The 229732-nt window shown below is 64.1% G+C and carries 196 protein-coding genes and 15 pseudogenes (1 of these 211 only partly in view); 97 read left to right on the top strand and 114 right to left on the bottom strand.

Annotation, left to right across the window (positions count from 1 at the left end; translation table 11 throughout):
* Positions 1-122 carry the end of an MFS transporter gene (gene tcuC, locus J4G43_RS47930; protein ID WP_063980833.1) on the top strand. It extends 1210 nt beyond the left edge of the window, so only the last 122 of its 1332 coding nucleotides appear in the window; its start codon lies beyond the left edge, outside the window; it ends in the stop codon at positions 120-122.
* A gap of 114 nt (positions 123-236) precedes the next feature.
* On the opposite strand, the gene J4G43_RS47935 is transcribed toward tcuC, so the two are convergent.
* From J4G43_RS47935 to J4G43_RS47945, 3 genes are read right to left on the bottom strand one after another with little or no spacing between them, the layout of a single operon-like run.
* The gene (locus J4G43_RS47935; RefSeq protein WP_028149261.1) at positions 237-650 is read right to left on the bottom strand and encodes a Rieske (2Fe-2S) protein; all 414 of its coding nucleotides are present in this window, start codon (positions 648-650) and stop codon (positions 237-239) included.
* A 52-nt stretch (positions 651-702) separates the two neighbouring features.
* Positions 703-1815, bottom strand: a complete 1113-nt coding sequence (locus J4G43_RS47940; RefSeq protein ID WP_208089037.1) for an amidohydrolase family protein — start codon at positions 1813-1815, stop codon at positions 703-705.
* A gap of 24 nt (positions 1816-1839) precedes the next feature.
* Positions 1840-2898, bottom strand: a complete 1059-nt coding sequence (locus tag J4G43_RS47945) for an amidohydrolase family protein (protein ID WP_208089038.1) — start codon at positions 2896-2898, stop codon at positions 1840-1842.
* Positions 2899-3039: 141 nt separating this feature from the next.
* Between J4G43_RS47945 and J4G43_RS47950 the strand changes: the two genes are divergently transcribed.
* Positions 3040-3522: a CinA family protein gene (locus J4G43_RS47950; RefSeq protein ID WP_063980829.1), complete on the top strand. Its 483-nt coding sequence runs from the start codon at positions 3040-3042 to the stop codon at positions 3520-3522.
* 6 nt (positions 3523-3528) lie between these two features.
* Here the strand turns inward: J4G43_RS47950 and J4G43_RS47955 are convergent, their stop codons facing one another.
* The 15 genes from J4G43_RS47955 to J4G43_RS48025 form a co-directional block, all read right to left on the bottom strand.
* Entirely contained in the window at positions 3529-4245 is a 717-nt protein-coding gene (locus J4G43_RS47955) for a hypothetical protein (RefSeq protein ID WP_208089039.1), read from the bottom strand.
* Positions 4246-4642: 397 nt separating this feature from the next.
* A complete protein-coding gene (locus J4G43_RS47960) occupies positions 4643-5410 on the bottom strand; it encodes a hypothetical protein (protein WP_208089040.1) in 768 nt (255 codons plus the stop codon).
* A gap of 124 nt (positions 5411-5534) precedes the next feature.
* Positions 5535-5810 carry a DUF1488 family protein gene (locus J4G43_RS47965; protein ID WP_063980827.1) on the bottom strand — a complete coding sequence of 92 codons (276 nt, stop codon included), beginning with the start codon at positions 5808-5810 and terminating at the stop codon, positions 5535-5537.
* 135 nt (positions 5811-5945) lie between these two features.
* Entirely contained in the window at positions 5946-6563 is a 618-nt protein-coding gene (locus J4G43_RS47970; RefSeq protein ID WP_208089041.1) for a tetratricopeptide repeat protein, read from the bottom strand.
* A gap of 120 nt (positions 6564-6683) precedes the next feature.
* Positions 6684-8153 (bottom strand): AMP nucleosidase, encoded by a 1470-nt coding sequence (locus J4G43_RS47975; RefSeq protein WP_208089042.1) that lies wholly within the window; start codon positions 8151-8153, stop codon positions 6684-6686.
* A gap of 215 nt (positions 8154-8368) precedes the next feature.
* Positions 8369-9703, bottom strand: coding sequence for an HlyD family type I secretion periplasmic adaptor subunit (locus J4G43_RS47980; RefSeq protein WP_063980824.1), 1335 nt, complete (start codon positions 9701-9703; stop codon positions 8369-8371).
* Positions 9700-11445, bottom strand: coding sequence for a type I secretion system permease/ATPase (locus tag J4G43_RS47985; RefSeq protein WP_208089043.1), 1746 nt, complete (start codon positions 11443-11445; stop codon positions 9700-9702). Before J4G43_RS47985 ends, J4G43_RS47980 begins: the two co-directional genes overlap by 4 nt.
* A gap of 260 nt (positions 11446-11705) precedes the next feature.
* Positions 11706-11975: a GlsB/YeaQ/YmgE family stress response membrane protein gene (locus J4G43_RS47990; RefSeq protein WP_063980822.1), complete on the bottom strand. Its 270-nt coding sequence runs from the start codon at positions 11973-11975 to the stop codon at positions 11706-11708.
* 282 nt (positions 11976-12257) lie between these two features.
* Positions 12258-13232 carry an ABC transporter ATP-binding protein gene (locus J4G43_RS47995; protein WP_208089044.1) on the bottom strand — a complete coding sequence of 325 codons (975 nt, stop codon included), beginning with the start codon at positions 13230-13232 and terminating at the stop codon, positions 12258-12260.
* Positions 13229-14644, bottom strand: a complete 1416-nt coding sequence (locus tag J4G43_RS48000; RefSeq protein WP_208089045.1) for an amidase — start codon at positions 14642-14644, stop codon at positions 13229-13231. Before J4G43_RS48000 ends, J4G43_RS47995 begins: the two co-directional genes overlap by 4 nt.
* On the bottom strand, positions 14641-14838 hold the full coding sequence (locus J4G43_RS48005) for a hypothetical protein (protein ID WP_208089046.1): 198 nt from the start codon (positions 14836-14838) through the stop codon (positions 14641-14643). The genes J4G43_RS48000 and J4G43_RS48005 overlap by 4 nt, the downstream gene beginning before the upstream one ends.
* A complete protein-coding gene (locus J4G43_RS48010; protein WP_208089047.1) occupies positions 14835-15896 on the bottom strand; it encodes an ABC transporter ATP-binding protein in 1062 nt (353 codons plus the stop codon). Before J4G43_RS48010 ends, J4G43_RS48005 begins: the two co-directional genes overlap by 4 nt.
* 3 nt (positions 15897-15899) lie before the next feature.
* The gene (locus tag J4G43_RS48015; RefSeq protein WP_208089048.1) at positions 15900-16802 is read right to left on the bottom strand and encodes an ABC transporter permease; all 903 of its coding nucleotides are present in this window, start codon (positions 16800-16802) and stop codon (positions 15900-15902) included.
* A 3-nt stretch (positions 16803-16805) separates the two neighbouring features.
* Positions 16806-17759, bottom strand: coding sequence for an ABC transporter permease (locus J4G43_RS48020; protein WP_014498430.1), 954 nt, complete (start codon positions 17757-17759; stop codon positions 16806-16808).
* A 201-nt stretch (positions 17760-17960) separates the two neighbouring features.
* Positions 17961-19616: an ABC transporter substrate-binding protein gene (locus J4G43_RS48025; protein ID WP_208089049.1), complete on the bottom strand. Its 1656-nt coding sequence runs from the start codon at positions 19614-19616 to the stop codon at positions 17961-17963.
* 200 nt (positions 19617-19816) lie between these two features.
* On the opposite strand from J4G43_RS48025, the pseudogene J4G43_RS48030 reads away from it, so the two are divergent.
* Positions 19817-21413: pseudogene (locus J4G43_RS48030) on the top strand (ABC transporter substrate-binding protein).
* Between the two features lie 341 nt (positions 21414-21754).
* Here the strand turns inward: J4G43_RS48030 and J4G43_RS48035 are convergent.
* Complete coding sequence (locus J4G43_RS48035; RefSeq protein ID WP_208089050.1) at positions 21755-23986, bottom strand: CHASE2 domain-containing protein; 2232 nt, start codon at positions 23984-23986, stop codon at positions 21755-21757.
* A gap of 147 nt (positions 23987-24133) precedes the next feature.
* On the bottom strand, positions 24134-30943 hold the full coding sequence (locus tag J4G43_RS48040) for a FecR domain-containing protein (RefSeq protein ID WP_208089051.1): 6810 nt from the start codon (positions 30941-30943) through the stop codon (positions 24134-24136).
* Positions 30944-31421: 478 nt separating this feature from the next.
* On the opposite strand from J4G43_RS48040, the gene J4G43_RS48045 reads away from it, so the two are divergent.
* The gene (locus J4G43_RS48045) at positions 31422-32486 is read left to right on the top strand and encodes an IS630-like element ISRj1 family transposase (RefSeq protein ID WP_039156390.1); all 1065 of its coding nucleotides are present in this window, start codon (positions 31422-31424) and stop codon (positions 32484-32486) included.
* Positions 32487-32684: 198 nt separating this feature from the next.
* Positions 32685-33416 (top strand): transglutaminase-like cysteine peptidase, encoded by a 732-nt coding sequence (locus J4G43_RS48050; protein ID WP_208089052.1) that lies wholly within the window; start codon positions 32685-32687, stop codon positions 33414-33416.
* 12 nt (positions 33417-33428) lie between these two features.
* Here J4G43_RS48050 and J4G43_RS48055 read toward each other — a convergent pair whose 3' ends face one another.
* Positions 33429-34352 (bottom strand): helix-turn-helix domain-containing protein, encoded by a 924-nt coding sequence (locus J4G43_RS48055; protein ID WP_208089053.1) that lies wholly within the window; start codon positions 34350-34352, stop codon positions 33429-33431.
* Positions 34353-34860: 508 nt separating this feature from the next.
* Between J4G43_RS48055 and J4G43_RS48060 the strand changes: the two genes are divergently transcribed.
* On the top strand, positions 34861-35985 hold the full coding sequence (locus J4G43_RS48060; protein WP_208089054.1) for a lysozyme inhibitor LprI family protein: 1125 nt from the start codon (positions 34861-34863) through the stop codon (positions 35983-35985).
* Between the two features lie 163 nt (positions 35986-36148).
* Here J4G43_RS48060 and J4G43_RS48065 read toward each other — a convergent pair whose 3' ends face one another.
* The 6 genes from J4G43_RS48065 to J4G43_RS48090 form a co-directional block, all read right to left on the bottom strand.
* Positions 36149-37348, bottom strand: a complete 1200-nt coding sequence (locus J4G43_RS48065; protein ID WP_208089055.1) for an ABC transporter substrate-binding protein — start codon at positions 37346-37348, stop codon at positions 36149-36151.
* An 81-nt stretch (positions 37349-37429) separates the two neighbouring features.
* The gene (locus J4G43_RS48070) at positions 37430-39268 is read right to left on the bottom strand and encodes an AMP-dependent synthetase/ligase (protein WP_208089056.1); all 1839 of its coding nucleotides are present in this window, start codon (positions 39266-39268) and stop codon (positions 37430-37432) included.
* Positions 39269-39386: 118 nt separating this feature from the next.
* A complete protein-coding gene (locus tag J4G43_RS48075; protein ID WP_208089057.1) occupies positions 39387-40175 on the bottom strand; it encodes an ABC transporter ATP-binding protein in 789 nt (262 codons plus the stop codon).
* A gap of 3 nt (positions 40176-40178) precedes the next feature.
* The gene (locus J4G43_RS48080) at positions 40179-40937 is read right to left on the bottom strand and encodes an ABC transporter ATP-binding protein (protein WP_063980810.1); all 759 of its coding nucleotides are present in this window, start codon (positions 40935-40937) and stop codon (positions 40179-40181) included.
* Entirely contained in the window at positions 40934-42085 is a 1152-nt protein-coding gene (locus tag J4G43_RS48085; RefSeq protein ID WP_208089058.1) for a branched-chain amino acid ABC transporter permease, read from the bottom strand. Before J4G43_RS48085 ends, J4G43_RS48080 begins: the two co-directional genes overlap by 4 nt.
* A gap of 5 nt (positions 42086-42090) precedes the next feature.
* The gene (locus tag J4G43_RS48090; protein WP_014498442.1) at positions 42091-42966 is read right to left on the bottom strand and encodes a branched-chain amino acid ABC transporter permease; all 876 of its coding nucleotides are present in this window, start codon (positions 42964-42966) and stop codon (positions 42091-42093) included.
* Positions 42967-43228: 262 nt separating this feature from the next.
* Here J4G43_RS48090 and J4G43_RS48095 point away from each other — a divergent pair, with 262 nt between their 5' ends.
* The 4 genes and pseudogenes from J4G43_RS48095 to J4G43_RS48110 form a co-directional block, all read left to right on the top strand.
* Positions 43229-43978 carry an ABC transporter ATP-binding protein gene (locus tag J4G43_RS48095; RefSeq protein WP_208089590.1) on the top strand — a complete coding sequence of 250 codons (750 nt, stop codon included), beginning with the start codon at positions 43229-43231 and terminating at the stop codon, positions 43976-43978.
* On the top strand, positions 43975-45507 hold the full coding sequence (locus J4G43_RS48100; protein WP_208089059.1) for a permease: 1533 nt from the start codon (positions 43975-43977) through the stop codon (positions 45505-45507). The genes J4G43_RS48095 and J4G43_RS48100 overlap by 4 nt, the downstream gene beginning before the upstream one ends.
* A 92-nt stretch (positions 45508-45599) precedes the next feature.
* A complete protein-coding gene (locus tag J4G43_RS48105; protein WP_208089060.1) occupies positions 45600-46415 on the top strand; it encodes an MBL fold metallo-hydrolase in 816 nt (271 codons plus the stop codon).
* 65 nt (positions 46416-46480) lie between these two features.
* Positions 46481-46717: pseudogene (locus J4G43_RS48110) on the top strand (hypothetical protein); the annotation flags it as partial.
* A gap of 74 nt (positions 46718-46791) precedes the next feature.
* On the opposite strand, the gene istB reads toward J4G43_RS48110, so the two are convergent.
* Positions 46792-47559: an IS21-like element IS1631 family helper ATPase IstB gene (gene istB / locus J4G43_RS48115; protein ID WP_038952109.1), complete on the bottom strand. Its 768-nt coding sequence runs from the start codon at positions 47557-47559 to the stop codon at positions 46792-46794.
* A 4-nt stretch (positions 47560-47563) separates the two neighbouring features.
* Positions 47564-49321 carry an IS21-like element IS1631 family transposase gene (gene istA, locus J4G43_RS48120; RefSeq protein WP_100214066.1) on the bottom strand — a complete coding sequence of 586 codons (1758 nt, stop codon included), beginning with the start codon at positions 49319-49321 and terminating at the stop codon, positions 47564-47566.
* 203 nt (positions 49322-49524) lie between these two features.
* On the opposite strand from istA, the gene J4G43_RS48125 reads away from it, so the two are divergent.
* The gene (locus tag J4G43_RS48125) at positions 49525-49722 is read left to right on the top strand and encodes a hypothetical protein (protein WP_225005569.1); all 198 of its coding nucleotides are present in this window, start codon (positions 49525-49527) and stop codon (positions 49720-49722) included.
* Positions 49723-49833: 111 nt separating this feature from the next.
* Entirely contained in the window at positions 49834-50886 is a 1053-nt protein-coding gene (locus tag J4G43_RS48130) for an amidohydrolase family protein (protein ID WP_208089061.1), read from the top strand.
* An 80-nt stretch (positions 50887-50966) separates the two neighbouring features.
* On the opposite strand, the gene J4G43_RS48135 is transcribed toward J4G43_RS48130, so the two are convergent.
* The gene (locus J4G43_RS48135) at positions 50967-51422 is read right to left on the bottom strand and encodes a cupin domain-containing protein (RefSeq protein WP_028157215.1); all 456 of its coding nucleotides are present in this window, start codon (positions 51420-51422) and stop codon (positions 50967-50969) included.
* A 239-nt stretch (positions 51423-51661) separates the two neighbouring features.
* Here J4G43_RS48135 and J4G43_RS48140 point away from each other — a divergent pair, with 239 nt between their 5' ends.
* A complete protein-coding gene (locus J4G43_RS48140) occupies positions 51662-52216 on the top strand; it encodes a hypothetical protein (RefSeq protein ID WP_208089062.1) in 555 nt (184 codons plus the stop codon).
* A gap of 137 nt (positions 52217-52353) precedes the next feature.
* Here J4G43_RS48140 and J4G43_RS48145 read toward each other — a convergent pair whose 3' ends face one another.
* Complete coding sequence (locus tag J4G43_RS48145) at positions 52354-53610, bottom strand: aminopeptidase (RefSeq protein ID WP_208089063.1); 1257 nt, start codon at positions 53608-53610, stop codon at positions 52354-52356.
* A gap of 112 nt (positions 53611-53722) precedes the next feature.
* Positions 53723-55084, bottom strand: a complete 1362-nt coding sequence (gene pcaB, locus J4G43_RS48150; protein WP_208089064.1) for a 3-carboxy-cis,cis-muconate cycloisomerase — start codon at positions 55082-55084, stop codon at positions 53723-53725.
* Between the two features lie 491 nt (positions 55085-55575).
* Here pcaB and J4G43_RS48155 point away from each other — a divergent pair.
* Positions 55576-57121 (top strand): annotated as a pseudogene (locus J4G43_RS48155) (winged helix-turn-helix domain-containing protein).
* Between the two features lie 209 nt (positions 57122-57330).
* Here J4G43_RS48155 and J4G43_RS48160 read toward each other — a convergent pair.
* Positions 57331-57753, bottom strand: a complete 423-nt coding sequence (locus J4G43_RS48160) for a GFA family protein (protein ID WP_028148676.1) — start codon at positions 57751-57753, stop codon at positions 57331-57333.
* A 207-nt stretch (positions 57754-57960) separates the two neighbouring features.
* The gene (gene mddA, locus J4G43_RS48165) at positions 57961-58749 is read right to left on the bottom strand and encodes a methanethiol S-methyltransferase (RefSeq protein ID WP_063980801.1); all 789 of its coding nucleotides are present in this window, start codon (positions 58747-58749) and stop codon (positions 57961-57963) included.
* Between the two features lie 133 nt (positions 58750-58882).
* Here mddA and J4G43_RS48170 point away from each other — a divergent pair, with 133 nt between their 5' ends.
* Positions 58883-60433: a winged helix-turn-helix domain-containing tetratricopeptide repeat protein gene (locus tag J4G43_RS48170; protein ID WP_208089065.1), complete on the top strand. Its 1551-nt coding sequence runs from the start codon at positions 58883-58885 to the stop codon at positions 60431-60433.
* Between the two features lie 56 nt (positions 60434-60489).
* On the opposite strand, the gene J4G43_RS48175 is transcribed toward J4G43_RS48170, so the two are convergent.
* Positions 60490-60855 (bottom strand): acyl-CoA dehydrogenase family protein, encoded by a 366-nt coding sequence (locus J4G43_RS48175; RefSeq protein ID WP_208089066.1) that lies wholly within the window; start codon positions 60853-60855, stop codon positions 60490-60492.
* A gap of 47 nt (positions 60856-60902) precedes the next feature.
* Between J4G43_RS48175 and J4G43_RS48180 the strand changes: the two genes are divergently transcribed.
* A complete protein-coding gene (locus J4G43_RS48180) occupies positions 60903-61931 on the top strand; it encodes an IS110 family RNA-guided transposase (protein WP_208088552.1) in 1029 nt (342 codons plus the stop codon).
* Positions 61932-62020: 89 nt separating this feature from the next.
* On the opposite strand, the gene J4G43_RS48185 is transcribed toward J4G43_RS48180, so the two are convergent.
* The 5 genes from J4G43_RS48185 to J4G43_RS48205 form a co-directional block, all read right to left on the bottom strand.
* Positions 62021-63103: an acyl-CoA dehydrogenase family protein gene (locus tag J4G43_RS48185; RefSeq protein ID WP_208089067.1), complete on the bottom strand. Its 1083-nt coding sequence runs from the start codon at positions 63101-63103 to the stop codon at positions 62021-62023.
* Between the two features lie 95 nt (positions 63104-63198).
* Positions 63199-64131 carry a helix-turn-helix domain-containing protein gene (locus tag J4G43_RS48190; RefSeq protein WP_208089068.1) on the bottom strand — a complete coding sequence of 311 codons (933 nt, stop codon included), beginning with the start codon at positions 64129-64131 and terminating at the stop codon, positions 63199-63201.
* Between the two features lie 193 nt (positions 64132-64324).
* Complete coding sequence (locus tag J4G43_RS48195) at positions 64325-64894, bottom strand: DUF2147 domain-containing protein (protein ID WP_208089069.1); 570 nt, start codon at positions 64892-64894, stop codon at positions 64325-64327.
* A 32-nt stretch (positions 64895-64926) separates the two neighbouring features.
* On the bottom strand, positions 64927-65589 hold the full coding sequence (locus J4G43_RS48200) for a DUF3313 domain-containing protein (protein WP_208089070.1): 663 nt from the start codon (positions 65587-65589) through the stop codon (positions 64927-64929).
* Between the two features lie 253 nt (positions 65590-65842).
* Complete coding sequence (locus tag J4G43_RS48205) at positions 65843-66481, bottom strand: TetR/AcrR family transcriptional regulator (protein ID WP_208089071.1); 639 nt, start codon at positions 66479-66481, stop codon at positions 65843-65845.
* Positions 66482-66696: 215 nt separating this feature from the next.
* Between J4G43_RS48205 and J4G43_RS48210 the strand changes: the two are divergent.
* The 4 genes and pseudogenes from J4G43_RS48210 (at position 66697) to J4G43_RS48225 (ending at position 71913) form a co-directional block, all read left to right on the top strand.
* Positions 66697-68246: pseudogene (locus tag J4G43_RS48210) on the top strand (ABC transporter substrate-binding protein).
* Between the two features lie 237 nt (positions 68247-68483).
* On the top strand, positions 68484-69455 hold the full coding sequence (locus tag J4G43_RS48215; RefSeq protein ID WP_208089072.1) for an ABC transporter permease: 972 nt from the start codon (positions 68484-68486) through the stop codon (positions 69453-69455).
* Complete coding sequence (locus tag J4G43_RS48220; RefSeq protein ID WP_208089073.1) at positions 69452-70291, top strand: ABC transporter permease; 840 nt, start codon at positions 69452-69454, stop codon at positions 70289-70291. Before J4G43_RS48215 ends, J4G43_RS48220 begins: the two co-directional genes overlap by 4 nt.
* A 2-nt stretch (positions 70292-70293) precedes the next feature.
* Positions 70294-71913, top strand: a complete 1620-nt coding sequence (locus J4G43_RS48225) for an ABC transporter ATP-binding protein (protein ID WP_208089591.1) — start codon at positions 70294-70296, stop codon at positions 71911-71913.
* Between the two features lie 18 nt (positions 71914-71931).
* Here J4G43_RS48225 and J4G43_RS48230 read toward each other — a convergent pair whose 3' ends face one another.
* The gene (locus tag J4G43_RS48230) at positions 71932-72204 is read right to left on the bottom strand and encodes a hypothetical protein (RefSeq protein WP_225005571.1); all 273 of its coding nucleotides are present in this window, start codon (positions 72202-72204) and stop codon (positions 71932-71934) included.
* A gap of 375 nt (positions 72205-72579) precedes the next feature.
* Between J4G43_RS48230 and J4G43_RS48235 the strand changes: the two genes are divergently transcribed.
* The 4 genes from J4G43_RS48235 (at position 72580) to J4G43_RS48250 (ending at position 73998) form a co-directional block, all read left to right on the top strand.
* Positions 72580-72753: a hypothetical protein gene (locus tag J4G43_RS48235; RefSeq protein ID WP_167768152.1), complete on the top strand. Its 174-nt coding sequence runs from the start codon at positions 72580-72582 to the stop codon at positions 72751-72753.
* A complete protein-coding gene (locus tag J4G43_RS48240) occupies positions 72750-72959 on the top strand; it encodes a hypothetical protein (RefSeq protein WP_028148688.1) in 210 nt (69 codons plus the stop codon). Before J4G43_RS48235 ends, J4G43_RS48240 begins: the two co-directional genes overlap by 4 nt.
* A gap of 104 nt (positions 72960-73063) precedes the next feature.
* Positions 73064-73639: an AEC family transporter gene (locus tag J4G43_RS48245; RefSeq protein ID WP_225005572.1), complete on the top strand. Its 576-nt coding sequence runs from the start codon at positions 73064-73066 to the stop codon at positions 73637-73639.
* A gap of 41 nt (positions 73640-73680) precedes the next feature.
* Positions 73681-73998, top strand: coding sequence for an AEC family transporter (locus tag J4G43_RS48250; RefSeq protein WP_249814904.1), 318 nt, complete (start codon positions 73681-73683; stop codon positions 73996-73998).
* Between the two features lie 30 nt (positions 73999-74028).
* On the opposite strand, the gene J4G43_RS48255 is transcribed toward J4G43_RS48250, so the two are convergent.
* Together J4G43_RS48255 and J4G43_RS48260 are read right to left on the bottom strand one after the other, a co-directional pair.
* Entirely contained in the window at positions 74029-74316 is a 288-nt protein-coding gene (locus J4G43_RS48255; RefSeq protein WP_063986056.1) for a hypothetical protein, read from the bottom strand.
* Positions 74317-74442: 126 nt separating this feature from the next.
* Entirely contained in the window at positions 74443-74784 is a 342-nt protein-coding gene (locus tag J4G43_RS48260) for a hypothetical protein (protein WP_208089074.1), read from the bottom strand.
* Between the two features lie 120 nt (positions 74785-74904).
* Here J4G43_RS48260 and J4G43_RS48265 point away from each other — a divergent pair, with 120 nt between their 5' ends.
* From J4G43_RS48265 to J4G43_RS48280, 4 genes are all read left to right on the top strand, one after another.
* A complete protein-coding gene (locus J4G43_RS48265; RefSeq protein WP_208089075.1) occupies positions 74905-75225 on the top strand; it encodes a hypothetical protein in 321 nt (106 codons plus the stop codon).
* Positions 75226-75449: 224 nt separating this feature from the next.
* Entirely contained in the window at positions 75450-76175 is a 726-nt protein-coding gene (locus J4G43_RS48270) for an outer membrane protein (protein ID WP_063986055.1), read from the top strand.
* Positions 76176-76342: 167 nt separating this feature from the next.
* Complete coding sequence (locus J4G43_RS48275; RefSeq protein WP_208089076.1) at positions 76343-78499, top strand: methyl-accepting chemotaxis protein; 2157 nt, start codon at positions 76343-76345, stop codon at positions 78497-78499.
* Positions 78500-78634: 135 nt separating this feature from the next.
* Positions 78635-79696: an MBL fold metallo-hydrolase gene (locus tag J4G43_RS48280; protein WP_085402602.1), complete on the top strand. Its 1062-nt coding sequence runs from the start codon at positions 78635-78637 to the stop codon at positions 79694-79696.
* Between the two features lie 59 nt (positions 79697-79755).
* Here J4G43_RS48280 and aroQ read toward each other — a convergent pair whose 3' ends face one another.
* From aroQ to J4G43_RS48300, 4 genes are read right to left on the bottom strand one after another with little or no spacing between them, the layout of a single operon-like run.
* Positions 79756-80187 carry a type II 3-dehydroquinate dehydratase gene (gene aroQ, locus J4G43_RS48285; RefSeq protein ID WP_208089077.1) on the bottom strand — a complete coding sequence of 144 codons (432 nt, stop codon included), beginning with the start codon at positions 80185-80187 and terminating at the stop codon, positions 79756-79758.
* Positions 80188-80206: 19 nt separating this feature from the next.
* Positions 80207-81487 (bottom strand): TRAP transporter large permease, encoded by a 1281-nt coding sequence (locus tag J4G43_RS48290; protein ID WP_085402604.1) that lies wholly within the window; start codon positions 81485-81487, stop codon positions 80207-80209.
* Positions 81484-82032, bottom strand: a complete 549-nt coding sequence (locus J4G43_RS48295) for a TRAP transporter small permease (RefSeq protein ID WP_208089592.1) — start codon at positions 82030-82032, stop codon at positions 81484-81486. The genes J4G43_RS48290 and J4G43_RS48295 overlap by 4 nt, the downstream gene beginning before the upstream one ends.
* Before the next feature lie 25 nt (positions 82033-82057).
* Positions 82058-83086, bottom strand: coding sequence for a TRAP transporter substrate-binding protein (locus J4G43_RS48300; RefSeq protein WP_208089078.1), 1029 nt, complete (start codon positions 83084-83086; stop codon positions 82058-82060).
* A gap of 270 nt (positions 83087-83356) precedes the next feature.
* Here J4G43_RS48300 and J4G43_RS48305 point away from each other — a divergent pair, with 270 nt between their 5' ends.
* The 4 genes from J4G43_RS48305 (at position 83357) to J4G43_RS48320 (ending at position 90837) form a co-directional block, all read left to right on the top strand.
* Positions 83357-84700, top strand: coding sequence for an IS1380-like element ISBdi2 family transposase (locus tag J4G43_RS48305; RefSeq protein ID WP_208084232.1), 1344 nt, complete (start codon positions 83357-83359; stop codon positions 84698-84700).
* A 178-nt stretch (positions 84701-84878) separates the two neighbouring features.
* Complete coding sequence (locus J4G43_RS48310; protein WP_208089079.1) at positions 84879-85613, top strand: GntR family transcriptional regulator; 735 nt, start codon at positions 84879-84881, stop codon at positions 85611-85613.
* A 198-nt stretch (positions 85614-85811) separates the two neighbouring features.
* A complete protein-coding gene (gene hemA / locus J4G43_RS48315; RefSeq protein ID WP_071916882.1) occupies positions 85812-87041 on the top strand; it encodes a 5-aminolevulinate synthase in 1230 nt (409 codons plus the stop codon).
* A gap of 286 nt (positions 87042-87327) precedes the next feature.
* Positions 87328-90837 carry a PAS domain-containing hybrid sensor histidine kinase/response regulator gene (locus J4G43_RS48320; protein WP_208089080.1) on the top strand — a complete coding sequence of 1170 codons (3510 nt, stop codon included), beginning with the start codon at positions 87328-87330 and terminating at the stop codon, positions 90835-90837.
* A gap of 7 nt (positions 90838-90844) precedes the next feature.
* Here the strand turns inward: J4G43_RS48320 and J4G43_RS48325 are convergent, their stop codons facing one another.
* From J4G43_RS48325 to J4G43_RS48340, 4 genes are all read right to left on the bottom strand, one after another.
* Positions 90845-91669 (bottom strand): SDR family NAD(P)-dependent oxidoreductase, encoded by an 825-nt coding sequence (locus tag J4G43_RS48325; protein WP_208089081.1) that lies wholly within the window; start codon positions 91667-91669, stop codon positions 90845-90847.
* Positions 91670-91686: 17 nt separating this feature from the next.
* Positions 91687-92250 (bottom strand): cytochrome P460 family protein, encoded by a 564-nt coding sequence (locus J4G43_RS48330; RefSeq protein WP_208089082.1) that lies wholly within the window; start codon positions 92248-92250, stop codon positions 91687-91689.
* 72 nt (positions 92251-92322) lie between these two features.
* Positions 92323-93351 carry an alpha/beta fold hydrolase gene (locus tag J4G43_RS48335; RefSeq protein ID WP_208089083.1) on the bottom strand — a complete coding sequence of 343 codons (1029 nt, stop codon included), beginning with the start codon at positions 93349-93351 and terminating at the stop codon, positions 92323-92325.
* Positions 93352-93387: 36 nt separating this feature from the next.
* Positions 93388-93807 carry an organic hydroperoxide resistance protein gene (locus J4G43_RS48340; RefSeq protein ID WP_166076811.1) on the bottom strand — a complete coding sequence of 140 codons (420 nt, stop codon included), beginning with the start codon at positions 93805-93807 and terminating at the stop codon, positions 93388-93390.
* A 200-nt stretch (positions 93808-94007) separates the two neighbouring features.
* On the opposite strand from J4G43_RS48340, the gene J4G43_RS48345 reads away from it, so the two are divergent.
* Entirely contained in the window at positions 94008-96842 is a 2835-nt protein-coding gene (locus J4G43_RS48345) for an ATP-binding protein (RefSeq protein WP_208089084.1), read from the top strand.
* Between the two features lie 33 nt (positions 96843-96875).
* On the opposite strand, the gene J4G43_RS48350 is transcribed toward J4G43_RS48345, so the two are convergent.
* The gene (locus J4G43_RS48350; protein ID WP_208089085.1) at positions 96876-97547 is read right to left on the bottom strand and encodes a response regulator transcription factor; all 672 of its coding nucleotides are present in this window, start codon (positions 97545-97547) and stop codon (positions 96876-96878) included.
* A gap of 343 nt (positions 97548-97890) precedes the next feature.
* Here J4G43_RS48350 and J4G43_RS48355 point away from each other — a divergent pair, with 343 nt between their 5' ends.
* A complete protein-coding gene (locus J4G43_RS48355) occupies positions 97891-99516 on the top strand; it encodes an MFS transporter (protein WP_175627402.1) in 1626 nt (541 codons plus the stop codon).
* Positions 99517-99577: 61 nt separating this feature from the next.
* Here the strand turns inward: J4G43_RS48355 and J4G43_RS48360 are convergent, their stop codons facing one another.
* The 3 genes from J4G43_RS48360 to J4G43_RS48370 all read right to left on the bottom strand — a co-directional run bounded on the left by J4G43_RS48360 (position 99578) and on the right by J4G43_RS48370 (position 101014).
* Positions 99578-100051, bottom strand: a complete 474-nt coding sequence (locus J4G43_RS48360; protein ID WP_208089086.1) for a secondary thiamine-phosphate synthase enzyme YjbQ — start codon at positions 100049-100051, stop codon at positions 99578-99580.
* A 160-nt stretch (positions 100052-100211) separates the two neighbouring features.
* A complete protein-coding gene (locus tag J4G43_RS48365; RefSeq protein WP_208089087.1) occupies positions 100212-100730 on the bottom strand; it encodes a hypothetical protein in 519 nt (172 codons plus the stop codon).
* Positions 100731-100771: 41 nt separating this feature from the next.
* Positions 100772-101014: a hypothetical protein gene (locus J4G43_RS48370; RefSeq protein ID WP_208089088.1), complete on the bottom strand. Its 243-nt coding sequence runs from the start codon at positions 101012-101014 to the stop codon at positions 100772-100774.
* Between the two features lie 75 nt (positions 101015-101089).
* Here J4G43_RS48370 and J4G43_RS48375 point away from each other — a divergent pair, with 75 nt between their 5' ends.
* The 5 genes from J4G43_RS48375 (at position 101090) to J4G43_RS48395 (ending at position 103725) form a co-directional block, all read left to right on the top strand.
* Complete coding sequence (locus tag J4G43_RS48375) at positions 101090-101464, top strand: AtpZ/AtpI family protein (protein ID WP_063980777.1); 375 nt, start codon at positions 101090-101092, stop codon at positions 101462-101464.
* A gap of 112 nt (positions 101465-101576) precedes the next feature.
* A complete protein-coding gene (locus J4G43_RS48380) occupies positions 101577-102326 on the top strand; it encodes a F0F1 ATP synthase subunit A (protein ID WP_071916889.1) in 750 nt (249 codons plus the stop codon).
* Positions 102327-102379: 53 nt separating this feature from the next.
* Positions 102380-102610 (top strand): F0F1 ATP synthase subunit C, encoded by a 231-nt coding sequence (locus J4G43_RS48385; protein ID WP_007599451.1) that lies wholly within the window; start codon positions 102380-102382, stop codon positions 102608-102610.
* Between the two features lie 60 nt (positions 102611-102670).
* A complete protein-coding gene (locus tag J4G43_RS48390; protein WP_085402616.1) occupies positions 102671-103234 on the top strand; it encodes a F0F1 ATP synthase subunit B family protein in 564 nt (187 codons plus the stop codon).
* Between the two features lie 5 nt (positions 103235-103239).
* Positions 103240-103725: a F0F1 ATP synthase subunit B family protein gene (locus J4G43_RS48395; protein ID WP_208089089.1), complete on the top strand. Its 486-nt coding sequence runs from the start codon at positions 103240-103242 to the stop codon at positions 103723-103725.
* A gap of 200 nt (positions 103726-103925) precedes the next feature.
* Here the strand turns inward: J4G43_RS48395 and J4G43_RS48400 are convergent, their stop codons facing one another.
* The 5 genes from J4G43_RS48400 to J4G43_RS48420 all read right to left on the bottom strand — a co-directional run bounded on the left by J4G43_RS48400 (position 103926) and on the right by J4G43_RS48420 (position 109250).
* Positions 103926-104582 (bottom strand): hypothetical protein, encoded by a 657-nt coding sequence (locus J4G43_RS48400; protein ID WP_063980773.1) that lies wholly within the window; start codon positions 104580-104582, stop codon positions 103926-103928.
* 119 nt (positions 104583-104701) lie between these two features.
* Entirely contained in the window at positions 104702-105289 is a 588-nt protein-coding gene (locus J4G43_RS48405; protein ID WP_208089090.1) for a GNAT family N-acetyltransferase, read from the bottom strand.
* A gap of 39 nt (positions 105290-105328) precedes the next feature.
* Positions 105329-106618 (bottom strand): M16 family metallopeptidase, encoded by a 1290-nt coding sequence (locus J4G43_RS48410; RefSeq protein ID WP_208089091.1) that lies wholly within the window; start codon positions 106616-106618, stop codon positions 105329-105331.
* Positions 106615-108033 carry a threonine synthase gene (gene thrC / locus J4G43_RS48415; protein ID WP_208089092.1) on the bottom strand — a complete coding sequence of 473 codons (1419 nt, stop codon included), beginning with the start codon at positions 108031-108033 and terminating at the stop codon, positions 106615-106617. The genes J4G43_RS48410 and thrC overlap by 4 nt, the downstream gene beginning before the upstream one ends.
* A gap of 572 nt (positions 108034-108605) precedes the next feature.
* Entirely contained in the window at positions 108606-109250 is a 645-nt protein-coding gene (locus J4G43_RS48420; RefSeq protein WP_014498503.1) for a response regulator transcription factor, read from the bottom strand.
* A gap of 86 nt (positions 109251-109336) precedes the next feature.
* Here J4G43_RS48420 and J4G43_RS48425 point away from each other — a divergent pair, with 86 nt between their 5' ends.
* Positions 109337-110674 carry a histidine kinase gene (locus tag J4G43_RS48425; RefSeq protein WP_208089093.1) on the top strand — a complete coding sequence of 446 codons (1338 nt, stop codon included), beginning with the start codon at positions 109337-109339 and terminating at the stop codon, positions 110672-110674.
* Here J4G43_RS48425 and J4G43_RS48430 read toward each other — a convergent pair whose 3' ends face one another.
* The 3 genes from J4G43_RS48430 to J4G43_RS48440 all read right to left on the bottom strand — a co-directional run bounded on the left by J4G43_RS48430 (position 110675) and on the right by J4G43_RS48440 (position 112312).
* Positions 110675-111040, bottom strand: a complete 366-nt coding sequence (locus J4G43_RS48430; RefSeq protein WP_085402620.1) for a nuclear transport factor 2 family protein — start codon at positions 111038-111040, stop codon at positions 110675-110677.
* A gap of 118 nt (positions 111041-111158) precedes the next feature.
* Positions 111159-111914 carry an SURF1 family protein gene (locus tag J4G43_RS48435; RefSeq protein ID WP_166345710.1) on the bottom strand — a complete coding sequence of 252 codons (756 nt, stop codon included), beginning with the start codon at positions 111912-111914 and terminating at the stop codon, positions 111159-111161.
* Positions 111911-112312 carry a DUF983 domain-containing protein gene (locus tag J4G43_RS48440; RefSeq protein WP_208089094.1) on the bottom strand — a complete coding sequence of 134 codons (402 nt, stop codon included), beginning with the start codon at positions 112310-112312 and terminating at the stop codon, positions 111911-111913. Before J4G43_RS48440 ends, J4G43_RS48435 begins: the two co-directional genes overlap by 4 nt.
* Before the next feature lie 155 nt (positions 112313-112467).
* Between J4G43_RS48440 and J4G43_RS48445 the strand changes: the two genes are divergently transcribed.
* Complete coding sequence (locus J4G43_RS48445; protein WP_038381005.1) at positions 112468-113505, top strand: IS110 family RNA-guided transposase; 1038 nt, start codon at positions 112468-112470, stop codon at positions 113503-113505.
* A 421-nt stretch (positions 113506-113926) separates the two neighbouring features.
* On the opposite strand, the gene J4G43_RS48450 is transcribed toward J4G43_RS48445, so the two are convergent.
* The 6 genes from J4G43_RS48450 to coxB form a co-directional block, all read right to left on the bottom strand.
* Positions 113927-114823 (bottom strand): cytochrome c oxidase subunit 3, encoded by an 897-nt coding sequence (locus tag J4G43_RS48450; RefSeq protein WP_208067435.1) that lies wholly within the window; start codon positions 114821-114823, stop codon positions 113927-113929.
* A 79-nt stretch (positions 114824-114902) separates the two neighbouring features.
* Positions 114903-115553 (bottom strand): cytochrome c oxidase assembly protein, encoded by a 651-nt coding sequence (locus J4G43_RS48455; protein ID WP_208089095.1) that lies wholly within the window; start codon positions 115551-115553, stop codon positions 114903-114905.
* 5 nt (positions 115554-115558) lie between these two features.
* Positions 115559-115735 carry a cytochrome c oxidase system small membrane protein gene (locus J4G43_RS48460; RefSeq protein WP_014498510.1) on the bottom strand — a complete coding sequence of 59 codons (177 nt, stop codon included), beginning with the start codon at positions 115733-115735 and terminating at the stop codon, positions 115559-115561.
* The gene (locus tag J4G43_RS48465; RefSeq protein ID WP_166076593.1) at positions 115732-116676 is read right to left on the bottom strand and encodes a heme o synthase; all 945 of its coding nucleotides are present in this window, start codon (positions 116674-116676) and stop codon (positions 115732-115734) included. The genes J4G43_RS48460 and J4G43_RS48465 overlap by 4 nt, the downstream gene beginning before the upstream one ends.
* A 61-nt stretch (positions 116677-116737) precedes the next feature.
* Entirely contained in the window at positions 116738-118363 is a 1626-nt protein-coding gene (gene ctaD / locus J4G43_RS48470) for a cytochrome c oxidase subunit I (RefSeq protein WP_063980765.1), read from the bottom strand.
* 87 nt (positions 118364-118450) lie between these two features.
* Complete coding sequence (gene coxB, locus J4G43_RS48475; protein WP_208089096.1) at positions 118451-119290, bottom strand: cytochrome c oxidase subunit II; 840 nt, start codon at positions 119288-119290, stop codon at positions 118451-118453.
* A 447-nt stretch (positions 119291-119737) separates the two neighbouring features.
* Here coxB and J4G43_RS48480 point away from each other — a divergent pair, with 447 nt between their 5' ends.
* The 5 genes from J4G43_RS48480 to J4G43_RS48500 all read left to right on the top strand — a co-directional run bounded on the left by J4G43_RS48480 (position 119738) and on the right by J4G43_RS48500 (position 123535).
* Positions 119738-120271, top strand: coding sequence for an invasion associated locus B family protein (locus J4G43_RS48480; RefSeq protein ID WP_071916898.1), 534 nt, complete (start codon positions 119738-119740; stop codon positions 120269-120271).
* A 119-nt stretch (positions 120272-120390) separates the two neighbouring features.
* The gene (gene tldD / locus J4G43_RS48485; RefSeq protein ID WP_208089097.1) at positions 120391-121818 is read left to right on the top strand and encodes a metalloprotease TldD; all 1428 of its coding nucleotides are present in this window, start codon (positions 120391-120393) and stop codon (positions 121816-121818) included.
* Positions 121815-122591 carry a signal peptidase I gene (lepB, locus tag J4G43_RS48490; protein WP_085402626.1) on the top strand — a complete coding sequence of 259 codons (777 nt, stop codon included), beginning with the start codon at positions 121815-121817 and terminating at the stop codon, positions 122589-122591. Before tldD ends, lepB begins: the two co-directional genes overlap by 4 nt.
* A 23-nt stretch (positions 122592-122614) precedes the next feature.
* The gene (locus J4G43_RS48495; RefSeq protein ID WP_208089098.1) at positions 122615-122956 is read left to right on the top strand and encodes an MmcQ/YjbR family DNA-binding protein; all 342 of its coding nucleotides are present in this window, start codon (positions 122615-122617) and stop codon (positions 122954-122956) included.
* Positions 122957-122968: 12 nt separating this feature from the next.
* Positions 122969-123535, top strand: a complete 567-nt coding sequence (locus J4G43_RS48500) for a nucleotidyltransferase family protein (protein ID WP_208089593.1) — start codon at positions 122969-122971, stop codon at positions 123533-123535.
* Here the strand turns inward: J4G43_RS48500 and J4G43_RS48505 are convergent, their stop codons facing one another.
* Positions 123536-124399 (bottom strand): LysR family transcriptional regulator, encoded by an 864-nt coding sequence (locus tag J4G43_RS48505; RefSeq protein ID WP_208089594.1) that lies wholly within the window; start codon positions 124397-124399, stop codon positions 123536-123538.
* Between the two features lie 97 nt (positions 124400-124496).
* On the opposite strand from J4G43_RS48505, the gene J4G43_RS48510 reads away from it, so the two are divergent.
* Together J4G43_RS48510 and J4G43_RS48515 are read left to right on the top strand one after the other, a co-directional pair.
* Positions 124497-125408, top strand: coding sequence for a DMT family transporter (locus J4G43_RS48510; RefSeq protein WP_208089099.1), 912 nt, complete (start codon positions 124497-124499; stop codon positions 125406-125408).
* A 13-nt stretch (positions 125409-125421) separates the two neighbouring features.
* On the top strand, positions 125422-126195 hold the full coding sequence (locus tag J4G43_RS48515; RefSeq protein WP_208089100.1) for an MBL fold metallo-hydrolase: 774 nt from the start codon (positions 125422-125424) through the stop codon (positions 126193-126195).
* A 159-nt stretch (positions 126196-126354) separates the two neighbouring features.
* Here J4G43_RS48515 and J4G43_RS48520 read toward each other — a convergent pair whose 3' ends face one another.
* The 3 genes from J4G43_RS48520 to J4G43_RS48530 all read right to left on the bottom strand — a co-directional run bounded on the left by J4G43_RS48520 (position 126355) and on the right by J4G43_RS48530 (position 131823).
* Positions 126355-127125 (bottom strand): TIGR02186 family protein, encoded by a 771-nt coding sequence (locus J4G43_RS48520; RefSeq protein ID WP_208089101.1) that lies wholly within the window; start codon positions 127123-127125, stop codon positions 126355-126357.
* Positions 127122-128039: a sulfite exporter TauE/SafE family protein gene (locus J4G43_RS48525; RefSeq protein ID WP_071916904.1), complete on the bottom strand. Its 918-nt coding sequence runs from the start codon at positions 128037-128039 to the stop codon at positions 127122-127124. Before J4G43_RS48525 ends, J4G43_RS48520 begins: the two co-directional genes overlap by 4 nt.
* A 298-nt stretch (positions 128040-128337) precedes the next feature.
* On the bottom strand, positions 128338-131823 hold the full coding sequence (locus J4G43_RS48530; protein WP_208089102.1) for a tetratricopeptide repeat protein: 3486 nt from the start codon (positions 131821-131823) through the stop codon (positions 128338-128340).
* A gap of 319 nt (positions 131824-132142) precedes the next feature.
* Between J4G43_RS48530 and J4G43_RS48535 the strand changes: the two genes are divergently transcribed.
* The gene (locus J4G43_RS48535) at positions 132143-132892 is read left to right on the top strand and encodes an outer membrane protein (protein ID WP_208089103.1); all 750 of its coding nucleotides are present in this window, start codon (positions 132143-132145) and stop codon (positions 132890-132892) included.
* A gap of 12 nt (positions 132893-132904) precedes the next feature.
* Here J4G43_RS48535 and J4G43_RS48540 read toward each other — a convergent pair whose 3' ends face one another.
* Positions 132905-133495, bottom strand: a complete 591-nt coding sequence (locus J4G43_RS48540) for a PadR family transcriptional regulator (protein WP_028159994.1) — start codon at positions 133493-133495, stop codon at positions 132905-132907.
* A 195-nt stretch (positions 133496-133690) separates the two neighbouring features.
* On the opposite strand from J4G43_RS48540, the gene J4G43_RS48545 reads away from it, so the two are divergent.
* From J4G43_RS48545 to J4G43_RS48560, 4 genes are all read left to right on the top strand, one after another.
* Positions 133691-134077 (top strand): nuclear transport factor 2 family protein, encoded by a 387-nt coding sequence (locus J4G43_RS48545; RefSeq protein ID WP_063980754.1) that lies wholly within the window; start codon positions 133691-133693, stop codon positions 134075-134077.
* A gap of 40 nt (positions 134078-134117) precedes the next feature.
* Positions 134118-135908 carry an acyl-CoA dehydrogenase C-terminal domain-containing protein gene (locus J4G43_RS48550; RefSeq protein WP_208089104.1) on the top strand — a complete coding sequence of 597 codons (1791 nt, stop codon included), beginning with the start codon at positions 134118-134120 and terminating at the stop codon, positions 135906-135908.
* A gap of 69 nt (positions 135909-135977) precedes the next feature.
* The gene (locus tag J4G43_RS48555) at positions 135978-137186 is read left to right on the top strand and encodes an acetyl-CoA C-acetyltransferase (protein ID WP_208089105.1); all 1209 of its coding nucleotides are present in this window, start codon (positions 135978-135980) and stop codon (positions 137184-137186) included.
* A 145-nt stretch (positions 137187-137331) separates the two neighbouring features.
* Entirely contained in the window at positions 137332-139545 is a 2214-nt protein-coding gene (locus J4G43_RS48560; RefSeq protein WP_208089106.1) for an FAD-dependent oxidoreductase, read from the top strand.
* 450 nt (positions 139546-139995) lie between these two features.
* Here J4G43_RS48560 and J4G43_RS48565 read toward each other — a convergent pair whose 3' ends face one another.
* The 3 genes from J4G43_RS48565 to gstA all read right to left on the bottom strand — a co-directional run bounded on the left by J4G43_RS48565 (position 139996) and on the right by gstA (position 141583).
* Entirely contained in the window at positions 139996-140304 is a 309-nt protein-coding gene (locus J4G43_RS48565) for a hypothetical protein (protein ID WP_208089107.1), read from the bottom strand.
* A 199-nt stretch (positions 140305-140503) separates the two neighbouring features.
* Complete coding sequence (locus tag J4G43_RS48570; protein WP_208089108.1) at positions 140504-140956, bottom strand: hypothetical protein; 453 nt, start codon at positions 140954-140956, stop codon at positions 140504-140506.
* Between the two features lie 12 nt (positions 140957-140968).
* Positions 140969-141583 carry a glutathione transferase GstA gene (gene gstA / locus J4G43_RS48575; RefSeq protein WP_208089109.1) on the bottom strand — a complete coding sequence of 205 codons (615 nt, stop codon included), beginning with the start codon at positions 141581-141583 and terminating at the stop codon, positions 140969-140971.
* Between the two features lie 127 nt (positions 141584-141710).
* Here gstA and J4G43_RS48580 point away from each other — a divergent pair, with 127 nt between their 5' ends.
* The 3 genes from J4G43_RS48580 (at position 141711) to J4G43_RS48590 (ending at position 144356) form a co-directional block, all read left to right on the top strand.
* Positions 141711-142205, top strand: coding sequence for a MarR family winged helix-turn-helix transcriptional regulator (locus J4G43_RS48580; protein ID WP_014498535.1), 495 nt, complete (start codon positions 141711-141713; stop codon positions 142203-142205).
* A 101-nt stretch (positions 142206-142306) separates the two neighbouring features.
* Positions 142307-143677 (top strand): glutamate--cysteine ligase, encoded by a 1371-nt coding sequence (locus J4G43_RS48585; protein WP_038933719.1) that lies wholly within the window; start codon positions 142307-142309, stop codon positions 143675-143677.
* Positions 143678-143789: 112 nt separating this feature from the next.
* Positions 143790-144356 (top strand): PAN domain-containing protein, encoded by a 567-nt coding sequence (locus J4G43_RS48590; protein WP_208089110.1) that lies wholly within the window; start codon positions 143790-143792, stop codon positions 144354-144356.
* Between the two features lie 27 nt (positions 144357-144383).
* Here J4G43_RS48590 and J4G43_RS48595 read toward each other — a convergent pair whose 3' ends face one another.
* Positions 144384-144617, bottom strand: a complete 234-nt coding sequence (locus tag J4G43_RS48595) for a hypothetical protein (RefSeq protein ID WP_208089111.1) — start codon at positions 144615-144617, stop codon at positions 144384-144386.
* A 203-nt stretch (positions 144618-144820) separates the two neighbouring features.
* Here J4G43_RS48595 and J4G43_RS48600 point away from each other — a divergent pair, with 203 nt between their 5' ends.
* Positions 144821-147337, top strand: coding sequence for a glycogen/starch/alpha-glucan phosphorylase (locus tag J4G43_RS48600; RefSeq protein ID WP_071917779.1), 2517 nt, complete (start codon positions 144821-144823; stop codon positions 147335-147337).
* A 94-nt stretch (positions 147338-147431) separates the two neighbouring features.
* Entirely contained in the window at positions 147432-148247 is an 816-nt protein-coding gene (locus J4G43_RS48605; RefSeq protein WP_208089112.1) for an acyl-CoA thioesterase, read from the top strand.
* Between the two features lie 173 nt (positions 148248-148420).
* Here J4G43_RS48605 and J4G43_RS48610 read toward each other — a convergent pair whose 3' ends face one another.
* The 3 genes and pseudogenes from J4G43_RS48610 to J4G43_RS48620 form a co-directional block, all read right to left on the bottom strand.
* Positions 148421-150037: a phosphoenolpyruvate carboxykinase gene (locus J4G43_RS48610; RefSeq protein ID WP_166345764.1), complete on the bottom strand. Its 1617-nt coding sequence runs from the start codon at positions 150035-150037 to the stop codon at positions 148421-148423.
* Positions 150038-150318: 281 nt separating this feature from the next.
* Positions 150319-150823 (bottom strand): annotated as a pseudogene (locus J4G43_RS48615) (CHAT domain-containing protein); the annotation flags it as partial.
* 277 nt (positions 150824-151100) lie between these two features.
* Entirely contained in the window at positions 151101-151835 is a 735-nt protein-coding gene (locus J4G43_RS48620; protein ID WP_028151656.1) for a HugZ family pyridoxamine 5'-phosphate oxidase, read from the bottom strand.
* A 241-nt stretch (positions 151836-152076) separates the two neighbouring features.
* Here J4G43_RS48620 and J4G43_RS48625 point away from each other — a divergent pair, with 241 nt between their 5' ends.
* From J4G43_RS48625 to J4G43_RS48645, 5 genes are all read left to right on the top strand, one after another.
* Positions 152077-152778 carry a response regulator transcription factor gene (locus J4G43_RS48625; protein WP_038952081.1) on the top strand — a complete coding sequence of 234 codons (702 nt, stop codon included), beginning with the start codon at positions 152077-152079 and terminating at the stop codon, positions 152776-152778.
* Positions 152779-152895: 117 nt separating this feature from the next.
* Complete coding sequence (locus J4G43_RS48630; RefSeq protein WP_208089113.1) at positions 152896-154698, top strand: stimulus-sensing domain-containing protein; 1803 nt, start codon at positions 152896-152898, stop codon at positions 154696-154698.
* The gene (locus J4G43_RS48635; RefSeq protein ID WP_063980740.1) at positions 154695-155219 is read left to right on the top strand and encodes an HPr kinase/phosphorylase; all 525 of its coding nucleotides are present in this window, start codon (positions 154695-154697) and stop codon (positions 155217-155219) included. Before J4G43_RS48630 ends, J4G43_RS48635 begins: the two co-directional genes overlap by 4 nt.
* A 133-nt stretch (positions 155220-155352) precedes the next feature.
* Positions 155353-155754 carry a PTS sugar transporter subunit IIA gene (locus J4G43_RS48640; RefSeq protein WP_007597752.1) on the top strand — a complete coding sequence of 134 codons (402 nt, stop codon included), beginning with the start codon at positions 155353-155355 and terminating at the stop codon, positions 155752-155754.
* Positions 155751-156077: an HPr family phosphocarrier protein gene (locus tag J4G43_RS48645; protein WP_063980739.1), complete on the top strand. Its 327-nt coding sequence runs from the start codon at positions 155751-155753 to the stop codon at positions 156075-156077. The genes J4G43_RS48640 and J4G43_RS48645 overlap by 4 nt, the downstream gene beginning before the upstream one ends.
* A 160-nt stretch (positions 156078-156237) precedes the next feature.
* Here J4G43_RS48645 and J4G43_RS48650 read toward each other — a convergent pair whose 3' ends face one another.
* Positions 156238-157863, bottom strand: a complete 1626-nt coding sequence (locus J4G43_RS48650) for a glycosyltransferase family 39 protein (protein ID WP_208089595.1) — start codon at positions 157861-157863, stop codon at positions 156238-156240.
* Positions 157864-157989: 126 nt separating this feature from the next.
* Between J4G43_RS48650 and lepA the strand changes: the two genes are divergently transcribed.
* The 3 genes and pseudogenes from lepA to J4G43_RS48665 all read left to right on the top strand — a co-directional run.
* On the top strand, positions 157990-159801 hold the full coding sequence (lepA, locus tag J4G43_RS48655) for a translation elongation factor 4 (RefSeq protein ID WP_071916919.1): 1812 nt from the start codon (positions 157990-157992) through the stop codon (positions 159799-159801).
* Positions 159802-160473: 672 nt separating this feature from the next.
* The gene (locus J4G43_RS48660) at positions 160474-161661 is read left to right on the top strand and encodes an efflux RND transporter periplasmic adaptor subunit (protein ID WP_225005575.1); all 1188 of its coding nucleotides are present in this window, start codon (positions 160474-160476) and stop codon (positions 161659-161661) included.
* Between the two features lie 26 nt (positions 161662-161687).
* Positions 161688-162305 (top strand): annotated as a pseudogene (locus J4G43_RS48665) (efflux RND transporter permease subunit); the annotation flags it as partial.
* Between the two features lie 354 nt (positions 162306-162659).
* On the opposite strand, the pseudogene J4G43_RS56285 reads toward J4G43_RS48665, so the two are convergent.
* Positions 162660-163248: pseudogene (locus J4G43_RS56285) on the bottom strand (efflux RND transporter permease subunit); the annotation flags it as partial.
* On the opposite strand from J4G43_RS56285, the pseudogene J4G43_RS48675 reads away from it, so the two are divergent.
* Positions 163245-164855: pseudogene (locus tag J4G43_RS48675) on the top strand (efflux RND transporter permease subunit); the annotation flags it as partial. The pseudogenes J4G43_RS56285 and J4G43_RS48675 overlap by 4 nt on opposite strands.
* Before the next feature lie 682 nt (positions 164856-165537).
* Here the strand turns inward: J4G43_RS48675 and J4G43_RS48680 are convergent.
* Entirely contained in the window at positions 165538-167313 is a 1776-nt protein-coding gene (locus tag J4G43_RS48680) for an adenylate/guanylate cyclase domain-containing protein (protein WP_208089116.1), read from the bottom strand.
* A gap of 374 nt (positions 167314-167687) precedes the next feature.
* Here J4G43_RS48680 and J4G43_RS48685 point away from each other — a divergent pair, with 374 nt between their 5' ends.
* Positions 167688-168692 carry an ABC transporter substrate-binding protein gene (locus tag J4G43_RS48685; RefSeq protein WP_208089117.1) on the top strand — a complete coding sequence of 335 codons (1005 nt, stop codon included), beginning with the start codon at positions 167688-167690 and terminating at the stop codon, positions 168690-168692.
* Positions 168693-168865: 173 nt separating this feature from the next.
* Here the strand turns inward: J4G43_RS48685 and J4G43_RS48690 are convergent, their stop codons facing one another.
* From J4G43_RS48690 to J4G43_RS48700, 3 genes are all read right to left on the bottom strand, one after another.
* On the bottom strand, positions 168866-169402 hold the full coding sequence (locus tag J4G43_RS48690) for a hypothetical protein (RefSeq protein ID WP_208089118.1): 537 nt from the start codon (positions 169400-169402) through the stop codon (positions 168866-168868).
* 576 nt (positions 169403-169978) lie between these two features.
* Positions 169979-170824: a hypothetical protein gene (locus J4G43_RS48695; protein ID WP_166345788.1), complete on the bottom strand. Its 846-nt coding sequence runs from the start codon at positions 170822-170824 to the stop codon at positions 169979-169981.
* A 291-nt stretch (positions 170825-171115) separates the two neighbouring features.
* The gene (locus tag J4G43_RS48700) at positions 171116-172006 is read right to left on the bottom strand and encodes a hypothetical protein (protein ID WP_208089119.1); all 891 of its coding nucleotides are present in this window, start codon (positions 172004-172006) and stop codon (positions 171116-171118) included.
* Between the two features lie 360 nt (positions 172007-172366).
* Between J4G43_RS48700 and J4G43_RS48705 the strand changes: the two genes are divergently transcribed.
* On the top strand, positions 172367-172696 hold the full coding sequence (locus J4G43_RS48705; protein ID WP_208089120.1) for a hypothetical protein: 330 nt from the start codon (positions 172367-172369) through the stop codon (positions 172694-172696).
* Positions 172697-173043: 347 nt separating this feature from the next.
* Here the strand turns inward: J4G43_RS48705 and J4G43_RS48710 are convergent, their stop codons facing one another.
* The gene (locus J4G43_RS48710; protein ID WP_408581398.1) at positions 173044-174675 is read right to left on the bottom strand and encodes a glycoside hydrolase family 17 protein; all 1632 of its coding nucleotides are present in this window, start codon (positions 174673-174675) and stop codon (positions 173044-173046) included.
* A 458-nt stretch (positions 174676-175133) separates the two neighbouring features.
* Here J4G43_RS48710 and J4G43_RS48715 point away from each other — a divergent pair, with 458 nt between their 5' ends.
* Positions 175134-175454, top strand: a complete 321-nt coding sequence (locus tag J4G43_RS48715; RefSeq protein ID WP_225005577.1) for a 4Fe-4S dicluster domain-containing protein — start codon at positions 175134-175136, stop codon at positions 175452-175454.
* Positions 175420-176505, top strand: coding sequence for a heterodisulfide reductase-related iron-sulfur binding cluster (locus tag J4G43_RS48720; RefSeq protein WP_225005578.1), 1086 nt, complete (start codon positions 175420-175422; stop codon positions 176503-176505). Before J4G43_RS48715 ends, J4G43_RS48720 begins: the two co-directional genes overlap by 35 nt.
* A 192-nt stretch (positions 176506-176697) precedes the next feature.
* Here J4G43_RS48720 and J4G43_RS48725 read toward each other — a convergent pair.
* The 4 genes and pseudogenes from J4G43_RS48725 to J4G43_RS48740 form a co-directional block, all read right to left on the bottom strand.
* Positions 176698-176826, bottom strand: a pseudogene (locus tag J4G43_RS48725) (polyketide cyclase); the annotation flags it as partial.
* Positions 176827-176885: 59 nt separating this feature from the next.
* Positions 176886-177572: pseudogene (locus J4G43_RS55800) on the bottom strand (methyltransferase); the annotation flags it as partial.
* Positions 177573-177596: 24 nt separating this feature from the next.
* Positions 177597-178571 carry a Bug family tripartite tricarboxylate transporter substrate binding protein gene (locus J4G43_RS48735; RefSeq protein ID WP_208089121.1) on the bottom strand — a complete coding sequence of 325 codons (975 nt, stop codon included), beginning with the start codon at positions 178569-178571 and terminating at the stop codon, positions 177597-177599.
* Between the two features lie 46 nt (positions 178572-178617).
* Positions 178618-179535 carry a DUF1127 domain-containing protein gene (locus J4G43_RS48740; RefSeq protein WP_208089122.1) on the bottom strand — a complete coding sequence of 306 codons (918 nt, stop codon included), beginning with the start codon at positions 179533-179535 and terminating at the stop codon, positions 178618-178620.
* 153 nt (positions 179536-179688) lie between these two features.
* Here J4G43_RS48740 and J4G43_RS48745 point away from each other — a divergent pair, with 153 nt between their 5' ends.
* The 5 genes and pseudogenes from J4G43_RS48745 (at position 179689) to J4G43_RS48765 (ending at position 185042) form a co-directional block, all read left to right on the top strand.
* Positions 179689-181275: a winged helix-turn-helix domain-containing tetratricopeptide repeat protein gene (locus tag J4G43_RS48745; RefSeq protein ID WP_208089123.1), complete on the top strand. Its 1587-nt coding sequence runs from the start codon at positions 179689-179691 to the stop codon at positions 181273-181275.
* A 111-nt stretch (positions 181276-181386) separates the two neighbouring features.
* Positions 181387-181701: pseudogene (locus J4G43_RS48750) on the top strand (winged helix-turn-helix domain-containing protein); the annotation flags it as partial.
* A gap of 343 nt (positions 181702-182044) precedes the next feature.
* Positions 182045-182500 (top strand): hypothetical protein, encoded by a 456-nt coding sequence (locus J4G43_RS48755; RefSeq protein ID WP_225005897.1) that lies wholly within the window; start codon positions 182045-182047, stop codon positions 182498-182500.
* A 160-nt stretch (positions 182501-182660) separates the two neighbouring features.
* Positions 182661-183881, top strand: coding sequence for an MFS transporter (locus J4G43_RS48760; protein WP_208089124.1), 1221 nt, complete (start codon positions 182661-182663; stop codon positions 183879-183881).
* 11 nt (positions 183882-183892) lie between these two features.
* Positions 183893-185042: pseudogene (locus J4G43_RS48765) on the top strand (acyl-CoA dehydrogenase family protein).
* 207 nt (positions 185043-185249) lie between these two features.
* Here the strand turns inward: J4G43_RS48765 and J4G43_RS48770 are convergent.
* Entirely contained in the window at positions 185250-187415 is a 2166-nt protein-coding gene (locus J4G43_RS48770) for a putative bifunctional diguanylate cyclase/phosphodiesterase (RefSeq protein ID WP_208089125.1), read from the bottom strand.
* A gap of 162 nt (positions 187416-187577) precedes the next feature.
* Positions 187578-187709 (bottom strand): hypothetical protein, encoded by a 132-nt coding sequence (locus J4G43_RS55540; RefSeq protein WP_256461398.1) that lies wholly within the window; start codon positions 187707-187709, stop codon positions 187578-187580.
* A gap of 174 nt (positions 187710-187883) precedes the next feature.
* On the opposite strand from J4G43_RS55540, the gene mepA reads away from it, so the two are divergent.
* The 5 genes and pseudogenes from mepA (at position 187884) to modC (ending at position 192018) form a co-directional block, all read left to right on the top strand.
* Complete coding sequence (gene mepA, locus J4G43_RS48775; RefSeq protein ID WP_208089126.1) at positions 187884-188828, top strand: penicillin-insensitive murein endopeptidase; 945 nt, start codon at positions 187884-187886, stop codon at positions 188826-188828.
* 328 nt (positions 188829-189156) lie between these two features.
* Positions 189157-189659: pseudogene (locus J4G43_RS48780) on the top strand (hypothetical protein).
* Between the two features lie 193 nt (positions 189660-189852).
* Positions 189853-190638 carry a molybdate ABC transporter substrate-binding protein gene (gene modA, locus J4G43_RS48785; protein ID WP_208089127.1) on the top strand — a complete coding sequence of 262 codons (786 nt, stop codon included), beginning with the start codon at positions 189853-189855 and terminating at the stop codon, positions 190636-190638.
* Between the two features lie 19 nt (positions 190639-190657).
* Positions 190658-191353: a molybdate ABC transporter permease subunit gene (gene modB, locus J4G43_RS48790; protein ID WP_028148288.1), complete on the top strand. Its 696-nt coding sequence runs from the start codon at positions 190658-190660 to the stop codon at positions 191351-191353.
* Positions 191354-191355: 2 nt separating this feature from the next.
* Positions 191356-192018: a molybdenum ABC transporter ATP-binding protein gene (modC, locus tag J4G43_RS48795; RefSeq protein ID WP_208089128.1), complete on the top strand. Its 663-nt coding sequence runs from the start codon at positions 191356-191358 to the stop codon at positions 192016-192018.
* 146 nt (positions 192019-192164) lie between these two features.
* Here the strand turns inward: modC and J4G43_RS48800 are convergent, their stop codons facing one another.
* Positions 192165-193958 carry a potassium/proton antiporter gene (locus J4G43_RS48800; protein ID WP_208089129.1) on the bottom strand — a complete coding sequence of 598 codons (1794 nt, stop codon included), beginning with the start codon at positions 193956-193958 and terminating at the stop codon, positions 192165-192167.
* 210 nt (positions 193959-194168) lie between these two features.
* Between J4G43_RS48800 and J4G43_RS48805 the strand changes: the two genes are divergently transcribed.
* A complete protein-coding gene (locus J4G43_RS48805; protein WP_208089130.1) occupies positions 194169-195485 on the top strand; it encodes a mechanosensitive ion channel family protein in 1317 nt (438 codons plus the stop codon).
* A 107-nt stretch (positions 195486-195592) separates the two neighbouring features.
* Positions 195593-196411 carry a type I methionyl aminopeptidase gene (gene map, locus J4G43_RS48810; protein WP_063980716.1) on the top strand — a complete coding sequence of 273 codons (819 nt, stop codon included), beginning with the start codon at positions 195593-195595 and terminating at the stop codon, positions 196409-196411.
* Between the two features lie 73 nt (positions 196412-196484).
* Here the strand turns inward: map and J4G43_RS48815 are convergent, their stop codons facing one another.
* The 3 genes from J4G43_RS48815 to J4G43_RS48825 all read right to left on the bottom strand — a co-directional run bounded on the left by J4G43_RS48815 (position 196485) and on the right by J4G43_RS48825 (position 198518).
* Positions 196485-197207 (bottom strand): 3-oxoacyl-ACP reductase family protein, encoded by a 723-nt coding sequence (locus J4G43_RS48815; protein WP_155795506.1) that lies wholly within the window; start codon positions 197205-197207, stop codon positions 196485-196487.
* Positions 197208-197256: 49 nt separating this feature from the next.
* A complete protein-coding gene (locus J4G43_RS48820) occupies positions 197257-197823 on the bottom strand; it encodes a TetR/AcrR family transcriptional regulator (protein ID WP_208089131.1) in 567 nt (188 codons plus the stop codon).
* A 98-nt stretch (positions 197824-197921) separates the two neighbouring features.
* Entirely contained in the window at positions 197922-198518 is a 597-nt protein-coding gene (locus J4G43_RS48825; protein ID WP_208089132.1) for a bifunctional transcriptional activator/DNA repair enzyme AdaA, read from the bottom strand.
* Between the two features lie 133 nt (positions 198519-198651).
* Between J4G43_RS48825 and J4G43_RS48830 the strand changes: the two genes are divergently transcribed.
* Complete coding sequence (locus J4G43_RS48830) at positions 198652-199590, top strand: DMT family transporter (RefSeq protein ID WP_208089133.1); 939 nt, start codon at positions 198652-198654, stop codon at positions 199588-199590.
* 50 nt (positions 199591-199640) lie between these two features.
* Here J4G43_RS48830 and J4G43_RS48835 read toward each other — a convergent pair whose 3' ends face one another.
* Positions 199641-200081, bottom strand: coding sequence for an antibiotic biosynthesis monooxygenase family protein (locus J4G43_RS48835; protein WP_225005580.1), 441 nt, complete (start codon positions 200079-200081; stop codon positions 199641-199643).
* A gap of 417 nt (positions 200082-200498) precedes the next feature.
* Between J4G43_RS48835 and J4G43_RS48840 the strand changes: the two genes are divergently transcribed.
* The 6 genes and pseudogenes from J4G43_RS48840 to J4G43_RS48865 all read left to right on the top strand — a co-directional run bounded on the left by J4G43_RS48840 (position 200499) and on the right by J4G43_RS48865 (position 207325).
* Positions 200499-200885: a VOC family protein gene (locus tag J4G43_RS48840; protein ID WP_208089134.1), complete on the top strand. Its 387-nt coding sequence runs from the start codon at positions 200499-200501 to the stop codon at positions 200883-200885.
* 99 nt (positions 200886-200984) lie between these two features.
* Positions 200985-201698: a RadC family protein gene (gene radC / locus J4G43_RS48845; RefSeq protein WP_208089135.1), complete on the top strand. Its 714-nt coding sequence runs from the start codon at positions 200985-200987 to the stop codon at positions 201696-201698.
* 278 nt (positions 201699-201976) lie between these two features.
* On the top strand, positions 201977-203803 hold the full coding sequence (locus J4G43_RS48850; protein ID WP_208089136.1) for a hypothetical protein: 1827 nt from the start codon (positions 201977-201979) through the stop codon (positions 203801-203803).
* Positions 203804-203947: 144 nt separating this feature from the next.
* Positions 203948-204901: an autotransporter outer membrane beta-barrel domain-containing protein gene (locus J4G43_RS48855; RefSeq protein WP_208089137.1), complete on the top strand. Its 954-nt coding sequence runs from the start codon at positions 203948-203950 to the stop codon at positions 204899-204901.
* A 1446-nt stretch (positions 204902-206347) separates the two neighbouring features.
* Positions 206348-206509: pseudogene (locus J4G43_RS48860) on the top strand (JAB domain-containing protein); the annotation flags it as partial.
* Positions 206510-206536: 27 nt separating this feature from the next.
* The gene (locus tag J4G43_RS48865; RefSeq protein WP_063980707.1) at positions 206537-207325 is read left to right on the top strand and encodes a bestrophin-like domain; all 789 of its coding nucleotides are present in this window, start codon (positions 206537-206539) and stop codon (positions 207323-207325) included.
* Between the two features lie 30 nt (positions 207326-207355).
* On the opposite strand, the gene J4G43_RS48870 is transcribed toward J4G43_RS48865, so the two are convergent.
* The 4 genes from J4G43_RS48870 to J4G43_RS48885 form a co-directional block, all read right to left on the bottom strand.
* Positions 207356-207496, bottom strand: a complete 141-nt coding sequence (locus tag J4G43_RS48870) for a hypothetical protein (protein WP_225005582.1) — start codon at positions 207494-207496, stop codon at positions 207356-207358.
* Between the two features lie 96 nt (positions 207497-207592).
* The gene (locus J4G43_RS48875) at positions 207593-208219 is read right to left on the bottom strand and encodes a DUF1444 domain-containing protein (protein ID WP_225005584.1); all 627 of its coding nucleotides are present in this window, start codon (positions 208217-208219) and stop codon (positions 207593-207595) included.
* Between the two features lie 105 nt (positions 208220-208324).
* A complete protein-coding gene (locus tag J4G43_RS48880; RefSeq protein WP_063980706.1) occupies positions 208325-208645 on the bottom strand; it encodes a YMGG-like glycine zipper-containing protein in 321 nt (106 codons plus the stop codon).
* A 164-nt stretch (positions 208646-208809) separates the two neighbouring features.
* The gene (locus J4G43_RS48885) at positions 208810-209184 is read right to left on the bottom strand and encodes a hypothetical protein (RefSeq protein ID WP_071908405.1); all 375 of its coding nucleotides are present in this window, start codon (positions 209182-209184) and stop codon (positions 208810-208812) included.
* A gap of 267 nt (positions 209185-209451) precedes the next feature.
* Between J4G43_RS48885 and J4G43_RS48890 the strand changes: the two are divergent.
* Positions 209452-210839 (top strand): annotated as a pseudogene (locus J4G43_RS48890) (peptidoglycan-binding protein).
* A gap of 14 nt (positions 210840-210853) precedes the next feature.
* Here J4G43_RS48890 and J4G43_RS48895 read toward each other — a convergent pair.
* The 7 genes from J4G43_RS48895 to J4G43_RS48925 all read right to left on the bottom strand — a co-directional run bounded on the left by J4G43_RS48895 (position 210854) and on the right by J4G43_RS48925 (position 217119).
* Positions 210854-212134 (bottom strand): RNA polymerase sigma factor, encoded by a 1281-nt coding sequence (locus tag J4G43_RS48895; protein WP_208089138.1) that lies wholly within the window; start codon positions 212132-212134, stop codon positions 210854-210856.
* Between the two features lie 133 nt (positions 212135-212267).
* On the bottom strand, positions 212268-212675 hold the full coding sequence (locus J4G43_RS48900; RefSeq protein WP_085402674.1) for a YciI family protein: 408 nt from the start codon (positions 212673-212675) through the stop codon (positions 212268-212270).
* A gap of 99 nt (positions 212676-212774) precedes the next feature.
* On the bottom strand, positions 212775-213467 hold the full coding sequence (locus tag J4G43_RS48905; RefSeq protein ID WP_085402675.1) for an AprI/Inh family metalloprotease inhibitor: 693 nt from the start codon (positions 213465-213467) through the stop codon (positions 212775-212777).
* Positions 213467-214456, bottom strand: coding sequence for a 2-hydroxyacid dehydrogenase (locus tag J4G43_RS48910; RefSeq protein ID WP_063980700.1), 990 nt, complete (start codon positions 214454-214456; stop codon positions 213467-213469). Before J4G43_RS48910 ends, J4G43_RS48905 begins: the two co-directional genes overlap by 1 nt.
* Positions 214456-215274, bottom strand: coding sequence for an ABC transporter permease (locus tag J4G43_RS48915; RefSeq protein WP_038942786.1), 819 nt, complete (start codon positions 215272-215274; stop codon positions 214456-214458). The genes J4G43_RS48910 and J4G43_RS48915 overlap by 1 nt, the downstream gene beginning before the upstream one ends.
* Complete coding sequence (locus J4G43_RS48920) at positions 215271-216086, bottom strand: ABC transporter ATP-binding protein (protein WP_208089139.1); 816 nt, start codon at positions 216084-216086, stop codon at positions 215271-215273. The genes J4G43_RS48915 and J4G43_RS48920 overlap by 4 nt, the downstream gene beginning before the upstream one ends.
* Positions 216087-216096: 10 nt before the next feature.
* Positions 216097-217119, bottom strand: a complete 1023-nt coding sequence (locus J4G43_RS48925; protein ID WP_208089140.1) for an ABC transporter substrate-binding protein — start codon at positions 217117-217119, stop codon at positions 216097-216099.
* A gap of 139 nt (positions 217120-217258) precedes the next feature.
* Between J4G43_RS48925 and J4G43_RS48930 the strand changes: the two genes are divergently transcribed.
* The 6 genes from J4G43_RS48930 (at position 217259) to J4G43_RS48955 (ending at position 225327) form a co-directional block, all read left to right on the top strand.
* Complete coding sequence (locus J4G43_RS48930) at positions 217259-218065, top strand: creatininase family protein (RefSeq protein WP_208089141.1); 807 nt, start codon at positions 217259-217261, stop codon at positions 218063-218065.
* A gap of 139 nt (positions 218066-218204) precedes the next feature.
* Positions 218205-218468 (top strand): hypothetical protein, encoded by a 264-nt coding sequence (locus tag J4G43_RS48935; RefSeq protein WP_208089142.1) that lies wholly within the window; start codon positions 218205-218207, stop codon positions 218466-218468.
* Between the two features lie 396 nt (positions 218469-218864).
* Complete coding sequence (locus J4G43_RS48940) at positions 218865-220832, top strand: carbohydrate porin (protein WP_135215891.1); 1968 nt, start codon at positions 218865-218867, stop codon at positions 220830-220832.
* 28 nt (positions 220833-220860) lie between these two features.
* Positions 220861-222594, top strand: a complete 1734-nt coding sequence (locus J4G43_RS48945; RefSeq protein WP_208089143.1) for an ABC transporter permease — start codon at positions 220861-220863, stop codon at positions 222592-222594.
* 13 nt (positions 222595-222607) lie between these two features.
* Positions 222608-223921: an ABC transporter ATP-binding protein gene (locus tag J4G43_RS48950; RefSeq protein WP_071916961.1), complete on the top strand. Its 1314-nt coding sequence runs from the start codon at positions 222608-222610 to the stop codon at positions 223919-223921.
* Positions 223922-224031: 110 nt separating this feature from the next.
* Positions 224032-225327 carry a hemolysin family protein gene (locus tag J4G43_RS48955; RefSeq protein WP_208089144.1) on the top strand — a complete coding sequence of 432 codons (1296 nt, stop codon included), beginning with the start codon at positions 224032-224034 and terminating at the stop codon, positions 225325-225327.
* 73 nt (positions 225328-225400) lie between these two features.
* Here J4G43_RS48955 and J4G43_RS48960 read toward each other — a convergent pair whose 3' ends face one another.
* The 4 genes from J4G43_RS48960 to J4G43_RS48975 form a co-directional block, all read right to left on the bottom strand.
* On the bottom strand, positions 225401-225640 hold the full coding sequence (locus J4G43_RS48960; protein ID WP_028159962.1) for a PilZ domain-containing protein: 240 nt from the start codon (positions 225638-225640) through the stop codon (positions 225401-225403).
* Positions 225641-225741: 101 nt separating this feature from the next.
* Positions 225742-227367: an FMN-binding glutamate synthase family protein gene (locus tag J4G43_RS48965; RefSeq protein WP_208089600.1), complete on the bottom strand. Its 1626-nt coding sequence runs from the start codon at positions 227365-227367 to the stop codon at positions 225742-225744.
* A gap of 202 nt (positions 227368-227569) precedes the next feature.
* A complete protein-coding gene (locus tag J4G43_RS48970) occupies positions 227570-228481 on the bottom strand; it encodes a patatin-like phospholipase family protein (RefSeq protein WP_408581399.1) in 912 nt (303 codons plus the stop codon).
* A gap of 347 nt (positions 228482-228828) precedes the next feature.
* Positions 228829-229602, bottom strand: a complete 774-nt coding sequence (locus J4G43_RS48975) for a ferredoxin--NADP reductase (RefSeq protein ID WP_014490313.1) — start codon at positions 229600-229602, stop codon at positions 228829-228831.
* Between the last annotated feature and the right edge of the window lie 130 nt (positions 229603-229732).

Here is a 229732-nt window from a genome sequence, read left to right on the forward strand (position 1 = left end):
TCTGGCTGATGTTCGCCGCTGCGCTTGGCATCATTGCCGCATCGATCGTCTATCGCGGTGGCCGCCAAGCGGTGACGACGTACGATGCGACCGGTGAAGCGGCGCCGGCGGTGAGCCACTGATGGTCATTCCGGGGCGCCTCGAAGAGGCGAACCCGGAATCCATTTCTCCCAACATTCTTGCGGCACGATGGATTCCGGGCTCGATGCTTCGCATCGCCCCGGAATGACAGTAACCTAAAGCTCCACCACCACGTAATCGCTCTCGACCTTCACCGGGATGGTCTCGGCGACATACGGGCCCTTCACCACGCTCGCACCCGGCTCGACATGCGCCGGATAGGCCTTCACGCGGAAGCGACGGGGGTCGCAATAGGACTGGCCGGTGCGGATGTCGAACTCCCAACCGTGCCAGGGGCAGCGGATGATCTCGCCGAGCTTGGTGTATTCGATCTCGCCGGGATCCTTTGATTGCGCGAGCCCAATCAGCGGGCCCTCGCACAGCGCCGCGCCCTGATGCGGGCAGCGGTTCATCAGGCCGAAATACTCGCCCTTGATGTTGAAGACCGCAATCGGCCGTCCGTCGATCTCCAGAAATTTTCGCGTGCCCGGCGGAAGCTCATCCACCGCCGCAATCACGTGCCGCGCCATGCTTATGTCTTCCGCACGATCTGATCGTAAAACCGCTTCACACTTTTCCGGATCATGCGGCAATCCCATAGAGCTTGCGCGCATTGCCGAGATAGAACGCTTCGCGGTTGGCGTCGCTGACGCCCGCCGGCAGCACGCGCGACGGCTCGTCATAGTCCCAATGCGGATAGTCGGTCGCGAACAGCAGTCGGTCCCAGCCGATCCATTTGATGACGTCGAACAGGTCCTCGCGCCGCTCCGGGTCCTCCATCGGCTGCGTGGTCCACCACACCTGCTCGCGGATATATTCCGACGGCGGCCGCTTCACATGCGGCACTTCGCTGCGCAGCCGGTGCCAGACCTTGTCGAGCCGCCAGGCGAGCGACGGGGCCCAGCCGAAGCCGGCCTCGATCATCACCATCTTCAGCTTCGGAAAGCGCTCGAACACACCTTCCAAGACAAGGCTCGCCAGCGCCGATTGCTGGCACTGCGAGTGGCCCACCATCTCCTCGATGTAATAGGAAGGCCAGCCGGACGGCGTGATCGGATTGCCGCCGAAGCCGAAAGCGTGCACGCCGACGGGAAGCCCCGCCTCTTCCGCGGCCTGATAGATCGGCCAGTAACGGCGTTGACCGAGCGGCTCGACATTGCGGCTGAGCAGCAGCACCTGCACGAAATTCTTGTCGCCGGCGCGCTCGCGGATTTCGGCGGCGGCCGACAGGCCGTCCTCATTGCCGACGACAATGGACGCCTTCAGACGCTTGTCCTTGCTGGTCCATTTGTCGATCTGCCAGTCGTTGATCGCCGAGCACAGCGCCGCCGAGAGCTCGTGATTGCGGATGCCCTGCCCGGTGTTGAGCGGATTGAGCACCCCGAGTTCCACGTTGTTGGGATCGAGCAGCTGCTTCTGCATGAAGGGCAACGAAGAGCCCTGCGGTCCGCCTTCCGGCGGATAGGCATCGCGGCGCGATGCGTTGGGCTGGGCCTTCGGATAGGGCGGGCCTTCCATCATGCCCTGATAGGCATGGACGCCGTAGACTTCGAGATGATGCTGCCAGCGTTTCGCCAGATAAGGATAGAGCTCGGTGCGGGTGGCGCGTGCCGGATGGATGTCGCAGTCCGCGATTGCGGTTTTGACAGTCAGTGGGGAAGCGGATTCGGTGCTCTCGCGGAATTGGACATTCATCGCCTTGCCTCCTTTGGCAGCGGGCTAAGTCAGGCGGGGATAGGTCGCATGCGGATTTTCGATCATGATTTTGCGCACGAGATCGGGGGTGAGGCCCTCGGGCAGCGCGTCCTGGCCGTCGAATTGCCAGTGCGGATAGTCCGTCGAGAATAGAACCAATTCGTCGGACTGCATATGATCAAACAGGCGAATTAATGTCTCAGGTTCCGGCGGCGCATCAAATGGCTGTAAAGAGAACCGGATGTTGCTGCGCACAATGTCGAGCGGCGCGCGATCGACCCATGGCGTCTCCATTCGCCCCCCGCGCCAGAACTTGTGCAGGCGCCAGAGAAAAGGGGAGATCCAGGAGACGCCGGATTCGAGCATCACCATTTTCAGCCGCGGATATTTGGCGAACACGCCCTCGACGATCAGACTGGTGAGCTGAGTCTGGAACGCTTGGGCCTGACCGACATAATCCTCGATGTGATAGGAACCCCAGCCCACGGCAGTCGGCGGATTGTGATAGGCGGAACCGGCGTGAATCCCGACGGGCAGCTGGAGCCGTTCCGCCGCCTCGTAGATCGGCCACAGCGCGCGCTTGCCGAGCGGCGTGTCGCCCATGACCAGCATCAGCACCTGCACGAAGCGGCGGTCCTGTGCGCAGCGCTCGATCTCGGCGACGGCTTTCTCGACATTTTGCGTGGGGATCACGATCGAACCACGCAGCCGTGAATCGCGATCGAGCCATTCCTTCACCAGCCACTCGTTCAACGCGCGGCAGAAGGCGGCCTGCAAATCTTCCGAAAACACCATCTGCACGCCGTAGAGTGGATTGCAGATGGCGTGCTTAAGCTGGAAGGGGTCGAGCAGATGGCGCTGCATGTCCTCCAGGCTTGCGCCGGGCTTGCCGGTTTCCGGCCGCCAATCGGGACGCGCAACGATCGGCGAGTTCTGCGGATAGGATTGCGAGACAAGGTCGACCATGCCGCGCGTCGTCACCTGATCGCGCCAATAGTCATTCAGGTACGGCAGCAGGCTGGTCAGATGCGGCACGGCCGGATGCACGTCGCAATCCACCCCGCCGGCAATCAGGGACGCCATCACGTCTCCTTCACGTTTCCTCGTCACGTTTTGTCTTGCCCACCATTCAAGCAGGCCTGCCCGTCGCCCGCAACTCGGCCAAGGCCGCTGTCATATGCTAGGAAGGCACAGCTCCGTTGCGAGGACTGAGAGGTTAAAGGAATGAAAGAGCTCGTCGGCATTGCGGAACAGGTTGCGGCCCGACTAATCGCGCGCAAACAGACCATTGCAGTGGCTGAATCCTCGACCGGCGGCCTGATCTCGGCCAGCCTGCTCGCGGTGCCCGGCGCCTCCGCCTATTTCCTCGGCGGCGCCGTGGTCTACACCCGCGATGCCAGGCGTGTGCTGATGGATATTTCGGACGAAGGAATGAAGGGCTTTCGCTCCTCGTCGGAGCCTTATGCAAAGCTGCTGGCCGAACAGATGCGCAGCCGTTTCGGCTGCGACTGGGGCCTGTCCGAAACCGGCGCCGCCGGCCCCACCGGCAACCGCTACGGCGATGCCGCCGGCCACAGCTGCATGGCGGTTTCGGGACCCGCGGCGGAGGTGATCACGCTGGAGACGGGCAACAACGACCGGTTTGCGAACATGCAGATGTTTGCTGCCACGGCGCTGAAGTTGTTGCTGAGGAAGCTGGAGGGGTGAACGCCCTCACATGGGAACCGCACGCGCTCCCGATCTCCAGCCGGACCGACCGTCGTGCCGGCGCATGAGCAAGCGCGTCACCGCCCAGGCGCGATAGGAGCAATGATGCAACTTCCTGCGTTCGTCTTCGCTGCCCTGCTCGTCCTTGGGATAACAACGGCTCAAGCCGCCGGGGTCAGAAACTTCGACATTCCTGCCGGTCCGGCGGGACCGGCAATCCGATTGCTGGTCTGGACTCCGTGTGCAGAGCCACCTCGCGAGATGGATGCGCGTGGCGCCACCTTCTTCGCCGTGCCCGCATGTCCGGTCACCGGAGAAAAGCTTCCACTCATCGTGATGTCGCACGGCCGCCGAGGATGGTTCGGCGGTCACCATGACACGGCCGCGGCTTTGGCCGATGCCGGGTTCGTCGTTGCGGCGCTCAATCATCCCGGCGACACCATGCGTGACACCAGCCGCACCGACAGTCTTTCGGTTCTCGTCGAGCGCCCCACGGATATGAGCCGGCTGATCGACTATATGCTGGACGGGTGGCCGGACGCATCCCGCATCGATCCTCAGCGCATCGGGTTCTACGGGTTTTCGTTTGGCGGCTACACCGGCCTCGTCGTCATCGGCGGCAATCCCGATCTGCGCAAGGGATTGCCGAATTGCGAGACGTCCAGCCTGAAGGCGTGCAAACAACTCGAAAGCGGCGAGCTTCCTGATCAGCCGACGACCCATGACAAGCGCGTCAAGGCCGCGGTCATCATCGATCCCTATCCGGTGTTCGTCTTCCCGGAGGAGAATCTGAAAGCAATAACAGTGCCGGTTCAATTGTGGAGTTCTGACCCCGCGCAGAATGCCGATGGTCTATCCGGATGCTGTGCGGCAGCGATCAATCAAAGGCTTCCGATCAAGCCGGACTACCATTTCGTGGACAATGCCCGGCATTTCTCCTTCCTCGCGACCTGCACCCCAAAGGACGCCCGGGAGGCGCCCGCCGTCTGCACCGATGCGCCGGATTTCGATCGCGTCGATTTCCACCGACGCCTTACGCAGATGTCGTCGCGTTCTTTCGCAAGCATTTCGCCGAAAGCGCCAAGCCGTGACGCGGCCCTCGGCCCGGCGCCGCGCCGGCCTAAGAGCAGGACAAGCCGTTGCCGGGCTCGCGGCAGAGCTTCGCGCGAACCTCGGCGACATCGATGTTGTAATTCCTGGCTCTCCGCATGCGCGAGGCGGAGGCCGAGTCGGCACTGTCCATTGAAAGCAGATTGAGCTGCTTCTTGGTCGCCGCGCTGCACATCAGAGCAGCGTTGCCGCCGAGGTATCTCGACTGGGCGCCAAGCTCCTGCCGGGTGAGCTCCGCGAATGGCCCCAGACGCAATTGCGTTTCGATCGCCGCGAGCTCCGCATCGCTCGGTTCTGCCCGGGCTACACCCTTCATCTTGCGTTCGAAGCCGTTTTCGATCGCCGCCCGATGTGCCGACCCAAGATCCGCAAACTCTTGCGCTGCGTCCGCAAACTCACCGGGCTGGGAACCAGCCAAAAGGTAGGATTTGCATGCCAATGGGTCGCTCGCGAGCTTCAGAAGCGCCGCCAGTTTCGCCCGGTCCACGGCATTGATGTGCTCGTCGTCGGCATAGGCTTCCATCTCGGTGGCCAGGATCAAGTTGAGCACACCACTGGCGGCGGGCCATCCGCCTTCATTGAACGCCGCCTCAGTCTCTCGAAGGAATATCTGCCTGAGACTCGGATCGCTGTGGGCGATCGATGCGGCCAGCGGATAACGCGCGATGTTCTGATCGAAATCGCGCGCAAACGCGCTCGGCCCGGAGAGGCTCGCATATGCCAGGTTTCCGGCCAGCAGGGCGACGACGAGGAGCAGCAGGATTGATCTTCTGGTCATGTGAGAGTTTTGGTGTGGGTTACCGCGAGAGATCATCTCACGCCGGGTCACCGCCATCCATTGCAACTACAGGCTGCCCTTAATGAATCCTTTCGCGGCCATGACGAGTTGCAGGCATGCCCTGCTATCTTGCCAGATGCCGCATGAAGATCCGCACCACATATCCCTGGACCCGCGGCGCCTCGTCATAGATATCCGACGCGAGCCGCTCGATGGTCTCACGCAGGGATAGGAACTGCGCCTGGCGCGCGCTGCTCTCGGTACCCTGCATGCCCGCGAGCTCGTCCATCGCGGCATCGCTGATCTGGCAATGCACGACCTCATCCTCACGCATCATCGTGAAGCGAAAGGCCAACCGTTCGAGGTCGTGGCCGATGATCCTGTCGCGCGACAGCGGCATTCAATTGTCCCGTTCGCGCCCCCGAACGGGACAATGCTGAAAATCTGACGCTTTGTCACCACCCGCGCCAGGAGGCATCGCTGTCATGCGATGTTCATCAACAGTGAGCTTCCGTCGGTCGGCCCGGCTCCAACGTCAGTAGGCGAGCGCCGTGCCGGTCGGCTTGTCGAGTGCCGCGGCCAGCGATCGATACTCCTCACAATCCGTCCCGCAGATGGCAGCGATCCGGCTGAGATGATAGAGCGCCTGCTCGCGGTTACCCCGCTCGAGCTGCCACAATCCGTAATACTGCCACGTCAATACGTGGTTCGGATCTGCCTTCAACGCGCGCTCGTACCAGACCTGCGACTGCTCGTAGTCGCCGAGCTTGCGGTAGGAATAGCCGATGAGGTTGGCGACGTTCGGATGGTCGTCATGGCCGAGCGATTTTAGTTGCTCGATCGCGGTCGCATAGTCGTTTCGCTCGTAGATGGTGTCATAAGCCACGCGGTAGCCGGCCGCGAAGGCGGGATCGCCGATACTGGACTGGTTGTTCGGCTTCCTGCCTTTGTGTGTTGCCTTGGTGCCCCAGCGCTTCGGGTAGACTGGCTGCGGCTGCAGCCTCTGATCCGCATAGGCTCCGGCATAGGGATCAGTGGAGCTGATGCCGCCCCCGCCACCACCACCGCCGCCGCCGGCGGCAAAGGCCGGCGAGCTCAACAGTACTGCCGCAAATGTACCGAGCGTGACGAGCCTGATCATCGCTGTGATCATGTCTGCCTCCTGTCCTGTTCAAGCGGCCCCGGACGACGTGATAACACTGCGTCGGCCGCGATATTCCGGGACACTGTGCTCACAGAGACGTCAGCGTTCGTACGACAGTCACGTTGTCCTTTACTGGAACGCGACCTCGGCGAAGCTTCGCAGCTTTCGCGAATGCAGCCGTTCCGATTCCTGCTGCTTGAGCCGCTCCAGCGCCTTCAGGCCGATCTCGAGATGCTGGCCGACGCGGCGGCGGTAGAATTCGCTGGCCATGCCCGCGAGCTTGATCTCGCCATGCAGCGGCTTGTCGGAGACGCACAGTAGCGTGCCGTAGGGAACGCGGAAGCGGTAGCCGTTGGCGGCGATCGCGGCCGATTCCATGTCGAGCGCGACCGCCCGCGACTGCGACATACGGCGGATCACCTCGGGCCCCGAGATCTCCCAGTTGCGGTTGTCGACGCTCGCGACGGTGCCCGTGCGCATCAGGCGCTTCAGCTCGAAACCTTCGAGGCCGGTGACGTCCTCGACCGCCTGTTCGAGCGCGACTTGCATCTCGGCCAGTGCCGGGATCGGCACCCAGAGCGGCAGCTCGCGGTCGAGCACGTGGTCCTCACGTACATAGCCGTGGGCGAGCACGTAGTCGCCGAGCCGCTGCGTGTTGCGCAGGCCTGCGCAATGGCCGAGCATCAGCCAGGCATGCGGGCGCAGCACAGCAACGTGGTCGGTGACGTTGCGCGCGTTCGACGGGCCGGTGCCGATGTTGATCAGGGTGATGCCGCGATAGCCAGGCGCGACCAGATGGAAAGCCGGCATCTGCGGCGCGCGGGCAGGCGCCACCCCGCTGGTTGCGCCGCCGCTGCCCGTGATCACATTGCCCGGCGCGACGAAGGCTTCGAGGCCGGCTTCGCCGGACTGCAGCCGCTGCTGGCAGAGCTGCGCGAAGGCATCGACATAGAACTGGTAGTTGGTGAAGATCACGAAATTCTGGAAATGCTCGGGATCGGTGCCGGTGTAGTGATAGAGCCGCCGCAGCGAATAATCGACACGGGCGGCGCGGAACAGAGACAACGGCTCGGGCGCGCCGGGCTGGAGCTCGAAGGTGCCGTCGGCGATCGAATCGTCCATGGTGGCGAGATCAGGCACGTCGAACGCGTCGCGCAGCGATCGCGTCACAAGAGAATTCTCGCTGGTGGTGATTGCGGCTTCGATATTGATGTCGCGGCGATAGGCGAAGTGGATCGGGATCGGCTCGGCGGATTCGCCGATCTCGACGGGAACGCCGTGGTTCTGGATCAACAGCCCGATCTGCTCGGTGAGATAGGCGCGGAACAGATCCGGCCGCGTAACGCTGGTCTCGTGCACGCCGGGGCCGGCGACGAAGCCGTAGGCGAGACGCGAGTCCAGCCGCGCATACGTCGCGGTGGTGACGCGGACGAAGGGATAGTAGGCCCGCACCCGCGTCGTGATCGCCTCGCCGTTGACATAGGCCTCGAACCGGTCGCGCAGGAATTTCGTGTTGCGCTCGTAGATTTCCTCGAGGCGGGCGACGGCGAGGGCGGCGTCGGTGAAGGATTTGGTGGCGATGGAGGGTGGGGATTGCATTGTTCGACCGCCGGGTTGCTGGGCTTGAGTCGAACTATAGCAAAGAAGGCGGTCCTGTAGGGTGGGCAAAGCGAAGCGTGCCCACCATCTTGACCATCGCACGAAGAGCGGTGGGCACGGCGCGTTGCGCCTTTGCCCACCCTACGAGATCGCGTATGTCGCCCGAGATCCCGGATGCGCGCTAAGCGCGCTCCGGGATGACGCGCTTTCGCGCGTCACTTCTCGCGGAATGCCCGCATCAGCTGGTCGTGCAGCGGCTTCATCAGATAGGACAACATGGTGCGGTCGCCGGTCTGGACGAAGGCTTCCGCCGGCATGCCGGGGATCAGCTTGGAGTCGCCGAGCTTGGCGACCTCTTCCGCGGGCATCGATACGCGGATGGTGTAGTAGCTCTGCCCGGTGCGCTGGTCGGTGGTGACGTCGGGCGACACGCGGCTGACGACCCCGTTGAGCTCCGGCGTGGTGCGCTGGTTGAACGCAGACAGGCGCAGCAGCGTCTTCTGACCGATCTGGAGTTTGTCGATATCGACAGGATTGACCTTGGCCTCGACCTGGAGATCGTCGGCCTGCGGCACAATCAGCATCAGCGCGTCGCCGGCGGTGACGACGCCACCGACGGTATGCACGGTCGATTGCAGCACCATGCCGTCCTGCGGCGCGCGGATGTCGACACGGCGGAGCTGGTCTTCGGCGGCGACCTTGCGCTCGATCATTTCACCTATCTTGTCGTTGGTCTCGCGCAGATCCTTGGAGACCTCGCTCACCATGTCCTTGTCGACCTGGATGATCTGGAGCTCGGTCTCGGTGATCTTGCCCTTGGCCTGCGCGCGCGAGGCGATGTATTGCGCGCGCTCGCCGTTGAGGCGGGCGCTGTCGCGTTCCAGCGTGGTGAGGCGGGAGATCTGCACCAGGTGTTTCTCATAGAGATCGCGGACACCGACCAGCTCCTGCTGCACCAGGACGATCTCCCTGTCCTTGGCCTTTTCCTGCGCGGAGAGTCCTTCGATCTCCTCGTTGAGCTGCTGGACACGCTCGCGGAGCTGCGCCTTCTGCCCGGCGCGGCCATTGACGCGGACGTCGAACAACTTGGTTTCGGCGGAGAGCAGGTTCTTGACGTCGGGATCGTTGCCGCGATCGAGGAGCGATTGCGGAAACTCGATCTTGTCGACACCGCGCTGCTCGGCCTGGAGCCGCGCCGTGCGCGCCAGCGCGGCGTCGAGATTCTTGGTGACGATGGCGAGGTTCGCCTTGGTGACCGTGTCGTCGAGCCGCACCACGATATCGCCGGCCTTGACCACGTCGCCGTCGCGGGCACGCAGCTCGCCGACCACGCCGCCGGTCGGATGCTGCACCTTCTTGACGTTGGATTCGACCACGACCTGGCCCGGCGCGATCAGGGCCCCCGAGATCTGCACCGTCGACGCCCAGCCGCCGAGACCGATGACGAGGGCCAGCACGATGGCCAGCCCGAGCATCAGATGAAACCTGATGGAATCCCGCACGGTCCTCTTCGCGGCGGGCTTTCCGCCGCCGATAGCCATCGTGCTCATGACTTGGGCACTCCGCCTTCGCTGACGATCTTGATCGGTGCCGGCGGCGTCACGCGCGGCTGGAGCACCTGGGCAAGCACCTGCTCCTTCGGTCCGAACGCCTGCATACGGCCGTCGCGCAGCACCAGGATCTGATCGACCGCCTCGACGCCGATCGGGCGGTGCGCCACCACGATGACGATGGCGCCGCGCTCGCGCGCGCTGCGGATCGCGCGGGTCAGCGCCTCGTCGCCTTCGGTGTCGAGATTGGAATTTGGCTCGTCGAGCACGATCAGGAACGGGCTGCCGTAGAGCGCGCGCGCCAGCGCCACGCGCTGCGCCTGGCCCGCGGAGAGCGCGGTGCCCTGCTCGCCGACCTGTGTGTTGTAGCCCTCGCGCATCTTGATGATCATCTCGTGCACGCCGGCTTCCTTCGCCGCGGAAATGATGCCGTCAGAGGTGGCCTCGGGATCGAAACGGCTGATGTTCTGCGCGATGGTGCCGCCGAACAATTCGACGTCCTGCGGCAGATAGCCGATGTGGCGGCCGAGCATGTCGGAGGCCCACTGGTCGAGCGCCGCGCCGTCGAGCCGCACCTTGCCACGGACCGGATGCCAGACGCCGACCAGCGCGCGGATCAGCGACGATTTGCCGGAGCCGCTCGGCCCGATCACGCCGAGGCCATTGCCGGCGGTGAGCGCGAAGCTGACGTCCTGCACGATGAGGCGCTGATCGCCCGGCGGCACCATGGCGATGCCCTCGACCGACAGACGACTGGTGGGCGCCTGCAACTGGGTCGGCATCGTCTGCGGCGGCATCTGCTCCAGCAGGCGCGTGAGGCGCTGCCAGCTCTGACGTGCCGCGACAAAGGATTTCCAGTGCGCGATGGCGAGATCGACCGGCGCGAGCGCGCGGGCGGAAAGGATCGAGCCGGCGATGATGATGCCGGCGGTCGCTTCCTGGTGGATGACGAGATAGGCGCCGACCGCGAGCACGGCCGATTGCAGCATCATGCGCAGTACTTTTGCGACCGCGCCGAGACCGCCGGCGACGTCGCTCGCACGCTGGTTGCCGTCGAGGTATTTTTCGTTGGCTTCGCTCCAGCGCTGGTTCATCCGGCCGGTCATGCCCATCGAGACCATGACTTCGGCGTTGCGCCGGCTCGAGGCGGCGAGATCGTTGCGCTGGGCGGCGAGGCCCATCGCGTCCTTCGCCGGCTGGCGGGACATGAATTCGGTGACCAGCGTCAGCCCGACCAGGATGATGGCGCCGACCAGAGCGGTGAGGCCGATCATGACGTGGAAGGCGAAGCAGATGGCCAGGTACAGCGGCAGCCAGGGCAGGTCGAAGAACGCGCTCGGGCCCATGCCGCCGAGGAACGAGCGGACATTGTCGAGGTCGCGCAGCGGCTGCAGGCCCTCGTTGCGGCTGCCGACCAAGAGCGGCAGGCGCACGACGGTGTCGAACACGCGCTTGTTGAGGGCTTCATCAAGCGCCGTGCCGATCCGCCCCAGGATCCGGTTTCGGATCATGTCGAGCATGCCCTGCGCCATATAGAGGAAGCTGGCGATGATGATCAGGCCGACGAGAGTCGGAACGCTGCGGCTCGGCAGAACCCGGTCGTAGACCTCCAGCATGAAGATCGACCCGGTCAGATAGAGCAGGTTGATCATGCAGCTCATCAAGCCGACGCCGACGAACGCCGTGCGACAAGCACGCAAGGCGTCACCGAGCTCTGAACGGCGGACGGGTACGGCTGCCATCAGTCTGATCTCTTTCGGGTAAGGGGCAACGCCCCTGATTTCCTAGGTCGTTCAGGGGTACGCGACCCGGATTAACATCGTATTCCCCCGCGACGAACGCGGTCGAATTAATCCAGGTCCCTGATAGGCCACCTCTACCCCTGACGGCCTCGCACGCAAGTCCGGTATTTCACAGTCTTTGCGGCTTTTTATAGCAGACATCGCGGCCTCTCCCCAGCGGGGGAGAGGCGAAAGTTCTGGCTCACTGAGCCAATGTGACGCTAGAGCCGGCCGCCGCCGCGCACCAGCCGCACCACCAGGAGCAGGATGATGGCGCCGATGGCGGAATAGATGATCTCGGACACGAGCCCGGTGCCGAGATGGATGCCGAGCTTCGGGAACAGGAAGCTTGCGACAAACGCGCCGGCGATGCCGATCACGATGTCGCCAATGATGCCGAACCCGCTGCCGCGCACCACCTTGCCGGCGAGCCAGCCGGCGACGAGGCCGACGAACAGGATGACGATGAGGCCTTGGCCAGAAATGTACATAAGTTGAAGTCCCTCTCCATGAACGGGGGCATGGAACCGGAACCGGGATGAATGGGGTCTGAATGGTCGGCTCGGATAAAATGTCGAAAACAACCCCATGCACAGTAGGAGTGCAGTTGGCCGGTGGTGCGAGGTGAACTGTGACAAGTCGGTGTTGTCGTAGAGGGATTCTGAAGAAGTGCGCGATTTGAAGTGAGGGACGCGCCAATCTCTCATTCCCTCCCCCCTTGCGGGGGAGGGAGCGCAGTGTCGCGCGGGGATGTAGTACGGCTGGAGAACGAGCTACGTCGCTCCGACCGGCTCGGCCAGCACGCATCTCGCCGCCCGGCCCGGTCCGACCTCCACATTCGCAGGCAATTGCTGCAGACACCGCGGCTGGGCGACCGCACAACGGGGGGCGAAGGAGCAGTTGTTCGGCTTTTCGGCCAGCGAGGGCGGGGTGCCGGGGATCGTCTCCAGCCGGGCGCCGCGCTTGGCGCCGTGGATGGTGGAGGCGAGCAGGCCCTTGGCGTAGGGGTGCACCGGCGTGCGGACGATGTCGCGGAGCGTCCCCTGCTCCACGATCTGGCCGGCATACATCACCGCGACCCGGTCGCAGATCTCGATCGCAACACCAATGTCGTGGGTGACGAAGATGACGGACATGCCGAACTCGCGCTGAAGCTCGCGCAGCAACAGCAGGATCTGGATCTGCACGGTGGCATCGAGCGCGGTGGTCGGCTCGTCCGCCAGCAAAATCTTGGGACGGCAGGCGAGCGCAAGGGCAATCATCGCGCGCTGGCGCATGCCGCCGGACATCTCGTGCGGATAGGCATCGAGTCTGCGCTTTGCGGAGGGAATGCGCACGACCTCGAGCATTTCGAGCGCCCTCGCCCGCCCTTCCGCAAAACTCTTGCCTTCGTGACGCACGACGCTTTCGGCGATCTGCGCGCCGATGGTGTAGACCGGATCGAGCGCGAGCGCGGGCTCCTGAAAGATCATCGACACGGTCTGGCCGCGGAACGACGACAGCTCCTCGTCGTTCATGGCGAGCACGTCGCGGCCCATGACGTTGACCTTGCCCGTGATCTGCGTGCGCTTCTTCGGCAGCAGCCGCATCAGCGCACGCAGGGTCACGCTCTTGCCGGAACCGGACTCGCCGAGCAGGCCCAGCACCTCGCCGTCACCGAGCGAGAGACTGAGATCGTTCACGGCATAGACCGTGCGCTCCCCGGTGAAGCGGATGTTGAGGCCTGAGATCTCGACGAGCTTTGTCATGACGGCAGTTTCGGCAACCTATCGTGATAGTCGGTGACGCGCTGGAAGGCGGCGCCGATGGTGAGCAGGGTCGCTTCATCGAAGGAGCGGCCGATCAGCTGCATGCCGACCGGCAGGCCGCTTTTGGTGAAGCCGGAGGGAACGGTGAGCGACGGCAGGCCGAGAAAATTCACCGGGCGGGTGAACAGCGTCAGCCGCTGCACCATGGCCGGCGCGTTCGGGCCCCCGCCGACATCGCTCTCCTCGATCGTCGGCGCGGGCACGGGCGATGCCGGCGCGATGATCGCATCCACGCCAGCGGTGGCCGCATTGTGCGCAGCGAGCGCCGGACCACGCCAGCGCATGGCTTCGAGATAAGTGATGGCGGGAACGGCGAGACCGTTCTGAAGCCGCATCAGGACCTGCGGGCCATAGTCCTGCGGACGCTCGATCATCCAGCGCTTGTGGAAGGCGGCCGCTTCGGCCGCGAGCACGAGCTGGCTTGCCGCAGACAATTGCCGCTGGTCCGGCAGCTCGACCGTGACGACGTCGGCGCCCTCCCGCTTGAGCACCGCGATGGTCTCGTCCAGCACGCGCGCGACCTCGCCGTCGAGATCGTCGACATAGAAGGACGCGGGCACGCCGATTTTCAGGCCCTTGAGCGAACCCTTGGTGGCGCCGACATAGTCGGACAGCGGCTCGTGGCTACAGGTCGAATCCGCTGGATCGGGACCGGCCATCAGCGCCAGCAGCAGCGCGCAATCTTCCGCGGTGCGGGCGAGCGGTCCGACGGTATCGAGCGATTGCGACAGCGGCATCGCACCGGCCCGGCTGACGCGGCCGACGGTGGTCTTCAGACCGGTGACGCCGCAGAAATGCGCGGGCATGCGGATCGAACCGCCGGTGTCCGAGCCGAGCGCCGCAAAAGTCAGGCGCGCCGCGACCGACGAGCCGGAGCCGGAGGACGAGCCACCGGTGATGTGCGCGACGTTCCAGGGATTGCGGACCGGGCCATAATGGGCGTTGTGGCCGGTCGGTCCATAGGCGAATTCGGCCAGATGCAGTGTGCCGAGGCGGACCTGGCCGGCATCCTTCAACCGCTGCAAGGCAGTCGACGTGACGGTCGGTACGAAATCACGGCGGATCAGCGAGCCGCACGTCGAGACGTGGCCTGCGTCGTAATACATGTCCTTGTGCGCGAGCGGTACGCCGTGCAGCGGACCGCGGACACTGCCCTTGGCGAGCTCGGCATCGGCGGCATCGGCAGCCTTCAACGCGGACTCGGCTTCAACCGACATGAAGGCGTTGAGATGCGGCTGCCACTGTGCGATGCGGTGCAGCAGCGCGCGCGTCACCTCATGCGAGGACACCTGCTTCATCGCGATCGCGCGCGCGACCTCGGTGAGCGTCATCAATGCAGGCTCACGGCTCATTTCGACACCTTCTGCGTCTGCGCGATCGGATAGAGCGCGGGCTCGAGATCGAACGGCAGCGTGCCGGCGATGACCGCAAAGCCTTCGAAGGCCGGTCCGATGGAATTGGAGATACGCGTCGCGATCTCGTCATCGACAGGAACGCCCGCGACTTGCGCGATCGGCTTGATCTCTTTGGGTGTCGGTCTTGTCATGCTGTTTCCTCTGCGGGCGCGCGGCTATGGCCTGAACCCGGAATCGCCATGTAGCACGCGGCCTCGTGGCCCATTCTATCGAGCGCGGTGAGCTTTGGTGCTGCATTTGCGCAGAGCGGCTCCGCAAACGCGCAGCGGGTGTGGAAGCGGCAACCCGGCGGCGGGTCGATCGGATTGGGCGGATCGCCGGTGATCGGCGGTTTTTCGGTGCGACGATCCGGGTCCGAGGACGGCATCGCGGCAAGCAGTGCGCGCGTATAGGGATGCGCAGGGTTATCCCAGACCTGGTCGACCGGACCGAGTTCGACGACCTCGCCGAGATACATCACCAGCACGCGATCGCTGATGTAGCGGACCACGTTGAGGTCGTGGCTGATGAAGAGATAGGTCAGGCCGAACTCGCGCTTGAGATCGGCGAGCAAATTGAGCACCTGCGCCTCGACGGACTTGTCGAGCGCCGAAACGGCTTCGTCCAAAATCACCAGTCGCGGCGACAGCGCCAGCGCACGCGCGATGTTGACGCGCTGGCGCTGGCCGCCGGAGATCTCGTGCGGATAGCGGTTGGCGAAGTTTTCCGGCCGCAAGCCGACCTTGCCGAGCAGCTCGCGCGCGAGCGCACGGGCCGTGCCATCGGCCATGCCGTGCACTTTCGGGCCGAACGCGATCGATTCCTCGATCGTTAGGCGCGGATTGAGCGAGGCATAGGAATCCTGGAACACCATCTGCATGCCGCGGCGCAGCTCGCGCAACGACAGCGCCTGGCCGACGGTCATGCCGTCATAGATGATGTCCCCGGTATCGCGCGGCATCAGATGCATCAGCAGCCGCGCGGTGGTCGACTTGCCGCAGCCGGACTCGCCGACGATGCCGACCGTCTCCCCCTTCGCGACCGAGAAGGAGACATTGTCCACCGCGCGCACGGTGCGTTTGGCGGCGAACAATCCGCCGCGCACCGGGAAATGCTTGGTCAGGCCGTTGACCTGGAGCAGCGGTTGCGCGACGCCGCCAACGTCCTCGACCGGCTCCAGCATTTCGACGGATGTGTTGATCTCGCTCATGGCCTAGTTCCTGATGTCCATGGCGCTGCGCAGACCGTCCGAGAGCAGGTTGAAGCAGATCGAGACCGCGAAGATCATCGCGCCCGGCAATGCCGCGACCCAGGGATTGACGTAGATCGCGGTGCGGAGCGTGTTCAGCATCAGTCCCCATTCCGGCTCCGGCGGTTTAGTGCCGAGGCCAAGGAAGGAGAGACCTGCGGCCAAAATCATCGAGACCGAAATGAGACTGGTCGCATAGACGAAGATCGCACCCAAGACGTTGCCGAGGATGTGCACCCGCATGATGGTGAAGGGCCCCGCGCCGGAGGCGCGCGCGGCTTCGACGAAATCCATGTTGCGCACGCCGGTGGTGACGCTTTCGGCGACGCGGGTGATCTGCGGCACGAACACGACCGTCAGCGACACGATCGAATTGAGAATGCCGGCGCCGAGCGCGCCGGAGATCGCGATGGCGAGCAGCACGGACGGAAAGGCGTAGAACACGTCGATCGTGCGCATGATCGCGGTGTTGAGCTTGCCGCCGACATAGCCAGCGACGAGGCCGAGCGAGGTGCCTATGCAGAAGGCGAGGATCACGGGCAGGATGCCGATGACCAGCGACAATCGCCCGCCATAGATCAGCCGCGCCAGCATGTCGCGGCCGAGTTCGTCGGTGCCGAGCGGGTAGCCGACCGTGCCGATGTGGCGCAGGCGGCGGATCATCGAGCCCTTGTAGGGATCTTCAAGTCCGAGCCACGGCGCGAGCACCGCGGACAGGAAGATCAGCAACAGCACCAGCGCGCAGGCCATGCTGACCTTGTCGCGGGCGATGCGGCGGCCGACGGTCGCCCAATAGCCGCGCGCCTTGGTGGCGGGTGCGGCCCGGAGCGCGGCATCGGCGGTGGCAGACAACGGAAGCTCGCTCATCGCCTAGCCCCGCTTGATGCGCGGGTCGATCGCGGCTTGCGCGATATCGACCAGCAGATTGAGGAAGACGAAGAACAACGCCAGGATCAGGATCGTGCCCTGCAGCAGCGGCAGGTCGCGCTGGAAGATCGCCGAGTTGAGCAGGAAGCCCGAGCCCGGCCAGGAGAACACGGTCTCGATCAGGATCGAGCCGCCGAGCATGTAACCCAGCTGAAGCCCCATCACCGCGAGCGCGGTGGGCGCGGCATTCTTGATGACGTGGCGAAACACGCCGGTTTCGTGCAGGCCTTTTGCACGCAGCGCCTCGACGAAATCCTGAGAGAGGATGTCGCCGGTGAGCGCGCGCACGGTGCGGGTGACGATGCCCATCGGGATCACCGACGTCGTGATCGCCGGCAGCACGAGATATTTCAGGTGCGCCCAGTCCCAGGCCCAGGAGTTGGAGCCGTTCGGCCCGGCGCCGACCGCGGGCAACCAGTTCAGCTGCACCGAGAAGATGATGACGAGCACCATGCCGAGCCAGTAATGCGGCACCGAGACGCCGGCGATGGCGAATGAGGTCGCGACCTTGTCGATCCAGGTCTCGCGGAAATAGCCGGCGATCAGGCCGAGCAGGATGCCCATCGTGAAGCCGATGATGGCGGCCGCAATCGCGAGCGTGACGGTGTTGCTGACCGCGCGCATGACCTCGGCGAGCACCGGGCGCCCCGTGGCGATGGAATTGCCGAGATCGCCATGAAGGGCACGAAGCAGCCAAAGCCCGAACTGCACCGGCAGCGGACGGTCGAAACCGTAGGCGGCGCGCAGCTGCGCCGCGAGCTCCTGCGAGGCGTCGGCCGGCAACACGGCAACCAGCGGATCGCCCGGCGTGATGTGCACGAGCAGAAAGCACACCAGCGCCACGCTGATGACGATCGGAATGACATAGACGATGCGGCGAGCGATATAGGCGAGCACTGGTCTTCTTTCTTCCTTCTCCCCTTGTGGGAGAAGGTGGCGCGCGATCAGCGCGCCGGATGAGGGGTATCTATCCGCAGATACAGCGTTATCGAATGAGAGAGAGGGTCGCTCGCGGAGAGAGACCCCTCACCCGGCTTCGCTGCCGCGAAGCCACCCTCTCCCACAAGGGGAGAGGGTGCACTGAGCGTGTGGCGCGAACTACTGCATCGACACCAGCGAGAAGTCGATGAACCAGCTCTTCGGCTGCACGACGCCCGTCACCTTCGGGCTGATGGCGCGGGGGCCGACGTCGTGGGCGACGTAGAGGAAAGCGGCATCGTCGACGGAGGCTGCGTGCAGCTCGGCGAGCGCCGCGTCGCGCGCGGCGGGGTCGAAGGTCTGGCGCGCCTTCTTCACCAGCTCGTCGAACTTGGGCTCGTGGATGAAGCCCCAATTGTTCGAGACCGGCGGCGCCATGCCCGATTGAAGGAAGCGCACCAGCGCGAAGAAGGGGTCCATCGCCGCATAGGTGACGTTGGTCGCGTTCGAGCCGTTGGCGCTGGGATCCTTGGCGCCGCGGCGCCAGTTGGTGAACAGCGTGTTCCACTCGATGACGTCGAGCTTCACGTCGAAATAGCATTCGGCGAGTGCCTGCTGGAGATATTCGTTCATCGGCAGCGTTTGCATCTGGCCCGAGCCCGACGCAGACGTCTGGATCTTCACCGTCAGCTTCTTTGACGGACCGAAGCCGGCCTCCTGCATCAGCTTTTGCGCAGCCGCCTTGTCATACTTGATCTCGAAGGTCGGCTTGCCGCGCCAGGGATGGCCGGGCTCGAAGGTGCCGGTCGCCGGCACCATCAGGCCCGCGAGCAGGCCGTCCTTGAGACCCTCGCGATCGACGCAGAGGTTGGCGGCCTTGCGGACGCGGATGTCATTCCAGGGCGAGCCTTCGACGCGCGAGAACTGCCACGGCCAGACATGCGGCTGCTCGTTGGCGTAGAGCTTGAAGCCGCGCTGCTTGAGCTCGGGCAGCGCATCCGGCGCCGGCGCCTCGACCCAATCGACCTGCCCGGAGAGCAGTGCCGCGGTGCGCGCGTTCGCCTCCGGCATCGGCAAGAGCACCATCTTGTCGACCTTGGGCACGCGCGCCTTGTCCCAATAGGCCGCGTTCTTCACCAGCTCGAGCCGCTCGCGCGGCGTGAAGCTCGCCATCTTCCACGGGCCGGTACCCGCGGCGTCCTTGGCGAACGCGGTCCACGCAGCCTGCGACTTCGCCTTGGCGTCGGCGCCTTCCGCCTTGTCGTAGAAATGCTGCCATTTCGCCGGGCTCGCCATGAACAGGTTGGTCAGGTTGATCGGCAGGAAGCTGTCGGGCTCCTTGGTGGTGAGCTCGACCGTCATGTCGTCGATCTTCTTCGCGGAGGCCAGCGTCGGCATGCGCGACGCGGTGACGCCGACCTGGCTGGCGTCGAACTGCGGCGCATCCTGCTTCAGCACCTTCTCGACGTTCCACACCACGGCATCGGCATTGAACGGCGAGCCGTCATGGAAGGTGACGCCGGAGCGCAGCTTGAAGATCCACTTGGTCTTGTCGGCATCGTCGACCTTCCACTCGGTCGCAAGGCCCGGGATTACCACGCTCGCCTTGTCGGCCGAGGACAGGTCCCAGCCCGTGAGCGCGTCATACATGGTGAGGCCGGTGAAGCGGTTGCCTTCAAAACCCTGATCGGGCTGGCCCAATGTGCGCGGAATATCGGCAGCGGTCATGCCGATGCGCAGCACGGTCTCGGCGCTCGCCACGCGCGGCCACGCGGCCGCAGTCGTCAGAGCCAGCGCAGCAATCAGCGCCGCGCGGGTGGTTGTCTTCATAAGCATCGTCTCAGTCCTCTTCCGGCTTTCAATGACTAATTTTGATGCAAACGTAGGCAATGGCTATGCCAATGGGGAAACTTTTTCTGCAAATTGCCCCTGCGACGACAAGTCTGTGTGATCACGTGTCGGCAAAGGCACCGTCCTGCCTATTCTGGCATCAAGATTGCAGGTTTGGCCCTGAAATCTCATGGGAGCCTTGGGCCATGCGTATCCGACTATCGACCTGCCTCGCCGTGCTTGCGCTGGCGTTATCCGCGATCACGGCGCGCGCCGAAACGGTGGTGCGCTACGGCATCTCGATGGCGGACATCCCGCTGACGACGGGCCAGCCCGATCGGGGCGCCGGCGCCTATCAGTTCACGGCGTACACCATCTACGATCCGCTGGTCGCCTGGGAGATGGACGTCGCCGACCCGCCCCGGCAAGCTGGTGCCCGGGCTCGCCACCGAATGGAAGGTGGATGACACCGACAAGACCAAATGGCGGTTTGCTTTGCGCAAGGGCGTGAAGTTTCACGACGGCAGCGAGTTCAACGCCGATGCGGTGATCTGGAATCTGGACAAGGTGCTCAACGACAAGGCGCCGCAATTCGACAAGCGGCAGAGCGCGCAGGTGAAGACCCGCCTGCCTTCGGTCGCGAGCTACGCCAAGATCGACGATTTCACGGTGGAGATCACGACCAAGACGGTCGATTCCTTCTTTCCGTATCAGATGCTGTGGTTCCTGGTCTCGAGCCCGGCGCAATACGAGAAGCTCGGCAAGGATTGGGACAAGTTCGCGAGCCAGCCCTCCGGCACCGGTCCGTTCAAATTGACCAAGCTCGTGCCGCGCGAGCTCGCGGAGCTTACGAAGAATCCGGACTACTGGAACAAGAAGCGCATTCCGAAGGCCGACAAGATCGTGCTGGTGCCGATGCCGGAAGCGCTGACGCGCACCAATGCGCTGCTCGCAGGGCAAGTGGACCTGATCGAGACGCCGGCGCCGGATGCCGTGCCGCAGCTGAAAGCCGCCGGCATGAAGATCGTCGACAATGTCACGCCGCATGTCTGGAATTATCACCTCAGCGTGCTGCCGGGTTCGCCCTGGACCGACATCCGCCTGCGCAAGGCACTGAACCTCGCGATCAATCGTGACGAAGTCGTCGGCCTGATGAATGGCCTCGCAAAACCGGCCAAGGGCCAGGTCGACCCGTCGAGCCCGTGGTTCGGCAAACCGAGCTTTGAGCTGAAATATGATCTGGCCGCGGCCAAGAAACTGGTCGAAGAGGCAGGCTACTCCAAGGCAAAGCCGCTGAAGGCCACCTTCATCATCGCCCAGGGCGGCACCGGCCAGATGCTGTCGCTGCCGATGAACGAATTCCTGCAGCAGAGCTTCAAGGAGATCGGCATCGACATCGACTTCAAGGTGGTCGAGCTCGAGACATTATATACGCATTGGCGCAAGGGCGCGGCCGACGAGATGAACGCCGGCATCACCGCCAACAATATCGCCTATGTCACCTCGGACCCGCTCTACGCCATCGTCCGCTTCTTTGCCTCCGACCAGATCGCGCCGGTCGGCGTGAACTGGGGCGGCTACAAGAACCCTGAGGTCGATGCTCTGATCAACAAGGCCAAGCAGACGTTCGACACCGCCAAGCAGGACGATCTGATCGCGCAGGCGCACGCGCTGATCGTCGACGATGCCGTGCTGGTCTGGGTCGTCCACGACACCAACCCGCATGCGCTGTCGCCGAAGATCAAGCAATTCGTGCAAGCGCAGCACTGGTTCCAGGATCTGACGACGATCGGGACGGAGTGAAGGCGGCAAACGCCGGTGTTGTAGGGTGGGCAAAGCGGAAGCGTACCCACCACTTCGAGCGACGCGACGAGAGATGGTGGGCACGGCGCTTGCGCGCCTTTGCCCACCCTACGGGAGTTGATGTTGGGCGCAGGTAGCGTAGCGCCAGCTACCGCGCCAAACACCGCTGTCGTCCCGGGGCGCGACGTAGTCGCGAGCCCGGGACCCATAACCACAGGGAGTGGTTTGGTGAAGACTCGGAGTTGCCGAGTCACGCGAAACCGCTCCCTGTGGTTATGGGTCCCTGCGTGCGCAGGGACGACAGCGAGTGTGAGGCCCCGAGCGGGGGCCTCAAGCACCCCCTACTTCGTCAGCAGCGCATACGCCCCGGTCCATCCTTCCGCCGGCGGATTGATCTGGAATTCCTTGATCCGCGCCTCGTACAGCTTGAACAGCTTTTCCAGCGTGTCGGCATCCTCGCTGTGGCGGCCGCGCTCGATCGCATCCAGCGCGCCCTGCCAGTCGCGGCCGCGGTAGCAGCCGAGCATCTCGATGGTGACGTTGCGCAGACGCTGGAAGGCGCCCGAATGCATCACGTCCTCGCGGCCGGCGATGGCGTAGATCACCTCGGGCTCGGTCTTGCCCTTGACCATGATGAAGTCGAGCTCGAGGATCGCGAACTTGTCCTTGGCGGCGAGCGCGGTCCTGGAGCCGACGATGATGGGAAAGCCGTATTCCTTCGACTGGCCTTCCAGGCGCGAGGCGAGGTTCACGCTGTCGCCGAGCACCGAATAGTTCTTCTTCAGGTCGGAGCCCATGTTGCCGACGACGCCGATGCCGGTGTTGAGGCCGATGCCGACATTGAGCGGGATGTAGACGTGACCGCCGTCGGCGGCCTCCTGCTCGCGCTCCTTGTTGACGGCGTCGATCTGCTCCAGCATCTGGATCGCGGCCTCGCAGGCGTTGACCTCGTGCTCGGCATCGTCGAGCGGCGCGTTCCAGAACGCCATGATGGCGTCGCCCATGTACTTGTCGATGTAGCCCTTCTGATCGATGATGACGTCGGTCAGCGGCGTCAGGAAGCGGTTCATCAGCGCGATCAGGCCTTGCGGATCCTGCTTGTAGCTCTCCGAGATCGTGGTGAAGCCGCGCACGTCGGAGAACATGATCGTCATCTCGCGCTCCTCGCCGCCGAGCACGAGCTTTTCAGGCGACTGCGCGAGCTGTTCGACCAGGACGGGCGACATGTATTGCGCGAACATGCCGCGGATCTGCACGCGCTGACGCTGCTCGCGCACGAAGCTGGCGAAGATCAGTGTCAGATAGATCGCGGTGGTCGAGAGCAGCGGATAGGTGAAGTCGATGAGATAGCGGTACTGTGCATAGAAGAACCAGGATACGCCGACCAGGATGGCGGCGAACATGGCACCCGCGAGCCCGAGGCGCACCGGTCCGAGATTCGGCGTGAAGATGATGACGAGCAGGCCGATCACGAGCGCGGCGATCAGCTCGACGCCGAGCGCATAGTTCGGCTGGGAGATCACCGCGCCGCTCAGCACGCTCTCCAGCACCTGGGCATGGATCTCGACGCCCGGCATGGTCGATGACACCGGCGTGGTCTTGATGTCGTTCAGCCCGACCGCCGAGGTGCCGACCAGCACCAGCTTGCCGGCAATCTTATTCGGCGGCGCGGTGTTGTCGAGCACGTCGGCTGCGGAGATGTAGATCGAGGGATCCTGGCGGGCGTAGTGCACCCAGAGCTGGCCGTTCTTGTCGGTCGGAATCTCCACGCCCTTGAGGCGCACGGCCCTGATGCCGGTCTTGTCGGTCCGGACCAACAGCGTCGGCGTTGCCGTGACGACGCGCAAAATCTCGAGGCTGAGCGAGGGCATGATCTTGCCCTGGGCGCGCATGATCAACGGCACGCGGCGGATCAGGCCGTCGCGCTCGGTCTTGATCGAGAACAGGCCGCGGCCGGCCGCGACCTTCTCGATGACAGGCACGTTGCGCAAGAGGCCGGGGAATTCGAACAGGAAACGTTCGGCATCCGCTTCGCCGACCGTCGCGACGCCGGTGAAGGGCAGCGACTTGTCGATCTCGGACGAGATCGCCGGCTGCCCGGTTTCGCCCAGCACCACGTGCGAGCGCTTGATCGCGTCGGCGAGGATCTGGTCATTGGTCGGCAGTTCGCGCAGCCTGGCGCGGGTGGCGTCGTCGAGATCGCGCATCTGGCTCGCGACCAGATCCGGGTTGAGCCGGTCGGCTTCGGAGAACACCATATCAAAGCCGATCGTCACCGCGCCGTTACCGGTGAGGTTCTGGATCAAGTCCGCGATCCGCGTGCGCGGCCACGGCCACTGGCCGAGCTTGGCGAGGCTCTTGTCGTCGATGTCGACGATGGTGACCGGCCGCGCCGCCTTGTGGCGGGGATCGATCAGCTGGAACATGTCGAAGGTGCGCAGCCGCAATTCCTGGATCGGCGGCGGATCCCAGACACGAGCGCCGGCAAAGACGACCAGCAGCGCAAGGCACATCAGCCGCGCGAAGCCGAGCTTCCGCGCAAACCACCGCCGCAGGATCTTGAGACGTTTCATTTTAGTCGGGCTTCCTGACCTGCATCGCGCCGGGCACACCGATCATGGAGCGTCCGCGGGCGATTGGCTATTCCCCGGCGGTCGAGGATTAAGGATTTTTTGCCGCGGTCAAGCTGCGAGCCGGCCGCCAGGAGGCCCGGGCGGCGATCAGGTGATGTGGAAGATGAAATCGCTGGCCTTCAGATTTGCCGCGATCACGTTCTTCAGCAGGATCGTCTCGTGGTTGTCCAGCGTGATCTGGGCGCCGCCCGATTGCGGAGCGATATTGACATCGTCCAGCGAGCTGATGCTGCCGAACTGCCGCAGGTCGATCTTGTCGAGGCCAATCTCGAAATCGTCGACGCTGTGCTGGACCGTGGACTGCGACGACGTCGGCGCGAACACGAACTGGTCCTTGGCGCCGCCGCCGATAAGCGTGTCGCTCGACTCGGTGGCGAAGATCACGTCCTTGCCGTCGGTGCCCTCCAGACGGATGCCCTGGCTGTTGGCGCCCTCGACGAAGATGAAGTTCACGATGTCGGAATGGCCGGTCGAGTCGGCAACGGTCACCGTGATCTTGTCCGTCGCGGGCGGCTGCGGATACTGCTCGGTGCTGGCGCCTGTCGGGTCGTAGGTGATGCCGGCACCTTCTGCGAGGCCGGTGTTGATCTGCTCGAGCGAGCCCGTCGTCGGATATGCACTGACGCTGCTGGTATCCGGATGCGAGGTCGACACCGTGACGGTGAAAATGTCCGTCGCCGCGCCAGAATCGGTATCGGTGACCACCAGATCGGTGATGATATCGTTGCTGTTCTCGCGGATGTGCTCGACGTGGAAGCTCTCGGTATTGATGACTGGGCCGATGGCAGGCGTCACGCTCGTGCCGATGGTGGTGATGTCGTGCGAGATCGACGCGGTGCCGCCGGTGCCCGTCGCCGTGAGATCGATCGTCGCCGTCGAGCCAGCGGTGGTGATGGCGCCTGTATAGGTGTCGTCGAGAGCGTGGACGCCCAGCGCGCCAGGCTCGCCGCTGAATCCGTCGGCAGGCACGAACCGGATCAGCGTAGCGGAGCTCAGCACGAGCGCATTCGCATCACCGACCGAGTCGACATCGACCCAGCAGCCGCCAACCTTGTACTGCCAGACGCCCTGGTCGGCGGTCGCGGCGTCCGACGTCACCGCGATGGCCTTGAAGGTCGCGCCAGTGTCGGCGTCATGGAACTTGTTCGTGAAGAGATCGCGGATCTTGCTGCCAGCCGGATCGCTGTCGTTGCCGGCGACGGCGGCCAGCGTCGCGCTGTCGAGCGTCGGCGCGTCGTTCTTGCCGGTGATCGTGATGGTGACGTCGGTCGTCGTGGTCTCGCCCCGGCCATCATCGAGCGTGATGGTAGACACGACCTTCGCCGTCTGGTCCTGGCCGAGGAAATCGAGCGCGTTGTCGGCGATCGAATAGTGCCAGGTGACGGTACCGTTGTTCTTGCCGGTCAGCTGATACGTCAGCGCGTTCTTCAACGCGGCGGTCTCGTCGGGCGTGAGCGACGCAGTAAGGTCGGTGGCGCCGTCGAGCCAGGTTACGTCCTGGTCGACCTTCGTCACCGTCGGCCGGTCGGTCAGGTCGATGTCCTTGAAGTCGATCGAGCCGGTCGCGGCCGGCGACGGGTCGATCGTCGAGGACGCGGTGGTATCGGGCTGCTCGGAGAAGCTTGCGGTCAGCTGCGCCACATCCGTGGTGGTGAATGTCGGCGCATCGTCGTCCGCATGGATCGTGATCAGCGTGTGGCCACCCTCATCACTGCCCGCGAAGTGCGCGTCGCGATAGTCTCCGACCAGGGTCAGGCTGATGCTCTTGCCATCGTCGCCGGTGACCGTCAGCACGCCGCCGCTCGCGGGGTGGTCGGCATCCGGGACATAAACCGCGCTGGTGTCAGGCCCCCACTTGATCATCGTCAGGTCGATCTTGTCGTTCGCGGACAGCTCCGCGATCGAGCCGCCGAAATCCTTCGTATCGATCTCCAGCTCGGCGCCGTCACCGGCAAGCGTGATCGTTTGCGATACCGCACCCTTGACCTCGAGCGTCGCCCCGGCATCGACGACGACCGCGCCCGTGGCCGAGCCCGACAGCGAGCCAAACAGCGTCAGCGTCCCGGTGTGAACCTCGATCGAGCCGGTGCTGGTGTTGGCGATGTCGCCCGTGATCGACGCAGTGCCCCAGCTGTCGATGTCGCCATAATTTTCGATGGTCAGATCTGCCCCGGAAATCGAGGCCCCGTGCAGATCGATGTCGCCGTGGTTGACGATCGACGACGCATCGCCGAACACGCCGCTGCCGGCGACCGTCCAGGTGCCGCCTGCGTTGTTATTGAACGTGGCGGTGGCGACCGAGATGTTGCCGTTGATGTGGCCGGTGTTATTAATCGTGATCTCGCCGTCAGTCTCGACGATCGCATAGGTCGATGAGGTCACGCTGCCGGCATCGGCTGGCCCGATGGTGCCCGAATTGTCGATTGTCGCCGTGCCGGTGGCATTCTCCTGGATCGAGATCGCAGCAAAACCATCGGCGCCGACCACGGAGCCGGTATTGGTGATGTGCGTCGAGCCGGCCGCGCCCGCATCGTCCTGGTCTACATTGATGCCGAACGAGGTCTTGCCGGTGATGTGCCCGTTGTTGGTGACGGTGACTGCGCCGTTGCCATGGGAGACGATGTCGAGACCGACCGCGCCGGAAACGCCGCCGCCGATGGTCGCCGTGATATCGCCCGCACCGCTCGCACCGTCGTGCAGCACGATGCCGTTGCCGTTCTGGCCAGTGACGCCGCCTGATGTCGTCAGCGAGATGTCGCCGATGCCGTTCTGGGTGACGACAATGCCGTTGGTCGCGCCGGTCAGCGCACCGCTCGGGGTCAGCACGATGTTGCCGCGATTATCGATCGTCCCGCCCGAAGCGGTGAAGTCGAGCGCGTCGCCCTTGCCCGACTTGATGTCGGCACCGCCGGTGACCGTGAAGGTGCCGCCGGTCGTCGCCTGACCGGCGATAGTGCCGGTAAAGGCATGGCTCGTCTTGTCGATCTCGAGCGTATTGGTGCCGCCGGCGAAGGTGACGGTCTGCGCGTCCGCACCACCGAGCTCCAGCGTCGTGTCATCGTCGATGATCAGCGTGCCGGCGCCGGTGATGCCGCCGGACAGGTTGAGCGTGCCGCTCTGGACTTCGATGGTGCCGGTGTTGGTGACGCCGCCCGTGATCGTGTTGAGGCCGGCGACGCTGTAGAGATTGCCGGCATTGCTCAGGTTGCCGCCGTTGATCGAGACGTCGGTCAGATAGAGCTTTGACGCGGCGTCGACCGAGATCATGCCGCCGGCGTTGGCGATCGTGGCGGTCGTGAGCTTCAGCGTGCCGCCGGTCACTGCCTCGATCAGACCGTGATTGGTGATGGCGTGAAGGATGCCGGGATCGATCGTCAGCGCGCCGCTGGTGACCGAGATCGTGCCGGTGTTGCCGACGTCGGCGTTGTCGATGGCGCTCGCGCCGGTCGATTCCAGCGTGCCGGCGATGGTGAGCGTGCCACCGGCCAGGCTCGCACCGTTCAACGTCAGCGTCTTGCTCGCATCGACATTGACAGTGCCGTGATTGACGATCGCGGTGCCCAAAACGGTCGCGTTGTCCAGCGTCAGCGTGACGCCGCTCTCGACCGTCACCGCACTGACGCTGAGCGTGGCGGCGCTGTCGATCTTGCTGGCACCGGTGACGTCGATCGTGCCGGCGCCCTTGATGGCGCCGCCGCTGATCGTGGCATCGTCCAGCGTCAGGACCGCATTGCTGTCGACGATGACATTGCCGGCTGAATTGTCGACGGTCGAGCCCTGCTCGATCGCGAGCGCGCCGTTGGCGAGCACTTCGATGATACCGGCATTGGTGACGGTCTCATCGCTGAGCGCATTGCGCGCACCGCTCACCTTGAGGACGGTATTGTTTTTCACAATGCCGCCGCTCAGGACGGCATCGCCGGTCAGATCAATCTCACCGTTGTTGGTAATCGTGCCGGCGCCGCGAATGCCGGCGTTGAGGACGGGGCCCCCCTCGTCATCACCGCCACCAGTGTCGATCACCGCACCAGCTCCGCCGATGGTCGCATTGCTGACGATCAGCTTGCCGCTGGCGTCGACCGTGATCTGGCCGGCATTGGTAACGCTGGAGCCCTGATGGATCGTCAGCCAGCCGTTGGCCAGCACCTCGATCACACCGGTCGCGGTGTTGGACACGGTCTCGTGGGCGAACTCGACCGTGCCCTTGACGTTGACTGTGCCGGAATTGTTCAGCGTGCCGCTCTCGATCAGGCTGGTGCCGTCGAGCTCCAGCGTGCCCAAAATGCTGACGGTGCCGCCATCGACCGTCGCGGTGTCGACGATCAGCGTCGAGCCGGCATCGGCCCTCAGCAAGCCGCCGGCATTGTGGATCGTGGCGAGCGTCTTCAGCGTGCCGCCGGACAGCTCGATCGTGCCGGAATTGGTGATCTTGGTGCCGCTGGCGAAATCGCCGCCGCCCGCGAGCGTCAGATAGCCGGCGTTGGTGAGCACGCTCGTGCCCAGAATCTCGGCCTTGCCGCCGACCGACATCGTTCCGGTCGCGGCGGTCGTGAGGATCGAATCGGCGCCCATGTTGAGCGCGCCTGATATCGTCAGCGAGCTCTGGACGATCACCTTCGGCGGCGGGCCACCGAAATCGTTCATCGTCAGCGACTTGGCGTAGGCCGCGGTGTCGATCGTCACCGGATAGGACGGCGTCAGGCCGTGCAGCTGATCGGTGATGACGATGACGTCGTCATTGATGGTCGGGACCGTGCCGGTTGCCCAGTTCGCCGCGTCCTTCCAGAAGCCGCCGGGGGGAGCGCCGGCCTTGTCGGTCGCGATCCACACCACCGCGGGCGCGTCGGTGCCGGTGATGGTGACGGTGATGGTCTGCTGCGAGGTGGCGCCGTGCGAATCCGTCAGCGTCACGGTGTAGACCAGCGTCAGCACCTCACCCTTCGGTATGAAGTCGGCGAGATAGACCGGCAGATCGGCCAGCGACCAGTTGATGGTGCCGGTGCCGTCCCCGGTGCTGTCGGCGCCCGCCGCGATCGCGACCGACATCGCGCTCTGGAACGCCGCGAGCGGGCCCGGCGGAACGGTGCCGTCAGGCAGGGTCGCGCTGGTCAGCGCCACCGACACCGTATGCTTATCGGTGAGATCGACGTGGTCGAAGTTCAGCGTGCCCGTCGTCGGCACATCGCTGGTGAGCGGGCCACCCGGCACGCTGGTGCCGCCTTCGAAGGTGATGACCGGAACGCTGGTGGTGATCACCGGCTTGTCGTTGGTGCCGGTGATCGTGATCGTGATCGGGATGACGGTGGTCTCGGGGCTGACCGAGAAATTGTTGTCGACGCGGACCATATAGGTCAGCGTCAGCGTTTCGCCGGCCGCGAGGAAGTCGAAGACGTGGTCGGGGATCGTGTAGGTCCAGACCGCCGAGCCGTTGTTGTTGTTGGCGCCGTCGGCGACGACGCTGATCTGGATCTGCGTCGCCGCGATGTCCTGCTTCTGAAGTGCAGAGAGCGTGCCGGTGACGTCCTGGCCGGCGCTCTTGTAGACGTAGTTCGGCGCATCGGCGAGACTCACGCTCACCGTCGGCCTGTCGCCCAGGTTCTGGTCGACGAAGGTGATGCGGCCGGAGATCGTGTCGGAATGCGTGGTGTCGCCGGTCGTGCCCGCGCGCTCGGTCAGCGCGAACGCCGTCTTCACATTGCCGTTGAGATCAAGGCTTTGAGACAGAGGCTTGCCGGGGTAACGGTTGAAAGGCGTCGTGTGATCGCTGGGCCCCTGCGGTCCCTGCTGACCGAGGTTGGTGAAGAGCGCGGTCGCGATGTAGCCGGCCGGCGTCTTGATCACCAGGCCGTCGCTGGTCTGCGTGATCGTGTCGGTGAAGTTCGTGGTCAGCTTGGTGTTGGTGTTGTTGTCGGTGAACTTCAGCGTGAACACGTCCGTGATCAGCTTCTGCACGTCCGGCGACAGCAGCCCGTTGGTGATCGAGACATTGCCGCCGCTGATCTGGATCATCTGGCCGGCCTGGTTGACCGTCGCGATCGGCAGCAGCGTGACCTTGTCGAACAGGATGTAGGAGCCCGTCGTGCCGTTCGGCTCGACCAGCACCTGGAAGCTCGCCTGCGGCTGCGGATCGCCGCCGCCGGCAGGAACGACGAAGTTGATCTGGGTCAGAACCGCCGTACCGCGGATGCCCATGGTGGCGACCGGCGTGTCGATCTTCATGTCGCCGTGCTTGGCGGTCTCGCCCGCGACGAAGGTGATGGTGCCCGCAACCAGGCTCAGCAGCGAGGAATTGCTCGACCCGTTGGGGTCGTAGACCATCTCGTTCAGCACCATCCGCGCATTGGAGGACAGGCCGAACACGGTGCCGTCGATGAAGGTGATGCCGAGCGTCGAATCCGCGCCGGTCGAGACCACATCGCCCTTCTCGACATTGTCGCCGTTGTTCAGCGTGACCGAGACGCCGTTGCGAACCGCGGTCGCGCTGCCAGAGAGTTTTGTGACGTGGCCGATGACCTGCGCGGCGGCGATGCCGGGCGCGGCCTGCGCAACCTGCACATGGCCCGTGAGCGCGTTGACGACGTCGCCGGTGAGATGGGCGCCATCGGGCGAGGCGATCGCTGCGCGCTTGTCGCCCTTGAAATAATCGTGAACGACGAACTCATGCCCCTCGTGGGACAGCACGAGGTCGAGACCTGCGCGCTTGAACTCGCCATTGAAGATCAGGTTAGCATCGGGAACAACGAACGTGCCGTCGGGCACGTGACCGTGCGCCTTCGCGACAAAAGGCTTGGCGATAAAAGTCTTGGCCGCAAAGGAATCGACATGAACGTCCGCGGCCGAGCGGGAACCCTCGCCATCAAGGGGAATCGTGGCGTCAAATTTGCCAGCGTAATTCAACCGGGGGGGCACCGCAAAAAGAGTTAAAATCTAAGTAAGTAACGACCGCCTAAGCTTGAATAGCATTACCAAGTCCTTAGCGAAACCATCTATTGCTTGTGTGATTCCCATCACTTGGCTGGAGGAGTCTCCAATAGCGGCGCCTTCACAGAGAAGTCGAAGTAATTCTTTAAATATTCCGAGGTCGGTTTTCGGCTTATTTTCACGCATTCCCAGTCATCCAAAGTAATCAGTCGCCCCTATCGAACGACGGATACTTGTGTCATCTTTTGTTCGTAGTTCCCCGCAGCATCCTGCGGCAAATACGGGGCAGAATCTGTGACCCAACTAACAGAACCCGTGAAATAGCGGGCTGTTAGCCATAAGCGGTAGAATCAGCCCTCCCGCAGCTTCAGCCCGCAATTGGTTCCATTTCGCGGCGACGGAGCCCTCCTAGTACCCACTTTTCTTGGAACGTGAGTCGTGATTCAAGGTCGGGATGATACCCGAAGCAAGAGAAGTCCACCTTTCGAGGAAAGATCGCAAGGTGCTTGAGGCGTGCTGTCGCTCACCGGTGACGTTGCAGCGCGATTTGAAGCGGGCGCGGATAGTTCTGTTGGCGGCGGATGGGCGCAGCACCCGGTCGATCGCCAAGGAAGTTGGGGTCCAGCCGCGGATTGTCAGCCTTTGGCGGCATCGCTATGCCGACCATGGCCTTGAAGGGCTGCAAGACAAGCCGCGGCCTGGCAAGCAGCCGATCTATACGAAGACGACCGACAAGCGGATTCTGAAGCTGCTGGATAAGCCGCCACCGCAAGGGTTTGCGCGCTGGACCGGCCCCCTGCTGGCCGAGGCGCTGGGCGATGTCGATGTCCAATATGTCTGGCGGTTCCTGCGCAGCCACAAGATTGACCTGGTGGCTCGCAAGTCCTGGTGCGAGAGCAACGACCCGAACTTTACGGCCAAAGCCGCCGATGTTGTCGGCCTCTATGTCGCGCCGCCGGCGAAGGCCATTGTGCTGTGCGTGGACGAGAAGCCCTCGATCCAGGCTTTGGAGCGAGCGCAGGGTTATCTGAAGTTGCCCAATGGCCGCGCCTTGACCGGCCAAAGCCACGATTACAAGCGGCATGGCACCACAACATTGTTTGCGGCGCTCGAAGTCGCCACCGGAAAGATCATCGCGACCCATTCAAAACGCCGGCGCCGCGTCGAGTTTCTCGATTTCATGAACAGCGTCACCGCGACTTTTCCGAACCGCAAGCTTCACGTCATCCTCGACAACCTCAACACCCATAAAAAGAACGAGGACTGGCTCAAGGCCCACCCCAACGTGCAATTTCATTTCACGCCGACAAGTGCGCCATGGCTCAATCAGGTCGAAGTATGGTTTTCCATCTTGCAGGGGCAGTCGCTCAGCGGCACCTCCTTCACGAGCCTCAAGCAGCTTCAGGAACACATCGATGCCTACGTCAACGCATACAACGACAGAGCCGAGCCCTTCGTCTGGACCAAGAAAAAGGTCCGTCAACGCCGTTTCAAAGGCCGCCGTATCACTCAGCTCTGATTCCGGGTACTAGCCGGCGAATCGTAAAATTTTACGCAATTTGCACAGGCCCGTTTCAGCCTGTCCCACGGTTTTGGGAGCCCTGCCGGGCGCATTAAGCAGAACAAAACGGCCCGTCTCGCACTATCTCCGCGAAAGCAACAAAGCCCGGCACGACCAGGTCGAGGGGGACCTGGCGAAGCTGGAAGGGGATGTCAGATGGAGACCGCTGCTCGCTCGCGCGCTTGGCGCGCTGTCATTGTGCTGTGCGGATTGATCCTGCTTGGATCGGCCGCCGAGCTCCGCGCCGGCACGCTGCTGTCGCCTGGAGCCGGCGTCCTCGTGCGCAAATCCGCCGAGCCGTTCGGCGTGTTCGCCTTCGCCATCTCGTCCGGCAGCCTCCAGCAGAAATGGTTCGCGCTGAAGCAGAAGCTCGACGACGACATGGTGCAGCTCGCGCTGTGCGACGGCGACCGGGACAATTGCGCATCGCCGGCGGCGCTCAAACTGATCACCATCGTCGACCAGGCCCGCAGCCGTGACGGCCGCGCGAAGCTGGGCGAGACCAATCGCGCCATCAATCTTGCCATCCGGGCCGCCAATGACGGCGCCGACGACGTCTGGAGCTCGCCGCTCGCGACCTTCGCGCGGGGCGCTGGCGATTGCGAAGACTATGCCATCGCCAAGCTAGCCGCGCTGCGGCTCGCCGGCGTTGCCAATGAGGACCTCCGCATCGTCGTGGTGCGCGACGTCAGGGCCGGCGAGGAGCATGCGGTTGCCGCCGCAAAGCTCGACGGCCACTGGCTGATGCTCGACAACCGCCGCATGGCGATGGTCGAGGACGACGCGGCCCAGACCTACCAGCCGCTGTTCGTGCTCTACCAGTCCGCCGTGATGAAATATGTCGACGAACCCGTGCGGTTGTCGATGGCCGCGCCCGAGGCGCACTGACGAAGAAGATGTTCACCGCGTGCGTCGCCGCCAACCGCTCGGGGTCTCGCCGGTCAGCTTCCTGAATGCCGCAGCGAAGGCGGTCTGCGAGGAATAACCAAGCGCGGCTGCGATCGACACGATCGAGTCGTCGGTGTCGCGCAGCATGTTCATGGCCTGCTCGAGCTGGTGCTGGCGTAGCCAGGCATACGGCGACAGCCCGGTGCTTCCCTTGAAGGCGCGGCAGAAATGGAAGCGCGAAAGGCCGGCATCGGATGCCAGCGCCGCGAGCGAGACGTCCGCATTGCTGTCCGAACGCAAGCGTTCGATGGCGCGACACAGCACCTTGGGCGACAACCCGCCGGTGACCGGCTGGACCGTTACAGGCGAACCTGCGTGGGCAACCAGCAGGCGCGTCGCCAGAAGATCAGTCATCTGATGCCTGAACAGGGCATCCAAGGCCGCGCTGCCTTCCAGCACATCCGCAGCACTCAGGAGCAATCGGGATGTAACGGGGTCGGGATGGACCGTTCGCTCCACGAGATCACCAGGAGCGGCCACGTCGGCTTCGTGGGCAACGCGCTGGAGCGTTGCGTGCGGCAGGTAGAGCTGAACGACATTCAGAGGTTGGTAAATGTCCCATCGCGAGCTCGAACCGGCCGGAATGACTGTCACGGTCCCGGGACGCGTCATTCCATTCACAAATGCTTTCCCGTTACGGCGCTCGAACCGCACCGACCCGGCGGGGAACGTCATGATGACGTGATCGTCCATGGGCTTGACGACGTCGTGCAGCGGATCATGCTTCCAAAATGTGATCGCGCCGCAGGACGATGATGCCATTTGAACGGGCTTCGTCTTGAGTACGCGCGTCATTTCCGCATCGGGACACTCGCCGATCGGCAACTGGGAAGTGTCGGATTTCTGCGAAATATCTCGCAAGCGAGGTTTGCTCATGGACCTGTTCTCGCCGTTGAGAGGGTCTGGTTTGAGCGTTCGAGACGTTCTCAGGAGACGTACGGATCTGGGGTCTCTTCCCAAAGTGACCCTGCTGCAAGTTTAGACGAAACGCGCGTTCAGATCGACCTGCATTCTCGGATAGTGCGGGACCATGGTGCCGCAGGGCAAGGTTTCGCAGGTTCCGCGGCAGCTCGGCCAATGACCAGCTGGTTTATGTTCTTCCGCTTTTGGCCCGAAGGCGAAGTGCCGTGATGTCCGCTCCCGCGCCGCCGTTTGGGGGAGAAGCAGACATCAGGTGGCCGACTCGCAGCAACCGACTTTATGAGTACGCACCCTAACCACTAGCACCCGCCCCGGATTACGCGGAGCCTGTCATCGGGCGGCGCTTTGCGCCGACCCGTTGGCTCCATCCGGGCTACGGGTCTCGCGTAAACCGTCACGCCACAAAGCCGTTTCGCCGCGCGATCCGGGGCGCTAGCATGGCGCCTTTGCGGGGGCGACTGGAATGCGGTTCATCGTGCTGTCTGTGCTTGCGCTGCTGGTATTGCCGGCGGCACCAGGCTCCGCGCAATCGGACCCGTCCGACCGCTCCATCGCCGACAGGCTGCCGCTGTTTGCCCGAAACAACTGCCAGCAGATCCGCGATCCCGGCAATCAATTGATCTGCGGTGACGCAGAGCTGGCCGCCGCCGCCGAGAAGCTCGGCACGGCGATCGAGGCGCGGCTCGCCCGCCTGCCCGATCGCCTGCCCGCGATCGAGGAAAATGCGATCTGGATCCGACAGCGCAACCTCGGCTGCGGCATCGTTGGCCAGACCGCGATCCGCGCCGACGATTTCGACCGCGTGAAGGCGTGCCTTCTCAAGGTCACCGAAGAGCGCGCCGCAATCGTGCGTGATCCCGATTTCGACTGTCTCGCGGCCAACACGGCCGCGGGCGCGCTGATCTGCGCGGACCCGTCGCTGGCGCTCACCGAAACCGAGCTCAACAGCCAGATGCTGGGCCTGATCGGCAGGCTGGACCCGACCGCGGCCCGCTTTGCCTTCGCCGAATACGGCCGATGGACGAGAGAGCGCGATCGCAAGTGCAATCTCGTCGGCAAGGAGAACGTGCCGCTTGCCGAGCTTTCGTCCGCGGAAGATTGTCTCGCCGAGCATCTGAAGCGCAAGACCGAGGAGATCGCCGCCGCCAAGGGCGATCCGAAGAAAGTGTTCGGCCGGCAGGTCGCGGCCCGCTCGCCCGACACCGATGCCGTCGATTTCTGCGCCGCGCGGATTCACGCCGCCAATTCGTGCGGCAATTTCCTCCGCATCAACCGCGTCTACGCGCTCGACAGCCAGGTGACCGACCAGGAGGCGCAGGTCACGGGCGAAATCGAGATGGTCGTGCTGGCGCCCTTCACCATGTGCAGCAAGGTCGCTTCCACCTGCACCGGCACCTGCTGGGACCCCAGGACGGGCCGTCCGCAGCCCGGCCTCGGCAGCAAGGAGCGATCCGGCGAAGCCTTCAACGTCACGCGCCGCCTGAGAATCCAGCGGACGTTTGCTTTCGTGAAAGCCGCCGACGGCTGGCGCTGCCGCGAGGACGAACTGGCGCCGGTGAATTCGGGGACGGCGGGCGGGGGATCGTAGCTGTGTCCCCTCCCTCTCCCCGTTCTTACGGGGAGAGGGTTGGGGTGAGGGGCTGCCTCGGCAATCACGGTGAGAGCTGGACTCGCGGAGACTCCCCCTCACCCGCATCGCATCTTCGATGCGCTGCGGCCTCTCCCCGCACGCCGGGAGAGGCGAAGAAGCATCAAAACATCAGATTGTCCTTCACCAGCACCCAGCGGCCGTTCTTCACCTGCTGCACCTGGGTGACGGTGGTGGCGAGATGGTTGGTCTTCGAGAACACCGTCGGCGGCGAATTAAAGATATCCTGGAACTTGTCGCCGGACTCCAGCGCGTCGAGCATCTTCTGGCCAGTGAGATCCTTGCCAACCTTGTTGGCATAATGCGCGAACGTCATCACCGCATTGTAGCCGATGATCGCCTGGGTGTTGGCGTCGGCGTTGAACATCTTCTTGTAATTGACGAGCCAGTCCTTCACCTTTCCCTTCGCGGTGTCTTCGTAGGGAATTTCGAAGTTCGAGGCGGAGTACAAGCCTTCCACCACTTCCTTGCCGAGCGCCGGCACTTCGAGCACGTTAACGGGCGTGGCACCGAGGAAGGTGACGTCCCATCCGAGCTTCTTCGCTTCACCCATCGTGCCGATCGGCTCACGGAGGACCGCGCCGAGCACGACGAGGTCGCAGCCGTCAGACTTCATCTTGGCGACCTGCGCGCTGAAATCGGAGGCGCCGCGCTTGTAGCTCGTGATCGAGGCCGGCTGCAGCTTCATGGCGGTGAGCTGCTGGTTGAAGCCGTCGAGCACGTTTTTGCCGTACTCGTCGTCCTGATGCAGGATGCACGGCTTCTTGAAATTCTTTGCCTCTATCATGTATTTGAGCGCTGCGCGCGTGCTCTCGACATAGGGCAGGAGGTTGTTGAACTTCAGCCGCTCCTGCGGCTTGGCCGGATCGAACTTGAAGGTGAACTCGGCCGCCGTCAGCGGGAAGAGCTGAAGCACGCCGGCGTCGAGCAAGATATCCTGCGCAGCGAGCACGGTCGGCGATCCCATTGGTCCCACCATCGCGAAAATCTTGTCGCGCTCGATCAGCTTTTGCGAAGCCAGCACCGCTTTCTTCGGATCGTAGCCCGAGTCCTCGACGACCAGCTTGATCTTGCGGCCCTGGACACCGCCCGCCGCGTTGATCTCCTCGACCGCCATCTTCATGCCGTTGGAGACCGGGACGCCCCAGCCCTTGATCGGCCCCGACAGGTCCTGATGGGTGCCGACGACGATCTCGGATGCCGAGATGCCCTCGTTGGTGACCTTGGTTTGCGCCGCGGCCGGCAGACAGGTGAGCACCACGGCGCTCACAGCAAGGCCGAGCGTGCTGAACGATTTCGACATTGACGTCTCCTCTCCTTTGGGCCCGTATGGTGCGAAGGGCGGGGGCCACAGCTCCTTCGCTTTCTCGAACTGGCAGGCTCGTCACGCCACCGCGCGCTGGCGATACATCGCCTCGATCTCGGCAGCGTAGCGCTTGTTCACGAAGCCGCGCTTCAGCTTCATGGTCGGCGTCAGCTCCTCGTCCTCCGGGGTCAACTGGCGCTCGATCAGGTAAAATCTCTTGATGGTCTCGACGCGGGCGAAATTTCCGTTGACGCCTTCGATCTCGCGCCAGATCAGGTCCTGGATCTCCGCCGCGCGGCACAGGCTCGCATAATTGGTAAAGGGGATGTCGTGGTCCTGGGCGAACTTCTCGACATTCTCCTGGTCGATCATCACGAGGCAGGTGAGATAAGGCCGCTTGTCGCCGATCACCACGGCATCCGAGATGTAGGGCGAGAATTTGAGCTGGTTCTCGATCTCGGACGGCGTGACGTTCTTTCCGCCGGAGGTGATGATGATGTCCTTCATCCGGTCGGTGATGCGGACAAAGCCTTCGTTGTCGATGGTGCCGACGTCGCCGGTGTGCAGCCAGCCGCGATGGTCGATGGTCTCGGCAGTCTTCTCGGGCTGATTCAGATAGCCCATGAACAGGAAGTCGCCCTTGATCAGAATCTCGCCATCGGGCGACAGCGCGACCTCGCCCCAGGACACGGCGGTGCCGACCGAGCCGAACTTGATGCGTTCCGCCGGCATCATGGTCGCGACGCCGCAATTCTCGGTCTGGCCATAGACCTCGTGCATGTCGATGCCGAGCGCGAGATACCAGCGGATCAACTCCGGTGCGATCGGCGCAGCGCCGGTGAACGCGATGCGGCAGCGGTCGAGCCCGATCATGCGGCGGATGTTGCGGAACGCGAGCCGGTAGGCGATGCCGTTGGCGATGCGCAGCGAGAGCGGCGGCGCCCTGCCCTCGATCCGGCAATCGACCATGCGATAGCCGATCTTGATGGCGCGGCGATAGACCCATTGCTGCAGCGGCGTCGCGTCCTTCAGCGCGATGGTGATCGCGGAATAGAACTTCTCCCAGATGCGAGGCACCGCAAAGAAGACGGTCGGCTGCACCTCGCGCAGATTGTCCGGCACCGTCTCCGGGCTCTCGGCGAAATTCATCACCGAGCCGAGTGCGACCGAGATGTAGTAGCCAGCGACCCGCTCGGCGACGTGGCAGAGCGGAAGGAAGATCAGCCGGTCTTCGTCCTCCCGCGCCGAGATGAAATCGTTGGCGTGCCGCATCTGGTGCGTGACGCTGCGGTTGGCATGCATCACGCCCTTGGGCGGACCGGTGGTGCCCGAGGTGTAGACGAGGATGACAAGGTCGTCCGCGCTGCGGCTGTCGATCATGTCCCGCCACAACGCCTCACGGCCGACCATGTGGTTGCGGCCGAGCGCACGGAACTCGTCGAGCGACATCACCATGTCGTCGAAGAAGCCGCTGAGGCCCTCCATGTCGAACACGATGATCTTTTGCAGGGACGGACAGCGCGCGCGGCAGGCGAGCACCTTGTCGAGCTGCTCCTCGTCCTCGGCGAAGATCACCTTGGTCCGGGAATCGTTGACCAGATATTCGACCTGGGACGATGCATCGGTCGGATAGATTCCAGAGGAAACACCGCCGGCGCACAAAATCCCCATGTCGGCATGAACCCATTCCGGCACGGCATTGGCGATGACGGAGGCGACGTCGCCGGGCAGAAAGCCGGAGGCGCGAAGCGCGTAGGCGATCTCCTTCGAGATCTCCAGCCACTCGCGCCAGCTGGTCGGCTGCCAGATGCCGAATTTCTTCTCGCGGATAGCCGGCCTGTCGCCCCGCGTCTCGGCGGCGCGCAAGAAGCTCTTCGCGATCGTATCAGCGACCGTCAGCACCGCCGGTCGGGCCATGCGCGTCTCCTCCTTGTCGCTTTCCCCTCCGCTGCCTGCCTTGCCGGCGGTCTGTCGTTGCGGATGGGCCAATCCATTTAACGCCTTCCCCTAGCGCCAAGTCTTCGGCGCCAAATCTTCAGCGCCAGGTCTTCTTCTTTTTCCAGCGCCGCTCGCCTCGCGCGCCCGCCTCCTTGGCGCCAAGGTAGAATTCCTGGATGTCCTGGGAATGCATCAAGCGGTCGCAGGTGTCGTTCATCACGACGCGGCCGATCTCCAGCACGTAGCCGTAATGCGCCGTCTCCAGCGCCACCTTGGCGTTCTGCTCGACCAGCAGGATCGACATGCCCTGCTCCTCGTTGACGCGGCGGATGATGGTGAAAATCTCCTTCACCAGCAGCGGCGACAGGCCGAGCGAGGGCTCGTCGAGCAACAGCAAGGTCGGCCGGTTCATCAGCGCGCGCCCGATCGCGAGCATCTGCTGCTCACCGCCGGAAAGCTGGCCGGCCGGCTGGTTGATGCGCTCCTTCAGACGCGGGAAATAGCCGTAGACGCGCTCCAGATCCTCCGCGACGCCATCACGATCCCGGCGCGGATACGCCCCCATCATCAGGTTCTCGCGCACCGAGAGGAACGGGAACACCTCGCGCCCCTCCGGCACATGACTGAGGCCGAGCCGCACGATCCGGTCCGCCTCCATGCGCTGGATCGACCTGCCCATGAATTCGATCGTGCCCTTCTGCGGATCCAGAATGCCCGAGATCGTCTTCAGCACCGTGCTCTTGCCGGCGCCGTTGGCGCCGAGCAGGGTGACGATGCGGCCGCGCGGCACCTCCAGCGAGATGCCGCGGATCGCCATGATCGGCCCGTAATAGCTCTCGATGTTGGAGAGTTTCAGGATAATGTCGGGCGTGACGGCGGCGTCCATGCGTCAGGCTCCCAGATACGCGGCGACGACATCGGGATGCTGCTGCACCTCGGCGGGCGAGCCCATCGCCAGCACCCGGCCGTAGTTCAGCGCGATGACGCGATCGGAGACGCGGTTGACCAGCGACATGTCGTGTTCGACCATCAGCACGGTGACGCCGAGCTCGTTCTTCATGTCGCGGATCCAGAAAGACATGTCGCCGGTCTCCTCAACATTCAGGCCGGAGGACGGCTCGTCGAGCAGGATCAGTTTCGGCTCCGAGCACAGCGCGCGTGCCAGCTCGATCACCTTGCGCACGCCGTAGGGCAGGCCGGAGATCAGCTTGTCGCGATAGGGCTCAAGATCGAGGAACTCGATCACCTGCTCGACCCTGCGGCGATGCACCTTCTCGTTCGCCCGCACGCTGGGCAGGAACAGCAGTTCCTGCCAGAGCCGGGTGGTCGAGTGACGGTGGCGGCCGACCAGGAGGTTGGAGAGCACGGTCGCGTTCTCGAACAACTCGATGTTCTGGAAGGTGCGCGCGATGCCGAGCCTGGCGATGTCGTAGGGCGGCTGCTCCGTGATGTCCTGGTCTTCGAAGAAGATACGGCCCGTGGTCGGCCGGTAGATCCGCGAGATCAGGTTGAAGATCGAGCTCTTGCCGGCACCGTTCGGCCCGATGATCGAGAGGATCTCGCCCTTCTCGACCGCGAAGGATACCGCATCGACCGCCTTCAGCCCTCCGAAATGCAGCGACAGGTTCTCCGCGCGAAAATAGCTCATCGGTTGCGCTCCGACTTCACGTAGATCTTCTGCCGCTTGAAGGTGGCGCGCTTGTAGAGCGGAAACAGCTGAAAGAAGAGCTTGATCTTGAGCCAGCGGCCGTAGAGCCCGAGCGGCTCGAACAGCACGAACAGCACGATGATGATGCCGTAGATCGCGCCCTTCAGCCCGTTGAGCGAGGCGAACGCCGCGACTTTCGACTGGATATTGCCCGCAGTCGCCGAGCCTGCCCCGAACGTCGCGGCAATGCCGGCGATGATGCCGGGCAAATCGTCCTTCAGATAGGTCAGGAACGGGTCGATCATCACGATGAAGATCGCGCCCAGCACTGCGCCGTGCAGGCTGAAGGTGCCGCCGATCAGGATCACGATGATGAACTCGATCGAGAGCTGGAGCGTGAACATCTCCGGCGAGATGAAGGAGAGCTTGTGCGCGAACAGCACGCCGGCAAAGCCGGTGATCGCCGCCGAGATCGCAAAGGACTTCACCTTGTACAGCGCGACGTTGACGCCCATGCTGCGCGCCGCGGTCTCGCTGTCGCGGATCGCGACGAACGCGCGCCCCGTGGGCGAGCGCAAGAGATTGAGCGTGCCGACGATGGTCAAGACCAGCACGGCCAGACAGAGGAAATAGAAGGTCGGGCTGTCGCGCGGGACGGTGACGCCGAGCAGCGACAATGTCTTGACCCGCATGCCCTCGTTGCCGTTGGTGACGCTCTCCCAGCGCGCCAGGATCTCCTCGACGATCAGGGCAAAGGAGATGGTGGCGATGACGAGGTAGATGCCGGTCAGGCGCAGGGCGGGAAAGCCGACCATCGCACCGATCAACCCGGTCAGGACACCGGCAGCGAGGAAATAGACCGGAAACGGCACGTTATATTTCTGCAAGTATGCCGCCGTGTAAGCGCCGATCGCGAGGAACGCCGCGTGGCCGAGCGAGGCTTGCCCGGTAAAGCCGGTCAGGATCAGAAGGCCGACGCCGACCGTCGCGTAGATGCAGACGAAGACGAGCTGGCTCATCAGATAGCTGGAGAGCACATAGGGCGCGATCAGCAGCAGCGCGAGCAGGATGCCGTAGGAGACGACGTAGCCCGAATGCGGGAACAGCTTGATGTCGTCCTCATAGTCGGTCTTGAACAGGAAGCGCATGGTGTTCAGACCTTCTTGCGGACGTGGAGGCCGAACAGGCCTTCAGGCTTCAAGAGTAGTACGGCGAGCAGCACGAGGTAGGGCGCGACGTCCTTCCAGCCCTCCGCCAGATAGAAGCCGGCCATGCTCTCGATCACGCCGATCAGCACGCCGCCGACGACCGCGCCCGGGATCGAGCCGAAGCCGCCGAGGACTGCGGCGGGAAACGCCTTGAGGCCGAGCACGAGGCCGACATTGGAGTGGATGAACGTGATCGGCGCGAGCAGCACGCCGGCGCAGGTCGCGACCGCCGCGCTGATCGCCCAGACGACCGACACCACGCGCTTGACCGGGATGCCCATGTAATAGGCCGCCAGCATATTCTCGGAACTGGCGCGCATCGCGGTGCCGAGCGTGGTCTTGTTGAAGAACAGCCAGAGCAGCGCGCACAGGATCATCGTCGCGGCGATCACCGAGAGCTTGTCATAGGCCAGCACCAGCGAGCCGACGCGCAGCACGCCGTGGCTGAACGGCGTCTCGATCTTCAGATCGTCGGTGCCCCAGATCATCCCGGCGACCGAGCGCAGGAAATAGCCGAGGCCGATGGTGGCCATGATGATGGAGAATTGCGGATAGCCAAGGATCGGCCGCACCACCACGCGCTCGGCCAGCATGCCGAACAACGCCATGGCAGCCACCGCACCGGCAAAGCCGATCCAGTAGTTCAGTCCCATCATGCCGATGAAGGTGAAGGCGAAGAAGCCGCCCAGCATCATCAAATCGCCCTGGGCGAAATTGACGACCTCGGTGGCCTTGTAGACGAGCACGAAGCCGAGCGCGATCAGGCCGTAGACGCAGCCGAGCGCAACACCGCTGACCAGCTGCTGAACGAAATCCAGCATCGTCGCGCAACCTCCCGATACAACAGCGGTTCTTCGCGACCGCCTTGCTGCATCTTGTGTCCAGTCGCTACGCGGTCGTTTCGCCGCGTTAGCGCCATTTGTCCCGACGCCAATTCAGCCTGAACCGTCCAGCGCTGTCAACAAACGGTGACTTGCCATTAGTAGCAACCGGATGGCGGAATTTGTGGGCCGTAGATTCACGGTGCCGAAACATCTTGGGATCATGGTCGCGAGCGATGCAAAACCGGATGGTATGGCCGTCATGAAGCCGGACAGATCGGCGCTGGAAGTCCTGGGGTTAACGAAGCGTTTTGACCGTCTGGCGGCCGACAGCCTCGATCTCACCATTCACGCCGGCGAATTCTATGCGCTGGTCGGTCCCAACGGCGCCGGCAAGACCACCACTTTGCGCATGGTCGCGGGCCTGTTGCGGCCCGATGCCGGCGCGGTCTCGATCTTCGGCATCGATGCGCTCGCAAATCCCGTCGCCGCCAAGCAGGTGATGGCGTGGGTCTCCGACGAGCCCATGATCTACGACAAGCTGACGCCGCTTGAGTACCTCGAATTCGTCGCCGGGCTCTGGGGCATCGCGCCGTCGGTCTCGGAACCGGTCGCGCAGGACCTACTGACCTCGCTCGGGCTCGAGCCGCACCGGCACGAACGCTGCGAAGGCTTTTCCAAGGGCATGCGCCAGAAGGTCGCTCTCGCCGGCGCCCTGGTGCACGATCCCCGCCTCATCATCCTCGACGAACCGCTGACCGGCCTCGATGCCGTTTCCGCCCGCCACGTGAAGGGGCTGCTGAGCGAGCGCGTCCGCGCCGGCTGCACGGTCATCATGACCACGCATATTCTCGAGGTGGCCGAACGCATGGCCGACCGCATCGGCGTGATCGCCTCGGGCCGTCTGGTCGCCGAGGGCACGCTGACCGAGCTGCGCCAGCAGAACGGCCATGCCGACACCAGCCTGGAAGATCTCTTCATCGCGCTGGTGACGCTTCCGGAAGCCGCATGAGCTCGGCAACCGCACTGTCCTGGTTTGCCCGCCACGAGCTCCGGCTCGCCTGGCGCGAATGGTTCGCCATGATGACCGGCGGCCGGCGCAAGCGGGCCCGCGCCGCAATGATCGGCCTGCTGTTCTTCGCGGCACTGCTGCACGTGCCGGCCTGGGCGGTGATCGGCCGCTTCGCCGACCTGCAGCTGCCGCTCGACAAATCCTCCCTGATCGTGATCTCGGCGACGATCTTTCTCACCTGGACGCTGATGCTGTCGCAGGCGATCGAATCGGTGACGCGGGTGTTTTATGCCCGCGCCGATCTCGACCTGATCATGTCCTCGCCCGCGATGCTGGCCAATCTGTTCTCGGTGCGCATCGCCGCGATCGCACTGGCCGTCACCGTGATGGCGCTGCTGTTCTCGACGCCGTTCATCGACGTGCTGGTGATCGGCGGCGGCGCGCGCTGGCTTGCGGCATTCGGCGTCGTCATCGCCATGGGCCTCTCGGCCGCGGCGATCGCGATCGCCATCACCATCACCATCCTGCTGTTCCGCCTGATCGGCCCGGCGCGCACGCGCTTCGTCGCCCAGGTCCTCGCCGCGATGATCGGCGCCGGCTTCGTGATCGCGCTCCAGGTCGCCGCGATCATGTCCTATGGCACGCTGTCGCGCTTCACCATCCTGACCTCGGGCAGCTTCGCCGCCTACGCGCCCGACGTCGACAGCATCTGGTGGTGGCCGGCGCGGGCGGCCATGGGCGACAGCGAGGCGCTGCTGCTGCTCCTCGCGCTCGGGCTCGTGCTGCTCGGCAGCGTGATGGCGGTCTTCTCGCACCGCTTTGCCGATACCGCAATCGATGCCGCCGCTTACGGCGCCTCCGGCAGCAAGGCCGCGAAGCAGCGCCCGTTCCGCGGCGGATCGCGGCAACAAGCGCTGCGGCGCAAGGAATTTTCGCTGCTCTGGCGCGATCCCTGGCTGATCTCGCAGACGCTGATGCAGCTGCTCTATTTGGTGCCGCCGGCGCTGCTGCTTTGGCGCAACTTTGCCGACAGCTCCGCAGCGCTGACGCTGATCACACCCGTCATCGTGATGGCGGCGGGACAGCTCGCGGGCGGGCTCGCATGGCTGACGATCTCGGGCGAGGACGCGCCCGATCTGGTCGCGACCGCGCCGCTGACGCCGTCCAGCGTCATCCGCGCCAAGATCGAGGTGGTGCTGATCGCCATCGCCGCCATCTTCTGCCCGCTGGTCGCAGCACTCGCTTTTGCCTCGCCGTTCCAGGCCGCGGTCAGTGCCGGTGCTGTCATCATCAGCGCGGCGTCCGCGACTGCGATCCAGCTCTGGTTCCGGGTGCAGGCCCGGCGCAGCCAATTCCGCCGCCGCCAGACCTCGTCGCGGCTCGCGACCTTCGCCGAAGCCTTCTCCTCGATCGGCTGGGCCGCCAGCGCAGCGCTGCTGCTCGCCCTTCCCATTGCCGGCCTCATCAGCGGCCTGATCACCGCGGGCCTCATCGCCATCACCTGGAAATTCAGCCCGCGGCGAGAGTGAGGCTGCGACACTGACGCGCTGTTGATCGCGGCCTATTGGCCACGCGCTGCATTGCACGCTAGACTTCTTCCGAAGTCATCGGGGACGGATTCATGCGGCGACTGGTTTCAGCGGCTCTGGCGCTGTTCGGCGCATTCCTCTCTCCTGCTCTCGCTCAGCAGCCACCTCAGCGGAGCGAATGCCTGGCGATGGCAAACGCCATGCCCCGCGCGATGCCGGCCGCCTTCCGGCAGGCCGCAGGCTCGGCTGAAGTCCAGATCACCTATGCCGGCCATTCCACCTATTTCATCGACACGCCCGGCGGCCTGCGCATCGCGACCGACTACAGCGGCGCCTACCAGGTCGGACGTCTGCCCGATGTCGTCACCATGAACCGGGCGCACAGCACCCACTACTCTTTATTTCCCGACAAGCGCATTCCCCATGTGCTGCATGGCTGGGGTGAGGACGGCAAGCCGGCCATCGTATCGGAGCGCATCGGCGACACCTTCGTCCGCAACGTCACGACCGACATCCGCCGCTATTTTGGTGACGATTCCGGCACCGACATGATCCGCGACGGCAATTCGATCTTCATCTTCGAGGTCGCCGGCCTCTGCATCGGCCATCTCGGCCATCTCCACCACAAGCTCGACGAAACCCATTTCGCCCAGATCGGGCGGCTCGACATCGTGATGGTGCCGATCGACGGCACCTACACCATGTCGCTCGACGGCGTCTCCGAGATCACCAAGCGGCTGCGCGCCTCTGTGGTGCTGCCGATGCATCGCTTCGCCACCCCGCTCGACGAGTTCATGCACCTCATCGGCCGGCAGTTCGAGATCGACCGGCGCAGCGAGCGCTCCTTCCGGATGTCGCGGGACGCGCTGCCGACGACGCCGACGGTGATCATCCTCGACGGCGTGTGACGCGCAATTTTCTCCAAGTCGATTGCCGTTCGGTCGTGCTGATCTCCTCGCGACGGGAGATCGACATGACAGACTTTGCCAGACTTTTGTACGCGGACGGACCGAACCCCGAGCACGCGGCGGCGCTCCAGCTCTACGGCCGCTTCGTCGGCGACTGGGATGCCGGGATCACCGCTCATGGCCCCGATGGAACCACGCACACCGCGCCCGGCGAAATCCATTTCGGCTGGGTGCTGGAAGGCCGCGCCGTTCAGGATGTCTGGATCATCCCTCGCCCAGCGGCTGCGCCGGCGTTTCCGATCCCCGCGGGTCACTTCAAATTCCTCCGGGTGTGGTCAGTCAAATTCCTCCACCCGCGAGGCAGGACAAGGGACTGTTAGTTTGAGTTTGTTTCCCGGGCAAGAGCTTCAGCGGCTTCTTTGAGCCGATAGCTGCGTCCGTCGAACTCAAGCAGATGGCAATGATGCATAAGGCGATCGAGGATCGTCGTGCTCATAGTGTTGTCCCCAAGGTATGCCCCCCAATCCTGCACGACGCGATTGGAGGTGACGATGACGCTGCGGCGCAGTTTGTAACGCTGATGGATCAGGGTCTGCAGCAAAGTGCCGGCGTCGTCGGGGATGGCGCGTGCGAGGAATAGATCGTCCAGCACGAGGAGATCGCAGTCGATGATGGTTCGCAGCCGGACCTCGCGTTGTGCCGGAGAGTTCAGGGCGTAGCGGTGGAAGAAGTCGTCGGTCTCAAGATACTGGACCTTGTGGCTTTGCAGGATCGCCTGATAGGCAATCGCCTTGGCGATGTGCGACTTCCCGGTGCCAGGTTTGCCAACAAGCAGAGCGTTCTCGCCAGCGGCAATGAACGCCAGGGTGTGGAGCTGGAAGCAGGTCTGACGTGGCAGTTTGGGATTGAAGGACCAGTCGAACTCGGCGAGCGTCAGCTTTTCGTCGAGCCCGGATTGCTGGTATCGCCGCTCGATAAGACGGGACTGACGACGGTCCAGTTCATCCTGCAGGATAAGGGAGAAGGTCTCGAGGAAGGGCTGGTTGGCGCCCTGCGCCTGGAGCACGCGCGTCTGCAGCGTGTCGCGGACACCCGACAGGCGCAGCTGTCGTAGGCAACGCTCAATTTCCGGCATGGTCATCATGTGGCTAGGTCTCCAGTTTAAGGTGAGAAGGTGCAGCGGGAGCGCTCGTGGCGCCGGAGTTGGCCGGGGTTGCGCAGGCGACACGAGCGCGGATTGCCGTGGCGTGATCGTCGTGAGCCTCGGCCTGCCGACCATTGTCGTCGGCGTCGCGCCGCACAGCGCGGCTGAAGAGGTCGCCGTATTCCGCGGGGGTACGGATCAGCGGATGATCCTGGGTGAGCGGCGATGCCGGCTGTGGCGTCACTCCAACCTGCTCGATCGCCTGTTCGAACAACCGCTCGACGGTCGCACGCACGTGCTTGTAGCGGTAGATGCGGTTGTCGATGGCGTGCGCGCAGGCCTGCTCGACCAGCCGCGCCGGATACTTCCGGCCCAGCCCGACAATGCCCCACATCGCGCGCTGTCCGGGGCGCCCTTCGGTGTCGAACACCTGCTGGCACAAGGCCCTGGTCTGCGGTCCGATGCGCTCGGCGCTCGCCAGCAGCACGGCGGTTTGCCGCGACGGGTTGAACGGCCGTTCGCTGGTCGGCAGGACGACAGAACCGGGGTGCGCCATCCGGGAATGAACACGCAGCAGCGCACGGGTGTGGCGATCACGGATCTCGATCGTGGTGGTGTAGATGCGCACGACGACCTGGCTGCCGATCGGCGCGGGCCGCGCGGCGTAATAGCTGTTGTCGACGCGTACGGTGGTGTCGTCGCAGACAGTCCGGACGACTTCGGTGAAGATGCGGAAGGGAGCGACAGGCAGCGGCCGCAGGTGCGGCTTCTCTTCCTGGAACATCGCCTCGACCTGACGGCGCGTGCTGCCGTGGATGCGTTTGGAAGCCCAGTTCTCCTCCCAGTGCCTCAAGAACTCGTTTTGCGCCTCCAGCGTCTCGAAGCGCCGTCCGGCCAGCGCAGTGCCCTGGGTATGTTGAATCGCATTCTCGACGCATCCTTTCCGATTTGGATCGGCCACGCGCGCGGGATCGGCGACCACGGCGTAATGAGCCAGCATCGCGCTGTAAATCGGGTTGAGCTGGGGCTCGTACAAATCCGGCTTGAGGACGCCTTCCTTCAGGTTGTCGAGCACGACATAGCTGGGGACCCCGCCAAAATACCGGAACGCCTCTTCGTGGAGCTGCGCCCAGACTTGTTGGCTGGACTTCCAGACTACCCGCCGGAAGCTGCGCCGCGAGTAGCGTAGCGTCATCACGAACAGGCGGGGACGACGGTACCGCCCGCTCTTCGGATCAACCGTCGGCGCGCCCTCGCCATAGTCGACCTGAGCTTCCTCGCCGGGGAGGAACTCAAGACGATCAAACTGCTCAGGATCAGCGTGCCGCAACCGGCGCACAAACCGCTTGACACTCTGGTAGCTGGACGGAAAGCCAAATTGATCAACCAGGTCCTGGTAAATCGCCTGCGCGTTCCGCTTCAGCCGGACCTGTTCTTCGATCCACGTCCGATGCGCTTCGCAAGCCGAACGGGCCAGGCTGCTGGTGACCGTCGCTTCCGATGTCCCAAAAGCCGGTGGTCGGGGTGGAGGAATTTGGCCGTCCGCGCTCACCGAGCCGGTGGTCACTTCCCCGGGGGAATTTGCCTCCGCACCGGCCCGCAGCGCCTGATAACGCCGGATCGTCTTGCGATCGACACCCGTCAGCCGGTGAATCTCGCGCTGGCTGGTGTTGCGATCAAGTAATGTAAGTACGGTGCTTTGCAGATGTCGCTTCAAGACGTTCAACTCCCCGGCCCCTTGCTGGCTAAAGGGGTCGAACATAAACGTCCTGCCTGACCGGCTACTGCTGTTCAGCGGCGCTGACGGCGATCATCAGGTGGGGGAGTTTCAAGTGACCATACCCGGGGGATTTTGACCGACCCACGGGGTTTCCGATCGCCGGCAATTGGTACGGCACGACGCTACGGGTCTACGACCCCTCCATTTCCGCATGGCGGATTTCCTGGTTCGATCCCGGTCGTAGCGTGTTCCGCCAGCAGATCGGCCGCCCGCGCGGCGCGGACATCGTGCAGGAAGGTACGACCGATGCGGGCGACCTGACACGCTGGAGTTTCACAGAGATTACCGATGATTCCTTCCATTGGCTCGGCGAAGTGAAGCCGGCAGCCGCCGCCGATTGGCGGCTTGTGGTCGATGTGAGGGCGAAGCGGCGCAAGGGCTAACGACGGCGCCGCTGTGCTCGCGATGACGGGTGCGGTTGCGCAGCACGCGCAGCTGGATGCGAAGACGAGGTGCTAGGCTCCCCCCACAAAAAACAAAGGGAGCGAATGCCGATGGCTGCAAGCGGTGTGCCCGCCAACACGAGCGGGCTATTCGTCGAGCCGCGCGAGGACTGGCTCGCGCAATATCAGGAGGAGATCATCGATCCCTTGCGGCTGATCGTCGATCCTCATCACCATCTCTGGAATCGCGGGCAGCGCTATCTGATCGAGGAGATGGCGGCCGATATCGCCTCCGGGCACAACATCATCGCCACCGTCTATGTCGACTGCCGTTCGATGTATCGCGCGCACGGGCCCGAGGCATTCCGGCCGGTCGGCGAAGTCGAGTTCGCCAACGGCGTCGCCGCCATGAGCGCAAGCGGCGGCTACGGCACGGCCGCGATCTGCGCCGGCATCGTCAGCCACGTGAACCTGCTGCTGGGCGATGCCGCCAAGCCGGTGCTGGAAGCCGAGATCGCGGCGGGCAACGGTCGATTCCGCGGCATCAGGCATTCCTCGGCCTGGGACGAAGACCCTGTCGTCGCCGGCATGTATGCCAACCGGCCGAAGGGGTTGTTGCGGGATCCGACTTTCCGCAAAGGCTTTGCCTGCCTCGCACCGCTGAACCTGAGCTTCGATGCCTGGCTGTTTCACCCGCAGATCGGCGAGCTGACCGAGCTCGCGCGCGCCTTTCCCGACACCAGGATCGTGCTCGACCATTGCGGCGGCCCGGCCGGCGTCGGTCGCTTTGCCGGGCGGCGCGAAGAGGTGTTTCCGCAATGGCGCGCCTCGATCCAGGAGATCGCGAAGTGCGAGAATGTCTCGGTGAAACTCGGTGGGCTCGCGATGTGCCTGCTCGGCTATGACTTCCATCTGCGCGCGAAGCCGCCGTCATCCGAGGAGCTTGCCGCGGCCTGGCGGCCCTATGTCGAGACCTGCATCGAGGCGTTCGGCCCCAGGCGCGCGATGTTCGAGAGCAATTTCCCGCCGGACAAGGGCCAGTGCAGCTACCAGGTGATCTTCAACGCGTTCAAGCGTATCGCGGCGCCCTTGAGCGAGGCCGAGAAGACGGCGCTGTTCTCGCAGACGGCGAGCGATGTCTACCGGCTCGAACTGCCGTCATGACGAGAAGAGGGGCCGGGATGTTGGTCCCGGCCCCTCTTCCGTCGTGGCCGCTGGGAAGCGTCCTTGGATATGTTTGAACTCTAGCCAGCCCCCAACAGCGAGGCGGGGCGGCGCTCGCCGGCGGAGACGAACATCCGCTTGAGCTTGTTGACGACGCGGATCAGGAATCCGATCATCACGGGATTGGTCTTGCGGCAGAAGGCGATCTTCTTGACGTGGCCTTCGACATGCCATTTGGCATGCGCGCCGTCGCGGAAGAAAATGACGTCGCCGGGGCCATAGCGCTTCGGCGGCATGCCGTCGCTTTCGAGCACGATCGATCCTTCCATGATCATGATCGTCTCGTCGATGTCGTAGTACCAGTTGAAGCGGCCTTCGGTACACTGCCAGATGATGGTCGAGGCGGTGCCGTCGGCGCTGGTGGACAGGATGTGCGAGCGCGACACCGGATTGCCTTCGATAATCCAGGACGGCTCGATCGGCCGCAGCTCGAGATCCACGTTGCAACTACTGATTTCAATCAATGACGGCGACATCTGCTTCCCCAGGGAATAAAATATGTATGGCCGGGTCTGGGCCCGGATTGTTTCCAAAGATGTTGGAACGCTAGTAGCCGGTTTTTAATTCTTTCTTACGCAGGCGCCGACAATCAGCCGCAAGTTGCAGGCGCGACGAGGTTAACGTCGGGATTTGCCTGCAAATTCGCGCACATGAACCCATCTTTTCCGGGGTGCGACAAAGTGCGCGAAAGTGACCAGCGAAGGAGTCCGCACCGATGCCCCTCACCCCGGAGGTTCTGACAGCCCAAGGCGAGGTCGTCGCTTGGCTTGGCAGCCTCGATGTTTCCTTCGCAGCCGAAGAGGAGCCCTGGTTCACCATCGATGGCGTCGAAAACCCCCGGCAGATCGGCAGCGACGGCTGCGGCGGCACCTTCGTGCTGCTGCCATCGCGGAATGTGCTCTACGTCTCATCGGAGGGCCGCGCTGGAATTATCGCCGGCACGTTCGAGGCCTTCATCCAGCTCGTTGTCGCCCGCCCCTACTGGCTGGACATCCTCAAATTCTCCGCCGGCGGCGATCTCACGGAGATGCGGCGCGCGGCGGATGCGCTGGAGGCGACACTCGACCAGGAGGATGACGTCAACGCGGCCCGCGAGGAAATTCGCGGCAGCCTCGACCTGCCCGATGCGGACGATCCCATCGAAGCGCTTTACGAGGCGGTCGCCACGCCCGACGCCATCGTGCGGGCCACCGACGGCAGCCCGTTCACGACGCTGTTCAACCGCTTCAGCATCGACAACAACCGGATGCTGCGTAACGCGGCGGCGTGAGAGCACGTGACGCCAGCGCTGGGGCTTGAACCTTCCACCATCATCGTCATGGCCGGGCTTGTCCCGGCCATCCACGCCTAGCGGCACAAAGAACGTGGATGCCCGGGACAAGCCCGGGTATGACGAGCAACAGCGGACTACTTCGCCCACTCGCCCTTGCGGAACACCGGCACCTTGCTGCCGTCGGCGAGAATGCCGTCGATGTCGGTCTCGGCAGAACCGATCATCCAGTCGATATGGATCAGGCTCTGGTTGCCGCCTTGCGCGGCGATCTGCTGCGGCGTCAGCTGCGCGCCGTTGACGAAGCATTTCGAATAGCACTGGCCGAGCGCGATGTGCGAGGCCGCGTTCTCGTCGAACAGCGTGTTGTAGAACAACAGCCCGCTCTGCGAGATCGGCGAGGAATGCGGCACCAGTGCCACCTCGCCGAGACGCCGCGCGCCTTCGTCGGTGTCGAGCACCTTGTTCAGCACCTCCGCGCCGCGCGAGGCCTTGGCATCGACGATCCTGCCGTCCTCGAAGCGCACCGCGATGTTATCGATCAGCGTGCCCTGGTAGGACAGCGGCTTCGAGCTCACGACATGACCAAAGACGCGCCGGCAATGCGGCGTGGTGAAAACCTCTTCGGTCGGGATATTGGCGTTGCAACTGATGCCGTTCTTGGACAGCGAGGCGCCGCCCTCCCACTCGTGTCCGTCGGCAAGCCCGATGGAGAGGTCGATGCCGGGACCTGAATATTGCAGCGCACGAAAGCGCTGGCCGTTGAGCCAGTTGGTGCGCTCGCGCAGCACCGCGTTGTGGCTCGCCCAATTGCCTATCGCATCCTCGCGGTCGACGCGGGAGGCCGCGAAGATCGCGTCTGCCAGCTTGCCGATCGCAACGTCCTCGGGATCATCAGGGAAGACCTGCTTGGCCCATGACGGGCTCGGATAGGCGATGATGTTCCAGTTGGTGTCGAAATTGACGATTTTTTCCAGCGCCGGCTGATAGGCTATCGAATTGGCCTTGCTGGCGCGCGCCACCTTGGAAGGATCTTCGCCGGACAGCAGCATCGGATTGTCGCCGACGATGGCGAGCCGCGCGGTGTTGTCGGAGAACGCCTTGGCCATGCCCTCATAGAGCCAGTTGGCGGCACGATCGAAGCTGTTGTCCTGGCCGTGGCGGTAGCGCGCCAGCGTCATCTCCTCATCCGACAGGATCGGCGTCACGATACCGGCGCCGGCCTTGTAGGCGTGCACGGCGATCCGCCGCACCAGCGGCAGCGCGATCGCGGGCGCCGTCAAGAGCAGATCCTGTCCCGGCCGCAAGCCCAGGCCCACCTTCACCGCCACCTCGGCCAGCCGGTCGAGTTTCACGGGATCGATGGGAACGGCGGAATTGCGGTGATCAATCATGCGGGGTCCTCTGCCGAAGCTCTCTCGTTCAATCTAAGTCTAGCATCGCAAGGCGCAAGTGCGCGAGCGCCTTGCGACACGGAGAGATACGGAGTTTCGCGCATTTTGGTTTTCAACGCGTTGCCGATTTCAGCACCCGGTCGACCATGGCAGGCGCAAGGCCGAGGTAATTTTTCGGTGAAGTCAGCGCTTCGATCGTGGCACGGTCGATCCTGACGGAGACGCGGGCGTCGGACGAGAGCGCGTCCGCCAATGTCAGACCCTTCTCATTGGCGAGCCGGCAGGCATCATAGACCACGTCATGCGCCTCCTGCCGCCCGATCTGCGGCGCCAGCCCCATCATGACCGCTTCGGCCACGATCAGGCCGCGGCTGATGGCGAGATTGTCGTTCATCTTCCTTTCATCGACGATGAGGCCTGCTAGCGCAAACTTCGCCTGGTGCAGCGCGCCGGCGGTCAGCACGAAGCTTTCCGGGATCGCCATCCATTCGGCATGCCAGGGCCCGGTGGCGCGCTCGAAATCCTGCACCATCGCATCCAGCATCAGACCGGCATGCTGGCGCACCGCCTTGGACGCCGCGAGCATCAGCTCCGAGGAGATCGGGTTGCGCTTCTGCGGCATGGTCGAGGAGGCGCCGCGGCCCTTGACGAAGGGCTCGTAGACCTCGGCGAACTCGGTCGAGGCCATGATCATGATGTCGAGTGCGATCTTGCCGAGCGAGCCTGTGACCAGCGCGAGGAAATTCACGGCCTCGGCAAAGCCGTCGCGCGCGACGTGCCAGGTCGAGGCGGGAACGCCGAGCTCGAGCTCGGCGCAGAGCGCCTCCTGCACCTCGAACCCCTTGCCGCCGAGCGAGGCCAGCGTTCCGGCGGCGCCGGCGAACTGTCCGACCAGCACGCGCGGCTTCAATTGCACGAGCCGCTCGGCGTGGCGGTCGAACATCGCGAGCCAGATCGCGGTCTTGTAGCCGAACGTTACCGGCAGCGCCTGCTGGAGATGGGTGCGCCCGGCCATCGGCGTGTCGCGGTAGCGCTTCGAGAGGTCCGCGAGGATGTTTCGCAGCTCGGCGATGTCGCGCTCGACGATCCCGAGCGCGGAGCGCAATTGCAGCACCACCGCGGTATCCATGATGTCCTGCGTGGTCGCACCCCAATGCACGTAGCGGCCGGCCTCGCCGCACTGCTTCACCATCTGATGCACCAGCGGCAGGATCGGATAGCCGACGATGTCGGTCTCCTGCCGCAGCAGATCGAAATCGAATGCGGCGACGTCGGTCCGCGCCGCGATCTGGTCGGCGGCTTCCTGCGGGATCACGCCGCACTTCGCCTCCGCCTTCGCCAGCGCCACCTCGACCTCGGCATAGCGCGCCACCAGCGCGACATCGGAGAACACCTCGCGCATCTCGGGCGTGCCGAAGGCGTCGCGGAACAGCATGGAATCGAGCACGGTCGTCGAGGCGGGAAAAGCGGGCATGGGCGTTTCTTTATGGTTTGCGTTTGTGTGAGAGCAACTTACGCGGACCGCGCTGTTCGGCAATGGACATTCATGGCTCGCCACACATTCGATGCCGTACGACGACATTACGACGGCGCATCGCTCCATCACCCCGTCATCCTGAGATGCGAAGCGTGCGATGCGTAGCGGCGCACGAAGGGCCTCGAAGTGATGAACGGCCGCGATGTAGCCGGGCCGTCGCCCTTCGAGGGCCGTGACAAGGCGGCCACTTCAGGGTGACGGGGATAGATTGTGCGCGCGGCAAGATCGGGCTATGTGCGCAGCCCGCGACAGTCCACCAGACCCGCCACATTCTCATTCAAGTTGCATTCCTATCCGAAAACGGCATAGCAGCCATCACGCGATCGTGGTGAACCCGGCAGGCCGCTCAGCGGACTCACAGTCTTAGAGTCGAAATCCATTCTGATTTCATCATTGCCTGATGTCATTGCGAGGGTTGAGTTTTGGACGTGCAGTTTATGTTCCGGGACCACCTTCTCGACACCGACCGGCGCGAGCTGAGCTGCGAGCAGGTTCCCGTGGCCGTGGAGCCGCAGGTCTTCGACCTCGTCGTCCACCTCATGGAGAACCGCGACCGGGTGGTCAGCAAGGATGAGCTGATCGACAAGATCTGGCACGGGCGCAGCGTCTCCGAATCCACCCTGACCAGCCGGATCAACGCGGCGCGCAAGGCGATCGGCGACAGCGGCGCGAACCAGCATCGCGCGCAAGGGCTTTCGTTTCGTCGGCGCTGTCCAGACGCAGCGCGGCGCGGCCTTGCCGGAGCCGGGCCGTGTCGCCCAGGCGCCGCAGGCGGCGCTCGCGCTGCCCGACCGTCCCGCGATCGCCGTGCTGCCCTTCACCAATATGAGCGGCGACCGCGAGCAGGACTATTTCTCCGACGGCATCAGCGAGGACATCATCACGGCGCTGTCGAAGCTGCGCTGGTTCTTCGTCGTCGCCCGCAACTCTTCCTTCGTCTACAAGGGCCGCGCCGTTCACATGCACGAAGTCGCGCGCGAGCTCGGCGTACGCTATGTGCTCGAAGGCAGCGTGCGGCGCAGCGGCGATCGCCTGCGCATCTCGGCGCAGCTCAACGACGTCTCGACCGGCAGCCATCTCTGGGCCGAGCGTTACGACCGCGAGCTTGCCGACATCTTCGCCGTGCAGGACGAGATCACCGAGGCGATCGTCGCCGCGATCGAGCCGCAGCTCTATACCGCCGAAAGCTTTCGCGCCCAGCAGAAGCCGCCGGGCAGCCTCGACGCCTGGGACCTCGTGATGCGTGCGCTGCCGCATTACTGGCGCATCACGCGCGAGGACAACGCCGCCGCGCAAGGACTGCTGGAACAGGCGACCGCGATCGATCCCGCCTATGGCAAGGCGCTGGGCCTGCTCGCGACCAGCCATATCTTCGGCGCGCATATGGGCTGGGCCGACATGGCCGTGACCGTGCCGGTCGCCGAACGCGCGGCGCTCGCGGCGGTGGAAGCCGATCGCGAGGACGCCTGGGCCCATCACGGTCTGGCTTACACTTATTTGTTCCGCCGCCGCTTCGACGACGCGCTGGCTGAGTTCGAGCTGACGCTGCAACTCAATCCGAATTTTGCGATGGCGCACGCTTTCTACGGCGTGACGCTGTGCTACGCCGGGAGATGGCGAGACGGCGATGCCGCCGCACGCCGCGCGCTGCGGCTGAGCCCGCGCGATCCGCTCGCGGCGATCTATTGCGGCGTAGCCGCCTATGCCCAGTTCATCGGCCGCAACTATGAGGGCGCCGTGCAGATGGCGCGGGAATCGATGCGGCAGCGCGCCGATTTCGTCGGCGCCCATCGCGTGCTGACGGCCGCCGCCGGCATGTTGGGCGATCCTCAACTCGCGGCGTACGCGCTGCGGGGCCTGCAACGCACCCAGCCCGGCATCTCGCTGGCCTGGCTCACGCGCGAGCTGCCGATGCGGCGGGCAGAGGATCGCGAGCACTATCTGCAGGGGTTTCGGCGCGCGGGGATGAGGTAGGCCCTGCTCACCCTCCCCTGGAGGGTCCGGGACGAGCGTAGCTCGCCCGTGGGTCGGCTCGTATCTGAGCGCAGCGAAGATGGAAGATGAGAGACGGGGTGGGGTGACGGTCTCTCCACAACGAAGACTGCCTGCGTGGAGAGATCACCCCACCCCGCTCGCGCTTCGCGCGATCGACCCTCCCCCTCCAGGGGAGGGTAAGAGCACCTCTACTCCTGCATCATCTCGCCGCTGCCGCCGAACTCGGCCGGAAAGTCCTTCAGCTTCGGCAGGCCGTCGCGCATCGGCAGCACCGTCTCGGCGTAGTTGACGTGGACGCCGGGCGTGAAGGCGAGCGTGGGGATGGTGGCGGTGAAGACGTCGATCAGGTCGAGCGGCGGGTGGTTGGTCATGAGATGACCGCCGCACTTCTTGCAATATTTGCGCTGGCTGAGCGGCGTCTTGGCGAAAGTCTCGACGTTCTGGGCGCCTTCGGTGATGCGCACGGCTTCCGGCTTCCACAGGCTGAAGGCATTCACCGGCCCGCCCGACCACGAGCGGCAGGAGCGGCAATGGCAATAGCCCATCGCAGCCGGCTCGCCTGTGACCTCGATCGTGACCGCGCCACAGAAGCAGTTTCCGACATGTTTCATTGGGTCGTCTCCGTTGGATGAAGGTTGAAATTCCTCTTCCCGCTCCGGCTCGCCGATAAACCGGCAAAGGCGGATGCGGGGAGAGGCGTCGGAGCGGAGGGAATCACCCCGAGGGACGTTGAAGGCTGGAGGCCGGCAACGTCCGTTACGCGCTTCGGTTCCGCCGCGCGTCCTCCTTTCGGTGGACGCGGCGGAAAGATGCTACGGCTATACCGATCTGCGCCAGGGAATAAGCATCGACACCCGTTGTTTGTACTGCCGGTATTCGTCGCCGAAGAGATCGACGAGGTCGTGCTCCTCCAGCGCGATGCCGACGAAGATGTAGAGCGTGGTCACGGCCGCGAACAGCAGATGGCCCGCCGTCATGACCGGCGCCGCCCAGAACGCGATGATGAAGCCGAGATAGATCGGATGACGAACGAACTTGTAGAACAACGGCGTCTTGAAGCGCGGCGGCGCCGCCTCATTGCCCACGAGATGGTTGGTCACCTGGTGCAATCCGAACAATTCGAAGTGATTGATGATGAAGGTCGAGGCGAACACCAGCACCCAGCCCGCGAGGGACAGCGTGACCAGCGTCACGGCGAGATCGGGGTTTCCGACATCCCATACGACCGCAGGCATTGGACGCCACTGCCAGAACAGGAGCAGCAATGACAGGCTCGCGAACAGCACGTAGGTCGAACGCTCGACCGGCTTGGGGACGAACTGCGTCCACCACGCCTTGAACTGCTTGCGCGCCATCACGCTGTGCTGAACGGCGAACAGCGTCATCAGCAGTAGATTGATGATGACGGCTTCGGCCGTCGGCGTGTCGGTTCCGGTGTCGATGGTCTTCGGCACCACCAGCCCCATGACGAAGCCGATGGCGTAGAGAATGGTAACGAAAAACACGAGATATGCCGCAATTCCGTACAGAAAGCCGATGAATTTGAAAATGCGTGAGCCCGCAACCTCCGGGCCGATGGAATGAAGCTGGTGATCAAGTTGGGTCATAGAACGCTCCGTTGTGCCGAGGCATCGGCACTGTTTAGTGTTCGCACCATGCCGGATCGGACACCCCCTGACTTTCACGGACGGTTGATTTTCGCCTGAGACCACTTTGATTTTTGCTTGAGACGACAGAAACGTGCGATTTCTCTTTGAAAACAACGTGCTCGACGGCGACCTGCGGGAACTGACCTGCAGCGGCGCAGCCGTGCCGCTGCAGCCGCAGGTGTTCGATCTGCTGCTCTATCTGGTCGCGCAACGCGCCCGTGTGGTCAGCAAGGATGACCTGATCAGCCAGATCTGGAGCGACCGCATCGTCTCGGATTCCGCCCTGAACAGCCGAATCAATGCCGCGCGCAAGGCGCTTGGCGACGACGGCGCGACGCAGCGGCTGATCAAGACGATCCCGCGCAAGGGCTTTCGCTTCGTCGGCGAAGTCCGGGAAGATGTGGCAGCGACGCTTGCGCCGGTGGAACCCGGCCCTGCCCCGGTGCGCGCCGTGACGGACCGCCCTGCGATCGCGGTGCTCGCCTTCGAGAACATGAGCGGCGATCCCGCGCAGGAATATTTCGGCGACGGGATCAGCGAGGACATTCTCACCGCGCTGTCGAAGCAGCGCTGGTTCATGGTGATCGCCCGCAATTCGTCCTTCACCTACAAGGGGCGCTCGGTTCATATCAGGCAGATCGCCGAGGAGCTCGGCGTCCGCTACATCGTCGAAGGCAGCGTGCGCAAGGTCGACAACCGTGTGCGCATCACCGCGCAGCTCAACGACGCCACCACCGGCAGCCATCTCTGGGCCGAGCGCTACGACCGCGAGCTTGTCGACGTCTTCGCCGTGCAGGACGACATCACCAACGCGATCGTCGCGGCGATCGAGCCGCAGATCCATGCGGCCGAGAATTTTCGCGCCGACCGCAAGCCGCCCGCGAGCCTTGATGCCTGGGACCTGCTGATGCGCGCGCTGTCGCATTACTGGCGGGTGACGCAGCAGGACCACAAGGCTGCGCAGGCATTGCTCGAACGCGCCATTTCCATCGACTCGAACTACGGTCAGGCGCTGTCGGTGCTGGCGGCAAGCCACATGTTCGGCGTCCATCTCGGCTGGGCGGAGCTTGCCACGACGGTGCCGATCGCGGAGGCCGCCGCGCTCGCCGCGGTGCGCCATGACCACGAGGATGCCTGGGCGCATGCCGCGCTCGGCAGCGTCTTCTTCTCGACGCGCAGGCTTTCCGACGCGCTGTCCGAGTTCGAGCAGGCGCTCGCGCTCAACCCGAACTTCTCGCTGGCGCAGGGCTATTACGCCCTGGCGCTGTCCTACGCCGGTCGTTCCGGGGAATCGTTCGATGCGGCGCAGAGGGCGATCCGGCTCTCGCCGCGCGATCCGTCGCTGGCGATCTATTACGGCATTGCCGGCTATGCGCGCTTCACCGAACGGCATTACGACGAGGCGATCGCGCTGGCGCGCGAGGCGATCCGCCATCGCGGCGACCTCACCGGCGCCTACCGCGTGCTCGCGGTGTCCGCCGGCATGACCGGCGACGGCGCGCTGGCCGAGATGGCGCTGGGCGAACTCCGCCGTACCCAGCCCAACATCTCGCTGCACTGGATCGCGACGCAGCTGCCCTGGGCCAGTGACGCCGATCGCGAGCACTATCTGGAAGGGTTCCGGCGCGCGGGGTTGGGGTAGAGAACTCCCTCTCCCCGCAAATGCGCAAAGGGCGGATGCAGATACGACGCGTCGTCTCAGGCTCCTCCGCACGCGGTCAGTGGATCGTAATCGGGCCGCATCAGCATCGCGTGGAGCTGGCGCCGCCGAATGCCCATGTTGCCACCGTCGAAGATCGGCAGCGCCAACGCGTCCTGCAACAAGCGGCCGAACGGCGCCGCGTGATCATAGCTGTCGATGCCGACCACGCGCATCAGGTCGGTGATGACCCGCACCGCGGCTTCGGAGCCGAAGATCTTGGCCTGGACCGCGAGCTCGTCGGCGCCCGGTGATTGCGTATCGAGCGCATGGCAGGCCCGCCAGCTCAGGTAGCGCGCGGCTTCGATAGTGGTCTTGGCATCGGCGAGTGCATAGCCGATGGAGTGGACGCCCCCCGACGGCATCGATTGTGCCAAAGTGCGGGTGTTGAAACCCGGTAAGGAGGACGTCCATGGACGACGAGGTTAGCATCATCGGTTTAGATTTGGCCAAGAACGTGTTTCAGGTCCACGGCGCGGGGCAGGACGGAAGGATGATCCTGCGTAAAAAGCTCAACCGCAGCAGATTGCTCGAGTTTTTCGCCAAGTTGCCAAGGTGTGTGGTCGCAATGGAGGCCTGCGCCAGCGCCCACTATTGGGGACGGGAGATTGGTAAATTTGGGCACGAGGTCCGGCTGATCCATCCCTCCTACGTGAAGCCCTTCGTTAAGCGTCAGAAGAACGATGCCGCGGATGCGGAAGCGATCGCCGAAGCCGCGTCTCGACCAACGATGCGCTTTGTCGGCGTCAAGAGCGCCGAGAAGCAAGCCTCTTCCATGGCATTCAAGGTTCGTGATCTCTTGGTTCGACAGCGTACACAGGCGATCAACGCTTTGCGCGGACATCTTGCGGAATACGGCTTGATCGTGGCTCAGGGCGTCAGACATATCCCCCGATTGCATGAGCTCCTGACAATATATCCGGACCTGCCCGATCTCGCTCGTGGCCTTTGCCAGACTCTCTTGAAGCACGTGGAATCCCTGTCGGAGCAGATTGCAGAGCTTGAGAAGGGACTGCGAGTGCGCGCGAGACAGGACGAGGTGGCCTCTCGCTTAATGACCATTCCGGGGATCGGGGCAATCTGCGCCACAGCGATAGAGGCCTTGGCGCCCTCGGCGGAGACCTTTTCCAAGGGGCGTGATTTTGCGGCCTGGATTGGTCTCACGCCCAAACAGAATTCTTCCGGAGGCAAGGACAGGCTTGGCAAAATCTCCAGGATGGGCCGGCGAGATCTCCGACGGCTCCTCGTGCTTGGTGCCACCGCCGTGGTGCGATGGGCAAGACGATATGGACCGCCAGCAGGATCCTGGCTCGCGAGAATGCTCTTGAAGAAGCCACCAAAGCTGATCGCGGTCGCTCTAGCGAACAAATTGGCGCGTATCGCTTGGGCCTTGATGGTCCGCGGTGGCGCTTATCAAGCTCCAGCGTCTGGCGCTGCGTAACGCAGGGCCAGAAGCCGAGAGACGTCGGGAATGTGGTAAGGTCTAACGGAGGATTATGGGCAATCGGTCAGGGACTGGGATTGGAAGAATCAACAGGTGGATGAGTGCCAGAGAGCACGCATAGCCGAATTGGATCCAATCCACGCATTCCATAAGGGCCCGCGACGTGTCGAGGTCGCATCACGAGGCCGGACACACGTCAGCACCCGACCACATGCCTGTTCCGAAGTTAAATTTTGCTTGCATTTAGTGGGGCGTCCACACACGACCGCCTGATGCTCGATGATCGCCTGTGCCCCGCCGCGTTTCTCGGTGCGGGCAAAATGCAGTGCGAAGTCGAAGGCGGCCCGCATCAGGGCGACGCCGAAGATGCCGACCAGCGCCGCCGTGCCGGTGAAGGCCGCGGACGCCAGCATCAAGCCGCCCCCCTCCTGCCCGAGCAGATTGCCGTGCGGCGCGGTGACGGCACGCAGGCTGAATTCCGGCACGAGGTGAGCGCGGTGGCCGATCGAATCAATGGCGCGTTCGAACACGATGCCATGCACCGGGCCTTCGACCGCAATGATGGAGACACCCTGCTCCGGTGGCGCGGCGGGATTGGTCCGGCACACCACGCACAGCACGTCGGCGCCATTGCGATCCCACCCGGTGGCGGACGACACCCATTTCTTGCGGCCGTTGATGATCCAATTGCCGAGCTCGCGTTTTGCGGTGGTGCGCACGCCCTCGCCCGGCGGCGGTGCGGCAGCATTGGCGCTGCCGCCGGGTTCCGAGGAGCAGAAGCCCGCAAGCGGAGCGCCGCTCGTCTTCAAGAACGGTGCAAGCAGGCGGGCGCATTGCTCCGCGGTACCACCCAGCAGAATTGGCAGCAGACCGAGCACCGTGCCGAGCATGGTCAGCGTCACGCTCGGATTCACGGCGTAGAATTCTTCCGCCAGGATCGCCATGTCGATGAGTCCGGCATTGTCGCCGCCCGCCGGCGCCGGAATGCATTTGCGCAGATAACCGGCAGCGACCATCGCCTCATAGGTCGGCTTCGTCGCGAGGAATCGCTCTTCCGGCGTCGCCAGCAACTCGGCCTTGCCGGCGCCGGCCAAGACCTCCGCCGCGAATTTTCGCGATTGAAGCTGCAACGCGCGCTGCGCAGGTGAAAGCGTGAAATCAATCGCCATCGAACATCTCCCTCCCTCCGGCAGGTCACCAGGGTGAGCCGAGCGAAGGCGGAAAATCTTGGTCGGCAGCGACCTAATTCTTGGCTGGAGGTGAACTACTCGCCCTTCCCCTTCGTCCTGCGAAATTCGCGCGGGGCGAGGCCGTGGCTGCGCTTGAAGAGGCGGTTGAAGTGCGAGATGTCGGAAAAGCCGGCCCCATACGCGATCGTGGAGATGGTCTTGTGACGATGCTGCGCGTCGAGCAGGTCGCGGGCGCAGATCAGGACCCGCCGATCGCTGACGTGCTCGCCAACGGAGCGGCCGGTCGCGACGAACAACCGGTGCACATAGCGCTCCGAGCAGCGGAACTTCCGGGCAAGCAATTCGGCATCGAGACCGGGATCGTCGCTGTGGCGGTCGATATGGTCGAGCATCATCGACAGCAGCACGGGCGCATTCACGCGCGCAACCGGCATTTCACCCAGCATCTCCGGTGCATGCGCGATCAGCTCGACCACGTGCGTGCCGCTGCTTGCCGCAACGGCGGGTGCTGCCAGGCAAAGCTCGGCATAGCCCGCGAGCGTGCGCGACAACGCGCGGCCATTTTCCGTCCTCGACAACGCAAGCCGCGGAGAATCCGTAAAGCTCTTTGGCAGGTGCCGCCGCGGCACGGCAAAGCAAAAGAGGCGGAAGTCGCGGCCGTTGGCAATCTCGAACGGCTCGGTCGTATCGGCGACCGCGAGGTCGCCGGGCGCACAGACCTGCTCGTGTCCCCGCTGCGTCGTGCGGCCCAGACCCTCGAGCTGGAGATTGACGAAGCAGAGATCGTCCGTGCTTCGTGCAATATGGGGCCGCAGCCGGAGAACGCAGTGCCCCGTGGCTTTCACCAGCGAAATCTGGACCGACGCAGCGTCGGTACGCGCGATCGAACCTTCGAAGGGACGGTCGGCGATTTTACGCGGCTCGAGCCGGACAAAGGCCGCAGCGAGATCGTCGGCCCAACTGCCGAAGGGCTGATCGGCACGAGAGGGCTTGGCTGACCATTCCATAGGTGCGCCCCCGGAACGAGGAATTCGCGCGTGCAAATTCAGATTGGACGACCCAGCGGGACGGAAGGATAGCTTTTGGCGAACAACCGGTCAAATCTCGAAGGCGCGCAATATGCGACCGCCATCACGTCGTCATTGCGAGTGCAGCCGCCGGCATACCGGAGACCAAGTGAGTGGTTAGAGGAGCAATCCGCTACTTGGCTTTCGCCTGTATCGGCTTCGGTGCCGGCACGGCGGCCCATTCCTTGTCGGCGCGGGGGCCGTTGAGATCGCCGGTGAGGCCGACGAGCTGGCCGGGCAGCACGTCGAGGGTCTGTTGCCAGGTCTGGGTCTGGCACAGGAACTTGATCAGGCACCCCCTGAGCTTGAGGCGATCGGCGGAGTCGCGCCACAGCGAGACCGAATAGGATTTGCCGTCCTCGGCATTGTAGATCTCGCCGGCAAACTGTCCCTCCGGCGTCGCCTGCAAACCCATGATCAGCTGATGGCCGAGCAGCGCGCGGGCGCGCTTGTCGGGATCGGGATTCTCCTTGTCGCGATAGGGCTGGCCGCGCTTGTCGGCCGGCTCCTTCATCCAGATGATGAAGCCGCAGATGCGGTCGCGCGACGGCCCGCAACGCTCGAGCCTGATGCGCGCGCGGCCGTCCTGGACGAGCCAGGTGCCGCTGGGATCGGGCGGCGCCGCGGCGCCGGCGCGGCCGCCAAACACCATCATCAGGATCGTGATCGCAACGCGCAGCACGAAGCGAAGGACAATGTTCATCAGCGGCACCTTTCGTTGGATGGGTCGCGGCGTCAGTTCAGTTGCGCCATCAGCGCGTCGGCGCCCTTGTCGAGGCCGGCGGTGGCGGCGGCGAGCGCGCCGGCGGTGGCCTTGATGTCGTAGGCAGCCGGGTATTGCTTGGTGACGTAGGCGGAGAGCAGGCGCGCGGTTGCGGCGTCGAAGATCTCGACGCCGTAGATCACCGAGCCGGTCATGGTGCCCTCGCCGTCGCGCGCGGCCTGCACGCCGTTGTAGACGGCGCCGGCGACGTCGAAACGGGAGAGCGTGCCGAGCACCGGCGTGTTGGCGACGGCGCCGGTGAGTGTCAGCCTGATCCGCAGAGTCTCCGGCCCACGCTCGCGTACCAGCGCGAAGCGGCCGCGCAGACCCTCGGCGAAACGGTTCTGCATGTAGGCGGCAAGTGTCGCCTTGTCCTTGTCGGACATGTCGCCGAACTGGTGATCCCTGCCGCGATAGACCACGACCGGTTCGAGGATGACTTTGTTATAAGCGCGCCAGTCGACCGGCGTGGAATAGCGGTAGGGCACGCGGCCGGAGGCGTCCGACTTGTCCGGCGCCATATAGGCCGAGGACGCCATCTCCGAATAGGGTACGGGCGCAACCGAGGCGCAGCCGGCCACGGCTGCGCCAAGCAGCAGCGTTCCCAGACCGCGCAAGGCGATCGAGCTATTCATTCTAGACTCCTCTCGCGGCTTGCTACCAAGCCAGTGGCGACCGCAGCCGCGTACGGGACCAGACGCGGCTGCGGCGCTCACCAGTGCCAACCCGAGGCTTCGTCCGGGGCCATCTCGGAAGCCTTGGGCCGTCTCAGTGTGTCCACTTATAAAACCGCCTAGACGGTTTGTAAAGTTCAAAAACACAGGCCTGGCACATTTGGCCGCAGGCGCGGCTTTGGGCAGTGATCGGCGGGAAATCGTTAACGATGAATCAGGCGCGCTTGCGCGGCGTTGCGGCCTTCGCAGCCGATGGCGCGCGGGATTTGGCGGTGCCTTTGGCGGCCGGCCGTTCGAGGCCGGTCCACTGCGCGTCGTCGAGCAGGCGCGCGAACAGCCGCTGATGCTCCTCCTTGCTGAGCGGCGACATGCCGAACAACGAGCTCAACAACAGTCCCATCGCGCCGGCCCAGCGCAGCATCGCGAGATCGGGATCAGTGGCCTCTTCCCTGATCGCCGCCATCCTCTCCATCTCGCGCTCGCGCGGCAGCGCCATCAGGCTGGGATTCTCGACCATGGCCGCAACCAGCGCCAGCGCGGCAGAATTCGGCGAGGTGGCCGCTTCGCGCACGGTCGCGAGCTGGGTCGCCAAATTGGGATTCGCGGAGGTCGCGCTCACCTTTGCCATGGTGCTGGTGGCGAACTCCTCGAAATGCGCCATCTGCCGGTCGAGCAACGCCTTCAGCACCGCTTCTTTGGTGCGGAACTGATGCATCACGCCGCCCTTGCTGAGTCCGCTCTCGCGCGCGATCGCATCCAGCGTCAGCCGGCCCGGCCCGTCGCGCGCGATGATCGCGATGGCCGCTTCGAGTGCGGCGTTACGGGATCGTTCGGAGCGGCTGGCATTGTCCATGGCCGACTTGTCTCCGTGACAAGACAATGAATCAAGTGAAAACAGGACGCGCTGTACATTTTTTGTGCGAACACTGTCGAGACTTTCATCTTGCGGCCCCGAATGAGACTGTGTGAGCCTCGATACCGGATGGGGACTGGGATGGGCCGGCCGGAGCTTTGCGCGCCATGACGTGCGAAGCGTTCTCGGCCGGTCTCGCTTGAGAAAGATACGACATGCCAAAACGAGTGTTGCTTGGTGCCCTCCTGGCTTGCGGCCTCACGGCCTCGGCGCTGGCGCAAGAGCCGAGGACGGGGGGCGTGATCAACGCCGTGATCCAGCCCGAGCCGCCCGGCCTGATGCTTGCGCAGGTCCAGAACGGCCCGACTCAAATGGTCTCGGGCAACATCTTCGAGGGCCTGCTGCGCTACAGCCCCAAGCTCGAGCCGCTGCCGGAGCTTGCCGAAAGCTGGAGCGTCAGCGAGGACGCCAAGACCTACACCTTCAAGCTCAAGAAGGGCGTGACCTGGCATGACGGCAAGCCCTTCACCGCCGCCGACGTCCTGTTCTCGATGGAGATGCTGAAGCAGACGCATGCGCGTGCCCGCACCAATCTGGCGCAGGTCGACAAGATCGAGACGCCGGACGACTATACGGTGGTGTTCACGCTGAAGCAGCCGTTCGGACCGTTCCTCGGCATCTTCGAGGTCGGCTCGATGCCGATGGTGCCGAAGCATCTCTATGAAGGCACCGACTGGAAGACCAACCCCTACAACAACGCGCCGGTCGGCACCGGCCCCTTCATGTTCAAGGAGTGGCAGAAGGGCTCGTACATCCACCTGGTCAAGAACCCGAACTACCACGAAAAGGGCAAGCCCTATCTCGACGAGATCTACTGGCAGATCATTCCCGACGCCGCCGCGCGCTCGGTGGCGTACGAGACCGGCAAGGTCGACGTGCTGCCCGGCGGCTCGGTCGAGAATTTCGACGTGCCGCGGCTGTCCAAGCTGAAGGACACCTGCGTCACCGGCGCCGGCTGGGAGTTCTTCTCGCCGCTGGCCTGGCTGTGGCTCAACAACCGCCAGGGTCCGCTCGCCGACAAGCGGGTGCGGCAGGCGATCATGTTCGCGATCGACCGCGACTTCGCCAAGGACGTGATCTGGAACGGGCTCGGCAAGGTCGCGACCGGCCCGTCCGCCTCGACCATCAAGTACTACACCGACGACGTGCCGAAATACCCTTACGATCCTGCCAAGGCCAAGGCGCTGCTGAAGGAAGCTGGCTACAAGGGCGAGAAGATCCGCCTGCTGCCGCTCGCCTATGGCGAGACCTGGCAGCGCTGGGGTGAAGCCGTGAAGCAGAACCTCCAGGACGTCGGCATGAACATCGAGACGATCGCCACCGACGTTGCCGGCGGCAACCAGAAGATCGGCGACTGGGACTACGACATCGCCTTCACCTATCTCTACCAGTAGGCGATCCCGCGCTCGGCGTCGGCCGCAATTATATCTCCAGCAACATCGCCAAGGGGCAGGTCTTCAACAACGTCGAGGGCTACTCCAACCCGGAGATCGACAAGCTCTTCGCCGACGGCGCGACCGCGACGCCGGACTCGAAGCGCAAGGAGATCTACGAGAAGGCGCAAAAAATCCTGGTCGAGGACGTGCCGGTGGCCTGGATGCTGGAATTGCAATTCCCGACCATCACCCGCTGCAAGGTCAAGAACCTGATCACCACGGGCATCGGGGTCAATGACGGCTTCAAGGACGCATGGCTGGACAAGTGATGGCTGCCCTCTTCACCTCTCCCCGCTCGCGGGGAGAGGTCGAATGTGCGCATAGCGCACATTCGGGTGAGGGGGAGTCTCCGCGAGCCCAACTATCACCGTCCCCGCGGAGAGTCCCCCTCACCCCAACCCTCTCCCCGCATCCGCCTTCGCCGAGGCTTCGGCGGACAAGAGCGGGGCGAGGGAGCCCACTGTCTCCGTGGCTCCAGGTCACGCTACAAGAGATGACTCTCTAATATGCTCTCCTTCGTCGCTCAGCGTGTCCTGAAGGGCGTGATCGTCCTGCTCGCGATCGTCGTCCTCAATTTCTTCCTGATCCGGCTTGCGCCCGGCGACCCCGCGGTCGTGATGGCGGGCGAGGCCGGCGCCAGTGACCAGGTCTTCGTCAAGCAGCTCCGGGAAAAGTTCGGCCTCGACAAGCCGCTGCCCGAGCAGCTCTTCATCTACGTCAAGGGCGTCGTCACGCTCGACCTCGGCTTCTCCTTCCGCCAGCAGGCGCCGGTCGTGAAGCTGATCGGCGAGCGGCTGCCGGCGACGCTGCTGCTGACACTGACCGCATTCGCGATCTCGCTCATGCTCGGGGTTCTCTTCGGCACCTTCGCCGCACGCTTTGCCGGAACCTTCCTCGACACGGCCATCACCGTGTTCGCGCTGATCTTCTACGCCATGCCGATCTTCTGGGTGGCGCTGATGGGAATCCTCCTGTTCTCGGTCACCATGGATTGGCTGCCGAGCTTCGGTTACGAGACGGTCGGCGCCAACCTCACCGGCGTTGCCCACGCAGTCGACGTCGCAAAGCACCTGATCATGCCGGCGATGACGCTCGGCCTGTTCTTCATGGCGACCTACACCCGCATGACGCGCGCTTCGATGCTGGAAGTGAAACGCCTCGACTTCGTCAAGACCGCGCGCGCAAAGGGCCTCTCCGACGCCGTGATCCAGCGCCGCCACGTGCTGCGCAACGCGCTGCTGCCGGTCGTGACGCTGGCCGGTGTGCATTCCGGCACGCTGATCGGCGGCGCCGTCATCACCGAGACCGTGTTCGCCTGGCCCGGCATCGGGCGTCTGATGTACGACGCGCTGCTCCAGCGCGACTACAACCTCCTGCTCGGCGTCTTCGTGATCTGCTCCGCCATGGTGCTGATCTTCAACCTCATCACCGACCTCGTCTACCGACTGGTCGACCCGCGCATCGAATTCGCCTCATGAAACAGTTCTGGAAATCGATGCTGAAGAGCCCGAGCGGCGTCGTCGGGCTCGTCATCCTTGTCCTTGCGATCTCGATCGCGGTGTTCGGGCCGATGCTGTTCCCGAATTCACCCTGGCGCATGGTGCAGCGGCCGTTCCTGCCGCCCTTCACGCTCTCGACCGTGCCGCTCGGCACCGACGCGCTCGGCCGCGACGTGTTCGCCGGCATGATCTTTGGCGCGCGCGTCTCGCTGCTGGTGGGTCTCGTCTCCACGCTGGTCGCGCTGGTCGTCGGCGTTCCCATCGGCGCCATGGCCGGCTATTTCGGCGGCAAGGTCGACGACGCCCTGATGCGCTTCACCGAGTTCTTCCAGACCATTCCGAGCTTCGCGCTCGCGATCGTGCTGGTCGCGATCCTCCAGCCCTCGATCTACTCGATCGTGACCTCGATCGCGGTGGTGAGCTGGCCGCCGGTCGCCCGCCTCGTGCGCGGCGAGGTGCTGTCGCTGCGCACGCGCGAATATGTCCAGGCCGCCGTCGTGACCGGCCAGAGCAACACCTGGATCATCCTGCGCGAGATCCTGCCCAACGCGCTGTCGCCGGTGATCGTGCTGGCCTCGCTGATGGTGGCGACTGCGATCCTGCTGGAATCCTCGCTGGCGTTCCTCGGACTCGGCGATCCCAATCTGATCTCCTGGGGCTACATGGTCGGCGCCGGCCGCACCGTGATCCGCCAGGCCTGGTGGATCACCGTGTTTCCCGGCGTCGCCATCCTGATCTCGGTGCTGGGCCTCAATTTGATCGGCGAAGGCCTCAACGACGCGCTCAATCCGCGCCTGTCGCGGGAGGGCCGCTGATGATGACCGCCCCGCCCGCCGTTTCGATCAAGAATCTGCGGATCGCGCTGCCCAAGGGCGCCGAGCGTCCGTTCGCCGTCGACGGCGTCTCGCTGGATTTGCGGCCCGGCAAGATCGTCTGCGTCGTCGGCGAATCCGGTTCCGGCAAGTCGATGTGCGCGCATGCGCTGATGGGGCTTCTGCCTGATACGGTCACCGTCACCTCCGGCGAGATCCAGTTCGAAGGCCGCGACCTGCTCGAGCTCGATGACGACGGCTGGCGCGATTTGCGCGGCCGCCGGCTCGCGATGATTTTTCAGGAGCCGATGACCGCGCTCAATCCGTTGATGCGGATCGGCGACCAGATGGCGGAGATGTTCGAGGCCCACGGTCTGCTGACGCCGAAGGAGCGGCGCGCCAAGGCCCTGTCGCTGGCGCGCGAGGTCGGCCTGCCCGACCCCGAGCGCATTGTCCGCGCCTATCCGCACCAGCTCTCCGGCGGCCAGCGCCAGCGCGCCATGATCGCGATGGCGCTCGCGCTCGAGCCAGCAGTGCTGGTCGCGGACGAACCGACCACCGCGCTCGACGTCACCACGCAGGCGCAGATCCTGAAGCTGATCCGCAACCTCCAGCGCAACCGCAACATGGCGGTGATGTTCATCACCCATGATTTCGGCGTGGTCGCCGACATCGCCGACCAGGTCGTGGTGCTCAGGCATGGCAAGGTCGTCGAGGAAGGCCCCGCTAGCTCCGTTTTCAACAATCCGCAGCATGACTACACCAAGGCGCTGCTCGCCGCCGTGCCGTCGATGGACCCGCCGGCGCGTGAGCCGCTCGACGACCAGGCCAGGGCCGTCGAGGTGATCGGGCTGGACAAGACCTATGTCACCTCAGGCGGCTGGTTTCGCGAGGACCGCCGCGTCGATGCTGCGCGCGAAGTCAACTTCAACATCCTCAAGGGCGAGACGCTCGGCCTCGTTGGCGAATCCGGCTCCGGCAAATCGTCGGTGGCGCGGCTGGTGATGCGACTGATCGAAGCCGACCGTGGCACGGTGCGGATCGGCGAGACCGATCTCACGCAGCTCTCGGGCAAGGCGCTCCGCGCCGAGCGCCATCGCATCCAGATGATCTTTCAAGATCCGTTCGCCTCGCTCAATCCGCGCCGCAAGGTCGGGCACATCATCGCCGACGGTCCGATCGCAGCCGGCATCGATCCGAAGGTGGCGTTCGGCCGCGCCCGCGATCTCCTCAAGATGGTCGGGCTGGACGCCGGCGCGCTCGACCGCTACCCGCATGAATTCTCCGGCGGCCAGCGTCAGCGCATCGGCATCGCGCGCGCGCTCGCGCTCGAACCCGAGATCATCGTCGCCGACGAAGCCGTTTCCGCGCTCGACGTCTCCGTGCAGGCGCAGGTGCTGCGACTGCTCGAAGACCTCAAGGCGCGCCTTGGCCTCTCGATGCTGTTCATCACCCACGATCTGCGCGTCGCAGCGCAAATCTGCGACCGCATCGCGGTGATGCAGCGCGGCGCCATCGTCGAGTTGAAGCCGACCGCGCAACTGTTCGCCGCGCCGGAGCACGCCTATACGCGCGAACTGCTGGCGGCGGTGCCCGGGCGGAAAGAGCGCGCGCCGGCGGCGTGAGGCGGCCGATCGCGGTTGCTACCTGGCCGGAGGATTAGTGTTTTTCCAGGTGGGGACTGAGTTGGTCACGCCGACCGATGGTTGATTAGACGTTCCGACCGACGGCGCCGTGACGGTCCCGACGGTCTGTCCGGAGCTTCCATAGGTCGTGCCCTGCGTTGCCGGTGCTCCGGAGTTTCCGCCCGTGTTGTTTTGGGTGCCCGCCGCGGACGTCTGCGCGCTTGCAGCGAAGGGCGATGCGGCAAATCCGACAACGATCAGTACCGCAATCGAGCGTCTCGTTCTTGTCATGGCTAATCCTTTCGGGCGCGGTCTCTCAGTTGCGTCGGCCGTTCGCTCGTCGAACCACTCGTGCACTGAGCAATCTTACAACTCCACGCGCGCGGAAATGTGCCGCAACACGATCCCACTGCGGGGCCTGACGCTCCATCACGATGGCGCGACGAGAATTGCTTGCGGCGGTTCCGGGACGCAAGGAGCGCGCGCCAGCAACGTCAGACCGACGCATCGCTGAGGTATTCCGCTCCTCTTCGGGCAACGGAACACTCACGGGCTTTTTATCCCTCGTGACCGCCCGCACAGCTGCGAAACAGGGGCCGGCACCCCACATTCGCATGGAATGATTTCCATCATCTGATGATGGATTTCCGATCCATTGGAGCCGACATGGGCCAGGTTATTCAGTTTGTCTCGAAATCCGAACGCGAGCGCGTTCGCCTCATTCAGGAGGCACGCGCGATCTACGACAGCATTTTTCCGCCGGCTGATCCGAGCGGCGAGCCGCAGGGCAAGGCGACGATCGGCCGCGCGGCCAACGGCGACGCAGGAAATCTGGCGTGATCAAGATCATCGCGGTGCTGTGCAGCCTCTCCTCTCCGGCAAATTGTCACGAGCAGATCGTCACCACCTCGGACTTCGCCAACGTCTCGATGCAGTCCTGCCTGATGGGCGCGCCGCAGCTCGCCGAATGGATGAACCAGCATCCGGCCGAACGCCTGGCTGGATGGCGCTGCGTGTTCGGTCAACAGACCGGCAGGGGCGCCTGAGGCCACCGGCCGTCTGGTCGAGGGCGGCGCCATCCAGTTGAACCGTGACGAGCATGCATCGCCAGGCTAGAATGGCGGCGCTGCTTGGCAGAGGGGGACGCCGGATGGAGGTCGCCAGCCTCGTTCTTCCCGTGTTCGCAATCATCGTCACCGGCTGGTTTGCCGGTGTATCAGGTTATCTCTCCCGCTCGCTTGCGGACGCGCTGGTGCATTTTGCCTACAACGTGGCAATGCCGGCGCTGCTGATCGTCACGATCGCCCAGGAGCCGGCGCGCAACCTGCTGGAATGGCGCTTCCTGCTCGCGTTCGGCGGCGGCTCCCTCCTCTGCTTCGCGCTGGTCTTCCTGGCGGTCCGTGCGGGCGGCAAGCACGACCTCGCCAGCAGCACGATCCATGGCATGGCGGCGGCGATGACCAATACCGGCTTCGTGGCGCTCCCGATCCTGCACGCGATCTACGGCCAGCCAGCCGTCTTGCCCGCCGCGGTGGCGACGGTGTTCGTCGCCGGCGTGATGTTTCCGCTCACGGTCATCCTGCTGGAAAGGGATGTGCGCGGCCCTTCGCATTCCAGCGGACTGGTGAAGCAGATCCTGCTCAATCCGATGGTGCTGTCGACGCTGATCGGTCTCGTCTGGGCGATCACGGGCTTGCCGATCCGGCGCCCGTCGCGGCCTATCTGAACATCATTGCCGCCGCGCTCACGCCCTGCGCACTGTTTGCCATCGGGCTTGGCCTGTCGGTCGGCGGCCTGCGATCCAACCTGAAAGCATCGTTCGCGCTCGCGACCGTGAAGCTGGTGGTGATGCCGCTGATCGTCTACGGACTTTGCGTGGTCACTGGCCTCAACCCGCTCTACACGGTCGCCGCCGTCATATGCGCGGCCGTGCCGACGGCGAAGACCGTCTATGTGCTGGCGCACGAGCACAAGGTCGAGGAGAAGCTGGTCGCGGCCACCGTCTCGGTCACGACGATGCTGTCGGTCGCGACATTGCTGGTCGCGCTCTACCTGCTCTCAGGCCTCGCGCCGGGTGTGCGGTGACAGTCGCCGGCGCGCCTGGCGGCGTGTGCTCTATCTCGTGGTGTTGCTCCAGGTCGGCACCGAATTGGTCACGCCGACCGACGGCCAATTGTACGAGCCGATCGAGGGCGCAGTGACCGTCCCGACCGTCTGCCCGGACGACCCGTAGGAGGTCCTGGGCTGCGCGACCGGCAATGCGGCGGCGCCATAGGTCGGGGCCACCACGCTCGTGCTGTAGTGATGCCGGCTCGGCCGGGCCTTCTTCGCTTCGGCCGCGAAGGGCGCGGCAAGCAGTCCGACGGTGATGAGTGCGGCAATGGCGGGTTTGATGCTTGTCATGGCGGTTCCCTTCATTGGCTGCGAGCCCATTGTGCCATGTGTTCATTCAACGCGGAATTTCCATGGGTACCCGTTCATAACTTCGTGCACGCCCGAATTTGCCTGACCCAGGCACCGCTGCCGTGGTCATCGTCGCTTCGGACGACATGCCTTGCGGCCATGTCGCTCCTTGACTGTCGCGACAGAGTGCATCAGCGCCTTGAAGGCGACGATCGCCGGATCGCCAGCGTGCGCGTGGTCGGGCCGCGACTCCAGATGCTCGACCACGGCCAGCAGCGCGTCCGCGATCTGTCCGATCTGCTTGCCGTAACCAGCGACATCCGACAGCACGTCCTTCTCGACATCTGGCGCCGAGGATTGCCCCACCGTGATGTTGACGAGACCGAACTGGCCGCCGGTGGGACTGAAGAACGACGGATAAATGGACTGGACGACATCCCCCGACAGGGGCAGCTTGAACACAGGCATGCGATTTCGCCTCGCTGATGCTCGACCGGCACGGACACACTATCACGACCACCCGCCTTCGGATGGACCCGAATCAGCGCTAGTGCATCGCCTTCAGTGACTTCCCTGGACGCAAGCAACATGACCGGCCCCGAACTGAAGCAGCTCCGCAACGACCTTTCCGATGCCCTCGAGCGCAAGCTCACCGCGGCCGACATGGCCAGGCTTTGCGGACTGCCGGAGAAGGGCGGCGCCGATACCATCCGGCGCTGGGAGGTCCGTGGCCCGACGCCGTCCGCGACCAAGGTGCTGCGCGTGCTCGCGATGGCGAGCGAGCGCTATCCGATCATGGAGAAGTTCGACGTCTTCGATCGCCACGACGTACGCGAGGAAGACCGGCCCGCAAGGCGCGCGGCCTTCCGCGAGCAGATGCGCGATGAGGTGCGGCGGCGGCTTGGTTAACGAGAGACGCGCGCAAGTTACCCGAGACTTGCGACGTTAAGCCTTCCTTCACCACTTCTTAAGCCGCCATTAAGCACGAAAATCATTTACAGCCCAATAAGTTAGGTTGGCTGTCGCTGTGCCACGGATGTGACAGCATTTTCGTCAAAAGCGAGCTATCTGCAAAACCAACGACGGCGCGGACAGCGCGCCTGCCGGGGACCAAAGTGCTGGAGTTCAAGACGATGAAGAAGATTTTGTTTGCGACCGTTGGGCTGCTCGTGGTGGGCGCTGCCGCGCCGGCCGTCGGCGCCGATCTCGGCAACCGCAACTATTACAAGGCGCCTGCGCCGGCCTATGCCGCGCCGATCTACAACTGGACGGGCTTCTATGTCGGCGGCCATGTCGGCGGCGCGTTCTCCAGCGACAACAATTTCAACGGCCTCTCCACCGGCAACAACGGCAACGGCCGTTTCCTCGGCGGCGTGCAGGTCGGTGCTGACTGGCAGTTCAACCCGAACTTCTTGGTCGGCGTCGAAGGCCAGTATTCCTGGCTCTCCGGCAGCGTCGGCGCGGCGTTCCCGGGCGGCGTCGCCTACAGCAACGACCAGCGTGGCCTCGGCTCGATCACCGGCCGCGTCGGCTACACCTGGGGTCCGGGCCTGCTCTACGTGAAGGGCGGCTACGCCTATTCGGACAACAACGAGAAGGTGACGATTGGCGGCGTGCCGACGGGCTTCATCATCGATGGCGATCACCGCAACGGCTACACCGTCGGCGCCGGCCTCGAATACATGTTCGCCCCGAACTGGTCGGCCAAGGCCGAGTACCAGTACTACAATTTCGGCGACGCCCACTTCACCGCGGGCCCGCTGGTGGGCACCGGCAACTTCACGACCGACGACCACACCTTCAAGGCGGGCGTCAACTACCGCTTCAACTGGGCCAATTCGGCGGTCGCGCGCTACTGATCGCGCCTCAAAAATCTCCTCGCCAACAGGGGCCGGCAAATTTGCCGGCCCCTTCTTTTTTCGCTGTGCGGAACGAACGCAACCGATTGTGCAACTTGCGATTTTTTAACCCGACCCAGGGATACTCCGCGGCGAAAACATAAAAGATCACGCGTGGGGGAATTTCGATGGCGATCCGTCTGGGTGCTGGCCGTGTCCTTGGCCGTCTCAAGCCTTGTTTCAAGATGCCAAGGTGGGGCGTGCGCGGCAGCCTGTTCGCCGCCTTCGCATTGATCGCGGGCATGGGCCTCGTGATCGCAGCCGGCGCCGGCTTCGTGTTCAATCACCTCGGCGCGACCATGATGGATCTGAGCGGCCGCGACATCCCGCGCCTCTCCGCCAGCCTGCAGCTCGCCTCGCAAAGCGCGACGCTCGCGGCACAAGGCCCGGGCCTGCTGGCATCGCCCTCCGACGAAGCGCTGAAGGAACGCACCAAGAGCGTGAAGGACATCCAGCAGCTCGCCATGGCCAAGCTCGGCGAGATCATCGAGCTCGGCGCCGACAAGCAGATCGCGACGGCGCTGCGCGACACCGCCAAGAGCATCGACGAGGCGACCCAGAGCCTGGTGTCGGCGGCGCGTGAGCGGCTCGAGACCGGCGCACTGCATGACAAGCAGTATGAGGCGTTGCGCAAGGCGCAGCTCACCTTCGTCGGCGCGGCCGGTCCTGCGATGCTGGACGCACAGACACGCCTGAACGCGATCCTCGGCGCGGCGGAAGTTTCCGCCGATGATGCAACTGAGGCTGCCCGCACCGTCTCCCAGGTCGCGACAATCTCCGCCAACGGCAATCTGATGGCCGCCGACATGATGGCGGCGCTGTCGGCCAACAACAGCGACACGCTGGAGGCGATCGAGAAGGAGTTCAAGGCGACGCGCGACCGCGTCAAGTCGAACCTCGAGGATCTCCCGAACATGCCCTCGATGCAGACGGTGCGCGACGCCGTGCAGAAGCTGTTCGCCTTCGGCGAGGGCAAGACCGGCGTGTTCAAGATCCGCCAGAAGGAGCTCGACGCCATCGACTACGGCCAGACCATTCTGGACGAGACCCGCAAGCTCAATGTCGGTCTCGGCATCAGCGTGCAGCAGCTCGTCGACGGCGTGCAGAAGGAGACCAACGCGTCGACGTTCCAGGCGCGCCAGGAGATCTCGCTCGCCACCACCGCCATGCTGGCGCTGGGCGCGCTGATGCTGGTCGGCTCGGCGCTGTTCGTCTGGCTCTATGTCGGCCGCAACATCCTGCGGCGGATCGGCGCGCTGCATCAGTCGATGCAGCTGCTCGCGAACGGCGACCTCGAGACCGAGATCTATCGCTCGAAGCACCACAATGACGAAATCTCGGTGATGGCGAACACGCTGCAGGTGTTTCGCGAAAGCATGATCGAGGCCCGCGCGATGTCGAGCGAGCAGGACAAGGACCGTGCCGCCAAGGCCGAGCGTGCCGCGCGCATGGAAGCGAAGATCGCCGAGTTCGAGGGCGCGGTACGCAACGCGCTCGACAATCTCGCGCAATCGGCCAATTCGATGCAGTCCACCGCGCAGAGCATGTCGAACACCGCCGACCAGTCCAACGCGCTGGTGAACGCGGTTGCCTCCGCCGCGGAGGAAACCTCGGTCAACGTGCAGACCGTGTCATCAGGCACCGAGCAGCTGTCGTCCTCGATCGAGGAGATCAGCAAGCAGGTCGTCACCTCGGCCGCGATCGCCAGGAAGGCGGTCGACGAGGCCGGCGCCACCGACACCACGGTGCAGAGCCTTGCCGACAGTGCGAGCCGCATCAGCGTCGTGGTCGATCTGATCCAGACGATTGCGTCTCAGACCAACCTGCTCGCGCTCAACGCCACCATCGAGGCGGCGCGCGCGGGCGAAGCCGGCCGCGGCTTCGCAGTGGTCGCCTCCGAGGTGAAGAGCCTCGCGAGCCAGACCGCCAAAGCGACGGAAGAGATCCGCACCCAGATCGCCAGCATGCAGTCGGTCACGACCTCCGCGGTCGGCGCCATCCAGGGCATCGGCCGGATCATCGGCGAGATCAACGACGTGACGACGACGATCGCCGCCGCGGTCGAGGAACAGGGCGCAGCCACCCGCGAAATCGCCCGCAACATCCAGCATGCCGCCGGCGGCACCAGCGAGGTCTCCAGCAACATCATCGGCGTCTCCACGGCGTCCGCGGAAGCCGGCGCGGCGGCGAGCGAAGTGCTGGGCGCCTCCGACGCGCTCCGCCGCGAAGCCGACATGCTGCGCGGAGAGATCGACGCATTCCTCAACAACATGCGGGCGGCGTAAGCCGCCGGCCCGTAGCCCGGATGGAGCGCCGCGTAATCCGGGCTACGGAAAACTGCAGGTATGACCGCCATGCGGAGACCACGGCCCGGCCTTTTTCGGCTGGCGCCCCGCGCCCGGCGGGTTTAAGCCGGTAGCATGAACCCGAAAACCGACACCGTGCAGTCCTCGGCCGAGGCCCTGCGCTATCCCTGGGAACAGCATCCCGGCCCCGAAGAGATCGTCGAGGTGCGTCCCGGCGTGTTGTGGGCGCGGCTGAAACTGCCGTTCCGCCTCAACCACGTGAACATCTACCTGCTCGCCGACGGCGACGGCTATGCCATGATCGATGCCGGCTTCGGCAACGAGGAAACGATCGAGGCCTGGACCAGACTGTTCGAGGGGCCGCTGAAGGGCGTCAACATCACGCGCCTGATCGTCACGCATTCGCACCCCGATCACGTCGGCCTCGCGGGCTGGATCGTCGAGCGGTTCAACTGCCCGCTGGTGATGACGCAGGTCGAATATCTGCAATCTGTCTACCACCAGAACCGCGGCACCGAGGAGCGGCGCGAAGCCCAGCGGCTGTTCTTCCGCCGCCACGGCATGGACGAGTCGCTCACCGAAAAGCTGCTCGGCCGCGGCCAGGATTATCTCAAGCGCGTCTCGGTGCTGCCGCCGTCCTACCGCCGCATCTCGCATGGCGACGAGGTCGTGATCGGCACGCGCCGCTTCAAGGTGATCACCGGCGGCGGGCACGCGCTCGACCAGGTGATGCTGTATTGCGCCGACGACAAGCTGTTCCTCTCCGCCGACCAGGTGCTGAGCAAGATCTCGCCCAATGTCAGCGTGTGGGCGGTCGAACCCGACCAGAACTCGCTCGGCGAATATCTGGCCTCGCTCGCGAGCCTGACCACCACCCTGCCCTACGATCTGCTGGTGCTGCCCGGCCACGGCGTGCCGTTCTATGGTCTGAAGACCCGCATCAAGCAGCTCGCCGATCACCACGAGGAGCGCTGCCGCCTGATCGCGGAAGCCTGCAGCGAGGTGCCGCAGACCTCGCGCGCCCTGGTGCCTGTCGTGTTCAACAAGCACGTGCTTGACGAGCACCAGATGGGCTTTGCCGCCGGCGAACTCGTTGCCCACGTCAATTACATGATCGTCGAGGGCCGGCTGACGGCGGAGACGAAAGACGGCGTGCTCCAGTTCAGGACAACGTGAGCTTTTCGCCTCTCCCCGCCTGCGGGGAGAGGGAGCAGACCTCCGCCGCGGCTACCAGCTCACTTCATATTCGCGATCGCGTGCAGCGCCGCGACGTAGCCGAACGGGCCCAGCCCGCAGATCACACCGGTGGCCACGAACGAGATCTTGGAGTGGCGGTGATATTCGTCGCGGGCGTGGATGTTGGAGATGTGGACCTCCAGCACCGGGCCTTCGAAGGTCTTGATCGCGTCCATGATCGAGACCGAGGTGAAGGAGAGGCCGGCCGGATTGATGATGATGGCATCGGCGTCCTGCCGCGCCGACTGGATCAGATCGACCAGCACGCCTTCATGGTTGGACTGGTGGAAGGCCAACTTGAGCCCGAGCTTGCCGGCCGCTTCCTCGCAGCTTGCATTGACCTCCGCGAGCGTGGTCGTGCCGTAGATGTGCGGCTCGCGGATACCGAGCATGTTGAGGTTGGGACCGTTGAGGATCATCACGCGTTTCATGGACAGGTCCTTCTGGAAGTTAGCCACCGAACCACTTGGCCGGACCGGTGACGAGAACGGGAAACAGCGTCAGCAAGGCTAGCACGACGAGCTGCGCGATCAGGAAGGGCCAGACGCCGCGGATCAGATCATCCATCGAGACGCGGGCAACGCCACAGACGACGTTGAGCACGACGCCGACCGGCGGCGTGATCAGCCCGATCGCATTGTTGATGATGAAGAGCACGCCGAAATAGACGGGGTCGATGCCGGCCTGCTTGACGATCGGCATCAGGATCGGCGTCAGGATCAGGATCGTCGGCGTCATGTCCAGCGCGGTGCCGACGATGACGACGATGATCATCAGAACGAAGGTGAGGAGGGTCTTGTTGCCCGCGAACGGTTGCACGAGCGCCACGATCTGGTCGGAGATCTCGGCAACCGTGATCAGCCAGGACGATACCAGCGCCGCGGCGACGAGGAACATCACGACAGCCGTGGTCTGCGCGGTCGAGACCAGCAGCGCCGGCAATTGTGCCGGCCTGAGCTCGCGATAGACGCCCATCGCCACCACCAGCGAGTAGACGGCGACGACGACGGCCGCTTCCGTCGGCGTGAAGATGCCGAAGCGCAGGCCGAAAATGATGATCATCGGCAGCATCAGGGCCCAGAAGCCGTCGATCAGCGCGCACCAGATCTCGGCGATGCTCTTGCGCGGCAGGCGCGCCGGGTTCTCCTTGCGCACCACCCACCACCAGGCAAAGCACAGGCCGACGCCGAGCAGCAGGCCCGGCACGATGCCGGCCAGAAACAGCTTCGAGATCGAGACATTGGCGGCGACGCCGAAAATGACGAAACCGATCGACGGAGGAATGACGGGCGCGATGATCCCGCCGGCAGCGACGAGGCCAGCCGCGCTGGCGCGATTGTGGCCAGCGGCGGCCATCATCGGCACCAGGAGCGCACCGAGCGCCGCGGCGTCCGCGACCGCCGAGCCCGACAGCGAGGCCAGGATGCATGACGTCAGGATCGCGACATAGCCGAGCCCGCCGCGGAAATGGCCGACCAGCGCGATCGCGAAGTTGAGGATGCGACGCGCCAGGCCGCCGGTGTTCATGACCTCGCCGGCGAGGATGAAGAACGGCACTGCCATCAACGGAAAGGAATCGACGCCGTTGATGACGTTCTGCGCGATGATCTGGGAATCGAACATCGCGAGATAGGTCATCAACGCGATGCCGCAGATGATCAGCGCAAACGCGATCGGCATGCCGATCGCCATGGCGCCGAGCAGCGAGAAGGTGAAGACGGCGACAGTCATGCCTGCTGCTTTCCGCTCGCGGCGCCAGGAGAATGCGGGAGCTCCTCGGACTCGCTGATGGCGATCAGATCGGCATCGGCGACCTGCCCGGTCACGAGCCGATAGAGCTCGTGCACGATGATCACGCAGGAGGAGGCGCCGAACACGATCCCGGCGGCGTAGAACAGGCCGACCGAGAGCCCCGAGGCGGGCGCCACCGTGTCCCAGTTCAGCACCGTCTGCTTCCAGGAGCCTTCCGTCAGCAGCACGGAGGCATAGAGCATCAGCGCGTGGCTGAGGCCGTAGCAGACCTTGCGGCCGAACGGCGACAGCACCTTGAGGAGGCTGTCGACGCCGAGATGGGCATGCTCCTTCAGGCCGATGATCGCGCCCAGAAACACCATCCACACGAACAGCCAGCGCGACAGCTCCTCCGAGATCGCAATCCCGGAATTGAAGCCGTAGCGCAGCACGACGTTGCCGAACACCAGCACCACCATGGCGGCGAGCAGCACCGCGATCACCGCGCGGAGCAGCCAGAAATAGGCGTCGACCATCGTTTTCATCATGTCCGTCCTGCTGCGCTTCGGCTTACGGCTTCAAAGCGTGCACGCGGTCGAGCTCACTGTTGAACAGCTTGACGATGGCGGGGTCGTAGTCGGCCGAGAATTTTTCCGCGATCGGCTTGGTCTTCTCGCGCATGCGATCGAGCTCGGCGGGCGCGATCTCGTTGACGGCCATGCCCTTGGCCTTGAGCTCGTCGATCGCGGCCTTGGCCTGCTCGCGGCTGACCTTGCGCTGGTAGTCGCGCGCCTCGATGGCCGCGTCCTGCAAGATCTTCTGCTCGTCAGGCGAGAGCCCGTCCCAGAACTTCTTGCTGATCAGGATGATGTTGGTCGAGTAGGTATGGTTGGTGACGCTGAGATATTTCTGCACCTCGAAGAACTTGTTCGACAAGATCACGGAGAACGGGTTCTCCTGGCCGTCGACGGTGCCCGTCTCCAGCGCGCTATAGAGCTCCGAGAAACTCATCGGCACCGGGTTGGCGTTGAAGGCCTTGAAGGTCTCCAGATAGACCGGGTTCGGGATCACGCGGATCTTGATGCCGCCGAGGTCCTCGCCCTTGGTGATGGCACGCTTGCTGTTGGTGACGTTGCGGAAGCCGAGATCCCAATAAGCGAGACCAACCAGCCCCTTCTCGGGCAGCTTTGCCAGCAGCGCTGCGCCGAGCGGACCATCGAGCAGGGCGTCGGCCTGCTGCGGCGTCGAGACGATGAAGGGGAAATCGATCAGGCCGTAATCCTTGACGATGCCGACCAGCGACGTCGTCGCCGGCGACTGCATCTCCTGGGTGCCGGCGCGCAGCGCCGATTGCTGCTGCATCTCGCTGCCCAGCTGGTTGGCCGGATATTCGCGCACCCTAAGCTTGCCGCCGCTCTTCGCCGCGACGATCTCGGCGAATTTCTGCACGCCTTTGCTGACGGGATGGTCGGTGTTGTTGAGGTGCCCCCAGCGGATGGTGCGCTCCTGAATGGCCTGCGCCGAGGCCGGCCCCATCGCGCCCAAAGCGACCGCGCCGATCGCCGCCACCAAAGCCAGACCTTTGAACCGAACGGGCATCGCCCCCTCCCCTGTTGATCTCGTTCTTAGGGGCGGGAACGTCTTATATGACGAATTATAAATCAACCTATATTTTTAATTTTGTATGACATTATATGAAACACTTGATAAAGTTACGAAATTTGGCAAAACGCACGTCCAAAGCGCTAGCCCGTCTTATTCGTAAGAGTGCGCCTGAGGGCTGGCGAGCGTGGTGTAAAGCGCTGATGCGGCGTAGGATTCGGTTGCGAAGCCACCCCATCACCTTCAACCGCGAACGCCACGCCCGCCATGACCGACGATACGATTCCGCCCTTCTCGTTTCCAGCCGTTCACGCCAAGAAAGTCACAGCTGCCTTCGATGGTGGGCGCCTAACCTCGAACGGGGGCGTGATGCTTCTGGCGATGGCCGAGCGGCGTCTCGGTTTGGCCAACAATCTGGCCCGGGTGTTCCCGGATCGGCGCGATCCGACGCGGGTCGTGCACAGCCTGGTCGATATGCTCCGCGCTCGCATGTTCGCGATCTGCTGCGGCTACGAGGACGCCGACGACCTCGATCATCTGAGGTCCGATCCGGCATTCAAACTGGCCTGCGGACGGCTGCCGGACACGGGCCGGGATTTGTGTTCCCAGCCGACGCTGTCGCGGCTGGAGAATGCTCCGCGCCTGCGCGACGTGATCCGGCTGACCTACATTTTGGTCGACGCATGGATGGATAGCTACCCGCGCGAGCCGGCATCCGTCACGCTCGACATCGATGATACCTGCGACGTCGTCCACGGCCATCAGCAGCTCTCGCTGTTCAACGCTCATTATGACGAACGCTGCTTCCTGCCGATCCACGTCTACGACACGGAGAAGAGCCGGCCCGTGGCCGTCGTGCTGCGGCCCGGCAAGACGCCGGGCGGCGTCGAGGTGCGTGCCCATCTGCGCCGCCTGGTACGGCATATCCGGACGCGATGGCACAACACGCAAATTACGTTCCGTGGCGACGGGCACTATGCCCGGCCGGAGGCCATGGCGTGGTGCGAGACCAACGGCATCGACTACATCTTCGGTCTGTCCGGCACCAAGCCTCTCGCCAGAAAAGTCGACGAGGTCGCCGACGACATCCGCACGCGACGCGCCATCGAGAACCTGCCGGTTCTGCGTGGCTATACCGAGACGCGCCACAAGGCAAAGTCCTGGGATCGCGAACGGCGCACTGTCGCCCGTATTGAGGCGACGATGCTCGGCCTCGACATCCGCTTCGTCGTCACCAGCCTCGATGTCGGCTCGGCCGAGTGGATCTACGACAGCCTGTATTGCGCGCGCGGCCAAGCAGAGAATCTGATCAAGCTGCATAAGACACAGCTCGCCTCCGACCGCACCAGCTGCCGTTCGGCGCTCGCCAACCAGGTCCGTCTCGTGCTCCATACGGCCGCTTATTGGCTGATGCTGACCGTGCGCGACGCCATTCCCAAAGCCCGGGAATTGGCCGCTGCCGAGTTCGCGACGCTGCGTCTTCGGCTCTTGAAAATCGCCGCCCGTGTCGTCGAGACCACGAGCCGCATTCGCCTTGCGTTTGCCGCGGCATGTCCCGAAGCCGACCTGATCTGCGGCTTGCCCGGCGCGCTGCTGCCGCTCGGTCCTTGACCGGCGGGGCGTCCGCCCCCGTTCGCCCAACCCATCCCTCAAGCGCGTTGCAAAGTACCGGTCGTCAGGCGGCGAAAAGCCGAAGGCAATCCTGTGCGCCTCGTCAGACAAGATGTGCGGCCGCATCAATCGGGCCCAAATGCCGCACTCTCACGAATAGGACGGGCTAGGATGAGGCATGGACACCCTTCCCGACACGACCGCCGAGACGGTGGGCGACAGCGCCTATCGCCGCATCCGCACCGACCTGATCTTCGGCAAGCTGACGCCGGGGCAGAAGCTGAAGCTCGAGCGGATGAGCGGCGCCTACGGCACCAGCATCTCGACGCTGCGCGAGACGCTGAACCGGCTGTGCTCGGAAGGTTTTGTCGTCGCCGAAGGCCAGCGCGGCTTCGAGGTCGCGCCGATCTCGGCGACCGAATTCCAGGAGATCGCTGAGCTGCGCGAGCTGCTCGAGAGCCACATGATCGAGAAGTCGTTCGCGGCCGGCGATCTCGACTGGGAAGCGCACATCGTCTCGGCGCATCACAAGCTCGCGGCGATGGAGCGGATGCTACTGTCAGGCGAGCGATCCGATGCGGAGAGCTGGAAACAGTGCGATTTCCAGTTTCATCGCGCGATCGTCGCGGCCTGCGGCTCGAAGGTGCTGCTCGATGCGCATGCCGCGGTCTATGACCGCTATCTGCGCTACCAGATGATCGCCGTGGTGTTCCGCGGCGAGATGGCGGCGGCCGAGCATCGCGAGCTGAAAGAGCTGGCGCTGAAGCGCGACGCCAAGGGCGCGAACAAGGTGCTGCACACCCACATCCATGATTGCGTGGCGCATGCCTTGCGCAATTCGGATTGGTTAAAGCCGGCGGCCGCCGTCAAGGACGCGCGGAGCGAGCCGCGCAAGAAGGCCAAGGCCGGGTAGACCCGCACCGCCGCCGATGGTGCAAAGCAACATTGCCTCTCGCGCGAACTTGATCGGGATCAAGTTTCAAATCGCACGATAGGGCATTTTGCCCAAATGCTCCCCATGCCCAAATGTGGGATAGCGCATAGACTCTAGAGCTGGAAAAGCTCTAAGAAGATGCGCCCTTTTTGGTCAGTTCCGTCTTAGGTTTTGCCGATGGATTACGCCCAGTTCTTCAATACCGCCCTCGATCGTCTCCACACCGAGCGGCGCTACCGCGTGTTCGCCGATCTCGAACGCATCGCCGGTCGGTTCCCGCATGCGCTCTGGCACTCGCCGAAGGGCAAACGCGACGTCGTGATCTGGTGCTCCAACGATTATCTCGGCATGGGCCAGCACCCGAAGGTGGTCGGCGCCATGGTCGAAACCGCGACCCGCGTCGGCACCGGCGCAGGCGGCACCCGCAACATCGCCGGCACGCATCATCCGCTGGTGCAGCTCGAGGCCGAGCTCGCCGATCTCCACGGCAAGGAAGCGTCGCTGCTGTTCACCTCGGGCTATGTCTCGAACCAGACCGGCATCGCGACCATCGCGAAGCTCATTCCGAACTGCCTGATCCTGTCGGACGAGCTCAACCACAATTCGATGATCGAGGGCATCCGCCAGTCCGCCTGCGAGCGCGTCGTGTTCCGCCACAACGACCTCGCCGACCTCGAAGAGAAGTTGAAGGCCGCAGGTCCGAACCGGCCGAAGCTGATCGCCTGCGAAAGCCTCTATTCGATGGACGGCGACGTCGCCCCGCTCGCCAAGATCTGCGATCTCGCCGAGAAATATGGCGCGATGACCTATGTCGACGAGGTCCATGCCGTCGGCATGTACGGCCCGCGCGGCGGCGGCATCGCCGAGCGTGACGGCGTCATGCATCGCATCGACATTCTCGAAGGTACGCTGGCCAAGGCGTTCGGCTGCCTCGGCGGCTACATCGCCGCCAACGGCCAGATCATCGACGCCGTGCGCTCCTACGCGCCGGGCTTCATCTTCACCACCGCGCTGCCGCCGGCGATCTGCTCGGCCGCGACCGCCGCGATCAAGCATCTGAAGACCTCGAACTGGGAGCGCGAGCGCCACCAGGACCGCGCCGCCCGCGTCAAGGCGATACTCAATGCTGCCGGCCTGCCTGTGATGTCGAGCGACACCCATATTGTGCCGCTGTTCATCGGCGATGCCGAGAAGTGCAAGCAGGCGTCCGACCTGCTGCTGGAACAGCACGGCATCTACATTCAGCCGATCAACTATCCGACGGTGGCCAAGGGCACCGAACGCCTGCGCATTACGCCCTCGCCCTATCACGACGACGGCTTGATCGATCAGCTCGCCGAAGCGCTCCTGCAGGTGTGGGACCGCCTCGGTCTGCCGCTCAAGCAAAAGTCGCTGGCGGCGGAGTAGGCCTGCTTCCACCCTCCCTTGGAGGGAGACGGGGTGGGGTGACAGTCTCTCCACCTCTGACGCTGCTCGTGTGGAAACATCCCCCCCCCCCCGCTCGCGCTTCGCGCGATCGACCCTCCCCCTCCAGGGGAGGGTAAGCGGGATCCGCGTCCGGTCGCACCTTAACGACAACCCCAATTCCCGCCCCGGTAGGGCATTTCGCTGTCGCTTGCGCCCGCCCAACGCGCTAGATTTGCAGGGAAAATGAGTTCGGGCGCCCTCGCGCCCAGGGAGAAGCGCGCTCGCCATGCTGCACGACTGGGGCGTGATCGCTGCCGCCTTCGGCTATATCGGCTTCCTGTTCCTGGTGGCGAGCCATGGCGACCGCCGCTCGCCGGCCGGGCGCGGCCGCGCGTCCGGGCTGATCTATCCGCTGTCGCTCGCGATCTATTGCACCTCCTGGACCTTCTTCGGCTCGGTCGGCTTCGCCACCCGCGCCTCGACCGACTTCCTCGCCATCTATGTCGGCCCGATCCTGATGATCGGGCTCGGCGCCGGCGTCCTGCGCCGCGTGATCCAGCTCGCGAAAGCGCACAACATCACCTCGATCGCCGACTTCATCGGCGCGCGCTACGGCAAGAGCCAGGCGGTGGCGGCAACGGTGGCGCTGATCGCGATCATCGGCTCGGTGCCCTACATCGCGCTCCAGCTCAAGGCGGTCGCCTCCTCGCTCGAAACGATCCTGAGCGAGGACCAGGCGTTCTCCCACATCCCGATCCTCGGCGACATGGCGCTGATGGTGACGCTGGCGATGGCCGCCTTCGCCGTGCTGTTCGGCACGCGGCAGACCGACGCCACCGAGCACCAGCACGGACTGATGCTGGCGGTCGCAACCGAATCCATCATCAAGCTGATCGCCTTCCTCGCCGCCGGCATCTTCGTCACCTTCTGGATGTTCTCGCCACACGAATTGATCGAGCGCGCGATGAGGACGCCGGAGGCGGTGCGCGCCATCAACTATTCGCCCTCGATCGGCAACTTCCTCACCATGACGCTGCTGTCGCTCTGCGCGATCATGCTGCTGCCCCGCCAGTTCCACGTCAGCGTGGTCGAAAACTCCTCGGATGCCGAGGTCAGCCGCGCGCGCTGGCTGTTCCCGTTCTATCTCGTCGCCATCAATTTGTTCGTGATCCCGATCGCGCTCGCCGGCCTCGTCACCTTTCCGTTCGGCGCGGTCGAACCGGACATGTATGTGCTGGCGCTGCCGATGGAGGGCGGCGCGGGACTTCTCAGCGTCGCCGTCTTCGTCGGGGGGCTGTCGGCGGCGACCGCGATGGTGATCGTCGAATGCGTCGCGCTCTCCATCATGGTCTCGAACGACCTCGTGGTGCCATTGGTGCTGCAGCGGCGGCCGGAGGGGCGCACCGGCGGCGCCGATTTCAGCGACTTCCTGCTGCGCTCGCGGCGGCTTGCGATCTTCGCCATCATGGTGATGGCCTATTTCTACTACCGCGCACTCGGCAACACCCAGCTTGCGGCGATCGGCCTGCTCTCCTTTGCCGCCATCGCCCAGCTCGCGCCCAGCTTCTTCGGCGGGCTGTTGTGGCGGCGCGCCACCGCGCGCGGCGCCATCGGCGGCATGCTGGTCGGCTTCGCGGTGTGGCTCTACACGCTGTTCATCCCGAGCTTCATGGATTCCTCGACGGCGGGCGTCCTGCTGCTCCAGCACGGCCCGTTCGGCATCGAGGCGCTACGCCCGCAGGCGCTGTTCGGCGCCGACCTGCCGCCGCTGATGCACGGCGTGATCTGGTCGCTGTCGCTCAACATCCTGACCTATGTGCTGCTGTCGCTGGCGCGGCGGCCGTCCTCGATCGAGCTGGTGCAAGCCGATCTGTTCGTACCCAACACGCTCGCGCCGATCTCCCCGAACTTCCGCCGCTGGCGCACCACCGTCACGGTGCAGGACATCCAGACCACGGTCGCGCAATATCTCGGACCCGACCGCGCCCGGCATTCGTTCGAGGCATTTTCGGTACGGCGCAATGTTCGCCTGGAATCCGGGGCGCCCGCCGATTTCGAGCTGCTGCAGCACGCCGAGCACCTGATCGCCTCTTCGATCGGCGCGGCCTCCTCGCGGCTCGTGATGTCGCTGTTGCTGCGCAAGCGGACGGTCTCGGCGAAAGCGGCGCTGAAGCTGCTCGACGATTCCCACGCGGCGCTGCATTTCAATCGCGAGATCCTCCAGACCGCGCTCAACCATGTCCGCCAGGGCATCGCCGTGTTCGACGCCGATCTGCAGCTGATCTGCTCCAACCGGCAGTTCGGCGATCTCCTGAACGTGCCGCCGCATTTCATCCAGTTCGGCACGCCATTGCGTGAAATCCTGGAATTCATGGGTGTGAGCGAGCCGGACAATCCGGTCGAGCGCGAAGCCATGCTGGAGCGGCGGCTCGCGGCTTACACCACCGACGGCGAGCCTTATCTCGAGCGCCTGCCCGACCGCCACATGGTGATCGAGATTTTGACCAACCGCATGCCCGGCGGTGGCTTCGTCATCACCTTCACCGATGTCACCCCCACGTTCGAGGCCGCCGAAGCACTTGAGCGCGCCAACGCGACGCTCGAAAAGCGGGTGCGCGACCGCACCGAGGAGCTGACCCGGCTGAATTCCGAGCTGGCGCTGGCCAAGAGCGCGGCCGAGGACGCCAGCATCTCCAAGACGCGATTCCTGGCGGCAGCCAGCCACGACATCCTCCAGCCCCTGAACGCGGCGCGGCTGTATGTCACCAGCCTGGTCGAACGCCAGCACAGCGGCGAGGAGACGCGGCTGGTCGAGAACATCGACGAATCGCTCCAGGCGATCGAGGAGATCCTCGGTGCACTGCTCGACATATCGCGGCTGGATGCCGGCGCGATGACGACCTCGATCTCGAGCTTCAAGATGGCCGATTTGATGCGCTCGCTGGAGATCGAGTTTGCACCGATCGCACGTGCCAAGAACCTCGAGCTCGCCTTCGTGCCCTGCTCGCTGCCGGTCGAGTCCGACCGGCTGTTGCTGCGGCGCCTGCTCCAGAACCTGATCTCCAACGCGATCAAATACACCCCGCGCGGACGCGTGCTGGTCGGCTGCCGCCGCCAGGGCCCTTCGCTGAAAATCTGCGTCTACGACACCGGCGTCGGCATCCCGCCGGTCAAGCGCGGCGAGATCTTCAAGGAATTCCACCGCCTCGAACAGGGCGCGCGGATCGCCCGCGGCCTTGGACTCGGCCTCTCGATCGTCGAGCGTCTTGCACGCGTGCTCAAGCACGGCATCGCCATCGACGGCAACAAGAGCGGCGGCTCGGTCTTCTCCGTGACTGTGCCGACAGCCAAGGCGATCACCCACACCGCTGCCGTCACCAGCGCGACGCCGCTGGCGCGTAGGCCGATCTCGGGCGCCCTCATCGTCTGCATCGAGAACGATGCGGCGATCCTCGACGGCATGCGCACGCTGCTGAAGGCCTGGGACGCCGAGGTGATCGCGGTCGCCGACCCCGAGGGCGCGATCGCCGCGATCGAAGGCGCGGGCCGCCGCGTCACCGGCCTGCTGGTCGATTATCACCTCGACCGCGGCAACGGCATTGCCGCCATCCGCGACATCCGCCGCCGCTTCGGCGACGGCATCCCCGCGATCCTGATCACCGCCGACCGCAGCCCCGCGGTGCAGGTCGCCGCGCGCGAGGAAAATGTCGCGGTGCTCAACAAGCCGGTGAAGCCGGCCTCGCTCCGCGCCCTGCTGGGACAGTGGCGCACGCAGCAGATGGTGGCGGCGGAGTAAAACGCCGTCAGTAGTCGGTCGATATGCTAAGTGCGCGCCACTTCTCCAGCTCGTCGAGGCGTTGCCGGTCCGTCGCCGCGATGGCGTTTACGGCGTCGCTGCCGAGCGCGATCCGCAGCGGCGGGCTATCCATGTCAACGAGCTTCAGCACGACGGCGGCGGCCTTCGCCGGATCGCCCGGCTGGCGGCCATCATAATCGCGCTGCATCCTGACGGCCGCGCCAACGACGGCATCGTACTCCGCCCGCCCTTCGCCGGTCGCATGCGCTGACTGCGCAAAGCCCGTGCGGAAGCCGCCGGGTTCGACGATCGTCACGTGCACGCCGATCAACGCCATCTCGCGTGCCAGCGATTCCGAAAAGCCCTCGATGCCCCATTTCGCGGCCGAGTAGGCCGCGCGTGCGGGAGCTCCGATCCGTCCGCCGACGGATGAGAATTGCACGATATGCCCGCGGCGCTGCCGGCGCAGCACGGGGATCGCCGCCTTGGTGACGATGATGGTGCCGAGCAGATTGACCTCGATCTGCTGACGGAACGAGGCCAGGCTCGTGTCCTCGACCGATCCGAGATCGCCATAGCCGGCATTGTTCACGACCACATCGACGCCGCCGAATGCCTCCACGGCGAGGCCGATGGCCGCTTGCGCGGCCGCCTCGTCAGTCACGTCGAGCGTTGCGAGCCGCAGTCTTTCCTCAAAGCGTTCCCGCAGCGGTTCGAGCGGACCGAGATTCCTGGCAGTGGCAACCACCCGGTCACCCGCCGCAAGCGCGGCTTCCGTGATGGCGCGTCCGAGCCCGCGCGAGCTGCCGCTGATGAACCAGATCTTTGACACGGTGGGCTCCTGACCGCTCAAGGCGCAAGCCGGGTGAAGACGTAGTCGTGGCTCTTGGCGCGGGCGTCGTGGCAGGTGAAGCAGGTGCGGTGCTGTGCCTCGTCGACCGGCTTGCCATTGATGAAGCGGCCGAACCCCCAGCCGCCGGTGGACGCATATTTCCTGGAATCCTTGACCATCACCTGCACCGTGGTGGCCGCGCCGGGAATCGTCGCGGATGCGAATTCCGGCGACTGTTTCCGTTTCCAGGCGCGCTTGACCAGAATGGTGCCATCGGGGAACGGAAGCTTGCCGGCCTGATAAGCGTCGATTGCCGTCTGGTTGCCGACAACGGCGCGAAGCTCGTCGAGTGGCGCCGCCTCCTCGGCGGGCGCGATCAGCTCCCACTGCTTGTAACCCGCAGGAATCGTGACGCCGAAGATCGGCGAGGCGTCCGCCGCATTGCCTTGCACCGGCCCCTCCGCAAGAGCGATCGAGACCAGATAGGGCACGCAAGTCAGGAGAACGACGAGAAGGAGCGCGGCAAGCGTGATAGCCGTCGCATACGAGCGCGTCTTCTTTTCAGGTTCGATGGACGTCATGACGTTCCTTCATGCTGGGATCGCGGCATAGCCTCGGTCCAGCCGCGCTGGACCGAGGCATCGAATGAACGCTCAGGCGCCGTCGGCGTCGATGACGGCCTTGGCGAAGGCTTGCGGCGCTTCCTGCGGCAGATTGTGGCCGATGCCGCCGGTGATCAGGCGAAAGTCGTACCGGCCTGAGAACTTCTTGGCGTAGGCGCTGGGGTCGGGGTGCGGCGCACCGTTGGCGTCGCCCTCCATCGTGATCGTCGGGACGCTGATCACCGGAGCTGCAGCGAGCTTCTTTTCGAGCTCCTCGTATTTGGCTTCGCCCTGGGCGAGCCCGAGCCGCCAGCGGTAATTGTGGATCGTGATGGCGACATGATCCTTGTTGTCCAGCGCCGCCGCGCTCCGGTTAAAGGTCGCGTCGTCGAACTTCCATTGCGGCGAGGCGAGCTTCCAGATCAGTTTTGCGAAATCATGCGTGTACTTCTCGTATCCGGCGCGGCCGCGCTCGGTCGCGAAATAGAACTGGTACCACCATTGCAGCTCGGCCGACGGCGGCAGCGGCGCGTTGCCCGCGGCCTGGCTGGAGATCAGATAGCCGCTGACCGACACCAGCGCACGGCAGCGATCCGGCCATAACGCAGCGATGATATCGGCGGTGCGCGCGCCCCAGTCGAAGCCGGCGATAACAGCCTTCTTGATGTCGAGCTTGTCCATCAGCGCGATGACGTCGACGGCCATGGCCGCCGGCTCGCCGTTGCGCGGCGTCTCGCTGGAAAGGAAGTGCGTGGAGCCGTAGCCGCGCAGGTACGGGATGATCACGCGATAGCCGGCCTTTGCCAGGATCGGCGCGACATCGACGAAGGCGTGAATGTCGTAAGGCCAGCCGTGCAGCAGGATTGCGACAGGACCGTTCGACGGGCCGGCCTCGGCATAGCCGACATTGAGAACGCCGGCGTCGACCTGCTTGATCGGACCGAACGACGCATTCGATGCGGACGACTTCGGCGCGTCCGTTTCGGCCCGGGCGAGGTCGATCACGCCGAGACCGACGGCGACGGTTCCCGCGGCGACGCCGAAAAATTTTCGGCGGTGCTGGTCGATGATCTGTTTCATGGTGGTGCTACCTTGTTGATGGTTGATGATGGTGCGTCAGATCAGCGCGACCGTGACGTCGATATTGCCGCGGACGGCCTTGGAATAGGGGCAGGTCTGGTGCGCCTCATCGACGATGCCGCGCGCGATCTCGCGATCGAGTCCCGGCAGGCTGACGTTGAGGCGTGCGCTAAGCGAATAGGCGCCCTCGTCGAGCACGAGATCGATCTCCGCATCGATCGCGCATTTCCGGGGAAGCTCGATCTTGCGCTTGCGGGCCGCGATCTCCATCGCGCCTTCGAAGCAGGCCGACCAGCCGGCCGCGAACAATTGCTCGGGATTGGTGCCGATGCCGGTGCCGCCCGGCGGCGACAGCTTGACATCGAGGCGGCCGTCGGAGCTGCGCGATATGCCGTCGTGCCGTCCGCCGCCGGTATGGGTCCTGGCCGTGTAGAGCAGTTTTGCCGCTTGCGTCATGAAGGTCTCCTTGCCGTCGCGCAACTGACTAGCAGCGGCCGCGGCAGGACACCCGTTTGGACTTGTGAGAAGTTGTGAGGCCCCGGCGCGCAGCCCCGCCACGAGGCCTGCATCAGCGGTCTGATGCCGATGCAGGTGCGGCCTTGCCGGATTGCGATCATCTGGCTATCCGGTCCGTTAGAAAGGACCAAGATTTCGCCATGACCGAGCCGGCCGGCACCGCAACGGGAACCCTATCGTTCGGGCCATTCACCGTGACATCGCATGAAAGGCTCGTGATGCGCGACGGCGTCGCGCTGCCGCTCGGCGCGAAGGCCTTCGACACGCTGATTGCACTGATGTCGCGGCCGAACGAGGTCGTCAGCAAATGGGATCTGATGGCACTGGTGTGGCCCGGCATGGCCGTCGAGGAAGCCAATCTGCGCTTTCACGTCGCAGCCTTGCGCAAGGCGCTCGGCGACGGCAAGGACGGCGCCCGCTACATCACCACGCTCTCCGGCCGCGGCTATTGCTTCGTTGCGCCGATCTCGAAGGCGGAAATCGCGGCAGAGCGGCGTCCCGCGCAGCGGACGGAATTACCACCCGTCAAGCTGCCGAACCGGCTGCAACGGATGGTCGGGCGCGACGATGCGGTCGCCGCCGTCTCCAACAAGCTCATCGGCTCGCGCTTCGTCACGATCGTCGGTCCGGGCGGCGTCGGCAAGACCGCCGTTGCGGTGGCGATCGCGCACGACCTGCTCGAGACTTTCTCCGACGCCGCGCATTTCGTCGACCTCGCCGCGCTCAGCGATCCCGATCTCGTGATCACCTCGATCCTGCTGATGCTGGGCTTGGCGGCGCAGACCGACGATCCCCTGCCGGCACTGCTCGCGCATCTCGGGGACAAGCGGATGCTGCTGATCCTCGACAATTGCGAGCACGTCATCGCCGCCGCAGCGCCGCTGGCAGCCGAAATCTTTCACGCCGCGCCTCATGTCCATATCCTCGCCACGAGCCGCGAAGCCCTGCGCGTCGAGGGCGAGCAGGTTTATCGATTGGCGCCGCTCGCCGTTCCGCCTGACAATCCCGGGCTGACCGCGGCTGCCGCACAGACCTATCCTGCCCTTCAGCTCTTCCTCGAACGTGCCATGGCCGGCGGCGCGCAGATCGCGCTCGACGATGCCAATGCCGCGATCGTCGCCGGGATCTGCCGCAAGCTCGACGGCATGGCGCTGGCGATCGAGCTCGCCGCCGGCCGGGTCGAAGCCTACGGCCTGGAGCAGACGGCCGCATTGCTCGACGAACGCCTCAATCTGCTCTGGCAGGGCCAGCGCACCGCGCCGCCGCGACAGAAGACGTTGCAAGCGACGCTGGACTGGAGCTACGGGCTCCTGTCCGACACCGAGCGCCTCGTGCTGCGCCGGCTTGCCGTCTTCGCCGGTCACTTCACCATCGACGCCGCGCTCGAAATCGTGCCGGACGAGCGCGTCGACCGCTCGCGCCTGTTCGATGCCATCGACAGCCTGGTCGCCAAGTCGATGGTCGCGCCGCGACCGGTCGGCGCCATGATGCGCTACCGTCTGCTCGACACGACGCGCGCCTATCTGCTCGAGATCGAGCCGAACGAGACCGCGCTTGCCGCCCGCCACGCGACCTACTACCGGCGATGGCTGGAGCAGGCCGGCACGACATGGGCGACGGTGCCGAGCGCCGACGAACGCGCGATCCATTTCTCCGCGCTTCACAACGTGCGCGCCGCGCTGGACTGGTGCTTCGGCACGGGCGGCGATGCCGGCATCGGCATTGCGCTCGCCGCCGCGGCGGCTCCGATCTTTCTCGCGATGTCGCTGCTGATCGAATGCCGGCGCTGGTCGGAACGGGCGCTGCTTGCGATCGATCCGCCCTCGCGCGGCAGCGCCGAGGAAATGCACATCCAGGCCGCCCTCGGATTGACCTTGATGTTCACGCGTGGCGGCAGCGAGGCTGCGCGTGCCGCCCCGAGCCGGAGCCTGGCGATCGCCGAGGCGCGCGGCGACGCGCCGAACCAGCTCCAGCTGCTCGGCCGCATGCACATCTTCCACGAGCGGATGGGACAGTTCGACGCCGCGCTCGGTTATGCGCAGCAGAGCCTCACGGTCGCCGAGACGCTCGGCGATGCCGCCGCCATCGCCCTCGCCCATTCGCTGCTGGGTGTCTCGCTGCATCTGGCCGGCGAGCATCGCGACGCACTGAGCATGCTGGAGGCCGCCTGGCACGGGCCGGGCACGGAGCGGATCAGCACGGTCCACGGCTTCGATCACCGCAACCGGGCCGGCATCTCGCTCGCGCGCGAGCTTTGGTTGCAGGGCCGGCCGGCGGATGCGCGGCAACTGGCGCGGCAGACGGTCACCGAGGCCGCGCAGATGGACCATCCGATCACGCTCTGCATCGCGCTGATCTGGGCGGTCTCGATCGATCTCTGGAGCGGGGATCTCGACGGCGCGGAAGAGAACCTCGACCGCTTCATCGCACATGCCGAAACACGCTCGATGGGCCCTTATCTCGCGGTCGGCCGCGGCGTCAAAGGCGAGCTGGCGATCCGGCGCGGCGACGCCGCTGGCGGCGTCGAGACGATACGGGCCTGTCTGCGCGAGCTCCACGACGCCGGCTACGAGCTGCTCACCACGACTTTCAACATCGCACTCGTGCATGGCTTGCTGGCGCTCGGGCAGATCGAGCGGAGCGCGCGCTTGATCGACGACGCGATCGGCCTCGTCGAGCAAGGCGGCGATCATCTCTACATGCCCGAGCTGCTGCGCATGAAGGGCAAGGTGTTGCTGTCACTGCCGCAGCCGAACCGTGGAGAGGCCGAAAACCACCTGATGCAGTCGTTGGAACTGAGCCGTCGCAACGGTGCAAAAGCCTGGGAGCTGCGGGCTGCGATCGATCTCGCCGAGGTCCTCGCTGAACGTGGCCAGTGCGAGGAAGCGAAGCGGTTGCTTCAATCGGCACTCGAGGGCTTTGCCGAGGGCTCCGAGACTGCGGATATCAGGGCCGCCAAGAGGCTCCTGGGGTGACACAGGTCGACAGTGCGCGCCGGAACGACGGGCTTATCCCGTCGGGGTGCCCTGCTTCCACTGGCCGCCGGCGATCTTCGCCGCGGCAATCACCGCCTGGGTGCGGCTCTCGACGCCGAGCTTTTGCAGGATCGCCGAGACATGCGCCTTGATAGTGGCTTCGGAGACGCCGAGCTCGTAGGCGATCTGCTTGTTGAGCAGCCCTTCCGACAGCATCATCAAGACCCGGACCTGCTGCGGCGTCAGCGTCACCAGGCGGTCGCGCAGGCGCGTCATGTCGGGATCGGCGGCGGCCGATAGATCGGTGTCGCTGGGAACCCAGACGTCCCCCTCCATCACCTTGAGGATCGCGTCGCGCAAGGTCTCGACGCCGAATCGCTTCGGGATGAAGCCGGAGGCGCCGAAATCGAGCGAGCGGCGAATCGTGGCGCTGTCGTCGGAGGCCGAGACGATCACCACCGGGATGGCCGGATACTGCGCACGCAGATAGATCAGCCCTGAAAAGCCGGAGATCCCGGGCATCGAGAGGTCGAGCAGGACCAGATCGACGTCGGATGTCTGTTCCAGCAGCTTGGTGAGATCCTCGAACGATCCGGCCTCGTCGATCCTGGCCGAGGTCAGGACGCCCGCCACCGCTTGCCGCAACGCGTCGCGGAACAGGGGATGGTCATCGGCAATGACGAGATGGGTCGAAGGAGCGCTCATCGTTCTCTTGCTGGCATTCACACCGGGCCAGTAGGCCGGCCCGGAGCCTTGGTCAATTCTTTCCCGACCGGCCGTGGCATGCAAGTGGGCATTATCCCTTTGCGGGAACGGGGTTAACCCATGGTCGAGCGCGATCGTGCCGGATTGAAAGGTCCACGGCGTCAGGTGCGCGTCAGTGCGCAAGGCCGAAAGTCGTATTGGGGCGGGTTTCACGCCGATGTTACCTTGGAGCCAAGACCTGGGTTGATCCGGCATGACCGGGTATCCGGGGCGCGAGGAAACGCATTTCGGGGAGCGACTCAACATGTCGACAATGGCTGTGTCTCAAGCGGGCGCGGGAGGAATGACGAAGGACGAACGGTTCGTCATTCTCGCCTCCTCGCTCGGTACCGTCTTCGAGTGGTACGACTTCTACCTCTACGGTTCGCTGGCCGGCATCATCGGCGCGCAGTTCTTCTCGGCCTATCCGCCGGCAACCCGCGACATCTTCGCGCTGCTGGCCTTCGCCGCGGGCTTCCTCGTCCGTCCGTTCGGCGCCATCGTGTTCGGACGCGTCGGCGACATCGTCGGCCGCAAATACACCTTCCTCGTCACCATCCTGATCATGGGTCTGTCGACCTTCATCGTCGGCCTGCTGCCCAATGCGGCGACCATCGGCATCGCGGCCCCGATCATCCTGATCGCGCTGCGCCTCGCCCAGGGCCTGGCGCTCGGCGGTGAATATGGCGGTGCGGCGACCTATGTCGCGGAGCACGCGCCGAACGGCAAGCGCGGCTACTACACCTCGTTCATTCAGACGACGGCCACGCTCGGCCTGTTCCTGTCGCTGCTGGTGATCCTGTTCACCCGCAGCGCGATCGGCGAGGCCGATTTCGCGGCCTGGGGCTGGCGCATCCCGTTCCTGGTCTCGGTGCTGCTGCTCGGCATCTCGGTCTGGATCCGGCTCCGCCTCAGCGAATCCCCGATCTTCCAGAAGATGAAGGACGAGGGGAAGAGCTCGAAGGCGCCGCTGACGGAAGCCTTCGGCAACTGGCAGAACGGCAAGCTCGTTCTGCTCGCGCTACTCGGCGGCGTGATGGGCCAGGGCGTGGTCTGGTACACCGGCCAGTTCTACGCGCTGTTCTTCCTGCAATCGATCCTGAAGGTCGACGGCTATACCGCCAACCTGCTGATCGCCTGGTCGCTGCTGCTCGGCACCGGCTTCTTCATCGTGTTCGGCGTGCTCTCCGACAAGATCGGCCGCAAGCCGATTATCCTCGGCGGCTGTCTGATCGCGGCGCTGACCTTCTTCCCGATCTTCAAGATGATCACCACCAACGCCAACCCGGCGCTGGAAAAGGCGATCGAGTCGGTCAAGGTCGACGTGGTGGCGGATCCCGCGGGTTGCGGCGACCTGTTCAACCCGGTCGGCACCCGCGTCTTCAGCGCGCCCTGCGACACCGCACGCGCCTACCTGTCGGGCGCGTCGGTCAAGTACTCGACCTCTTCCGGCCCGGCCGGCTCCGGCGTGAAGGTGGTGGTCAACGGCAAGGACATCGCCTACGCCAACGCCAAGGACGGCAATCCCGCGCTGCTCGCCGCAGTGCAGGCAGCCGGCTATCCGAAGCCGGGCGATGCGGGCATCGTGAAGATGTCGCATCCGTTCGACATCTTCCGTCCGCAGGTGGCCGCGACCGTCGGGCTGCTGTTCATCCTGGTGATCTTCGTCACCATGGTGTACGGCCCGATCGCCGCGATGCTGGTCGAACTGTTCCCGACCCGCATTCGCTACACCTCGATGTCGCTGCCCTACCACATTGGTAACGGCTGGTTCGGCGGCCTGCTGCCCGCGACCGCGTTCGCGATCGTGGCCTCGACCGGCGATATCTATGCGGGTCTCTGGTATCCGGTCATCTTCGCATCGATTACCGTCGTGATCGGCTTCTTCTTCCTGCCCGAGACCAAGGACGTCGACATCAAGGCGACCTGATCGACAGCACCGATCGACACACGAACCGGCCGCGGTCTCCGCGGCCGGTTTTGTTTTGGGATCAGTGATTGCTGCCGATGAATTGCAGCACCACCTCGCGCCGGTGCGGGCGCTTGCGGTGCTCGATCAGGTAGATCGCCTGCCACGTACCGAGCGCGAGCTTGCCGTTCAGGATCGGGACCTGAAGCGAGGTCTGCGTCAGCATGGTCTTGACGTGCGCCGGCATGTCGTCCGGTCCCTCGGTGTCGTGGGTCCAGCCGGCGTTCTCAGGCGCGAGCCGCGACAGTGCCGTGGTGAGATCGACGAGCACGGACGGATCGGCGTTCTCCTGGATCGTCAGCGACGCCGAGGTGTGCCGGATGAACAGCGTCAGCGCGCCATCGCGCGCCTGAACCTCATTGATGAACTTCGCGGCTTCGCTGGTGAGATCGGTGAAGCCGCGGCCGGGCGTCTGCACGGTCAGCAGTGACGATGCGACGGTGGTGACTTGCACCGACGATGGCGCCGAGCGCGTGACGGATTTGCCTGATGTCATGATATGTCTCGATTGATCGAACACTGCCGTAGGGTGGGCAAAGGCGCGTAGCGACGTGCCCACGTCTTCTTACGTCACGGTGGAAACGAGGTGGGGACGGCGCAAGAACGCTTTTGCCCACCCTACGGCAGCTCAACGCATGGATAACGCGAAGGGGTCCTCAAATCTTCCCCGAGACGTCCTTCTGCACGCGGTTGGCCATGTCGATCAGCCGGCGCCAGGCCTTTTCCAGGAACGACATCACCCGATCGACATCCTGGTCGCTGGGCAGCGGAATCTCGATCTTGCGGTCTCCCTCGGCGACCTTCGGGTCCTTCTTGAGCGGATCGGATTTCGGCATCGCCTCGTCGATCTTGCCTGAGACGGTCGGCCCCGCCGCGATCTGCCCCTTCAGCTTCTCGACTTCGGCCTGGAGCCGGCCGATCTCGGCGTCGAGCGCGGTGCGTTCGTCGGGCACCGCGTAACAGGCCCAGCCCGCGCCGTTCTTGGTGCAGGTCGATACCGTGCCGGTGCGGGTGTCGAGCCGCAGCACGCCCTCGGGGATGGGCGTCATGCTGTAGCGGCCGTTTTCGCTGTCGGGCGCGGACTGTGCGGCAACGAGGCCGCCGCCGATGGTCATCACCGCGGCGAATACCGCCGCTGCAAGCCATGATGCTGTGGATGAATTTGCTGGTCTCATCGCGCTCTCCGCCATGGCGCTTCTGCGGCTTCTCTTCAATTCTACACCCCGGCGAGGCGATCTGCCGCCCAAAACGCGCCACCGATATCAACGATCGCGGCAATCCCTTTGATCCCGCCAGCAGGACGAAATGGTGGTCGCATCCGCCGATCATGAAGAGAGCTGCTGCGGTGCGGCGTCACGCTGTGTGCAGCGTTGCCGCGCGCGCCAATATCATGAAGTAAATCAGATACATAATAGAACGCGACGCAATCGTGACTTGGCTTGACTTGATTATGGGCCATCAGTATGGTCCGCGCGGCTTTTGAGGGTGGCGGGCGTAATTTCCATTCAGCCGCGGCGTTTCGGGTCTTCGTTGCATGACACAGGGCACGGGACACGGCGAGAATGGGGATCGCGATAGATCGTCCGAGGAAGCTGCGCTTTCCGAACGGCTCGGGAATCTTGATCAGCGGTTGTCCGAATTCCGGGACCGACGAATCAAGACCGAGCAACCCGCAGGTGACGGTGAAGACAGAGCGGCCAGAGCTTCGGCGATGGCGCTTGGTTTCCGGTTATCCTCCGAGTTGGTCGCCGGGGTCGTTGTCGGAGCGGGGATTGGCTGGGGTTTCGACCGCTTGCTGTCGACGTCGCCTTTCGGATTTATCGTGTTCCTGCTGCTGGGCTTCGTGGCCGGCGTGGTGAATGTGGTGAGAACGGCAGGCGCGGGTCAAAACAGGCGCGGTGATTCTTAAGCGATCCGCACCAACAGAGGAATGATCGTGCCGGCTATGCCGGTACGGGCCGGCCCGGCCGGCAGACCGAGACCCGCCGGCATTGCCCGGCAGACCAAGAGATGCCGCGCTGATGAAAATCGACCCGATCCACCAGTTCAACATCGAGCCTCTCTTCACCCTGGGCCATATCGGCAATCACACGATCGCCTTCACCAATTCGTCGCTCTACATGCTGGTGGCGGTGGCGATCATCTCGTTCCTGATGCTTGCCAGTGGCACGCAGCTGGTTCCCGGGCGCCTCCAGTCGGTCGCCGAGATCTCCTACGAATTCGTCGCCTCGACCATCCGTTCGACGGCCGGCGCGGAAGGCATGAAGTTCTTCCCGCTGATCTTCTCGCTGTTCATGTTCATCTGCGTCTCGAACCTGGTCGGCATCATCCCCTATACCTTCACGATCTCGAGCCATCTGATCGTGACGGCCGCGCTCGCGCTTTTGGTCTTCTTCACCGTGTTGATCTACGGCGTTGCCAAGAACGGCCTGAAATTCTTCTCGATCTTCGTGCCTCACGGCGTCCCCGGCTACATCCTGCCGCTGGTGATGTTCATCGAGATCCTGTCGTTCTTCCTGCGGCCGGTCTCCCACAGCGTCCGTCTGTTCGCCAACATGCTGGCCGGCCACATCGCGCTCAAGGTTTTCGCGGGCTTCGTCGCCATGCTCGGCTTCTCGCTCGGCGCGCTCGGCTGGGTCGGCGGCGTGCTGCCGCTGGCGCTCACGGTCGCGCTGTACGCTCTCGAGATTCTGGTCGCGTTCCTGCAGGCCTATGTGTTTGCGATCCTGACCTGCATCTACCTGAACGACGCCATTCATCCGGGACACTGAGCGGTCCGGGGAATTTCCACCCACAACCCAATCTTTCTTCCAAGGAGTCTAAAATGGATCCGGCAGCAGCAAAACTTATCGGCGCGGGCATCGCATGCATCGGCATGGGCGGCGCGGGCGTCGGCGTGGGCGTGATCTTCGGCAACTACCTTGCCGCAGCCGTTCGCAATCCGTCGGCCGCTCAGGGCCAGTTCGGCAACCTGATCTTCGGCTTCGCCGTGACCGAAGCGCTTGGCATTTTCTCGCTGCTGATCGCGCTGCTGCTGCTGTTCGTTCCGCTCTGAGGACGATGTTTCGCGCCGCTTCGACCGAAGCGGCGCGCATGACGGCAACAGGAGTATTCCATGGCTGAGAGTCATGGCGGGGCGAAAAGTCCGGCGGCGGGCGCCCACACCGAGTCCGAAGGCGGTCACGGTGGCGGTTTTCCGCCTTTCGAGAGCGGCACCTATGCTTCACAGCTGGTGTCACTCGCGATCTTCTTCGTCGCGCTTTACGTGATCGTGTCCAAGCTCGCTCTGCCGCGCGTCGGCGGTGCGATCGAGGCACGTCAAAACAAGATCGAGGGTGACCTCGCCGAAGCGCAGAAGCTGAAGGACCAGTCCGACGCGGCGCTGAAGGCCTATGAGGGTGAGCTTGCTTCGGCACGTTCGCGCGCGCAGGCGATCGGCAACGAATCCCGCGACAAGGCGAATGCGCAGGCGGAAGCCGAGCGCAAGGCGCTTGAAGAGCAACTGGCGGTCAAGCTCGCCGAGGCGGAAAAGACCATCGCCTCGACCCGCACGACGGCCATGAGCAACGTCCGCGGCATCGCGGCCGATGCGGCAGGCCAGATCGTGCAGCAGCTCACCGGTATCGTTCCGGACGCAGCCTCGGTCAGCACTGCCGTTGACGCGTCCTTGAAGGGTTAGTCGATATGTTCTTCGATCCTGAAACCTGGGTCGCCATCGCCTTCGTGATCCTGATGGTCCTGTTCGGCTATCTCGGGGTCTTCAAGAAGGTGACGACTGCGCTCGACCATCGCGCCGACCGCATCAAGGCCGAGCTCGACGACGCGACGCGCCTCAAGCAGGAAGCGGCCAAGGTGCTCGCCGACTACAAGGCGCGCAGTGCCACGGCCGAGCGCGAGGCTGCCGACATCATCGCCAACGCCAAGTCCGAAGCCGAGCGCATCGCGACCGAGGCCAAGGCGAAGATGGAAGACTTCGTCGCCCGCCGCACCAAGACCGCGGAGAGCAAGATCGCGCTCGCCGAGGCCCAGGCGGTGGCCGATGTCCGCGCCGCAGCCGCGGAAGCCGCCGTCCAGGCCGCCTCCACGATCCTGTCGCAGTCGGTCAAGGGCCAGGTCGCCGATGACCTGCTCGCCAAGGGCATCAACGAGGTTCGGCGGAAGCTGAACTGAGGGGCTTTGCCTTCATCAATCAAAAAGCCGGCGCGCGAGCGCCGGCTTTTTTGTTGGGCAGGCCTGTAGCCGCAAATCAGGTGTCATCACCCGCGAAGGCGGGTGATCCAGTATTCCAGAGACAGCAATGGGATACGGAGAAGCCGCGGCGAACTGGATGCCCCGCCTTCGCGGGGCATGACAGCGAAGCTTGTGGTTACCTATTTCTTCTTCGGCCTTGCCTTCGGCTCGGGCGAGAGCGCCTGCGGGTCGAAGCCGACATAAAAGATGTAGGAATCGGCGATCTTGGCCGAGGGCACCGGATAGGCCAGATCCTCGGCGATGAAGGTGAAGGGCACGCTGCCGCCCTCCGACATCTCGACCGTGGTCCGGTAGGCCTTCGAGGCGATCACCTTCTCACCGACGCCGCCCTGCACCACGGCAATGCGCAAGGGCACCTCGACGGTCGCAGGCGCACCGGCGGGACCGGCGATGACACGGCCCTGGATGCCGATCCGGGCCGTGATATCGCCGCCATTCCGGGTACATTCACGCGCCATCTTGGTGATCGTGGCCTGGAAGCGGATCTCATTGCCGACGGCCGGCTTGCCGGCGGCGCCGACCGCATAGGTCGAGGCCCCGGCGCGCACCGTGACCTGCGGACAATCGACGTCGTCATCGGCCGCCGGCTGGCCGGGCGCGGGCGCCGGCTTGGGCTGGGCCGGCTCGTCGGACTTGCCGCCGAACAGGCTCTTGAAGCGGTCGGTGAGCGACTGGGCCGCCACCGGCGAGACGGCGGCGAGCGCAACCGACAACGCCAGCGCGATCCCCGTACCCCGCCGCAACGCATTCCGCGATGACCGAAGCTTCTTCACCATCAACGCCCATACTCCATGACCATCCTCCAGCCGATCGCCGGCCGGCCAGCGGTTTATATCGCCAAAATCGGCGAACCCAAGGCAGCAAACAAGGAGACTTTGGCAGCACGAGCGGCAGCTCAGCCGCGGAAATCCTCGTGCAGCAGGCCGAACAGCAGGTGGTCCTGCCAGACCCCGTTGATGCAGAGATAGCGGCGCGCCAGGCCCTCGCGGGAGAAGCCGCACTTCTCCAGCACCCGGATCGACGACGCATTGGTCGGGATGCAGGCGGCCTCGACCCGGTGCAGATTGAGCTCCCCGAACAGCGTCGGCAGCAACACCCGCAGCGCCGCCGTCATGTAGCCGCGATGGGCATGAGGCTTGCCGACCCAGTAGCCGATGGTGCCGGCCTGGACGATGCCACGGCGGACATTGGCGAGCGTGATGCCGCCAACCATGGCGCCATCGAGCTCACGGAAGATCAGGAAGGGATAGGAGCGGTCCGCGGCGATGTCCTCGGAATAGCGCCGCAGGCGGCGGCGGAAGCCGGACCGGGTCAGGTCGTCGGACGGCCAGATCGGCTCCCAGGGCGTCAGGTAATCGCGGCTGGACTCGCGCAAATGGGCCCACTGTATGAAGTCCGACATCTGCGGTGCGCGCAGCAATAGCCCGTTGCCGCGCGGCGCGAGGGCGGCGGGTCCACTGGATGGCAGGCGAAACAGGGCCATGGTGATGCTTCCCGGGGCAGATCAGCCCGTGCGCGGCTCCTAATGCAGCCGCGCCTTGGCACGTGCCCGGGTCAATCCTTCCGCAAAAGACACCGCCGTGTCCAGACCCCTGCCACTGCCCAATGCGACAACTGCAGGGCGGCTCCGCGAAAGCAGCGCACGCGCGGCATCCCGGGTCGATTCGACGCTGACGGCGTCGATCCGGGCCACCAGTTCCTCGACCGTCTGCGGCCGGCCATAGGCCAGCACATGCCGGGCCAGCTGCTCGGCGCGGGACGAGCAGCTCTCCAGCGCCATCAGGAGGCCCGCCTTCATCTGCGCCTTGGCCCGCGCGATCTCGGCCTCGGTCAGCGTCTCCACCGAATCATTCATGATGTCGACCACGACCTCCATCATCTCCGGCGCGTCGGCCGGATCGGTGCCGGTGTAGAGACCAAAGAAGCCCGTGTCGGTGTAGGGCGCGTGGAACGAGTAGATGGAGTAGCAGAGGCCGCGCTTCTCGCGCACCTCCTGGAACAGCCGTGACGACATCCCGCCGCCGAGGATGTTGGTGAAGACCTGGAGCGAGAACAACGACAGATCGCTCTGCGGCACGCCTTCCAGCGCCAGCGTCAGATGCGCCTGCTCGAGCTCGCGATGCACCACCTTGGCGCCGCCCTTGCCGAACTGAGCGGCTTGCGGCTTCGGACCCGGCGTCCCTTCGAAGCTCGCAAAGCACTTCTCGACCTCGGCGACGACCTGCTTGTGATTGACCGCGCCGGCTGCCGCCACGACCATGTCGGGGCCGCGATAATGCGTCGACAGATAGCCGCGCAGCATGTCGCGATTGAAGGTGCGCAGGGTCTTGGCGGTGCCAAGCAGCGAGCGGCCCATCGGCTGGTCGGGATAGCAGAGCTCGTTGAGATGCTCGAACACGACGTCGTCGGGCGTGTCCTGCGCGGCACCGATCTCCTGCACGATGACGTTCTTCTCGCGCTCGAGCTCGTCGGGCTCGAAAGCGGGATTGGCGAGGATGTCGGCGAGCACGTCGAGCGCGAGCGGCACGTCGGCCTTCAGCACCCGCGCATAATAGGACGTGGTCTCGGTCGAGGTGCCGGCATTGAGGTCGCCGCCGACCGCCTCGATCTCCTCGACGATCTCGCGCGAGGAGCGCTTGGTCGTGCCCTTGAACGCCATGTGCTCGAGCAGATGCGAGATGCCGTGCTCGTTCGGCTTCTCGTCGCGCCCGCCAACGCCGGCCCAGACGCCGAGCGCCGCGGTCTCAAGATGGGGCATCTCGTCGGTGACGACGGTCAGGCCGGAGGCAAGCTTGGACATCTCGACACTCATCCGGCAACTCCCTGTTTTGCGGCCCGGCTGACCGACAGCACGAACCGCTCGACCTCGGCCTGATCGTTCTTCATCACCTTCATGTGTTCGGATTTGGTCATGAGACCGTCGAGCCAGGCGGGCAATTGCGGCCGCTGGCCGCAGGCTGCCTCGACCGCATCGGGGAATTTGGCCGGATGGGCGGTGGAGAGCACGATGCTCGGCACCGTCGTGTCGGTGGTGTCGCGGTCGGCGACAGCAAGCGCGACCGCGGTATGGGGATCGACCAGCTCGCCCGCCTCGCGCCAGGCGGCGCGGATCGCGGCTGCGGTTTCGGTCTCATCGGCCCGGCCGGCGTCGAATTCTTCACGGATTGCGGCCAGCATCGCGTCAGGCAACACGAAGCGCCCCGACTGCTTCAGCGAGTCCATCAGACGGCGCACGCCGGCCGCATCGCGCCGGCCGGCCTCGAACAGCAGCCGCTCGAAATTCGAGGAGATCTGGATGTCCATCGATGGCGACGCGGTGGCATGCACCTCGCGCACCTCGTAGATCCCGGTCTTGAGCGTGCGCGCCAGGATGTCGTTGACGTTGGCGGCGATGCGCAGCGTGCGCACCGGCAGCCCCATGCGCTTGGCGACATAACCGGCAAAGATGTCGCCGAAATTTCCGGTCGGCACGACGAAATCCACCGTGCGCGCCGGCGTGCCGGCGGCGACGGCGGAGGTGAAGTAGTAGACCACCTGGGCGACGATGCGCGCCCAGTTGATGGAATTGACGCCGGAGAGCGAGGTCGCATCGCGGAAGCGATGGTTGTTGAACATCCCCTTCACGAGCGCCTGGCAGTCGTCGAAATTGCCCTCGATGGCGAGTGCATGGACGTTGGCCGCGCCCGTCGTCGTCATCATCCGCCGCTGCACATCGGAGATGCGGCCGTTCGGAAACAGCACGATGAGATCGACATTCTCCAGGCCCGCGAACGCGTCGACCGCGGCGCCACCGGTGTCGCCGGAGGTCGCGACCACGATGGTGGTGCGCTGGCCGCGCTTGGCGAGCACGTGGTCCATCAGCCGCGAGATCAGCTGCATCGCCACGTCCTTGAAGGCGAGCGTCGGGCCGTGGAACAGCTCCAGCACGAATTGATGCGGCGTCATCTGGCGCAGCGGCACCACCGCCGGATGGCGGAAGGTGGCATAGGCCTCGTTCGCCATGCGGCCGAGTTCGGCATCCGAAATCTCGCCGCCGGCGAACGGACGGATCACGTCGACTGCGACCTCCCAATAGGGGCGGCCGAAGAAGCCAGCGATGGCCTCGGTCGAGAGCTGCGGCCAGGTCACCGGCACATACAGGCCGCCGTCACGGGCAAGCCCAGTCAGCATCACGTCGCAGAAGCCGAGTTCTGGGGCCTCGCCCCGGGTCGAGATATAGCGAGTCAAACTGCCCTCCAAAGGCCGGCCGGCCTTGAGCCAGATCCATAAGCCTTTGATTTCATGAAACTACTTGTTAACGGCCAGAGGCGCCGGGCCACCATAAAGTGTTTTGCGGCATCGGGAAACCGCTTCCCGCCTGTGCCCCGCTCAACGAAAAAGGGCTGCGGCGATGCCGCAGCCCTCTCTTGGAAGGTCTGTCGTTGATATGTGCAGACCCGGTTTGCCTCGTGCGGGTTGCCGGCCCGCCAAAACTGTCGGCCAAGTTCTCGGCGCCCATCACGAAATCGTCAAGAGCCAAAACGGCGGGGGCAAGAAAATGTTCCTATTTTTCCCGGCGCGGTTCGCGTTTGCAAAGGCATTCCTGCGAGCGCCCGCGCGCCATTGCTTCTTTTTCCCGCAATTTCGGGGGTTCAGGAACGAATATCACGCCGGCCCATTGTGTCGGCGGATGGTGTCGGCGCTGTCCATGCATTGCCCGGCTACGCGCCGAGACCCGATCCGCCCAGCCGGACCGGCTGCATCCTGGAGCAGCCGGTCCGGTGCCGGGCGCCAGTGCGCGGGCCGGCAGTGCCCGGGCGTCAGCTCATCCCGATTTCGACCGCGATCCTGATCAGGTCGGAATGGTTCTTGGCGCCGAGCTTCTGCTTGAGCAGGGACGTGGTGTTGGCAACCGTCTTGTAGGAGATGCCGAGCGCCTCGGCGACCTCGACGATCTTGTCGCCACGGCCAAGCAGGCGGAGAATTTCGAGCTCCCGCGGCGTCATCTGCGAGGCCGGATTGGCCTTGATCGCCGCACCGGAGAACGTGACCGCCTCCGCGAGCTGCGGCGAGATGAAATTGTCGCCGGCGACCACCTTGCGCACCGCCTTGAGCAGAATCCGGGGATCGTCGCCCTTGGAGACATAGCCCTGCGCGCCAAGCTCGACCGCCCGCACCACGAAGGCCGGATCGTCGTTCATGCTGAACATGATGATCTTGGCATCAGGGTCGTCCTTGCGGATCCGCCGCATCAGCTCGAAGCCGGAGACGTCGGGCAGGCTGATGTCGATGACGGTGACGTCGGGCCGCTTGCTGATATAGGCGCGATGCCCGGATTTGGCGTCGGTCGCCTCGTCGATACGGATCGAGTGGTCGGACGCGAAAAGGGTGCGGCATCCTGACAGCACCACGGGATGGTCGTCGACGATCAGAACTCGGGTCGCTGGTTTGGCGGTATCTTGCATCGCGCGCTCTCTTGTTTTTCGACTCATAGACCGGCGGGAACAAATGGAAAGAGCAAATCCCGTCAATGCGCGTTAGAATTGACCTAATGTGGCAGCGGCTCTCATTCAGAACACAATTGTTTCTTCCCCTCGGCTTGAGCTTCCTCGCCGCGCTGGTCATGGGCGGCGTGCTGCTCCAGACCTTCGCGGCAGGGCAGCTTGCCGACGAGAATGAGCCGGGCCGACGCTCGACCCGGACGGTCGCCGAGGCGCTCAACAACAGCCTGAGGGCCTCGGACGACCCGCGGAAGATACTCGATGCATTTGTCCATTCTTTGGACAGCTCCTCGGATATTCGATTCCGTTCAATGGAAGCAGGTCCCGCGCCCTCTCCAAAGGACGGCCTGCGCGATCTGCATGGCGTGCCGCATTGGTTCGTGGACCTGATCGCCATCCCGGAGATGGACGCGGCATCTCCCGTCATCATCGACGGCAGGCGCGTCGGCGACATCGTGTTCATGCCGGACCTGTCAGCCGATCTGTTCGAGAAATGGGTCGGCTTCCTGGCGCTGACGAGCCTCATCGCCGTGCTGATGATGCTGACCGGGACCATTGCCTATCTCTTTGCGGGATCGGTGCTGCGTCCCCTGCAAGATCTCGGCGCGGGCCTCACGCGAATCCGGCGCGGCGATTATGCAACGCCTATCCCGGTCGCAGGACCGCAGGAGATCCGGCAGAGCTGCGAGGAAGCCAATGCGCTGGCGATGACGCTCGCGCAATTGAGTCAGGATAATCGCGACCTGTTGCACCGCCTGGTGTCGCTCCAGGACGACGAGCGGCGCGATCTCGCGCGCGAGCTGCACGACGAGCTCGGCCCGCTGCTGTTCGGCATCCGCGCCAGCACGATCGCGCTGAGCGAGGCCTTGCCGGCGGGAAATCTCGGCAATCCGGCGCAGGAGGTGATGCGATCCGTCGAAGCGCTCCAGCAGACCAACCGCCGCATCCTCGACCGGCTGCGGCCGCTCTACATCGAGGAATTGGGGCTCGAGACCAGCGTGCAGACGCTGCTCCAGAACTTTCGCAGACAGGCGCCGCATATCAGCCTGACGGTCACGATCGATCCTGGCCTGAACGAGATCGACCGACCGCTGGCCCAGACCGTCTATCGCCTGATCCAGGAGGCGCTGACCAACGTGCTGCGCCACGCCGGGGCGAACAATGTCCATGTGCTGGCGACCATGGCCGGCAAGGTGCTCACGATTGAGATCTCCGACGACGGCGGCGGCTTTCCCGCCGACAACGTCTTCGGCCGCGGCCTGACGGGCATGCACGAGCGCGTGCGCGCGCTCAGCGGATCGCTGTCACTGCTGCGCGCCGACGAGCGCACCTATGTACGCTGTCGCCTGCCGGTCGAGACGGCGCGGGACGAGCCGGCTGCCGGCTAGCTAGCACGCACCATCGGCATGCGGAGTCTGCTCCGCCGGCTCGCACATGGTGCTGTAGATCTTGCCTTCGGGACTGAAGCGAAACGAGGCGTGGATACGCAGCGAGCCCGCGACGGAATATTCGAGATCGATGCCATGCGGCACCGGATTGATCTCCTCCAGACCGAAGCCTGCCGACGAGAACGTGCTGAGCCGCGGTCCCCAGTAGGTTTCGAGCTCGCGCCGCCCGCGATAATGTCGCTTGCCGTTGCACATGCATTCGACCCGGGCGTCGTCCGCATAGAGATCGAGGAGCGTCGCGAGGTCGCCCTTCCGGCAGGCGTCCACCCAGTCGACGACAATTCCCATCTGGTCGAAATCGCTCACACCAAAATCCTGTCTGCCGCGAAAAATTTGCGTGCGGCTTAGGACCACCCTCGTGAATATGTCCTGAATAATAAACCCCGGGCGATACCGGGTTCCCTCCAGGAACCTACGGAAAATTTCAGGTCGGGTGCCGCCGTCCCCTCGCCCAGACGCCGAATGCGATCAGCACCGCGCCGGCGAGCGCGAACCAGGTGATGGCGTATTGCAGATGATCGTCCTTCAGATGCACGTCGAGCGGGCCGGGACGCGGAATGCCGTTCTCCGGCACCGGCCGCTCCAGGTCGATGTAGAACGGCGCGACCGTGCCCCAGCCGAGCGCCCGGGACATGGCGAGATGATCGCGGGTGAACCACAGCCGTTTGTCACGCTCAGCGTCAGGCATCAGCACGCTGGCTGTTTCGGGGAAACGGACGTAGCCGGTCAACATCGCCGGCTTGTTGGTAATGAGTCGCGCGACCGCCCGATCCTGCAGGGCGCGGTCCTGTTGGGTGTTCGGCACGAAGCCCGCGTTGACCGCGACCATATCGCCGCCAGGCAGTCGTGCGGGAAGGAAAGCCCAGGTGCCGGGGCCGGAAATGTCGGAGCGGATGGCGGAGCCGGAACTGTAGACCATCGCATCCAGACGGGACTCGTAGGTCGCCGTAAATGTGACCCGACGGAATTCGTCCCGCTCCGGCGTCAGCGTGCTCCATTGCGACGGCGGCGGCAACGCAACAGGTGCCGCCGCGAGACGCTCGGTCAATGCGGCGATCAACTGATGTTTCGCGACGCGGCGCTGCAATTGCCAGACGCCGAGCGCGACCAAGACGGCGGCCAGGAAAAGCGTGAACAGCGCGAAGCCGGCCACGCGGGGCTTGCGCGCGGTCTCGTTCATTTCGCGCGGTCGACCAGCCGGCCCGGCGCCGCCTTGTGGTGGAATTGCAGCGCGATCAGCAGCGACTTCATCGCGCGCAGCGGCAGGAGCGTGGTCGCGAGGATCAGCGGCAGCCACAGCGCGGCATGCAGCCAGTACGGCGGCTGGTATTTGACCTCGACGATCAGCGCGCACGCAACGACGATCCCGCCGGCCAGCATGATGATGAAGATCGCAGGACCGTCGCCGGTGTCGATGAAGGCATAGTCGAGGCCGCAGCGGTCGCAGCTGGGCGCGAGCGTCAGGAAGCCCGCATAGAGCTTGCCCTTGCCGCAGCGCGGGCACTTGCAGGCAAGCCCGCGCAGCGCGCTTTGCAGGACGGTCGTCTCGGGCTCGGATGGGCCGGCGGTATCGTTCATGATGACGGACTCTAGAGCATTATCGGTTCTGATTGAATCAGATGGGGTATTCGGCCTGTTGCTGAGCCCCGCGTTAGCAGGGTGCTGCGCTTCAGGTTGATGATAAACGTGGTCTGTTTTCGAACAGCCACAAGCATCAGACGGAGAAGCGCAGCATGAAACATTACGCTGGACTGGACGTGTCGGTCAAAGAGACGTCCCTGTGCATTGTCGACGAAACGGGCCGCATTTGCCGGGAAGCGAAGTTGGTGAGTCACCCGGACGATCTTCTTGCTGCACTCAACGATCCGATTTGGCGGTTTGATCGGATTGGGCTCGAGGCTGGACCGCTGTCGCAATGGCTGTTCAGCGGGCTGGCGGAGGCTGGCCTGCCGGTAATCTGCATCGAGACGCGACATGCCAAGGCGTTCCTCAAGGCGCAGGTGAACAAGAGCGACCGCAATGATGCGCGTGGCATTGCGCAGATGATGCGCGTCGGCTTGTTCCGGCCTGTCCACGTCAAGACCCTGATCAGCCAAAAGCGACGGGTCCTGCTTGCCGGTCGCAAGCTGCTTCAGGAGAAGGCCATTGCCATCGAGAATGACATTCGTGGGCTGTTACGCAACTTCGGCTTGAAGGTCGGAATTGTGGGGGTGATCGGCTTTGAACAACGTATCCACGAACTCGTCGGCGGTCAGCCGGAGCTGGCCGAACTCATGGAACCGCTTCTCGTCGCCCGACGCGTTTTACGCGAACAGTTCACACAACTGCATCGCAAAGTGCTTCTACTTGCCCGGGAAAGCGAGGTCTGTCGTCGGTTGATGACGATCCCTGGTGTCGGCCCCGTCACGTCGCTGGCCTTTATCAGCACGATCGACGTTCCCGCCCGCTTCAAGAGTTCGAAAGCCGTCGGGCCGTCCCTTGGATTGACGCCAGTTCTCAACCAGTCCGGCGAAAGCCACCGCATCGGCCGGATTTCGCTGTGCGGTGATGAAGCCATGCGAGCGCTACTCTATGAGGCCGCACAGGTCATGCTGACGCGGGTGCAGAAATGGTCCTGGCTCAAGGCGTGGGCCATGCAGATCGCCAAACGACGCGGGCAGCAGAAGGCGATCGTCGCTTTGGCGCGGCGGCTCGCCGTCATCATGCACCGCATGTGGAGCGACGGAACGGAATTCCGCTGGACACGGGAGGCCACGCCCGCGGCACAATAGTGCGACGCGCGGTCCACGCACCCGTTGTTTAGCGGGAGGAGGTCCCTCGCGGGACGATGGACGAGATGAGTTCGCTTTGGGCTCTTGTACGGTCGCGTCCTTGCGATCAGCACGCGAGTCAGATTGTTCCGTCTCGTTCTACTGATCCCATGCTGGGAGAGCCATACGGCTGATCCCGAAGAGAAGCACGGCCCCGCGAGCGGTACCGAACCCAAGGAGGCACCCAATCAAGCCCTTGACTAAATCCGGCCGAATAGAGAAGAACCGAAGCTCTAGATTCTTGCTTTGATGCGATTTCTTCACGCGAACCGGTATCCACTTCGCTCGAAAACGCTCAATCACAGTTTCCGCCAAAGCTTCCGGCGGCCCAAAAGCCAAAGGGCGGCCCAGCGGCCGCCCTTTCTGATCGATCCAATGCGGCTCAGTGCGCGCCGTGGGCCATGGTCTCGGCGCCGTGTCCCCACACATAGATGCAGAGGAACAGGAACAGCCAGACCACGTCGACGAAGTGCCAGTACCAGGCGGCGAACTCGAAGCCGAGGTGCTGTGTCGGCGTGAAGTGGCCGGCATAGGCGCGGAACAGGCAGACCAGCAGGAAGATGGTGCCGACCAGCACGTGGAAACCGTGGAAGCCGGTCGCCATGAAGAAGGTCGCGCCATAGACGTTGCCGCCGAACGAGAACGCCGCGTGGCTGTACTCATAGGCCTGCACGCAGGTGAAGAGCGCGCCGAGCACGACGGTGAGGATCAGGCCGTATTTCAGGCCCTGGCGATCGTTCTCGAGCAACGCGTGGTGCGCCCAGGTCACGGTGGTGCCTGACGTCAGCAGGATCAGCGTGTTCAGGAGCGGCAAATGCCAGGGATCGAAGGTCTCGATGCCATGCGGCGGCCAGGTGCCGGGCACGGCGCAGGCGCCGGCCGCGGTGCCGAGACCGCAGCCGAACACGGCGTCGCGCGTGGCGTGGACGGCGTCGGCCGGGAACAGCGCTGCGTTGAAATAGGCCCAGAACCAGGCGACGAAGAACATCACCTCGGAGGCGATGAACAGGATCATGCCGTAGCGGTGATGCAACTGCACGACGCGGGTGTGATCGCCCTTGTACTGGGCTTCCTTGATCACATCGGCCCACCAGCTCGCCATGGTGTAGATCACGCCGACGGTGCCGGCACCGAAGATGATCGGCGCGGCCGAGAACATGTGGTGCATCCAGGTGATCGCACCGACCGCCATGACAAAGGCCGAGATGGAGCCGACGACGGGCCACGGGGAGGGATCCACCAGGTGGTAGTCGTGATGCTTGGTGTGCGCCGTTGCCATTTGCGGTCTCTCTCCTCAATCCCGTGCCCGTCCGGCACTTATCCCCTTGTGTCCAACCCCCGCGGCATGAGCCCGGCGGTCAGAGATTTCCCTTGCGTTTGTCGTCTTCGCCCGACGCCAGCGGCTTCACCACGGGATCGCGCACCGGATAGAACGTGTAGGACAACGTGATCGTGTTCAGCCCGTCGTTCTCGTGATCGTCGGCGATCGACGGATCGACGTAGAACACGACCGGCATCTCGCGCTTCTCGCCGGGCGCCATGGTCTGTTCGGTGAAGCAGAAGCAGTTGATCTTCTGGAAGTAGGAGCCGACCGTCAGCGGGGCGACGTTGTAGGCCGCCTGGCCCGCGGTGGTGCGCGCGGCCTGGTTGGTCACGGTGTAAAAGACGGTCACGACCTGGCCGATATTGACCTCGATCTCGCTCTGCTCCGGCTCGAACTTCCAGGGCAGGCCGGGCGCGACGTTGGAATCGAAGCGCACCGCGATCTTCCGCGCGATCGGGCCGGTGGCGGGCGCGGACGTCGCGACCTGCGTCGTGCCGTTGAAGCCGGTGGCGCGGCAGAACCAGTTGTAGAACGGCACCGCCGCGTAGGAGGCACCGACCATCAGCGCCACCACGCCGCCGCAGATCGAGGCGACCAGCACATCGCGGCCAAGACCCTTGGAAGGCCCACGCCCCTTGTTGGCCGTCCGGTTCTGATCCCGCGATATGGTGGGCTCTCGATCCATGCTTCCTACATCGGCCGGACGAGGACTGCCGGTCCCTTGACGATGGTGACGGCGAAGAACAGCACCACGAGCACGCCGAGCGCGAGCGCGATCGCGATCGAGCGCTGGCGGCGGCTCTTCTTCTGCGCCTCCGTGAGGACGATTCCATTCATCTCAGGTTTGTCGGCCATTCCAGCGATCATGCGCCCCCTACCATCGGAGCAAGCGCCCGGAACACGACTTCGGCCAGCAGGGTCGCAAACAGCGCGAACAGATAAAGGATGGAGAAGGCGAACAGCTTGCGGGTCGCGCGCAGCGATTGGCTGCGCTCGCGGCGGACATAGACGTTGATCGCGAGCACAAGCATGCCGGCGCCGAGGATCAGCGAGACGATGCCGTAGATGGCGTCGAAATAGCCGAGCGCCCACGGGGCGGCGGCGACCGCGATCAGCACGATGGTGTAGAGCAGGATCTGAAGCCGCGTCGCGTCGGGACCGGCGACGTTGGGCAGCATCGGAATGCCGGCACGCGCATAGTCGTCGGAGCGGAACAGCGCCAGCGCCCAGAAGTGCGGCGGCGTCCAGAAGAAGATGATGGCGAACAGCAGCAGCGGCTCGACGTCGACCGTGCCCGTCACCGCGGCCCACGCCACCACCGGCGGCAGCGCACCGGCGGCGCCGCCGATCACGATGTTCTGTGCGGTCCGGCGCTTCAGGATCATCGTGTAGATCACGACGTAGAAGAAGATGGTGAAGGCGAGCAGCGCGCCGGCGATCCAGTTGACGAGGATGCCGAGCGTCATCACCGAGAAGAAGGCGAGCGTCATGCCGAACGCCATCGCCTCGGGACGGGTGATGCGGCCGCGCGGAATCGGCCGGTTTGCCGTGCGCGACATCTTGGCGTCGATATCGCCCTCGAGCGCCATGTTGAGCGCTCCGGACGCGCCGGCACCGACCGCGATGCAGAGCAGCGAGGTGATGGCCAGCACCGGGTGGAAATGCCCGGGCGCCATCGCCAGTCCGACCAGCGCGGTGAAGATCACCAGCGACATCACCCGCGGCTTGAGCAGCGCAATGTAGTCGCCCACCTCCGCTTCGGAGATGCGGGGATCGATGTCGATGGCGTTGTGGTCGAGGACGGACACTAGTTTTGACTCGCTTCGCTAAAGAGCCGCGGCGCCCGTCACGGGCGCCGCGAGCGTTGGCTTACTGCACGCGGGGCAGCACTTCGAACTGATGGAACGGCGGCGGCGAGGGCAGCGTCCATTCCAGCGTGGTCGCGCCCGCACCCCACGGATTGTCGCCGGCCGGCACCTTTTTCGCGAAGGCGTCGAACACGCAGTAGAGGAAGATCAGCACGCCGAAGCCGGAGATGTAGGAGCCGACCGAGGAGACCAGGTTCCAGCCGGCGAACGCGTCGGGATAGTCGACGTAGCGGCGCGGCATGCCCGACAGGCCGAGGAAGTGCTGCGGGAAGAACACAAGGTTCACACCGATGAAGGTGACCCAGAAGTGCGCCTTCGCCAGCGTCTCATTGTACATGTAGCCCGACATCTTCGGGAACCAGTAGTACCAGCCGGCAAAGATCCCGAACACCGCACCGAGCGACAGCACGTAATGGAAGTGCGCGACGACGTAGTAGGTCTCCTGGAGCACGCGGTCGACGCCGGCGTTCGCCAGCACGACGCCGGTGACACCGCCGACCGTGAACAGGAAGATGAAACCGACCGCCCAGATCATCGGGGCACGGAACTCGATCGAGCCGCCCCACATCGTGGCGATCCACGAGAAGATCTTCACGCCGGTCGGAACCGCGATGACCATGGTCGCGGCGACGAAATAGGCCTGCGTCGCCGAGGACATGCCGACCGTGTACATGTGGTGCGCCCAGACCACGAAGCCGATGCCGCCGATCGCCACCATGGCGTAGGCCATGCCGAGATAGCCGAACACGGGCTTGCGCGAGAAGGTCGAGACAATCTGGCTGACCATGCCGAAGGCGGGCAGGATCAGGATGTACACTTCAGGGTGACCGAAGAACCAGAACAGATGCTGGAACAGCACGGGATCGCCGCCGCCGTCCGGCGCGAAGAACGTCGTGCCGAAATTACGGTCGGTGAGCAGCATGGTGATCGCACCGGCGAGCACCGGCAGCGACAACAGCAGCAGGAACACCGTCACCAGGATCGACCACACGAACAGCGGCATCTTGTGCAGGGTCATGCCCGGCGCGCGCATGTTGAAGATCGTGGTGATGAAGTTGATGGCGCCGAGGATCGACGAGGCGCCCGCCAGATGCAGCGACAGGATCGCGAAGTCGACGGCCGGGCCCGGATGGCCGGAGCTCGACAGCGGCACGTACATGGTCCAGCCGGCGCCAACGCCGTTGGCACCCGGCTCGCCCTCGACGAAGGTCGACATCAGCAGCAGCGCGAAGGAGGCCGGCAGCAGCCAGAACGAGATGTTGTTCATGCGCGGGAATGCCATGTCGGGCGCGCCGATCATCAGCGGCACGAACCAGTTGCCGAAGCCGCCGATCATTGCGGGCATGACCATGAAGAAGATCATGATCAGGCCGTGAGAGGTCACGAACACATTATAGGTGTGCGTTTCGTGGAAGATCTGCACGCCCGGATACATCAGCTCGGCACGGATCGCGATCGACATCGCGGCACCGATGACGCCGGCGATGACCGCGAAGATCAGGTACATCGTACCGATGTCCTTGTGGTTGGTCGAATAGACATAGCGCCGCCATCCGGTCGGATGGGCGTGCTCGTCATGTCCGTGGTCTTGCGCGTGATCGCCGTGTGCCGCTGCGCTCGTTGCCATTTTCAAATCCTGCCTTGCGTCCCGTTCGGACCTTCTGCGGTCCCGCCCTTTATGTCGCTTTCTGTCCCTCGAGCCTTCGCCCGGCGCTTACTGCGTCGGGCCGGCCGCGGAGGCGAAAGTGCTGGTGCCGCCGCCCGCATATTTCTTCTTTGCAGTTTCGACCCAGGAGGCGAAGTCCTTGTCCTCCACGACGCGAATCGCGATCGGCATGAAGGCGTGGTCCTTGCCGCAGAGCTCCGAGCACTGGCCGTAGAACATGCCGGTCTTGGTGGCCTTGAACCAGGTCTCATTCAGCCGCCCCGGAATGGCGTCGATCTTGACGCCGAAAGCCGGCAGCGCAAAGGCGTGGATGACGTCCGCGCCGGTGACCTGGACACGAATCACCTTGTTGACCGGCACCACCATCTCGTTGTCGACGCCGAGCAGACGGGGCTGCTTGTCCTGGGCCATCAGCGAGTCGAACTCGAACTTGCCGTTATCAGGATAGGCATAGGACCAGTACCACTGCTTGCCGGTGGCCTTGATGGTCAAATCCGCCTTCGGCACGTCGAGCTCGAGGAACAGCAGGCGGAACGACGGCACCGAGATACCAACCAGGATCAGCACCGGAACGAGCGTCCAAGCCACCTCGATCAGCGTGTTGTGCGTGGTCCGCGACGGCACCGGATTGGCCTTCGCGTTGAACTTCATGACCACGATCACCAGCAACGCCAGAACGAACAGCGTGATCAGCGTGATCAGCACGAACAGAAAGTTGTGGAACCAGACGATATTGTCCATCACCGGCGAGGCGGATTGCTGGAGCGTCCATTCCCACGGCGCCGGCTGCCCGAGCTCGGCGTATGCCGCACCGCCCGTCGCCAGCGTCAGACCCGCCACGGCCAATCCCAGCAAGTGCCGGCCCACATGGCCCATCGACATCCTCATGCCGTTCGCGCTCCCCTAACGAAATCACCCCAAGTGCATCCCCCTATTTCCGGGAAACGCTTATTCGATCCGCCCGTCTGACAAACCGCCGCGCAAGAATACCTCTAAGAGGAATTGGGGCCAGATCGCTAGAACGCCGAAATCAAGCCTCTCAAACCATAATTCTTGATCTATCGCAATGCAGTCTTGAGCCCCGTCTGTCAGCCATCACCCGCAAGATATTTCCTAGTAACATCAGAGAAAAATACCGTTTCCCGGGATGCCGCGGCTTGACAGCGGCATTGCCCGCGGTAGGCACTGGCAGACAACCGCGCAGGAACCTGATTCGTGCGGGCGATGGCGGTGTGGGCGGCGCGGAATTTGCTTGCGAATCGCCTTCAAGACGCCGTCATTCCCGTATCAGTCCGCCAGGCGTGAGCGACCCAGGCGAGCAGAGGGACCGACCCGATGGGGTTTTCGAGAAGCATGGCAAGGCAGGCGAATGGCCTCACGATGCTGGCGGCCCTGCTGGCGGTGGTCGTTGTCATGGCGCTGCCGGGCCTCGCCCATGCGCAGGGCGCGGTGCGCTCCGTCCATGGCGACTGGCAGATCCGCTGCGACACCCCGCCCGGCGCCCAGACCGAGCAATGCGCCCTGATCCAGAGCGTGGTGGCGGAAGACCGCTCCAATGCCGGCCTCACCGTGATCGTGCTCAAGACCGCCGACCAGAAGAGCCGGCTGATGCGGGTGGTGGCGCCGCTCGGCGTGCTGCTGCCCTCCGGCCTCGGGCTGAAGCTCGACAACCAGGACGTCGGCCGCGCCGGCTTCGTCCGCTGCCTGCCCAATGGCTGCGTCGCCGAGGTCGTGATGGACGACAAGCTGCTCGGCCAGCTCCGCACCGCCAAGACCGCGACCTTCATCATCTTCGAGACCCCGGAAGAAGGCATCGGCTTCCCGCTCAGCCTGAACGGGCTCGGCGAGGGCTATGACAAGCTGCCGTAGGCGGCAGGCGCGTCCGCGCGCGGCGAATCCTATCGTTTCGTAATGTGGCACCTGGCACCCTCGCGGAACCGCCGGGAAACCATTATCTTGCCCTACATCTTCCGATAATGGACGGACGCATGACCAATCCAGCCACAACCTCCCTGCTCGACCGCGCCAATCTCGACCGCGACCAGGTTCGCAACGAGCTCGCACGCGGGCTTGCTGGTGCCGACGACGGCGAATTGTTCCTCGAATACAGCCAGACCGAAGCGCTGATGTTCGACAATGGCCGGCTGAAGCAGGCGACCTATGACACCTCGCAGGGCTTTGGCCTGCGCGCCGTCAAGGACGACGCGGTCGGCTATGCCCATTCCTCCGACGTGTCGCTGCCGGCGCTGATTCGCGCCGCCGACGCGGTCGCTGCCGTGCGCGGCGGCTATTCGGGCAGCTTCGCGGCCCCGCCGGCGCATACCAACGTGCGGCTTTATAGCGACGACAATCCGTTGGATGCGCCGGGCTTCGAGACCAAGGTGAAGCTGCTCGCCGAGATCGACGCTTACTTGCGCGACAAGGATCCGCGGGTGCGGCAGGTCAGCGTCAGCCTGGGGGCGACCTGGCAGGTCGTCGAAATCCTGCGGCCCGACGGCGAGAGCTATCGCGACATCCGCCCGCTGGTGCGCGTCAACGTCTCCGTCGTTGCCGGTCAGGGCGACCGCCAGGAGAGCGGCAGCAAGGGCTATGGCGGCCGCGCCGGCTATGCCGAATTCATCGAGAGCAAGAACTGGCGCGACGCCGCCGACGGCGCGCTGCGCGAAGCCCTGGTCAATCTGGAATCGATCCCCGCCCCCGCCGGCGAGATGGACGTCGTGCTGGGGGCCGGCTGGCCCGGCGTGATGCTGCATGAGGCGGTCGGTCACGGCCTCGAAGGCGACTTCAACCGCAAGAAGACGTCGGCGTTCGCCGGCCTGATGGGCCAGCAGGTCGCAGCCAAGGGCGTCACCGTGGTCGACGACGGCACCATTGCCTCGCGCCGCGGCTCGCTGTCGATCGACGACGAGGGCACGCCGACCAACCGCACCGTGCTGATCGAGGACGGCATTCTGGTCGGCTACATGCAGGACCGCCAGAACGCGCGCCTGATGAACATGAAGCCGACCGGCAACGGCCGCCGCCAGGGCTACGCCCATGTGCCGATGCCGCGCATGACCAACACCTACATGCTCGCGGGCGACCGCGATCCGGCCGAGATCCTCGCCTCCGTGAAGAACGGCGTCTTCGCCGCGAATTTCGGCGGCGGCCAGGTCGACATCACCTCGGGCAAATACGTGTTCCAGTGCACCGAGGCCTACAAGATCGAGAACGGCAAGATTGGCGCGCCGCTGAAGGGCGCCATGCTGATCGGCAACGGGCCGACCGATTTGCATCGCATCCGCATGATCGGCAACGATCTCGCGCTGGATACCGGCATCGGCACTTGCGGTAAGAACGGTCAGGGCGTGCCCGTCGGCGTCGGCCAGCCGTCGCTTCTGATGGAACGTATTACTGTAGGTGGAACGGGCGCATGAGCGTTGAGAAGGTAACTGTCACCGCCAAGCGGAAGAGCAGCGGCTGGGCTGGTCAGCTGATGCAGCTCGCCGGCATCGTCGCCGCCGTGTTCATCGCCAAGGGCGCGCTCGCCGAGCCGTTCTACGTGCCGTCGGGTTCGATGGAGCCGACGCTCCTGATCGGCGATGCGCTGCTCGCCTCGAAATTCCCCTATGGCTACGGCACCTCGTCGCTGCCGATCCAGATCAACCTGCCCGAAAGCGGCCGGGTCTTCGCGGAGACGCCGAAGCAGGGCGACGTCGTCGTGTTCCGCTGGCCCGGCGATCGTTCGCAGGCCTGGGTCAAGCGCGTCGTGGGTCTGCCCGGCGACCGCATCCAGATGCGGCAGGGCCAGCTCTTCATCAACGACCGTCCCGCCGAGCTGAAGCCGGATGGTGTCGGCGCAGCCGAAGACGACAATGGCGGCAGCGAGCCCGCCTACCGCTATGTCGAGACGCTGCCGAACGGCGTGTCGCATCTGATCTTCAAGATGCGCGACAACGGTCCGCTCGACAACACGCCTGAAGTGACGGTGCCGCCCGGCCATCTCTTCGTGCTCGGCGATAACCGCGACAATTCCGCCGACAGCCGCGTGCCCCTGCGCTCCGGCGGCGTCGGCCTGCTGCCGATCGACAATCTGGTCGGACGCGCGGATGCCGTGCTCGGCTCCTGGGATCTCGGCATGCGCGGCCAGCCGGTGTGGACCTGGCTCTCCGGCTTCCGGCTCGCGCGATTCTTCACCGCCGTGCACTGAGCTGATCCCAAGGTCTTGATCAAATGACCTTCGACGACGTCAGAAAATTTGCGCTGACGTGGCCGGAGGTCGAGGACGGCGCCTCCTACGGCACGCCGGCACTGAAAGTGCGCAAGAAGATGCTGGCGCGGCTGAAAGAGGACGGCGACAGCCTTGTCATGCCCGACGTTCCCATCGACGAGCGCGCCATGCTGGTCGAGAGCCAGCCAAAGATCTTCTATTTCACCGATCACTATGCCGACTATCCGATCGTGCTGATCCGCCTGTCCAAGGCCAAGCGCACGATCGTCGAGCCGTTCCTGCGGCGGCGCTGGCGCGGCCTCGCCTCGAAGACGGCACGCGCCGCGTTCGATGCCAGCGCGTGAATGATGGCCGCGATGGATCGCGACCGCTTCCTCACGCTGGCGCTGAAGAACCCGGTCAATGTTGCAATCATCGGCGAGCTCGCCTCGCTCGCGCTTCCCGATGCGTGGCTGGTGTCGGGGTGCCTGGTGCAGACGGCGTGGAACGTACTCACGGACCGCGCGGTCGATCATGGCATCGCCGATTACGACGTGTTCTATTTCGATCCTGACACCTCATGGGAGGCGGAGGACACGGTGATCCGCACGCTGCACGCGCGGCTCTCGCATCTCGGCGTCAAGATCGAGACCCGCAACCAGGCGCGCGTGCACCTTTGGTATCCCGGCAAGCACGGCCTGCCCTATCCGCCTCTAACCTGCTCGACCGACGGCATCGACCGTTTCCTCACGCAGAACACGCAAGTCGGTGTGAGGCACGCAGGCGACGGCTTTGAGGTCTACGCGCCGCACGGCTTCGACGACATAACCGGATTGATCGCGCGGCCCAATCCGGGCCCGAACTTCTCTGCGTCGAGTTACGCGGTGAAGGCCGCGCGATGGAAGGCGTTGTGGCCGGAGCTCACGGTGATTGCCGCGGAGTGATCACGCCGCCTTGGCCTGTACATTGTCGCAGAACTCCGCGAGCCGATCCGCAAGCCGCAGCGTTGCGGGGCTGGCGTCGGGCGAAGCCATCAGCGCCACTTCGGTCCGGTTGATCGGCTCAAATCCGTCCTTCGCCGTCAGCACGCGGTGGTCGGACTGGATCGACATTTCCGACAAGATGCTTAAGCCCATGCCGGCGGCGACCGCAGCCTGGATGCCCGCGAGACTCGATGACGAGTAAGACATGTGCCAGGCGCGGCCCGCGCTTTCCAGCGCGTGGATGGCGCCGGCGCGATAGAGACAGCCGAGCGGAAATCCGATCAGCGGCACCGACGAGGCGTTGACATCGACCGGATGGCTCTTGCTCGTGACCCAGTGCACCCGCTCCGGCCACACCGCGATGGCGCCCTTCGCCCCGGCCTCGCGCTTGAATAGCGCGAGGTCGAGCTCGCCGCGTTCGAGGTCGCGCGACAGGTTCTTGCTCTGGTCGGCGCGCACATCCATTCGCAGGCCCGGATGTGAGCGCGAGAAGGCGCCGAGCAGTCTTGCCAGCCGGTACGCCGCAAAATCCTCGGGGATGCCGAGCCGGATCGCGCCCTCGCTGTCGGGCTCGCGCAGCACGTCGCGCGCCTCCCCGGCGAGCGTGAGCAGCCGCCGGGCATAGGACAGCAGCCGTTCGCCGGCCTCAGTGGGGCGCACGTCCTTGCCGTCACGGTGCAACTGCACCTGGCCGACGTCCTCCTCCAGCCGCTTGATCTGCTGGCTGACGGTCGATTGCGTGCGGTGGACGCGCTCGCCGGCGCGGGTGAACCCGCCGGCCTCGACCACCGAGACGAAGCTGCGCAGGAGCTCCAGGTCGAGCACGGCCGCCTCCATTCGAAAATCCACTGATTGGAAGTTAATCATTTAATTTCCAAATGGCAAGCCGTCTCCCTGATCGAGGGCTCAGGAGAATGCCCTCATGTCGCTCGCCACCTCGCTTCCCGCAGCCCCCAGCCGGTTCAACACGCTACCGCTCACGATCGGACTGTTTTGCCTGCTCTGGAGCTATGCCTTCGTCGCCGGCAAGATCGGCGTCACCCATTGCCCGCCGCTGATCCTGCTCGCCGCGCGCTTCTCGCTCGCCGGTCTCCTGATCCTCGGCGCGACGCTGATCCGCGGTGATGGCTGGTCATTGTCCTGGCGCGATGCCGCGATTTTCGCCGTGCTCGGCATCGCCAACAATGCGCTCTATCTCGGGCTCGGCTACACCGGCCTGCAATCGGTCTCTGCCGGCCTCGGCGGCCTGATCGTCTCGGCCAATCCGGTCTTCACGGCGGCGCTCGCCGCGTTGCTGCTTGGCGAAGGCATGACCTGGCGCAAGGCGGGCGGTCTCCTGCTCGGCATCATCGGCGTGACCCTGATCGTCTGGCATCGCCTGTCGGTCGGCACCGACTCCCTGCACGGTATCGTCTTCACCCGGGCCTCGCTCGCCTCCATCGTCGCCGGCACGATTCTGTTCAAGCTGCTCGCGCCGAAGGGAAGCCTGTGGATCGGCAACGGCGTGCAGAACCTCGCCGCCGGCATCGTGCTGACGCCGGTCGCGTTCACCTTCGCCGACGTCCACGCAATCGATTTCACCCCGGGCCTGGTCGGCGCCTTCGCCTTCCTCGTGCTCGGCGGCTCGATCCTCGCCTACTGGCTCTGGTTTCATCTCCTGAAAGTGTGTGGCGCAACGGCTGCGAGCGCCTATCATTTCCTGATGCCGCCGCTCGGCATGCTGTTCGCCTACATCGTGCTCGGTGAGCATGTCGAGGCCCGCGACCTGCTCGGCATCATTCCGGTCGCGCTCGGCATTTACCTGGTGACGCGCCCCGCAAAGCCCGTTGCGTAAGAGGAGCTTTCTGATGCCCATTTCCATCACCCTGATCGGCGGCCCCACCGCGCTGATCGAGATCGACGGCTTCCGCCTGCTCACCGATCCGACCTTCGATGCGCCGGGCGCCTATCAGCTGCCGCATGTGACGCTGGAAAAGACGATCGGGCCGGCGATGAAGGCCGATGCGATCGGCCCGATCGATGCCGTCCTGCTCAGCCACGACCAACACTCGGATAATCTCGACAATTCCGGCCGCGCGTTTCTCAAACACGCAAAGCGCGTGCTGACGACCGAGGCCGGCGCAAAACGCCTGGCCGGCCATGTCGAGGGCCTCGCGCCCTGGGCGACCTCGCATCTGAAGGACCGTGACGGCAACACGCTGACGATCACCGCGACGCCGGCGCGCCACGGCCCGGCCGGCATCGAGCCGCTGTCGGGCGACGTCATCGGCTTCGTGGCGTCCTCGAGCCGGACGGACACGAGCGACGTCTACATCAGCGGCGACACCACCTGGTTCGACGGCGTCGCCGAGGTCGCGCGCCGCTTCAAATGCGGCGTGGTGCTGCCGTTTGCGGGCGCGGCGCAAACGCGCGGGCCGTTCCACCTCACCATGGACACCAACGACACCATCGAGACGGCGCGCGCCTTTCCCGATGCGATGATCGTGCCGCTGCATACCGAGGGCTGGGCGCATTTCCGCCAGGACGGCGAGGATCTGCGCAAGACCTTTGATGTGCTCGGCTTCGGGACCCGGTTGCGATTGCTGGAGCCGGGCGTGCCGACGGTGGTTGAGGCGCCGTGAGCCTCAGCTGTCATGCCCCGGCTTGACCGGGGCATCCAGTACGCCGCGGCGGTCGTTGCGAGAGCGAGCTATTCGACGAAGGCCTCTGGAATACTGGATCGCCCGGTCGAGCCGGGCGATGACGGGAGGAGAGAGTGGTGCTCCTCGCAATGACGGACGCTAATCCTTCCGAAACACGATCGACGCCATCCACCCCGTCATCAGCGCCATCGCGGCCGTCGCGAGGCCATAGATCAGCCCGTGCTGCCGCGCACTGGTCGCGACGAACTGCTCGAAGCCGACCTTGACGATCTCGAACGCGGTCTCGGTCTTGGTGACCAACGCGCCGTTCGCGAACAGTTTGATTTCCACCTCATAGGTGCCGATCGGCACCTCCTCCGGCAGTGGAATGCCGGTACGGAACAGCGTCGGTGTCAGGAACGTCACCGCGCTCGGGTCCTCGCGATAGAGACCTTTCTGGGTTCGCAGGCGGATGAAGGCCGAGCGGAACGCGTCGTTCGGCACCACGTCGGCATAGTCGCCGCTGACCCGTTGGGTCAGCAGCACATTGTTCAGCCCGATCTGCTGCCGCCGCGCGATCTCGGGTGAGGTGATGACATCGAAGGGGCGGTTGGCGAACAGCGCGAGATAGCTCGGCACCGCCAGGAACTGCCGGTAGTCGGTGTTGATCCAGATCCCGAAGGTGCGCTCCTTGCGCCGGGTCACCATGTCGGCGCGCGGGCCCATCACGGTGACGACGAGATCGTAGCTCTTGCGGTCCGCGGGCGTGGAGGCGTCCTTCTCGACCGAGCCGAACAGCACCAGTTCCTCGCCGGAATAGTTCGGCGTCACGGTGACGCGATGGTTGGAGACCGACACGATCAGTCGCTCGGCACGCGCGGCTGGGCCGAGCAGCAGGAGGAGAAGGACTGCGAGAGCTGCGCGCATCATCCGCTCACTCCCAATTCACGGATGGTGAAGAGATCCTCGGGCCGGATCACCAGCTCGATGGCGAAGCGGACGCCGACCGAAAGGATCAGCAGGCCCAGCAACAGCCGCAGCTGCTCGCCGCGGATCTTCTGGCCGGCGCGGGCGCCGAACTGCGCGCCGGTGACGCCGCCGACCATCAGGATCAGCGCCAGCACCGCGTCGACGAGGTGATTGGTCACCGCGTGCAGCAAGGTCGCGAACAGCATCGTGACCAGCGTCAGGACCATCGAGGTCCCGATCACGGTCGAAGTCGGCACCCGCAGCAGATAGATCATGATCGGCACCAGGATGAAGCCGCCGCCGATGCCCATGATGGCGCCGATGAAGCCGATCACGATGCCGACGATCACGACAGGAATAACCGAGAGGTAGATCTTCGAGCGCTTGAACCGCATTTTCAGCGGCAGGCCGTGGATCCAGCTGTGCGTGCGCCGTGGCGGCACCGCGCCGCGACGGGTCCGCATCAGGGCGCGCAGGCCCTCGGAGAACATCAGGCTGCCGACCGTGGTGAGCAGCACCACGTAGGACAAGGCGATCATCAGATCGAGCTGGCCGAGCGCGCGAAGCTGCGTGAAGGTCCACACCCCGAGCGCCGTGCCGGTGACGCCGCCGCATAACAGCACACTTGCCAGCGCCGGATCGATCGCACGCCGCCGCCAGTAGGACAGCGCACCGGAAAACGAGGAGGCCGCGATGTGGCTCGCAACGGAGGCGACCGCGACCGCCGGCGTGATCCCGATGAAGATCAGAAGCGGCGTCATCAGGAAGCCGCCGCCGATCCCGAACATGCCGGAGACGAAGCCAACCGCCGCACCCATCGCCAGCACCAGGAAGATGTTGACCGGCAGATCGGCGATCGGGAGATAGAGCTGCATCGAAGGACCACACTCCGGCGAAATGGATCGATTGCGCGGGAATGCTCGCCGGACGGTCGGAACGATTGCCGCGCCCCTCAATAGCGGAATTCGTTGTCGAGCGGGACCATGAATTTAGGCGTGGTGAATGCGGCGCGAGAGCTGTCTCCCCTCACCCTGAGGAGCCTGCGCAGCAGGCGTCTCGAAGGGCGAGGCCCGGATCGGTGGTGGGGGCCTGCATGGTTCTCGCGGCGATGCGAAGCATCGTCCGCTACGCACGCCAGGGCGCGCTCCTCACCATGAGGAGTGAGAGTGCGCTCTAGTGCGCCGCCGAGGCCGAGCGCTTGGTCGCGACCGGCTTCGGCGCAGGCTTTGCGTTCGCCTGCGGCGCGCTGTCCCAGCCGCCGTTCGGGGCGGGAACATTGACCGCGTCGTCGGGCTGCGGCTCGGCGCTGAAAGTCTGGATCGCGAGCTTGGCGGCGGCGAGCGACTGCGGATCGAGCCGCTTGGCGACGTCGTCGCGCTTGCCCGACGCATCCGCGTCACCCTGGGCGGCTGCGAGAGTGAACCATTTGTAGGATTCGGCGAGGTTCTGCTCCACGCCGATGCCGCGGGCATAGAGGATGCCGAGGTTGAACTGGCTGTCGGCGACGCCGCGATCGGCGGCCTTGCGGAACCACTGCGCCGCGCTCTTGTAATTGGCGCCGCGTCCGCCGCCGTCGGCGTCGAGCACCGCGAGATTGTGCATCGCCTTGGCGTTGCCGCGCTCGGCGGCTTGCGTGTAGTAGCGGCGGGCGATGTCGGCGTCCTTCTTCACCCCGAGGCCCTTCTCATAGAGCGTGCCGAGGCGGAAGGTCGCGGGCACCACGCCGGCCTGCGCCGCGCGGTCGTACCATTTGGCGGCTTCATCGTAATTCGCAGCGACGCCCTTGCCCTCGGCAAAGCGCACGCCGATCTCGTAGGCCGCGGTCGCATCGCCCTTCATCGCGGCGGTGCGCAGCACCGGACCGCCGATGCCGTCAGGGAGCTTCTCGCTCGGCGGCACCTGGATCATGCCGAGCCTCGCGCGGCTCGCGCCCGACAGCGCGCCGGTGACGTCGTTGCTCGCCGCAGGCGGTGGTGGCGTCGCGGGGACCGGCGGGATTTCGACCGAAGCCGAGCTGCCCGACCCTGCCATAGGAGCCGGCGCGGGCGTCGGCGAGGTCATCGACGGCGTGACCTGCTCGGGCGTGGCAGGCCTGGTCTCGACCGGCGGCGGCGGAGCCTGCGGCGCGGGCGCGCTCGACGAATTCTCCATCGCCTGCGGTGACGGTGGCGGGCTGCCGCCATCGAGCAGGTTCATCGCCATCTTGAAGGTGCCGAGCACGATCACGACCACGCTGGCGCCGACCAGCAGCGAGCGGATCTTCGAGGTGATGGTCGAGCCGCCTTCCTGGCCCTTGTCCTTGGTGCGGCCTGCGATGGCCGCCTTGGCAGCTGCCTTTGCACTTGCCTTGGCACCGCGGGCCGGCTTTTCCGGCTGCGCGGCGGCGGCCTGCGCGGCGCGGCGTGCGGCCGCGATAAAGCTCGACGACGACACCGGCTCTTTCGGCGCGGCGGGGATTTCGCTGATCGCGCTTTCGGACGCGGCAATGCGCTCCGAGGGCGTGGCGACGCGGCCGCCCGGCCGTGTGCCCGGCTCGAGCGGATGGTCCGGCGGCAATTCCGGTGCGAGCGCGGCGCGCGCGGGCGCCGTGTGCGGCTCGAGGATCTCGCTGATCGCACGCGGCGGAACGGGCGGTGCGGTTGGCACCGGCGGCGGCGCGGCCGGTGCGGCGGCATGGAATTCGCGCGGCGCGGCGACGAAGGCGCCCTGTGGCGGCTGTTGCGCGGCGGCCGGGTTCTGCAGCTCCGGCTTCGGATCGTATTTCGGCTGCTGCTGCGGCTGCTGCCACGGCTCGCGCGCGACGGGCGGGGGCTCCATGGGCGCGGCCATCGGCATCGACATGGACGTCGAACTGGGCATCGGCTGCGGCGCGGGTGCCGGCGGCGCCGTGCGCACCGCGCGCAGATCACCCTCGATCATCGAGAGGCGATCGACGACATGGCCGAGCGCGCTGTGCACGGCCTCGAGCGAATCCTGGGTGCTGCGGTTGGTCTCGGCCTGGCTGAAGCGGATGTCGGAGAGCTCGCGCTTGACCAGATCGACCATGCCGGAATCGGCAGACGGCGCCGAATTGCGGCTTTCGGCGAGGGCGGAATAGGTCGCCTGCTGCCGCTCCAGATGCCGCAGGATGTCGTGCAGCCCGTCCTCGACGCGGCTTAGATTGCCGTTGCGCGGATCGGAGGCGGCTTCGATCCGCTCCAGCAGATACGAGACCCGCTGTTCGAGATGCGCAAAGGTCGACGCGGAATCGTTGCCGACCTGCATGCGGTCGAAACGGTCCGACAGCGCGCGGATCGCGGCTTCGAGATGCTCGCTGCTCTCGGTGGGCTGCGGCCGCTCGCGCGTTTCCAGCGCGGCGGTGAGCGCCGCGATGCGCTGCTCCAGTACCGCAAAGCTGTCGCTGGGGCCGGACGAGCGGGTGACCTGGTCGACCTTGGAGGACAGCAGCTGCACGTCGTCGGAAAGACGCGCCAGGGCTTCGTTGGAGGCGACGTTGGAGACGATGCCGCGCAGCGCCGAGATCGCGCCTTCGAGCTGGCGCACCGTCGAGGGGTCGTCATTGGCGCGCAGGATCAGATCGAGCTTGGCGCCGAGATTGCGGATCGCCTCGTCGTAGCCGGTGAGCTGCTCGGCCGGCGTCAGCGTGCGCAGCACCTGCTTGATCTCGGACAGCGCGTGCTCGATGCCCGACAGGACCTGGCCGTCCGTCCCGGACGAGCGGGTCTCGTCGATGCGACGATGCAGCGAGCGGATCTCGTTCTCGATCGATTCGATCGCGCGGCGCGGCATCGCCTCGGTAATGGCGTGGCGGATCTCGGCAAGCTCGCTGCGGAAGGCGTTGATCGCCTGCTCGGTGTTGTCAGGGCGCTGGAGCGACTCGATCTGGCTCGTGATCTTGAGCAAATGGCGCTCGAGCGACGAGAAATCCGGCCCCGGCTGCGGGGGCGGCGGTGCATAGGCAGGCGCGGGCGGCGCCATCGGGGGCGCGAAAGGAGCTGCCGTCGGTGCAATCGAGGGTGCTGCGCGTGGCGGCATCTGCCGCGGCGTAAAGCCGTCGAGCTCGCTCTGCCGTGCCGTGATCTCGGCGACCGCAACGTCGAACGACGCGGGGCTCAGGGGAGGTGAATTGCGATAGACCTGTGCGGCCGCGCGCTCGACCATATCGGCCTGGCGCTGGCGCGTCTCGACGGGTGCCGGAGCCGGTGCCGGCCGCTGAGGCTGCTGCGGCTTTGAGATTTGCGACAGCCGCGCATCGAGCCGCGAGATCGCGTCGTTGAGCTGGCGCGCGACGCCCTGCTCGCGCGAGACGTCTGGTCGCGACGCGTCCTGTCGTGAAGCATCTTGGCGCGGCGCGGGCTTTGAAATCCGTTCGATCTGCTGGGTGATCGCGTCGAGCCGCTGGTGGATATCGGCGACGTCGCGGCTCTCCTGGCTCGGCATCTGTTGCGGGCGCTGATCTTGGCGCTGATCTTGGCGCTGCTCTTGACGTTGTTCTTGGCGTTGATCGTAAGGTCCGCGAAAATTCGGCGGGGCCGTCTCGCCGAGCGTGGAGTTCAGCCAATCGTTGAGTGACATGCCGGCACGACGCGCAGCAGCTTCGGCCCGCTCCCTGACGGATGGATCGATGCCGTCAACACTCCACGATACGCGCGAATTCATGACTCTGTCCGGTTCCGACTCCGGCGCCCCACCCGGCGCCTCCAGCCTCCCCACGCGTGCCGGTTGTGAAGACAATCGGATTTGGCGCGGGTCGTCTGCCTCGAAAACCGACTTTTTCCTGTTACGGTAAATAACGGGTTAAGGAACGCGTTGCCGGTGTCTTAAAGTTGGGCGCCGGGAACCCGATTGCCGCCGTTGGCCCCGCCCCAAAGCTGCGTCCCGACAAAGATTTCGCCACGCGCCCGATCCGCACGTCTCAATGGATAGAGAGCGGCCCGATCCACGGGCGGGTTCTTGCCTGACTGGATTGTTGGCTGACATGAAAAGGTTGCTCGTGGCCGCGATGGCGGCCGGACTGGCATCGCATGCTGTTGCCGCCGATGCCCCGGCGGCAGCGCCTGCGGTGAAGGCACCGGCGCCCGCGGGATACAATTGGACCAGCTGCTATGTCGGCATCCAGGGCGGCGGCAACTGGGGCAAGAGCGAGCATGTCCGGCGCGCCGGCGACGACTCCGGGCCAACGATCACAGGAACTTTCAATCTCAGCGGTGCTGCCGTCGCGGGCGGTGTCTTCGGCTGCGATTTCCAGATCGAAAAGACCGTGCTCGGCTTCGAGAACGACGCGTCATGGACCAACCAGCACGGCAAGGTGCAGGATCTGCCGCCCTTCAACGTCGGGGTGACGAGCGGCACGCGGGAAAAATGGATCGATATGTTCCGCGGCCGTGTCGGTTACGCGCTCGATCAGTTTCTGATCTATGGCACGGCCGGTATCGCCTTCGCCGGTACCGAGGTCACCGTGTCCAACCAAGTGGTGCAGGTCACCAGCTCCCAGACCCGCACCGGCCTGGCGGCCGGGCTCGGTGGTGAATGGGCGGCCTATGTCGATACCTGGGGCGCCGTGACCCTCAAGCTCGAATATGTGCACGTCGATTTTGGCAGCAAACGATATGTCGATCCGCCGATCAGCGGCGCCGTCACCCGCGACGTCCGGCTGACGGACGACATCGTCCGCGCCGGCGTCAATGTCCGGTTCAACTGGGATAAGCCGGTCGTCACAAAGTACTAGGGCTGCGCAGGCTCAGCCCTTCCCCTCGCGCTTGCCGTCCTCCAGCGGCACGACCGTGCCCTTGCCGCTCATCGCCGATAGCGCCTGGAGCGCCTCTTCGCAGAAATCGGCCACCATCTGCTCGTGGCGGGCACCGAGCTGAAGCAGCAGCAGATTGCCGAGGTCGAGCACGCCCGACGCCGAGCCCTCCGGGAATCGCTTCTTGAGGATCCGCTCGTAATTCTCGTGCCGGTCGCGGTGGTGCTCCAGCCGGGCCATCAGATCGGTGCGCATGGGCTCGATGTCGATGCTGTCGAGCGCGTGCAGCCGCACCAGCAGGTCGTCCTTGATCGAGGGCGGTGTGCTCGGCCGCGCGGCCCAGTGCCGCAGCGCTGTTCGGCCCTCGGGAGTCAGCGTATAAATCAGTTTGTTGGGCTTGCCCGATTGCACGACCTCGCGGCCCTGGATGTAGCCGCGGTCGCGCAGCTTCGAGAGCTCGCGGTAGATTTGCTGGTGGTCGGCTTTCCAGAAGAAGCCGATCGAGGAATCGAATGTCTTGGCGAGCTCGTAGCCCGTCATCGGACGTTCCGTCAGGCATGCGAGGATTGCGTCGCCGAGCGCCATGGTACCAGCTCCCTTTCGAGGTCCCGACCAATTGACTTGACTTTATGCGCATCGGTGCATATGCGTCAATGTGCATATGAGGCGGGCTTCAGACCCGCCCTTATCGGCCATCGCGCTACTGTGCATGGGGTTGTTTTCGCGTTTTTGCCAAGGCCTTTGATCAACAAGGCCTTTGATCAAGGGAGGCACCTGAGAATGACCGGCCTCGATTCCTGGTACGCCTTTATGAAGTCCCACGACCGCGCCGCGCTCTGGGACCTGCTCCATCCTGACGCCGTGTTCGAAAGCCCCGTGGTGCATTCGCCCCAGCGAGGCCGCGACATCACCTTCAAATATCTCGCCAGTGCCGAGAAGGTGCTCGGCGGTCCCGGCTTCACCTATGTCGGTGAGTGGAAAAGCGCCAATGGCGCGGTGCTCGAATTCAAGAATGTCATCGACGGCATCGAGATCAACGGTGTCGACATCATCACCTTCGATGCCGAGGGACGCATCACCAATTTCAAGGTGATGGTGCGTCCGCTCAAGGCGATCAACATGCTGCACCGCCTGATGGCGGAGCAGTTGGCCGCCGCTCAATCATAAGTCAACATCATCACTTCAGACCGCCTGCCGGGAGACCATCATGCCGATCTATAAAGCCCCCGTCGAAGACGTGAACTTCCTGCTCAACGACGTCTTCCAGATCGATCGCTACGACAATCTGGCCGGCTTCTCCGATGCGTCGAGCGACGTGCGCGAAGCCATTCTTGGCGAAGCCGCGAAGCTTGCGGAAGAAGTGCTGCAGCCGCTCAACCGTGTCGGCGACCTCGAAGGCTGCAAGCGCGCCGATGACGGCAGCGTCACCACGCCGAAGGGTTTCAAGGATGCCTTCAAGCAGGTCGCCGAGGGCGGCTGGCTCGGTCTGTCGGCTCCGACCGAGTTCGGCGGCCAGGGCCTGCCGGTGACGCTCTCCCAGGCGGTCAATGAATTCCAGATCTCCGCCAACATGGCGTTCTCGATGTATGGCGGCCTCACCATGGGCGCGACCGCGGCGCTGATCGTGCACGGCTCGCCCGAACAGAAGCAGACCTACGTACCGAAGATGGTGGCGGGTGAGTGGACCGGCACCATGAACCTGACCGAGCCGCATTGCGGCACCGATCTCGGCATGCTCCGCACCAAGGCGATCCGCCAGCCCGACGGCAGCTTCAAGATCACGGGCACGAAGATCTTCATCTCGGCCGGTGAGCACGACCTCGCCCCCAACATCATCCACCTCGTGCTCGCCCGCATCGAGGGCGCACCGGCCGGCATCAAGGGCGTGTCCCTGTTCGTAGTGCCGAAATTCCTGGTCAATGCCGATGGTTCGGTCGGCGCACGCAACGGCGTCGTGTGCGGCTCGATCGAGCACAAGATGGGCATTCACGGCAATTCCACCTGCGTGATGAACTACGACAGCGCCACCGGCTGGCTGATCGGCGAAGAGAACAAGGGCATGCAGGGCATGTTCGTGATGATGAACGAGGCCCGCCTCGGCGTCGCCGTGCAGGGTCTCGCGCAGTCCGAGGTCGCCTATCAGAACGCGGTCGCCTATGCCCGCGAGCGCATCCAGGGCCGTTCGCTGACCGGCGTAAAGGCGCCGGACAAGCAGGCCGACCCGATCATCGTGCATCCCGACGTGCGCCGCACGCTGCTCTCGATCCGTGCCTTCAACGAGGCCGCGCGTGCCTTCGTGATGTGGACCGCGCTGAAGAGCGACGTCGCCCATCGCTCGGAGGATCCCAAGGACCGTCAGGCCGCCGACGACCACATGGGCCTGATGACGCCCGTGCTGAAGGGCTTCCTCACCGATTACGGCTTTGCCAACGCGGTGCAGGCGCAGCAGATGTATGGCGGCCACGGCTACATCGCCGAGCAGGGCATGGAGCAGTTCGTGCGCGATGCCCGCATCGCCATGATCTATGAAGGCGCCAACGGCATCCAGGCGCTCGACCTCGTCGGCCGCAAGCTGCCGCGCGACGGCGGCCGCGCCATCATGGCGTTCTTCGGCGAGGTCATGGCCTTCGCCAAGGAGAACGGCGGCGACGAGGCACTAAAACCCTTCATCGCGCCGCTCTCGGCTTCGCTCGGCCATCTCCAGCAGGCCACGACCTGGCTAATGCAGAACGCCATGGCAAAGCCCGACAATGCGGGTGCTGCCGCAACCGACTACCTGCATCTCTTCGGCTTCGTCACGCTCGGCTACATGTGGGCGAAGATGGCCAAGGTGACGCAGGCGAAGATTGCCGCGAGCGGAGCGACGCCCTATCTCTCGACCAAGCTCGTCACCGGCCGTTTCTTCATGGAACGCATGCTGCCGGAGACCGCCGCCAATCTCGCGCGCATCCAGGCCGGCTGCGCCACCATCATGGAACTGCCGGCGGAAGCTTTCTGAGGCTTCCCGCTTCGCCAATGATCCGACCGCGCCGCGGTCGTAACCAATAACTGCAATCAGGAGGCTCCCATGGCAGATGCCTATATCTACGACCACGTCCGAACCCCGCGCGGCCGCGGCAAGGCAGACGGCGCGCTGCACGAGGTCACCGCGCTCGCGCTCGCCACCGTGCCGCTGAAGGCGCTGAAGGACCGCAACAATTTGCCGGAAGATTCGGTGGACGACGTCGTGCTCGGCGTGGTCGACCCCGTCGGCGAAGCCGGCAGCGACATCGCGCGCTTCGCGGCGCTCAAGGCCGGCCTCGGCGAAGCCGTGCCCGGCGTGCAGATCAGCCGCTTCTGCGCTTCCGGCCTCGACGCCGTGAATTTTGCCGCAGCCCAGGTGATGAGCGGCCAGCATGAGCTGGTGATCGGTGGCGGCGCCGAATCCATGAGCCGCGTCGGCATCGGCGCCTCCGGTGGCGCCTGGCCGATGGACCCGTCGATGGCCGTGCCGGCCTACTTCATGCCGCAAGGCGTCTCGGCCGATCTGATCGCCACGAAGTACGGCTTCTCGCGCGACGACGTCGACGCTTATGCCGTGCAGAGCCAGCAGCGCGCCGCCAAGGCCTGGGACGAGGGCCGCTTCAACAGGTCCGTCGTGCCGGTGAAGGACATCAACGGCCTCACCATCCTCGCCAAGGACGAGCACATGCGTCCCTCGACGACGATGCAGTCGCTGGCGCAGCTGCAGCCGTCGTTCACGATGATGGCGCAGATGGGTGGCTTCGACGGCGTCGCCGTGCAGTCGCACCCCGAAATCGAGCGCGTCAATTACGTGCACCATGCCGGCAACTCGTCGGGCATCGTCGACGGTGCCGGCGCCGTGCTGCTCGGCAGCAAGGAAGCGGCCAGCAAATACGGCCTGAAGCCGCGCGCAAAGATCCGTGCGTTTGCCAATGTCGGCTCGGAGCCGGCGATGATGCTGACCGGTCCGGTCGACGTCACTGAAAAGCTGTTCGCACGTTCCGGCATGAAGAAGTCGGATATCGATTTGTTCGAGCTCAACGAGGCCTTCGCCTCCGTCGTGCTGCGCTACATCCAGGCCTTCGACATCGACAACGCCAAGATCAACGTCAATGGCGGCGCGATCGCGCTCGGCCATCCGCTTGGCGCGACCGGCGCGATGATCCTCGGCACCGTGCTCGACGAGCTCGAACGCACCAACAAGGCGACCGCGCTGGTGACGCTGTGCATCGGCGGCGGCATGGGCACCGCGACCATCATCGAGCGGGTCTAACGAGCTGCCGTCGGGTGGGCGTGCCCACCATTGCTGTCTCCGCGAAGGATGGTGGGCACGGCGCAAGAGCGCCTTTGCCCACCCTACGAGATCTTAAGTCAACCGCCGCGCCTGAGATTGGCTGCGGCACCGAGGAGCAACCAACATGGCTTACAAGAACTTTAGGGTTGAGACCGATTCTGACGGCATCGCGCTCGTCACCTGGGACATCCCGGGCCGTTCGATGAACGTGCTCGACGAGACCTCGACCAGCGAGCTCGATGCGATCGTCAAGGAAACCACGGCCGACGCCGCCGTGAAGGGCGTCGTCATCACCTCCGCCAAGGAGGCGTTCTGCGCCGGCGCCGACCTGTCGATGCTCGAGGGCATGAACCAGGCCTACGCCAAGGTCTTGAAGGAGCAGGACGAGACCGCCGCAAACCAGATGCTGTTCGACCAGAGCCGGCGCTTCTCGCAGGTGCTGCGTTCGATCGAGACCTCCGGCAAGCCGTGGGCGGCCGCGATCAACGGCCTCGCGCTCGGCGGCGGTTTCGAGATCACGCTGTGCTGCCACTACCGCGTGGCGGCGGAGAATCCCAAGACGCGGCTCGGTCTGCCCGAAGTCAAGGTCGGCCTGTTCCCCGGCGCCGGCGGCACGCAGCGCGTGCCGCGCCTGGTGCCGCCGCAGGACGCGATGACGATCCTGCTCAAGGGCGATCCGGTCACGGTCGAGAAGGCCAAGCAGCTCAATCTGATTCACGCGATCGTTCCCTCAGGCGACCTCATCAAGGCAGCGAAGGACTGGATCAAGGGCGGCGGCAAGGCCGTCGCGCCCTGGGACGAGAAGGGCTTCAAGCTGCCGGGCGGTCCGGTGTTCTCCAAGGCCGGCATGATGATGTTCCCGGCGGGCAATGCGATCTATCGCCGCGAGACCTACGACAATTATCCAGCCGCGCGCGCGATCATGAGCTGCGTCTATGAAGGCCTGCAGTTGCCGATCGACGCCGCGCTCCGCGTCGAGTCGCGCTACTTCACCTCGGTGCTGCGCTCGAAAGAAGCGGCCGCGATGATCCGCAGCCTGTTCCTGTCGATGCAGGAGCTGAACAAGGGCGCGCGCCGTCCGAAGGACGTAGCCCCTACCAAGGTGAAGAAGATCGCGGTGATCGGCGCCGGCTTCATGGGTGCGAGCGTCGGCTACGTCTCGGCCCGCGCCGGCCTCGACGTCGTCCTGATCGACCGCGACCAGGAGAGTGCCGACAAGGGCAAGGCGCACGCTCAGAAGGTGATCGAGGAGCAGATCAAGAAGGGCCGCGCCAAGCCCGGTGACGCCGACGCGCTGCTCGCGCGCATTACGCCGACTGCCGATTATGCTGCACTCAAGGACGTCGACCTCGTCATCGAGGCCGTGTTCGAGGATCGCAAGGTCAAGGCTGATACCTTCGCGAAGGCGCAGGAGCATATGAAGCCGGACGTGATCTTCGCGTCGAACACCTCGACGCTGCCGATCACCTCGCTGGCCGAGGGCTTCAAGGACCAGGGCAAGTTCGTCGGCATCCACTTCTTCTCGCCGGTCGAGAAGATGATGCTGGTCGAGATCATCAAGGGCAAGAACACCGGCGACGTCGCGCTCGCGACCGCGCTCGACTACGTCCGGCAGATCGGCAAGACGCCGATCGTCGTCAACGACAGCCGGGGCTTCTTCGCCAATCGCTGCGTCGGCCGCTACGTCGCCGAAGGCAACGAGATGTTCCTCGAAGGCGTGCCGCCGGCGATGATCGAGAACTGCGCCAAGATGGCCGGCATGCCGGTCGGTCCGCTCTCGCTCTCGGACGAAGTCGCACTTGACCTCGGGCTCAAGATCATGAAGGCGACGGAAGCCGATCTCGGCCCGAACGCCATCAACCCCGATCAGAAGAAGCTGATGGTGGAGATGGTCGAGAAGCAGGGCCGTCTCGGCCGCAAGAACAGCAAGGGCTTCTACGACTACCCCGAGAAGGGCAAGGGTCAGAAGAGCCTGTGGCCGGGGCTGACAGCGCTCCAGCCGAAGCAGCTCGATCCTGACACGCTCGACATCGAGGAGTTGAAGCAGCGTTTCCTGGTGGTGCAGGCGGTGGAAGCCGCGCGCACGGTCGAAGACCACGTCATCACCGACCCGCGCGAGGCGGATGTCGGCTCGATCCTCGGCTTCGGCTTCGCGCCGTTCACCGGCGGCACGCTGTCCTACATCGACTTCATGGGCACGAAGAAATTTGTCGAGCTCTGCCACAAGCTGGAGGCGAAGTACGGCTCGCGCTTCAACCCGCCGAAGCTTCTCGAGGAGATGGCCGCGAAGGGAGAAACCTTCTACGGCCGCTTCGCGCCGAAGAAGGCCGCGGCCTGATCACCCAAAATCATTTGAGAAAGAAGGCCGGATCGTCGATCCGGCCTTCTTGTTTGGGGAGACGTCATCACGGTTGCGTCAGATTTGTTCCCGGCTTGTGGAACCAATCACAGAATTCGCGTAGGACCCGTGTCAGAGTCCCCCGCTGCCGTGGTGTCGCGCAATTGTCATAGGCGTGTCGAAGCGGCGCCGTTCTTTTGCTCGGCCCTGGCACTAGTCTTGCTCCGGGTCAGGGTTCCGAATCCGGTTGGGACACTTGCCGAGCCATCGGCAGGTTGAAGACAAAATAAGAAAGTATCCTTGATGAACTCTTTGGTGCTGCGGAAGACCGCGCTCGGTCGCGATCTCACCGCGAAATATGCTGTTGGACCCGCCACTCGCCGCCTATCGCCGCAACAGAAGCCGGCGCGCCTGCGCCGCAAGGGGCCGATGCTTTGGGCCGCTTTGGCGCTACTTGTGCTGGCGGCGGATTTTATGCTGGCCTCCCTCGCCTGGCTCGCCGTCGACTTCGTCATGGGCTGAGACCGCCCGCGCGTGCAGCAGGTAGGCCGCCGCGAAGTAGGCGAGCTGGCAGGCGGCAAGACAGATGGCGATGACGGTCACACCCGCCATCATGCCGAATTCGTAAACGCGAAGAATGATTGCCGAGAAAACCGCGATCGCCGGCGCAATCAATATCAGCGCCCAGATCCTGAAAACATAACCTGTCGCTATTCCCACCAATGCACTTGCGACGATCAGGACCAAGGCAATCGTCAAGTTCAACTCCGATGAAATAATCCTCTAACAATTCCGCCAAGCTCGCGCGCTTTACGGGTACTGACAAGACAGCACTACTTACATTCGGCGAACAGTAGTTCATAAGTCTAATGATAGGTACGATGATCCGGCGAGATGGGTTCGCGCCCACTTGCCCGGGCCAGAATAAAAAGGGGCCGGATCGACGATCCGGCCCCTTTTATTTGCGGTCTCCGAGCGGCGAGAACGCCCGGCCCGAGACCGCATCATCGGCAAGACTCGCTCTCCAGCTGCCTTCATCGCCACGGCCAATGCGGACCTCGAAGCGCCAGCCATTCTGATTGGTGAGGGCGATGTCCGTTCCGCCCTTCTTCCTGGCATAGCTGCATGGATATTCGGTCGGCCGATCGGGAAAGACGATTTTTCCTTCCTTGCTCTCGAACACGGCCGAGGTGACCTGCGGATGGATCATGAAGATGCAATTGCGCTGCGGCAGGTCCGGCGTCGACAAGCCAAGCATCGCGAGCGGCGCGCCCGCGGCGGTCATAAGAACGATCATGTTCATGGCGGCGGCGGTCTCATGGAGATGCTCCGCGATTTCGACGTGGCCGCCGATCGAATGGTTCACAAAGAAAAAGGCCGGATCGTCGATCCGGCCTTTCGCTTGTTGCATCTTGCGATGCGCTTACTTCGCCTGCGCAAGGCCTTCCTTCATCAGCGCCTCCTGGACCTGCGGCCGCGCTGCGACGCGAGCCTTGTAGGCGGTCAGGTTCGGCATGGCCGAGAGGTCGAACTTCATCCGATCGCCCCAGGTCAGCATCGTGAAGAGATAGCCGTCGGCCACCGTGAACTGCTTTCCCATGAGGTAGTCGCGGCCGGCGAGCTGGCTGTCGATGTATGTCAGCTTGCCCATGACGCGGTCCTTGAAGAAGGCCTTGGCCTCGTCGTTCAGCGCCGGCGCGAACAGCGGTCCGAAGCTCTTGTGCACCTCCGAGGTGAGGAAGTTCAGCCATTCGAGCAGCTTGTAGCGCTCGGAGCTGCCATGGGCCGGTGCCAGCGCCTTGGCGGAGGCCTGATCGGCGATCATCTGGACAATGACCGGGCCTTCGGTCACGATCTCGCCGCTGTCGAGGCCCAGCGCAGGGACCTGGCCCTTCGGGTTCAGCTTCAGATAATCCTCACCATTTTCGAGCTTCTTGGCCCGGATATCGACCTTGACCAGCTCATAGGGCAGGCCGGCTTCCAGGAGCGCGATGTGGGGGGACAGGGAGCAGGCGCCGGGCGAGTAATAGAGTTTCATGGAATTTCTTTCTCTTGACGCTTGGTTCGGGCGAAGGAACGCCTACATGCATTTGCATCCAATAGTCAAGATTGATGCAGGTGCATTGAGTGAGGTAAGAGACGGGACGACGAGCTTGAGCGGGACCATGAAACGCAAACCATCGACCGAGGCAACTTCGGCCTGGATCCGCCTGATGCGGGTGCAGAGCCGCGTGCTCGATTGCGTCGAGCAGGACTTGAAGAAGGCGGGGTTCCCGCCGCTGGCATGGTACGACGCGCTGCTCGAATTGTCGCGAGCGCCCTCGGGTGAGCTGCGGCCGGTGGAACTCGAGCGGCAAATGCTGATCCCGCAATACTCCACCTCGCGCCTGATCGACCGCCTGGTCGACGAGGGACTCGCCTCCCGGCGCGAATGCAAGATCGACAAGCGCGGCCAGTTCGTGGAGATCACGGAAGCCGGCCGCGAGTTGCAGAAGCGGATGTGGGGCGCCTATTCGGCCGCGATCGAAAAGTATGTCGGCTCGAAACTGTCCGATGCGGATGCCGTCAAGCTCAGCGGTCTGCTCGACCGTCTCGGCTGCTCGTGCGGCGAGATGAAACTGCCGCCCGTCCACGTCAACGAAACCACGCCGTCGCGATGATCGTGCGGCACACCAGCTCGTCCGTGCACCCCCTGGGTTCGCGGACCACCCCGTCACCCGCGCGCCTTCGATCGAAGCGCCCTTTTTGATTAGAGTTTGATATGGCGCGAGACCAGATCGATATGACGCCGCTGCAGTCGCGCGACGAGCTCGTCGCGTGGTTCGAGGCCGGCTGCAAGGACCCGTCCGAATTCCGCATGGGCACCGAGCACGAGAAGACGCCGTTCACGCTCGAAGGCCACCGTCCGGTGCCTTACGAGGGTGCGCGGGGCATCGGCGCGCTGCTCGAAGGCATGAAGCTCCTGCTCGGCTGGGAGCCGATCATGGAGAAGGGCAACATCATCGGCCTCTACGACGTCACCGGCGGCGGCGCGATCTCGCTCGAGCCCGGCGGACAGTTCGAGCTCTCCGGCGCGCCGGTCGAGAACGTGCATCAGACCCAGAGCGAGCTGATGGCGCATCTGGCGCAGGTGCGCGAGATCGCGACCCCGCTCGGCATCGGCTTCCTCGGGCTCGGCATGACGCCGTCCTGGTCGCGCGCCGACATCCCGGTGATGCCCAAGGGCCGCTACAAGATCATGACCAATTACATGCCGAAGGTCGGCCAATACGGCCTCGACATGATGTACCGGACCTGCACGGTGCAGACCAATCTCGACTTCTCCTCCGAAGCCGACATGGTCAAGAAGCTGCGCGTCTCGCTCGCGCTGCAGCCGGTCGCGACCGCGCTGTTTGCCAATTCGCCGTTCACCGAGGGCAAGCCGAACGGCTTCCTGTCGTTCCGCTCCGAGATCTGGCGCGACACCGACAATGCGCGTTCGGGCATGATGCCGTGGGCATTCGAGGACGGCATGGGTTTCGAGCGCTATGTCGACTACGCGCTCGACGTGCCCATGTATTTCGTCAAGCGCGACGAGGATTACATCGACGTCTCGGGCTCCTCGTTCCGCGCCTTCTTCGACGGCCGCAACAACAATCTGCCGGGCGAACGCCCGACGCTGTCGGACTGGGCCAACCATCTTTCGACGATCTTCCCGGAGGTGCGCCTCAAGCGCTATCTCGAGATGCGCGGTTCCGATGGTGGCCCCTGGGGCCGCCTGCCGGCGCTGTCGGCTTTCTGGGCCGGGCTGCTCTACGACGATGTGTCGCTCGATGCCGCGTGGGACCTCGTGAAGCACTGGACCGCGCATGAGCGCCAGGCCCTGCGCGACGACGTGCCGCGGTTCGGCTTCAAGGCGCGAATCAAGGACCGCTATCTGTTCGAGATCGCCAAGGAATGCCTCGTTCTGGCCCATGCCGGCCTGCGCCGCCGCGGCCGGATCGACCAGCTCGGCCGCGACGAAACCCGGCACCTGGAGCCGCTCGATCGCATCATTGATTCCGGCCGGACCCCGGCCGAGGAGATGCTGGAGAAGTTCAACGGCGCCTGGAACGGCTCCGTGGAACCGGCCTACGCGGAATACGCGTTCTAGGTCAGAGGCCGACGACCAGGACCTGAGCCGTTCATCGCCCATACAGGTTTGCGGCGATCAAATGACCGGCTGAAAAAACCTGAGCGCCGTCAATAACTCGAAAGCTGTTCCAATGGGGAAGGGCCGCCTGCGTGGGGCCGTCATGGCAAGCGTCGTGGCCTGCGCCACGTTGCTTGCGTTCGTGTTTGCGAGCGCGCCTGCGCGCGCCCAGACGGCGTTCGACCGGCCCGGCGGCGACTATTTCAGCTCGCCGGTGACGTCAGGTGACCCCGAGGATTGCGCGCTGCAGTGTGAGCGTGACCGCCGCTGCCGCTCCTGGAGCTTCAATTATCCCGACGTCGAAGGCGGCTCGGCAGTGTGCTGGCTCAAGAACACGGTGCCGCCGCGTGTCCCGGGCAGCTGCTGCATCTCCGGTGTGCGTGGCGCCGGCGTGATCGAGCCGCGGATCGAAGGCGTTGAAACGTCGATCGACCGCCCCGGCGGCGACTTGCGCAATTTCGAGATCAAGGACGGCGAAGGCGAAGAGGCCTGCAAGGCCGCCTGCATCGCGGACAACAAGTGCCGCGCCTTCACCTATTCCCGTCCCGGCTACACCGGGCGTGAAGCGCGCTGCTTCCTGAAAAAGGAAATCAAGCCGCCGCGCCGCAAGGCGGGCTTCACGTCGGGCGTGGTCAGATAGCGCGCTGCGAATCCGGCGACCCGCTCCTCAATTCGCCGCCGACACCAGCCTGTCCCCGCACGCATTCGCGTAGAACTTGCCGCCGCATTGGCGCTTGATGGCGGCGCAGCGCACCGCGGGAGACGCATTTTCCGGAACGCTGAAGCCGCAGCTCAGGCCGTCGGCACTGCGACCCGTCTTGCCGGCGGCAAAGGCGGCGCTGGAGGCGGTGATGCAGACGACGAGGAAGGCCGCGGCGGCGACTTCGATCAGCAGTCTCATGGACGTTCCTCCACACTGATGGCTGAATCTGCCCTCAATCTAGCACCGAATCCGCATCTCTCCGTACGCTTCCGGGTTCCCAAATCGGCCCGTTCCTTGCATAAATTTACGCCAGCGCAGTGCACGGCCGCGCCAGGGATGGTTCCGGTGCAGGGGAAGACGCGTAGAGTTAGTGGTGTTCTCGCGACCAGGAAGTGACGGCCTTGCAAGATCAATCGTTCCAGCCAAGTTTGCCGGCCTCCGGCCAGCCCATCGACGAACTCGCGCTGGCCGACGTCAAGGGCGCGATCCTGGCGAAGCTGCGCCTTGCCATCGGCAAGGATGCGGGCATGGCGACCAAGCACGACTGGTACCAGGCCGCAGCGCTCGCGCTGCGCGACCGCATCGTGCATCGCTGGCTCACGGCCGAGAAGCACAGCTACGATGCGGGACGCAAGCGCGTCTATTATCTCTCGCTCGAATTCCTGATCGGCCGCCTCTTCACCGACGCGCTGAACAACATGGGGCTGCTCAAGATCTTCGAGGTCGCGCTCGGCGATCTCGGCGTGTCGCTGCCTGAGCTCCGCAAATGCGAGCCGGATGCCGCGCTCGGCAATGGCGGCCTGGGGCGGCTCGCCGCCTGCTTCATGGAGAGCATGGCCACGCTCTCGATCCCCGCGATCGGCTACGGCATCCGCTACGATTACGGCCTGTTCCGCCAGATCATCAATCAGGGCTGGCAGCAGGAATATCCGGACGAATGGCTGAGCTTCGGCAATCCCTGGGAATTGCAGCGACCCGAGGTGATCTATCACGTCCATTTCGGCGGTGGCGTCGAGCATGTCGACGACAAGGGCCGCGACCGCGCGATCTGGCATCCGGCCGAGACCGTGCAGGCGATCGCCTATGACACGCCGATCGTCGGCTGGCGCGGCCAGCACGTCAACGCGCTCCGCCTGTGGTCGGCACGCTCGCCCGATCCGTTGAAGCTCGACGCCTTCAACAAGGGCGACTATGTCAGCGCCAGCGCCGAGCAGTCGCGCGCGGAAGCCATCTGCAAATTCCTCTATCCGAACGACGAAAGCCCGGCGGGCCGCGAGCTGCGGCTGCGCCAGGAGTATTTCTTCGTCTCCGCCTCGCTGCAGGACCTGGTCAATCGCCACCTGACCTCCGACGGCCAGCTTCGCAGCCTCGCGATGAAGGTCGCGGTCCAGCTCAACGACACCCATCCGAGCCTCGCCGTCACCGAGCTGATGCGCATCCTGGTCGACCTGCACAATTTCCGCTGGGACGAGGCCTGGAAGATCACGGTCGCGACGCTGTCCTACACCAACCACACGCTGTTGCCCGAGGCGCTGGAGACCTGGCCGGTCGAACTGTTCGAGCAGCTGTTGCCGCGCCATCTCGAGATCATCTACCGCATCAACGTGCAGCATCTCGCGCTGGCCGAAGCGCGCGCCCCCGGCGACATCGACTTCCGCGCCTCGGTTTCCCTGATCGACGAGAGGAGCGGACGCCGCGTGCGCATGGGCCAGCTCGCCTTCGTCGGCTCGCACCGCATCAACGGCGTCTCGGCGATGCATTCGGACCTGATGCGCGAGACCGTGTTCCACGATCTCAACCATCTCTATCCCGGCCGCATCACCAACAAGACCAACGGCATCACCTTCCGCCGCTGGCTGATGCTGGCGAATCCGAAGCTGACCGACCTGCTGCGCGAGACCTGCGGCGAAGCCGTCCTCGACGATCCGACCCAGCTCAGCCTGATCGAAGCCCGCGCCAGCGACGTCGAATTCCAGAAGAAGTTCCGCAGCGTCAAGCTTCACAACAAGACCGCGCTGGCGCGCCTGATCGGCGAGCGGCTCGGCATCAAGGTCGATCCGACCGCGCTGTTCGACGTGCAGATCAAGCGCATTCACGAATACAAGCGCCAGCTCCTCAACATCATCGAGACGGTGGCGCTGTACCAGGCGATGAAGGACGATCCCAACGGCAACTGGGTGCCGCGGGTGAAGATCTTCGCCGGCAAGGCGGCGGCGAGCTACCGCTACGCAAAATTGATCATCAAGCTGGTCAACGACGTCGCGGACGTCGTCAACAACGATCCCGCCATCGGCGGCAAGCTCAAGGTCGTCTTCCTGCCCGACTACAATGTCAGCCTTGCGGAGGTGATCATTCCCGCGGCCGATTTGTCCGAGCAGATCTCGACCGCCGGCATGGAGGCCTCCGGCACCGGCAACATGAAGCTGTCGCTGAACGGCGCGCTCACCATCGGCACGCTCGACGGCGCCAACATCGAGATCCGCGACCATGTCGGCGCGGAGAATATCGCGATCTTCGGCATGGAGGCCGGCGACGTGATGATCCGCCGCAAGCAGGGGCTGGATGCCTCCGACGTGATCCGCAATTCGCCAAAGCTCCAGCGCGCCATCAATGCGATCGGCACCGGCGAGTTCTCGCCCGGCGATCCCGGCCGCTTCGAATCAATCGCGCACGCGCTGCGCTATCTCGACCACTACATGGTCAGCGCCGATTTCGATTCCTATTACGAAGCGCAGCGCAGCGTCGACGCACGCTGGCAGGTGGCGCCGGCCTGGACGCGCGCCTCCATCCTCAATGTCGCGCGCATGGCCTGGTTCTCCTCGGACCGCACCATCCGCGAATATGCCGAGGAGATCTGGAACGTGCCGGTCAATCCGACCACGCCATTGCTGCCGGATCTGCGCGACGTCGCGGGCTGATTTTCCGCAACGTGAAATCGGCTATCCCAGAGGTAATTGCACAAGCCGGCGGCGGACGTGGTATGACGTCCGTCATTGAAAGCCGGATTAGACAATGCACGCCAAGCTCCCGCACCCGTTCGACGACGCCACGCGCATCACCGCCGGTGACAGCAGCTGGCAGGGACACACCAGCGACGATTACTGGGCCTTTGTCGGCCCGTTCGGCGGCGCCACGGCCGCGACGATCCTGCGTGCGCTGATCGACCATCCGCAGCGCGCCGGCGATCCGCTGGCGCTGACCGTCAATTACTGCGCGCCGATCGCCAAGGGGCCGTTCGATCTGGACGTGCTGCTGGTGAAGGCCAATCGCTCCAGCCAGCATTGGAGCGTCGAACTGTCGCAGGGCGGCGGCGAGGTCGCAACGCTCGCCACCGCCGTGTTCGCCGAGCGCCGGCCGTCCTGGGAGCACAGGGTGGCGCAATATCCAGACGCCACGGCGTTCGAGGCAACGCTGCCATTCCCAAAGATCTCGGCGTCCTGGGCCAACCAGTATGAATTCCGCTTCGTCGAGGGCGAGATGCGGATCGGCCCACCGCAGACCGAGCTCGCTGGCACCTATTCCAAGCTCTGGATCGGCGACCGCACGCCGCGCAAGCTCGACATGCTGTCGCTGATGTCGATGTCAGACGCCTTCTTCGGCCGCATCTTCCACGCCAGGCGCGAGCTGGTGCCGTTCGGCACGGTGTCGCTGACGACGTATTTTCACACCGGCAGCGAGGAGCTCGCCGCCGAGGACATCACACGCGTGCTCGCGACGGCCGATTCGAAGATCATGCACAAGAGCTATGCCGATCAGAACGCCGAGCTGTGGTCGCCGAACGGCAGGCTGCTCGCGACCACGACGCAGATCGCGTATTTCAAGGCGTGACTGCTTCCGCAAGCTCGTCATTGCGAGGAGCGTAGCGACGAAGCAATCCAGACTGTCTCCGCGGAGGGATCTGGATTGCTTCGCTGCGCTCGCAATGACGGCGGAACGATATCGCGAGAAACAAAAAGGGCGGCCTCGCGGCCGCCCTTTTGCATTTCGAATGATGCGAGAGATTACTCCGCCGCGAGCTTCACGTCCGGCGCGGCTGCGCGCACTTCGGCGTCGACCTGGGCTTCGAACTTGGCAAAGTTCTTCTGGAACATGCCGACCAGCGCGCGGGCGGTCTTGTCGAACTCGTCCTTGTCCTTCCAGGTGTTGACCGGATTGAGGATCTCGGCCGGCACGCCCGGCAGCGCTGTCGGGACCGCGAAGCCGAAATATTTGTCGGTGCGGAATTCGACGTTGCGAAGCGAGCCGTCGAGCGCGGCGGTGAGCAGCGCGCGCGTCACCTTGATCGGCATGCGGCTGCCGGTGCCATACTTGCCGCCGGTCCAGCCGGTGTTGACCAGCCAGCAATCGACATTGTGCTGGGCGATGAGGTCGCGCAGCATGTTGCCGTAGACGCTGGGGTCGAGCGGCAGGAACGGCGAGCCGAAGCAAGTCGAGAATTCCGGCTGCGGCTCGTTGCCGAGACCGCGCTCGGTACCGGCAACCTTGGCGGTGTAGCCGGAGAGGAAGTGATACATCGCCTGCGCCGGCGAAAGCTTTGCGATCGGCGGCAGCACGCCGAAGGCGTCGGCGGCCAGCATCACCACGTTCTTCGGCTGCGGCGCGCGGCCGGTGCGCGAAGCGTTCGGGATGAAGTCGAGCGGGTACGCGGAGCGCGTGTTCTCGGTCTTGGAGCCGTCGTCGAAATCGACAACGCGGGTGTCTTCGTCGAGCACGCAGTTTTCGAGCACCGCGCCGAAGCGGGTCGAGGCGGCGTAGATCTGAGGCTCGGCTTCCTGCGAGAGCTTGATGCACTTGGCGTAGCAGCCGCCCTCGAAGTTGAAGACGCCGTTCGGGCCCCAGCCATGCTCGTCGTCACCGATCAGCGTGCGGTTCGGATCGGCCGACAGCGTGGTCTTGCCGGTGCCTGATAGCCCGAAGAAGATCGCGGTGTCGCCATTGGCGCCGACATTGGCAGAGCAGTGCATCGGCATTACGCCGCGCTCGGGCAGGTAGTAGTTCAGCGTGGTGAAGACCGACTTCTTCATCTCGCCGGCATAATAAGACCCGCCGATCAGGACGATCTTGCGGGCGAAATCGATCGCGACGACGTTCTCAGACTTGCAGCCATGGCGTTTGGGATCGGCGCGGAAGCTCGGCATGTCGATGATGGTGAGCTCCGGCGTGAAGCTCGGCAGCTCGACCGCCTCGGGGCGGATCAGCAGCGTACGGATGAACAGCGAGTGCCAGGCGAGCTCGGTGAAGACGCGGGTCTTGATCCGGTAGGCCGGATCGGCGCCGCCATAGAGGTCCTGCGCGAACAGGCTCTTGCCTTCAGCGTGCTTGAGGAAATCCTGGTACAGCGTCTCGAACTGTTCGGCGGTGATCGACTGGTTGCCCGCCCACCACATCTTCTTGTCGGTGGTGGCGTCACGCACCGTGAACTTGTCCTTCGGGCTGCGGCCGGTGAACTCACCGGTGTCGGCGCAAAGCGAACCGTCGGCCGACAGCACCGCCTCGCCCGCGGAAAGCGAGTATTGATAGAGTTGCGGCGCGCCGAGGTTCCAGTGAACCCGTTTGAGATTCTTTAAGCCGAATTTGTCGGCACCGAAGGCACCGTTGCGCACGCCCGTCTCTTGCACGAAAAATCCTCCTAGAACCCGCGACACTCAGCGCGACCAAGCTTTGGCGCCATCGCGGTCACCGTGAATTATAGGCCGTCCGGCCTCGGTTGAACGACGTAATAATGGTGAACGCTGGCGTTGCCAAGCCGATCCCGCAGGATTTGGTTTATTCAAGGACCGCGCCAAATGCCGCGCATGTCAGCTCTGAGCGAGCGTATCAAAAAAATACGAATGATCGCGCAACCAAATGCGCAATTCGGCGTTTCCTCTGGTATTGCGACGCACAATCCCGGACCGTCCTATCGTACCTCGCCTTCGCCGATGAGTGCGAACGGCCCCCACATCGCGGGCGTTGCGCGGTGACGAGGTGTCATCAACGTACGTCAACATCGCGCGGCGCAAGGCTTCGGCACGGCCGATTTTTGGTTCGTTCTTGAGCAGTTCGAAAGTCGACGTGGTCAAGCGGGTGGCAGCCTCCGAATCCACTGCCCAATGCGAGACCAGCAGCGCACGTGCACCCGCGTAGAAGAACGAGCGCGCCAGCCCCGACAGGGCCTCGGCGCCGGGCTTGTCGCCGGCGATGGTGTTGCAGGCCGATAGCACAACCCAATCGGCGTTGAGCTTGAGCTGAGCGACTTCACTTGCCGTGAGCAAGCCGTCATCCAGCTCTGTCGGCCGATCGGGAATGGAGAGCGCAAGCGAGGGCTCGCCCAATCCCTTGATATCGCCGGCAACGAGACCGTGGGTGGCAAAGTAGATGATGCTGTATTGAGCAAGCGCTGCACGCTTCAGCGTCGGCTCGGCCTGGTCGTCGTGGCCCTGGTCGGCGTAGATCTGCGCAACGTTGTTGAGCGCGCCCGCGAGAGACCGGACCATCCCGACGTCGCGCGCTCGCTGAACAATCTCGCCGGTCTCTACGAGCATCAGCAGCGCTATGCCGATCAAGCGATGCGGTGATCGCGAGCGCCAAACCCGCAACCAGCGTCAAACGACGGCGTATCATGAACCCTCTCGCTGCCGACTTCGAACCATTACGGTCTTGGGTCGCAGCGATGGGGGACAGCGTTCAAATTGTTGCGCGCTAGTCCACCTTCGCGCGCGCTTCGCCAGCGAGACGGACCAGCATCTTGCGCAGCGCCGTGCCGTCGGTCACCCGCTCCGGGAAGTCCAGCCGCAGCGCAGTCTGGCCATCCTGCATGTCGAGGCCTTCGGGGTCGCAGCCGGTGCAGCGCCAGTCGCCCTCCGCCGCGCCGAGGAGTTTTGTTGCATAGAGGCCCATGGCGTCGCGGTGGTCGGCATTCATGTGCGCGACCGCCCCCTCCTCCGCCGCCAGCAGATCCTCGGCGCCGGTAAGGTCCGTCAGGAACTGCTCGGGCTTGAGATCGACGATGCGGCCGAAGCCGGCGACCAGATGGGTTCCCGTGGGCCTAATTCTGAAGAACGAGAAATCCTTAAACGAAACAAACGCTTCGGCCGATGGATGGGCATTGAGATACCGCCGCTGGAGCAGATCCTTGTCGGCATCGGCCTGTTCCGCCCGGCCGGACAGCATGATTCGGGCACCCTCCAGCGGATCGCCGGCCGCGCGTTCGTCCAGCATCAGGGAGACCCGGTGATCCGCCAGGATGTTCCTGGTGTGCACGGCCAGGCCCGAGATCAGCAGGATCGGCGAGCCGTCGGGGTGGCTCGCCAGATTGACGAGGGAGCAATAGGGATCGCCGCTGCCGGCCATCAGCGTTGCAAGCGCCCCCTGGCGCGAGCGCCTGAGCAGCGATTTGGCGAGCTTTCCGGGGTCGAAATCAGGGGTCGGGTGCATCGGCTTTCTCGGGTCAGGTGGTTGCAAGGGAGGTCTTTTTTCGGGTAAACGGGGGTCAGGTTAAGGGTCGAAACGCGGCGAATCTGCTGCGCTTCGTGGAACTTGGTCACACTTCAGCCCAGCTTGCATTGCTCGGTGACAAGGTTCGACCGCCGAATTCGGCACCCGTGTATGCGGCGCATCAGTGAATTGCTCGCCGTTTCAAGCCACGACCCAAACGGAAAGCAGAAAGCAGAGGCTCATGCCCACAATCGCTTTGGTCGACGACGACCGCAACATTCTCACATCCGTCTCGATCGCGCTGGAGGCCGAAGGCTACCGCATCATGACTTACACCGACGGCGCCTCCGCGCTCGACGGCTTTCGCACCACCCAGCCCGATCTTGCCATCCTCGACATCAAGATGCCGCGCATGGACGGCATGGAAACGCTGCGCCGGCTGCGGCAGAAATCCGACCTGCCGGTGATCTTCCTGACCTCCAAGGACGAAGAGATCGACGAACTGTTCGGCCTCAAGATGGGTGCCGACGACTTCATCCGCAAACCGTTCTCGCAGCGCCTGCTGGTCGAGCGCGTCAAGGCCGTGCTGCGCCGCTCTGCGCCGAAGGACCCGACCGTCGCGCCGAAGGAGAACGATGCCAAGGCGCTCGACCGCGGCCTGCTGCGCATGGACCCCGAACGGCACACCTGCACCTGGAAGAACGAGCCGGTGACGCTGACCGTCACCGAATTCCTGATCCTCCAGGCGCTGGCGACCCGGCCCGGCGTGGTGAAGAGCCGCAACGCGCTGATGGACGCCGCCTATGACGACCAAGTCTATGTCGACGACCGCACCATCGACAGCCACATCAAGCGGCTGCGCAAGAAGTTCAAGGTGACCGACAACGAGTTCGAGATGATCGAGACGCTCTACGGCGTCGGCTACCGCTTCAAGGAAGCCTGAGGCTCACGCGCCTTCACGAAAGACTGAGAGCATCGCCGGTTCTCGTTCCAACGGGACCGGGATGGCTCTAGGATGCGGGGACCCTTCGCACGAGATGTCCTAACGCGGGCGTAAGCATTGCTTGACCGAACGCAGCCTGACGAGAACCAGAATGCCGGGGATATCGCATCCGACGGCGTACCGGAGCACGTCGCCGACGACAAGCCGGCCGCGCAAGGCTGGCGGCCGTTCTCCTGGCTGACGCGTGCCGGTCAGTATTTCTTCGCGCTCTCCTTCTCGAGCCTGACCCGCCGCATCGTCTCGCTCAACCTCGCCGGCCTCGTCGCGCTGGTCGCGAGCATTCTCTATCTCTCGCAGTTCCGCGCCGGCCTGATCGACGCGCGTGCGCAGAGCCTGCTGGTGCAGGCCGAGATCATCGCCGGTGCCATCGGAGCGTCGGCGACCGTGCAGACCAACGCGATCACGGTCGATCCTGACCGCCTGCTCGATCTGAAGCTCGGCGACAGCTACGGCGAATCCGACGATTATTCGGCGCTGAACTTCCCGATCAGCCCGGAGCGCGTGGCCCCCGTGCTGCGCACGCTGATCTCGCCGACCAAGACGCGGGCGCGGATATTCGACCCCAACGGGACGGTGCTGCTCGACAGCCGCGACCTCGAGAACGTGCTGATCTTCCCGTTGCCGCCGCCATCGCAGAAGCCCGGCGTGATCGAGCGCGGCCTGACCTCGGTGCGCCTCTGGATCAACCGCGGTGACCTGCCGCTGTATCGCGAGCTCGGGCGCGAGAACGGCAATGGCTATTCGGAAGTAAGCGACGCGCTCCAGGGCCAGAAGCGTTCGATGGTGCGGGTCAATTCGCGCGGCGAGGTGATCGTCTCGGTCGCAGTCCCCGTGCTGCGCTCGCGCGCCATCCACGGCGCCCTGATGCTGTCGACGCAGGGCGACGACATCGACCAGATGGTCACCGCCGAGCGCCTGGCGATCCTGAAGGTCGGCGGCGTCGCTGCCGCGGTCATGATCATGCTGTCGCTGCTGCTCGCCAGCACGATCGCAGGTCCGGTGCGCCGGCTCGCTGATAGCGCCGAGCGCGTCCGCCGCCGCATCAAGGCGCGCATCGAGATTCCCGACTTCACCCGGCGCCGCGACGAAATCGGTCACCTTTCCGGCGCGCTGCGCGACATGACCAGCGCGCTCTACAGCCGCATCGAGGCGATCGAGATGTTCGCCGCCGATGTCGCGCATGAACTGAAGAACCCGCTGACCTCGCTGCGCTCCGCGGTCGAGACGCTGCCGCTGGCGCGCAACGAGACCAGCCGCGCGCGCCTGCTCGAGGTGATCGAGCATGACGTCAAGCGGCTCGACCGCCTCATCTCCGACATCTCCGACGCCAGCCGCCTCGACGCCGAATTGCAGCGCCAGGATGCGGTCCGGGTCGACCTGCGCCGCCTGCTGACGACGCTCGTGTCGGTCGCCAATGAAACCAAGCTCGGCCATGACGTCGCGGTCGAAACGCGCTTCGAAGGCCGCGGCGCGACCGACGCGTTCTCCGTGACCGGGCACGATTCGCGGCTCGGGCAGGTGGTCTCCAACCTGCTCTCCAACGCGCAGTCATTCTCCGAGCCCGGCAGCAAGGTGCGCCTCACCTGCCGCCGCGTCCGCTCCGAGATCGAGATCGTGGTCGACGACAACGGTCCCGGCATCCGCGACGACGCGCTGGAGCGCATCTTCGAGCGCTTCTACACCGACCGTCCGCACCAGGGCTTTGGCCAGAACTCCGGCCTCGGCCTGTCGATCTCCAAGCAGATCGTCGATGCCCATGGCGGACGCATCTGGGCCGAGAACCGCCCGGGCCCTGTGGACGAGGACGGAGCGCCTACGGTTGTCGGCGCGCGTTTCGTGGTGAGGCTGCCGGCGCTATGAGCGACGGTGGCCCCAGCGTTCACGCCTCCGCAGTCAAGGTCGGGACTCTGGCGGTGCTGATCCGCGGGCCCTCAGGCTCCGGCAAGTCGCGCCTTGCCTTCGATTTGATCATGGCGGGACGCGCTGGCGTGGTCGAAAGGGCCGTTCTGGTCGGCGATGACCGTGTCCATCTGGCGACAGTCGGCGACGAAATTGAAGTCCGCCCCGCGCCGCTGCTGGCCGGCCTGATCGAGATTCGGGGACTGGGAATCCGCCGCTGCGACTTCGTGGAGCATGCGACCGTCGGCCTCGTGGTCGATCTGGACGCCGCCGACGCAGAACGGCTGCCTGCGGCGGAATCGCTGAAAACAAGCATTTTCGGTGTCGAAATACCGCGAATCCCCGTCGGGCGCGACTATTCGCCCCTCCCTTTGGTTGTTGCGGCCTTGACCACTACCAAGAGTTCATCTTCCGTTAACCCTTCAGGCGATTGTTTGAAGGGAAATGGTAACCATATGAACCCCACTATCGCGACCGAATAGACCGGCGCAGCTCCCCTCATCCATCCGTCTAGTTTCAGGGAGATACGCAACATCCCCTCTTGCGCGGGGGCTCTGGATGGTCAAAGTGGCGCGTTCGTGCGGTGCACCAAAAGCGCCCGCGAGGAGTTTTCCGATGATTGGTCTAGTACTTGTGACCCACGGGCGCCTTGCCGATGAATTCAAGGCAGCGCTTGAGCATGTCATGGGCCCACAAAAGCAAATCGAAGCGATCACGATCGGTGCCGAAGATGATTCCGATCTCTGCCGAAGCGACATCATCGAGGCGGTCAACCGCGTCGATTCCGGCGACGGCGTCGCGATCCTCACCGACATGTTCGGCGGCACGCCGTCGAACCTTGCAATATCCTGCATGAGCCGGCCGAAGGTCGAAGTGCTCGCCGGCATCAACCTTCCCATGCTGGTGAAGCTTGCCAAGGTGCGCGAGGAGCGTCCGCTGCCCGACGCGATCGCGATGGCCCAGGAAGCGGGTCGCAAATACGTCACCATTGCCAGCCGCGTGCTCGCCGGCAAATGAGCGACGACGCGCCGCTCGGAAACCAGGCCGGGACAGGCGTGCCGGCGGGAGCCATTTCCAAAGACCTCCTGATCATCAACAAGCGCGGCCTGCACGCCCGCGCCTCGGCGAAGTTCGTCCAGGCGGTGGAGCGCTTCAACGCCCAGGTGTGGGTGACGCGCGGCGGCGAGACCGTCGGCGGCACCTCGATCATGGGCCTGATGATGCTGGCCGCAGGACCGGGCACGACGATCACGGTCGCCGCCGCCGGTGACGATGCCCAGGCTGCGCTTGCGGCGATTACCGAGCTCGTTGAAAGCAAGTTCAACGAGGAAGGGATCTGAGCCACGCGCTCAGTGCCGTAGGGTGGGCAAAGGCGCGAAGCGCCGTGCCCACCATCTCGCGACAATCGCCATAGAAGTGGTGGGCACGCTTCCGCCGTCGCTCTTCGAGCTATGGCGGACAAGTCGCTTTGCCCACCCTACGAGGCCTACAACGCCGAAATCACTTCGCCGGCGGCGCGATGTAGATATTCCAGCTCATCGCCGGGCCGGCCTTGCCGTGGGTGAAGCGGCGCGTCGTCATCACGATGCGCTCGGCGTTCGGCGCGATCTCCGAGACCCATTTCTCGAACGCCGGCAGGCGGCCATCGGTTGGATCGAACACGCCGATGAAACCATACTTCTTGGCATCCTCGCGCGACGTCAGCCCGGAATCCCAGGCTTCGAGCGGCATCAACGCGGCCGGATGATCGGGGCTGTAGAACACCATCGGCTGGATCGACTCCATGGTGCCGGCGACGACCGCCCAGCGCGAGCCGAAACGCGTGTGCCAGGCCTGCGTCAATTCATGCGCCAACTCCGAGCGCGCGCCGTAGGTCGCCGTGTTGCCGGCATTGGCCGCCATCTCGCGCGCGGCGATCCAGGGCGAGGCGGCGAGCGTGGCGACGCTGAGCACGAGCCAGATCGCGGCGATGTTGAACAGGGCCGCGCTCTGCACCCGCAGCGCCGGGATCGCGACCAGCGCCAAGGGTACCAGGAAGAACAGCGAGATGCCCCAATCGGTCTTCATGTAGATGCTGAAGGCCAGCGCGCCGAGCGGCGGGCCGACCGCGACGATGATCTGGATGATCCAGACGTTCAACGCCTGCGCAACATTGACGCCGGGATTGGCGCCGCGTCCCCAGGCGCGCGTGACGATGCGTAACGGTGCGCGCAGCAGCAGCGTGAACCAATGCGGCACCAGTGCCATTGCGAGCGCGGCCAGCGCCACCGGCAGCGCCAGCAGCGCCAAATTATGCAGGGCGTAGCCCGCCACGAGCTGATGGACCTGGCGGCTGTCATCGAGGCTGTAGGTATCGCCGGCATAGGTCAGCGGTACGAAATGCACGCCCGCAAGCCAGACGATGTGCGGGATCATCGCCACGACCATCGTCGCGATCGCCACCCACGGCGCCGGCGACAGCAGGAATCGCAGCCGATCGGGATGAATCAGCGCGGCAAGGCCGATGGCGCCGATCATGGTCAGCACCCAGTATTTCGTCATCAGCGCCAGCGCGCCGGCGAGCCCGAACCAGATACCGGACTGCCAGGTCCGCTTCTCGAAGGCGTTGAGATAGGCGAGCACGAGCAGCGGCAGCGTGACGAGCTGGAGCAGGTCGGGGTTGTACTTGAAACCCTTGAAATTGAAGATCGGGTAGAGCGCGACCATCACCACGACCAGGAACGCGCGCCGCGCGTCCACGACGCGCAAGCTCAGCAGCCAGCAAATCACCATGCCGACGCCGACGGTCGCCATCGCCAGCGCATAGGTCGCCCAGTCCGCCGCCGGGAACACCTTGAACCAGAGGCCGGCGACCCAGCCCGACAGCGGCGGGTGCTTGCCGTAGCCCCACAGGAACTCCTGGCCCCAGCCATAGGCTTCTGCGACGTCCATGTGAACGTCCTGCGCTGCCTTGAGATTGATCAGGATGAAGGTCCAGAGCACCGCATGCAGGATGGCGAGCTGGATCACCAGCCAGAGCCGCGCTTCGGGCCGGATCGCGCAGGCAACCATCCAGGCCCGGAAGCGGTTAAAGCTCACCCGGGCTTTTACGCGTGTTCGGGCGGAGGGGATCGAGGTCGTGGACATGAGCCTGGACATGGGCCGTTGCGTAGCGCGTTTTGGGCCCTCGTGGAATCAGCTTGGCGTGAAGAAAGGCCCTGAAAATACAGCAATATGGTTGCCGCACGGGGATGTGAGTGGTATCCCGCGCCCATGACGACCGTCCCCATTTCCAACATCCGCAATTTCTCCATCGTCGCCCATATCGACCATGGCAAGTCGACGCTGGCCGACCGCCTGATCCAGATGACCGGCGGTCTCACCGACCGCGAAATGGCGGGCAAGGAGCAGGTGCTCGATTCCATGGACATCGAGCGCGAGCGCGGCATCACCATCAAGGCGCAGACGGTCCGCCTCGCCTACCACGCCAAGGACGGCAAGGACTACATCTTCAACCTGATGGACACGCCCGGCCATGTCGACTTCGCCTACGAAGTCTCGCGGTCGCTGGCGGCCTGCGAGGGTTCCCTGCTGGTGGTCGACGCCAGCCAGGGCGTCGAAGCGCAGACGCTTGCCAACGTCTACCAGGCGCTCGACAACAACCACGAGATCGTCCCGGTCCTGAACAAGGTCGACCTTCCCGCGGCCGAACCCGAGAAGATCAAGCAGCAGATCGAGGACGTCATCGGCATCGATGCCTCCGACGCCGTGATGATCTCGGCCAAGACCGGCCTCGGCGTCCCCGACGTGCTGGAAGCCATCGTCACCCGCCTGCCGCCGCCGAAGGGCGACCGCGACGCGACCTTGAAGGCGCTCTTGGTCGACAGCTGGTACGACGTCTATCTCGGCGTGGTCGTGCTGATCCGCGTGGTCGACGGCGTCATGAAGAAGAACCAGCGCATCCGCATGATGGGCACAGGCGCGGCCTATGACGTCGAGCGCGTCGGCTTCTTCACCCCGAAGATGGAGCAGGTCGACGAGCTCGGCCCCGGCGAGATCGGCTTCATCACCGCGGCGATCAAGGAAGTCGCCGACACCCGCGTCGGCGACACCATCACCGACGACAGGAAGCCGGTCACCGAAATGCTGCCGGGCTTCAAGCCGGCGATCCCGGTGGTGTTCTGCGGCCTGTTCCCGGCCGACGCCAATGACTTCGAAACGCTGCGCGGGGCGATGGGCAAGCTGCGCCTCAACGACGCGAGCTTCTCCTACGAGATGGAAACCTCGGCTGCGCTGGGCTTCGGCTTCCGCTGCGGCTTCCTCGGGCTGTTGCACCTCGAGATCATCCAGGAGCGGCTGTCGCGCGAGTTCGACCTCAACCTGATCGCGACCGCGCCAAGCGTGATCTACAAGATGCACCTGACCGACGGCCAGGAGATCTCGATCCACAATCCCGTCGACATGCCCGACGTGGTCAAGATCGCCGATATCGAGGAGCCCTGGATCGAGGCCACCATCCTCACTCCCGACGAATATCTCGGCAGCGTGTTGAAGCTGTGCCAGGACCGCCGCGGCGCGCAGAAGGAGCTGACCTATGTCGGCTCCCGCGCCATGGTGAAGTACGACCTGCCGCTCAACGAAGTCGTGTTCGACTTCTACGACCGCCTGAAATCGGTCTCGAAAGGCTACGCCTCGTTCGACTATCACCTGACCGACTACAAGGTGGCCGATCTCGTCAAGATGCAGATCCTGGTCAACAACGAGCCGGTCGACGCGCTGTCGATGCTGGTGCATCGCACCCGCGCAGAGGGGCGCGGCCGCGCCATGGTCGAGAAGATGAAGGAGCTGATCCCGCCGCACATGTTCCAGATCCCGATCCAGGCGGCGATCGGCGGCAAGGTGATCGCGCGCGAGACGGTGCGCGCGCTGCGCAAGGACGTCACCGCGAAGTGCTACGGCGGCGACATCACGCGTAAGCGAAAACTTCTGGAGAAGCAGAAGGAAGGCAAGAAGAAGATGCGGCAGTTCGGCAAGGTCGACATCCCGCAGGAAGCCTTCATTGCCGCGCTGAAGGTCGATAGCTGAGGCGAGTGCTCGGGCCACACCGGACCTGACGAGATCGGGGTCCGGCCCGGATATCGGGGCCGACAAACAAAATTCGCGAAAACAACCCCATGCACAGTAGCCGGCCCTTGTCGGCATTGGGCTTTTTCGATTTTACGAAATCGATTTGACCCGTCGGGCAAAACAGGGGCATGATGGCATCATGGCAGCGGGTGTCCAGCAGGCGTCCATCAGAACGCACCATCTCCGCCGCCGACCGATTGGCAACCTCTGAATTCGATATCCAGGCGCCACGTCGGTGACGGCTTGCGTCGGCTTCTGACCCGTCAGCCGACCTGCCAAGCACTGCTCCTCGAAGACCGCTTTTGGACCCTTAGCCGAAGGTCGCCTGAACCCGTGTCATGTCGGCTTACAGAGGCAAACCCGACGGCAATCCAGCATCGCGTCTATCGCTGCTTCTGACCCTAAGCCGACGTTCGGACCTGTGGGCACCACCTTGATCTAGATCAACAGTAGCGTTGCGGCATTGTGTCCCGGATAGGCGTCTACAGGGTTCTGACTTCCTCCAAGAGGAGGTTCCCATGCCCCGTAAGCCACAAGCATCAGATCATTCGGCATGCGCGCGCCGGCGCGAACAACGATGCCACAGCGTCGACCGATGGTTCGCGTCTCTAGATCAGCAGGAGTCCGGCGATGATCCAGGAGCCCGTGCATATGAACCACCCGACTTGGCGCCTCGCAGCCTTGCTGACGCTTGCGCTCGGCCTGCTCGGTGGATGCAACGAGGCGAAGAACAAGTTGGTTCTACCGCCGTCGCCAAATGTCGGCGTGGCTGCGCCCGTGCAAAGGGCAGTAACGCCCTATCTTGAGCACACAGGAACCATGACGGCGTTTGCTTCGGTCAATCTAGTTGCGCGCGTGAATGGCTACCTGAAGTCGATCAACTATATCGATGGTGCAACCGCGAAAACCGGCGAGCTGTTGTTCGAGATAGAACCGGCGCCCTACCAAGCGCAACTCAAGCAGGCCCAAGCAGCCCTCGCCGGCGCAAAGGCAGGGCTCGTCCAGACACAGGCAGAGTTTGAGCGTCAGAACACTCTGGCCCAAGAGGAAGTCAACACACAGGCAAATTTAGACAAGGCTCGTGCCAACAGGGATTCCGACAAGGCAAATGTCGACGCGGCCGATGCCAATCTGCAAACCGCGCAAATCAACCTTTCCTACACGCGAGTTGAGGCGCCATTCGATGGGGTCGTCACGCGCCATCTGGCGTCGGTCGGTGAACTCGTGGGAACCGCGGGGAATACCAACCTGGCCAGTATCGTGCAGCTTGATCCGATCTACGTGACCTTCAATATCAGCGATCAAAATGTGCTGAGGTTTCGCAAGAACGAGGGCGGCCGTCTCACACTGGCCGAGCTTCAGCAGATTCCGATCGAAGCCGGCTTTATGGACGAAGAAGGTTTCCCCCATCGAGGCAAGATCGACTACGTATCTCCGGATATTGACCCGCAGACAGCGACAATTCTCGTGCGTGGCGTGTTTGAGAACAAGAACCACGCGCTGCTCCCCGGCCTGTACGTTCGGCTCCGCGTGCCGATCGGCCCTCCCAAGGCAGATGCCTTGCTGGTCCCCAACAGACTCCTGCAACAGAACCAGGAAGGCCGCTACCTGCTCGTGGTGGGTGCCAATGACGAGGTGGAGCAGCGCGATGTGCAGCTTGGCGAACACGACGGTCAGCTGCGTGTCGTAACCGCAGGACTCAAGCCGGACGACAAGGTCATAATCACCGGATTGGACCGCGCGATCCCTGGCCGGAAGGTCACAACCCGGTCGATTTCGATCGCGAGCGCACCAGACGGCACTAACACGTCCAAGTAGACGCGCGGCACCCAAAGGGGGCAGCCATGTTTTCAAAGTTTTTCATCGAGCGGCCGGTGCTCGCAAACGTCGTGGCAATCTTGTTGGTTTTGATCGGCGCGGTCTCGGTGTTCAAGCTTCCGGTCGCGCAATATCCCGACATTGTGCCGCCGACGGTACAGGTCAGCACCCGCTATCCGGGCGCGAGCGCCCAGACTGTTATCGATAGTGTTGCGCTGCCAATCGAAAATCAGGTGAACGGTGTCGAGGATGCGCTGTACATGCAGTCCACCAGCGCAAGCGACGGCACCTACAACTTGATTGTCACTTTCGCGATCGGCACCGATCTGAATTTTGCGCAGGTGTTGGTTCAAAATCGCGTCTCCGCCGCGCTGGCCTCGCTTCCAACTCAGGTGCAGGCGCAAGGCGTGACTGTGCAGAAGAAGTCCACCGCGATTCTCGAGATCGTCACGTTGAGCTCGCCGGACGGGCGTTTCGACAGCCTCTTCATGAGCAATTACGCCACGATCAATCTGGTGAACGAATTGGCGCGGCTGCCGGGCGTCGGCAACGTCAACGTTTTCGGCACGGGCGAATATGCGATGCGGATCTGGATGCATCCGCAAAAGATGTACGCGCTCGGCCTCGTCCCTCAGGACATCATCAGACAAAGTTGAAGCCACGAAGAAAAAATTTCGTTGATCTGGGGGTACCGGTTCCCGCAGCAGCAATGCGCATTGTGTCGGGCTCAGCGTCGTCGCCAGGATCGCGCTCAGCAGGGCGGTGGCCGCGATCACCAGCGCGAATTGGGCGAACCAACGTCGTCAGCCAACAAAGCCAGCAGGCAACGGCGGGGCAAATCGGGATACCGCCAACGCCTCCTACACAGGACTTTCAAACCTTTCTACCTTGTTCGGCATCGTTCTCGCGATCGGCATCGTGGTCGACGATGCGATTGTCGTCGTCGAGAGCGTATCGCGCGAGATCGAGGTGGGCTTGCCCCCGCGAGACGCCGCCATCATGCGTCCGGTGAGTCCGGGCAGCAGCGACGCTGGAATGAACACTGACATCAGCACGAGGGTGATGCCGACAATGGGACCAAACAACTCGGTCATCGCCTTGATGGTAAAGCCCAATGCCGCCATCGCCGCAAAGGCTCCGATGATGGTGACCGGAATCGTCGTGGCTGGGACGAGCGAAGCGCGCCAATCCTGTAGAAACAGCAAGATGACGATCAGCACCAGTACGCCAGCTTCACCGAGCGTCTTGTAGACTTCATTGATTGACGTCTCGACAAACGCCGTTGTGTTGAAGGGGATCGCGTAAGACAAGCCTGCCGGGAAGTCGTGCGACAAGGTCTCCATCTTTGTTCCTAACGAGTTTCGCGACCTCCAGCGCATTCGCGGAGGGTGTAAGGTCAATGGCAATGCCGATGCCTTGCTCTCCGTTCAGGCGGAAGCTCTGGGAATAGGTCTGTGCCCCAAGCTCGACGCGGGCCACGTCCTTGAGGCGCACGAGGCGTCCGCCTTCCGCGGTGGCGGAGCGCACGACCACATTTTCGAATTGGGCGGGATCCGAAAGCCGGCCCTGGATGTTGACGGTGTATCTATGAGCGGTTGGAAAGGGGCTACACTTGGCTGGTCGGCAGAATGGTGCGCCTTAGTGGCCTTATGGTGGTCGTGGCACTCGGACTGATAGCCGGGGGAATTTTCGGTCTGACGCAACTGCCGACCGCGTTTATTCCGAACGAAGACCAGGGTTACGGGTTGGTCGCGGTTCAGCTTCCTGATGGCGCTTCGTCGGAACGCACGCTGGCAGCCCTGGCACAGGCCGCGCGCATCGCCAAGGAGCAACCGGGGGTGGCGGACGTGATCGCCATTTCCGGCCTCTCCGTTCTCGACAATAACGCCACTCTGGCGAACGCGGGGATTGCCTACGCGACCTTCAAGCCATGGAGTGAGCGCGGCCGCGCCAAAGACCAGGATCTCAGATCGATCATGCGCGGAATCCAGGACCGACTTGCTGAACTCACGGATGGCAGAGGCTTTGTGCTGGTGCCACCGCCAATTCAGGGCGTAGGCAACGCCGGCGGCGTCACGATGCAGTTGCTCCAGCGCGACGGCACATTCGACTACAAGAAGATGCTCTCCTCGGCGAATGCCGTGATAGACGCCGCCGAATCGCAATCGACGATTGAGCGAGCCGTGACATCCTTCCGAACGGACTCGCCACAGCTTCAAGTCGTCATCGATCGCACAAAGGCGGAAACGCTTGGCGTATCCGTCGGCAGCGTCTTTGCCGCATTGTCATCGTACCTTGGCTCGACCTACGTCAACCAGTTCAACAAGTTTGGTCAGACCCTGCAGGTCTACGTACAAGCAGATTCGCCTCACCGCCTCCGTCCGGAGGATCTTCTGAAGCTCAATGTCAAGACTGCCGATGGCAGCACCGTACCGATCGGATCGCTCGCGCAGGTCCGTCCAGCGGTCGGCCCCTCGCTCATCAGCCTGTTCAATCTCTATCTGACTGCGACGATTTCCGGGCGCGAAGCACCGGGGTTCAGCTCAGGACAGGCAATGGACGTGATGGAGGAGGTCGCAAGCCGCGTCCTGCCGCCGCGTACCGATTTCGCGTGGAGCGGCATGTCCTATCAGGAGCATGCGGTCGGCAACCAGCTTTACATGGCCTTCGCACTCTCACTGTTGCTCGTCTATCTCTGTCTCGCCGGACAGTACGAAAGCTGGCTGTCGCCATTGGCCGTTTTGCTGGCCGTTCCACTCTCGCTGCTCGGTCCTGTTGGCGCGCTCACGGCGCTTGGTGTTGCAAACAATCTTTATGTCCAAATCGGTCTCATGCTGCTGATCGCGCTATCGGCCAAGAACGCGATCCTGATTGTGGAGGTCGCCCGCGAGCGGCGCGCCGCAGGACAGGAACTTCTTGAAGCCGCCGTCGAAGCTGCACGGACGCGTTTCCGTCCTATCCTCATGACGTCGTTTGCATTCCTGCTTGGCGTCTTGCCGCTGGTGACAGCTACGGGCGCCGGCGCCAATGCCCGTCGATCGCTCGGTATCTCCACCTTCAGTGGCATGGTCGCTTCCACCTGCCTTGCCGTGCTGTTCGTTCCCTCATTCTTCGTTGTCACGCAGGAACGCCGGCGAGGCAAAAAATCTAAGGTTTCCGCTGTCACGACGTCGCCTGCTGCAATCATCGACTAGAGGGAGGCTTCGAAATGAAGGTGGCGCTCTTATCGTTCGCCTTGGTTGCAGGTCAATTAGCGATACCGGTTTCAGACAGCATCCCCCAGTTGAATGTGGAGTCGTTGTGCAGGGCTACCACAGATATCGACAATTCAATGGGACTTACCAGGGCCCAAAGCTTCGATGATTGCATGCGTGACGAAATGACTGCGAAGCAGAAGACCATTGGGCTTTGGGCGACCAGTCCAGCTTCTGTGCGCGATGAATGCGAGGGCGAGGCATCCACAGGAGATAGCCAAAGCTACGTCGATCTCCTGACTTGCATACAGATGTCGAATTTGGCGAATGCAGAATCGTCGCCCCCCCCTCTCAGGGGAGCGAGCAAGAACCGAAATAGGAACTAGCTTCGAATTGTTCGCCGAGCGGTCCCACAATCGGTTCTCGCTTGCGCTGACGAAGAGATCGAATAGTTTTTCTGTTGCGATGCATGAGTCCGGATCTGGCCCTTTGCTGACATACTAGGGCCGTTGGCGCGGTGTGGGCTTTTGATCCGAAGCCACCCTGCGCCACGCGCCGCATGTGCAACGCAGCACCTTGCCAATGCCGCGAGCGCGACGACGAAAACGTGATACTCTTTTCCGCCGCCTGCCAGGAATGTTCTGATTTGCTAGGACGACTTAACCGCTTGCCGTACCAAACCCTAATTGCCTTCTGGCACGCCTGCCAAGCCTAGGCCCTCGTAGATGCGCTCGCGCTGGGCCAGGAAGGTCGGGTTTTCACTGCGCCGCTCGTGGCGAAATCTGGCGACAGTAAAGTTCGGGTCCAGCTGGAGGCCGACATTCCGCGCCTCTTGCGCCTCAGTTGCGCGGCCGCTCAGCGCTGAGGCCGCGGCCAGGAAGAAATAGGGCATGGCAACGTTCGGATTTATTCCGACTGATCTACGCAGCCGGTCCAGGGCTGATTCGAGCCGGCCGAGGAACAGGTCGGCGATCCCGAGCAGGGCGTACCAGCGATCCAGTCCGGGATCGCGCGGGCTCAGCCGGATTGCGTTTGTGAGATCGGGTTCTGCCTCTTCAGCGCGCCCGAGTAGCACCTTCATGAAGCCTGCGTCCGCGTGGGCCCAAGCCAGATTACGATCCAGCGTGATAGCGAACTCAAGTTCGCGCAGCGATCGTTCCGTCGCACCCGAGACATGCAGGAGATTGGCGTGGACAAAATGGGCTAACGCGTTGCCAGGGGCAAGCGTCAGTGCCTCGCTGATGGCCGTCTGGGCGATACGTAGCTGTTCGTCCCGATTGGTCGAGGCGAAGGTGCGAAGGTCGTTACCGTGATAGAAGGCGAGACCGACCAACGCCTCAACATTGCGATCATCCAACCGGAGCGCAGCGTCGAACAGGTCACACGCCGCGCGGTCGCGGCGCAGCGACAAGGGTTGGTTGAGGATTGCCCAGCCACGCATGGCCAGGTCCACGGCATCCATGTTGTTCGGCCGTTCGCGCTCCGCCCGGCGGCCCTCTGCGGCGACGAGCTCGATGCCCACCGTCCGGGCCAGGCGCGTGGTGATCTCGTCCTGCATGTCGAAGATGTCGGCGCGCGGCTTGTCGAAACGCTCGGCCCAGAGGTGTGCACCGGTTTCAGTGTCGATGAGCTGAGCGTTGACGCGAATGCGGTCGCCGCCACCCTGCACGCTGCCTTCCATCACGTAGCGCACACCAAGTTCGCGCCCGATCACGCGGACGTCCGCTGGCTTGCTCTTGAAGGTGAAGGCAGTGTTGCGAGCTATGACGAAGGCGCCAGGAATACGCGACAGGTCGGTTGTGAGGCTTTCAGTGACACCGTCGACGAAGTAGTCCTGCTCGCTGTTACCGTCGAGGTTGACGAAGGGCAGGACAACGATGGAGAGCCGCGGTGCGACGGTCGTGTGCGGCGCCGCTGCTGCGGGGTGCGCGGGTGAAATCGCATAGATCTGCACCGGCTCGGCGATGTTCTTCAACTGCTGCTGACCGCGATCTTGCGCAGCGATATCGATTTTGCCACGCACCTGGTCATATGCCGCGCTAGACAGGCAAATACCGCCAGGCTCGGCAATGCCCTCCAATCGCGCCGCCACATTGACGCCGTCGCCCATGAGGTCGCCATCATCCTCCACGACCACGTCACCGAGATTGATGCCGACGCGGAACTCGATGCGCTTATCCTGTCCGAGGCCAGAATTGCTCTCGGCCATGGCCCGTTGCATATCGATCGCTGAACGAACTGCGTCCACAACCGAGGCGAACTCGGCCAGCAAGCCATCTCCAGTCGTCTTGACGATGCGCCCGCGATGGGTGGCGATCACAGGATCGATCAGGTCCTTGCGGATGGCCCGGAGGCGCTCGAGCGTGCCTTCCTCGTCAGTTCCCACAAGCCGACTGTAGCCGACTGCATCGGCTGTGAGGATCGTCGTCAGCCGTCGGTTTGGCCGCTCGATCGCCAAATCTCCCTCCTGGCTCAGTCGGGGCCAGTCTAAGCATTTGGTTGCAGGTGCCAAGGGATTGGACGATGAGGATCACGGTCGAAATGCCGGTTTAGGGCCCATGTGTGACATGCCGGCGCAGTCCGAGGATTTCCGTTCACAGGGGTAGGCCGGAAGAGAGCAGCACCGAAGCCGACATCGCACTGGCGGTTTCTGCATCTATGATGTCAGCCAATGAAGACAGCACCTGACAGAGCAGCGAGCGTCCTTCGTACATTGGAGCGCCAAACCGACGCTTTTGACCCAACCCGGACATCGCAGAGCCACCTTTGATTTTCAGTATGGCCTTTTAGACGCTAAGATGCGTTGACCTAGACTCTGGCTAGGGGGCGAACATGAGGCGGCGTGCTTTTCTCGGTGCCGTTTGTGGTGCGGTAGCATTGCCGCGGCTGGCTGCGGCGGCGGAGAGCGCCAAGAAGAATCGTCTTGCTATTTTCGTCCCGTCAGAGCCGAGCGCGGACTGGCACGAGCTTAGCGGGAAAAAATATCCTCGAGCCCTCTTCGCCGAGCTGCGACGGTTGGGACAGATCGAGGGACAAAACCTCAAAGTCGAAAGTTATGGACGAGAGCAAAACACGTCCGGCCTCGAGGCCTTGGCGACGGAAATCGTTAGCAGCAACCCGGACGTCATTCTCCTCGGTGGTCCTGGCGCACTCATCTTCAAAAAACTGACATGGCGTATTCCAATCGTAACGATAACTGCCGACCCCGTTCGACTGAGGATTGCCGAAAGTCTGGCTCGCCCGGGCGGAAATTTTACGGGAGCCGGCATCGACGCCGGTCCATCAATTCATGGAAAGCGGATTGCACTGCTGCGCGAAATCTTTCCTTCAATATCAAAACTTGGCTTGCTCGCTCTTCACATCCAATACAGCGGGCTCGTCAAGGGTTCGCCTATCCCCGCAGCGGCCCAGGAGGCTGGCCTACCTATCGCGGTGTCGCTATTGGATGTTGGTGCTCAAGAAAATGACTGGCGGGCAGCGGTAGAGAGCCTTTCCGGCGAAGGCGCAAATGCAGTCATGGTGGTCGACTCCCCTGAAACTTTTCAAAACAGCGCTTTGATCGCCAAGTTGCTGACCGACGCGAGACTTCCGGCGATTTTCGCGTTCACCGAATCCGTCGAAGCCGGGGGCCTGATGGCCTACTCCTTTGATCTGGTCGAATTGTATAAGCGCGCGGCCAACAACATCGACGCAATTTTCCGCGGAGCAAAAGCTGGCGATATTCCATTCTACCAAGTGACCAAATTCGATCTGTCCATCAACTTGAAGACGGCCAGGCAGCTGGGCCTTTCCGTCTCTCCTGCACTCTCGGCCAGTGCCGACAAGGTCATCGAGTGAACAGGTCCGGTTATGGCCCGCAGGTGACATGCCCGCGCAGTCTGACGATTTCCGTTCACAGCGGCAGACCGGAAGGGAGCGGCACGCGGCCATAGTGACGCGATTGATCCGAAGGCGACACGGCGAGCTTCAACTTCGGGACGTCAACCCTATTGGCCAATCATCGTTCGAGATTACTGAGCCTGCTTCAAGTAGGCTTCAACCTCGCGCAGGTCGTTCTGCGGAGGAAATGACAGGAGAGCCTGAGACGGACTGCACCACGGATAGGGAAGCGAAGATAGCCAGCGCATCACGCCATCGAGTTCGGCGCCCGATAAGACTTTCATGACTTCAATGGTGATCACCAGCCTCACCACTTTTCCGTGCTCATTGAAATCCCAGTCGTAACGTCCGCATCCAACTCGCAGTGGCTGCCCGCTGGCCTTAGCGGACATCCCCACCAACCAATGGCACTGAAAGCGCGTTCGGTCAGTCTCGGAAGGCCGGGATAGGCAGAACGTGTAGATGTTCTCGTATTCGACACCAAAACGACGCACCAAAATTTCTTCCACGGCGTTCAAGCCGGAAGCCGTGTTGGGGAACGAAATGGCGTCGGTCTTGACCACCATTTCGAGTGCAATGTCTTCAGAGAACGCCTGCCTCATCAAGAACGGTCGGTTGCCGTCCTTGGCCAAGATATAGGTTCTTACTGCTTCGGCAGGTGTGGGCATGGTGCCTCAGGCTAGCACATTCAGGCTACAAACGGGAATGTCCGCCTCTCGCCCATCAGCGAAGTGGCGACACCTTTCATTGAGGCTCGCTTCGTGGGGTAGAGCGGAATGACTTTGCTCACTCTGCGTTCTCCGCATTTTGACCCCAAGCAGACATACCAAGCCCTGTTCATCGAGCGCACGCTTGTTTCAGAAGGCCTAGCGCCAGGATGAGAAAAACCGGGACGATAACTACAAAGGAAAGAAACGCCGTCAGGCTTTTATGCCAAAACAAAAAGCACGTTGCCGCGACGATGACGGTTATCGTTAGGGTCGAGCCAACCAAGGCCAAGGTCTGTTTCGTACGCTTCATAGAGGCCCCAAATACGAAGACACGTGTCAGCTGCACTAACAAGCCCCAAGGCCAGCCCAATTGCCAGTGCCACAGAGTCCGCTTATGGGATGTCTCAATTGGGTGTTGACGTGGTGAATTGCGAGTGCGAGGTGCGTGTCGGTGGACTCAACGCCGCCGAAGCAGATGACTCCGCAATCGTTGAAGCGGTGGGGATTGGTGCAGTCATCCGCCCAGGGACCTGGTTACGTGCCAGTCGTCACAATGCAGTTGATCACAGACGGGTAATCACTTTGCTCCTGTAAGCGAATAAATTCTTTGATTGCGCGATAACACGTCGGCATCGACGCACTTCCACCCATGCTTTGGTTCGCCCAACGATCCAACATGACATGCGTCTTGACGATTTCTGCGTTCGCCGCGCGCAGGATTCCGATGGAAGGCGCAGCCGTTTCAAACAGATACTTGTGGAAGCTGATCACGAAAGTATCGCTTCTCGGCATCCCGTCGCCATACGGAAGAAGGTCCACATCCCGCACAGTCTTTATATTTTTATAGAGCCACTGCGAATCGATCAACGCTTTCCCAATCCCTCTTCCCTCAACGCCAAGCGGAGCAACCCACTCGGGGCCCGGGGCTATGGTGGACCAAAAGATCACGCGATCATCACGGCGGTTCTCCATCGCCTTGAGCATGCAGAGGAATCGTTCCTTTTGTGGATCGGTCGAATGCTCCACCTCGTACTGGAGCTTCTTGAGTTTGTCGGGCCAGGGTATGGGTTTAGGTGGGGGCGGAGGCGGCACAGCGGGAAGATAGATTTTGCGCAGCTTCGGGTCAGCCCCGATAAACGCGTAATTGCGCCCCCCGTCACGGCTGTGGCGGCAACCCACGAGCTCTCGCAAATACCAATTCACCTCCTCAGGAACGTGCGTTTGGAAATTGAACTCGATTAACGCCCACGCATCTATGTGCTCGCGCGCCGCAATTTTCCACCAGTCGTCCGTATCCAAGACCGGATATTCGCGCCCGCCTTTGGGCGGCCACAAGCCGCGTTTCTGCACTGGATTAAGAGGAACTTTGATATTGACCATTCAACGCCTCCCGCACAGTCCGAACCGCAGCGCGAATACGCACCGGCCACGGCGGCGAAGGAAATGAAGTTTCGCCGGCAACATCGGAATGGCAACACGTCGGCGACGCGCCCGATATGAACTATCTCACATTTGTTCTGGCGCCAGCCGCTCGCGGACAATGTCACCCCTTGGCCCATCGCGCCACTTTCCGCGCGGCGAGAGAACTTCCGAAGCTGGTGCCAGACCGGAAGTCGTCGGCTAAAGGTCCAGGCTGGTGCTTCTGACCCAAAGCGGAAAATCAATGCGCTATCACCTTACCTCGTCAGCGCGGGGCGGGAACAATACGGGACTTTTCTCTGGCATGTCTCCTCTTCGATTTGTGGCGCAATCGAACAGCCACCGCGGTGGCAAATCCGTGAGTAGCGCCACCAAGTGACATGCAGCCTGTTCCTTTGAGACGCCCGGCGGGTAGTAGATTGAGGAGTCGCGATCGATTCCGGCATAGAACTGAGCCCGTTTAGCGATGATTTCGCGCTTCTTCTCGTCCGCGAGCTTGAAGCACAAATCTATCAGCCCCTCGTCTGCCGTGCCTCGCGCCAAATCGGTTGAGAACGCCTTTTGAACGGCCTCGATGGCCAAGGATCTCTTTTCCTCATCGACCGCTTCCTTCTTACGCTTGATCCACGTCCTCGCGCACCAGGTCGCAATGACTGCGAGCCCAAAAGCAGCCAGCGTAGCCAATACCGAGGCCTCCGGAGCCAGCCAGGCCGACAACGATGCCAAGACCAGGAAAAGCCAAACAGCGATGGACGCAAGGTAAATCGTGCCGACACCTACTCGGTGGTCGACTTTCCATGGGATGCCGAAAAGACGAAACTTGAGCGACGCGCGCGGGCGGTTGGCAAATGCTCCATCCGCGAGACCAAGGCTTCGTTCAATGTATGCGGCACGTCTCACGAGTTCATCATACAACTCGTCATTTCTCGTATTGTAGGTCACGAGCCCGATCGTTGCGATCAGGCCAAACAACGAGAACACAAAGCTCCGGCCATCAATGTGGTCGACTTTGAGCGCAATGGCTACGGCGGTCGCGATCGGCAGCAGACCCAACAACTTGAACCGGATGTCGGTCAGCGTCCGAAAGTTGCTGCAGACCTCGCCGTATTCCGTGGAAAGTGCGTTTCGACGATCTTGGTCCATGGCCTGCTCCGCGAAACGTCCAGTTCTTGTCGAACCGAAGTTAGTTCGTGCGCACAGTGCAGTTTAGTACGCGCGCGGGTCCACCCAATGTGCGCTAGTTCACGCTTGCGCTCCGGCATACTGAAATCCGCCCTCCCAACGACGTTGGTGAAGTTGGGTTTTCGTCTCTGATCAATGTCTGCTGCTGGCCGATCAGCGAAGTGGCGACACCTTTCATTGAGGTTCGCTTGGTGGAGTAGAGCGGACTGACTTTGCTCGCTCTGAGTTCTTCGCATCTTGACCCAAAGCAGACCTAATCTGTTCAACTTCTCAAAATTGGATTATAGTGCCACTACAACCATTCGGTGCGCAGTGCTGTAGATGAAATCGGTCAAGCGAAGCCTAGCTCTTGTCGCTGCGATGATGAGCGCAATCATTGTCGGTCCGCCGCGTTCCTCGGCGATGGAGAACAAGACGCCCATTGCGTATTTTTCAGAAGGCGCGCCAGACAATCTCGTAGAGGCACTGAACAATTTGTCTCCCGACGCTAGGGATGTCGTCGTTGCGAGAGTTCGCTTGCAGCAACCCGTAATATGGATGGGCGGCCGTCACTGCGAGCTTTGTACCAACGATGTATGGTTCGCCCGTCTGAGAATCACGGAGACTCTCAAAGGCAAAGCTGAAGTCGGCCAAGTGCTCGATGTTTCCTAGGCCAGCGTAGCGAACACCGAAGGTACATCGCCATTCCCCGCACACCGGATCAACGGGGCCGAGAGTACACGGTGGCGATCTATTCTATGGGAGATGGCATTCAGCGGCTCGCTTCATTTCCAATAAGTAAACCTCAATACGACAGATTATCCTCTGATTGGCTTGCATATGAAGGCGAGCGATCGAGGGCAGGATTTCGGGATTAGGTCGTGGGTCCGCTTCTGGCCCATGTGAGACGTGCCGGTGCAGTCTGACGATTTCCGTTCGCAGAGGTAGACCGGAAGAGATCGGCACGCGGCCATAGTGACGCGATTGACCCACAACGGAAGTCGGCTGGCCAGGTTTTCTCAAGCGCGCGCCCGCCACAACGTAACCGCAAGCAGGATATAGGCCGCACAAGTCCACAGCGACTGCCAATTGTCCGGTCCTTCGCTAAGCGCCGCATAGATGGCTGCCACCAGGAATACAACGGCAAACATCGCTTCCGCCATGGGGCGGATTCCCTTCTTCGGGCGATTGAGCAGCGTCATCGCCGCAAAAGGGACCGCCGCCATAGTGAGGGCCGCAAAGGGAAAATCCTTTTCGCGCGGGTCAAACACCAGGCCCAGCGCCGTCTCCGTGCCGATCACGATGGTTACGATCAAGATCAATCCGTGCATGATCGCCAGTCCCGATGGGATCCGGTAGTCCACCGGACCCAGCAATTCCAAAAATGTGGGCGGTGCGCGCCCGGACATCAGGGCGTTGGCGCCGAACAGCGGCGAGGCAGTTGCCGCCACCAGAAGTGCGCCCCACAGAAGCCAGCTGCCCGCGCCGTAGCTTTCATAGAACATCTTTTGAGCGGCCACCCCAAACAAGACTCCGGCGGTGGTTGCCGATATTCCGACCGCAAACCATGAGATGAGCCGGGGCTGCGAGGGCTTCCGGCGCGAGGTCAGCCATGCAGCGCCAAACACCAGGATCGCCAGCGCCATCCCGCTGCTCATTTGCAGTTTCCAGAGCGGATAATTGCTGACGGGGATGCCGGGCGGATATTTCAGCGAGCGCTGCGCGGAATCGAATAAGCCCCACGATCCGCCGACGGTGCCCTCGAACTCATGCTTCCACAATTCATCATACGCCTCGAACAGGTTGACGCGGAAATTCTCGCGCCGGGCAAGATCGAGGACCTCCGAGATCACCCGCGCCTGATTGGTGCGCGATGGTAGCGCCGACTCGCGCATCCGCCCTTCGCTCGGCCAACCTGTTTCTCCAATCAGGATTTCCTTGCCCGGAAACGCCGACGCCACCTGCTTTCGGACGGCGTCGACGTGAGCAGCGGCAGATTTCGCCGCGACCGGGACATTTTCCCAATATGGCAGGATATGAAGGGTGACGAAATCGACGGCGTCACCGAGTTCCCGATAGCGCAGCCAGTACTCCCAGACGTCGGAATAGGTGACGGGGACCGGCACCTGTGCCTTGACCGAGCGGATCAAGGCAGCAAGATCGGAAGGTGTCATCTTCCGATGCAACAGAACCTCATTGCCGACCACGAGTGCGGTGATGGTTTCCGGATATTGCCGGGCGAGGCGTATGCCCGTGGATATCTGCGTCGCGCTCTTCCGTCGGTCCCTATCGAGCCAAATTCCCTGAATGACTTTCAGCCCCACCTTGGACGCAAGTTCGGGGATCTGATCGAGACCAAGATCAGTCGCATAGGTACGAATACAGTCGGTTATTTTGGCAAGCTGGGCGAGATCTTCCGCGATCTGGTCCCGCGGCACTGGTGTCGGCGACTCCGACGTTTGGTTGTTGCGGAAGGGCGCGTAGGATATGCATTGCAGCTTGGCATTCGAATCGATCGGCGCGCGCGCCAGGTTGATCGGTGTGGCCAGCCACCACCACACCGCGGCGATCGCCCCCAGGGATATGATGAGAAGCGCCAGAGGCGTGCGGGGCGAAATAGTTGACCCTCCAACGTAGAGATCGTCGGTCAACCGGCATGTTGTCGTGACCCGACAACAACAGAGATCATCGTCCGCCGGTCCCTACTTGACCTGTGAAAGCTGGTGCCAGATCGTCCGTGCCGCAAGAGGCGGGTCAACATCCAACGAAGGCCTCAAGGGCTACCGCAGGGCGGGTAGAAATAATCTTCCCCATCTCCCGAGATGGCCTTCGGGGACCGGCAGCAGAGCGGCCTTGCTCTGACCGTCGCCGTGCCGGCCAACGAACGTCCCCTGTTGGCCCGAATGCGAAGTCCAGATCGGTCACGGTTGGTCCGGTAGTAAGGGCACGCCGGCAGCGGGCTCACCCAGCGCGTAGCAGACGCGATTGACCCGAAGGCGACAGATCCCCATTGCGGCCTGCTCGTGTACAGCTCGCCAATTGTCGGTTAGGTTCCGGCGTTGTCGTGTGCCGCGCGTAGCTGATCCTCCAGCAGGCCTGGGAGTTGGTCATGCAGCCGATGAACGAGGTCCCCTTCGAGACGTCCCTGGCTGAATATGCCGAAGACATGCTCGACGCCTGTACACGATGCGGGAAATGCGTCGAGGCCTGTCCGAGTGTCGAGCCGGCCGGCATCTCGCGGACGACAAAGTCCGAAGACATCATCGGCGGCATTCGCGAGCTGGTCCGTACCGGCAACGGCCCGGAAGCGTCGCGCAAATGGGCGCAGTCCTGCATGCGGAGCGGGGCATGCATCAAGGCGTGCATATGGCGTCAATCCGCGTTTCCTGCTGAGCATGGCGCGGCTTGGCATCGCGAAGTCGGACAATGAGCTTGCCGAACGGCGCCGGCGGGGTGTCGAGAGGTATCGCGACGGCAGTCGTGGCGTGAACGCGCTTTCGCGCCTGCAACTCGATACGGACGTGCTCGAACGACTGGGTCAGAGATCGGCGTCGGTCGCCACGCCCGTTGAAGCGCCGGATTTCGTGTTTTACACCGGCTGCAATGTGCTCAAGACGCCGCACATCGCCTTGCTTGCCCTCGATATCATGGACGCGCTCGGCGTCAGTTACCAGGTGATGGGCGGGCCGAGCCATTGCTGCGGCATTCTCCAACTCAAGTCTGGCGACGCAGAGATGGCCGGTCGTATGGGATCGAGTACGATGGAAAAGCTGTCGCACTCGAACTCGGGGCAGGTGATCTCCTGGTGCCCGTCGTGCTACGTCCAGTACACGGAGACCATCCTGCCAACGGTGGAGCGACAGCACGGGTCGCGCCCGTTCGAGATGAGCCCATTCATGCGCTTTCTCGGCGACCGGCTGGGGCAGCTCAAGCCGCACCTTCAGCGCAGGGTCGAAATGCGGGTCGCGCTGCACAGGCATCCCGGCGTGGCCGGCGTCGTGGAATCCGCAGCTGAGATCTTGACGGCGGTACCCGGTATCGAACTCGTCGATCTGAACCAGCCGGCGGTGGGTTTGCAGAGCGTGGATGTCGGCGCGCTTCCAAAGTACAAGCGCGAATTGCAACTTATGGAGCTTGAGGCGGCGCGCGATGCAGGTGTCGATGCACTGGTCGCGGTCTATCATTCCGATCATCGCGAACTGTGCGCGCACGAGCGCGACTGGCCATTCCGTATCGTAAATATCCTTGAAGTGGTTGGCGAAAGCATGGGCCTGCATCGGCACGATCGCTACAAAGAGCTCAAGATCATGCAGGACGCCGACCAGATCGTCGCCGACTGTAGCGACCTGATCGCAAAGCACTCGCTTGATCCCGGCAGTGCGCGTGACGTGGTGGTGAAGGTGTTGCTTGGCGACCAGCCGCTTCCCCTGAGGCGTGGCGCGCCCCCGGAGACGCGCGCCGGGGGCGTGGAGCCGTCGTAGCAGCTTGACGTCACCTGTTGGCCCACCGCGCCGGTGAGCCCGGCGCAAACCGGAGGTCGCCGGCTGAGGGGTCAACCGACGCGACTGACCCCGAAGCCGGCTATTCCTCGACTGATCAATTTCCGTCAGGTGCTCTGCGCGGAAAGCCGACGACGCCCGTCAAGGACGTCGTTCTCCTGCCCCCGCACGGCTTCACGACGTCTTCTGCTTCGCCTGCACGTGTCGCGCGAAGTTGTCGAGGATGGCCTGCCAGCCGCCCTGCTGCTGCTCAACCGAGTGTGTCGGTTCGCTATCGAAGACAACGCGGACGACGACGCCCTTCGATCGTCTCTCCAATTGTGCAGGATGCTCTTCATCAGGATCGTGTCGGCACCGCCCGGGACCTGCTCGAAGAAACTGCCGGCGACGAACCGGCAGCGATTGGCGATGCCAAGCCGCTCAAAATGCGCCCGCGCTCCCGGCTCGCAGCGCGCGAGATCGAAGGCGATGCCCTCAAGATGCGGGTTGTGCTGGATCACGCCGCCGATCAATTCACCGGTGCCGCCACCGAGGTCCATGACAATGCGCGCGGTCGCGAAGTCGTGCGCCGAAACGATCCTTGGAACGATGCTCCGCGTCAGGCTGACCATCGCGGCATTGAAGCGGCGGGTGAATTCCGGCGCATTGCTCGTCGCCGCATAGCGATCGTCGCCATCGCCGCGCAGCTCGCCCGCGCTCTTGCCGGAGCGAACCGATTCGACCAGTCCGAGCCAGGATTGCGCGAGCATCTCGCCCTCGAAGAGAACCCAATCCTTGAAGGAGGGGTCGGCGGTCTCGTCGAGCTGCCGGCCGAGCTCGGTCATGGCAAACCGGTCGCGGTCGGCCTGCCTGCATAGGCCAAGTGTCGTCAGGCCAACGAGCAATCTGCGCAGCGCACTTTCATCGGCAGACACCAGCCGGGCGAGCTCGGCCACCGATTTCGCCTCATCGCCGATGGCCTCGGCGAGATTCAGCTTCGCCGCCGCATAGATCACCGCGGTGATGCGATGCGACTGCACGAGATCATGCACGGATGCCGGCCCGCTCATGTGTTGCCTCCTGTCAATGCCGGTTCAATCGGTCGGGACGAACCCCGTTGCCTGCACGATCGCCTTCCACCGGTCGGATTCGGATGCGATCAGCCGGCCGAAGTCTTCCATGGCGATCGCGTCGGGCTCGACGGCCAGCTTTGCCATACCGGCCTTGACCTCGTCGGTGCGCAAGGCCGCCTGGATCGCGGTGTTGAGCTTATCGACGATCGGCGCCGGCGTCTTGGCCGGAACGAAGAACGCAAACCATGTGAGGTCCTCGAGCGACGGATATCCGGCCTCCCGCATTGTCGGCACCGCCGGAACAAACAGGCTGCGGCGCGGTCCGGTGGTCGCCAGCGCGCGAAGATCGCCGGATTGGACGAGCCCGAGCGAGCTGCCGATCGGCATGACGGTCGCGGCAATCACACCCTTGACCAGATCCTGAATCGCGCCACCGCCCTGATAGGGCACGTGAAGAAAATCGAAGCCGGCGGTGCGGCCCAGCGTCGTACCAAGAAAATGGAGCGAGGTTCCGGCGCCCGGCGAACCAAAGGTGGCGTGCTTCGGATTGGCGCGGCACCAGGCCACGAAGTCCGCCAGCGTCTTGACGTCGGCCGGCACGCTGGGACCGACCGTCAGCAATGTCGGGGTCGAGGCGACAGTCGACACAGGTGTGAAATCCCGCGGATAGTATCTCAGTGTCTTGTAGACGTGCGGAAAGAACATCATGAAGCCGAGCGGCGCGAACAGCATGACCGATCCGTCGGCGTCGGCGTTCTTCACCGCCTCCACCGCGATGCGACCGGCCGCGCCCGGACGGGTCTCGACCACAATGGTTTCCGCATAGCCGCTCATCTGGCCGGCCACGAGCCGCGCCAACCCATCCTGCAGTCCGGGCGTGAAGCCCGTCAGGATATGCGCGGTTCTCGCGATCGGCTGTGCGAGCGCCCGCGGCGAAATATGCGCAGCGGCGAACGCGGCAGCGGCCGCCGACAACACATCACGACGCGTGATCATCACCCGTTTCCCTGATCGAGCCCAGACCAAATGAGATCGCAGCATGCTACCTGGCCATCGCTGCGGTCTCTGGAGCCATGGATGAGCCGGGTCGCACGAACACAAAACGGGATATCGCAGATATCTGCGCGTCCTCACGGCCATCCTGGCCGATCAGGATGAGGCCTGCTCCGCCATTCGCCACCGTCAGGACGACCGCTTCACCCGCCCACGTCCCGATAGGCTCCATCCCGATGGTGAGAAACTCACCGATCGGCTGGTCCAAATACTGGAGTCTCAGCTGGGGCGCGATTTCGGCGGGCGCCAGAGCAAGACCGAGCTGTTGTGCACGCGCATAGATTTCCCGCAGCGAAGCCTCGCCTTGAAAGCCGAGCTCGGCAACCGACACGGCAACAAGCTCAACCTCCGCCTTCTTGCGACTTAGGGTAAAGGCCGGTCGAGCGAGTATCTCATCAGCCGAGTTGCCGACGCCGCAGCCCATTGCGCTCATCGCGCTGCGAAGAGCGAACGTGTCCGTGAATGTTCCTATCCGGATCGTCTTCCACGCCAGGACATCTGCAGCCGAGCTGATCGGAATCTCCGATCTGGGAGCCGGCGGGTCGACCTTGACCGCCAGCTGCCTCCGCAAACCATCCTGCGCAGTGCATTGAGCCTCGGCGCGATCTACGGAAATCAAGCTGAACAGGTTGACGACCAATAGGATCGCAAGCGCACTGCCAATGCGCCAGGGTGCCGGACGATCGGGCCTTGCGCGGCCTTGCTGCAAGGCAATGTAGTCAATCTCGGCGCGCGTCGCGCCGAGATCAATCAGCTCCCGATCGCTGAGGGCACAGAGAGCGGTTTGTACCTTCAGTCGTCTTCGGCGCTTCTGCCAAGCGCTCCAGACCCGCAAGAAAAGGCTGGTCACTTGCTGCACGGGTGTGGCAGTCCGTCGCACCTGCGCAACGCCGTTGATGGTACTCATCGGCGATATCCCTTGGCGATACCTTTACCGAGGGCAGGATGTCAGGACTCCGCCGGGCACGCTTGACGTGCAGCTTACATTTTCCTGACCGGCGCCTTACTTTACGCCCCAGCAGGTGCAGAGGCGGCTTCATCCAACGACGGGAGTGGCAACTTGCGCTATCTCTTCGATGAATACGTGCTCGACACGGATCGGCGCGAGCTGCATCGCGGGGCCGATGCTGTTTCCGTTGCGCCACAGGTCTTCGACATTCTCGACTACTTGATCGGCAACAGGGAGCGTGTCGTCAGCAAAGACGACCTCATGAACGCCATCTGGAAGGGGCGCATCGTATCGGAGGCCGCGCTTGCGACCCGCATCAATGGCGTCCGCACGGCAGTCGGCGATTGCGGGGAAGCGCAGCGCCTGATCAAGACGATCCCGCGCAAGGGCTTCCGTTTCGTCGGAGCCGTTCGGGAAGTACGGGAGCCGGACCCTTCAGCCGTCCCTCACCGGTCAGAAGCGAGAACAGCGGCCCTCCCGCTACCGGATAAGCCCTCGATTGCCGTACTCCCTTTCGTCAGCCTCAGCTCCGATCCCGAACAGGAGTATTTCGCAGACGGCATCGTGGAGGAAATCACGATGGCCCTCGCTCATTTTCGCTGGCTGTTCGTGATCGCACGCAATTCGAGCTTTGCGTATAAGGGCCGGGTCGTCGACGTAAAGCAGGTCGGCCGCGAGCTTGGTGTCCGCTATGTCCTCGAAGGCAGCGTGCGCAAAGCCGGAAATCGCATTCGAATCGCGGGACAGCTGATCGATGCCGAAACTGGAACGCATCTCTGGGCAGACCGCTTTGAGGGCCCGATCGAGGACATGTTCGATCTGCAGGACAATCTGACGTCCAGTGTCATAGGCGCAATCGCCCCGAGGCTGCAGCGCGAGGAGATCAAGCGGGCAAGGCGGAAGCCGCCCGAAAATCTGGATGCGTATGATCATTATCTGCGCGGGCTGGCGAAATCCCGTTGGTCCAACAACGCAAACACCGAGGCGCTGCAGCTCTTTTGCAAGGCGACCGAACTCGACCCTCGACTGGCTTGTGGCTATGCGATGGCCGCCTGGTGCTATACCCGGCGCAAGGCGAACGGCTGGATCAGCGATCCCGCGAAGGAAATTGCGGAAGCCACCCGGCTGGCCCGGAAGGCGGTAGAACTGGGGGCAAATGATCCGGTTGCACTGTCCGTGGGTGGATATGCACTCGCCTTCATAGCCCATGAGTTCGACGACGCGGCTGCTTTCGTGGATCGAGCTTTGGCTGACAACCCGAACTTCGCGCAAGCCTGGGCCACCAGTGCCTGGTTGAGAGTTTGGAGGGGAGAGCCGGATCTCGCCCTCGAGCACTCCGCACATGCCGTGAGATTGAGCCCGCTCGATCCGCCCATGTACTACGACGCGCAGGGAGCCATGGCGTATGCGCATTTTCTGGCGGGCCGCTATGACGCGGCAGTATCATGCGCCGAGACCGCATTGCGTGGTCAGACGAGTTTCCTGCTCGTGACCTGCATTGCCGCAGCCAGCAACGCGTTCGCCGGGCGGCATGAACGAGCGCAACGATCCCTCCTGCAAGCCCTTGAATGCAATCCAGATCTTCGTGCCAATCTCGAGAATCTGGCACCGTTTCGCCGGGCAGCTGACTTCGCGATCTTCGAGAAGGGTCTCTGCGAAGCGGGCCTTCCGGAAAAGCACGACGTTGGCCCCCCCTGACGGGGTGGACCAATGTTCGCGGCTTACATTTTCGGGAGCGAAGGCCTATTCTCCACGGATTATTGCTCCCGCGCCCTCGGAGAATAGAGGGCAGGCTTGGAGAATGGTGCCATGCGCTATTTCTTCGAGGACTGTGCGTTGGACACCGAGCGGCGCGAATTGCGGCGCGGGCTCGATGTGGTGCCCACGACACCCCAGGTTCTCGATCTGCTCGAACATCTGATCCGCAGCAGGGATCGCGTCGTCAGCAAGGACGATCTCGTCAACGCGATTTGGAATGGCCGGATCGTATCCGATGCGGCGCTCACAACCCGGCTGAACGCCGTCCGGCGCGCGATCGGTGACTCCGGTCAGCAACAACGTCTTATAAAGACATTTCCACGCAAGGGCTTTCGTTTCGTGGGCGCCGTGCACGATGAGGATCGGCAACCAGGAACCACGGCGGCAGTTACGGTCCCGGTTACCTCTGCAAACGCTATTGGCGAACGGCGATCCGCAGGCTGGCTGGAGGACCTCAGAGGCCGTCTGAAGCTCGTCAGCAGCGTGCTGGCGTCGGTCGCCGCCATCGGCGCAATTGCCGGTGGCGTTGCCGGATACTGGAATGCCTGGAAGACGGTCCGTACCGACGCACAACGGGAAGCTCAAAACATCCCAGCACAGCCGACAGTCAGGCCCGAGATCGCGCCTCGCCTCTCTCGTCGTGTTGCCCTTCGCCAGCCTCAACGACGGTCCGGCGCAAGACTCCTTTGCCGACTTGATCTCGACAGGCTTGACCACCGATCTCGCGCGAACGCCCGCCACTCTCGTTGTTGGACGCGACACCGCCTTGACCTACAAGAAGAAGGTGATCAATTTGCAGCAGCTCGGGACGGATCTCCGCGTCCGCTGGGCCGTGCGGGGCGCGGTGAGACGCAACGGAGACCAGGTGCGGGTCAACGTATCTCTGACCGACCTTCAGACCGCCCGTGACATCTGGTCGGATCGGTTCGACGGCGACCTCGCAAACCTGGCCGTCTTGCAGGATACCATCGCAGCGCGGCTTCTCTGCGTCGCACACTTGCACCTCCGTCAATATGAAGAAGCCCTCCAACAGTGCAGCCGCTCCCTCAATATGACCGGCACGGAATTTGAGGCCTATATGAGCCTGATCTCGGCGTACGGGTGGCCGGGGCAAATGCAACAGGCACGCGGGGGCAGCGAAACTGCTGCACAAAACACCTCCTAAATCGACGTTGCGGCGGCCCATGGCGCGTGCCGATGCTCAAGGCAGCTGCAAGGTAACGAGCTCTGTACCCGCGCATTGCGCGTAACCTTGCCCTCCGCCGACAGATGGGCCACCATCCCCGCGCGCACCATCAACAAGAGCAAAAGCGCCGAGGAAACGCATGAGCAAGCCGTCAGGGTTCGACTATGGCTGGGTCGTTGTCGCCGCGGGAGCGCTGATGACCTGTGTCGGCTTCGGCACGATGCTGTCGCTTGCGGTCTTCCTGCAGCCGATCTCCGAAGCGATGGGCTGGTCACGCGCGGGCGTGTCGGCGGCGGCGACGCTGGATTTCCTCTGCATGGGCGTTGCCGCGTTCTTCTGGGGCACGCTGTCGGACCGGTTTGGCACGCGCATCGTGGTGCTCGCCGGAAGCCTGCTGCTGGGCCTCGGTCTCGTGACTGCGAGCCAGGCAACCAGCCTGTGGCAATTCCAGCTGTTCTTCGGCGTGCTGATCGGCGTCGCTGCCGGCAGCTTCTACGCGCCGATGATGGCGCTCGCGAGCGCCTGGATCGAGAAGAACCGCAGCCTCGCGGTGGCGCTGGTCTCCGCCGGCATGGGCGTGTCGCCGGTGACGATTGCGCCGACCGCAAGCTGGCTGATCTCGGCCTATGACTGGCGCACCGCGATGCTGGTGATTGGCATCGCCGCGTGGGTGCTGCTGATCCCGGCCTGCTTCCTGGTGCGGCCGGCGCCGCAAGCGACTGGCCCGGCAAGCACCGACGCTGCACCGGAGATCGAGCTGACCGCGGCGCAGGCGCTGCGCACGCCGCAATTCATCGCACTCGCGGCGGCGCATTTCGCCTGCTGCGCGGCGCATTCCGGTCCGATCTTTCACATGGTGTCCTATGCGATGGTGTGCGGCATCGCCCCGCTCACCGCGGTGACGGTCTACGGCGTCGCCGGCGTCTCCGGGCTCGGCGGGCGCCTGCTGCTGGGTGCGGCTGCCGATCGCATCGGCGCAAAGCCAGTGCTGGTCGGCGGCCTGTTCGTGCAGGCGATGTGCATCGCGACCTATCTCGCGGTGGCGCAGCTCGGCGAATTCTACGCGCTCTCAGTCGTGTTCGGCCTCGCCTATGGCGGCGTGATGCCGCTCTATGCGGTGCTGGTCCGCGAGTACTTCGGCGCGCGCATCATGGGCACCGTGTTCGGCGCGGTATCGGCCTTTGCAAGCCTCGGCATGGCGCTCGGGCCCTGGGCTGGCGGACTCGTGTTCGACAATTTCCAGCGCTACACATGGCTGCACGCCGGCTCCTTCGCGATCGGGCTTGCCGCCGTCGCGGTGGCGCTGAGTTTTCCGACAAGACGCAAGCAATCGCTCGACCTTGGCCGCGCTGCGGCCTGACGAGGTGGCGCATGAACAGGCCGCAAGGCTTCGATCTCGTTGAACGTGCCCGCGCCATCGCACCGCTGATTGCGCACGAAGCGGACGAGATCGAACGGACGCGGCGGCTGACGCCCACGGTCGTCTCCGCGCTGATCGAGAACGGGTTCTATCGCGCGCTGCTACCACAAAGTCTCGGCGGTGCGGAAGCCCCCATCGAAACCTTCATGCAGATGCAGGAGGAGATCGCGAAGGCTGATGCCTCGACGGCCTGGTGCCTCGGCCAATGCAGCGTCTGCGCGATGATCGCAGCTTCGCTCGATCCCGGCACCGCGCACGAGATCTTCGACACACCGCCCGGCATCCTTGCCTGGGGCGCGATCGCGCATGAGGCGCGTGCGGTCGAGGGTGGCTATCGCGTCACGGCGCGCTGGGATTTTGCCTCGGGCTCGCGGCAGGCGAGCTGGCTGGGGGCGCATGTCCGCATCGTCGGAGCCGACGGGACGCCGCGCAAAAATTCCGACGGCTCGCCGGAGGTTCGCACCATCCTGTTTCCGGTTTCGAGCGCGGTGCTGCATGACGTCTGGCAGGCGATCGGGCTCGCCGGCACGGGCACGGATTCCTATGAGGTGAGCGACCTCTTCATCCCCGAGCGCTTCACCGCGTTCCGCGACGTGCCGTCCGCGCTGCGCGAGACGGGTCCGCTCTACAGGATCGGCACCGGATCGACCTTCAGCCTCGGGTTTGCCGCGGTCTCGCTGGGCGTCGCGCGCGCGACGCTGGATGCCGCCATCGCTTTGTCGCGGGCAAAGCACCTCGCTGGCAGCGAGCGCCATGCGCGACAACCAGGCGGTCCAGGGCCTGATCGGCCGCACCGAGGGCGACTTACGCGCTGCGCGCGCCTATCTCTATGCGACGGCGAATGCGATGTGGCGCGACCTCTGCGCGACCGGCCAATTCAGCCCGGCGCATCGCAGCGCCGTTCGCCTCGCCGCGACCTGGACCATCCATCAATCGGCCAAGGTGGTCGACGCCGCCTATCACATGGCCGGCGCGACTGCGGTGTTCCGCAGCAATCCGTTCGAACGGCGCTTTCGCGACATGCACGCGATCGCGCAGCAGATCCAGGCGCGGGATACGCATTATGAGGATGTGGGGAAGGCGATTTTGGCGGAGGGGTGATGGGCAGCAGCCGCGATGAGGCTGCACTCCCTCGCCCCGTTCTTACGGGGCCGCGACGAGCTTCGCTCGCGCTGAGAGGGTTGGGATGAGGGGCATCTCTCCACACGGGCGGTCGTTGAAGGACCTGTCCCCCCTCACCCGGAATCCGCGCTACGCGCGCATTCCGACCTCTCCCCGCAAACGGGGCGAGGTAAGGGGCAGCGCGCCTTACGCCACCATCGCAGCCTTCTCGCCACCATCGATGCCGCGCTGGGCGGCGAGCAGGCTGATGATCTCGGCGTTGGGCCGGGCCTTGCTGAACAGAAAGCCCTGGCCCTCGTCGCAGCCCTCGGCCCGCAGGCAGCTCAGCTCGGCTTCGGTCTCGACGCCCTCGGCGGTGATGGTGACGCCAAGGCCTTTGCCGAGGCTGACGATGGAGCGGATGATCGCCTGGGCCTCGCGGTTGGCGCCGAGATCGCGCACGAAGGACTGGTCGATCTTGATCTTGTCGAAGGGGAAGCTGCGCAGATAGCTGAGGCTGGAATAGCCGGTGCCAAAATCGTCCATCGAGATGCGGACGCCGAGCGCGCGCAGCGCATGCAGCGTCGCCAGCACCTGCGCGCTCTTTTCGAGCAGCAGCGTCTCGGTAATCTCGAGCTCCAGCCGCCGCGCCGGCAGGCCGGAATGTTTCAGCGCGTCCGTCACCACCGAGAGCAGATTGCCGCTGCGAAACTGGAGCGGCGACAGGTTGACGGCGACGCGGACATCGTCCGGCCAGGTCGCGGCATCCAGGCACGCCCGGCGCAGCATCAGGCCGCCGAGCGGATTGATCAGCCCGGTTTCCTCGGCGACCGGAATGAACTCGGCCGGCGAGACCATGCCGCGCTCGGCATGCGGCCAGCGCACCAGCGCCTCGAAGCCGGTGATGCGGCCGCTCGAGAGGTCGATCAGCGGCTGGTAATAAGGGCGCAGCACGTCGTTCTGGATCGCGTCGCGCAGCTCAACCTCGATCTTGCGGCGGCTCTTCGCCTTGGCGTCGAGCGCGGCCTCGAAGAACGCAAAGGTGCCGCGGGCATCGGCTTTGGCGCGCGACAGTGCCATGTCGGCGCTCTTGAGCAGTTTTTCGGAATCATCGCCGTCGCCGGGCGCCATCGCGATGCCGATGGAGGCGCCGATCACCACGGAATGGCCATCGAGCAGATAGGGATCGGCGATGGCTTCCAGTAAGCGCTTGGCCAGCATCACCGCATCCTCGGGACGCGTCAGCCCGCTCTGCACGATCGCGAACTCGTCGGAGTTCAGCCGCGCCAGCGCGTCCTCCTCGCGCAAGGTCGAGCGCAGCCGCTTGGCGACGCCGCGCAGCAGCTTGTCACCGACCGCGTGTCCCAGCGTGTCGTTGACCGCCTTGAAATTGTCCAGCCCCAGCATCAGCAGCGCGACCTTGTCGGAGCTGCGCCGCATATGCAGCAGCATCTCGTCCACCTGCTGGCGCAGCAGGTTGCGGTTCGGCAAGCCGGTCAGCCCGTCATGCTGGGCCATGAAGGCGAGCCGCGCCTCGGCGCGCTTGCGCTCGGTGATGTCCATCAGCGCCAGCAGCACCGCGGGCCGATCGGCATAGGTCAATTCGCGGGAATAGATCGCAAGGTCGATCAGCGCGCCGTTGGCCTTGACGTGCTTCCAGGTGCGTGCGGCCTGCTCCTCGCTGGAGCGATCGGTGGTCCAGGGCGGCTCGCTGTCGAAAGCTTGCAACGAGCGGATCTTCAGCTTCTCGAACTCGGCACGGCTATAGCCGTAATGGGAAATCGCCGCATCGTTGACGCCGAGGATGCGCTCGTCGTCGAGCGCACAGACGATCATGGGGACAGGATTGCCGTCGAACAGCAGGCGGAACGAGGCCTCGCGCTGCTTCAGCTCGGTGATGTCGACGCGCAGGCCGACCACGCCGCCGTCGTCGGTCAGCCGCTCGTCGATCAGGATGACGCGGCCGTCCGCGAGCATCTGCTCGTGGCGCGCGCCGGGTTGATAAAGCTTTTGCAGCCGCTCGGCGATCCACTCGTCCTCGTGGCCGGCAGCCTCGGGATAGTCGCCACGCGCGACGCCGATGCGCAGCGTGTCCTCGAGGCGCGCGCCTTCCTCGAACAGATCGGCGGTCTTGCTGTAGATCTCGGCGTATTTCCTGTTCCAGAGCACGTAACGGCCTTCGGCATCGAGAAACACGATGCCTTGCGGCAGGATGTCGATGGCCTGGCGCAGGCGCTCATGGGATTTGCGGGCCTCGGCAATCGCCGCCTCCGCCTCGGCGCGGCGGCGCAGGAGTTCGTCGCGTTCGGAAACGGATTGAGGCGCGCGCGCGAAGCGCGGCTTGCGCGGCTGTCGGCGAGCCCGGGCGAGCACGCCTCCCTTTCGCTTTGTTGTTTTTCGAAACCCCAAACTCAACTTGATACGTCCCAGTCGCGCCCAGTGGCCGCAAGTTTTGGGGCAAGTGTCTGAAAAAAAAGTAATCTTGGGTGGCTTGTCGGTCGGTCGCACAGTCTGGTGGCCGCAGGAAAGCAGCCCTTATTGCTGCTTTGCGCGGCGCGGCAGCGCCGCCGGGCGCGCCAAGCCCATCACATCGTCGTCATCGGAGAACGCGATGGCGCAAAATTGCGCGCTGCCTTGAATCATTTCCGAGATCGCGCGCGAATGCATACAGAGGGCTGGGAGCACGCCTCCCACGCACGAATTTTGGTCAATGCACGAGAGGGTTATCGCGTCGTTAAGAATCGGCCGGCCGCGCGTAGGGAACTGCGACTTTCGGACAATATTTCGGCCGAAGGACTGTTTCTTAACCCTGACGCCGCGTTGCGTTATAAGGATGACAGCATGAGTCCCCGCCGCCTCGCCCCTCTCCTCCTTGTCATGACGTTCCTGACCGCCGGCGCCGCGCTGGCCCAGGACAAGGGCAGCGTCAACTCAAAACCGCTACCGCCGCTCGCCAACCCAAACGATCCCAGCATCGGCGCCAAGGAGCTGTTCGCGCGAAAGCTGCTGCCGTCGAAGGGAACGGCTCATGTCATCGGCTCCTACACCAAGGGCTGTATCGGCGGCGCCATGCAGATGCCGCTCAACGGCGACAATTGGCAGGTGATGCGGCTGTCGCGTAACCGCAATTACGGTCATCCCGACATGATCGCGCTGATCAAACGGCTCGCGGCCAGAGCGCACAAGGACGCGGGATGGCCGGGCATTCTGGTCGGCGACATCGCCCAGCCGCGCGGCGGGCCGGCACTGTCGGGCCATGCCAGCCATCAAATTGGCCTGGATGCCGACATCTGGCTGACACCGATGCCGGACCGTCGTTTGTCACGCGAGGAGCGCGAGGACATGTCGGCGGTCATGATGGTGCGCCAGGACCGGCTCGACATCGACCCCAAGGTGTTCACGCCTGCCCACGTGCTGGTGCTGCGCGACGCGGCGCAGGAGCCGGCGGTGCAGCGCATCTTCGTCAATCCCGCGATCAAGAAGGCGCTGTGCCGCGAGGCCAAGGGCGACCGCTCATGGCTGTCGAAAATCCGGCCGTGGTGGGGCCACGACTATCACTTCCACATCCGCATGCGCTGCCCAGCGGGCTCGAGCGAATGCGAAGGCCAGTCGTCGCAATCCGAGGACGAAGGCTGCAAGCCGTCCGACCTCGCCTACTGGTTCAGCGACGCCGTGCTGCATCCGAAGCCTCCGCCGGAGCCGCCGAAGCCAAAGCCGCCGATGACGCTGGCGCAGATGCCGGCGGCCTGCAAAGCGGTGCTGCACGCGGTGGATGCGAAGCAATAGGCGGCTGGCTGGGCAAGCTGCCGCCTCACCCACCGCTGTCGTCCCGGGGCGCGCGAAGCGCGAGCCCGGGATCCATAACCACAGGGAGCGGTGATTGAGCGAAGCGGTAACTCCGAGTCTTCGTCAAATTCCTCCCTGGGGCTATGGATCCCCTTCGCTGCGCTTGTCCGGGATGACAGAGTCATTACTGGCTCCCATCCTCTGAAATGCGCTAGGATCGCCTTGCCGCTCTGCCGTAAGCCGAGCGGCCCTGTCGGGACGCGCATCCCGCCTTTCAGCAATGACCGCAAGCCCCGCATATTCCGCGTGGCCAACGATGAGATTTGACATGCGCGTCCTCACCTTCCTCGCTGCGCTTTCGCTCGGTGCGACCACCGCTCTGGCTGCCGAAGAGCCCAGCGGATGCGACAAGTTCAAATGGCCGATCGAGCGTGAGCGCGCCGCGCTCACCGCGCCGGACCGCGCCAAGCTCGTCTCGGGGAGCGAGCAGGCGGCGTTGCCGTCGTCGGCCATCACGCTGGGGCTGGTGGCCCCCGCGGACGCGAAGCTGCCGACGCCGCCGGAAAGGGCGCCGAAGGACGGCACCTTCGCGGGCTTCACCAGCATCAAGGCGCCGAAGGCCGGCTCTACACCGTCAGCCTGTCCAGCGGGGCCTGGGTGGACGTGGTCCAGGACGGGCACTTCCTCAAGCCCGTGGCCTTCAGCGGCGCGACCGATTGCGACGGCATCCGCAAGACCATGAAATACGAGCTGTCGGCGCAGCCTTTCGTGCTTCAGGTCAGCGGCGCCAAGGACAATTCGCTGTCGATCGCGATCCTGGCGGCACAATAAGCCGCTTTGTTGGACAAACGGCCGCCTTTGACCTGAAGGCTTAGCCTGCTATCTTCGCACCTGCGATATCCCCGCCGGCCGTAAGCCGTTGCGGGGACACGTGGAACAGCGCTTCCGCCCGTCGCACGCCAACCCACCCAACGCCAGATTTGCGCGTGCATTCGCGCGCGCGAACTCGCACGGAGCGCACTCCATGATTCGTATTGCCGGACTTTTCACCGCTTTCGTCCTCCTCGCGAGCGCGAGCCTTTCGCCTGCCGCCGCCGAGGACAAGACCATCACCGTGTTCGCCGCCGCCTCGATGAAGAACGCGCTCGACGAGATCGACGCCGCCTACACCGCCAAGAGCGGCGTCAAGTTCAGCGTCAGCTATGCCGCAAGCTCGGTGCTCGCCAAGCAGATCGAGCAGGGCGCACCGGCCGACGTGTTCGTCTCCGCCGACACCGACTGGATGGACTACGCCATCTCGAAGAAGACCATCAACGAGCCGACCCGCGTCAACCTGCTCGGCAACAGCATCGTGCTGATCGCGCCGAAGGACTCCAAGATCGACAACGTCACGATCGCGCAAGGCTTTGACCTCGCCAAGCTCGCGGGCGACGGCAAGATCGCGACCGGCGACGTCAAGTCCGTGCCGGTCGGCAAATATGCCAAGGCGGCGCTGGAGAAGCTGGGCGCCTGGCAGGCCGCCGAGCCGAAATTCGCCATGGCCGAGAGCGTGCGCGCCGCGCTGACGCTGGTCGCCCGCGGCGAGGCCAATCTCGGCATCGTCTATTCGACCGACGCCAAGGTCGAGCCCGGCGTGAAGGTCGTCGGCACCTTCCCGGCGGACTCGCATCCGGCGATCATCTATCCCGTCGCCGCGACCACCACCGCGAAGGCCAAGACCAACGACTATCTCGCCTTCCTGCGCTCGACCGCTGCCAAGACCATCTTGGAAAAATACGGCTTCAAGTTCCTGGTCAGTCCCACGACTTAATTTTGCAACCTGATTTTTCGTGCTCGAGATCTCTCCCGCCGAATGGACGGCGATCCTGCTCTCGCTCAGGGTCGCCGTCATCGCCACGCTGGTCGCAACGCCGTTCGGCATTGCGCTGGCATGGCTGCTTGCCCGCCATGATTTCTGGGGCAAATCGGTGCTCGATGCGCTCGTCCATCTGCCGCTGGTGCTGCCGCCTGTCGTTACGGGCTATCTCCTGCTCCTCACCTTTGGTCGCAAGGGACTCGTCGGCGGATTTCTGGCCGACTATCTCGGTATCGTCTTCGCGTTTCGCTGGACCGGGGCGGCGCTCGCCTGCGGCCTGATGTCGTTTCCGCTGCTGGTGCGCCCGATGCGGCTGTCGATCGAGGCGATCGATCGCCGGCTCGAGCAGGCGGCTGAGACGCTGGGAGCGGCGCCCTGGAAAGTGTTCTTCACGGTGACGCTACCCCTGGCGCTGCCCGGCGTGCTCGCCGGCATGGTGCTGGGCTTTGCCAAGGCGATCGGCGAGTTCGGCGCGACCATCACCTTCGTCTCCAACATTCCCGGCGAAACCCAGACGATTTCGTCGGCGATCTACTCGCTGATCCAGACGCCCGATGGCGACGCGGCCGCGGGACGACTCGTGATCATCTCGATCGTGCTCGCGCTCGGCGCGCTGATCGCCGCCGAATGGTTCGCCCGCCGCGCCACGCAACGCCTGCACGGGAACTGACCATGCTGCGCGTCGACATCGAAAAACAGCTCGGCGAATTCTCGCTCTCCGCAACCTTCACCAGCGAAGGCCGCGTCATCGGCCTGTTCGGCGCGAACGGTGCCGGCAAGAGCTCGCTGGTCAACATGATCGCGGGCCTGCTGCGGCCCGACCGCGGCACCATCGTGATCGACGGCGAGACCGTCGACGACACTGCCGCCGGCATCCATGTCCCGACCTGGCGCCGCCGCATCGGCTACGTATTCCAGGACGCGCGGCTGTTTCCGCATCTCAACGTCGCGCAAAATCTCGACTACGGCCGGCGGATGAACAGCCTCGCGCCCGATCCTGCCCAGCACAGGCGCATCATCGAGCTGCTCGACATCGGCGCGCTCCTTGATCGCCGTCCAGGAAAGCTCTCCGGCGGCGAACGCCAGCGCGTCGCGCTCGGGCGCGCGCTGCTGTCGAGGCCGCGCCTGCTGCTGCTCGACGAACCGCTCGGCGCGCTCGACGAGGGCCGCAAGCTGGAGATCTTGCCCTATCTGGTGCGGCTGCGCGACGAGGCCAATGTCCCCATGGTCTATGTCAGCCACGACGTCGCCGAGCTGCGCCAGCTCGCGACGCAGATCGTGATGCTGAAGCAGGGCCGCGTGACGTCGTTCGGCGGGGTGAAGGTGTTGACGTGAGGGGTTGAGGCCCCTCCCCGTCATTGCGAGCGTAGCGAAGCAATCCAGAGTCTTTTCGCGGAGGCAGACTGGATTGCTTCGCTGCGCTCGCAATGACGAGCTTGCGGCCGCTCCGTCCCGCCAAACTGAAAACGGAGAGCGCGGTGCTAACCCCCCGCCACCGACGTCCACAAATCCGCGAGCTTGCGCCGCAGCGCTTGCCGGCGCGTCAGCGGCGCGGGCGTTTCCTCGTCCTCCGGCAAACGCAGGCCGACGACGTTGACGCGGCCGCCGGAGATCGAGCGCGCGACCAGCACGATCTCGTCCAGCGGCAGCTCGGCGCCCTCCTTCGGCGCCCGGTCGAGATGGACGTCGAAATAGTCGGCGAGGGTCAGCTTACCGTCATCCTCGCCGACCTTGACGCCGTAGATCTCGGCAAGCTCGGCCAGCGTGTGCTCGCCGGAGACCATGAAGTCGCCGAGCAAATGCGGATCCGGCGCCGAGCTGGGCTGCATGTCGACGAAGAAGCGGTCGAGCGACTCGGCCTTTTCCGGCGGGGCCAGCAGATAGATGTAGTCGCCGGGCGCGATCGGATCGGCTTCCGTCGGGGTCAAGATGTTCTCGTTGCGGATGACCAGCGTCGGCTTGGACCAGGACGGGATCAGACCGCGGCGGAAGTACAGGCTCTTGGGCCGCACCGGATAGCCGACGAGCTGCTGTTCGAGCTGGCCAGGCAGATCCAGCTCGACACGGCGCGGACCACGCTCGGCGCGCGGCAGCGCAACGTGCAGCTTGCGCGCGGCGGGCGCGAGCGTCCAGCCTTGCAGCAGGAGCGAGATGATGACGACGACGAAGGCGACGTCGAAATAGAGATAGGCCTTCGACAGGCCGACCAGCATCGGGATCGACGCCAGGAAGATCGCGACGGCACCGCGCAGGCCGGTCCAGGCGATGAAGATCTTTTCGCGCCAGTTGAAGCGGAACGGCGCCAGGCACACGAACACCGCGATCGGCCGCGCGACCAGCATCAGGACGAACGCAACCCCGACCGCCGGCAGCACGCTCGTGCCGAGCCGGCTCGGCGAAACCAGCAGGCCGAGCAGCACGAACATCACGATCTGCGCCAGCCACGTCGCGGCATCCAGGAATGCCACCACGGAATTATGCGCGCGGGTCGGGCGGTTGCCGATGATGATGCCGGCGAGATAGACCGCGAGGAATCCGGAGGCGTGCATGATCTGCGAGCCGCCGAAGATCACGAGCGCCGCGGTCGTGACAAACGGCGCATGCAGGCCCTGCGGCAGCGCAACCCGGTTGAGCGCGACGACGACGAGACGACCCCCGAGGAAGCCGACGACGGCGCCCAGCACCGCCTCCTGGATGAACTCCATCGCCACATGGCCCGCCGAGCTCGATCCCAGCGAGATGTATTCGACCAGCATCAGGGTGAGGAAGATCGCGAAGGGATCGTTGGTGCCGGATTCGGCCTCCAGCGTCGCACCGACGCGCGGGCGCAGGCGCAGGCCCTGGGTGTGCACCAGCAGGAACACCGCGGCCGCGTCGGTCGAGGCCACGACGGCACCGACCAGCAGCGATTCCGTCCAGTTGAGGTCGAGCGCGTATTTGGCGAACGGCGCCGTGATCAGCGCGGTCAGAAGCACCCCGACGGTCGCGAGCACAACGGACGGCGCGAGCACGGTGCGGATGCTGGCAAAGCGCGTCTTCAGGCCGCCGTCGAACAGGATCAGGGCCAGCGCCACCGAGCCGACCAGATAGGTGGTGCGGACGTCGTCGAACTGAAGCTGCCCGGGGCCAGAATCGCCCGCGAGCATGCCGATGGCAAGGAAGACGAGCAGCAAGGGCGCGCCGAAGCGCAGAGCAAGCAGGCTCGACAGGATACCGGCCATGACGAGGACGGCGCCGAGCAATATGGCGAGGCTGACAGAGTCGAGGGAAGCCATCCACCTTCCGGGTACAAATCACTGGAATTGCATCCTTATCGTCGGCAGACTCCCGCGCCAACCCATTTTCTCCCGCTCGCGGCAATCTGCCCGTATTTTGCGGCCTTAACGCACTTCACTTAGCGGTGTATCGATGGCCGGGCCGCTCCCTTTGTGGGAATCTGCGGCGCCCTCGAATCAATCCCTGCCGCCCGCTTCCCGACGAGACTGATGGACATGGACCTCAAAGACTTCATGGAGTTCGTGCAGACCACCGCGCGCAGCGTCGGGGCGGAAATCTCCTCGCCCTGGTTCTACCTGCAATTCGGCCTGATCCTGGCCGCGGCCGGCATCGCCTATGCCGCGGAAGCCGGGGTTCGCAACCGCATCGACATGACATCGCTGGCGATACACTGGCCGCTGCCGCTCCGGCACTTCGCCCGGGTGATGGTCTCGAGCGCCTCGACGGCGGTGTTCACCCTGATGGTGATCCTCTCCCGCGTAGTGATGTATCACGCGACCTGGCCGAGCCGCAGCTATCTCCTGATGGTCGCCGCCAAGCTGGGACTGGCCTGGCTTGCGATCCGGCTCGTGACCTCGGTGCTGCGCAACGCCTTCATCGTCAAGCTGGTGTCGATCTCGGCGTGGTTCGTCGCGGCGCTGTCCATCATCGGACAGCTCGACACGACGGTCGACCTGCTCGATTCCTTTGCGATCGTGCTCGGCGGCCTGCGGCTGACGCCGCTGCTGGTGATCAAGGCCGGCGCGCTCCTGCTTATCGCGCTCTGGGCCACCAAGATCGCCAGCAATTTCGCCGAGAGCCGGATCAACTCGACCACCGATCTGACCCCGTCGGTGCAGGTGCTGCTGGTCAAGATCATCCGGATCGGGCTGCTGGCCATCGCAATCGTCATCGCGCTTGGCGCGGTCGGTATCGATCTCTCGGCGCTCGCGGTGTTCTCCGGCGCGGTCGGCGTCGGCATCGGTATCGGCCTACAGAAGATCGTCGCCAACTTCATCTCGGGCATCATCCTGCTTGCGGACAAGTCGGTGAAGCCGGGCGACCTCGTCACCATCGGCGACAATACCGGGCGCATCAGCGCGATGAAGACGCGCTATATTTCCGTCGCCGCCGGCGATGGCCGCGAATTCCTGGTGCCGAACGAGGACCTGGTGACGCAGAAGGTCGTCAACTGGACCTATACCGACAAGAACACGCTGGTGAAGATCGCCTTCGGCACCAATTACGACGCCGACCCGCGGCTGGTTTGCAAGCTCGCCGCGGAGACCGCGGCCGCCCATCCCCGCGCGCAGAAGGGCAAGCCGCCGAACAGCATCCTGACCGAGTTCGCGGAAGCCGGGATGAAGTTCTCGCTGACCTTCTGGATCGCGGACCCCGACGGCATGGATGGCGTCAAGAGCGACGTGATGCTGGCGCTGTGGGAGGCCTTCAAGCGCGAGGGCATCCGGGTTCCCTATCCCGTCCGCGAGATTCGCGTCCGGGGCGGCGCCCTGCCGGTGGAAACCACCGTAGAAGTCCCGAATTAGGCCCTGTTTCGGGCGCAAGAGCCACGCGTGACTTGCATGAGGGCCCGTGATCATTAGATTATGGCCCTGAAATCAAGCCCTTCCGCCGACATCGAGACCAGCCCCGCATGAGCTACGTCGAAGCCTCCGATACCTCCCTGCGCAAGACCGGACAGATCAAGCTGCACGGGCCGAGCGCCTTTGCCGGCATGCACAAGGCGGGCGCGCTGGTGGCGAAGTGCCTCGACGAGCTCACCGATATCGTCGGGCCCGGCGTGCCGACCGAGCGCATCGACCAGTTCGTCCGCGACTTCGCCTTCAGCCACGGCGCCTATCCGGCGACGCTGATGTATCGCGGCTACCGCTACTCGACCTGCACCTCGCTCAACCACGTGGTCTGCCACGGCATGCCCGGTGACCGTCCGTTGAAGGAAGGCGACATCGTCAACATCGACGTCACCTTCATCGTCGACGGCTGGTACGGCGATTCCAGCCGGATGTATGCGGTCGGCCCGATCGCCCGCAAGGCCGAGCGGCTGATCGAGGTGACGTATGAGGCGATGATGCGCGGCATCGCGGCGGTCAAGCCGGGCGCCACCACCGGCGACATCGGTCACGCCATCCAGAGCTTCGTCGAGCCTCAGGGCATGAGCGTGGTGCGCGATTTCTGCGGCCATGGCCTGGGGCGCATGTTCCACGACGAGCCGAACATCATCCATATCGGCCGGCCCGGCGAAGGCGTTCAGCTCAAGCCCGGCATGTTCTTCACCATCGAGCCGATGATCAATCTCGGCAAGCCGCACGTGAAGATCCTCTCCGACGGCTGGACCGCGGTGACCCGCGACCGCTCGCTGTCGGCGCAGTTCGAGCACTCCGTCGGGGTGACCGCGACGGGCGTCGAGATCTTCACGCTGTCGAAACGGCACGGCGAGACGCAGATCGGGTGATGGCCCGGCAGGACCGCGATGCGATCCTGCCATCCTGTTCGCCGGCGACGATCTGTCGTCAGAGGCGGACCTCTTACAGCACGTAGCCACCATCGATGGTGAGGCTGGCGCCGGTCATATAGCCGGATTCCGGGCCCGCCACATATGACACCAGCGCGGCGATCTCGCCGGGCTCACCGACGCGCTTCAACGGAACGATCTCTTTCAGCCGCGACACCATCGTGGCCGTCATGTCGGTCTCGGTCGGGCCCGGCTGGACGTTGTTGACCGTGATCCGGCGAGGCGCCAGGTCGAGCGCAACGCCGCGGACCAAGGAGGCAACGGCGGCCTTGGTCATGGCATAGACGCTGCCTCCCGGCGTCCCTGTCCGGATCGCCGTGTTGCTCCCGATCGTGATGATGCGGCCGCCGTCACGCATCTGCCCGGCTGCCGCCTGGATGGCCAGAAAGACGCCGCGGATATTCACATCGAGAATGAGGTCGAGGTCTTCCAGGCTGAACTGCTCGACGGGACCGAGGCGGAGAATGCCCGCGTTGACGACGACCGCATCAAGCACCCCAAGCCGGCTCACGGTCTCGGCGACGGCCGCGCGGATCGCGGCGGGATCGGCGCTATCGGCCTTGATCGCGACGGCCTTGCGGCCAGCGTTCTCGATCGCGGCCACGATTTCGGCGGCACTGTCCGGTCGCGACACGTAGGTCAGCGCGATATCGAACCCGTCCCGTGCGAGACGGACCGCGATCGCGGCGCCAATGCCGCGCGCTCCACCAAACACCAACGCGACTTTGCTGCTCATTTTCTCTCTCCTTATTTTGAACAATCGTTCCAGATTTGACCAAAAAAAATTACCCGACGGCGCGCAATGCGATGGCGCCGAGCGCCCGTAATTGGCGCGGCCTGGCGCCACCGCGCGCGGCGATTCGAATACCGGCAACATTCGCCAGCAGAAACTCGGCTGCGTCGTCGGCGTCGAGATCCCGCGCCACGTCGCCGTCGGCCTGCGCTTCGCGCAAGCGTTTCGAAACGGCGCCCTGGAGCGCGCGGCCTGACGCCGCATGGATGCTGGTGAGGTCATCCCGCGAGCGGCCGAACTCGCTGATCGAGCCGATGCCCAGGCAAGCCTCGTTCGCGTCGCGAACGACGCGGTCGATCATCGCCCTGAGGCCGTCAATCGCGCGCGGCGGCGCCCGCAGCGCGGCAAGATGGGCTTCGACCTCGCTGGCCGCGTAGCGGCGCACCGCTGCGCAATAGAGTTGCCATTTGTCGCCAAACGTATCGTAGATGCTCTGGCGGCCGATCCCCATGGCGTCAACAAGCATCGGCGTCGAGGTTCCCTCGAAACCGTGCTCGCGAAACGCACCGATCGCGGCATCGAGCGCCTCGTCCTGATCGAATTCCTTGGTCCTTGCCATGACACGACAATAGTCATTCTGGAACGAATAGTCAATTATAAAATGCGGCGGCATTGCCCGCGACACTGCGCAGATCGGGTGATGCCTGGCTGGACGTCCTAGTGGCGGCGCCGGAATGACGACGGCGGCCGCTTGTAGGTCGCGACAAATGCATCGTTGAATCTGCGAACGCTGCCGAAACCGGCGGCGAAGGCGATCTCCGCCAATGTCATGCTGGTCTGGTCGATCAGACGCTTGGCTTCCTGCACACGGCGGGTCGCGGCGATCTCGCTCGGGCTCGCACCGGCGTGGCGCATGAACAGGCGGAGCAGATGGCGCGGCCCGACGCCCAGGGCTTCCGCAAGGTCCATCATCGACGCGCGATCCAGGAATCCGTCATTGATCAGGCGCATCCCGCGCGCGACGGTGGTGGCCGTTCCCATCCAGGCCGGCGATCCCGGCGCAGTCTCGGGCCGGCAGCGCAGGCACGGGCGAAAGCCGGCGCGCTCGGCGGCAGCGGCGGTCGCATAAAAGGTGACGTTCTCGGAGCGAGCGGGGCGAACCGGGCAGACCGGCCGGCAGTAGATCCTCGTCGAGCGAACGCCGGAGAAGAACAGCCCGTCGAACGCGCGTGCCCGCGCCAGCCGCGCCCGATCGCAGGTGTCCCAGTCGAGATGCGGCGGCAGCGTTTGCCGATGTGCCGAGCCTGTTGCCATGGCGGAAGAATAGTTTCATCGCAGCCCGCCGAGTAGCTGGAATCGGACTCGATCGGGCGATGAGGTCCGAATCCAGCCAGCCTGCGCCACCGCGCCGGATCATGGTCCCGGTCCATCCCGGAGCAGATTCGCAATGCACACGCAGGCGCAACAAACGACGTCAGGACAAACCACGCTCACATTCGAGATCGGGCTCCTGCTCCTCCTCTCACTGATCTGGGGCAGCTCGTTCACGCTGATCAAGGTCGCAATCCCGACGATCCCGCCATTCACGATGGTCGCCGCGCGCGTGACGATCGCGGCGATTCTCCTGATCGCGATCGCGCGCGCTCAGGGGCACGCTCTTCCCGGTCGAGGACCGATCTGGGCGGCATTCTTCGTGCAAGGGCTGCTGCAAAGCGCGCTGCCGTTTACCTTGATCAGTTGGGGCGAGCTGCATATCGCAAGCGGTCTCGCCGGCGTGCTCAATGCGACCCCGCGGATGTTCGTGCTCGCGATCGCGATGATGACCGGACGTGGGCGGCAGGCGATCAGCAGCCGGAAGATCATCGGCGTCGCGCTCGGTCTTGCGGGCGTCGCGGTGACGATCGGCATCGATGCGCTGTCCGCCTTGGGCACGACGGCCCCGCTGGCGCAGGCCGCTGTGCTCGGCGCAAGCCTCTGCTACGCGCTCGCACCGATATGGGGGCAGCGGTTCTCCGGCTTTCCCGCCACCGTCACGGCGGCCGGCGCCATGAGCTGTGCGGCGATCCTCGTGGTCCCTGCCGCGCTCGTCCTCGAGCGACCCTGGACACTGGCACCGACTCCGCACGCGGTCGCGGCCGTCGTCAGCCTCGCGGTGATCTGCACGGCGCTCGCGATGGTGATCTATTTCCGCTTGATCCGCACGCTCGGCCCACTCGGCACGACCAGCGGCAGCTATCTGCGCGCCGGCTTCGCGGTGGCGCTCGGCACGGCATGGCTTGGCGAACGCTTCACCTGGTCGGCCCTTGCAGGCATGACGCTCATTCTCGCCGGGGTCATCGCCATCACGATGCCCCTGCCGGCGCGGCAGCGTGGTCTCGAACCGTAAGAGCGTCCGCGGGGCGGTCTCTTGGACCGCCCCCGAGTCGCCGTTGCAGATCAGGCGTGATTGACCTCGACGACCTCGCACAGGATCGTCTCGGCCTTCGACAGCGCCGCAAGGCTCCGGATGTACGGCGCAAATCGCGGATCCCGGCGAAAATTCTCGATGTCCCCCGCGCTTGCCCATTGCGAGTAATTGATCGCACGCCGGCCCTCCTTGCTGGCATGGACGCTGGACGAAATGAACCCGGGTTGCTTGCTGAAGAAGGTCTCGGTGCCCTCCTTCAGCAGCTGAACCAGCTTTTGCTGGTTGTCCGGCTCGACCGTGAAGACGTTGACGAGGGTCGTGACGTCGCTGCCGGTGCGAATGGTCGCTTCCATTTTCGAGCTCCTGTTCTGGCCGCGGGACGGCGCCGATTGCGCGGCGAGCAAGACACCGGCTCCGATGCCGGTGGCAACGAAGGCACGACGCGACGGCTCAGGTCTGGTCCGGGACATTGATATTCTCCTGTTGCGGAAGATCGGCCGGCCACTCGACCGGCCAACAGCGCTGAGACGAACGAGGCAGGAGAACGAAGACAGCTGGTGTGAAATTTTTTTCCGACGGCTCAGTCGCGCCGAGCGTAGACGGCGCCGGGAATCCGGGCCGGCAACATCCTGACCGGCTCCCGGCGTTGCCGATGTGCGCGAACTCTGCTACCCGGAGCGCGCCGAAAAAGGCATGGCCGGATTGGTAAGCCCGGCCTGTTCCTGACTTGCCAGGAATTCTGCCACCGTCTCCACGGTAGGACCCACGGCCGGACAGAGTGACGCGATCGTCACGCTGCTCGGCGGGTCATGTCGTCGTGTCAACTCGGCCGCCGCTCAGTGTGGAATCTCGTTCCGTCCGTTCCTTCACCTGAACGGAGAGCACCTATGCGACTGCAACATCTCAACCTCGTGACCTCGGACGTCACCGCGCTTGCCGCCTTCTTCGAGCGCTTCTTCGGCTTTGCACCCTATGCCTCGCGCGGCGAGGCCCTCGTCGTCCTGCGCAACAAGGAGGATTTCATCCTGACCGTGATGCGCGGCAAGACAGGCGAGCCGGCCGACTATCCCGCCAATTTCCATATCGGCTTCTACTACGACGAGGCAGCCGAGGTGGAAGCCAAGCACGCCGCGCTAAAGGCCGCGGGCCTCAACCCGAGCAGGATCGCCTCCATGGATCGTGGCGGCGGCGTCCGCGTCCCGCACTTCTATGTCACCGCGCCGGGCAATGTCCTGGTCGAGGTCTGCACCCCGCCGGGAGGGCTTTCGCCGTAGGCAGACGACGAGGCCCCGGCCGCCGCGCCAATGAGCGAGCCGCCGGGGCCGGACACCTCCCGGTTGCAAAACGCGCGCCGTACGGCATGGTTAGGCCTGATGCCCGCCAAGACCGACCACGACAAGAGCAAGCCCGAAGACGCGCCGCACTATCACGGCCATCGCGAACGGCTGCGCGAGCGTTTCTACAGCGCGGGCGCGGATGCGCTCAGCGACTACGAGCTGTTGGAGATGGCGCTGTTTCCGGCGCTGCCGCGACGCGACACCAAGCCGCTGGCGAAAACGCTGATCAAGATTTTCGGCTCGTTCGCCGAAGCCGTCCACGCACCGGTGGCACGCCTGCGCGAGGTCGACGGCATCGGCGAAGCCGCGATCCACCAGCTCAAGCTGATCGCCGCGGCAACGCACCGCGTCGCCAAGGGCGAGGTCAACAGCCGCAACGCGCTGTCGTCCTGGAACGAAGTGATCGACTATTGCCGATCCAGCATGGCGTTTTCAGACAAGGAGCAATTCCGCCTGCTCTTCCTCGACAAGCGCAACCAGCTGATCGCCGACGAGGTGCAGCAGACCGGCACCGTCGACCACACCCCGGTCTATCCACGCGAGGTGATCAAGCGCGCGCTGGAGCTGTCGGCGACCGCGTTGATCCTGGTGCACAACCACCCCTCAGGCGATCCCTCGCCCTCGCAGGCCGACATCCAGATGACCAAGGCCATCATCGACATCGCAAAACCGCTCGGTATCGCCGTGCACGACCACATCATCGTCGGCAAACAAGGTCACGCCAGTCTGAAGGGACTGAAGCTGATCTAAACGACGTCGCCTCTTGGGGGCTAAAGCGGACCTTACCGCGAACCTCGCAAAACGACGCGATTGCCCCAGAGCAGTCATCAGTCCCGCTGGCAACTCGAGGTTGTCCAGAGAGCACGGCGTGGATCCGTTGGATCAGCATTGTTGTCCCATGCGTGACTCGTAAGCGACAGTGGTCGGGATAATGGATTGCTGCCGCGATCGCCACAGATGCGGCGTCTTCGCACAACAATTCTGGTGCTCGTTGCCTTTCGCGATCGCGTGTGATCGGGCGCAACAAAATGGAACTGCGCAAGCCTTTGCGATTACTTGCCGGTCAGGCGCCGCGTCGGCACCCTCTGCGAGCACGGGTGCTTTCCGTTGTTCTGCCTTGCGTGATTATCATCGCCGCACCGCAAGCGGCCCGCGCTCAATGTACAACTGATCCTGTCAACGGCGGCATCCTTCAGAACGGCGGAACCTGCGCAGCCAATAATCCGGTGAGCACCGGTTTCAACATCGCGGTCAGCGCGTTGAACGGCGCAAACGTGACGACCAATGGCACGGTGACGGCCAATGGTGGTGGAACAGGAATACAGGCCACCACCAACGCCACGGTCACCGCAAACGCAAATGTAACCGCCGCCAGCACTGGCCTGATTGCGAACACCGGCGGCACGATCATCATTAATGCGATCACCCTGGCGAATTCTGGCGGCGGCGGCGCGGCCATGATCGCCACCACCGGCACGATCATCGCGAATAGCACGACTGTGAATTGGAACGGCGGCGCCGCGGTCGGGGTGGGCGGGGTAGTGCAGGCCACGGCGGGAGGTCTGATTCAATTCACACCTGGCTCGTCGATCAATCTCAGCGGTGGCTTCGGCAAGTTGATGACCGCCGACGGTGCGACAAGCCAAATCATCGCCAATGGTCTTTCCGTGAACATGGGGGCTTCGGGCGGCATGACCGCGGCTACGGCGCAGAACGGGGGGAGTATCCAGCTTGCGAGCGGCAGCAGCATCACGTTCGCCGGAGGCGGCGGGAATACCGGCTTATCGGCAACAGGGACCAACAGTTCGATCACGGCGACCGATCTGAGCTTGTCGGTAGGTAATGGCGGTGGTGATGTCGGTGTGAACGCCGCGTCCGGGGGCCAGGTGACGTTGACGCGCGGCTCCGTTACCGTTCCGGGCATTGGCGGCGGGGAGATAGGACTTCGGGCGACGGGGGCGAACAGCCTGATTACCGCAAACGATGTGGTCGTCAGCGTGACGGGAGGCGGTGGAAACGCTGGAGTGAATGCGACGACTGGCGGCACCGTTACGACGAGTGGTGGCTCGGTGTCCGTCGTCAACGGCGCGGGCGGGCTGCTGCAGAACGGCGGCAACGTAACCATGACCGGAACCGACGTGACCGCGTCAGGAAATGGCGGCTTCGGCTTTCTGTTCAACGGTAGCGGAAACACGTTGCAGTACAGCAACGCCACCATCGTGGCCAGCGCCGCCTCCTTCTCGGTGCAGGGCGGCGCGGCCAACATCAGTCTTAGTAATGCCGTCGCAGTAACAAATAACAACACCCTGCTCGAAACGGTGTCTGGAGCCAGCACGACGTTCAACGCACAGGCATCGACCTTGCGAGGGGTGATCACGACGGCGGCCGGCGGCATCAGCACAGTCACCCTTGCGCAGAATACCGTCTGGACGATGACGGGCAATTCGAACGCAACCAACCTGACCAACAACAGCAGTGAGATCATCTTCACCCCGCCGACCACGGACCCCACACAACTGTCGAGCTACAAGACGCTGATTGCGAATAACTATGGGGGCGCAGGCGGCTCGATCACGCTCAATACTTTTCTCGGCAACGACACTTCGCCATCCGACAGGCTGGTCATTAACGGCGGCGCAGCGACGGGCTCGACAACGCTAAGAGTATTGAACACGACCGGTCCCGGCGATCAGACCGTTGCGAACGGCATCCTTTTGGTGCAGACCGTCAACAACGCCACCACGGCGCCCGGCGCTTTCTCGCTCGCCGGCGAGGTGCGCGGCGGCGCTTATGATTACTTCCTGTTTCGCGGCGGCATTAACGGCAATGCGCCCCAGGATTGGTTCCTGCGCTAGACTTTCGATTCGGGGCCGACACCCCCGGACCCGCCGATTATCCCGCCGCCGATCCTGCCGCCCGATCCGCCGCCGGACGGCCTGCCGCCCGGCTCCTACCCAATCATCGGGCCTGGACTTGCAACCTACGGGTCCGTTCAACCTATGGCCCGGCAAATCGGCCTCGCCACGCTTGGTACGCTCAACCAGCGAGTCGGCGACACGATGACATTGTTGAATGCGGGTGCCGCCCCCAATGGCTGGGGCCGGTCAGACTGGGCGCGCGTTTTCGGTCAGCAGATCAACGGCGACTACCAGGCCTTCGCCGACCCGCGCACCGATGGCTGGCTGGCGGGCTTCCAAGGCGGAATCGATCTCTGGCGCGGCAGCACCATCCCCGGTCACCGCGACTCTGCTGGACTTTACTTCGCCTATACCCAGGCGCGGGCCGACGTGACCGGGCTGGTCACAAACCCGGCGGCCACTGGCTACATGCTCACCCGCACCGGGACCAACGACATCCAGGCTTACTCGGCCGGCGGCTACTGGACGCATTACGGTCCGACCGGCTGGTACCTCGACGCGATCCTGCAGGGGACGCTCTATCGCGGCAACGCGACGACGCAATTCACGCAATTGCCGCTCACGGGCGCCGGCTTCGTTGCTTCGCTGGAGACGGGCTATCCAATCCCGATGCCGCTTGGCCCAGGCTTCGTGCTCGAGCCACAGGCCCAGATCATCTGGCAACGGGTCTCGTTCGACGAAGCCAATGACGGTCTGGGCCCGGTCGGGCTGGGCACGACGTCGGGTCCGATCGGACGGCTCGGCCTGCGCGGGCAGTGGAATACCACGAGCAGCAACGGGATGCTCTGGCAGCCTTATGCAGGCGTCAATTACTGGCGCAGCTGGGGCGCGGGAGCGGACACCACTTTTGGCATCGATCAAGTGCTGCTGCTGCAGAAGATGCAGACGGTCGAAACCTTCGTCGGCTTCACCGGCAAGCTCGACAAGAGCTATAGCGTCTATGCTCAATTCGGTTATCAATTCGACGTCGGCAGCACGGTCAACGCGGGCTCGCAAGGCGCCAAAGGCACCGCGGGCATACGCTACAGCTGGTGAATAGGGTTTCATCAAGCTGCTTGCGATCTCTACGCGCAGCGAGGCCCGCATTCCGCGGCCTGCCGTATACACTATGTGCATGTCCGGATGCGGCCCTGTTTGGCCGCTTCCATGCGGCCGTCTTCGCTTGGTCACCAATGCCCCGGATTGGCAGCCTACAACGCGCCGATCGCCTCGGCTAAAGCATGATCCGGAAAAGTGCGCAGCGGTTTTCCCTCGCGACAAACGCGGAGCGCGTTTGCGCGGAGATCATGCTCAAACAACAACCTAAAGCGCGATGACGATTCATCCCAATCTCATCGCGCTTTAGGCAAGATGACTGGCCAGCCGGAAGGTCTCTCAGCGAGCTCGGCAGGGCGGGCCGATGATCACTTCCTTACGGCAGCGACCCTCTAAGGTCCGCGACACCAAAATCTACCGTGGCTCCGCCACCGTTCTCAGAAGTCGTCTGGGTGCGGCCTCGCTGTGCGCTGACACAGCGATGACCCGGTCGCCTTTCTTCTCCGCCAGTCCGACATTTCGAGCGAGGATCGCGCCAAGCAAAAGCATCGTGACCATCAGCCCGCTCACGGACGCAGTCACATAAACATTGGACCAATTGCGCATCACTACACCACCCATGCGCACCGCCCCGGCCCGATGCAACATGCGTCGTTGAGTCGTTAGGCGATTTGGTGGCGCGGCAGTGGCGTTCTGGAGTTCACCTCACTTGTTACGCGGTGGCGGCCACTCGTTGCAGGTTCGTGGCGAGCGGATTGCTTTGAGCAGCCTTTCCTGTGGACCGCCGCACTTCCATCACAGGAGGCAGCATGGACTCAGGCATACTCCGAAATTGCGCGGCTTGCTCTCCCGGCCGCGCGGATCTGGCCTGGAGCCCCGGCTGGTACGGTCGGGGCTCTCTTTGGAGCGGCTCTCTGAGACCGTTCAGCTTGGCCTCGGACGGCGGTCTTCGTGCTGCCAGTCGCCTAAGCGACTAACCCGATCACTAGCTCCGTCAGAACTGCTGACTTTGCTATCCGCTTCCGGGATTTCAGCGCCGTTCGTCTGGATCAGAAATAGCTGTTTCTGCATCTCGACGAGGCGCGCGCGGCTATATTGCCACCGGATAAAGCCGCAGCCGCGCCGTGCTAATTGTTGCGCGCAGCTCAAATGACGACAATTCCGGGCTGCATCGTGCGCGTCGGACTGAAGCATCACTTGCGCTGATCTGTTTACGGCGACTTCCGCTTCTGGCCCGTCTCGGACCTCACGACGCCGAAGCAGAATGCCCGCCACTGAGGTGAGAGCTGAAGTCCGCTGATGGTCCCTGGTGAGTGAAATGGCTTATAAAGGCGCTTCCACGTGTTAACGTGATCATCACGAACGATCACTGCTTACAGTCCCCTGCTACTACCCCACCTAAAAAATCTATTGTGTGTTCAACGCATTACGTGAAGCGATAGATTCATCCACAACCACCCCTCGGGCGATCCCTCGCCCTCGCAGGCCGACATCCAGATGACCAAGGCCATCATCGACATCGCCAAGCCGCTCGGCATCGCGGTGCACGACCACGTCATCGTCGGCAGAAACGGCCATGCCAGCCTGCGCGGGATGCGGTTGATCTAGAGCCTCAAATCAGATGACAAGGACACGATGAGCGACTGGCTGCACAATCTGCCGGTGCCTGCAATGGCGCTGGTGATCTTTGGATTCACGTACCTGCTCGCCGCGGCCATCTTCGCAGGCATCGCGAGGGCTGCGACGGAGGAGCGCGCGAAGTCGCTGAAGGCGATCTCGCCGGGCATGCTGCCGGTGCTCGGCATCATCTTCGGCCTGTTCGTCGCCTTCATCGCCGCGCAGGTTTGGGGCGACAGCGACCGCGCCAGCGCCGCGGTGAGCCGCGAGGCCAGTGCGCTGCGCAGCGCCGTGCTGCTGGCCGCCGGCCTGCCGGCGGAGCAGGAGACGAAGCTGCGCGGCCTGGTGCGCGACTATGTCGGGCAGGCCGTCGCGGTGGAATGGCCGATGATGGCGCATCAGGAGGTGTCGCTGAAGGTCACGCCGCCGGCGCTCGCCGAAGCCCTGCAGTTCGTCGTTGCGATGACGCCGCAAGGCCCCGGGCAGGCGAATGTACAGCGCGAGCTCATCGCCGCGCTGGAGCAGGCCCTGGATGCGCGGCGGCAGCGGATCATCGTCAGCCTCGCCGCGGTGAACCCGGTCAAATGGTGGTGCCTGTACCTCCAGGCGGCCTGCGCGCTGCTGGTGATCGGCCTCGTTCATTGCGACAACCGGCTGGGATCGGCGATCGCGATGGGCCTGTTCGCCACCGGCGTCGCCACCTCCGTCCTGCTCATCGCTGCGCACGACCGGCCGTTCGCCGGCCAGATCTCGATCCAGCCGGAGCCGCTGCTCCAGATCATGCCGGCAGACCCCGGCAAGAGTTGAGCAGAGCGGCCGGCCCCGCGAGAGAGCATCTCACCGAACGGACTGCCAGCCCTTCGGCGTCCAGCGCAGCAGCGTGCCGGACAGCGGCTTCGGCGCGCGCGCCATCATGTTCCTGGCCAGCGTCCGCAGCGCGTCGATCGCGGCACCGCTGTCTTCGCTTGCATAGAGCACGAGATCGGCCGACGGCGCCGCGACGATCAGGACACCGCCCTGGGCCTGCGCGAGCGGCGCCCAGCTGTCGATCAGCGCGAGCCGGCTGGTCTGATATTAGTCCCCCGTCAGCGTGCCGAACTGTCCTGACGGGACCGCTTTTGCGACCGTCGTGAGCGGCTTCACGCTGTTGCGCAGATTGGCGATGGCGATGTCGAAGACCTGGTCCTGCGTCAAGCCGAGCGCGGCACGATCCTTGTCGTTGAACACCCTGACCGCCCGCGGCGAATCCAGCACCGGGACGATCACCAGCCCCTCTACCAGGGGCCGCGTCAGCGCCGGGCCGCGCGCGTCGACCTCCCGAAGCGCCCGCTGCATGTAATCGGCCGAGCGCACGACCACGCGAAGGGCTGCTCGGGTCGGCTGATCGTTCCGGCTGCTCGCCGTTGCCTTGACGCCGCTGACATAGGCGCCGATCTCCCTGGCGCAGCCGCCCGTATTGGCCTTGCAGAAGGCGTAGATGCGGTCGAGGTTGGTTTGCAGAGGGCCGACCGACAGCGTCAGCGGTCCCTTGATCACGACCGGGGCGTCACGAATCTCGGCGCGGATACGCTCGGCCACGAAAGCCGTAAACGCGGGTTCGTCGGCTGGAATCTGTTGCGCCCGGGCAGCCCCGGCTCCGACGAGATCGCCGGCCACGATCGCGGCGATCAGCCACCGGCATATGCGAGATCGGATGCTCATGCGAACCACCAGCTCGGGAGAGCGGCTCGCCGGCCGATACTCACCCCTCCGCGTCCAATCTACTGCCGGGCGCCGTCAATCCTGTGGGCGCCGGCGGTTGATCGATCAATAGCAATAGCGTTGGCTGACCCGGACGTAATAGCCGTCGGGACGCTGCACATAACAGCCGCGCTGATAGGCGTAGTAACCGGAGCGGCGGCGCTCGCCCTCGGAAGCGATCGCAGCGCCCGTGCCGGCACCGACGACGGCGCCGATTGCGGCGCCGCGGCCTCCGCCGAGCGCACCACCGAGGATCGCCCCGCCGACACCGCCGATGATCGCACCGCCGATGGCATCCTGGGCTGCAGCCTCATGCGCCGGCATCGCCATCGCGACCGTCAGACATGCCGCGATTCCAAAACTTCCAATGCGAAGACCTCGAAGCATGCTCGCCCTCCCTGTGATGAGCCAGTCATAGCGCCGGAAGTGGATTCGGACCAGACAAATAGCCGGCGGCGCGGCTCACGACGCCTACGCGATGGCGTCGGAGGCACAGCGCGAAGACGGCTCGAACCATGCCGCGAGCGATGCACAGGCCGGCCGATCGGACGTCAGGGATCGATCCAGCGCTGCACGGCCTCGGCGGTGTCGGCCGGCGTGGAGTTGAAGCAGATCGCGGCGTCAGGCGCCAGTTGATGGACGAGGTTGAGCACCTTCTCGAACAGCAGCAGGCGCTCTTTCGGCTCGCGCAGCCCCGCGCCGATCACGATGCAGTCGAAGCGCTCGTCGCGCAGTGCGGCCGTGACGCCGGCTTCGGCGGTCGCGTCGAGATCGATCAGGCAGCTCGTGACCTCGTAGCCGAGATCACGCAGGCGCAGCAATTGCGCTTCGATATGATGGCGCACGAGCTCCGGCGTGAGCTGCGGAAATGCGCTGTAATCCGCATTGCCGGGTTCGATGCCGATCGCGAGGACGCGCTTGGCCATGCAGGGCTCCCTACCGCATCGTCTGAAATGCTAACGGACGAACGACCATGCCGGTTCCCCCGCTGGCGGGTCGCGCTGCCGGCGAAGGCGCGGGTCCCGTCCTGCGGCGCATTTTCGCGCCCAGGCTGTAAGCCATTTCACATGCGCCGGGCCGGCAACCTGCCACATTTGCCGGTGATCACGTTGGAGTCACACCCGATCACGGCACCTGGTCCATATCTGACTTGCACGAAATTTCGATAATTCATCAATTTTCGGGAGCGGAAGATGGTCTCATTCGAGAGTCTGAAAAGCGAGTACGAGCGGAATTGGGCCGATCTCGAGATCCGGCCTTCCCGCCTCGGCGACGCGAATGGCGTCGCGCGCAAGGCGATCAACGGCAAGGCGACCTATCAGCAGATCGAGCGGTTGACCGGAGTCCCCTGGTATTTTGCCGCGCTCTGCCACTACCGCGAATCCAACTTCGATTTCGACACCTATCTCGGCAACGGCGAAACGCTTCATCGCGTGACGACCATCGTTCCGAAGGGGCGCGGCCCCTTTACCACGTTCGTGGACGGCGCCGTGGACGCGTTCAGAATCGAGAATTTCATCGGCGCCCACGACTGGGGCATCGCGCGGATGCTGTTCCGGCTCGAGGCGTTCAACGGCTTCGGCTATCACTCGAAGGGCTGCAATTCGCCTTACCTCTATGGCGGTTCGACACTGTACGGCCCGCCCGAGGCGAGGGCCGGAAAATTCGTCCGCGACCATGTGTTCGACTCGAACCACGTCGATTCCCAGCTCGGCACGGCGGTGATTCTGCATGCGATGATGTCGCTCGATTCCTCGATCACCCTCGACGGCAGCCCGCAATTCGCGGCCGCACTGAGCCCGAGGACGATGCGGCGTCGACGATTGTTCTGATGCAACAGGCGCTCAACAAGCTCGGCGCCAATCCGCCGCTCGTCGAGGACGGCATCAGCGGACCGAAGACCGGGGCCGCGGTCTCGCAGTTTCAGCAGCAGAACGGCCTGAGGGACACCGGGCTTCTCGACGGGGCCACGGTCGCGGCACTCACGCGTGCAACGCAGGCGGGAGGTTCCGTGCAGAGCGGCGATCTGTCCAAGATCCTGAAGCGGCTGGAGGACCTCGCACACTTGCTGCGACCGTCAGCCGGCGGCGTAACACCGGGAACGACGACACCGGGCAACACGCTGCCCGCCACCAACGATCCGATCAACCTGTTCGAACGGCTCTTCTCCCTCATCAACAAGACGGCGCCCGTGCCAGGACCGGTCAGCCCGACCAATCCAGCCCCCGTCGATCAGTTGAAGCAGGTCGTCGACCTGCTCAGCACGCTGCTCAACAAGGACGGCAAGCCGGTGCTCGGCCAGGTCAACGGCGCGCTCGGCGAGACCATCGGCAAGCTGCTCGACGGCAAGAAGACGGCACTCGGCATCGGCGGCTCGGTGCTCACTGCGCTGCTCTCTTCGGTGACCGCGAGCCCGAATGCGGGCGGTATTGCCGGACTGCTCGGAACGATCGTATCGGCGGTGCCGGGCCTCGGCCAGTTCGCGATGCCGATCTCGCTGGCGCTCACGGCCTGGGGCGTGCTCGGCAAGTTCGAGAAGTGGGCGCAAGGCACCGCGCCGCCGCCGAAGCCGACGACGTAAAGCCGTTTGCGTCTTCAGCCGTCGGCATCGGCAATGGCTGCCGCTCGCCGCTCCATCAACACGCGCTCGCGCGCATTGTTCGTGAGACGCGCTGCGGTCTCGAACGATCGTCGCGCCTCGGCGAAGCGACCGAGCTTCTCCAGGAGGTCGCCGCGGACAGAATGGAGATGGTGGTAAGTCCCGAGCGCCGGTTCGTCCGCGATCATGTCCACGAGATCGAGACCGGCCTGCGGCCCTTCGGCCATGCCAAGCGCGACCGCCCGGTTGAGCTCGATCACCGGCGAGCGCACCAGCGCCGCGAGCTGGCCATAGAGCTCCGCGATGCGGCGCCAGTCGGTGGCAACGGCCGTCTCCGCCGTCGCGTGGCACGCGACGATCGCGGCCTGCAGCGTGTAGAACCGTCCGGCACCGCCGAGCTCGCGCGCGCGATCGAGCGCGCGAAGGCCGCTGCCAATCTGGCGCCGGTCCCAGAGCCTGCGGTCCTGGTCCATGAGCAGGATGGGCTCGCCATCGATGCCCGTGCGCGCCTGCTTCCGCGCGGCATTCAGCTCCATCAGTGCCATGAGACCGTGGACCTCGGGCTCGAGAGGCGCGAGCCCGACCAGCACCCGCCCCATGCGCAGAGCCTCGTCGCAGAGCTGCGGCCGCAGCCACTCCTCGCCGCCTGAGGCCGAATAGCCCTCGTTGATTATGAGATAGACGACCTCGAGCACCGAGGCGAGACGCTCCGAAAGCGCCTCGCCGCTCGGGATCTCGTAGCTCAGGCCCGACCGCGACAGCGTGCGCTTGGCGCGGACGATGCGCTGGGCGATGGTTGCCTCCGTGACCAGGAAGGCGCGCGCGATCTCGTCGGTGGTCAGGCCGCAGATCATACGCAATGCCAGCGCCGCGCGCGCCTGCCGCGGCAGCAGCGGGTGACAGGCCGTGAAGATCAGCCGCAACCATTCGTCACCGATATCGTCGTCGAGGGCGGCGTCGAAATCCGGCATCGCGTCCTGCTCCTGCATCAGCTCGTGCGTCAGCAGGTCCTGCTTGCGGGTGAGCATCTTTGCCCGGCGCAGATGATCGAGCCCGCGGCGCTTGGCCGTCGCAACCAGCCAGGCGCCGGGATTGTCCGGCACCCCGCTGTGCGGCCACGCTTCCAGCGCTGCGACCAGAGCGTCCTGGGTCAATTCCTCCGCCAGCGGCACGTCGCGCAGCATGCGCGACAGCGTGGCGATCAGCCGTGGCTGCGCGACGCGCCAGGTTGCGTGAATCGCGGCGCGGATCTCGCGATCGATGTCGGCGGTCGTCATCGCCGCCGACCAGAGCCCTTTCCGTTCCGATGGAATCGGAACGGGGCTCTAGATTCTTGTTTTGACGCGTTTTCTTGACGCGAACCGGTATCCACTTCGCTCGAAAACGCTCCAGGACGAGCGGTGGTGTCCATCAGGCGTGGGCAGCCACCCTGGACTGCGCGTCGACCTGGCAGGCGATCTCCACGCCCGGCGTGGCGAATGCCCGCAATTCGCAGGTCCCCTCCCAGCCCGGCATGTGATCGAGGTGCAGCTGCATGAATTCCTTCGCCATGGCCACGGCTTCCGCCTTGTCGCGCAGCTCGAAAATGGCATAGCCGCCGATCACTTCCTTGGCCTCGACGAAGGGGCCGTCGATGACGCTGAGCTCACCGTCGACGATTCGCACCCGTGCGCCGGTCGCAAGCGGCATCAGGCCGCCATTGTCGATCATTCGACCGGCCTTGATCTCCCGCTCGGATATGTCCTGCATGGCCTCCATCAGCGCCGGGCTCGGGGCAGCCATCGGCTGGCTGGAGGTGACGATGTACATGAAGCGCATGAAAAACTCCCTTGGCGAGCAGCAGCCGCTCCGGCTGCAAACCGGCTCGCTATGGATGTGACGATTGAGCCTTGGCTAAATCGACATCGACCGGAAGATTTATTGCCGCAGCATGATCAGGGGATCGGCGGTATCGGGGACGCGCCGCCATTGCGCGTTGTCATCGGCCTCGAACTGCCAGGCCTCGCCTGATTTCGACATCAGGACGATCTGGCCGCGCTCGAGCCGCCATTGCGCCGGATTGAACTGAGCGATCGCCGGATCGCATTTCGGCTTGACGAAGACCTGGAAATTGTCCGGGCCGGCTTCCGTGTTGGTCAGCGTCAGCCCGCACACCGGCTGGCCGTTGCCGCGCACCATCGACCAGTCGCCGATCATCTGGTCCATCGACTTGGCCATCGAGCGGGCGGCGGCGAGATCCTGGAGGATGTAGACGCCCTCGCCCTGCCGCAGGCCTTCGAAGATGCCGGCCTCGACCTCGGTGAAGTCGATCACGGCTTCACCGGTCGCGTCCTGCAAACGAACGATGTCGAGGCCCCTGACGCTCCAGGCAACGATATCCTTCGTAAAGGGCAGCGTGGTCTTGCAGGCCGGCTCCAGCTCCAGCTTGAAACCCTGCGCCGCGGCATCGCCCTTCATCGTGACGACGCAGGTCTTGCTGCGCTCGGTGGTCGAGAGCTCCCACTGCCCGGGCATCGTCTTCTTCAGGGTCGTCGCATCCTGCGCATGCGCGATGCCGATCGCGGCCACGCAGGCCGCGACGGCGAATGCAACGACCCGAAGACCTCTCATCAGCGCCCCTTGAACGGCGTTTCCGCAACCGGCGTCAACGGCGCCTTGCCGGCGAACCAGGACTTGAGGTTGTCGACCACGAGCTGATCCATCGCGTTGCGCGTCACCACCGACGCCGAGCCGATATGCGGCAGCAGCACGACGTTCTGCATGGTCTTGAGCTCGTCCGGTACGCTCGGCTCGGCCGCGAACACGTCGAGACCGGCGGCGAGGATGGTGCCTGATTTCAGCGCCTGGACCAGCGCCGCCTCGTCGACCACCGAGCCGCGCGCCACGTTGACCAGCACGCCGCGCGGACCGAGCGCCTTCAGCACCTCGGCATTGATCATCTTGTTGGTCGAGGCGCCGCCGGGCACGATCACCATCAGCGTGTCCACCGCCTTCGCCATCTCGATCAGATCAGGATAGTGCTTGTAGGAGACGTCCTTCGACGGATTGCGGGAGTGGTAGACCACCGGCACCAGCGAGGCATCGAGCCGGCGCGCAATGGCCTGGCCGATCCGGCCCATGCCGACGATGCCGACCTTGCGGTCGCGCAGCGAGCCGACGCTGAGCGGATAGTTCTGCGTCTGCCAGAGGCCGGAGCGGACGTAGCGGTCGGCCTTGATGAACTCACGCACGGTGGAGATCAGAAGACCCATCGCGACGTCGGCGACCTCCTCGGTCAGCACGTCGGGCGTGTTGGTGACGATGATGTTGTGCTCGGCCGCGTATTTGGCGTCGATATGGTCGTAGCCGACGCCGAAGCTCGCCACCATCTCGATCTTGGGCAATTGCGACAGCGAGTCCCTGTCGGCGCGCACCGTGTGATAGGTCACCGCCACGCCACGGATTTTTTCGCGGATCGCCGGTGTCAGCCGCTCGAGATCGCCCCGGGTCTCCGCCTTGTGCACGACGAAATGATCGGAGAAACCGTTGTCGAGAATTGGCCGCACCGGCCCATAGATCAGAAGGTCGATCTTTTCGGACGAAATCGAACCGGTAGTCATCAGTTTTCCTTTCCAAGCGCGCTCTCGTGCCAGCGCCGTAAAACGAGGTGGGAAACTAGCGCCAGCACCCCATAGATGACAATCCCGGCCAGCGACAACAGCAGCAGCGCTGCGAACATGCGGGGTATGTTCAATCGATAGCCGGATTCGGCGATCCTGTAGGCGAGCCCGGAGCCCGCGCCGGCGGTGCCGGCCGCGATTTCGGCCACAACCGCGCCGATCAGCGACAGGCCGCCGGCAATGCGCAGGCCCCCGAGGATATAGGGCAGCGCCGCTGGCAGCTTCAGGAAGCGCAGGGTTTGCGGCGGCGAGGCGCCATAGAGCTGGAACAGGCCGGCAAGGTTGCGATCGACCGAATTCAGCCCGAGCGTGGTGTTGGACAGCACCGGGAAAAAGGCAACGATGAAGGCGCAGACGACGACCGCGGTCTGCTGCTCCAGATAGATCAGGAGCAGCGGTGCAATCGCGATGACAGGAGTCACCTGGAGGACGATTGCATAGGGGAATAGCGAATATTCCACCCATTTCGACTGGTTGAACAGCAGCGCCAGCGCGATGCCGCCGATGCTGGCGGCGACAAAGCCTTCGAGCGTGGTCAGCAGCGTGGTCGCGAGCGATTGTGACAGCACCGCCCAGTCCTTGATCAAGGTCAGGAAGATGACGGAGGGTGCTGGCAGAACGTAAGGCGGGATGTCCTTGATGCGGACGACCAGTTCCCAGGCCGCGAGTCCGGCTGCGAACACGATGACGGGAAGCACGAAGCGCATCGCGCGTTGCGCGCCGGATGGTTTTGCGGTGACGGCAGCTTGCGCGTTCATAGCATCGATTGCCCCGAATAGGACGGCGCCAGCGCGGCCGACACTTTCCGGCAATAATTGGAATAGGCGGCCGAGGTCCGAAACTCCTCACCGCGCGGCTCGACCGTCTCGATGCGGATATCGGCCTGGATGCGGCCGGGCCGCGCGGTCATGACGACGACCCGCTGCGACAGATAGACGGATTCGAACACCGAATGGGTGACGAAGATGACGGTCTTGCCCAGGGCTCGCCACAGCGCAAGCAGGTCGTTGTTGAGGCGAAAGCGCGTGATCTCGTCGAGCGCGGCGAACGGCTCATCCATCAGGAGGATATCAGGGTCGGTGACGAGCGCACGCGCCAGCGACACCCGCATCTTCATGCCGCCGGAGAGTTCGCGCGGGAAAGCATCGGCGAAATCGGCAAGACCCACGCTGGCCAACGCCTCATCGGCCCGCGCGCGCGCCTCCGCCTTCGGAACGCCTGCGAGCCTCAAGGGCAGCCGCACATTCTCGCGCACGCTGGTCCAGGGCATCAGCGTCGGCTCCTGGAACACGAAGCCGATGCCATGACCCGGCAGCACATCGCCCTCGTGGCGCGCCACCCGCACGATGCCGGACGATGGCGCGCTGAGCTCTGCGATCAGGCGCAGCGCAGTGGACTTGCCGCAACCGGACGGGCCCAACAGCGAGATGAACTCGCCCTTGCGAACGGCAAGGTCGAACGGGCCGAGCGCCATGACGCCATTGTCATACGCCTTCGTCACGCCGCGCAGGCTGACGGCGAGAGCCGTCAGGCCGGCCTCGACCCCGGACGAGCTTTTGACGGATGACATGGACCTTGCGCTACGGCTTGCTCGGGCGCAGCTCGACGCCGACGCCCTTGTTGACGAAGCGCAGCGTATAGGACTTGCGGAAGTCGAGATCCGCCTTCACGACGCCGGCCTTCACCATCTTGTTGAAGAAGGACGTGTAGCGCTCGTCGCTCATCGCGCCGATGCCGTTCTTCAAGGACTCGCCGGAATCGACGATGCCGTATTCCTTCATCTTGGCGACGGAATAGGCGAGCAGCTCGTCGGTCATCTCCGGGTTGAGCTTCTTAATCATGGCATTGCCCGCGGAATTGTCGCGGTAGATGTAATTGTACCAGCCGACCATGGAGGCATCGACGAAGCGCTGCACCAGGTCCGGCTTCTTCTCGACCATGTCGCGGCGCGTCTCGATCAGGGTCGAATAGGTGTTGAAGCCATAGTCGGCAAGCAGCAGCACATTCGGCTTGAAGCCGGCGGCCTTCTCGACCGCGAAGGGCTCGGAGGTGACGTAGCCCTGCATCGCGCTCTTGGGGTTGGCGATGAAGGGCTGCGGATTGAAATTGTAGGGACGGACGTTCTTCTCGTTGAAGCCGTATTCGGACTTCAGCCACTGGAAGTAGCTGGTCATGCCCTCCTTGGAGACGAACAAGGTCAGCGGCTTGAGATCCTCGATCTTGGCGACCTTGGCGTCCGGCTGCGTCAGCATCACCTGCGGATCCTTCTGGAAGACCGCTGCGATGGTGACGACGGGGACGTTATTCGCCACCGCGTCGAACGACATCAGCGTGTTCGCGGCCATGAAGAAATCGATCTTGCCGGCGATCAGCAGCATCCGGTTGTTCTCGTTCGGACCGCCGGGAACGATGGTGACGTCGAGCCCGTATTTCTTGTAGGTGCCGTCGGCGACCGCCTGGAAGAAACCGCCATGCTCGGCCTCGGCGACCCAATTGGTGCCGAAGGTGACCTTGTCCAGCGTCTCGGCGCTCGCCGGAGCCAAAGAGACGAAGGCGGCCATCAAGCCCGCCGTTAACGCTCGCCGCAGATGAGAGGGGGTCATGATGGCACTCCGTCGATCGTGGCTGGCCGATGTGAAGGCAACGCGATAGAACCGCATGAAGTTCGGGGACGCGAGCCGGCCAGGCCCGCGTCCCCTGATAACCCCAAAATACGCGACAAATTCGGGCAAAGAAACCACGATGACGCCGTCTCGCGACTGGATCGACATCAACTGGGCCAATGCGGCCCCTGCGGATTTGTCGCGCTGGATCGCGGTGCTGCCGCTGGCGGCGACCGAGCAGCACGGCCCGCATCTGCCGCTCGAGACCGACGTGCTGATCGCGGACGCGTATCTCGCGCGCGTGCGCGAGCTGCTGCCCGCAAATGTTCCGGCGACGTTCCTGCCCGTTGAACCGGTCGGGGTTTCCACCGAGCATATCGACTATCCGGGCACACAGACGCTGCCGACCGAGGTGGCGCTGAAGAGATGGACCGCAATCGGCGAGGACGTCGCGCGGCGCGGCGTGAAGAAGCTCGTCATCATCACCAGCCATGGCGGCAACAGCGCGGCAATGATGCTGGTCGCGCAGGATCTTCGCGCGCATCACAAGCTCTTTGTGGTGACGACGTCGTGGTCGCGGCTGTCGGGCGCGGAGAAACTGTTCCCGGCGGATGAAGTGCGCCACGGCATCCATGGCGGCGCGATCGAGACGTCGATCATGCTGGCACGCTATCCCGATCAGGTGCGCAAGGATGCGATCGCGGATTTTCCCGCAAGCAGCATCGCCATGGAAAAGCAGTATCGCTGGCTGTCGACACAGCGGCCCGCGCCGTTCGCCTGGCAGGCGCAGGATCTCCACACGAGCGGCGCGATCGGCAACGCGACGCTGGCCGTCCCCGAGAAGGGCGCGCAGCTGCTCGATCAGGGCGCGGCGGCTTTCTGCGAGCTGCTGGCCGAGGTCGATAACTTCGACGTGAACAGGCTCGCCAAAGGGCCTCTCGACTAGCTCGCATCCGACTGGAATCATTCAGGAAACACTCTGGCTGCACACCCGCTTTTGCGGGATTCGAACCGGACGCGACAAGCCTCCGTCCAACTGGGCACGCGGACCACAACGGACCGCCTCAACCCGGATGGAGTTTCACATGTCGATCAAGACCAGGATTGCCGCCGTCGCGCTCGCTGCCCTCGCCGTCACCGGCAGCATCGTGTCCACCACCTCCTCGGCCGAAGCCAAGCAGCCCGGCTGGGTCTGGGGTGTGGGTGCCGGCATCGCCACCGCCGCCGTCGTCGGCTCCGCGATCGCCGCCAGCAACGACCCCTATTACAACGGCTATCACCGCTGCGGCTGGGTCGCCCAGTACAACGCCTTCGGCCAGTACGTCGGCCGCGTTCGTACTTGCTACTGATTTGAGTACCTGAGGCCGATCTCACGTGGATCCCGCGTTCGACACGGGCGCCTCATCCACCCCGTGTCGTGCCCCCGACCCGCCCGGCTGTCCCCCCGGGCGGGTCATTCATTTTGGACCTGAGAATTTGTTGCAGCTCCGTCACACAAGAGTGCGAACCATCCGCTGCGGCAATCCGTGCCAGTTGCTATTGCGAATTAATCGCAATAAGGTTCGCAACAAGCACAGGGGCTTGGGAAGAAATCGCGTCGAATCGGGATCGTCTGGTCCGATCGCGTGAACAACCAAGACTTCGTGACAGGGTCGCCGCGAATCTGCAGGGATATCGCGGCGAATGGGACACATTCGCGTTTGGGGGCGTGCGTTTTGAAGTTGAGAGGTCACCGACACCGGTATTTGCGAACGGCCGCGGCGATTGCCTCGGGCGTGCTGGCTTTTCCCGCGGCCGTACACGCGGCCGATCTGCCGCTGAAGGCGCCGGCGCTGAAAGCGGTCTATGACTGGACCGGCCTCTATATCGGCGCGCATGCCGGCTACAGCCGTGGCTCGTCCAGCTTCGCGCTGAACGACGGCACCGCGATCAACGGCAGCGGCGTCTTCAGCGGCATGATCGGCGGCGTGCAGGCCGGCTACAACTACCGGCTCAACTCCGGCTGGCTCGTCGGCGTCGAAGGCGATTTTTCGTTTCCCAATTACATCACCTCCAACTCGATCGTTTCCTTCCTCGCGACACCTGCCAACACGGTCATCCAGCAGTGGGACTACACCGCCAGCCTGCGCGGCCGCGTCGGCTACACCAGCGGTCCATGGCTCGTCTATGCCACCGGCGGCTTTGCGTGGATGGGCGAGCGCTATTTCGACACGCCGGCCGCGGGCGACGTCCCGAAAATCCTGAACACGCGGCCCGGCTGGATCGCGGGTGCCGGCATCGAATACGGCTTCGCGCCGCATTGGAGCGCACGGCTCGAATATCTCTATAGCCGCTTCGACGGCGCCAACGTCGCCTTCTCCACGGGGGCCCAATACACCTCCTCGTCGCTCGACTTCCAGTCGATCAGGCTCGGGCTCAACCGCAAGGTCGATTGGCCGGGCATGCCGAGCTACAATCCGAAGAGCTCCCTGATCGACACGGAATCGGATCGCTGGGAGATTCACGGTCAGAGCACTTATCTGCCGCAAGGCTATCCGTCGTTCCCCGCTCTCTACAGCGGAACAAACTCGCTCTCGCCTTCAACCCAGGCCAAGGCGACCTGGAGCAACAGCCTGTTCCTGAACGCGCGGCTGTGGGACGGCGGCGAGGTCTATTACAATCCCGAACTGCTCCAGGGATTTGGACTGAACGACACGGTGGGCGCGGCAGGCTTTCCCAACGGCGAAGCGCAGAAGTCGAACTTCCCCTATCCGCATTACAACACCTCGCGGCTGTTCGTGCGCCAGACGTTCGGCTTTGGCGGCGAGCAGGAAGAGCTCGCGAGCGGCCAATTGCAGCTTGCGCAGAAGGTCGACATTTCCCGGCTCACAGTGCAGGCCGGCAAGTTCGCGGTGATCGACGTGTTCGACGGCAATGCCTTTGCCAAGGACACCCGCAAGGATTTCATGAACTGGTCGCTGTGGGCGCCGGGCGCCTTCGACTATTCCGCCGACAAGGTCGGTCTCACCTATGGCGTCACCGCCGAGCTCAACCAGAAGCAATGGGCGCTGCGCGGCGGCTATTTCCTGATGGTCGCGGAGTCCAATTCGAATCATTTCGACACCAGGGTCGGGGAACGCGGTCAGTACGCGATCGAGCTGGAGACGCGGTTCTCGCTGCTCGGCCAACCTGGCAAGCTCAGGACCATGGGCTGGGTCGACAGCGCCAACATGGGCAGCTTCCGCGAGACGCTGGACAATCCTGCGCTCAATCTCGACATCGCGCAGACCCGCCGCGGCCGCCTCAAGGTCGGCTACGTCGTCAACCTCGAGCAGGCGATCACAGAGGATATCGGGCTGTTCGGCCGCTGGAGCTGGAACGACGGCAAGACCGAAACACTCGCCTTCACCGACATCAACAGCAGCCTAGCCGGCGGACTGTCGATCAAGGGCACGAAATGGGGCCGGCCTGACGACGTCGTCGGCATCGGCGGCGCGGTCAATGCCATCTCGCAGGATTATCGCGACTTCCTGGCCGCCGGCGGCCTCGGTGTTCTCATCGGCGACGGCGCTCTCAACTACCGCAAGGAGCGCATCCTTGAGGCCTACTATGCCTATTCGGTGAACAAGAACGTCACGCTGACCGCGGACTATCAATTGATCACAAACCCGGCCTATAACGCCGACCGCGGGCCGGTCTCGATCTTCTCGGGCCGCCTGCACGCAGAGTTCTAGCCCAAAATTCCAGCCCAAGGGCGGGCCTATGAAGCCGAGAGATATCCGCACGGCCGCGATCGGCCGGGCGCTACTCCCCAATGTCTGGGACGCAGCGGCGCTGATCCTCGTGATCGGCGCCATGGTCCTGATCGTCTATGGCGGCGAGCAGACCACGGTGCCGCTGTCCGAGCTCGAGCGCGCACCGGTCACGCTCGATCCGGCAAACCTTCCGCTTTACGCCTTGCGTACCGTCTTACGGATGCTGCTCGCCATCGTCTGTTCGACAGTCTTCACCTTCATCTACGCGGCGATCGCAGCCAAGAGCCGGCGAGCCGAATTGGTGATGATCCCGCTGCTGGATATTTTGCAATCCGTCCCGATCCTGGGCTTCCTCACCTTCACCGTCGTGTTCTTCATGAATTTGTTTCCGGGGCAGGTGCTCGGCGCCGAGCTCGCCTCGGTGTTCGCGATCTTCACCAGCCAGGCCTGGAACATGACGTTCAGCCTGTACCAGTCGATCCGCAACGTTCCGAAGGATCTGGAAGAGGCCACGCAAAGCTTCCATTTGTCCGGCTGGCAGCGCTTCTGGCGCCTCGACGTCCCCTTCGCGATGCCCGGCCTGATCTGGAACGCGATGATGTCGATGTCGGGCGGCTGGTTCTTCGTGGTGGCCTCGGAGGCGATCACGGTTGGCAACACCACGGTGACGCTGCCGGGCATCGGCTCCTATGTCGCGATGGCAATTCAGCAGCAGGATTTGCCGGCGATCCTCTACGCCATGCTGGCGATGCTGCTCGTGATCATCGCCTATGATCAGCTGCTGTTCCGCCCCATCGTCGCCTGGGCCGACAAATTCCGCTTCGAGCAGACCGCCTCAGGCGAGGCGCCGGCCTCCTGGACGCTCGACCTGTTCCGCCGGACTAGGGCGCTGCGTGCGCTGACCCTTCCTTTCGCGGCGCTGAACCGCGCGATCTCGAACTTGCGCATTCCGCTGCCGAAGCTGCCGCCCGCGGCACCAGGTAAAGACCAGACGTCACGCCTCGTCGATACGGTCTGGATCGCATTGATCCTCGCCGGCACGGCCTATGCCGCCTGGCTGACCTATCGCTATCTCTCGGCCAGTCTCGGAATGTCCGACGTTCTTGTCGTCATCAGGGACGGGCTCATCACGTTGTTGCGCGTCGCCATCCTGATCACCCTCGCCACGCTGATCTGGGTGCCGGTTGGCGTGTGGATCGGGCTACGCCCGAAGCTCGCCGAACGAATCCAGCCGCTGGCCCAGTTTCTCGCGGCCTTCCCGGCCAATCTCGCCTTCCCCGTCTTTGTCGTCGCCATTGTCAGCTTCAAGCTCAATCCAGACATCTGGCTGAGCCCGCTGATGATCCTGGGCACGCAGTGGTACATCCTGTTCAACGTGATCGCTGGCGCGAGCGCCTTTCCGACCGATCTGCGCGAAGCCGCCGGCAGCTTCCATCTCCGGGGATGGCGATGGTGGTTCAAGGTGATACTGCCCGGCGTCTTTCCTTATTACATCACCGGCGCGATCACGGCGTCCGGCGGCTCCTGGAATGCGTCGATCGTCGCGGAGGTCGCAAGCTGGGGCGACACGCATCTGAAGGCCACCGGACTCGGCGCCTATATTGCTTCCGCCACGGAAGCCGGCGACTTCCCGCGCGTCGTGCTCGGAATTGCCACGATGTGCATCCTGGTGACGTTGTTCAATCGTCTGGTCTGGCGGCCGCTCTATGCCTTCGGCGAGCGTCGCCTGCGGCTCGGCTGACGAGGAGACCATCATGCTCGATCAACCCTCTGCGCTCATCGACATCCGCGGTGTCTGCCGATCCTTCCCGAAAGGCAGCGGCGAACAGCTCCTGGTGCTGGATAAGGTCGACCTGACGATTCGCTCGGGCGAGATCGTCGGCCTGCTCGGCCGATCCGGCTCCGGCAAGTCCACCTTGCTGCGGATCATCGCCGGCCTGGTCAGCCCGTCTGCGGGACAGGCGACCTGTCGCGGCGAGATCATCGTCGGGCCACCGAACGGCGTCGCCATGGTGTTCCAGTCATTCGCGTTGTTTCCCTGGTTGACCGTGCTCCAGAACGTCGAGCTCGGGCTCGAAGCGCTGGGCGTCGATGCCACCGAGCGCCACAAGCGCGCTCTTGCTGCGATCGACCTGATCGGCCTTGACGGGTTTGAGTCCGCCTTCCCGAAGGAACTGTCGGGTGGCATGCGGCAGCGCGTCGGCTTCGCCCGCGCGCTGGTGGTGCATCCGGACCTCCTGCTGATGGACGAGCCGTTCTCGGCACTCGACGTCCTCACGGCCGAGACGCTGCGCACGGACCTGATCGACCTCTGGATCGAGGGCCGGCTGCCGATCAAATCGATCCTGATGGTGACGCACAATATCGAGGAGGCGGTCCTGATGTGCGATCGCATCCTGGTGTTCTCATCCAATCCAGGGCGCGTCGCCGCCGAGATCAAGGTCGACATGCCGCATCCGCGCAACCGGCTCGACCCCCATTTCCGGCAGCTCGTCGACAGCATCTACGCGCGCATGACCCAACGCGCCGAACCGAAGGCGCCCCCCGTCGAAGGCATCCTCGGCTCCGGTGTCGGCATGACCCTGCACCACGTATCGTCCAACGTGCTGTCGGGCCTGATCGAGACGCTGGCGGGGCCGCCCTATCACGGACACGCCGACCTGCCCGTGCTCGCAAGCCAGCTCCAGCTCGAGGCCGACGAGATCCTCCACCTCGGTGAGTCCCTGCAACTGCTGCGCTTCGCCCAGCTGAGCGAAGGCGACCTGATGCTCACCGACACGGGCAAGCGTTTTGCCCATCTCGAAACCGACGCGCGCAAGAAGCTATTTGCCGAACATCTCGTCACATACGTGCCGGTGATGGGATTGATTCGCCGCGTGCTCGACGAACGTCCCTCCCATACCGCCCCCGCGGCACGGTTCCGCAATGAGCTCGAGGACTACATGTCCGAGGACTATGCGGACGAGACGCTCAGGACCGTCGTGTCCTGGGGACGTTATGGCGAGCTGTTCGCATATGACGAGCAGTCGGAGACGTTCAGCCTCGAAAACCCGGGCGAGAGCGCTTGATCCCGCCTGCGGCAATTTGGTCGGGAACCGGACAAATTGTGCATCGAGTTCATATATAAGGGGCTTGGTCCGGCGTTCGCCGGGTCAAGTATCCCTTTTCCTTGCGCGCAATGTTGTCCGTCGAAATCATCATCGTCGTCGTCCTGATCGTCATTAACGGCCTGTTGTCCATGTCCGAGCTGGCCGTGGTCTCGTCCCGCCCGGCCCGGCTGTCGCTGCTCGCGGCCAAGGGGGTGCGCGGCGCCGAGCGGGCGCTGACGCTGGCGGCCGATCCCGGAAAGTTCCTCTCGACGGTGCAGATCGGCATCACGCTGGTCGGCGTGCTCTCCGGCGCGTTCTCCGGCGCGACGCTCGGACAGCGGCTGACGCAATGGCTGGTCGAGCTCGGCCTGTCCTCGGAGATTGCCGACATCGTCGGCGTCGGCATCGTCGTCACGCTCATCACCTACGCCACCCTGATCGTCGGCGAGCTGGTGCCGAAGCAGGTGGCGTTGCGCGACCCCGAGAGCATTGCTGTCAAGGTCGCGCCCGCGATGCACGTTCTGGCGCGGATCTCGCTGCCGCTCGTCTTCCTGCTCGATCTCTCCGGCAAGCTGATCCTCACGCTGCTCGGCCGCGGCGGCAAGGCCGAGGAGAAGGTCTCGGAGGACGAGATCCATCATCTCGTCAGCGAAGCCGAGAACGCGGGCGTGCTGGAGTCGGGCGAAAAGGAGATGATCGCGGGCGTCATGCGGCTCGGCGACCGGCCGGTCGGCGCGATCATGACGCCGCGCACGGAGGTCAACGAGATCGATCTGAACGATGCGCCGGAGGCCATTCAAGCGATCATCGCGAAGAGCCCGCATTCGCGCTTTCCCGTCTCGGACGGCGATCGCGACAAGCCGATCGGCGTGCTCCAGGCCAAGGACCTGCTGGTCGCCTACATGAACGAGCGCACGCCGGATCTGCGAGCGCTGGTGCGCGAGGCGCCCGGCATTCCGGCATCAGCCGACGCCCGCGACGTGCTGGCGATCCTGAAAGCCGCTCCGGTTCATGTCGGCCTGGTCTACGACGAATACGGCGCCTTCGAGGGTATCGTGACGACGGCTGACATTCTGGAATCGATCGTCGGCGCCTTCCATTCCGAGGAGGGACCGCCGGAGCCGGCCTATGTCAGGCGCGATGACGGCTCGCTGCTGGTCTCCGGCTGGATGCCGGTCGACGAGTTCGGCGAGTTGCTCGGCGTCGAGCTGCCGCCGCACCGCTACAACACGGTGGCGGGCCTAGTGCTGCAACAGTTCAACGTGCTGCCTAATGTCGGCGATGCCTTCGACTTCGCCGGCTGGCATATCGAGGTGGTCGATCTCGACGGTCGGAGGATCGACAAGATTCTGGCGGGCCGGTTGAGTGAGGTCGAGACGGGGTGATTGCGCACCCAACCCTCCACCCGTCGTCCCGGACAAGCGCGCCCTAAGCGCGCGCCGATCCAACGCAGACCGCTCACCCGAACCGCACCCCGATCCGCTTCTCCTTGCGCCAGACGACCGTGCAGGCGAGATGCGTTCCGTCGGCCTGGATGACCAGGGTGAAGCGCTCGGGGATACCGACCGGACTGGTGACATCGAGCGCGGCGCCGGTGTCGGAGAAATTGCGGACGGTGCAGTCGATCGCGCCGCCGCCGAACTCGATGGTTCCGGCTTTCAGCACGCGGTGCCTGGCTTTGTCGCGTCGCTCGTCCATGGGGCCAATTTACACCCTAAGCTGACACAGACGTTAAAACGCAACCACAAGCCCCGATGAATTTTTACCGCCGCAGAATGCGGCGGATCATGCGGTGGCCCCTACGGCGCCGGCTGGAACGTCTCCGCCCGCGCCATCTGCCAGGCATCACGGAAGCGCGGATCTTCGGTGCCTTCGAGCAGCTCGCCCGGACGCAGCGACGGATAGAGCTGCGCAAAGGATCGCACCTGGGTGGTCGATGTCCGCTGGCTGAAGTGGATCGGGCGCAGCTGCTGCGGATGTTCGAGACCGGCCGCGGCGATCAGCTCGGTGAGCGAGTGCAGCGTGGCGTGGTGATAATTATGCACGCGGTCGATCTTGAGCGGCACGTAGAGCGCACGCGCACGCGTCGGGTCCTGGGTCGCAACCCCGGTCGGGCAGCGGTCGGTGTGGCAGCTCAGCGACTGGATGCAGCCGAGCGAGAACATGAAGCCGCGCGCCGAATTGCAATAGTCGGCGCCAATCGCCATCGCCCGCGCCATGTCGAAGGCGGTCGCGATCTTGCCGGATGCGCCGATCCTGATGCGGTCGCGCGCATTGATGCCGACCAGTGCGTTGTGGACGAAATTGACGCCCTCGCGCATCGGCATGCCCAGATGGTCCATGAACTCCAGCGGCGCGGCGCCGGTGCCGCCTTCATTGCCATCGACGACGATGAAATCCGGATAGATGCCGGTCTCCAGCATCGCCTTGCAGATCGCCAGGAATTCCCAGGGATGACCGATGCACAGCTTGAAGCCGGCCGGCTTGCCGCCGGACAAGCGCCGCATCTCGGCGATGAACTGCATCATGCCTGTTGGCGTGGAGAAGGCGCGGTGCGAGGCCGGCGAAATGCAGTCCTCGCCCATCGTGACGCCGCGGATTTTTGAGATCTCCTCCGACACCTTTGCAGCCGGCAGCACGCCGCCATGGCCGGGCTTGGCGCCCTGGCTGATCTTGAGCTCGACCATCTTGATCTGGTCCTGGCTCGCGACGCGCGCGAACGCCTCCGGATCGAACGTGCCGTCGAGATGACGGCAACCGAAATAGCCGGAGCCGATCTCCCAGATGATGTCGCCGCCCATCTCGCGATGGTAGGGGCTGAAGCCGCCCTCGCCCGTGTCATGCGCGAAGCCGCCCTTCCTGGCGCCGGCATTGAGCGCGCGCACGGCGTTCGGGCTGAGCGCGCCGAAGCTCATCGCGGAGATGTTGAACACCGATGCCGAATATGGCTTTGCGCAATCGGGGCCGCCGATGGTGACGCGAAACTTCTCCTCGGCGTGCGTCTTCGGCGAGACCGAGTGATGCATCCACTCGTAACCCTCGCGATAGACGTCCTCCTGGGTGCCGAACGGGCGCTTGTCGAGCTCCATCTTGGCGCGCTGATAGACCAGCGAGCGGGTATCGCGCGAGAACGGCATGCCGTCCTTCTCGCTCTCGAAGAAATACTGCCGCATCTCGGGGCGTATCTCTTCGAGCAGAAAACGGATATGCGCCGAGATCGGATAGTTGCGCAGCACCGCGTGACTCTTCTGCATGAGATCGCGGACGCCGAGCAGCGTCAGCGCGCCGAAGATCAGGATCGGGATCAGCAGGATGTCGAAGATCTTGCCGTCGGCGAGGCCGATGCCTATCAGCAGCGCAGTGACGACCGCGCAGATGGTCAGCACGATGAAACGCGGCGAGAACGGCAGCAGCAGGGTTTCCATCAGCCCTTCGGGCGAAGCTTGCGTCTTGTTATCGTTGGCCACGACCACATCCCTCTCGTCAGTCTGACAGGGCATGATACGCCCGCGCCACGTCCATGGTTATGACGCGGACCCCGCCTTGAGGCTACCGAATCCGGATGCCGCAAATCAATCCATCCCGCGGCGTGCTTCGCAGTGCAATAGATTCAAATGAAATGACAAATCAGTGACCATGAGGCTGCGCCTCGTGCGGAATGACGCCGTGCTGCTCGAGGCCGCCTCGCGCCAGCCAGGCATCGGTGCTCGCGACCGCACGCTCGATATGGTCGTCGGTCCGCGAAAAATCGTAGGGCGATCCCACCAGCGGACAGAGCGGCGGCACCACGACATATTCGATGTCGGACGCCACCCCCTCGAGCTCCGCCACCAATTGCCGGGCGATCAGCAGCGTCAGCGCATGCAGGGCATTGGCAACCGCGCCCACCGGCGGATCCTTCACCGCGCAGGCGTGCCCGGTCGGCAGCACGACCAGCCGTTTTGCGCCTTTCTTGATCGCGACCCGGACCGGGGTGTTCGAGGAGATCGCACCGTCGGCGAGGAACCGATTGCGGTAGTAGACCGGCGAGAACGCGCCGGGGATCGCAGTGGACGCCAGGATCGCGTCCACCGTCGCCCCCTCCGACAACACCACGCTCTCTCCGGAGACGAAATCGGTGGTGACGATGTGCACCGGAAGCGCGGCATCCTCGAGGTTGCGATAGGGGATGTGGTCCTCGACCAGCTTGCGGATGCCGTCATGGGGAATCAGGAAATCGCGCCGCCACATGAATCCGGCGAGGCTCTTCCAGGTGACCGGGAAGACATCATGACGCTTCAGGCCGCGCCAGACCGCCTCCAGCCCCAGCACGCCCTTGAGCGAGGGATTGCCAGCATAATAGGCTCCGTTGATCGCGCCGACGCTGGAGCCGACGACGAGATCGGCGACGACCCCGTGCCGCGCTAGCGAATGCATCATGCCGACCTGGATCGCTCCAAAACTGCCGCCGCCCGCCAGCACGAAGGCGGTCGGTTTCGGCGGACCATGGTCGATCACGGACAAGATTTGCGCAGCTCCCCAGCTCTCGCATTGCAACATCGCGGCGAGATTTTGGCGCGAGCTTATAACAAGGGGCGCGCGAGACGCGCCAATAACAAAGTCGGGGGAGGATGGTGAGGGACGTGGATGGCCTAGCGAGTGTGTGAGAGGCGAAATGGCAGCCTCACACTCAACTGACGTCCCCGCGAATGCGGGGACCCATAACCACAGGGAGAGGGTATGGCGCGAGCTGATAACCACTAGCCGTCGCCAAACCGCTTCCTGTGGTTATGGGTCCCGGGCTCGCGCTTCCGCCTTCGCTCTTCGAGCTACGGCGGACAAATCGCGCGCCCCGGGACGACACCGATGTTTTGGCTACGGAGCGTCAACCAAAAGCCGAACGGCGCTTACCGCTCGACGAACGCCTTCTCGATCACGAAATGGCCGGGCTTGTTGCCGGAGCCCTCGATGAAATCGCGGCCTTCGAACATCACCTTCAGCTCTTCCAGCATCGCCGGGCTGCCGCACATCATGATGCGGTCGGTTTCGATGTCGAGCGGGCCCTGTCCGATATCGTTGAAGATCTGCTCGGAGTTGATGAGGTCGGTGATGCGGCCACGGTTCTTGAACGGCTCGCGGGTTACGGTCGGATAGTAGATCAGCTTGTCCGCCAGCAGCTCCCCGAACAGCTCGTCCTCGCGCAAGGAAGCAACCAGCTTCTCGCCATAGGCAAGCTCGGAGACCTGGCGGCAGCCATGCACCAGCACGATGCTGTCGAACTGATCGTAGACCTCGGGGTCCTTGATCAGGCTGGCGAAGGGCGCGAGACCGGTGCCGGTCGAGAGCAGCATCAGCCGCTTGCCGGGAATGAGGTTGTCGGTGATCAGCGTGCCGGTCGCCTTGCGGCCGACCAGGATGGTGTCGCCTTCCTTGATCTTCTGCAGGCGCGAGGTCAGCGGACCGTCCTGAACCTTGATCGAGAAGAACTCGAGCTCTTCCTCGTGGTTGGCGCTCGCCATGCTGTAGGCGCGCAGCAGCGGACGGCCGTCGACCTCGAGGCCGATCATGGCGAACTGGCCGTTCTGGAAGCGGAAGCCGGTGTCGCGCGTGGCGCGGAAGCTGAACAGCGTGTCGGTCCAGTGCTGGACGGAAAGAACCTTCTCTCGGTAAAACGCGCTCATGATTTTCGATATTCCGAATAATTGCGGTTTTAGGGCAAAAGCGTTGCCCGGCCCCTGAAAACGGGGCGGACACCATTGCCATGGCGGAGGATTTCGCGTGTGTGATCTACGCCATTGAGGCCAATAATCA

Source organism: Bradyrhizobium barranii subsp. barranii, from assembly GCF_017565645.3.
In the GTDB taxonomy this organism is placed as follows: domain Bacteria; phylum Pseudomonadota; class Alphaproteobacteria; order Rhizobiales; family Xanthobacteraceae; genus Bradyrhizobium; species Bradyrhizobium barranii.

Excerpts from the sequence above, each read along its gene's own strand:
- J4G43_RS48195 (WP_208089069.1), bottom strand. The coding sequence starts at position 64,894 with ATGAACATTGTCCTTCGCTTCGTGCTGCGCGTTGCGATCACGATCCTG.
- J4G43_RS48835 (WP_225005580.1), bottom strand. The coding sequence starts at position 200,081 with ATGTCCCGGACCAGACCTGAGCCGTCGCGTCGTGCCTTCGTTGCCACC.
- J4G43_RS48300 (WP_208089078.1), bottom strand. The coding sequence starts at position 83,086 with ATGCCCGTTCGGTTCAAAGGTCTGGCTTTGGTGGCGGCGATCGGCGCG.
- J4G43_RS48480 (WP_071916898.1), top strand. The coding sequence starts at position 119,738 with ATGGGGTTTTCGAGAAGCATGGCAAGGCAGGCGAATGGCCTCACGATG.
- J4G43_RS48305 (WP_208084232.1), top strand. The coding sequence starts at position 83,357 with ATGACCGACGATACGATTCCGCCCTTCTCGTTTCCAGCCGTTCACGCC.
- J4G43_RS48130 (WP_208089061.1), top strand. The coding sequence starts at position 49,834 with ATGGCTGCAAGCGGTGTGCCCGCCAACACGAGCGGGCTATTCGTCGAG.
- J4G43_RS48625 (WP_038952081.1), top strand. The coding sequence starts at position 152,077 with ATGCCCACAATCGCTTTGGTCGACGACGACCGCAACATTCTCACATCC.
- modA (WP_208089127.1), top strand. The coding sequence starts at position 189,853 with ATGATTCGTATTGCCGGACTTTTCACCGCTTTCGTCCTCCTCGCGAGC.
- J4G43_RS48175 (WP_208089066.1), bottom strand. The coding sequence starts at position 60,855 with ATGCCGTCGGGGGGCGTCCACTCCATCGGCTATGCACTCGCCGATGCC.
- J4G43_RS48205 (WP_208089071.1), bottom strand. The coding sequence starts at position 66,481 with ATGGACAATGCCAGCCGCTCCGAACGATCCCGTAACGCCGCACTCGAA.
- J4G43_RS48620 (WP_028151656.1), bottom strand. The coding sequence starts at position 151,835 with ATGCACCCGACCCCTGATTTCGACCCCGGAAAGCTCGCCAAATCGCTG.
- istA (WP_100214066.1), bottom strand. The coding sequence starts at position 49,321 with ATGTTCGACCCCTTTAGCCAGCAAGGGGCCGGGGAGTTGAACGTCTTG.
- J4G43_RS48100 (WP_208089059.1), top strand. The coding sequence starts at position 43,975 with ATGAGCTCGGCAACCGCACTGTCCTGGTTTGCCCGCCACGAGCTCCGG.
- J4G43_RS48265 (WP_208089075.1), top strand. The coding sequence starts at position 74,905 with ATGACCGGCCCCGAACTGAAGCAGCTCCGCAACGACCTTTCCGATGCC.
- tldD (WP_208089097.1), top strand. The coding sequence starts at position 120,391 with ATGACCAATCCAGCCACAACCTCCCTGCTCGACCGCGCCAATCTCGAC.
- J4G43_RS48585 (WP_038933719.1), top strand. The coding sequence starts at position 142,307 with ATGGCGCGAGACCAGATCGATATGACGCCGCTGCAGTCGCGCGACGAG.
- J4G43_RS48915 (WP_038942786.1), bottom strand. The coding sequence starts at position 215,274 with ATGAACGCGCAAGCTGCCGTCACCGCAAAACCATCCGGCGCGCAACGC.
- J4G43_RS47990 (WP_063980822.1), bottom strand. The coding sequence starts at position 11,975 with ATGTACATTTCTGGCCAAGGCCTCATCGTCATCCTGTTCGTCGGCCTC.
- J4G43_RS47985 (WP_208089043.1), bottom strand. The coding sequence starts at position 11,445 with ATGGCAGCCGTACCCGTCCGCCGTTCAGAGCTCGGTGACGCCTTGCGT.
- J4G43_RS48535 (WP_208089103.1), top strand. The coding sequence starts at position 132,143 with ATGAAAAGGTTGCTCGTGGCCGCGATGGCGGCCGGACTGGCATCGCAT.
- lepA (WP_071916919.1), top strand. The coding sequence starts at position 157,990 with ATGACGACCGTCCCCATTTCCAACATCCGCAATTTCTCCATCGTCGCC.
- J4G43_RS47975 (WP_208089042.1), bottom strand. The coding sequence starts at position 8,153 with ATGCAATCCCCACCCTCCATCGCCACCAAATCCTTCACCGACGCCGCC.
- J4G43_RS48530 (WP_208089102.1), bottom strand. The coding sequence starts at position 131,823 with ATGAATTCGCGCGTATCGTGGAGTGTTGACGGCATCGATCCATCCGTC.
- J4G43_RS48215 (WP_208089072.1), top strand. The coding sequence starts at position 68,484 with ATGCTCTCCTTCGTCGCTCAGCGTGTCCTGAAGGGCGTGATCGTCCTG.
- J4G43_RS48070 (WP_208089056.1), bottom strand. The coding sequence starts at position 39,268 with ATGGCCCGACCGGCGGTGCTGACGGTCGCTGATACGATCGCGAAGAGC.
- J4G43_RS47940 (WP_208089037.1), bottom strand. The coding sequence starts at position 1,815 with ATGAATGTCCAATTCCGCGAGAGCACCGAATCCGCTTCCCCACTGACT.
- J4G43_RS48650 (WP_208089595.1), bottom strand. The coding sequence starts at position 157,863 with ATGTCCACGACCTCGATCCCCTCCGCCCGAACACGCGTAAAAGCCCGG.
- J4G43_RS48555 (WP_208089105.1), top strand. The coding sequence starts at position 135,978 with ATGGCAGATGCCTATATCTACGACCACGTCCGAACCCCGCGCGGCCGC.
- J4G43_RS48095 (WP_208089590.1), top strand. The coding sequence starts at position 43,229 with ATGAAGCCGGACAGATCGGCGCTGGAAGTCCTGGGGTTAACGAAGCGT.
- J4G43_RS48090 (WP_014498442.1), bottom strand. The coding sequence starts at position 42,966 with ATGCTGGATTTCGTTCAGCAGCTGGTCAGCGGTGTTGCGCTCGGCTGC.
- J4G43_RS48695 (WP_166345788.1), bottom strand. The coding sequence starts at position 170,824 with ATGGTCAATATCAAAGTTCCTCTTAATCCAGTGCAGAAACGCGGCTTG.
- J4G43_RS48455 (WP_208089095.1), bottom strand. The coding sequence starts at position 115,553 with ATGGATCGAGAGCCCACCATATCGCGGGATCAGAACCGGACGGCCAAC.
- J4G43_RS48965 (WP_208089600.1), bottom strand. The coding sequence starts at position 227,367 with ATGGAAACCCTGCTGCTGCCGTTCTCGCCGCGTTTCATCGTGCTGACC.
- J4G43_RS48260 (WP_208089074.1), bottom strand. The coding sequence starts at position 74,784 with ATGCCTGTGTTCAAGCTGCCCCTGTCGGGGGATGTCGTCCAGTCCATT.
- J4G43_RS47965 (WP_063980827.1), bottom strand. The coding sequence starts at position 5,810 with ATGCCGCTGTCGCGCGACAGGATCATCGGCCACGACCTCGAACGGTTG.
- J4G43_RS48245 (WP_225005572.1), top strand. The coding sequence starts at position 73,064 with ATGGAGGTCGCCAGCCTCGTTCTTCCCGTGTTCGCAATCATCGTCACC.
- J4G43_RS48320 (WP_208089080.1), top strand. The coding sequence starts at position 87,328 with ATGCTGCACGACTGGGGCGTGATCGCTGCCGCCTTCGGCTATATCGGC.
- J4G43_RS48200 (WP_208089070.1), bottom strand. The coding sequence starts at position 65,589 with ATGAATAGCTCGATCGCCTTGCGCGGTCTGGGAACGCTGCTGCTTGGC.
- J4G43_RS48955 (WP_208089144.1), top strand. The coding sequence starts at position 224,032 with ATGTTGTCCGTCGAAATCATCATCGTCGTCGTCCTGATCGTCATTAAC.
- J4G43_RS48280 (WP_085402602.1), top strand. The coding sequence starts at position 78,635 with ATGAACCCGAAAACCGACACCGTGCAGTCCTCGGCCGAGGCCCTGCGC.
- J4G43_RS48380 (WP_071916889.1), top strand. The coding sequence starts at position 101,577 with ATGAAAATCGACCCGATCCACCAGTTCAACATCGAGCCTCTCTTCACC.
- J4G43_RS48715 (WP_225005577.1), top strand. The coding sequence starts at position 175,134 with ATGCAGCCGATGAACGAGGTCCCCTTCGAGACGTCCCTGGCTGAATAT.
- J4G43_RS48085 (WP_208089058.1), bottom strand. The coding sequence starts at position 42,085 with ATGCGCTTCCTGTTCAAGACCGACTATGAGGACGACATCAAGCTGTTC.
- J4G43_RS48185 (WP_208089067.1), bottom strand. The coding sequence starts at position 63,103 with ATGGCGATTGATTTCACGCTTTCACCTGCGCAGCGCGCGTTGCAGCTT.
- J4G43_RS48340 (WP_166076811.1), bottom strand. The coding sequence starts at position 93,807 with ATGACGCAAGCGGCAAAACTGCTCTACACGGCCAGGACCCATACCGGC.
- aroQ (WP_208089077.1), bottom strand. The coding sequence starts at position 80,187 with ATGAAACGCGTGATGATCCTCAACGGTCCCAACCTCAACATGCTCGGT.
- J4G43_RS48595 (WP_208089111.1), bottom strand. The coding sequence starts at position 144,617 with ATGAGACTGCTGATCGAAGTCGCCGCCGCGGCCTTCCTCGTCGTCTGC.
- J4G43_RS48910 (WP_063980700.1), bottom strand. The coding sequence starts at position 214,456 with ATGACTACCGGTTCGATTTCGTCCGAAAAGATCGACCTTCTGATCTAT.
- J4G43_RS48690 (WP_208089118.1), bottom strand. The coding sequence starts at position 169,402 with ATGCCCACACCTGCCGAAGCAGTAAGAACCTATATCTTGGCCAAGGAC.
- J4G43_RS48895 (WP_208089138.1), bottom strand. The coding sequence starts at position 212,134 with ATGACGACCGCCGACATCGATCGCGAGATCCGCGCCGCGATTCACGCA.
- J4G43_RS48920 (WP_208089139.1), bottom strand. The coding sequence starts at position 216,086 with ATGTCATCCGTCAAAAGCTCGTCCGGGGTCGAGGCCGGCCTGACGGCT.
- J4G43_RS48635 (WP_063980740.1), top strand. The coding sequence starts at position 154,695 with ATGAGCGACGGTGGCCCCAGCGTTCACGCCTCCGCAGTCAAGGTCGGG.
- J4G43_RS48055 (WP_208089053.1), bottom strand. The coding sequence starts at position 34,352 with ATGAGCAAACCTCGCTTGCGAGATATTTCGCAGAAATCCGACACTTCC.
- J4G43_RS48925 (WP_208089140.1), bottom strand. The coding sequence starts at position 217,119 with ATGACCCCCTCTCATCTGCGGCGAGCGTTAACGGCGGGCTTGATGGCC.
- J4G43_RS48520 (WP_208089101.1), bottom strand. The coding sequence starts at position 127,125 with ATGATGCGCGCAGCTCTCGCAGTCCTTCTCCTCCTGCTGCTCGGCCCA.
- J4G43_RS47955 (WP_208089039.1), bottom strand. The coding sequence starts at position 4,245 with ATGGGTCGTCGGCTGATCAGGAAGCTCGCCGCTTTCGAGTTGTTTGCA.
- J4G43_RS48295 (WP_208089592.1), bottom strand. The coding sequence starts at position 82,032 with ATGAAAACGATGGTCGACGCCTATTTCTGGCTGCTCCGCGCGGTGATC.
- istB (WP_038952109.1), bottom strand. The coding sequence starts at position 47,559 with ATGATGACCATGCCGGAAATTGAGCGTTGCCTACGACAGCTGCGCCTG.
- J4G43_RS48840 (WP_208089134.1), top strand. The coding sequence starts at position 200,499 with ATGCGACTGCAACATCTCAACCTCGTGACCTCGGACGTCACCGCGCTT.
- J4G43_RS48405 (WP_208089090.1), bottom strand. The coding sequence starts at position 105,289 with ATGGCCCTGTTTCGCCTGCCATCCAGTGGACCCGCCGCCCTCGCGCCG.
- J4G43_RS48820 (WP_208089131.1), bottom strand. The coding sequence starts at position 197,823 with ATGGCAAGGACCAAGGAATTCGATCAGGACGAGGCGCTCGATGCCGCG.
- J4G43_RS48145 (WP_208089063.1), bottom strand. The coding sequence starts at position 53,610 with ATGATTGATCACCGCAATTCCGCCGTTCCCATCGATCCCGTGAAACTC.
- J4G43_RS48930 (WP_208089141.1), top strand. The coding sequence starts at position 217,259 with ATGACGCCGTCTCGCGACTGGATCGACATCAACTGGGCCAATGCGGCC.
- J4G43_RS47945 (WP_208089038.1), bottom strand. The coding sequence starts at position 2,898 with ATGGCGTCCCTGATTGCCGGCGGGGTGGATTGCGACGTGCATCCGGCC.
- J4G43_RS48580 (WP_014498535.1), top strand. The coding sequence starts at position 141,711 with ATGAAACGCAAACCATCGACCGAGGCAACTTCGGCCTGGATCCGCCTG.
- J4G43_RS47950 (WP_063980829.1), top strand. The coding sequence starts at position 3,040 with ATGAAAGAGCTCGTCGGCATTGCGGAACAGGTTGCGGCCCGACTAATC.
- J4G43_RS48270 (WP_063986055.1), top strand. The coding sequence starts at position 75,450 with ATGAAGAAGATTTTGTTTGCGACCGTTGGGCTGCTCGTGGTGGGCGCT.
- J4G43_RS48705 (WP_208089120.1), top strand. The coding sequence starts at position 172,367 with ATGAAATCGGTCAAGCGAAGCCTAGCTCTTGTCGCTGCGATGATGAGC.
- J4G43_RS48230 (WP_225005571.1), bottom strand. The coding sequence starts at position 72,204 with ATGACAAGAACGAGACGCTCGATTGCGGTACTGATCGTTGTCGGATTT.
- mddA (WP_063980801.1), bottom strand. The coding sequence starts at position 58,749 with ATGACCCAACTTGATCACCAGCTTCATTCCATCGGCCCGGAGGTTGCG.
- J4G43_RS48385 (WP_007599451.1), top strand. The coding sequence starts at position 102,380 with ATGGATCCGGCAGCAGCAAAACTTATCGGCGCGGGCATCGCATGCATC.
- J4G43_RS48000 (WP_208089045.1), bottom strand. The coding sequence starts at position 14,644 with ATGAGCCGTGAGCCTGCATTGATGACGCTCACCGAGGTCGCGCGCGCG.
- J4G43_RS48645 (WP_063980739.1), top strand. The coding sequence starts at position 155,751 with ATGAGCGACGACGCGCCGCTCGGAAACCAGGCCGGGACAGGCGTGCCG.
- J4G43_RS48825 (WP_208089132.1), bottom strand. The coding sequence starts at position 198,518 with ATGGCAACAGGCTCGGCACATCGGCAAACGCTGCCGCCGCATCTCGAC.
- J4G43_RS48310 (WP_208089079.1), top strand. The coding sequence starts at position 84,879 with ATGGACACCCTTCCCGACACGACCGCCGAGACGGTGGGCGACAGCGCC.
- lepB (WP_085402626.1), top strand. The coding sequence starts at position 121,815 with ATGAGCGTTGAGAAGGTAACTGTCACCGCCAAGCGGAAGAGCAGCGGC.
- J4G43_RS48515 (WP_208089100.1), top strand. The coding sequence starts at position 125,422 with ATGCCCATTTCCATCACCCTGATCGGCGGCCCCACCGCGCTGATCGAG.
- J4G43_RS48735 (WP_208089121.1), bottom strand. The coding sequence starts at position 178,571 with ATGATCACGCGTCGTGATGTGTTGTCGGCGGCCGCTGCCGCGTTCGCC.
- J4G43_RS48740 (WP_208089122.1), bottom strand. The coding sequence starts at position 179,535 with ATGAGTACCATCAACGGCGTTGCGCAGGTGCGACGGACTGCCACACCC.
- ctaD (WP_063980765.1), bottom strand. The coding sequence starts at position 118,363 with ATGGCAACGAGCGCAGCGGCACACGGCGATCACGCGCAAGACCACGGA.
- J4G43_RS48500 (WP_208089593.1), top strand. The coding sequence starts at position 122,969 with ATGGATCGCGACCGCTTCCTCACGCTGGCGCTGAAGAACCCGGTCAAT.
- J4G43_RS48290 (WP_085402604.1), bottom strand. The coding sequence starts at position 81,487 with ATGACTGTCGCCGTCTTCACCTTCTCGCTGCTCGGCGCCATGGCGATC.
- J4G43_RS48445 (WP_038381005.1), top strand. The coding sequence starts at position 112,468 with ATGAAACATTACGCTGGACTGGACGTGTCGGTCAAAGAGACGTCCCTG.
- J4G43_RS48400 (WP_063980773.1), bottom strand. The coding sequence starts at position 104,582 with ATGGTGAAGAAGCTTCGGTCATCGCGGAATGCGTTGCGGCGGGGTACG.
- J4G43_RS48390 (WP_085402616.1), top strand. The coding sequence starts at position 102,671 with ATGGCTGAGAGTCATGGCGGGGCGAAAAGTCCGGCGGCGGGCGCCCAC.
- J4G43_RS48335 (WP_208089083.1), bottom strand. The coding sequence starts at position 93,351 with ATGAAACAGATCATCGACCAGCACCGCCGAAAATTTTTCGGCGTCGCC.
- J4G43_RS48255 (WP_063986056.1), bottom strand. The coding sequence starts at position 74,316 with ATGACAAGCATCAAACCCGCCATTGCCGCACTCATCACCGTCGGACTG.
- J4G43_RS48350 (WP_208089085.1), bottom strand. The coding sequence starts at position 97,547 with ATGAGCGCTCCTTCGACCCATCTCGTCATTGCCGATGACCATCCCCTG.
- J4G43_RS48190 (WP_208089068.1), bottom strand. The coding sequence starts at position 64,131 with ATGGAATGGTCAGCCAAGCCCTCTCGTGCCGATCAGCCCTTCGGCAGT.
- J4G43_RS48605 (WP_208089112.1), top strand. The coding sequence starts at position 147,432 with ATGCACGCCAAGCTCCCGCACCCGTTCGACGACGCCACGCGCATCACC.
- J4G43_RS48425 (WP_208089093.1), top strand. The coding sequence starts at position 109,337 with ATGTGGCAGCGGCTCTCATTCAGAACACAATTGTTTCTTCCCCTCGGC.
- J4G43_RS48410 (WP_208089091.1), bottom strand. The coding sequence starts at position 106,618 with ATGAGTGTCGAGATGTCCAAGCTTGCCTCCGGCCTGACCGTCGTCACC.
- J4G43_RS47980 (WP_063980824.1), bottom strand. The coding sequence starts at position 9,703 with ATGAGCACGATGGCTATCGGCGGCGGAAAGCCCGCCGCGAAGAGGACC.
- J4G43_RS48345 (WP_208089084.1), top strand. The coding sequence starts at position 94,008 with ATGACCGAGCCGGCCGGCACCGCAACGGGAACCCTATCGTTCGGGCCA.
- J4G43_RS48460 (WP_014498510.1), bottom strand. The coding sequence starts at position 115,735 with ATGATCGCTGGAATGGCCGACAAACCTGAGATGAATGGAATCGTCCTC.
- J4G43_RS48035 (WP_208089050.1), bottom strand. The coding sequence starts at position 23,986 with ATGAAACGTCTCAAGATCCTGCGGCGGTGGTTTGCGCGGAAGCTCGGC.
- J4G43_RS48540 (WP_028159994.1), bottom strand. The coding sequence starts at position 133,495 with ATGGCGCTCGGCGACGCAATCCTCGCATGCCTGACGGAACGTCCGATG.
- J4G43_RS48975 (WP_014490313.1), bottom strand. The coding sequence starts at position 229,602 with ATGAGCGCGTTTTACCGAGAGAAGGTTCTTTCCGTCCAGCACTGGACC.
- J4G43_RS48235 (WP_167768152.1), top strand. The coding sequence starts at position 72,580 with ATGGGCCAGGTTATTCAGTTTGTCTCGAAATCCGAACGCGAGCGCGTT.
- J4G43_RS47970 (WP_208089041.1), bottom strand. The coding sequence starts at position 6,563 with ATGATCACAGCGATGATCAGGCTCGTCACGCTCGGTACATTTGCGGCA.
- pcaB (WP_208089064.1), bottom strand. The coding sequence starts at position 55,084 with ATGCCCGCTTTTCCCGCCTCGACGACCGTGCTCGATTCCATGCTGTTC.
- J4G43_RS48805 (WP_208089130.1), top strand. The coding sequence starts at position 194,169 with ATGGACATGGACCTCAAAGACTTCATGGAGTTCGTGCAGACCACCGCG.
- J4G43_RS48950 (WP_071916961.1), top strand. The coding sequence starts at position 222,608 with ATGCTCGATCAACCCTCTGCGCTCATCGACATCCGCGGTGTCTGCCGA.
- J4G43_RS48370 (WP_208089088.1), bottom strand. The coding sequence starts at position 101,014 with ATGGCCCATAATCAAGTCAAGCCAAGTCACGATTGCGTCGCGTTCTAT.
- modC (WP_208089128.1), top strand. The coding sequence starts at position 191,356 with ATGCTGCGCGTCGACATCGAAAAACAGCTCGGCGAATTCTCGCTCTCC.
- J4G43_RS48080 (WP_063980810.1), bottom strand. The coding sequence starts at position 40,937 with ATGAGCTATTTTCGCGCGGAGAACCTGTCGCTGCATTTCGGAGGGCTG.
- J4G43_RS48180 (WP_208088552.1), top strand. The coding sequence starts at position 60,903 with ATGGACGACGAGGTTAGCATCATCGGTTTAGATTTGGCCAAGAACGTG.
- J4G43_RS48900 (WP_085402674.1), bottom strand. The coding sequence starts at position 212,675 with ATGCGCTTCATGTACATCGTCACCTCCAGCCAGCCGATGGCTGCCCCG.
- J4G43_RS48395 (WP_208089089.1), top strand. The coding sequence starts at position 103,240 with ATGTTCTTCGATCCTGAAACCTGGGTCGCCATCGCCTTCGTGATCCTG.
- J4G43_RS48905 (WP_085402675.1), bottom strand. The coding sequence starts at position 213,467 with ATGAGAGGTCTTCGGGTCGTTGCATTCGCCGTCGCGGCCTGCGTGGCC.
- J4G43_RS48880 (WP_063980706.1), bottom strand. The coding sequence starts at position 208,645 with ATGCTTCGAGGTCTTCGCATTGGAAGTTTTGGAATCGCGGCATGTCTG.
- J4G43_RS48760 (WP_208089124.1), top strand. The coding sequence starts at position 182,661 with ATGAGCAAGCCGTCAGGGTTCGACTATGGCTGGGTCGTTGTCGCCGCG.
- J4G43_RS48275 (WP_208089076.1), top strand. The coding sequence starts at position 76,343 with ATGGCGATCCGTCTGGGTGCTGGCCGTGTCCTTGGCCGTCTCAAGCCT.
- radC (WP_208089135.1), top strand. The coding sequence starts at position 200,985 with ATGCCCGCCAAGACCGACCACGACAAGAGCAAGCCCGAAGACGCGCCG.
- J4G43_RS48015 (WP_208089048.1), bottom strand. The coding sequence starts at position 16,802 with ATGAGCGAGCTTCCGTTGTCTGCCACCGCCGATGCCGCGCTCCGGGCC.
- hemA (WP_071916882.1), top strand. The coding sequence starts at position 85,812 with ATGGATTACGCCCAGTTCTTCAATACCGCCCTCGATCGTCTCCACACC.
- J4G43_RS48450 (WP_208067435.1), bottom strand. The coding sequence starts at position 114,823 with ATGGCAACGGCGCACACCAAGCATCACGACTACCACCTGGTGGATCCC.
- J4G43_RS48510 (WP_208089099.1), top strand. The coding sequence starts at position 124,497 with ATGTCGCTCGCCACCTCGCTTCCCGCAGCCCCCAGCCGGTTCAACACG.
- J4G43_RS47935 (WP_028149261.1), bottom strand. The coding sequence starts at position 650 with ATGGCGCGGCACGTGATTGCGGCGGTGGATGAGCTTCCGCCGGGCACG.
- J4G43_RS48570 (WP_208089108.1), bottom strand. The coding sequence starts at position 140,956 with ATGCAACAAGCGAAAGGCCGGATCGACGATCCGGCCTTTTTCTTTGTG.
- J4G43_RS48545 (WP_063980754.1), top strand. The coding sequence starts at position 133,691 with ATGACCGGCCTCGATTCCTGGTACGCCTTTATGAAGTCCCACGACCGC.
- mepA (WP_208089126.1), top strand. The coding sequence starts at position 187,884 with ATGAGTCCCCGCCGCCTCGCCCCTCTCCTCCTTGTCATGACGTTCCTG.
- J4G43_RS48685 (WP_208089117.1), top strand. The coding sequence starts at position 167,688 with ATGAGGCGGCGTGCTTTTCTCGGTGCCGTTTGTGGTGCGGTAGCATTG.
- J4G43_RS48010 (WP_208089047.1), bottom strand. The coding sequence starts at position 15,896 with ATGAGCGAGATCAACACATCCGTCGAAATGCTGGAGCCGGTCGAGGAC.
- J4G43_RS48865 (WP_063980707.1), top strand. The coding sequence starts at position 206,537 with ATGAGCGACTGGCTGCACAATCTGCCGGTGCCTGCAATGGCGCTGGTG.
- J4G43_RS48970 (WP_408581399.1), bottom strand. The coding sequence starts at position 228,481 with ATGTTGCAATGCGAGAGCTGGGGAGCTGCGCAAATCTTGTCCGTGATC.
- J4G43_RS48160 (WP_028148676.1), bottom strand. The coding sequence starts at position 57,753 with ATGAAACATGTCGGAAACTGCTTCTGTGGCGCGGTCACGATCGAGGTC.
- J4G43_RS55540 (WP_256461398.1), bottom strand. The coding sequence starts at position 187,709 with ATGCATTCGCGCGCGATCTCGGAAATGATTCAAGGCAGCGCGCAATTT.
- J4G43_RS48005 (WP_208089046.1), bottom strand. The coding sequence starts at position 14,838 with ATGACAAGACCGACACCCAAAGAGATCAAGCCGATCGCGCAAGTCGCG.
- J4G43_RS48960 (WP_028159962.1), bottom strand. The coding sequence starts at position 225,640 with ATGGACGAGCGACGCGACAAAGCCAGGCACCGCGTGCTGAAAGCCGGA.
- J4G43_RS48225 (WP_208089591.1), top strand. The coding sequence starts at position 70,294 with ATGACCGCCCCGCCCGCCGTTTCGATCAAGAATCTGCGGATCGCGCTG.
- J4G43_RS48075 (WP_208089057.1), bottom strand. The coding sequence starts at position 40,175 with ATGGACGCCGCCGTCACGCCCGACATTATCCTGAAACTCTCCAACATC.
- J4G43_RS48800 (WP_208089129.1), bottom strand. The coding sequence starts at position 193,958 with ATGGCTTCCCTCGACTCTGTCAGCCTCGCCATATTGCTCGGCGCCGTC.
- J4G43_RS48720 (WP_225005578.1), top strand. The coding sequence starts at position 175,420 with ATGGCGCGGCTTGGCATCGCGAAGTCGGACAATGAGCTTGCCGAACGG.
- J4G43_RS48945 (WP_208089143.1), top strand. The coding sequence starts at position 220,861 with ATGAAGCCGAGAGATATCCGCACGGCCGCGATCGGCCGGGCGCTACTC.
- J4G43_RS48140 (WP_208089062.1), top strand. The coding sequence starts at position 51,662 with ATGCCCCTCACCCCGGAGGTTCTGACAGCCCAAGGCGAGGTCGTCGCT.
- J4G43_RS48330 (WP_208089082.1), bottom strand. The coding sequence starts at position 92,250 with ATGACGTCCATCGAACCTGAAAAGAAGACGCGCTCGTATGCGACGGCT.
- J4G43_RS48830 (WP_208089133.1), top strand. The coding sequence starts at position 198,652 with ATGCACACGCAGGCGCAACAAACGACGTCAGGACAAACCACGCTCACA.
- J4G43_RS48640 (WP_007597752.1), top strand. The coding sequence starts at position 155,353 with ATGATTGGTCTAGTACTTGTGACCCACGGGCGCCTTGCCGATGAATTC.
- J4G43_RS48065 (WP_208089055.1), bottom strand. The coding sequence starts at position 37,348 with ATGTCGAAATCGTTCAGCACGCTCGGCCTTGCTGTGAGCGCCGTGGTG.
- J4G43_RS48560 (WP_208089106.1), top strand. The coding sequence starts at position 137,332 with ATGGCTTACAAGAACTTTAGGGTTGAGACCGATTCTGACGGCATCGCG.
- J4G43_RS48855 (WP_208089137.1), top strand. The coding sequence starts at position 203,948 with ATGGCCCGGCAAATCGGCCTCGCCACGCTTGGTACGCTCAACCAGCGA.
- J4G43_RS48495 (WP_208089098.1), top strand. The coding sequence starts at position 122,615 with ATGACCTTCGACGACGTCAGAAAATTTGCGCTGACGTGGCCGGAGGTC.
- J4G43_RS48875 (WP_225005584.1), bottom strand. The coding sequence starts at position 208,219 with ATGAGCATCCGATCTCGCATATGCCGGTGGCTGATCGCCGCGATCGTG.
- J4G43_RS48220 (WP_208089073.1), top strand. The coding sequence starts at position 69,452 with ATGAAACAGTTCTGGAAATCGATGCTGAAGAGCCCGAGCGGCGTCGTC.
- J4G43_RS48375 (WP_063980777.1), top strand. The coding sequence starts at position 101,090 with ATGACACAGGGCACGGGACACGGCGAGAATGGGGATCGCGATAGATCG.
- J4G43_RS48360 (WP_208089086.1), bottom strand. The coding sequence starts at position 100,051 with ATGACATCAGGCAAATCCGTCACGCGCTCGGCGCCATCGTCGGTGCAA.
- J4G43_RS47995 (WP_208089044.1), bottom strand. The coding sequence starts at position 13,232 with ATGACAAAGCTCGTCGAGATCTCAGGCCTCAACATCCGCTTCACCGGG.
- J4G43_RS48355 (WP_175627402.1), top strand. The coding sequence starts at position 97,891 with ATGACGAAGGACGAACGGTTCGTCATTCTCGCCTCCTCGCTCGGTACC.
- J4G43_RS47960 (WP_208089040.1), bottom strand. The coding sequence starts at position 5,410 with ATGACCAGAAGATCAATCCTGCTGCTCCTCGTCGTCGCCCTGCTGGCC.
- J4G43_RS48420 (WP_014498503.1), bottom strand. The coding sequence starts at position 109,250 with ATGCAAGATACCGCCAAACCAGCGACCCGAGTTCTGATCGTCGACGAC.
- J4G43_RS48365 (WP_208089087.1), bottom strand. The coding sequence starts at position 100,730 with ATGAGACCAGCAAATTCATCCACAGCATCATGGCTTGCAGCGGCGGTA.
- J4G43_RS48050 (WP_208089052.1), top strand. The coding sequence starts at position 32,685 with ATGGAGACCGCTGCTCGCTCGCGCGCTTGGCGCGCTGTCATTGTGCTG.
- J4G43_RS48885 (WP_071908405.1), bottom strand. The coding sequence starts at position 209,184 with ATGGCCAAGCGCGTCCTCGCGATCGGCATCGAACCCGGCAATGCGGAT.
- coxB (WP_208089096.1), bottom strand. The coding sequence starts at position 119,290 with ATGAGGATGTCGATGGGCCATGTGGGCCGGCACTTGCTGGGATTGGCC.
- gstA (WP_208089109.1), bottom strand. The coding sequence starts at position 141,583 with ATGAAACTCTATTACTCGCCCGGCGCCTGCTCCCTGTCCCCCCACATC.
- J4G43_RS48590 (WP_208089110.1), top strand. The coding sequence starts at position 143,790 with ATGGGGAAGGGCCGCCTGCGTGGGGCCGTCATGGCAAGCGTCGTGGCC.
- J4G43_RS48435 (WP_166345710.1), bottom strand. The coding sequence starts at position 111,914 with ATGAACGAGACCGCGCGCAAGCCCCGCGTGGCCGGCTTCGCGCTGTTC.
- map (WP_063980716.1), top strand. The coding sequence starts at position 195,593 with ATGAGCTACGTCGAAGCCTCCGATACCTCCCTGCGCAAGACCGGACAG.
- J4G43_RS48135 (WP_028157215.1), bottom strand. The coding sequence starts at position 51,422 with ATGTCGCCGTCATTGATTGAAATCAGTAGTTGCAACGTGGATCTCGAG.
- J4G43_RS48935 (WP_208089142.1), top strand. The coding sequence starts at position 218,205 with ATGTCGATCAAGACCAGGATTGCCGCCGTCGCGCTCGCTGCCCTCGCC.
- J4G43_RS48045 (WP_039156390.1), top strand. The coding sequence starts at position 31,422 with ATGATACCCGAAGCAAGAGAAGTCCACCTTTCGAGGAAAGATCGCAAG.
- J4G43_RS48025 (WP_208089049.1), bottom strand. The coding sequence starts at position 19,616 with ATGCTTATGAAGACAACCACCCGCGCGGCGCTGATTGCTGCGCTGGCT.
- J4G43_RS48550 (WP_208089104.1), top strand. The coding sequence starts at position 134,118 with ATGCCGATCTATAAAGCCCCCGTCGAAGACGTGAACTTCCTGCTCAAC.
- J4G43_RS48525 (WP_071916904.1), bottom strand. The coding sequence starts at position 128,039 with ATGCAGCTCTATCTCCCGATCGCCGATCTGCCGGTCAACATCTTCCTG.
- J4G43_RS48850 (WP_208089136.1), top strand. The coding sequence starts at position 201,977 with ATGGAACTGCGCAAGCCTTTGCGATTACTTGCCGGTCAGGCGCCGCGT.
- J4G43_RS48815 (WP_155795506.1), bottom strand. The coding sequence starts at position 197,207 with ATGAGCAGCAAAGTCGCGTTGGTGTTTGGTGGAGCGCGCGGCATTGGC.
- J4G43_RS48700 (WP_208089119.1), bottom strand. The coding sequence starts at position 172,006 with ATGGACCAAGATCGTCGAAACGCACTTTCCACGGAATACGGCGAGGTC.
- J4G43_RS48105 (WP_208089060.1), top strand. The coding sequence starts at position 45,600 with ATGCGGCGACTGGTTTCAGCGGCTCTGGCGCTGTTCGGCGCATTCCTC.
- J4G43_RS48660 (WP_225005575.1), top strand. The coding sequence starts at position 160,474 with ATGATCCAGGAGCCCGTGCATATGAACCACCCGACTTGGCGCCTCGCA.
- J4G43_RS48060 (WP_208089054.1), top strand. The coding sequence starts at position 34,861 with ATGCGGTTCATCGTGCTGTCTGTGCTTGCGCTGCTGGTATTGCCGGCG.
- J4G43_RS48440 (WP_208089094.1), bottom strand. The coding sequence starts at position 112,312 with ATGAACGATACCGCCGGCCCATCCGAGCCCGAGACGACCGTCCTGCAA.